The sequence below is a fragment of the Affinundibacterium danionis genome, from assembly GCF_042432465.1.
Lineage (GTDB): Bacteria > Pseudomonadota > Gammaproteobacteria > Burkholderiales > Burkholderiaceae_D > Undibacterium > Undibacterium danionis.
Map to the genome: position 1 here is coordinate 115,344 of NZ_JBHLXJ010000009.1, position 230,686 is coordinate 346,029.

Here is a 230,686-nt window from a genome sequence, read left to right on the forward strand (position 1 = left end):
GCGGGAGATGTAGTGCACGGTGCGTTCTAAATACCAACCTTCTTCGCGATACAGTTGTAAGAATGCGCCCGTGTATTCCATCACTTCTTCATGTGTTTTGAGCTTGACTAAAAATTGGGCGACTTCGGTTTTGATACCGCCATTGCCGCCCACATACACTTCCCAACCTGAATCAACGCCTATCACGCCGACGTCTTTAATACCTGCTTCAGCGCAATTGCGCGGGCAGCCTGAGACGGCGAGTTTGACTTTGTGTGGAGCATACATGCGCGCTAATTCGCGTTCTAATTGTTGTCCCATCAGCGTAGAATTTTGTGTGCCGAAGCGACACCATTCGCTACCCACGCAAGTTTTCACTGTGCGCAAACCTTTGGCGTAGGCGAGTCCAGAGGGCATGCCTAGGTCTTGCCAAACGGCGCGTAGATCTTCTTTCTTCACGCCGAGTAAATCGATACGCTGGCCGCCGGTGACTTTGACGGTGGGGATCTTAAATTTATCGACGACATCCGCGATTCTGCGCAATTCTGAAGCATTGGTTTCGCCACCCCACATGCGTGGAATCACCGAGTAAGTGCCATCTTTTTGGATATTCGCATGTGAGCGTTCGTTGATATAACGCGATTGCGGATCATCGATGGCTTCTTTCGGCCAAGTCGAAATCAGATAGTAATTCAAAGCAGGTCGGCAACTGGCGCAACCATTTGGTGTGCGCCATTCCATGAATTGTTGAACTGCTGCTACGGTTAACAAGTGATTGTCTTTGATCGCTGCACGCACCGCATGATGGGAATGATCGGTGCATGAGCACATGGCTTTTGCTTTGGGTGTTGCTGAATAATCGCCACCAGCGGTGAACATAATAATTTGCTCGACTAAGCCTGTGCACGAACCGCACGAGGCAGAAGCTTTAGTGTGTTTGCGCACATCTTCTAAAGTGAATAGGCCTTTTTCTTTAATCGCTTTGACTATCGTGCCTTTGCATACGCCATTGCAACCACAGACTTCAGCATTGTCTGGCATCGCCGCAGCTTTGGTATGACCTTCGTGACCAACATCGCCCGTATTGGATTCGCCAAACATTAAGGAATCACGTATCTCGGCGATGTTTTTTTCTTCGCGTAGTAGTTTGAAATACCAACTACCGTCGACCGTGTCGCCATACAAGCACGCACCGATTAGCTTGTCGTCTTTCAGCACTAATTTTTTGTAGACGCCACCGATGGGATCGGACAAGATAATTTCTTCGGTATCTTTACCTCCGGAGAAATCACCTGCTGAAAATAAATCTATGCCAGTGACTTTGAGCTTAGTGGATGTGACTGAACCTTGATAACGACCGATGCCAAAATTCGCTAAATGATTGGCACAAACTTTCGCCATTTCAAATAAAGGTGCGACCAAGCCATACACTGTGCCGCGATGATTCACGCATTCACCAACCGCATAAATGCGCGGGTCATAAGTTTGCATGGTGTCGTTCACGATCAAGCCACGATTACAATACAGTCCGGCGGATTCTGCTAAGGCGGTATTGGGGCGAATACCAACTGCCATGACGACTAGTTGTGTAGGAATTTCTAAACCATCTGAAAAACGGATCGCTTTAACATGACCGTTTTCATCACCGAGTAAGGCCTCGGTATTTTTTTCTAATAGAAAATTGAGTCCGCGATCTTCTAAAGATTTTTGCAGCATCTTACCGGCAGTAGGATCGAGTTGCCTGTCCATTAGCCATGCGGGTAGATGCACGACCGATACATTCATGCCGCGCATCTTTAAACCATTCGCCGCTTCCAGCCCCAGCAAGCCGCCACCGATCACCACAGCATGCGTATGCTCAGCTGCTGCGGCAATCATGGCATTGGTATCGTGGATATCGCGATAGGCAATCACACCCTGTAAATCTTTGCCCGGTACAGGCAACATGAACGGCGTAGAGCCGGTTGCGATCAGCAATCTATCGTATTCGGTTTCCATGCCATCTTCGGCGATCACCACACGTTTGTAGCGGTCAATCTTGACGATTTTCTTACCTAGATGCAGGGTAATATTGTTGTCTGCATACCAGTCCACATCATTGAGCATAATGTCTTTGATCGTTTGTTCGCCCGCTAGGACTGGCGATAACAAAATACGATTGTAATTGGCATACGGTTCGGCACCAAAGACCGTGATGTCGTACAAATCCGGTGCGATTTTCAGCAATTCTTCTAAGGTGCGTACACCGGCCATCCCATTGCCGACCATGACGAGTTTGAGTTTTTTCATGATGAAAATCCTTAATGTTTTTTTGGTGCCCTAGGCGACTTCTTTACTCGGATGCGATTGGCGGTGATATAAAAATTCCAGCACCGCGCTGCGATATTTTGCGTACTGCGCATCGTTGGCTAGAGCCACGCGTTCGCGTGGTCGGGCTAGTTCCACCGGCAAGACTTCGCCTATAGTCGCGGCAGGGCCATTGGTCAGCATGACGATTTTGTCGGATAGCAGCACGGCTTCATCCACATCATGTGTGACCATCACGACCGTGGATTGGGTCTTAGCGACGATCTTGAGTAATTCATCTTGTAAGTGAGCACGCGTCAGTGCATCGAGTGCACCGAAAGGCTCGTCCATCAATAAGACTTTGGGTTCTATGGCTAATGCTCGCGCAATGCCGACGCGTTGTTTCATACCGCCAGAAATCTCATGCGGACGTTTTTTGTCGGCGGCGCTCAATCCAACCAAAGCCAAGGCACTGCGCGTGCGATTGATTAATTCTGCTTTGGATTCCGTAGCGGAGAACACGCGTTCTACCGCTAGATAAATATTTTCAAAACAATTGAGCCAAGGTAGTAAAGAGTGATTTTGGAATACAACACCGCGCTCAGGTGAGGGACCGGCGATCTCGCGATTGGCGCATAGTAAAGTGCCCGACGTGGCGTTGGTTAAGCCCGCGATCAAATTTAAGAGTGTCGATTTGCCGCAACCCGAGTGACCAATCAGGGTAATAAATTCACCTTTGGCGATGTGCAAATTGATGTCGCGTAAGGCGTGAAAGCTCCCTTTCTTGGTGTCAAAGCGCATCTCTACATTTTGGATTTCTATGTATTTTTTTTCAGTCGCTACGGTTGGTGAGTTTTCCATTGGTGGCGTCTTCATTAGTTGTGTCATAATTAAGCTCCAGTCTCTTCATAAGTAAAAGCGCGCGCTACTGCGACCAAAATTTGCTCTAGAATTAGACCAACCAAACCAATCACGACGATGGCGATAATGATGTGTGGCACATTCAGGTTATTCCATTCATCCCACACCCAAAATCCGATACCGACGCCGCCGGTTAACATCTCCGCGGCCACGATCACCAACCACGCAGTGCCGATGGCCAGACGTACGCCTGTCAACATATAGGGCAGTACGCTAGGGAATAAAATCCGCGTCAGTATCTTCCATTCAGACAAATTCAAAACCCGCGCCACATTCATATAATCTTGTGGAACGCGTTGCACACCGATGGCGGTGTTGATCACCATAGGCCAGATGGAACAGATAAAAATAGACCAGATAGCGGCAGGATGTGCCGCCTTAAACACCAACAAACCGATAGGCAACCAGGCGAGCGGTGAGACGGGTTTAAGCAGGCTGATGATGGGATTAAACATGCCGGCCATAAAGCTAAAGCGACCTATCATGAAACCGAGTGGAATACCCACAATAGCTGCTAGACCAAAACCAACCGCGACCCGTTTTAAAGACGCATAAATATTCCAGCCTATACCTTGATCGTTGGGCCCATTTTGATAAAAAGGGTCAGAAAATAATTTGATCGCTTCTTGCAAGGTGACCCAAGGTGAGGGTAGCGAAGTATTTTTTTCAGCGATGATAGTCCAGATTAAAACCAGAAAAGCCAAGCCTAAAAATTGCGGCAATGCTTTTAAAGCTAAGGCTTTTAGTTTGCTTGAAAGCTTGAGCGAAAATGAAGAAGGTGTCGTCATCTTGGTTGCTTTCTTTGATGTTGGCTCGATTGCAGGTATTACTGTTGCCGGTGCAGATGCCGCCTTGCTCTTGTCACTGGAGCTGGCATTGGTGCTGGCGCTGGCACTATAGGTCGAGAGCAGGCTGGTCATAGAGTGTCCTTACGCTTTGATTTTGAAAGCGGCGGCGTAGGCGGCAGGATTTTGTCCGTCCCATACGGTGCCATCAATCAGCTTGCCCTTACGCATCGCGTCTTTTGGCACACTGACCTTCGCCATCGCTGCGCCATCTTTGTAAATATCGATACGATTAACCGCTTTCGCCACGCCCAGATAGTCAGGATCGGTTTTTAATAAGCCCCAACGCTTATGCTGAGTTAAGAACCACATAGCGTCTGATAAGTAAGGGAAGTTCACCGCGCCATCATTGAAGAATTTCATGTAGTAAGGATCATCCCAGGTCTTACCTAAACCATTTTGGTAGCGCCCCATGATGCGTTGATTGATGACGTCAACTGAAGTGTTGACATAGGATTTTTCGGCGATGATTTCGGCCATTTTTTGCTTGTTCATCAGTGATGCATCGATCCAGCGGCTGGCTTCTAAAATCGCCGCCACCACAGCGCGTGCGGTGTTCGGATATTTTTGCGAAAAATCGGAGGTGCAACCCAATACTTTTTCAGGATGATCGCGCCAGATGTCTTGCGTGGTGGCCGCCGTAATACCTATGCCATCGACTACCGCTCTGTGATTCCAAGGTTCACCTACGCAATAGCCATCCATATTATCGACACGCATATTGGCAACCATTTGCGGTGGCGGCACGGTAATGACTTTGGCGTCTTTCATAGGATTGATGCCATGCGCCGCCAGCCAGTAGTACAGCCACATGGCGTGAGTGCCAGTAGGGAAAGTTTGGGCGAAGGTGTATTCTCGTTTTTCACGTGCCATTAATTTGGCGAGACCCGCGCCATCGATAGCGCCTTTGTCAGCGAGTTTTTTTGAGAGCGTGATGGCTTGACCGTTATTATTTAAGGTCATCAAGATATTCATATCCTTCTTAGGGCCACCGATGCCTAGCTGTACGCCATATACCAGACCGTATAAGACGTGCGCGGCATCGAGTTCGCCATTCACCAATTTATCGCGCACACTGGCCCAGGAGGATTCCTTGGTCGGAATAATTTTGATGCCGTATTTTTTGTCGAAGCCCATGACCGAGGCAATCACCACCGAGGCACAATCAGTTAAAGGAATAAAGCCGATTTTGACTTCTTCTTTTTCTGGTTTGTCTGAGCCTGCTGCCCATGCGCGTCCACTTAGGCCTAACATGCTACTTGCGGCAAGCATGCCCGCACCTTGAATGAGATTACGGCGCGAGGGATCATGTGCAGTCGAACTGGTGTTAGCTGCATAGGCTGCATTGGCAGGAGATGTTTCATCTAGGGCACCTGTTTCGTCTGAGTGGTTAACTTGTTTATTCATGCTTACTCTCCAGCGTGTTGGTCTTACATGACATGATCAAAACGAAAAAAGGCGTCTTGCTACCCAACTCGCAAGAGTTAGATAGGAAGACGCCTTTGTCTTTTGGGAAGAGCTGATTAAGTTTTCTAGGCCTCGGATCGAGTCTTGGCGATGCCTGCTATTCTTAATGAATCCTTCCTGAGAAATTTACCGCCGTTAGCAAATTTCTGTCTGTACTGATTAGGTACTTAATTTTATAGTTGCAAATACTGTGCCAACTGGTCTTATCGTTTGTTTGCCTTGTACTGGCCAAAATCGGCATGTTGAAACAGGCTTTTATGCACTGATTTGGAACCCAATTTGGTGCGGTGCACTAAAAACGATCAGCCTAAAAAGTATTCAACCCAGTAAATCTGCTACATCCAAAATACGCTGTGCCAGATCGACTAATTTAAGGTTTTTTTCCATCGCTTGCTTGCGTAGCTTTTGATAGGCATCGTTTTCGCTTAGGCGATGACGTTCCATTAATAAGCCCTTGGCGCGTTCTATGGTTTTACGTTCGGCCAGTTTGGTTTTGGTATCGGATAATTCTGAGCGGAGTTTTTGCTCAGCGCGAAAGCGCGCTACGGCGACTTCCAATACTGGTTTGACTCTATCCACTTGTAAGCCTGCCACCACGTAAGCAGAGACGCCTGCCGCCATGGCGGCTTCTAGTTGTGAGGGATTACCGTCTTCGGTGAATAAGACGATGGGGCGCGGTGCATCGCGGCTGACGATGACTAATTCTTCTAAGACGTCGCGGGCATCCGATTCGGCGTCGATGATAATCACATCCGGCTGCAATTGCGTTAGCCGGTCAATCAGATACATATCGCCGGGGATGGAGGCGATAATATTGTAGCCAGCTTGTAGCAGGCCTATTCTTAAAGCGCGCGAGCGTGCCATTTGCAACTGCATCGCGGGATCTTGATCATGTGTATCCTCTGACACCGGCGTCACAGTATTGATGACGACGATCTTCAGGTTGGGCGCATGAGGTTGAGACAAGCAGGGCTCCTGAGTTAACCGCGACATCACATCAAAGCCTTGGCTGAAGAGTAGGTTAAAGAATCCGTTGAAGATTCGTTTGCTCAGCAGCCAAGTGTATTAATGTGTGTCGCAGTATGAAAATAAAATGTCGAATAAAATGCATAACAAATAGGTCGTGTCACTGATTTAGTCAGCACATAATCTAGTAATGCAATATTCGCGCCACCTTATTTGTAGAGCTTGCTGTTATTTACTTTCCGATTTGCGATGTTGGATCGATGACCAAAGTGAAGCGATAATAAATGCGACACCTATCAGGCCGGTAAAAATTTCTGGGATGTGAAATTTGATGCTGGCGAACATAATTAACGCCAGAATGCCGATAGCATAATGCGCGCCGTGTTCCAGAAATACATATTCTTCTAAAGTGCCTTGGCGCACTAGATATACCGTCATGGAACGGACAAACAAGGCACCGATTGCTAAGCCTAGCATGATGATAACGACATCGTTCGTAATCGCAAAAGCGCCAATGACGCCGTCAAATGAGAATGACGCATCTAATACTTCCAGATATAAAAAGCCACCTATACCACCACTTTTCACCACCGCACCGATATCGAGGTCGGTGGCTTCTTCTTTCTCCAATAGACCGCTGATGAAATCAACGCCCACATAGGTAATGACGCCCCAGATACCGGAGAGTAGAACATCAAACTGACGTGCTTCTTCGACTAGGCTGATGCTTGCGACCACCACCAGCAATGCCACTAGAACTGGGATCGCACTAATAGTACCGAATGAAGAAAATTTTTCCTCTATACGCCCCAGCCAGTGCATGTCTTTTTTTTCATCGAATATGAAATTTAAAAACACTAACAATAAAAACACGCCTCCGAATGCGGCGACTTCTGCATGGTGACTGATCAGGTGAGTAGAAAAAGCTTTGGGATTATTAATCGCCAGATCCCAGACCTCGAGCAAACCGAGGTCCGCTGCTTGAGCCACGATCACTAAAGGAAACACCAGCCGCATACCAAACACGGCAATGACGATACCGACTGTCAAAAATAATTTTTGCCAAAATGCATCCCAATTTTTTAACACTGAGGCGTTCACCACAGCATTATCGAAGGACAGTGAGATTTCTAAGATCGCCAAAATTGAGGCGATACCGAGAGCAGTCAGCGCTGCATTGACGCCACCATGGGTATAACCCCAGTAAGCGGCCAGTGCTAATAAGACGATAGAGATCAGGAGAGAGACTTTGAAATGCTTCATGGGGTTCCGATAGCGATGTGTCTGCGATGTAGATAAGATGTGCGTATGAATGTACTGGTAGTTGCAATCAATTAGATCGGTATGCCATTTAGTTGAAAACAATAAATATTCTAATTTTATAAGTAAAACATGACTATGCCGCAGAGTGTAACTTATAGGTGGGCTCTGAACCAAGACAATCCTGAATCCGCAATTTAAGGGGGAGATGAAATTGACTTCACCTACACTTCATTGTCGCTTCACTCAGATTTTTTAAACTCATGGCTTCCATTTTTTTATTAATAGGAAGTCATGATGTCATTATCTTCGAGTTTAAAAATTATGTTGATTAATCCACCTCGCACGCTTATTGGGAGTCGCTTCCAAGACAAAACTTTAGCGCCTTTGAGTTTAACCAGTTTGAGAGAGGCTTTAACGAAGACCGGATTTGACGTCGTTTTGTATGACGCAGACAAGGGTCATACGTCTTTGTTCAACATTGTTCGCGAATGCCGGAAACAAGCACCACAGTATGTCATGTTGGAATGTACGAGTTCTGCGTCGCAACATGCAACGGTGATGTTGCTATGCGCTATGTTGAAATTTTCTTTACCACATTTAGCGATTATGTATGGAGGTATGTCTTCTCATCATCACCAGGTGGAGGTGTCTTCCAACACTCCCTATTCTTGGCACGCCTCATAGGACTCTCTGGGACTAATTTTTAAGCACTTAAAGCTCGTCGAGTAGTCCTTTACATTACAATGTCCCTAATTAAATTTCGTATTACCATTGAAGATCATGGCAAGACTCCCTCGTCTAGTAATCCCTCATCAGCCCCATCACATCACGCAGGCCGGTATCGATGGCAAAATTATTTTTGTCGATACCTCTGATTACGTCGTTTTCATTGATTGGCTCAAAGCGGCGGCGAAACAATTTAGCATACAGATTCATGCCTATACGATTTTGCCAGATCGTTTGCATTTGTTGGCAACACCGAGTGATGAATTAGGACTAGGCAAAATGATGCAGTGGCTGGGACGTTATTACGTTCCTTACTTCAATGCTAAATATAAGCGCACGGGTTTGTTGTGGCAGGGGCGCTTTAAAGCGACGGTGCTCGACGCGTCTAATTATTTTTTGCCTTGCTGCGTGATGATAGAAGAAATGGCGGTACGCCAACATTTGGCGCAGGAGCCGGCGAGTTATCCTTGGTCTAGTTGTCAGCATCATCTGGGCATGCGGCTTGACCCTGTGGTGGCAGATCATGCGATGTATTGGGGCTTGGGGAATACCCCTTTTCAACGTGAAGCGGCTTATCGCGATTTGTTGGAAAGAGGTTTATCGTCAACACATTTCAAAGCGATCATGGACGCGACTAGCAAAGCTTGGGTTTTAGGCTCCGATGCATTTAAGCAGGAAATGGCGAAGCTGACTGAGCGTAGAGTGGAGCCTGCGGCGCGTGGCAGGCCGCGCAAGAAAGTCGCGCCGCCTGCCTGATGGTATTGGCTGTGAGTTCAATTATTCGCCGACCAACTGTACGGCGTCGATTACCTTATAGCCACGTTCTAAATTATTGGCTACAGTGACTTTCACTGCCTTGGCTTTGTAGGACGTTTTTTCAAAGCTGCGTACGAACCAAGTGCGGTTGCCGCGTTTGTCGCGTTTTTGATCGCTGATACCTTCCCATACGGTATTCCATTTACCATCGGTGCTTTGTAATTCAATTTTACTGATGGCTTCAACACCGTCACCTCCTTCGAATACCACACGTACTTCGGTCGCGGATACAGGTTTTTCGTAACTTAATTCTAGCCAGTCAAAGCCTATGTCCTGATTATTGTTGGTCCAATCCTTGCCATCGACTGCGCCCTTGGCATTAGCTGCCACGCTCGATGATGATGGACCTGAACTATTTTTTTCGCCGAAGGTAGAACTGGCTTTGGCCTCATTGGCCCATTGGGCTTTGCTATCGTTGATGTATTGATCTTCCATCTTCGCATAGTCCATCAAGGCTTTTTTCTGTGCCTGCTCACGTTGTTCAGGCGTTTCTTCGGCTGGTGTTGCATTGGTCGCTGGTGCTGGTGCTGTTACTACAGCAGTGCTTGCTGCGGGAGCGCTGGCAGCACTCGCCGACGCGTCGGGTGCTTTTTTGTTGCAGCCGAGGATCAAAGTGCAACTGATCGCTAATAATGCAGACAGTAAAGTGGAAACGCGAAAGCTTGTTTTCATAAAATAGTCCGTTTGGAAATGAAGGTGGGGAAATTTAAACCTGAAAATTATGCAAATTATGCAATTACGGTCGTCATTTTATGCGAAATGTTTTCTTTGTTTCGTAAGAAAATGTAAATATAGGAACTTGTGCCAAACGGCGCTGACATTTTCGAATAAGTTAGTGAAAGAATGTTAGTGAACAAATTTTTGTAGAAGCTAGGGGCGTTTATGAAAAGAACTTTATGTATTTGGGCTGTGCTATTAGGGTTTGCAGTAGGTGCGCAAGCTCAAAAGCCGGCGGCAGATGTGATCATACAAAACGCAAGAATATGGACGGTAGATCCAGCTCGCCCCGAGGCGCAAGCGGTGGCGATCTTGGCAGACAAAATTGTGGCGGTGGGCTCTAATCAACAAATTGCTTTTTGGCGAGGGAAGCAAACCAAAGTAATTAATGCTCAAGGTAAGCGTGTATTGCCGGGTTTTAATGACGCTCATGTGCATTTTGCAGATGGTGGAAATTCCTTATCTGAAGTGGCCTTGAAAGATGCTACGTCACCGCAAGAATTTGTCCGTCGTATCGCAGCGCATGCAGCACATTTGCCGCAAGGGGAGTGGCTGATTGGGGGAAATTGGGATGATCAAGCCTTTAGTCAACCTGAGCTGCCAACCCGACATATGATCGATGCTGCCAGCGCTGATCGTCCTATATTCGTGACTCGCTATGACGGCCATATGGCGCTTGCCAATTCTTTTGTATTGAAGTTGGCCGGTATTGATAGAAATACGCCAGATCCTATTGGTGGTGAAATTGTGCGTGATAGTACAGGGAATCCTGCTGGCTTGCTGAAAGACGCTGCGATGGATTTAGTGTTTAAAGTCATGCCAGAACCCAGCCACGAAAAACGCATGCGCACGATTCGTGCTGGTTTGAAATATGCGGCGCAATATGGTGTCACCAGCGTACAAGATATGAATCCGCCTTACTCGGATATCGCCGCCTATGCGGAACTCGCCGAGCGCAACGAATTAACTGCGCGGATGTATGTGGCACCGATGTTGTTGGATGCCGATGACATCCGCAAACTAGGTTTGCGCCGCGCTTTTGGTTCTGACTATTTACGTATCGGTGCGCTCAAAGCCTATGCAGATGGTTCGCTGGGTTCTAGTACCGCGTATTTCCATGAGCCGTATCTTGATGCTCTAGATCTCGATGCACCGCAGGCACGCGGCATGCTGGCGGCAGAAATGCAACCGCTGGATGCGATGCGCGAGCGTATGATCAAAGCGGATCAGGCAGGTTTACAATTATGCATACATGCGATTGGCGACGATGGTATCGCGGCGATTTTAGATTTATTTGAAGACGTGGTGAAGGCAAACGGGCCGCGTGACCGACGTTTTCGTATTGAGCATGCGCAGCATTTGGCACAAAAAGATTTTGCGCGTTTTGCAAAATTGGGTGTGATTGCATCGGTACAACCGTATCACGCGATTGATGACGGACGTTTTGTCGATAAGCGCATAGGTCACGATCGCGCTAGCCGCACTTATGCCTTTAGAAGTTTTCTACAACATGGCGTTAGACTGGCGATAGGTACCGATTGGACTGTTGCGCCTCTCGATCCCATGAGCGCCATTTACGCCGCAGTGACCCGTGCCACCATTGATGGCCAGTTTCCACAAGGCTGGTATCCAGAACAGAAATTAACCGTCGCTGAAGTCGTGCAGGCTTACACCATGGGCTCTGCTTATGCCGAATTTCAAGAGCAGATTAAAGGCAGTATCACGGTAGGTAAATTAGCCGATATCGTGATTCTCTCACAGGATATTTTTAAGATCCCGCCAGAGCAGATTAAGGATGTCAAAATTGAGAAAACCATGCTGGGCGGTAAACTGGTATATGAGCGCTAGTGGCTGCGATAGGGAAAGCCTGCTTTGAGATAGGGTTTGCAACTGGGCTGAACTAATGCCCAAGTAATTTCCCTTAGCGTGGCTCATCTTTGTTATCCGCCTTCGCTTTGTCTATGTTACCTAACAAGGACCAAACCATGGCACTTATGAGCGCGATAGCAGCGACAAGTGCTGCCCACAACCAATAAGATTTTTTTTGATTATTGGAGGCGTGCTCTGCCTCAGATTTTACGGCTATCGTGTTTGAGTTACCTTTAGTTGTTGGTGTTGTGTTTCGCTCATTCATTGCTGATGGGATTTTTACTTCTGCGAATGTCAAAGCTTGCTCGTATAGATTTTTCTGCGGCATTAACGTGCTCAGATTTAGTGGCGAGCCCTCTTTTTTGTTGTCTGAAAACTCTATGCGGTAAGGCGTTTCACCACGCGCTAAAAAAAACAGGCTTCGGCTTAATGAACCTAAAGAGATGGTTGGCGCTAAGTTCGCAAGACTGTTTATTCCCGCTGGAATATGTAGGCGAATTTTGTTGAGCGCTGCGCCGCTTAAAGGAAGCGCTTCGGTGTTGACTTCTCCTGTCGCTAGCGCAAGGCGATAGGCGGTGGTGTCGCCGAGAAAAAAATCTTGAGCATGGGTAGTTCTGGCGAGTTGTTTTTGATAGCGAAGTACATAGAGTGGATTGCGAAAACGATGATGGCTAGTATTGGTATCGATTTCTGAATTTGCCGTTTTGGAAAATTCTCCAAAAATCTGTACTTTTGCCAGTGTGTTTTTTTCTTGTAGATGGAGTTGTAAGCTATCAATCGGCATGTTTGCTGGCACTTGATAGGTGCAAGAGTAAGCATCGCAATGAGATGCTTGTATCGGCTTAGTCCATTGCATCTTGGGTGCAATTTGCTCTGATTCTTGGGTATCAACGGTGATTGCCAAAATCTGCGGCACACGCTGAGCTAGCTCGGTGCTGATAGCTGGGCTGGAGTGGGAATTTGAGCTTGCGTCTGTTGTTGCGTCTGTTGTTGTATCTGTTAGCAAACTTAAACGCAGATACTTCGCTTTGCTATGATGCAGATTCAAAGACAATTGCTGTATTTGCTCGCCCTGATGTTGTAACTGAACTAGCTGTTCCAGTTCACTCACAAGTAACCAATGCTTAAAATCGTCACTAGCTTCTATTTTTATAGGCGCAATGCCTAGAAAATTTTTATCAATACGAACTCTAGCTTGTACTAAGCGTGCGCCAGGATTCAATTTGCTGGCATCAACCATCCACGAGTAAGCGGTGCTGTTCGCGTGCTGTGTCGATTTCATTTTGTTTTGCAAAATCAAGCTACCATCAGCCTGACGCTGGACAGTTATGGAAGCAATTTCTTTGTCTTTTATCTGGTTTTTCTCCGCGCTGGTTAAAGGGAAGAAGGGAAGCGTATGGCTTTCCATCTTTAAGGTTTCGGCTGTACCGTCTAACCACGCATAATTCAAATAGTCGCCCTTAGCATTGCGTAGTCTTAAATCAGATAATTGACTATTCGCACTTTGCGGATACAGCGCCAGCGGTATTTTTACTGCGTAGTAGGGTAAAGACTGAGCAGTGGGTAATTCGATAAAGATGGATTGAGGTGCTTGATTTTGCAGGCCGCGATTTGGCGGATCTTGGTGATGCGCAGCCTGCTCTGACTGCGCTAATACACTTAATGTACCGAACGCGGTCAATGCACTGAATGCACTCAGCGATAACATCAAACCCCAGGCTAATGATGGTAAGCGGTTAGACATGATGGGCATCCTCATTTTCTACCGCTTTTGCTTGAAACTTGCTCTTCACAGGTACTGGTGCGAAATAACCTACTACCAAGAAGGCGATACCTACACCTATGAACGAGACGATGCGATAGAGGCCGCCGCGATCTGCCAGTTCAATGACGAACAATTTGAGAACGACAATGGCAAGCAAAGCGACACCTACCAGCCAGATCGAACGTGAAGCGCGTCGATTGCCAAATAACATCAAACTCACACCGCACAGTGCCCAAGTAATTGACACCGCGGCTTGTGCCAGACGGGAGGCAAATAGCGCATCAAAATCCCAAGCAACGCCGCCAAAATGATGCACAGATCGCAGCACGGCACCCGTTAATAGCGCTAAGCTAGACAAGGCTAGCACCCCATAGGCTTGAACTTGTGGCGGCTTAACTCGTGCGTTCTCAGGCAATTGTCGCCACCATCCATACAGGCTCAATAGGATGATTATTTGCGCCAACTCCAAAGGATTTAGCAAGGGGAGATAAGGCAGGGGGGATGCATTGCCCGCCGATAGTAGATTGCTGACCCAACACCAGATTAAGAGGTAGAGCGCGATGGGTGTCGCTGCATTTTGTAAATACACAGAACGATGCTTTGACAGTGGCCAGCGTTTCGCCATAAAAGACTGACCTAAACTATACAAGCACAGCGCGGGTGCCAAGATCCAAGCCAACAGTACCCAAGCAGATGTTGGTTCACTCCATATGCTGAATCGTCCGCGTAATTCCGCCGAGATGATAAATAAGGCTAGCCACAGACCGATCATATGTAAGCCTGCCAAAAGACGTGGGTAGGGCGTATAGAAACGCTCCTGCTGTTTCAAAGCGAACCAATGCCAGATAAACGCGCAAGGCCAAGCAATAATCCCCCATGAACTTGACGGCAAGTAGGTGCCTACGCTGCCAGTTATACCGAGATCGGCGGCGAAAATAAACAAGCCTAAACTGATAGGACTCACCAAACCCGTTTGCGGCCAATCACGCCATCGTGCAAGCACCAATAATAGCGCGGAGGTAAGAATGCCTATAGCGATGTTGGCGGCTGGAAGGCTGGGCAATAATTGCCATTGAGTGAATGCCGAGGTAGATTCTCCCGACCAAGCCACTAACCACCAAAACAATCCCCACAAAACAGGTAGCCATAGCATAAACGTTTGGCTACACCAAGGATTGAGCCATGCTTGCGAAGCGTGCACGCTACCTGGCGTTACTGGCTGGATCGCGGTGGCGTTAGATAATTCTCCTAAGATGCGACGCATAGTCTGTGCTTGTGCTCGTATTTGATCTCCGCTCCACCAGCCAGCGATGGCCAAAGACAGGCAGGCAAAAAATCCTAAATTCATAAAGGGAGCATCATCATATTGAGTGCGATGGCCTAGGAATAAAATTGCGCTATAAGCCTGTACGATCAGCGCAAAAGTCGCCACCGGTGTATGCGACATATACAATGCGCCAGCCAAGATGAGACCCGCAGTGAGCGGCCAAATGGCAGCAGCTTGCGCTACGCTTAGCGTAAACAACATGGCGATATGCATTAGGCAAAATGCGCAGATCAAGGCAATGCTATTGAATATTGACCATGCAGGCGGTGTGCCTTGCATTTCTGCTTCTCGCTTACGGCGTAACATATGACGCCCGGCGTTGAATAGGATGGAGCAAGCGATGAGCAAGGCCGACAATGCACCGCGCCAGCCATCTTGTAAAAAGCTCGCTTGCTCGATATTGCGATTCACATGTAGCGTCAGCATGAAAGTGATGACCGCTAACCCTTGTACCACGGCCGCAATCGGTCTGAGCGCGGGTAAATTGCGGCGTAGTCCTTGATCGCTGACAAGTAAGGCAAATAGTGCGCAAGCCGCCGCTGCAAAACTGGGGCGAAACACTAGCCAAGGTAAGAGCGTAAAAGCCGCTATACCCAACCACGGCAGGCAAGCGGCACCGGCAGATTCCCAGCGTGGAAGGCTGGGCAGGTTTTCCTGTGCACGGCGCGATTGTAATAGCCACATATGCCATATACCCAAGGCGCTCAAGCCTAATAAAATAGGACCGAGCAAGGAACCCTGTAATAAAGCTTGTTCGGGTACTGAGTTGATACTGATCGCTTGCAATAATTTGACGGTTGCCCCGACGATTACCACTAGGGAAAAGGCGCGCGCATATGGCCGGTTTTGTCTTGTGCCTAGCCAGTACATTCCTGCGCCTTCGACTGCCCAAGCGGCGCTGGTCCAGCTTCCTTCCAAGCCTAAAGGAATCGCAAGCGTGGCGAAGATAGCAGCAACGATGACATAAGCTTCCGCCAACAAGGCTAAGCCCTGCTTTTCTTTAGAAAAAATAAAGCGCGCCATCACGAGATAAAAGAAGGCGACGGCCAAGGCAGAAAACGCCGCACCGAATTCCGTGTTCTGCACCAATAAATACTGTAAGCCAAAGGCGGTGATAGGATTACCAAACACCAGCGCACTATCGACTCGTCCAACAACTTTAAGCCCAGCTAAGGGATTGCCAGCTTGTTGTGCCAACTCTGCGCTATGACGCGCTTCGGATAAAGTGCGACGCGCAAACAGTACCCCAATCACGGCAAACAAGACGAAGAAGAAAATCAAGAACGGTTGGACGATGGCGTAGTCACTGTCAGCATAAAATTTATTTGCCCAGCCGATAGACAAAGTAAAGGTGCCAACAAACGCGATGACATTCAAGACCCGCCACGCATTGAACCATGCGATTAAAAAGATACCTACATCGAGTATCGCCAGATAAGTAAATAGGCCGAGCGGGCGATTGGCACCGGTCGAGGTTAGCAGTGGTGAAGCAAAGCCTTCTAAGGCAGCGATAATCGCCAATACCGGTGCTTTTTGTAAGACGGCCAAGGCGGCACTTAATACCGATATCGCGAATAAAAAAGCAAAGCCAATTTCAGGTGTAATCAAGGCATGTACTTTGAGTGCCGAAAGGCTGGTCAGATAAAACACACCAATCGCCATCCCCTGCAGACTCAGGGCATAGTCGCGTCGTTTATGGCGTAATCCCCAACCCAATCCCAATAATACCAAGCCCGTCACTGCCACACCCAGATAGCGCAATTCTATGGGCACGGTCACGCGTTCTGCCGTGTAGCGCAATAAGAAAGCCAAGCCTAAAAATAAAATCAAGACACCCACTTTGACCAAAATATTGCCGCCGTAGATAAAATCGGCGATAGGTTGAGGCAAGCTTTCGCGCAAGCTCTTGCGGGGTGGTGGCGCTAATTTTTTGTTGTCAGCTTGGGGCGGCGCGGTTTCAATTTGTGGTGTCGCGATGGTGTTCAAGATGGCGCTTGGCATTACCGTGGCGGGTACAGCCGAGGACTCAGCAGAGCTTAAAATAAGTTCATGCGTGCTTGCTCCATCTTGCGTTAGCGCTTTTGCTGCTGGTAATTCTGTGTCGGTAAGCGCTGCCTGCATTAGGTGGTTTAATGCAGGATCACTTTGATCGTGCGGAGTAACAGCTTGATTGTCTGTGTCGCGTGTGATGCTAGCTGACGCAATATTCGATACAACATTGGTCGCAATATTAGTCTCAATATCTGTTGCAACTTCTGAAGCGGTTTCGGATGGTATGACTGCCGTATTAGGTGCTTGATGCGTGAGTGAATTGAGTTCAACTGTTGCTGGTCTACTGGTCGTTGGATTAGCGGTGCGCGCGCTACGCAATTCTTCTTCTAATAGTTTGAGTTTTTGTTCCAGATTGGCGATGGTTTTGCGTAACTCATTGATGGCGGCTGCCGCATGTTCGTGCAGCGTCTGATTACTTTTTTTGAGTGTATCTAGTCGTGAGTTCAGATTCATTTGTAGTATCAATCCAAACGCGCCGCCACACACCGTATAAATCAGGACAGCACTACTTCGGTCTGCGCCCAAACCCAATGCAAATCCAATCAACGCACCTATCCACCACATAGCCTAACCTCTCAAAAATGACTAAAAAGTCAATGTGGGAACTGTAAGTAGTATTTGGGTTTTTTACAAGAGGAATCACCGATCTTGAATACTCTAGGACTATTCAAGCTTGATACTATGCATCGTTCGCACCGATGCAGATTTATTGAGGAGCGATAGTGCGATTATTTTTCAGTAAATAATCTTGTGCGTTGATCCGATAAATCAGACTGGGGACTGCATCCGGCACATCGTTTGTGCTATCGATTTGCAGTAAGCCCGCTTTCTCTAAGGTGCGCCGTGACGGCGTATTATCTGGCCGGACTAAACCGAAAACCGCATCACGCTCAAGCTCGATGAAGGCACTCCTTAGACCCGCTTCCGCAATCGCGCTGCCTATCCCCTTGCCCCAAGCACGTTGCGCAAGGCGGAAATACAGGTTTAGGCCTTCATAGTGACCAATTTGTCGGTGAGAGATACCTCCAAATCCAATTATCTGTTCAGGATCTTCGATCAGACTGACTGCCCAATAACCAAAGCCCTTAGTTTCCCAATTAACGATCCAAGTTCGTATGTTGTTTTCTACGGTTTCCGCTTTGGGTGTGCCAAAGGGATTAAAACGATTGGTTTCTGGATCGCAGTGGATAGCAATTGCAGCATCGAGATGATGAAGACTAAGCGCTTGTAGTACCAGTTGGATTGAGTTCATGAAATAGCTGACCTGATGGCGTACAGATATTGTAGCGGATCTTTCTGGTACGAGAGACTGATCTGGATAATCCGGTTCGCCCCTAATTATTAGGTTTTCACCACAAATATCTAGTTATATTTTTACGCATTTTATAATATTTAGTTTTTCTATACAGTAAAACCAAAGTATGGGTAGCGTTGCTTGTTGACGTCGCCCGTGTAAACAACAAGGAGTAAATAGCGTGCGAACACAAGAACATACTGGTCAATCTACTGCGTCTATTAGAGATGGAGCCACTCTTGCATACAACAAGCTCAATGAGAACTTGTCGACCCGTCGGCATGATTTGGAACTATTGCGTATTGTCGCGCTATGCATTTTAATTTTTTATCATACGGGCATGCTCTATGTCAGCGGTTGGGATTTCCATTATAAGAGCGCGTATCAAAGTGAGAGCCTAGCAAATTGGATGCTCTTGGTTAATCCTTGGCGTATGTCTTTACTCTGGCTAATTTCTGGCGTGGCTTTGCGTCATGCTTTGCATAAGTATGGTGCATGGCACAGTTTGCAGCAGCGTTGTGTGCGTTTGCTCTTGCCGCTATTGTTCGGGGTCTTAGTCGTGGTGCCGCCACAACTTTTTATCGAAATGTCGGGCAAAGCGCAATTGCCTGTGAATTTTACTTATCTGGATTTTTATCAAGCATTTTGGCATTGGAAAGACCCACTCTTTAAGGAATACCAAGGTGGTATTTTGCCGCACATGGATGTGAATCATCTTTGGTATTTACGTGAGCTTTGGAAATTCTCATTGCTGCTCATCATTGCGTATTTTTCTTGGTCTGCATTACGTCAACGCTTCCCGATTGCAATCGCATCAGTTGAGGACAAAGTAAAAACTAGTTTGGCAGTAAGTTGGCAAGGTGCGGCCTGTAGCGCGCTGTTAATTGCTGCACTGGCGGTATTGGATATCGTTCATCTTGATGATCGCAACACTACGGGATTTTTATTTTTATTAGCAGGCTATGCATTGGCTTCTGTTCCCACATTTTGGCAACACGTGTTTGAGCATCGTAAAAAATATTTGTACTTGGCGGGTCTGTTTTATTTGCTCTTACTCTGTGTGTATAACTTTTTATGGATGGTACCTGAACGTAAAGCTCTGGCATGGGTAGATCCGCTAGCGGCCATTGTGTATCGTTGTTACGGCGGTTTTTGTATCATGGCTGCGCTTGGTTATGCTAAGCACTTTGGTGAGCGTTTTAAATCATTTTCTCAACGTTGGAGTGAAGCGGTATTGCCGGTGTATGTCGTACATCAAAGCTTGATCTTGATCGCCGCTTACTATTTAAAACCTTATGCCGTCGGTGCTTGGTTAGAACCGATTTTAGTGTTGTTTTTCACCTGCATCGCAAGCTATTTCATGTACGCCCTGATTGCGCGCGTGAATATCTTGCGGGTTTGCTTTGGTTTGAAATGGCAAACTCCTAAGCCTGTAAGATCAAATACAGAAGGTCTAACGCAGCAAGCACAATCAGCACAATCAGTACAGCTAGGAGAAAAATTACGCACGGGTTTAGGTTATCTATTGCTAGTGCCATTGGCTTTAAAGTTGATCGTCTGAGCAAGCGACAGAAATAGTGTTAGCGATAGAGATAGAGTTCATGCTTCAGGCTAGCGCTTACACTTTCAAGTAGGCGCGAAAACCGCGGCCGCTATAGTAAGACTGTGCGCCGTTATGATAAGTAAAAACTTGGTCATAGCGGCGGTCGCAAAATAAGGCACCGCCTAGTTCTCGCATCGCTGTCGGGGTCTGTATCCAGCTGGATGTTTTTTTATCGAATTCGCCCAATTTTTGTAATGCACGATATTGTTCTTCATCGAGTAATGTGACGCCCATCATCGCCGCCATATCAAGCGCGCTATCAACTGGTTTGTGCTCTTTTCTAGCATCCAATGCTTTCCGGTCATAGCAAATACTGCGGCGTCCATCCGGACTCTCGGGCGAGCAATCACAAAAAATATATTCACCCGTGGCCTCGTCAAACCCAACAACATCGGGTTCACCACCGGTTCTTTCCATGTCATTGAGTGCCAATAATTTTTGGGAGTGAGCGCTGAGTTTTACTTCCACTTCAGACCAAGCTATTCCCTCATGGCGTTGCATGTTTTTTTCAAAGCGTTGCTTTAAGATCGCGAGTAATTCAGTTTCTAAATTGCTGCTCATAGTAGGTATCCTTTCTATGGAGTGGCTGTTCAAATTGCTGTTTATTTTACGATAGCTCTTTAAGAAAAAGGCGATGACTTTTTCGCTCCGGTGTTTTGTTCATTATCTTTCACATCTTTAATGCTAAGATCAAAGAAAATAGCTGGATTTTTGTCTTTTCTTCAGGAGTGTTTTCATGTCGAATCAAGTGGTGTTGGCGCTATCTTCCTTGCTTTCCAGTGTGTTGCTCAATCTTGGTAGTAGTGCGTGGAATGAGAGCTACGCGCAATTGCCGGTGGCATCAAATCAAGTCAGCAGTCAAGACGCCCACAAGTTTTTAACTCAATTCGAAGCGGTGGATGAGAGTCAAAAGCAGGCATGGAAAATGTTTACTGATGGGCAAACCGGACAGATTAAGCACCTGCCAGGTGCCGTAGAAAATTGGGTGCAAGCAGCTAATAAAAAAGAAGCTTGTCGAGTGTATGCCGCTACTTTCGTCGAACCGGGTAAGGCACCGTGGTGGGAAAAAGTAGGTAATTATATTCATTGGGATGGCGCCTGTATCGATGGCTACGCGGCTGGCATCGGGCGCGAATTTACTTTCGAAGAGGGACAATTATCGGCGTGGTTGGCCGATTATGAAGGCGTTAAAAAAGCGCCACAATATTATTTGGTAACGCATTACGATAAACAAACTATAGAATTTAAAGCAGCCGCTCACCCGCTTTACGTTAGCTTGCAGTACGTACTTAATACTTCGGGTGATGCAAAATCTGATAAGTCTGCTAAACAGCTTGCGGTCAATTATTCTGTGTTGAATATGACTGAGAATCGGCTCTATCGCAAAGAGGGTGCGGTAGGTATTGATCAGGTTTCAAAATCTATGATGCTGCCCAATAAAAATAGTTATGCGGTGGTACAAAATATCAGTCCTGTCACTCAATTTTCTTATCACACCAGCGTGAACAGTCTTTGGCAACGCATGGGCTATTCCGTGGTGTATGCAAATAGCGGATTAGAAGCGAAAACCATGCAGCTTTTTAACGCCACTCCTGAAAAAACGCAGGAGACTAATTTGCCATCAACTTATATTAATCATTTGAAGACAGTAAATGCAAAAATTGATCGCAATCTAAGGACTGGAGAGCAGGTATTACAACGCACATTTGAGGTGCTGGCAAAGTATCGTACGCGTGTTTGTCAGGGCGTAGTGAAGGTGGATTTTATGGATAGCCTTCAGTATGGACGGCTTTGCTTGGAGAATGGTGAGCTGAGCGTGTTTGATGATTGGGTGGTGACCTCATTGAAGAAACAGCAGCTCGCGCATGAACAGTTGAAGCAAGAAATTCTGCGCAGAAAAGAGTTGCTGGCGAAGGCGCCTGCCAACGTGTCTGCCAATGCGACCAACAATAATCATGCGAATAAAATGACGGCGAACCTCCAGCAGTTCGTCAATGACATAGAAAAATCTACACGCAGTATCAGTGATTTTTCACGTTCTTCTATGGAGGCCAAGCCACATTGGGAAGGCTTATCAAGCGATATGAAAAATTGTGCCATCGTGGCGAATCTAGTGCAGTGCAAGCTTCCTTAATTTCGTATAGATATTAAAAAGCAAAATAGTCTCATCACTGGCACATTTATGTTGTAAAAAGGCGGTTTTACGGCCTTAGCTGATAGAGGCTAGCGCACTATCAATAGAAACTATTGACAGTGGGTAAGTCACTTGGCAAAGTGGATTGCAACAGCTTTGTTGACTGCGTTGGTGGATTTTCGCATTTGCTTTGAACACCTTCGTATCTTATTTTGACTAGGTGGTGTCTTGCTTAAATTTACCAAAATGATGATAGCCCGAATGTGCTGGCAGCGCCTGTTATGCGCGTGGCTGGTTCTGCTATCCTCTTGGTCTTGGGCGGCCTCGACTTCCGAATTACGCTTTCAACGATTATCTGCTCTCGGTGCAGATCAACTCTCTACTTTATCCCTGCTACAAGATAAACAAGGTTTCATTTGGATAGGGACGAATAACGCAGGCTTGTACCGATTTAATGGCTATCAAAGTGATAAATATCTAAGTCAGGCAACGAATCCCGCTAGTTTGCCGCACGATAGAATCTCCGCGCTATTCGAAGATAGGGACGGCAGTATTTGGGTAGGTACGCAAAATGGTCTGGCGCGATTTAATGCGGAAAGCAATGACTTCACACGCTTCACGCCCAAAGCTGGTTTGGCTAATCAAGGTATTATTAAAGCCATCGTCTCAGATGGACAATCGGGATTTTGGTTGGCGACTTGGGGTGGTCTACAGCATTTTGATACGCGCAGTAATACCTTTACCTTGTACACTCACAATCCCAGTGAAAGTACCAGCCTCGCCACGAATGATCTGAACGCCATTGCTGTGGATAAACGTGGTGGTGTGTGGGCCGGAACTTGGCCCGCCGGCATTGATTATCTGGCGCCTGGCGCAAAGACGTTTCAGCACTTCCGCGTTGATGATGAGCGCGCACCTGATTCCAAACTCAATATTGTTCGTTCTATGTTGCTAGACGATCAGGGTAAATTATGGATGGGCACGGAGAATGGGGTAGTGTTGTGGAATACCGCAGAAGACTGGTCAACCCGTCGTCGGCTCGATAGTCCGGCCAGTCGCGTCAATGCTATTTATGCCGATAAACACGGAACCGTGTGGGCAGCAACCTTGTCAGCAGGTTTGTTGAAATGGGATGTGGCAACTTCGCAGTTTGTCCAATTCGTTAAGCATGCGATTGATCCGTATAGCCTTCCCTCAGATGATGTACGAGCTATCTTGCATGATCGTGGCGGCATGCTGTGGGTCGCCACTTTGACCGATGGAATTGCCTTAGCTAATTTGAATAGCAAGGGCTTTAAACGCATCATTCCCTTTGATGCTGATTTACAGAATCCTAGACCTAATAATGCCTTATTAAGAATGACGGGAGCACCTGATGGACGCCTATGGCTAAGTAGTAATAGTGGCGTAGCTTTGTTCGATGTCTCCAGTGGCAAGGTGCTTAAGCAATTTCGTTATGATAAAAATCGACCCGGTTCACTCAGTAATGATCTGGCCTATAGTTTGTATCAGCAGAAGGATGGACCACTGTGGGTTGGTACTTCGGTGGGCCTAAATCGTTTAAATCTGAATAGCTCAGATCTAAATGATTTGGCTTCAAGTGGCACTAGTCCAAGTCGTTCGAAGCCGGGTAAATCGCTCGCTTCTAGTGCTGAATTCACTACTTTTCATTTCGATAGTATCGCTGACGACTACATCAACACCATCGCGCCGGGTGATGAGGGAATCTTGTGGTTAGGAACGGGCAATAGCTTGATTCGTTTTGATATTCGAACGAATACGCATATCAAGTATGTGCCAGATCCGACCAATCCAGAGAGTCGCAGCGCCAAAGGGACCACTACGATTTTGCAGGATAAGCTTGGGCGCTTATGGGTTGGTGCCGAGTGGGTCGGTGGTGGTCTTGATATGTTGGATAATTCGCAAGGAAAATTCAAACACTTTCGGCATGATCCGAATGACAAGAGCAGTATTAGCGCAGAGAATATTTCCTCCTTACATCAGGATGCCAAAGGGCGTATTTGGGTAGGAGCCGTCAATGGTTTAAATCAGATTCTTACTGCTCAGGACGGCTCGATTCAATTTCGGCATTATGCAGGTAAAGACAGTGTTGGTCTGGCTAAAATCGTCGCGATTGAAAGTGATTTGAGCGGACGACTTTGGCTTAGTACCGTGAACGGTTTAATCCGGTTTGATCCAGATAGTGGCGCGACCGAGCACTTCACTGTCAGTGATGGTTTATCGGATAGTTTCTCAGGTCCCTCTTATCGTAGTGCGGATGGCACTTTGTATTTTGGCGGTGCTAAAGGGATGACACTTGTGTCTCCCGATGAGGTCAGCAGTCGCTCCAGTGCGCCACAGATCGCCATTACCGACATTAGCGTTTTTAATCGCTCACTAAAAAATCGACCAGCGCAAGCTGAGCTTCTGCCAACTGGAGAGCCAGCTTCAGGCATTAGCTTAACAGGCTCCGTGACAGCGCCCCAGGCTTTGCGCATCGCGCAGCAGGCCTCGGTATTTTCTATCGAGTTTGCAGCGCTACATTTTACTAATCCCACTCAGAATCGCTACGCCTATCGCTTACGTGGTTTTGACCAGGATTGGGTAGAAGTCGATGCTGACCACCGCAATGCGACTTATACCAATCTAAATCCGAGGCAATACGTATTCGAAGTGAAAGCGGCTAACGATCGAGGTATTTGGAGTGAGCAAATCGCCAGTGTCAATATCGCGATTCCGCCTAAGTACTGGCAGACCGTTTGGTTTCGTTGGCTAGTATTTTTCTTGGTCGCGGGTGTGTTAGCGGGTATCTATAGACGTAGGGTCGGGCGTTTGACACGTGATCAGATCAGATTGGAGTCATTGGTTGCGGTGCGTTTGCAAGAGCTGCTCGCGCAACAACAACTCAATCGTGATAATGCAGAGCGCATGCAAGCTATTTTGCAAAATGCAGCGGACGCGATTTTGACCACTGACAAAAATTGGGTGATTGAATCATGTAACCGTGCAGGTATCGAGTTATTTGGTTGGAATGCAGAGCAGTTAAAAGGCGTACCGTTTTCTAAGTTATGCACGGAAGATATGACGGCGAATCTGATGCAGGCCATCGCCAGCAAAGAATTTTCCGACAAAGGCCATAGTGAGATGGAGTTGCAACAAGTACGTGCTGATGGCAGTCTTTTTGTAGCTGAATTGTCTTTAAGTGGATTTGCTGATGCGGGTCAACGTAAATTTATTTTGATCGTGCGTGACGTGACCGAACAAAGACGGGTAGAACGTATGAAAACGCAATTTGTATCGACCGTCAGTCACGAGTTACGTACCCCACTTACCGCAATACGCGGTGGCCTCGGTTTGATGGTCGGTGGCGTTACTGGTGAGTTGCCGCCCGCGGCCGCTAAGCTTGGACAAATTGCACTCAGTAATGCAGAACGGTTGGGACGTTTGATCAATGATTTGCTTGATATGCAAAAGATAGAAGCAAATATGATGGACTTTAATTTTCAACGTATACCGATTGCTGAGTTAATTGCCGATGTACTCGAATCCAATCAAGCTTTCGCCCATAAATTAGGGGTCTATTTAGTGCTAGAAAGTGATATCCCCAGATTTGCGCTGAAAGTCGATGCGGATCGTTTTGCGCAGATCATGGCGAATTTAATTTCGAATGCTTGTAAATATTCACCCGAAGGTGGATTAGTCAGATTGCGCCTGATTCAACTTGAACACCAACAAATTAGAATCGAAGTGGAAGATCGTGGCCCAGGTATTCCGGCTAATTTTGTTGATCGTATTTTCCAAAAGTTTTCCCAAGCCGATGCCTCTGATACACGCGCTAAAGATGGCACCGGTCTTGGTCTGACCATCGCAAAAGAATTGGTAGAAAAAATGGAGGGGAAAATAGGTTTTTACGCCAACCCACTGGGCGGCGCAATCTTCTTTGTCGAGTTTCCTTTGTTCTCATTGTAAGTTGGGACTGAGTGCTTAACGGCGTCCAATCAAATCCCATTTATTTCCATATAAATCCAAGAATACGACGACGGTTCCATAGGCTTCTTCACGAGGCTGTTCGGTAAATGTCACGCCATGCGATTGCAGGTGTGCATGGGTTTCCCAGAAGTCGTCGGTCTCTAAAAACAAAAATACCCGACCACCAGTTTGGTCGCCGACATGGGCCATTTGCTCTGGGGTAGATGCTTTGGCTAGTAGGAGTTTTGCGCCAGTCGAGCCCGCTGGCGCTACCACTAACCAGCGCTTATCAGAATTTATTTGACGATCCTCAAGTAGTTCGAAGCGTAGCACTTTGGTGAAATAATCGAGTGCCTCGTCGTAGTCGCGAACCAGAAAGGCGATGTTGGCGATGGTGGTTTTGCTAGTCATGGTTTTGATTGAAATTGCTGTAGTTGAGATTGCTGCGGTTAAGATTGTTGTAGTTAAGATTAACTCATAGCCCTATTAACTGAAAATAAAAATCCTCTCGCCCGCGAGCGGGAGAGAGGATGAGGTAAGGGTGTTTGGGTTAGTTGGATACGGATTTCCTCAAATCGCTCTGCACGTCAAAAATTAAACTCATTGTACAGAGTTTGCTGCATGAACTTACCACGTGCATTTACTCACTAACTTGTATCACAATCTTGCCGCGTGTTCTACCTGATTCACTCTTTGCATGTGCGGCAGCGATGTCTTTGAGCGCGAACACACTGTCGATGATGATTCGGATTTTGCCGGCATCAATCAATTCAGCCAAAGCTTGTAATTGTGTCGCGCTCGGTTGTACGAAGCAAAATAGCGGAGTAGCACCGACTTGCGCTGCAGCTTCTGCTGAAGGTGGTGAAATGATAGAGACCAAACGACCACCACGTTTTAAAGTTTGCCAAGATTGATCTTGAATCTCACCACCCATGGTATCGAATACCACATCAATATCGCGCAAGCTCGCAAAGTCGCTTTGCGTGTAATCGATGATTTCATCCGCACCCAAGGCTTTGACTAACTCTACATTTTTTGTTGAGGTGGTCGTGATGACATGAGCACCGCGTAATTTAGCCAATTGAATCGCGAAAGTACCGACACCGCCAGCGCCAGCATGGATCAGTACGCGCTCACCTGCTTGTATGTTAGCGCCTTCATATAATGCCTGCCACGCGGTCAGTGCGACCAGCGGTACGGCGGCGGCTTCTTGCCAATTGATACTGGCCGGTTTAACTGCTATTTCACTGGCACGCACGGCGATGTATTCGGCATACGCACCGTCGCGTCCTATATCGGGACGTGCATAGACCGCGGAACCGACTTTCCAGTCACTGACATTACTGCCGACAGCCACGATTTCACCCGCGAAATCCCATCCCAAAGTGAGTGGAAATGTGTGCGGAATCATATCTTTCAAATAGCCTTCGCGTACTTTCCAATCGACAGGATTGATGCTGCTGGCGTGAATTTTGACCAGTACGTCATCGGCTTGAATGACAGGCATAGGTGCGTCTTCGTAAACCAATACATCGGCCTTACCAAATTGATGAATACGAACGGCTTTCTGAGTGCTTTGCATGAGGTTTTCCTTCCAAGGATAAATAATCAGGTTGAGTGAAATTGAAAGTGAAGATCAATTCACGATGAAAACAGTCTACGCCTAACTTTTGATTTGATAAATGAGCTGTAATTCACATTATTTGTTACACTGCGTAATTAGTGGGGAAAGTGACTTAGCAAATAAGTGAGCAAATAACTGAGCAAATAACTGAGCAAATAAGTGAACAACCTATGGCACGCATTACCCGTGATTTTGATCCAGTACAACTAGGCTCGATAGAGTTATTTTGCAAGGCGGCTGAGTTGAGTAGTTTTACCTTGGCGGCGCAGACTTTGGGTCTAACTCCCGCGGCGGTAAGCCGCTCTATCGCACGTCTTGAAACGCGTCTGCAAGTTAAATTATTCGCCCGCACTACGAGGCACATTCGCCTGACCAGTGAAGGCCAACTGTACTTTGAACAATGCACACAGGCCTTGACACAAATACGTGAAACGGAACGTAGCCTGAGTGGCAAACACAGTGATCCCAGCGGCATCTTGCGCATCAGTGCACCGACTACCTATAGCCATTATCGCCTGCTGCCTATCATGCCGCGTTTTTTTGAACGTTATCCGCGCATCAAGATTGAATTTAATATCGCTAACCGCAATATTGATTTTGTAGAAGATGGCTATGACATTGCGATTCGTCTCGGCGTGCCGGAAGACTCACGTTTGGTGGCGCGCAAATTAGAGGATGCGAAACGCGGTATTTTTGCTTCACCGAGTTACCTTGCGCAGTACGGAACGCCGCAGACGCCAGACGATCTTCATCAGCATCGTTGTTTGCAATTTTTGCTGCCAAGTTCGGGGCGACCTTTTCCTTGGCTAGTGACTGAGCAGGGGCAAGAACGAGAATATGCCTTCACATCCAATATCAGTGTGACTGACGATGTCTTAGGCTGCGTCAGTCTGGCGAAAAGTGGTGGCGGGATTTGTCAAAGCTTTCAATATATCGTGGAAGAAGACGTGCGACAAGGACGTCTAGTTGAAATTATGCAAGATTACACGCGCGGCCAAATCCGCCCTTATTCTATGATCTATCCACAAAATCGTATGATGTCAGCCACTGTACGAGCTTTTGTGGATTTTGTATTGGAAGAAATTTCGGCAAAAAATAGCTAGCTAGTCGTGAAGATTATCTAGTAATTACACTTAAGCAGTGACGCTTAAGCAGTGACAACACTCAAAGGAAACCGCATGGCAATCTGGAAAGCAGACCTCAGTAATGAACTTGGCCAAATCGAAAATGCTATGGTGCGTGTGTCAGAAAACACCGTGAAGCCTATGCTCAGTGAATCCATTGCGATGGCGAGTGAGCACCTAGATCAAGTCGTTGATAGAGCCAGCAGTAGTTTGAATCAAGTGGTAGCCAACGCCGGCAAACAACTCAATGAAAGCATAGATCGCTTATCGTCTGAAGTGCATAATCATCGCTCCATCACCAAGGACGACATCAAAGAACTAATAGAATTTGCCACCGTTCAAATGGGCGATATGCTCGATCAACGCATCTCAGCATTGAAAGATGAAACCTCAAATCTGATCAATGATAAAACCCAAATGTTGCGGCAAGAATTAGAAGAAGCCGCAATTCGTAGTCGCAAAACCATGTACACCAATGCTGCGATTTCTATAGGTGCTGCATTGTGTATGGCAGTCCTTGGTTTTTTGTACAAACAAGTTTCACTCGATCAAATCGACTTGCTCACGGTGTTTAGAATTGCCCTGCTTTCGCTATCCGTCGGCTCAGGAATTGCCAGCGTGCTGAAAATTATCCAACACTGGCGGAGTATGAGCGAGGCTAAGAAAAATACCACGACCGTGGTCATCAGCTACCTGGGCGTGTTGCGCCCCAATGGCGCGTTTGGCCTATTTGTTTTGAGTCTGATTTTGTTATTGGGCTGGGGTGGTTTATTACATGTGCCGAAATTTCTGCATTTGGGGGCGTGAATGCTTTGATCGAAAATTAATTATGGGTGAAAAAAACTGAGCTGATTTGTATCTCGACATAATATTTTGGTGATATGAGTTTGAGTATCACCTACTGATTTCTTTATTTTTGTCGCAAGAAATAGTTCAGACTAATTATCCAGACCAGTAAAGGTACTCCAATGCAGATAGTATTAATCAAGATCAAATTGTCCAAATACCGCATTTGGCCAGTAATATAGATAGAGGCAAATAAACTCAACAGATAGAGAGAAAAAATGATTGTTGAGCGCTTCAGACCCAAGCGGAAAACTAGCAGTCCCGCCAGCACCGCGATAAATAAGCCAGCTTCAAGCAAAAGCAAAGCAAGCACTTCGCCACCACTAGCCATAGCCGTTCTTGGCCAGCTTAGCGCTATGAGGGATCCAAGTAGAACAGACTTTTTCATAGGAAAGGACTTAATTTGATTCATGCACCATTGCCTGCGGCTCTATCGCTTCAGCCGCATGATTCTTCCTAAATATCAAGAAGCACACTGCGCCTAATGGAAGTGATATCGAGATGTTCCAAGGTCCATAAAATGCCGCTTTAGCCGAAGCACTGAACATTTGCAATGCGAAAGTTGCAAAGCTGATCTCGCCAGTAGTCCAGTTCATGGAGAGGTTACATAAACCGATTAAAATGAATATGACCCATGGCCATTTCCTTCCTTTTAATTTCATTCTGATACAGATGATTAGCGCCACTATCGTTACGATAGGGAAAATAATTGCTAAGACAAAAATAAGGTACTGGATTGCGGATTTTCCAGTAAACGAAAATTTGGCTTGCTCTTCGATGGATGTGCTTTGTGGATTCACGTGGAAGCCAATAATACTGATCACATCTGCACTTTTTTTCAGCGCAACATTCACGATGATCCATTTGCCTGGATAGGTGAATTCATAGGTCAGGTTGGTGCTGGATTGATTATTCGAAAAATGTTGTTGCGCTCCGATCAGCTTAATTTTTGTTGGCTCCTCGATAGGTAGCAAGGCAGACATTTCTATTAGTGAATTTCTCAGATTCGCTTCTTTGATGCTAGGATCAATCATCTTCTCAATATCTTCAAACTTTTTTTGTTTGAGCAGAACGAGAGTTCTTTTCGCAAATGCCTGGTCCTCTGCGGGAGCGAATCTTTGCATCAAATCATCCTTGCTGCATCCTGCTAAGGTAATTATGTATAGCAGGAGAAAGAAGCATTGGAGAAATTTTTTCATTTTATTTTGCTGAGGTAAATTAGATTACTTGAAATTGCGCTTATGTATTTGCTGCTAGTTACTTGCTTATGTGCTCTTCCCGAAATCCCGAGGGCGACAAACCCGTTACCCGCAAAAACTCTTTATTAAAATTCGATTTACTACTAAATCCCGATTCTTGCATGACCTCAATTATCGTCATTTCCGGTGCTTCGATTAACAGGCGTTGTGCTTCATGGATACGCTGGTCATTCAGATAAACTGAAAAACTTTTGCCGTAAACTTGGTTGATCGCATTCGATAGCTGACGTGCTGGGACTTGCAGTTTTTTGGCGGCTTGCGGTAGCGTGATGCCGAATTCTTGTTTGTGTAGTTGTTCGGATTTGACCAGATTTTCCCAGCGCTGAAACAGTTGTTGTGCTACCTCGGGCGCAATGTTGGGTGCGGTGACTTGTAAGGTTTGTTCGCCAAATTGATACATCCATTCCAGCCAATCGCTGCGTTTGAGTGCTGCCAGCATGATGCTAGCATTGATCGCGAAAAACGCAATACTGGCGACAAGAAGAGAAATTGAGTCGCGTAAAGTAACGCCAGTTTGCATTTCCAGATTGACCGCGATTTCTAATAAGATGTTGACCAAAGCTAGCAGCATCAGGCTTATTAACCAGCGATATGCCGAAACAGCATAGCCGCCGAGGTGAGCAAGTGCTTGCTGGCCAGTTCGCATTTGCAATGTGATCATTGATGTATAGATGACAAAGCTAGCGATGATGGCGATATCGATGAAAGCTCTGAGTGGTTTGATTTGAGTAAGTACGATGATGGTCGCGGCACCGAGTCCAAAATGCCATAACTCACTTTTGTTGAAGTTGGCATCTGGTCGGCGCACGCATATGAAATACACGTACAGGCAAGGGCCAAGCAACATAGCAAACAAAGGTCGGGTGAAGGCAAAGACCGTCGTGTAACCGTTGAGTATCGCGGTGAGAGCAATACTTTGGTGCGCATAAAGCAAGTAGTTGAACCCCAAAAGTCGTTTGGGAATAGGGCGCATGGCGGTCATGGCTAGCATTTGCGCGGCTAATAATAAGCACAACACTGCGTTGGCGATTTGTAGGTGACTGATGATAGATGGCATGTTTGTCATCATAAACGATGTTGTGACTTTGATTTATAAAATGCTGGGGTGATTTGCCGATTCCTGAAGGTTCGCGTGATTTGATAAATATTTGGCAATTAAATAGGTGTGAAATCCTGCTAGAAGGTGCTAAAACCGGTTTTTTGCCGTCCTTCATCGTGTTTTAGGTCGAAAAGTGCGCTCGGAATGAGCAAACTGAAGTCCTGTTTAACCTAAAAGGGTTTCATGATGTTGTCTAACTACTTCGTCTCACCATCTTATCTTCTTACTACTGGTTTGTTGTTATCTGCATTTACATCGATGGCTCATGCGGACAGCTTACTCATCAAACAGGTACGTATTATTAACAGCGCTAGCGATCAGCAAACACAAGTGTCCAAAGCCACCGATGTGTTGATCCGCGATGGCAAGATTCAGGCGATTGCACCGAATCTGAATAAAAAAGTAGACCGAGCGACATCTCAAATCGATGGGCGTGGTCGATTTTTGATTCCTGGTCTGATTGATACTCATGTCCATCTCGACGGCGTACCGGGCTATGCGGGAGATGAGCCGAAAGATGAGGCGATGTTACGAGAAGCACGTCTACAGATGCCGCGTAGTTATGCTTATTTTGGTTTTACGACCGTATTGGATTTGACTGGCGATGCTAAATTTATTGCGAAATGGAATGCACAGCCCGCTGGGCCGCAGGCGTATTTCTGTACACCAGTGACCATTCCCAACGGCTATCCAGCCTCATGGATGGATAAAGATTTGCAGTTTCAGGTGCCAGCAACTAAGTATATGTTGTTCGACCCTGCGCAGCCAAATGTCTATCCGACCAACTTTAACGTTGACGTGCACACGCCGCAAGCGGTGGTGACCGCCGCTAAGCAAGATGGCGCGAGTTGCATCAAAGTGTTTTATGAAACCGGATTTGGCGCGAAAAAGAATTTGCCCGTACCTTCAGTTGAATTGATACAGGATGTTGCCCAACAAGCGAAGCGTTTGAATATGCCAGTGTATTTACATGGTAATTCTCAGGATTCATATGAGTTTGCTTTAAAAACGGGTATTACAACGCTGGTGCACGGGATGTGGCATGAAGCCAAAAATGTAGAGCAATTTGCCAATCAAATGCGGCTCACACAGATTGCCGATGAAATTACCAAAGCGAACATTTCGGTGCAACCAACGATGCAGGTTTTATACGGTGAGCATGAAGTTTTAAATCCTGATTTCTTTAAGAATCCTTTGGTCGCTCACGCGATTCCTCAGCAATTGATGGCGTGGTATCAAACCGAAGCAGGGCAGTGGATGAAAAATATTTTGGCGGAAGACTTTGAACCCGCCACAAAAACACCGACCGAGTTGTATCAGGCTGTAAAAACCATGTACCAAAAACCGCTCTCCACGGTACGTCGTATGACGAGTGCTTTACATCAAAAGGGGGCACACATAATGTTTGGCAGCGACACACCTAGCGGTCCGTTTTATACGCAATTTCCGGGTGTTAATGGCCGCTGGGAAATGGATCGATGGTTGGAAGCAGGCATGAGCTTACCAGAATTATTTCATGCTTTAACGATGAAAAACGCACGTGCATTAGGACTAGAAAAAAGTATAGGCAGCGTGGAAGTAGGCAAGCAAGCCGATCTATTATTACTGTCGGCCAATCCACTTCGGGATGTGCGTGCCTACGATACGATAGAGCAGGTCATTTTGCGGGGGAAAGTACATCAACGTGCGACTTTATCTGCCAAACGTAATTAAATGTGGGTGCGGTCGCTGATCCGGTAGAAACTAAATGAAATTTTACTTTAGCACATTGAGCGCATCGTCAATCGCATTAGGATTAAAGCCGGAAATTTTTCGCTTGCCAATCAGAATGAGGGGGACTATGTCTCCATCTAATTTTTCAAAATCTTTTTGACCCTTTTCATGTGTATTGACATCGTAGTCGATAAAGAAGATGTTTTTGTTTTGAAAATAGTTGCGCGCTTCTTTGCAGTAAGGGCACGCAGCAGTTCCATATAAGATTATTTGTGATTTTGTTCCAGCATAAAATTCAGAGTAATTTCCTTCAACATAAGATTTTTGGGATAGATTCTTGAAGTTGATCGCTGCATATCCGAGAGCAAAGCCAAACAATATTGTCAGAATAAAGACCAGACTTTGTTTAAAAAAATGGGTAATCTTCATCTTGTATTAATCGGTGGAATAGTACGTAGGATTTTTTCGTGCAAAGCGATATTTGGATCTAGTAATTGATGGCGAAGAAATCATCCTCTAAAAACTTGAGGATGATTTAGCACGAGTTAAAATCGCATACGACTCGCAAGAAAATACTCCGTGATTTTTATTATGGGTTGTTGCAATTTTTTGTACAGTTGGAGCGGGCGGCATTGCAAGCTTGCAGTTTTTGTGGCGTTTTGGCATTTTCTTTGCATTTAGCATAGCTCTTACCACAACCAGCTAAGCAACCAGAGTTATTGATCGCATTTGCTGAGAACGCCATCCCAATACCGATGGAGCATGCCAAAGCGAATAGTAGTCGTTTCATAAAATCTCCTTTTGTAAAAATAAATTAATTTACCCCCGACGAAGTATTCTGTATTTACTACGTCGCCAAAAGGATAGAAGCTCTATAATCAGCCCGCTATTCGGAAAATAACTGTATGGTATGAATGAAATTACGATGGAAACTAATTTACACTTGGGTGATTTTGCTAGTGCAAGTTGGAAATGTTACTGAAATTACTGGGTGACTAGTTTACAGATAAGAATAAATTGATATGACGGAAGTGAAACGTTAGCGCTCAATGACGAAAAAACATTCCTGTTCGCAGATTAAAAAATCTGATCTCAGGAATGTTGAAGTTAAGCGATGTCTTAGAAGTTAAGAATTGCAGACCTTAGCTATCAAGTTCCCCACTCAATATACTCAATCCCATTCTGAATCTGCCCAATAATTTGCGCTTGATTTTCAGCACTCTCACTGAAACTAGCGAGCACTTCGGCGCGAGAAAAGGAGCCACTACTTAATTTACTATTCCAATAATCAAAACCACCTACATCGGGTGCGCGATGCAAGACGTTTTCATATAAGTTAGTAATAAATGTGCTGTTACTCAGATAGCTGCCGTACTTGGTTTGAAACTCATTTGACCGATAAAATTCATTGGCAACTTTGGTCAAACTCATGCCATCGTCCATCTTATCTATCCAATAGCCCAAGCCTTTTAAATCGGGTTGACGATTAAATGCCGCTTGGTATAAACGATATGCCTGACCAGCAGCGCCATCAAGATCAAACGCCAGTGCGTAGTCATCAAATAACAGACGTTCAACTTGAGAAACTGTATCTACGCCATCATCACCGAGCTTATCTTTGATGACAAAATTATTCAGGCTGCCGCTTATCGAATACTCGTCGATCTTACCTGACATGATCAGAAAATCTAAGCCGCTGCCACCATTAATATAATCGTTACCTGGTCCATTTTTAATGGTGTCGTTACCGGCATAAGCGTAAATATTATCGTCGCCAGTGCTGCCGCGCAGATAGTCGTAAGCATAGGTGCCGTGTACATTTAACCCCGCCACACTACTCGCCTGCAAACCAATCACATAGTCTGTAGCCGCATACGACATGTTGATAACTTTTACAAAGTAGTCGCCGTGTGAATAATCGCCCTTATAGTCAAAACTAATACGACCATCGGTACTGAGATTCGCAAAGCTAGTATCGATACCACTTAATGGCACGCCATAGCTATCAGTAATAACGACTTTGATCCCACTGTAATTTTCGCGCCAATCATTCGACGCGCTATAGTTATTGGTCACATCGGTAGAAATAATGATGGAATAATTTCCAGGGCCATCCAGATTGAGCTGGTACCAGTCAGTTAAATCGTTGGCAGATAATTTTCCGAAAGACACCATGCCACGTTGAACTTTAAAGCTTGAACTGAGACCCGTAGAGTCGATACCAATTGATCTCTCATCAAAATAACTACCATCACCGTTGACGTATGCCATAAAAACTCTCCATTGATTCTTTAAAAATGAAACACATCACGAATAACAAATTGGCGTTCGAGCCAGTCTGTCAATGTTAGTTACATGATGTATTTAAAAAAGGAGAGACAATCCGCGGTTACCTCTTGTGGATTTAACGCAGGTATTTTGAAATGCGATGACAGGATTGTTAAAAAAGATTAAATGCGCTAGCGTTACGACGATGAGATTTGATTTTAAAACAGGAGGTAGCTTAGGTAGCATAGGTAGCAAAAAGGCATACAATCAATTTTGTAGAATCATTCGACATATATCAATGGCGTCTCTATGCTCTCTATGGCCTTAAGATCATGAAAACTCCACTACATGCGCAGCATAAAAATGAGAGCAATCGGCAAACTGGACAGTTCGTCTCTGGATATTCTCTCGTAGCTGATTCGTACCTCGAAGTTTTTAATAAACCGATCGCCATGCAATTTAAAGCCAAGATGGCGATGATGGAGGGTAGCGCACACGCGAGGCAATTAAAGACTTTGGCTGCTTGTATGGCATCTGGACATCAAACTGTGCGGCAAAATATCAGTTCAAATGATGGAGCTGGTAGAGGCGTAGTACAACGCAATATTGACTCAACGACATTTGAGCGCAGCGATGCTGAGGCTCCCTCCTATGTAATCAACCAAGCCGCGAGACACTTGTTATACAGTGACACGCATGCGGCACCGCCAGAGCCAACAGAGTTATATACCCAATCCGCTGAACATGACGATGCGGGCCAGGGGCGTGATGTTCATGCTTGGCAGCCTAATGTCGCCTTTTTTTCGAATCAGCAAAAACAGACATTTCTCGGTTTAGGTGAGACCGGAAAGCGCCAAGCGGTGGCCCTATTTAAAGCGCAGATCGAAACACGCCACGATGACAACGCGATTGAAAATCCTCGAATCGGCATCATGGGCAAGAATGATTGCGGCGCATTTGCAACCGCACTCTACAACTTGATCGCTCGCAAAAAGGCGCGGTTAAATGGCGGCGTGGGCGAGCTAACAGAACAAATTTCTCAGCATGTTGATAATTATCCAGAGATGGAAGTCGGCGATATGATGCGTCATATTTTTGATCCTCAAGAGGGTGTTCAGGGAGGATGCGGCTGGCATGCCGCCACGGTCGTGGCGCAACAAGGTGGTGCTGCGGTGACGCTAGAAGCCAATGTAGGCAAAGATTTGACTCGGCCTGAATTCTTCATTCGGAATGGTAGCGCTGGTTTTGTTCAAGCCAATCACGATGATAACGAGGTCGGTGATAGACTTGAGGTGACTAAATACGCTAGCGGACCAGCACCTACTGATGATACTTCCCGATACGGGACGTTTGATCGAGTACCTGCCTTAACAGCGGGCAATGTCGCTACAGGTGAAACCTTCAAGGTTTATCACGATGCGATTAGACGAGATATAACCTCCTTACTCACCAGACAAAACTGTCTAGCGTTTTGGCGTCGACAAACGCTCTTGGAGGAAAGTATGCCGGATGGCATTATCGAAATGCGCGCTGCCATCGGTAATGTTCTCGCTGCAGTAGGTATTGGTGCTACCAAAGGCGCCGGTGGTAAGCCTTTTTCTAGAAGTGAAGATACCCACTACTTTTACCAACTTATGCATCGATACCAAAGCTTTTGCAACGGTCCAACAACGACGGCAGAGTTGAAATTGATTTCTGCTGCTATCCGCAGATTTCCTGTGCGGTAGTGTCCTATTGCGCGATTACTCGGTAGCTCAGTCGTTACTTTGCGCAATTATTGAGCTACCAGCACCACGTTATATCAAGCGAAGATTTATGATTGCGTATCAAGTCCAAACACCCGTAATTCTTGATTGCAGCGACACGCCTTAGCGATACGTGTCGCCCAAGCAATCGCTTCCTCACGCGTCGCCAATTCCAATACCGTGAAGCCACCATTGAGCTCAGGTGCCCAAGTATAACCACCCGCCGTGACCTTGCCATCGGCGGCAACCAAAGTAGGGGCAATGCTCTCATCAATGCCGCCGGCAAATACATACACGCCAGCCGCTTTCGCTTCTTCAATCACGGCATGCGCATCATGGCCGACTTGCGCTAATTCATGCTCTGGTACTTGCATTGCGGCGGCTGGAAATGAGATTAAGTATTTGGCCATGATGAAAGTTTTTGGAAGTGATCAAGTTGATGGTGAGTACGTACCTGAGTTCGTATTTTTGCGAGAATACAGTTACGTAGAATTGCGTTTATTTTGAGTTAGCTTGTTTCTTATGTTCGTCTACGGCCTCGGTGTATTGCCTCGACTTCAGGATAATCGGCATATAGCGAATTTTTCTTTTTTTAGCGATGCCGATATCGTAGTTGCTTAGACTTCCACGCGCTCCGCAATAGGTGCTGCAAGTGGATGCTGAGCTTGGAGTTAGTCTATCTGTAATTCGTAAAGCGTTCTCGTCGGAGGATATTTTTAATGTACAGGTTTGTTCGTCACCGCTTTTATAAATAAACCCGTTATCGCGATATTTTGCAATACCGTATATGCCGCATGAGTGCCCATTATAAAACTGTAGTGATATTCGAAAATATAGGGAATCTGTTGAATAAGGCACGATTTCAATGATGTCTTCAGATTGATACTGTTCCCCTGAGACCAGCCCGTTTTCAAATCTGTTTTTATAAACGCCCTCAATCTTTTTGATTATCTGAGACGCAGTAGCGGGGTTTTCGGCACCTACACAAAAGTTGGATAGGCATAAAGCAGCCCCCAAAATTGAGCTGCAAATTAGTTTTGTGAAATGGATGTGCATGGATATGTTCCGAAATGAGTTGAGCCGAGCTGCGAAAAAAGTCTAAGCAAGAATCAAATACACTCACAAAAATTACGAGGATTTGACATATTTATTGAAATTTTTTTTGTAATTGGTAATGTGCCATGCGAAGTCTTGTCGCTGCAAGCGCGGCGCTTAAAGATTTGTGTCGAGAACGCTTCAATTCTTCTTCATATCGCATAGCGACCATGTGTTAGTTTCTCGATGTTGTGTACAAGGTGGTTTAGGCGATTGTTGGAGAATAACGGACTGTGCGACGCATTTAGACTACGGATACATAATACAGTCTTATTATTACTAATTCGGACATGGTACTAATTTGTGACTTTATAGTGTTCGCGTCGACGCCTAGGTCTAGTCATTAATTTTCAAAATCAGAATATTGGATTGTGCTAAGTACCTCCAAATCCTTATGAATTGATGGTGTATTGCAGTGTAAAATAATACAAAAGATATTAACTTTTCTGAAGTTAGGTCAAACGAGGATCAATAATTTAGTTAAAAAAATCAATACTCCATTGTTCGAGTTTTCATAAATGATACGAGAAATGTGTGTTGATTCTATTTCACTCGGAAAGAATCGGAGTGTTAGTGGAAGTAAGTTTTTATTAATTTAGGGTGAAGTTGAAAATGAAAATATTCGCGTGTTTTTTGAGTTTAGTTTTAATTGGGTGTGGTGGTGGAACAAGCACAGGTGGAACAAGCACAGGTGGTGCAGGTTCTCAGGTTACAGCACCAGACAATGGTTTGTCTTTGTCTCCTTCGTCGATTAGTCTCAAAGTTTTTAAGGGAGAATCATTTAGCACAGATGTGTTAGCTATCTTGAATCGAGACTTTGGTAGTGAGATTAATATTAAAATCGAGGACGATAAAGGAATAATTCAGCCCCAAATTAAATTGGTAATTTCTGGAACGAAAAGTGCAACAGCTACACTTGTTTCTAAACCAGACTTATTGGCTGGTGTGTATGATGGAAAAATCAAGATTTCCTTATGTAAAGATGCACTTTGCAGCCAACTCCATCAAGGCTCTCCTTGGTTTCTACCTTATCGTCTTGAAGTAATGAACTTCGCGGAGACCAAAGATATGACTGCTTTAGGTCGGATTACCAAACAAGAAAACTGGACGAGTCCACAAGTTAATATAACAAATGCCAGTTATCTCGATGTGACTATCGACCCAACAAAGATACTGCCACGTTTTTCTAAATCAACTGAGTTCGGTGATCTTTCATTTGCGTTGCCGTCATCAGATGGCCTTGTTTATATCGTCAATAATGATTTAGATATCAGTGTTTTTGGTACAGGATACAGATCGCAATTGATTGCAGTGGACGAACAAACAGGTAGTGTGCGATGGGCATATAAGTTGCTATATGGAAAAAATAAGATTGGTCAGCCGCTTATTCTCGGAGACAATATATATATTTACAAAGGATATAGTGATAGCACTTTTGCAAATGTATCGTTACTAGTAATTGATAAACAGACAGGTGTTTTAAAGGCCGAATATAGACAAGATGTTTTTTTGGAATTTCTTGAGTCTAAGTATCTCCCTGCTCCGAGTATTGACCCTTTCAAGTTACAGTTGAATTCGCTCATTTATAAAAATGAAAGTTATGGTGCTGAACTATATACATCAAGCGGGATTTTTACATATAAGCCGGAGGAAGTGCACACAATAGTCAACGGGCTTAAGTCAGATCGACTTGGGCAATTGATGCGTAATAATCGCGATGGCGCGTCTAGTGTTGCTGTTAGTAATCGAGAATATGACAATCAACTTTATGGTATGACTAATTTCTATCCAATTGTACGAGATGGTTTGCGGCCAGTTTTGCACTCACAGTCTGAAATTTTAGTACATGAGGCGAGCCGTTCTATACCAGATCGATTTTTGATAAATTTTGATTGGAATCGTTCTACTCAAAAGTGGGATAAAAGTGGCTTCTTTCGTAGTGCTGTCGCAATAAGAGGCAATGAATTTTATGTGGTCAATTTCAATCAGGTTGAAGGAAGAAGAACTTCAGATGGTTCTTTATTGTGGAGTTGGGTGATTCCTGGTGAGACGCAGGGAGTCATATCTGGGAAACTTCCATATGACCCATCTTTACCGTCTTCTCAGACGTTTGGAGATCATTTATTCAATGAGGAAATTCTAAATTTGTTTGTTACAAATAATTTGCTGTTCATTGGTATGCGTGAACATGTTTATGCAATTGACACATCAACTCATAAAATGGTTTGGTCTTTTCCACGAGGTGGATTTGTCAGTATGTCAAATTCAGGAGTTCTTTATTTGGCAAATTCAATGAATAAAAAGACCTCTTTATTGAGGAGCAAGACGAGTATTAGTGTCCAGCCCATGTTATTCGCTTTCAACACTCGTTGAGTTAAAAGTTGCACAGTGTAATGTTACTTTGAAGTGACATCTTCATATTTGTAAAATCCTAAAAACTTGCTGAGTTTGTATTGACTTCTATTTTCGCTCAGCAGCAAATCCTCCTTCACGTTGCAACCACTTGCAACGTGAATCTCTACCTGCGATTTAATCATGCGGATAAAACTCACTGGTGGGTAACACTTCCACTTTAATTACTCTGTCCCCAATAACAAGCAATAATAAATAAGACCAATTTTTATAAACTCTGACCCTAATTTTTCTTGTTGTTTTTCCTGTTGCGCTGCACTATTCTTGAGCCCAAGTTTGATTTTTCATTGTCTGTTTGCGAGTTTCCAAAACTTTATTTGGAAGTTCTCGCAAAACATCAGTAGGTACTTCGGTATCACGCAAAGTAGGGGAATGTTATGCACGCACAAGGTTTATACGATCCAAGTAATGAAAAAGATGCCTGCGGTGTCGGTTTTGTTGCGCATATCAAGGGCAAGAAGTCGCATGCCATCGTTGAGCAAGGTTTGTTGATTCTGAAAAATTTGGATCACCGTGGCGCGGTCGGTGCCGATGCCTTGATGGGTGACGGTGCGGGTGTCTTGATTCAAATTCCTGATCAATACTATCGCGAAGAAATGGCGAAGCAAGGTGTGGACTTGCCGCCACCAGGTGAGTATGGCGTGGGCATGATCTTCTTACCGAAGGAACATGCTTCGCGTTTGGCGTGTGAACAAGAGATCGAACGTGCGGTGCGTGCTGAAGGCCAAGTGGTGTTAGGTTGGCGTGATGTTCCAGTGGATCGCGAAATGCCGATGTCACCGACCGTGCGTGAAAAAGAGCCAGTGATACGTCAGATCTTTATTGGTCGCGGCCCAGACATCATGGTGACCGATGCTTTGGAACGTAAGCTGTACGTGATTCGTAAATCGGCAGTGCATGCGATTGAGGCTTTGCACCTCTTGCATGGCAAAGAATACTTCGTGCCGTCGATGTCGGCGCGCACCATCGTCTACAAAGGTTTGCTGTTGGCCGACCAAGTTGGCGTGTACTACAAAGACTTGCAAGACGAACGTTGCGTGTCGGCTTTGGCCTTGGTGCATCAACGCTTCTCTACCAATACTTTCCCAGAATGGCCATTGGCTCATCCTTACCGCATGATTGCGCACAACGGTGAGATCAATACCGTTAAAGGTAACTTCAACTGGATGCGTGCGCGTGAAGGCGTGATGAAGTCTGCTGTACTCGGTGACGATTTGCAAAAGCTGTATCCGCTGATTTTTGAAGGTCAATCCGATACCGCAAGTTTCGATAATGCGCTTGAACTCTTGGTGATGGCAGGTTATCCAATCGCCCAAGCGATGATGATGATGATTCCAGAAGCTTGGGAAAATCATACGATGATGGACGACAACCGTCGCGCCTTCTACGAATATCATGCCGCGATGATGGAACCATGGGATGGCCCAGCGGCGATGGCATTTACTGATGGTCGTCAAATCGGTGGTACTTTGGATCGTAATGGTTTGCGTCCAGCACGTTACATTATTACTGACGATGATTTAGTGGTGATGGCGTCGGAATCGGGTGTGTTGCCTATCCCAGAAGCACGCATCATCAAAAAATGGCGTCTGCAACCAGGCAAGATGTTCTTGATCGACTTGGAAGCAGGTCGCATCATCGATGACAAGGAAATCAAAGATACCTACGCGAACGCCAAGCCTTACAAGCAATGGATTAATTCAGTGCGCATCAAGCTCAGTTCCTTAAAAGGCGAGCCAGACAATACGCCAGAAGCCGCTTCCTTATTGGATCGCCAGCAAGCCTTTGGTTACACTCAGGAAGATATCAAATTCTTGATGGAACCGATGGCGGTATCGGGTGAAGAGGCGATTGGTTCTATGGGCAATGATGCTTCCTTGGCGGTGATGTCCAACAAGCTCAAGCCACTCTACAACTATTTCAAACAGTTATTCGCACAAGTGACGAACCCACCGATCGATCCTATCCGCGAAGCGATGGTGATGTCTTTGGTGTCTTTCATTGGCCCAAAGCCGAATCTGCTCGACACCAATAACATCAACCCACCGATGCGTTTGGAAGTATCGCAACCGATCTTGAACTTTGACGATATCGCTAAACTGCGTAATATCAGCGCGAATACGGGCGGCAAGTTCAAATCTTACGAACTCGATATTTGCTATCCAGTCGCTTGGGGCAAAGATGGTATCGAAGCGCGCTTGGCATCCATCTGCGCGGAAGTGGTCGATGCGGTCAAATCCGGTCACAACATCATGATCATCACCGATCGCAAAATGGATGCGAACTTTGTGGCGATTCCTGCCTTGTTGGCGACCTCTACCGTGCATCAACATTTGGTGAGCAAGGGTTTGCGTACCACCACCGGCTTGGTGGTGGAAACAGGTTCTGCACGCGAAACGCATCACTTCGCTTTGCTCGCAGGTTATGGCGCAGAAGCCGTGCATCCTTATTTAGCGATGCAAACGCTTGCGGATATGGCGAACAAGTTGAAAGATGTCGACGCAGAAAAAGCCATCTACAACTACACTAAAGCAGTTGGCAAAGGCTTGCATAAAGTCATGTCGAAAATGGGTATCTCCACCTATATGTCTTATTGCGGCGCGCAGATTTTTGAAGCCGTTGGTTTGAATAAATCCTTGGTCGATAAATACTTCAAAGGTACGGCATCGAATGTCGAAGGTATTGGTGTATTTGAAGTAGCAGAAGAAGCGCTGCGTTTGCACAAGGCTGCTTTCGGTAGCGATCCTGTGCTGACCAATGCTTTGGATGCCGGTGGCGAATATGCTTTCCGTATTCGCGGTGAAGACCATATGTGGACGCCAGATTCGATTGCGAAATTGCAGCATTCCACACGTTCGAATAACTTCAATTCCTACAAAGAATACGCGCAGATTATCAATGATCAATCGAAACGTCATATGACTTTGCGTGGCTTGTTTGAATTTAAGATTGACCCTAGCAAAGCGATTCCTCTGGACCAAGTCGAGCCAGCGAAAGAAATCGTTAAACGTTTTGCGACGGGCGCGATGTCTATGGGGTCTATTAGTACCGAAGCCCATGCGACTTTGGCGGTGGCGATGAATCGTATCGGTGGTAAATCGAATACCGGTGAAGGTGGTGAAGATCCTGCGCGCTACACACAAGAATTGAAGGGTATTCCGATCAAGCAGGGCGCGAGTTTGGCGTCGGTGATTGGGCGTGATCAAGTCGAGGTGGATATTGATTTGCAAGAAGGCGATTCCTTACGCTCACGCATCAAACAAGTCGCGTCTGGTCGTTTTGGTGTGACAGCAGAATACTTAAGCTCTGCCGATCAGATTCAGATCAAGATGGCACAAGGTGCGAAGCCAGGTGAAGGTGGTCAATTACCAGGCCACAAAGTATCCGAGTACATCGCGAAATTGCGTTTCTCTGTGCCAGGCGTGGGTTTGATTTCGCCTCCACCGCACCACGATATTTACTCCATCGAAGATTTGGCGCAGCTCATTCATGATTTGAAAAACGTCAATCCACGTGCATCGATTTCAGTGAAGTTGGTATCCGAAGTTGGCGTCGGTACGATTGCAGCAGGTGTGACTAAAGCGAAGTCAGATCATATCGTGATCGCTGGTCATGACGGTGGTACTGGTGCATCACCTTTGTCATCGATTAAGCATGCTGGTACACCGTGGGAACTTGGTTTGTCTGAGGCACAGCAAACTTTGGTCTTGAATGGCTTGCGCGGTCGTGTCCGTGTACAGGCTGACGGCCAAATGAAAACCGGTCGTGACGTCGTTATCGCGGCGATGTTGGGCGCAGATGAAATCGGTTTTGCGACAGCACCGTTGGTGGTAGAAGGTTGCATTATGATGCGCAAGTGCCATTTGAATACTTGCCCAGTCGGTGTGGCAACACAAGATCCAGAACTGCGTAAGAAGTTCTCTGGTAAACCAGAATACGTGGTGAATTATTTCTTCTTCGTTGCAGAAGAAGCGCGTCAAATTATGGCGCAATTGGGTATCCGCACGTATGACGAATTGATCGGTCGCGTTGATCTCTTAGATAAATCCAAAGCGATCTCGCATTGGAAAGCCAAGGGCTTAGATTTCAGCCGCATTTTCCATCAAGTGGATGCAGGCGCGGACGCAGCAGTTCGCCATGTGGAAGACCAAGATCATGGTTTGGATAAAGCACTCGACAATAAGTTGATCGCACAAGCCAAATTAGCCTTGGAAACCGGCGAGAAAGTTTCTTTCATCCAACCGATCAAAAACTTGAACCGCACGGTTGGTGCTATGTTGTCGGGTGAAGTGGCGAAGCGTTACGGTCACGCTGGTTTGCCCGATGACACTATCCACGTTCAATTGCAAGGGACGGCAGGCCAATCAGCGGGTGCGTTCTTGGCACGCGGTGTGACTTTGGATTTGGTAGGCGAAGGCAATGACTACGTCGGCAAAGGCTTGTCAGGTGGTCGCATCATTATCCGTCCAAATACCGAATTCCGTGGTTGGGCAGTTGATAACATCATTTGCGGCAATACGGTCTTGTACGGCGCGATTGCAGGTGAAGCTTTCATCAACGGTGTGGCGGGCGAGCGTTTTGCGGTACGTAATTCCGGCGCATTGGCGATCATCGAAGGTACCGGTGATCATGGTTGCGAATACATGACAGGCGGCACGGTGGTGGTACTTGGCGCTACAGGCCGTAACTTCGCGGCAGGTATGTCAGGTGGTATCGCGTATGTGTATGACCCAGACGGTGAATTCGCAGCGAAATGCAATATGGCGATGGTTACGCTGGAATCTGTGTTAGCAGGTGACGAGCAAGAGAAGACTATCGACAAATCTCTGTGGCATGCGACAACACGCGGCGGCGAACGTGCAACCGATGAAGCGATTTTGCGCAGTTCGATTGAGCGCCATTTCAAACATACAGGCAGCACGCGTGCGCGTAATTTGTTAGACGACTGGGCACGTAGCCGCGCTAAATTTGTGAAGGTATTCCCGAACGAATACAAGCGCGCTTTGGCTGAGATGTATGTGGCGGAACAGGCTGCTTTGAAATTGGAAAAAGCGGCTTAATGGCTGAATAACATCGCCGCAGAAACGCAGAGTACGCAGAGGGAATGCAGGAAAGTGTCAAAGAGAGATGGCTGTGAAGCCGTCATTCCCGCGAAAGCGGGAATCCAGTGTCTTGTAGTTGATCAACGAACGCCACCGGACTCCTGCCTGCGCAGGAGTGACAGTAAAAACTCTTTGAAGTCTCTGCGCCTTTTCGACAAAAGAAAGATTTGGGGCAGCTAGCCCGTTCAAAATATTAGAGGTTTTATCATGGGAAAAGTAACCGGTTTTATGGAATACCAGCGCTTGCAAGAAGCGAGCGAAGCGCCTAAAACACGTCTGAAGCATTACAAAGAATTCCTGATGCACTTGGATGATGGCCAAGCCAAAATTCAAGCTGCACGTTGTATGGATTGCGGCATTCCGTTTTGTAATAACGGCTGCCCAGTCAATAACATCATCCCTGACTGGAATGACTTAACTTACAACGGGAACTACCAACAAGCTTTGGAAGTGCTGCATTCAACGAATAACTTTCCAGAGTTTACCGGAAGAATTTGCCCAGCACCGTGCGAATCAGCTTGCACGCTTGGGATCAATGAACTGCCTGTTGGCATCAAATCGATAGAACATTTCATCATCGACAAAGGCTGGGAAAACGGTTGGGTTACACCACAAATTCCTGCGCACAAGACTGGTAAGAAAGTGGCGATTGTCGGCTCTGGCCCAGCAGGTTTGGCGGCGGCTCAACAATTGGCCCGTGTTGGGCATGACGTCACTGTGTTTGAAAAGAATGATCGTGTCGGTGGCTTGCTGCGTTATGGCATCCCTGATTTCAAAATGGAAAAATCGCACATTGATCGCCGCGTAGAACAAATGCAAGCAGAAGGCGTTACTTTCCGCACTGGCGTTTTAGTCGGTAAAGATTTCCCAAGTAATATTACGAACTGGTCGAAAGAGACAGTGTCTCCCGACGAGTTGAAAAAAGAATTTGATGCTGTGATCGTTGCAGGTGGCGCAGAAGTACCGCGTGATCTACCTGTACCGGGTCGCGAACTCAAAGGGGTGCACTACGCAATGGAATTCTTGCCAGTGCAAAATAAGGTGAATGCAGGAGACAAGTACAAAGATCAAATCAGTGCAGCAGGCAAGCACGTGGTCGTGATCGGTGGTGGCGATACGGGTTCCGATTGTGTTGGAACTTCGAATCGTCATGGCGCAAAGTCAGTTGCGCAATTTGAACTGATGCCACAGCCACCAGAGCAGGAAAATAAGCCCTTGGTATGGCCTTACTGGCCTACCAAATTACGCACATCCTCTTCGCACGAAGAAGGCTGCGATCGTGATTGGGCAGTCGCTACCAAGCGCTTAGAAGGCAAAGGCGGAAAAGTAGAAAAATTGATCGCATGCCGCGTGGAATGGAAAGACGAGGGTGGACAAATGCGGATGAGTGAAGTGCCGGATTCCGAATTCGAAATGAAAGCAGATTTGGTATTGTTAGCAATGGGCTTTGTCTCACCAGTCGGTCAAGTCTTAGAAGCTTTCGGTGTCGATAAAGATGCACGCGGCAACGCACGTGCAAGCACCGATGGTGAAGGCTGTTACAAAACCAATGTCGACAAAGTATTCGCCGCAGGCGATATGCGTCGTGGTCAATCATTGGTCGTATGGGCAATTCGTGAAGGCCGTCAATGTGCACGTGAAGTTGATGCATTCTTGATGGGTGAATCAGTATTGCCACGTTGATAGTCACGTCGGTTTGTAAATAATTTTTAGCTTGAGTTAAGGTTGCCCTTCAATCTATCTATTTTAGGTAGGTTGAAGGGTTTTTTTATGCGCGCAAAAAAGCCAAGTCTTGTGCGGTTGCCTCGGTAAGTCGGTTGTTCAATATAAGAGCAGCCAATGCGATACGCCATACTGTAAAATTGATATTCTAATCGTATTTGTCTTTTTTGCTAATTCATGCGTCCAGCTCAATTCTTACTTCTTCTTAAATTTGTCATTGCGTGTTGTTTGTTGACGCTTACGCATTCAGGGTTTGCGGCCTTGGATTTACAAGCGCCCATGCCCGTTGATCCAGCGCTCAAAGTTGGTCATCTCAAGAATGGATTGACCTATTACATCAAGAAGAACGAACATCCTAAACAGAAAATAGAGTTGCGCTTAGTGGTGAAGTTTGGTTCTTTAGATGAAAGTGATGAACAACTTGGCGCTGCACACTTTATCGAACACTTGGCATTCAAACATACGCTGCATTTTAAAAACGATAGCTTGCGTTCAAAGTTGGAGGCGATAGGACTTAAGTACGGTCGAGACTTGAATGCCTTCACTGAATACGATTTGACCCGATATGAAATATCGCTGCCCAATAATAAAAAAGAGAGCTTGCAAATGGGTTTGCAGGCCTTGGCGGATTTTGCTGGTGGTGTCGAATTTCGCTCTAGTGATATCATGGGTGAAGAAGCGATTATTCTGGAAGAGCAGCGCCTTAGAGATAATTTAGATACCAGGATTTTACGTGCCACTCATGCGCTGGCTCTGCAAGGCACGAAATATCCTGCACGTTCACCGATCGGTGTTGAAGCCGTGCGTAAAAATTTTACTGCCGCAATGCTGCAGCAGTTGTACCGTGAGTATTATCGCCCTGATCATATGGCAGTCATGATCGTTGGTGATGTTGATGCTTTGGCTGCGGAGAAAATGATTGCTCAGTTATTTAGCGCACAAAAAAATCCCACAATAGCGGCTAAGGAGCGCGTACAAGAATCGGCGCAATTTTCTGAACCTAGCTTGAAAGTGTTCGCGGATCTCGAACAAAGCAGCCATCAGCTAGAGCTGATGTATTCCGTGAGAGATCAGCTAGATATAAAAACGATTGCTGATTTCAGAGAAGCATTGGTCAAAAGATATTTTGTCGAGATGATGAAAAATCGACTTGCAAGCTACAACGCCAATTATATTCGGGCGAGTGGGGTGCGAACTGAGCTACTCAGAAACAAAAAACTAGAGTCTTTAAAAATTGAATTTGCCAAAGGGGGCGAAGGGGCTGCGATTGATGCCGCGATAGGAAAACTACTCCAAGTGCAGCAATACGGCTTTTTTGAATCGGAGTTGCAGGAGCAGCGTCAATATAGATTAAATGCATTTGAACAAAGCTATTTGGAACGCAATAAAATAAGCTCAAGCGCCGTTATTCAGGGCTATCTCGAACATTTTCTTTATGGCGATAGTTTATCTAGCGTTGCACAGTATTGGGAGCTGATGCAAGCACTGCATCCTAGCATCACGTTGGCAGAAGTGAATGCCTATGCGAAGACGCAATTCTCTCCTGAGCACTTTAAACAAATCCTCTACCTGTTACCCAAAAAAGATGAAGCTGACGCGCCATCAAAAGCAGATCTATTGAATAAAATTACTTATGCAGAACAACAGCAAGTGAAGCCTTTGACGGCGAGAACAGGCATTAAATCGCTAATGAAAACGCCGCCTGCCACAGCGGGAACTATCCTCTCTGAAAAAGAGAATCCGATTTACGGCACGACAGAATTGAGCCTATCAAATGGTGTTACCGTTATCTTTAAAAAGACTGATTTTACGAACAATAAAATCAGCATGTTTCATCAAAGTCACGGCGGTAGTTCTTTAGTTGAGGTAGAAGATTCTTTGAGCGCGGTGTATGCACCAGATTTAATTCGTGCAATGGGATTTGATGACCTCAGCCCGCGCGATGTGCAAGAATTTTTGCAACCAAAGTCGGTATCGCATAGTGTTGCAATGACACCTTTTTCTGAAATGATTTTTGGAAATAGTTCTACCGCGGATATTGAAACTTTACTGCAATTAAATTATCAACGATTAAGCAATCCCTCAAAGAATAAGACGCTTTTTTCTATGAAGCTTGGAGAAATTATACGCAATTTGCAGCAAGTGATCGAACGACCAGAATGGATAAGCAGGGATCAATATGTCAAATTAATCTATAACAATAATCCGCGCGCTATTTATATTCCTCGTTTAGAAGAGGTAGAAATCATGGATATGAATAAAGTCATCGCTACTTTTGATCGACTACATTCAAATTTTTATGGTCGATATTTCGTTTTTGTTGGCAATGTTGATCTAGAAATTATGCGCCCTTTGGTTAAAAAATATTTGGCGAATTTACCTGGTACGCCTCAAACGAAAACAATCGATGCTGCGTATCCTTTAACCGTAAAAGGTGTCGTTAAAAAAGAGATTTTTGTAGGTAAAGAGAATAAAGCTCAAGTACAAGTTGGGTTTTCTGGAAGCATGGCCTATACCGAAGAAGAACGGCTTCGTTTGACTATGTTGACGGATATTTTGCAGTTGCGCTTGCTCCAATCGCTTCGTGAAGAAAAGCATTTAATTTATGTGAGTGGCGTGACCAGCGAGGTACAGGCGATAGCTGGAGGGCGTTATCAGTTGCTGGTGACTTTGCCTTCTGCCGCTGATCAAGTTGATGCCGTTAATGCCGCATTGTTTCAGGAGTTGGAACGTTTGCAAAGTGTACCTGTTACCGCGGTAGAGTTAAGTAAGGTAAAGAAAGCTTGGGAGCAGAAGCATAAAGAATCTTTGAGGAACGATGCTTATTGGGCTAGCCAATTGCTTGATGCTAAATTGAATGGACAAGCAGCACTCTTATTATCAGCACCTGAAAAGCTGTTGGCACTGATCACTACCGACTCAATTAAGCGTGCGGCTAATCAATATCTAGATAAACGAAATTACGTGCAATTGGTGGTTAAGCCGGAGAATATGGCTAAAGAAGAGCAAGCAGAGATCAGTGCCTATAAAAAATTTGTGCCGCGAGATCTCGGACTCAAAGTCATCGATCAGGCGCATGAAAGAATTGTGACAATGAGTGTGGAAATGGCGAAAACTTTACACTCAGAAAATGATCATTATGTGTTATCTGATAGAACTTCTGACTTGCAGAAAATAAGGCAAACGCTCGATAGCTTGACTAATTTGACAGTGAGCACTTGTCTGATGGATGCGAAACAGACACAGCTTGAACTCGCTAAAAACCTATTTGACCGTATTTCGATTTTTCATATTGATGGAATGAGTGAAAATGTCAGTAGTAAGGAGATCGATATTCGAGAAAAAGTAAAAATGGTCCAGCGTTATGTTGATTTATTAGACGCCTTCGTTAAAACTTCCTCAAGATTTTCAACAAAAATAGATAAATGTAAAAGCTATGTAGGATAAATTAGCTTGGCTTATTACTTGTTTCTTTATTTCACATGCCCACAAAGGCGCTTAAGATAATCAAATTTTAGATGGAGCACATGATGCGATTTACCCAATTAATTCTGCTTTGTTTTATTGTCGGGTTCTCGGTTCAACAAACCGCGACAGCACAAGAAAAGACCTTATTAGAGATCAGTGCGCAAGAAGTGAAAAAACTAGAAAACCCGTATGAATTTCGTATCGCTAGTTTTGCGCAGAACGAAGGCTCGTATGGCAACGGCGCTTTGATACTATTGATCAGCAACGATACCAATACAGCGGTTATTAATCTGCAAGGCGTGCGTACGGAATTACGGGCGATGCAAGTTGTCAAGACGGTGACTTGTGTGACAGGGGCGACGCGCCAGCAAGTCTATGCCAAAGGCCAATTGCGCCTGGCGGTGAAATTCAAACTGAGAGCGGGCGAAGAAGCCTGCTGGGCCGATGGATTGGTATCGATACGCACGGATAAACACACCAATCGTTATTTGGTGAAGGGCGTTAGTGGGCTGTGAGGCCGTGGTCAACGTTCATAATTACTCTAATAATTAAGCTCGTAATTAAGCTCGTAATTCAGCTCATAAAAATTTCAGCAAGCGCTCACGGGTCCAGCGTTGATTCGCATAGATTAAGGCACTTATACCGATTGCGATGACCGTTAATACGTAAGCTGTATTCATAGTGAAAACCGCCGCCTTGGCGGGATTTTGCTTGCGTAGATAAAAGTAGCTTGCAATGCCAGCGGCGACCATTAAGCAGCTTAAAAACAAATAAAAAATAGTGCGACCGGGTTTTTCACTGCCTCGTATTAATAGACCGACGCAGAATGCGCTGAGTAATTCAAGAGCTAATAGAGCGATGCTGAACAAGGAGATTGATGCCGTGTGATCTAATGGCATCGACGTCGCCAACAACATCTTTAATCCATACAATGCCAGCAACAACATGAGCGCCCAGCATCCGTGATACACCAAGCTTGAGAACAGTAAATGAGTGGCGATGCGACCTTGTTGAAAATGTCTTGGCAAAAGTAGAAATCGCCAATGCAGATCTTTTACTACGATGTACGAGCTGGAAAATACAGCAAATGCAGCAATAGAGAGTAAATGTGGCAAACTTACCGATGCCTGCCAATCGACCACCAACATGGGGCTGAGGAGGATAAACCAGAACAAGCCCATCGATTTAAGCACTTTGTCCGAGGTGCGCAGACCCTCTTTCTTTTGGTGGTCGTGTAGCGATCCAAGTTCAGTGTATCGTAAATAGAAATGCCGCAAATGACTGATTAATGCCAGCTCCTTCAATTGCAAGAAGAAGGCCTTACCTTTATTGCTAGGCGGCTTGCTCCAGTGCCGTAGCGTACTCAGGATAATTATTGGCCATAGCAACAGGATAGGAAGATGTAAGTGCCAAGCAGTCATCAAATCATGTTGAATATTTTTGCTTCCACTCAGGTAGACGAGATAGAGCGAGAGCGCTAAGAACAGCAGGTAACACCACTTATTCAGATAATTATTTAATGCTAGTGACAAAGAAAATCCAAGCGATAAACTGAGAGAGGCGATTGCTAATAATGCGCTGGCGGAAAGTAATTCATGATGGTTAAGTTCTAATAACTTGATTCCAAAGAATAATATCAACAAAGGTAAGGTGGCACGTATCAGAATAGCCCGCTGCCATTTTTGCCATAGCGTGACAGGTGTTTGTAGTTGGTGGAAAACGCGAGCGCCGGTGAGTAGAATACGTCCCCATTTCAAACCGCTTATCATTAAGCAGAATAAGCATACGCCGGTAAAGGTAGCCGCACTGAATGCCCACTGCGTATCATGTTTGTTCAGCCAAAGTAGGGCGTATGCGATGACGAGTAGCGTTAGAAAAAAATTTGAGATATAGCGCGTCACGTTGCGCCCATACCAAAATTGCAGCGCGCTTGAATCTCGACCTGAATTTGAAACTGAATATGAGCTGAGGTTCATTTTTATGAATTAAGAATTCAGGGCGATAAAAATATCATCGAGGCCGTTGATACACGGCGCGGCGATGATGTCTTCGATATGGCGAACGAGCGAGGTGTTTTTCGCCAAATTATTTTTCAAAGAACGAATGTCAACGATCATTTGTTCCTTATTGTCCGCAATGCATAGCGCTGTTGGTAGATTGAACTGCGACTTCGGTAATATCCGCACAAATTCCAAAACCGCATCCCACTCTTCAAATAATTGAATTCTGCCATCGCGCATGAAAGCAACATGCGACACCACGCGTTCTAAGTCGCTCAGTAAATGACTAGAGATTAGGATGGTCGGTGCGTAGTCCGTATTACTGTCGTTTTTCTCATCGACAGATTCAGTAAAAAAGGGACGTTCATCTTGAAACAAAGAACGCATGAAATCACGCCGCGTTATAGGATCGAGACTAGACACAGGCTCATCAAGAATAATTAAATCTGGCTGATGAGCAAGTGCCAATACCACAGCCAATTTTTGTTGATCTCCTCCCGACAATTGACTGACTTCGCGTCCCATAGGTAGGCGTAGACGAAGCGCCAATTCTAAGGCACGTCGCTCGCGCCATTTGGGATAGGCTTGTCCTATCATCTTGATGTGTTTTTCAACCGTTAACCAAGGAAATAAATCGGCGGATTGCGCCACAAAACCGAGGCGTTCACGTACGCTGTCGTTCATTTCCAGAGCTGGCGTATCAAATAAATGTACTTGTCCTTGCTGAGGAATATGCAGTCCAACTAGACAACGTAAGAGCGTCGATTTACCGCAGCCATTAGCACCGATTAAACCGACCACCGCACCTTGAGGAATCGCCAGATTAACGTCTTGTAGAATAGGTTTAAAGTTATACGAGAAATGCAGATGGTCGCAGGTGACAGCATATTTGTTTTTGCTCTGCACGGATGTTTTAGTCTGCATTTGATTTTGCATCTCTCTTACTCTCAATCTCTATCGTTTTTAAAGCTTGTTCAAATAATTTCAATGCCTGTGCTTTTTCCATACCGAGCTGCTGAATGACGCGAGCGGCATTCAACATTGCTGGCATGGCTAGATTAGTTTTGTCTTTTGCGGTATTGCGACGCTCCGCAACCACCATACCCACCCCACGCATACGAACTAATACACCTTCGATCTCCAACATGTTGTAGGCCTTACTGACCGTCATAGGATTAATCGCATGATGCAAAGCAACGGTGCGCACCGAGGGAAGCGTGTCACCTGAACTAAGTTGTCCGCTGGCGATAAAACGCTTTACCTGATCGATGATCTGGCGAAATATCGGGGTACTGCTAGAAGGTTGGATATCGTAATTCATTGTGAATTAGTGTATCACTACGATAATACGCTATGCAAGTGGAATTTTTTAGAAAAATGAGTCAGATTGGATCAAGGAAATGCGGAAAAGCGGCGCGATGGTATCTTGCGCCAGATAAAGCGCGGGAAGAGAAATGGACTTTGTTGTAGCTACTCGTTTGGTGTTTTGCGAGCACCAAACGAGCGATTTCGCTAAATAAATTCGCTAGCTAGATTCGTCAACTAAATATGTAATGCATGCCCCAATGCTCGCAATGCTGCTTCCTGTACCGCTTCGCCTAAAGTGGGGTGTGAATGAATCGTACCTGCGACATCTTCTAGCGTCGCACCCATTTCTAGTGATAGACCAAAAGCCGCGCTGAGTTCTGAGACGCCTTTGCCAACTGCTTGCCAGCCGAGGATTAAGTGATTGTCTTTACGCGCGACTACGCGCACGAAGCCTTCGCTTGATTCTAAAGTCATGGAGCGACCATTTGCTGCGAATGGGAACATGGCGCTAATTACTTCGATGCCAGCTGCTTGTGCTTCTTGCGGTGATTTGCCGACAACGACTAGTTCTGGATCTGTAAAGCAGACGGCAGGAATTGAGGCTGGCATGAAATGACGGCGCTTACCGGCGATTATTTCCGCCACCATTTCGCCTTGTGCCATGGCGCGATGTGCCAACATCGGCTCGCCTGTTACATCCCCAATCGCCCATACATCACGCATAGAGGTGCGGCATTGATCGTCGATTTTGATGGCGCGTCCGTTCATGTCTAGCATTAAGCTTTCCAAGCCAAAGCCTTCGGTGCGAGGACGACGTCCAACCGCGACTAAGACTTTATCGCAAGCGAGTTCAGATTCTTCACCTGCCGCGTTTTTGATACGCACGGCGCTATGGTCGGCATTCATCCCTTGTACAGTGCAGCCCAAATGGACTTCGATACCCAATTGTTTGAGTGCTGTCTTGACGACCTTGGTAAGTTCTTCATCGTAGGCTGGTAAGATGCGGTCGAGTGACTCCACAACAGCGACTTCTGCGCCGAGCTTGCGATACGCGATGCCGAGTTCGAGACCGATGTAGCCGCCACCAACGACTACTAGTTTCTTAGGAACTTCAGTTGGGGAGAGGGCTTCGGTCGAGCTAATGACTTTGCTATTGCTGGAACCAAAGGGCATGAACGGCAATTCGACCGGTGTTGAGCCCGATGCGATCAGCAAGTGTTGGCAAGTAATGCGCTGAACTTCTTTGCCATCTTGTATGACCGCGACGGTTTTGCCATCAATAATTTGCGCCCAGCCTTTAACGACTTGTGCGCCGTTTTTTTTCAGTAAAGCGCCGACCCCGCTGGTTAAGCGTTTGACGATGCCATCTTTCCAGCTAACAGTTTGCTCGATGTTGATGCTGGGATCGCTGACTTGGATGCCGATAGATGAACCATGCGCATAATGCTTGGCTTTTTCAAATTCTTCAGCGGCATGGATCATCGCTTTGGATGGAATACAGCCTATGTTGAGGCAAGTGCCGCCGAGCTGATCGCCCTCGATGAGGATGGTCGGAATTTTAAGCTGCGCGGCGCGAATTGCTGCGATGTAGCCGCCGGGGCCGCCGCCGATGACGACTAGGGTTGTGGATGTTGTTTGCATGATGTGTTCCGAATTAGTATTGTCTGAATTCTGTTATGTCACATTCCCTTCTCCCGCAGGCGGGAGAAGGGCTAGGGAAGAGGGTGCTTGGACGTGCCGTAAACTGCGGAAAAATTTCTGGTAGTGCGACGACGTTTTTTACTGCCCTAAAGAGCGAAGTACTTTTCTGAATCACCCTCACCCCAACCCTCTCCCGCTTGCGGGAGAGGGAGCTATTTACTCAATAAACAGCGTAGCCGGACATTCCAAATAGCCACGTATCGTCTGAATAAACTGTGCCGCATCCATACCATCGACCACGCGATGATCAAACGACGACGACAAATTCATCATCTTGCGCGCCACCACTTGGCCATTGCGTATCATCGGACGTTCCACCATTTTATTGACACCAATGATGGCAACCTCGGGAGAATTGATGACGGGTGTTGATACGATGCCGCCCAAAGCACCCAAGCTAGAAATTGTGATCGTCGAGCCAGACAATTCTTCACGTGTTGCTTTGCCAGTACGCGCAGCTTCGGCGAGGCGGCCCATCTCATTGGCGTTGCTCCAAAGGTCACGTGCTTCGGCATGACGCACGACCGGCACCATTAAGCCTGCTGGTGTTTGCGCGGCAATACCTAAATGAACGGCGGCAAATTGGGTAACCACACCCGCTTCATCATCGTAACGCGCATTGATTTGAGGATAGTCACGCACGGCTAACACTACGGCGCGCATCAGCAGCGGTAGCAAACTGAGTTTGCCACGTTCTTTGCCCCACTTTTGATTCAGTTGTGTGCGCAAAGCTTCAAGCTCAGTGACATCGACTTCTTCTACATAGGAGAAATGCGGAATGCGACGTTTTGCGTCTTGCATTTTTTGCGCAATCTTGCGACGCAGGCCGATGACAGGGATCGCTGTTTCTTCATGCAATTCGCGATAGCTGCTGCCTCCTGAGCTTGCAGTAACTGAACCGCGCGCGACATAAGCTTCCAAATCTTCGTGTGTAATACGACCCGCCGTTCCTGTGCCCGGCACAAACTGAAGTTCAATGCCCAAATCCCAAGCGCGACGACGTACTGCGGGAGATGCGATTGGCTTTTCACCATTAGCGCGTGCTGCACTTGGAGTGCTGCTGGTAGATTTTGTTGCCACTGGTGCAGTGCTTGTTGGCGCTGGAGCCAGCGTTGACGTAACTGGAGCTGGCTTTTCCACAGGAGCGGGCGCTGCTGGTGCAGGCGCAGCCGTGGTTGGTGCAGCCGCTACTGGCGCAGCTGCGTTGGCATCCACATTCCCGGCACCTTCCACTTCAATCCGAATCAACTCAGAGCCTACTGCCATCACTTGACCAGCAGCTCCACCCAGTGCCAACACCTTGCCATACACAGGGCTAGGAATTTCAATGGTCGCTTTATCGGTCATGACATCCGCCATCACCTGATCTTCGACAATCATGTCGCCCACTTTGACATTCCACGCAACCAACTCAACTTCTGCAATACCTTCACCGATATCCGGCATTTTAATAACATGAATACCCATCTTATTTCTCCATCGCACGTTTAAATGCCGCGGCAACGCGGGCTGGACCAGGGAAGTAATCCCATTCTTGCGCATGCGGATAAGGCGTATCCCAGCCCGTCACGCGTTCGATAGGTGCTTCTAGATGGTAAAAACAATGCTCTTGAACTAGTGCAGTGAGTTCGGCGCCGAAGCCGCTGGTGCGCGTCGCTTCATGCACAATCACACAACGGCCGGTCTTTTTCACCGACTTCAAAATCGTGGGCAAATCGAGTGGCCACAAGCTGCGCAAATCGATGATTTCGGCATCGATACCGCTTTCTTGCGTCGCTGCTTCAGACACCCACACCATCGTCCCATAAGTCAGTACGGTTAAGTCCTTGCCTTCGCGGAAAACGGCCGCTGATTCAAGCGGCACGGTGTAATAGCCTTCAGGCACATCGCCCATTGGATGCTTAGACCACGGTACTACGGGTTGATCATGATGACCATTGAAAGGGCCGTTATAAATCCGCTTAGGTTCTAAGAAAATGACAGGGTCATTGTTTTCGATGGAAGCGATCAACAAGCCTTTGGCGTCGTAAGGATTTGATGGCATTACCGTGCGCAATCCGCAGACGTGGGTGAATACCGCCTCTGGGCTTTGGCTGTGGGTTTGGCCACCATAGATGCCACCGCCGCATGGTGTGCGAATCGTTAACGGTGCGGTGAAATCACCGGCCGAGCGGAAACGTAAACGCGCCGCTTCAGAAACGATTTGATCGTAAGCCGGGTAAATATAATCGGCGAATTGAATCTCGATACAGGGGCGCAAACCGTAGGCTCCCATACCAATTGCTGCACCAACAATACCGCTTTCAGAAATCGGCGCATCAAACACGCGCGATTTTCCATATTTCTTTTGTAAACCTTCAGTGCATCGAAACACGCCACCGAAATAGCCGACGTCTTGTCCAAAGACGACGACATTATCATCACGCTCCAACATCACATCCATCGCTGAACGCAGCGCTTGGATCATGGTCATCGGCGTGGATTTGCCTTTTAGATCTTCACTCATTGCATGGTTTCCTTAGATTCCTAATTAGATGCCCAATTGTTGACGTTGTTGACGCAGATGCTCAGGCATATGCTCGTAGATGTCCTCAAACATCTCCGCCGGACTAAACACATGGTTGTCTGCCAGACTGCCGAGTGTTTCAGCTTCTTTCTGGGCAGCGATCACCATCGCTTCTAGTTCTTTTTGGGTGTCTTCATGTTCTTGTTCGGACCATGCTCCTTGATTGATTAAATACTGTTTGAGACGCGCAATCGGATCGCCGAGTGGGAAATGGCTGGCATCATCAAGTGGACGATATTTGGACGGATCATCTGATGTGGAATGAGGGCCAGCACGATAAGTAACCCATTCAATCAAGGTAGGGCCAAGATTGTTACGTGCGCGATCCGCAGCCCATTTCGAGGCCGCATACACCGCGAGGAAATCATTACCATCGACGCGAAGGGCGGCAATGCCGCAGCCTACACCACGTGCAGCGAAGGTGGTGTTCTCACCACCTGCAATCGCTTGGAAAGTGGAAATCGCCCACTGATTATTCACAACATTCAAGATCACAGGAGCGTGATACACGTGCGCGAAAGTGAGTGCCGTATCGAAGTCTGCTTCAGCAGTAGCGCCGTCGCCTATCCAAGCAGAAGCAATCTTAGTATCGCCTTTGATTGCAGAAGCCATCGCCCAACCGACCGCTTGTATGTATTGGGTAGCGAGGTTCCCAGAAATTGAAAAGAAGCCCGCTTCTTTAATCGAATACATTACGGGCAATTGACGACCTTTGAGTGGATCACCTTCGTTGGACAGCAATTGGCAAATCAGGCCTTTGAGCGGTACGTCACGCACCATCAGAATACTTTGCTGACGATAAGTCGGGAAACACATATCGTCGCGATTCAATGCCATCGCTTGGGCTGCGCCAATCGCTTCTTCACCGAGGCTTTGCATGTAGAAAGACATTTTCTTTTGACGTTGTGCGATCAACATACGCGAGTCAAAAATGCGTGTCTTCATCATCGCTCGCATCCCGGCGCGCAAGGTCTCAATACTAATATCAGGAACCCAAGGGCCGACGGCACTGCCGCTCTCATCCAATACGCGTATTAGCGAGTAAGCCATGTCGCGAGTATCGATCGGTGTCACATCAATACTTGGACGACGCACTTCACCAGCAGGCGATAGTCGTAAATAGGAAAAATCGGTGGTTTGGCCGGGACGGCCAGTCGGTTCCGGTACGTGTAGACGTAGCGGTTCTGTCTGTGGCATGAAAGTCTCCTTGCTCAATTGTGATGAGCAATGTTAATCATATTGGCACCACGTCTTTTCGTGCGACGTAGCCTGTCTTTTGTTTGATGAGCCTATTTCTTGTGAAAACAGGCTCAATGAAAGCGTTCAATCTTTCTGGCGCAAAGTATCCACAAAACGACCTTGCTTGGCAAGCAAGAGATGAGGGTTTCTTGATCTGTCACGACAAATTTTTTGCTTGATTTTTTGTGCAAAGTAGGACGAATAGAAAATGCTGCGGCGCGGAAAAATAGTGGATTTTTGTCGCGTGAAAAATCGACGTGCCGCGTAGTCGCCTCACGGGTCAGCGTGCCGATAATTCACATGCCAAAGGTCGTTGGGGTTGCGTGGTTGAATCGGACGACAAATCATTTTGTCGCAAACACGCTTTAGCGTTTTTGGTATCTCGCGGATGGAATTTTACGGTGCTGATTTTTCTCTATGTATTTAAATAAGTTTAAGTCGAATGACACTGACCTGGAGGCGGCAAATTTCAAAAACGATTCAATTTTCTAAAAAATAGAATTTACTCAAAGCCACCATGGCTTTGTTTATTCCGTTTAGTAAACCTATCGACTTTTCTTTTTATCGTTTTTTAATTTATCGCAATCGATAAAAATGAGCGTTACTACTTTTCGTCTTCGTCGAAATGACTATTCTTTTGACTTTATTTTCTCTATGAAAAACTGATCTTTAGAATGTAATTTTTTTCGTTCTTAATTTTGTTTTTTTCTTCCATAGGCGAGTCAGACACTGTATTTATTCCAAAATATGGCGAGCGATATCTTGCTAGTTCATTTTTGTGTTTTCACAGGTGTACGCAATATTTTTGAATTAGCTTGATTACTAAACTCCATAAACTGAAGGCGTTTTAGACAATTGCTTTGACCCTGCATTTTCGTCTCACCTAGTATTTGTGATGGTTTTTAAAAGAAACCAATTTGTTAAAAAATAATTCCAAAACTAAGTGAGATAAAAATGTTGAACAGAAAAATAAAGATAAGAAAGACGGTGCTTGCGCATGCTGTGTCGTACCTCTTTGGGGCGACGGTAATGGGCTTTGGCGTACATGCACCTGTCATGGCGCAGTCAAATGCAACGGGGATTTTATTTGGTCAGGTCACAGGACAGCCAGGTACCAATATCGTGTTTGAAAATACGGCGACTGGCGTGCAAAGAACGGTGACACCAGAATCCAATGGTAAGTTTCAAGCGACTTCTATGCCGCCGGGTAACTACCTAGTTAAACTCATGCAAGACGGTAAGCTAGTACAAAGCAGAGAAGTGGAAGCCTTGGTAGGACGTGGTGTGGAAGTGAATTTTTTACCAGTGAATGCACAAGCTAATCCACAAGTTGGCGCAATACAGCAGGTGACCGTATCGGGTAATACCAACCGCATTGACGTTTCTAACACGAACAATGGACCTGTTTTTACTGCGCGTGAATTAGCGAAGCTACCGATTTCTCAAAGTGTTAATGCGATTATTCAATTGGCACCAGGAACCGTCAAGAATACAGGCGGTGGATATGGTGAAGTCTCTAGTTTTGGTGGATCAGGCGTTTCGGAAAATGCTTACTACATCAATGGTTTTCCGGTCGCGAATATTTTGACGCAAATTGGTACGTCGGAGGTGCCTTTTGGTGCGATCTCCAACGCACAAATTTTGCAAGGTGGATTTGGTCCAGAGTTTGGTCGTGCGTCTGGTGGCGTGGTGAATATCACGACCAAGAGTGGTACCAACCAATGGGAATTTGGCGCAAAGGCATCCATCACGCCGAATGCACTGCGTTCGCCGTCGCTCAATACCTACTATCCGAAAACCGGTGCCAATCCTCTAACCGACGGCAAACTACAGTTCTACAGTCAAGATAATATTGTCAATAGCAATACGGCGGGCGTGTATGTCGGCGGGCCGATTATTAAAAACAAATTGTTTATGTTTGTGGCGGCTGAGAGAAATTCTAGTCACAGCGAATCGGTCAATGCCTCATCCGATAAAGTGTTTTCACCTACCGGTTTTTCTGATAATCGCACTACGGTAGATCGATTTTTGGTGAAGTTAGATTACAACCTATCAGACGATCATCATTTTGAATTCACTCAAGTGCATGATAAGACCAAATTAGTCTCTCGTTTATATGGTTTTAATTACGCGACCTTTAGCCGCAATTATATTCAGAAAGGTGGCTCAATATCGATCAATTGCTGCGGCGGCCCTAATCCTGGCGCGGATGATTCGATACTTAAATATACGGCCTACCTGAGCGACGATTTGACCTTGACTACCTTGTATGGCGAATCTAAGACGACGCATAGTCAATCGCCTGAAGGCTACAATCCCACCATTTTTCAAACTAATTCGTCGGTGAAATCGCGCGTTCCCGGTGTTAACTATCCCATCGTTCAAACAGTGAGTACGCCGATTCAAGCTGATGGTGTAGGTGACAAACAAAAAACCTTGCGTATCGATATGGAATACAAATTAGGACGCCATTCTCTGCGAGCGGGGATTGATTACAATAAGGTTGCTTCGGTTGTTGGTGTATCAGCTGCTGGCGGTGGTGCTTGGAATTACTATTACACTGATGATCCAACGAAGTATAAGGGTTTTGGTTTTACTGAGACTCCAGCTGAGGGCGGTGGTTACGGTACTTTAGGCTACTATGTTAGCCGCGATCTCAGCAGCAACGTGTCGCATCCTACCAGTACACAAGCAGCGCAATACATCGAAGATCGTTATCAAGTGCAGGGCAATATTTTGCTGTCCTTGGGATTACGTAATGAGCAATTTAGAAATAACAATAGTGCCGGACAAGCCTTCATTCAGCAGACGCGACAACTGGCGCCGCGCTTAGGTGCGAGTTGGGATGTGAATCGTGATGGTTCCTTCAAAGTCTTCGGTAATGCGGGCCGCTATTTTATGCAAGTGCCGACCAATCTCTCTGCCAATACCGCTGGTGTGAATCTGATCACTAGTCAAGCATTTACCTATACGGGCGTCGATCCTGCCACTGGTGCTCCGACCGGTTTGCATGCAATTAGTCCTGTTACTTCAGTCAATAATCAATGGGGTATTTCGCAAGATCCTAGAGGACTCACGGCTATCGATTTGAAACCTCTATATCAGGATGAAATGTCGATAGGATTTGAGAAAGCCTTGAATCAAGAGTTCAACTTTGGCGTGATGGGAAGCTATCGCACCTTGCGTAGTTCTAACGATGATCTGTGTGATCAACGACCGATTAATGCGTGGGCGGCGAGAAATAATATCGATACCAGTCATTATGGTTTTCCTTGCGCGACGATTAACCCAGGTTCGGACAACAGTTTATTACTTGATTTGAAGGGTGATGGAAAGCTAATAAGAGTTGATTTGACCGCAGCGGATATTGGCCTGCCAAAAATGACGCGCGACTATATAGCGCTCAACTTTTTCTTAGAACATCCGCTGCGTCACGGTTGGTATGGCAAAGTGAACTATACGCTGTCACGCAGTAAAGGTAATAACGAAGGACAGGTCGATTCATTACAGGGTAATAATGTGGCGCAAACCGTGGGTTGGGATCATAAAGAATTGATGCTCAATGCAACTGGTGATTTGCCCAATGATCGTCGTCATGTCATCAAGGCATTTGGCTTCTATGAACTCAGTCCTGAACTGACATTAGGCGGAAACCTGACCATCGCATCAGGCCAACCACGTAACTGCGTGGGCGAACTACCAAGATCCATTGCGCCAGACATGGGTTATGGCAGCAGCTACTTCTTCTGCAATGGACAAGCTTCACCGCGCGGTAGTTTGGGACGTATGCCATGGCAGGCACAATTGGACAGCAATATTTCTTACCGTCCAAAAATGCTACCAGGCGTTAATTTCAAGACCGATATTTTTAACCTCTTCAATAGCCACACGATCATTTCTGAAAATGCGACTTCACGCTCGAATGGCAATGTGAATCCGACCTTTTTGCAAGAAACAGGAAGATTGAGTTCGCGCAGCGTGCGTTTGACGGTTGAGTACAATCATAAATATTAGCGAGTAAGAGCCAAGCACCGCAATTGGGGTTCACATATTGCGGTGCTTGGCGGCTGTATAAGCTATGTGGCGATGTCATCTTGACTTGCGCCCTCTCCTAAAAAATAATGTTAAGTCTTTGATTCAATTTGGGCTACTTCAAGCTTTAGGAATTTTAGTTGAGTCACTGCGGTGTCAATACTTCATACATTGCGATTCTGCCTGCAATTGAATACCCTTAAATGACTTAGGACAAAACGGTTTCTTGTCGACATTAGGCAATTCAAGTTTAGTTTGATTCTCTAAGAAATTACTCTAAATCTGCGCTTCACAATCAACAAGCGAGTTTTAGTATTGCCAATGACAATGAAAAGCTGGATCATGCCGATTGGTTGGCATTGCAGGAAAATATAGATCCTTTTGATCGAGTGCAGCTTGCTTATGTGGTACAAGTTTGTCGATCTGCGCAACACTTGTCAGATGCCGGAAGGGTGCTGTTTGAACGTAGTCGTAAGGAAAAAAAGATGTCGAATGATGCTGATCGTTTGCGTAAGTATTTGGCGAAATTTGATTTGAGCTTTGCGCAAATTAGAGCTTGGTAGTGTCAGGCTTGTGCAAAAAAATTTGGGTTTGGAATGGCGTTAGACCTGAAATAATTTATTTGATGAATCATTGTTATGTTAAAAACGTGGACGCTTGAGGATGTTTCTGGCCGTGCGATTGAGGCGCCTTATACTTTTTATTTGCCATCACCAGAATTAATCGCACAACTGCAAGCAGGTGATGTGCTTAAATTGATTTTTCAATGCGATGTTGAAAATGATAAAGGCTGGTCAGCTGAGCGTATGTGGGTAGACGTTATTTCTCGCGATGGCGAACAGTTCGTAGGCAGGTTAGATAATCAACCTTATTACATTCCTGATTTGCATTTGAATGATGAGATCGTATTTTCTGCTTGCCACATCATACAGACCCAAAGAGACGATCCAGTCGCTAGCCTAGTCGATCAATACCAAGCACGCTGCTTTGTCACCCTTGCGGTGTTGCGAGATCGACGTCCTGTGAATGTGCTGTATCGCGAAGCGCTGGACGCGGAAGACATAGAGCGCCGGTTTAGTGGTTGGACTTTGACGGCGGGAGATGAAAGTGATGAATACTGCGATGATCCTGAGAATTGGCATTTGGTCTCTTTAGGGGCAGTATTAAATATAGATGATAAATTTCGTGCTCTGCTTGATCTTCCTTTTGTGCGCGAAGTGGAATATGTGTGGAATGCGCAGACAGCGAAGTTCGAAGAGCAATTTGAAAATGATTGAATGATGATTTAAGCGTTCATTACGTCTTATTTTTTAGTCTTATGAATCCAGAAAAAGTTTGTCGGGAAAAACTGTCTCAACTGACCGATTTGCCTAATATCGGAAAAGCGAGCGCCGGTGATTTGGTTCTGCTGGGCATCACACATCCGCAGCAATTACTAGGTCGCGATCCATTTCAGATGTATGAGCAATTGTGTGAGCTGACTCAGGTTCGTCACGATCCCTGCGTTATTGATGTTTTTATGTCTATCACGCGCTTTATGGCGGGTGAGGCACCACAGGCGTGGTGGAAATTTACCGAAGAACGTAAGCAAACATGGCGCGGCTTGTGATTTTCTTTTACTTAGTCCCCATTCCTCTCATTTTTAGGCATGACTTCTGTTTGTTCATGTAGGAAGTTATTGCGACTGTTTTGAATTTGGTATTGCCAATTAGTACTCCTGGGCTTGTCAGGTAAGCCCAAATAATAATTTCAATATTGCAGATGGCTTAGGCCAAAATTCTGTCGAACTCTGTGCTGTTTTTTAGGTCTTAAGCACATGTTTTCTCACTTTAAACCGTAAATTTGTTTCATTTGTAATCATTAAAATTGGAGAAATCCGAAAATTGCTGACTCTAAGTTCATTTATTTTCGTATATTTCGGGTGTTGGTTTGGAATTAAATTCTGCATTTATTGGAAAAGTAAAATTTAATTTTTAAATAATCCAATTTATTGAATTTTATTATTTGGTTGCATTTTTGATAGCGATGGAAGGCAACTCAAATTCCCGTTCTGGTTTACAATCTCGTCTTTATTTTAGAAATCAATCGTCGTGCCCAATCTAGTTGAAATTCGTGATTTGCAGTTTGGCTATGGCAACCGGAATATTTTGTCCAGCTTGAACATGGATTTTCCACGCGGTAAAGTGATTGCCGTGATGGGCGGTTCTGGCTCGGGCAAAACTACTATATTACGTTTGATCGGCGGACAAATTCAGCCGCAGCGTGGTCAGGTCGCCGTCAATGGTGAAATTGTTCATCAACTAAATACCTCCGGCTTATATGCTTTGCGCCGCAAAATGGGCATGCTGTTTCAGCATGGAGCTTTGTTCACCGATTTGAGTGTCTTCGATAACGTCGCATTTCCTTTGCGTGAACATGCAAAATTGCCTGACGCAATGATTCATGATTTGGTCATGATGAAGCTCAATGCTGTCGGCTTGCGTAATGCAGCTAAGTTAAAGCCTTCAGAGATTTCAGGTGGTATGGCACGTCGGGTTGCATTAGCGCGGGCGGTTGCGCTAGATCCGCAATTAATCATGTACGACGAGCCTTTTGCTGGTCTAGATCCCATATCTATGGGGGTGACAGCGACCTTGATTCGTAATTTAAATAACGCCTTAGGTTCAACCAGTATCTTAGTGTCGCACGATGTACATGAAACTTTTGTGATTGCGGATTACGTCTACTTTTTATCGCAAGGAAAAATCGTTGCGCAAGGCACGCCTAAAGAAATGATGGAATCGACAGACCCCTATGTAAAACAATTTGTTCATGCTGAAAGCGATGGACCTGTGCCGTTTCACTATCCAGGTATATCAATGGCAGAAGAAATGGGTTTGAAGCCACGTGAAGGCGAATCATCATGATGACGAATCTTGTAAGTCGCCTCGGTCGTGCTGTGCGTGAAACGGTTGAAAATCTTGGTCATGCTAGCCGTAGTTTTGTCAGTATCGTAGTGAATGCGCCCGGCTTATGGCGTCGTCCCCAACTGATTGCCGATCAAGTTCATTTTATCGGTAACTATTCCTTGGTGATCATTGCGATATCGGGTTTATTCGTTGGTTTTGTTTTGGGCTATCAAGGTTATTACACCTTGAATCGCTATGGTTCTGAAGAGGCACTAGGTTTGTTGGTTGCCTTATCTTTGGTGCGCGAATTAGGGCCGGTGGTTACGGCGCTTTTGTTTGCCGGACGTGCAGGGACTTCGTTGACAGCTGAAATAGGTTTGATGAAAGCTGGAGAGCAATTGGCCGCGATGGAAATGATGGCGGTCAATCCCCTGCAGCGCGTGGTCGCACCTCGCTTTATTGCAGGTGTCATTGCCTTGCCTATCCTAACTTTGATTTTTAATGCAATGGGCATTATCGGTGGCTACCTGGTGGGCGTTACTCTGATTGGTGTTGATAGTGGTTCCTTTTGGTCGCAAATGCAGGCTGGCGTTGATATCTGGAACGATCTGGGTAACGGCGTGATTAAAAGCATCGTATTTGGTTTCGCAGCGACGTTCGTCGCGCTTTATCAAGGCTACGAAGCAACGCCAACGCCTGAAGGTGTGGCGCGTGCGACGACCAGAACGGTAGTAATTTCATCCTTACTGGTGTTGTGGCTGGATTTCTTGCTGACGGCTTGGATGTTTCAATAAAATTTTTAAAATTCGAATTTTTACAGTCGCATTTGCCGCTTTTGTCTGCAAATGGATTTTGGTAAGAGGTAAATGATGGAAAAGAAATCGATAGATTTTTGGGTCGGCATGTTTGTCCTTTTAGGCGCTGCATCGCTTTTATTTTTGGCTTTGAAAGCAGGCAACATGAGTAGTTTGTCTTTCGAGCAGACATACGATGTCATCACTAAATTCGATAATATTGGCGGACTCAAGCCGAATGCAGCTGTGAAGAGCGCTGGTGTGGTCGTTGGACGAGTTAGTTCTATCAGTTTTGACGATAAGAGCTTTCAGGCAACCGTTGTATTGAAGATGGAAAAACGCTACAGCTTTCCTAAAGACTCATCGGCAAAAATTTTGACCGCGGGTTTATTGGGTGAGCAATATATAGGTTTAGAAGCAGGTGGTGATGCGAAAAATTTAGCGGCGGGTGACAAAATTACGATGACGCAGTCAGCGGTCGTTTTGGAAAATCTGATCAGTCAATTTTTGTTTAGTAAAGCGGCGGATGGTAAGGAAGAGCAGAAATGAGTACGGATATTTTATCTATTTCTAAGCTGCGTTCACTCTTTGTACGATTGCTGATTTTATGCGTGCTTGGTATCTCGATGACCGCCTGTAGTACGGTCTCGAAAGTAAAAACAAAAGCGGTGGCAACACTAGAAAAAGTCAGTGAGACTACCAATATTGGTAATAATCCTGATGATCCCTTAGAAGGCTTTAATCGCTCTATGTTCAGCTTTAATGAGAGCTTAGATGCGAATGTGTTGAAGCCGACGGCTCAGGCTTATCAGAAAGTGACGCCAAGCATAGTGCAAACGGCTGTTGGTAACTTTTTTAGTAATGCGGGAGATGTTTGGACTGCATTCAATAATGTTTTGCAGGGTAATTTCTCAGATGGCGTGAATGATATTATGCGTTTTGCGATTAACACTACCGTCGGTATTGGTGGTTTGATCGACGTGGCTAGTGCAGGTGGGATGCCCAAGCATAGGGCTGATTTTGGGCAAACCTTGGGTGTGTGGGGAGTCCCCGCTGGGCCCTTTGTCATGCTGCCGGTTTTAGGTGCATCGACGTTGCGAGATACCTTGGCCGTTCCTATCGACTTTAAAGGTGATATTTTATTCTCGCAAACTTCAGTTGCCGTAAAAAATACAACTACCGTGTTGAAAGTAATTGATAAGCGAGCCAGCGCATTAGATGCGGTAAGTCTAATTGAAGAAGCTGCCTTGGATAAATACGTATTTATTCGCGGAGCCTATTTACAAAGACGCGAGAGCCAGATTAATGCTGGCAAGCAGCAAGAGCAGTAAGAATAAAGACAGTTGATCAGTCTGTGCGTTTAAAGAACTGCGTAGTAAGCACAAGATAAGTACAAAATAAGCGCCAACTAAGTGTCAAATAGGCGCAAACCGTAAGAATGCAAACGGGGGAGATATAGGCTGCGTCAACCAAATGCTGCAACGCAGGGTTTACGTGTCTAGGAAATATAAAGAATTAATCCCACAAGTCAGGAAAGTAAATTATGAAAAAAATCAGTCAATTCTTAGTTAGTCTGTGTTTGGGTTTTTCTCTGCTTGCTAATGCGCAAGCACAGGAGGCGCCAGATCAACTGGTAAAACGTCTGAGTACAGAAATTATCGATGCAGCGAAAACCGATAAAGAAATTCAATCCGGTAATCGTCAACGTATTAATGATTTGGTTGAAAACAAAGTTCTGCCGTACATCAATTTTGAACGCATGACTTCTTTGGCGGTGAGTAAAAGCTGGCGTACAGCGACACCGGAACAGCAGAAACAATTGATTACAGAATTCCGTACTTTGTTAATTCATACTTATTCTGGTGCGATTACTCAAATTCGTGATCAAAAAGTCGAGTTCAAACCGTTCCGTTCTTCTCCAGAAGACACCGAAGTAGAAGTAAAAAGTTTGGTGATACAAACGCGTGGTGAGCCTTTGCAATTGAGCTATCGTCTCGAAAAAAGTGCCAATGGTTGGAAGATTTTTGACATCAATGTACTCGGTGCTTGGTTAGTTGAAACTTACAAAGGTAGTTTTTCCGCCGAAGTTAATAAAACCGGTATCGATGGTTTGATCAAGACTTTGGTTGAAAAAAATAAGAAGTTGGCAGCAGCTTCTATTAAAAAATAAACATTGATTGAATGTCGGAGTCCAGCATGGTCTTGCAAGATCAAGAATTAAGTTTGCGCAACGCAGTGTCCGTTTCCGAAGCGGGCTTGCAGGCGATTCATGCTGGCTCAGATCAAGTTGACATGTCACAGTTACAGGTCGTTGATTCCGCGGCAGTAGCGGTCATGTTGACTTGGCAACGTCAGGCGCAAAATTTACATCGTAACTTGCAATTTGTTGGCGTTCCGGCCAGCTTGTTGAGCTTGATTTCTCTCTATGGCTTGACCGAATTATTTCACCTACTCCCCGCCAATGCGGCTGAGCGACATTGATCCTCGGCGCTTTTCTTTTGCAATTTCTTTGCAATCTCGGTGATTTGTCTATACAAGCTGCGCATTAAAGCGCAACCCGTAATTCGACAAAATCCCCTATAATCGCAGGTTTTCGCGGTATTTTTCGTGATCTTGTTCCATCTTTAGTTCACTCTCTATGCGCGTAAGCGCGAATGCCACATGGCTGCCATACAAATTAGTAATGTACAAAAATCCTATCAGTCTGCAGGCAAAAAGCTACAGGCTCTAGGTGGTGTTTCACTTGCGATTGAAGAAGGCGAGTTTTTTGGTTTACTTGGCCCAAATGGCGCAGGTAAGACAACCTTAATTTCGATTATTGCCGGTTTGAATCGTGCTGACTCTGGCCAAGTTTTGGTGCAAGGACATGATGTGGTGCGCGACTACCGTGCTGCGCGCAGCAAGCTCGGTGTGGTGCCGCAAGAATTGGTGTTTGATCCATTTTTCACTGTGCGTGAAACCCTGCGTTTGCAATCTGGTTATTTCGGCATTAAAAATAATGATGCGTGGATCGACGAGGTCATGGAAAACCTTGATCTAACCAATAAAGCCGATGCGAATATGCGGGCTTTATCGGGTGGTATGAAGCGTCGCGTGCTAGTCGCGCAAGCATTGGTGCATAAACCACCGGTGATAATTTTGGATGAGCCGACAGCGGGTGTTGATGTGGAATTACGTCAGACTTTGTGGAAGTTCATTTCGCGCCTAAATCGTGAAGGGCATACCATCGTTTTGACCACGCATTATCTGGAAGAAGCGCAAGCTTTGTGTAATCGGGTTGCGATGTTGAAAGCGGGTAAGGTTGTCGCTCTCGATACCATGTCTGCTTTGATTAAACGTATTTCAGGTTCACAAATGAAAGTGCAGTTGGCGCAAGGTGAGTTCCCATCGTCATTGCACAATCTGATCATTGCTTCCGATACGCAAGCAGAAACGAATACATTTGCATTACGTATCACCAATTACGCTGAGGTTGAGCCGATACTGGCGAATCTGTGTCAAGCGGGTTGCGTGATTGAGGATCTGCAATTGCAACAAGCCGATCTGGAAGATGTGTTCTTACAAATTATGGGTGGAGGAAATCCGCAATGATAGGCTTCCGCACCTTATTGTATAAAGAAGTTTTACGCTTCTGGAAAGTCGCAACGCAGACCATCACCGCACCGATTATGACGGCGATGATGTACTTGCTGATTTTTGGTCAAGCGCTTGAAGGTCATGTCAAAGTGCACGGCGTCACTTACATGGCATTTTTGATTCCAGGTTTGGTGATGATGAGCGTTTTGCAGAACGCGTTTGCGAATGCATCCTCATCTTTGATTCAATCCAAAATTACCGGGAATTTGGTGTTCATCATGTTGCCACCGCTTTCGCATTGGGAAATGTTTTTTGCCTATGTGTTGGCGGCTGTCGTACGCGGACTTGCCGTTGGTTTAGGTGTGTTTGTGGTGACGGCATGGTTTGCACACTTGAGTTTTAGTGCGCCTTTATGGATAGCTTTATTCGCTTTGATGAGTGCCTTCGTGCTCGGTACGATGGGTTTAATCGTTGGTATTTGGGCGGAGAAATTCGATCAGCTCGCTGGTTTTCAAAATTTTGTAATCGTGCCAGCGACCTTTTTGTCGGGCGTGTTTTATTCGATCAATTCTTTGCCACCGATTTGGCAAACTATTTCGCATTTCAATCCCTTCTTCTATATGATTGATGGCTTCCGTTATGGCTTTACTGGCCAATCAGATGTCGATCCTGTACGTAGTCTTGTGATTGTGACGATTTTCTTGCTGGCGTTGACGGCAGTTGCCATGCAAATGCTGCGTAGTGGTTATAAGTTGCGGCACTGAATTTGAGATGGTGCATAGCCGCCATCCCGAAAAATTATTTGAAAATATTTTAGAAAGACCTATCGTGTTTCCTACACCAGAACAAATTAAAAATTACATCGCAGCCGGTTTGGAATGTACACATCTTGAAGTGGAAGGTGACGGTCAGCATTTCACTGCGGTGATCGTCTCCCCAGCATTCGCTGGCAAGCGTTTGATTCAACGTCATCAACTCGTCTACGCTGCATTAGGCGATCGCATGCGTGAAGAAATTCATGCTTTGTCGATGAAAACTTTAACTCCGGAAGAATTTCAATAAGCATGGATAAGTTACTGATCACAGGCGGCAATCGCCTGAATGGCGATGTCATTATTTCTGGCGCTAAGAATGCGGCTTTGCCGATTTTGTGTGCTGGGTTGTTGAGTGCTGGAGATGTGGTTTTGCACAATGTGCCGCATTTGCAAGACGTTGCTACGATGTTGAAATTACTCAAGCAAATGGGTTTGCGCGTCACTGAAGAAAACGGTGTCGTCACCTTAAATGGTGCAGCGATTGATAAGTTGGAAGCGCCCTACGATTTGGTGAAAACCATGCGTGCTTCGATCTTAGTGCTCGGCCCTTTGTTAGCCCGATTTGGCGAAGCAAAAGTCTCTTTGCCAGGTGGCTGCGCGATCGGTTCTCGTCCTGTTGATCAGCACATCAAAGGCTTGCAAGCGATGGGCGCGGAAATCACGATTGAGGCAGGTTATATCCACGCTAAAGCGAAACGTTTGCGTGGTGCGCGCATCGTCACCGATATGATTACCGTGACGGGTACAGAAAACCTGCTGATGGCAGCGACTTTAGCTGACGGCGAAACTGTTTTGGAAAACGCCGCGCGCGAACCCGAAGTCACTGACCTCGCTAACTTGTTAGTGGCGATGGGCGCAAAAATTTCTGGTATAGGTACGGATCGTTTGGTGATTCAAGGTGTTGATGCCTTACACGGTGCAACGCATACCGTGATTGCAGATCGCATCGAAACCGCCACTTTCTTGTGCGCGGTCGCCGCGACAGGTGGTGATTTGACCGTTAAAAATACGCGTAGCGATATTTTGGATGTGGCACTCGATAAATTGCGTGAAGCTGGCGTGATCATTACTACTGGCCCAGATTGGATACGTGCGCAGATGAGTGGACGTCCTAAAGCCGTGAGTTTCCGCACTACCGAATACCCAGGTTTTCCGACTGACATGCAAGCGCAATTTATGGCGCTCGACTGTTTGGCGAATGGCACTGCACGCGTCACCGAAACAATTTTTGAAAATCGTTTCATGCATGTACAAGAAATGAATCGTCTTGGTGCCCATATTGAAATTGATGGTCATACCGCGATCGTGAATGGCGTAGATAAATTAGTGGGCGCACCTGTGATGGCGACCGACTTGCGCGCATCGGCCTCTTTAGTGATCGCAGGTTTAGCCGCACAAGGTGAGACTTTGATCGATCGCATTTATCACCTTGATCGTGGCTATGACCGAATGGAAGTAAAGTTGTCCGCGGTGGGTGCGCAAATCCAGCGCGTTAAATGATGCAGCGTCAAAAATAACCAAGTAAATTAGTGAAATTAACTTAGCGAAATAATTGATATGAGTTCTCAGCAACTAACTTTGGCCTTGTCCAAAGGGCGCATTTTTGAAGAAACCTTACCGCTGTTAGAAGCGGCAGGTATTCACGTGACTGAAGATCCAGAAAAATCGCGTAAGTTGATTTTGGCAACCAATGATCCTGATGTGCGCGTGATTATTGTGCGTGCTTCAGACGTGCCAACTTATGTGCAATACGGCGCGGCAGATTTTGGCGTGGCAGGTAAAGATGTGTTGTTTGAACATGGTGGTGCTGGCTTGTATCAACCTATTGATTTAGGCATCGCAAAATGCCGCATGTCGGTGGCGGTGTCGGTTGGATTTGATTACGCAACTGCAGTGCGTCAAGGTGCGCGTTTGCGTGTCGCAACTAAATACACGGAAACCGCCCGTCAGCATTTCGCTAGCAAGGGTGTGCATATTGATTTGATTAAGCTGTATGGCTCGATGGAATTGGCGCCGTTGGTTGGTTTGTCCGATGTAATCGTCGATTTGGTCAGCACCGGCAATACCTTGCGCGCGAATAATTTGGTCGAAGTGGAAGAGATCATGGATATCTCTTCACGCTTAGTTGTGAATCAAGCTGCATTGAAATTGAAGCGCGAACGTTTGCAACCCATTCTCCAAGCATTCGAACGCGCGTCGGAGGGGAAGTAATGAGCTTCACCACAGCATTGACTCGCTTAGATTCTACACAGTCAGGTTTCGCGCAAACCTTACGTCAATTATTGGCATTCGAAGCGAGTGAAGACGCGGCGATTGATCAAAGTGTAGTACAGATCTTGCAGGCAGTTAAAACGCGCGGTGACACCGCGGTGCTTGAGTACACTCAACGTTTTGATCGTTTGTCAGGCATCAGCTCGATGCAAGCTTTGGAGATTCCGCAAGAGGATTTGCATGCAGCACTAGCGAGTATTTCTAATGAGCGTCGTAGTGCATTAGAGGCAGCAGCGCAGCGTGTGCGCTCCTATCATGAAGTGCAAAAGCGTGAATGTGGTTCTGCAGGATTTTCGTACACTGAAGCAGATGGCACGGTACTCGGACAAAAAGTTACTGCCCTAGATCGCGTCGGCATTTACGTGCCTGGTGGCAAAGCGGCTTACCCTTCTTCCGTACTGATGAACGCGATTCCAGCAAAGGTCGCTGGCGTGCGTGAAATTATTATGGTGGTGCCAACTCCCGATGGCGTGCGTAATTCTCTGGTATTAGCCGCTGCGGCCATCGCGGGCGTTGATCGTGTGTTCACCATTGGTGGCGCACAAGCGGTTGCTGCTTTAGCTTATGGCACAGAGAGTATTCCGCAAGTCGATAAAATTGTGGGGCCAGGCAATGCCTATGTTGCGAACGCCAAGCGTCGTGTATTTGGCACAGTGGGTATCGACATGATTGCCGGTCCTTCTGAGATTTTAGTTTTATGTGATGGCACGACTGATCCAGATTGGGTTGCGATGGATTTGTTCTCGCAAGCGGAACATGATGAACTCGCACAATCGATTTTGCTATGTCCTGATGCAGCCTACATTGATGCGGTACATGCCAGCATTGATAAGTTGATTGCAACAATGCCACGTGCCGAGATTATTCGAACTTCCCTGAAAGATCGCGGTGCTTTGATCAAAGTGCGTGACATGCAAGAAGCTTGCGACATCGCGAATGAGATCGCGGCCGAACATTTAGAAATTTCTGCAGAAAATCCGCAGCAATGGGCAGATCAAATTCGTCATGCGGGGGCGATGTTCCTTGGACGTTTTTCTTCCGAATCCTTGGGCGATTATTGCGCTGGGCCGAATCACGTTTTGCCGACTTCACGCACCGCGCGTTTCTCATCGCCTTTGGGTGTATATGATTTCCAGAAGCGTTCATCGATGATACAAGTCAGTGAGCAAGGCGCGCAGACTTTAGGCAAGATCGCGGCAGAACTCGCGTATGGTGAAGGATTGCCTGCACATGCTCGTAGTGCTGAGTTGCGTTTGAAATGAAATACCCAATGAAAAACAAAATCTTTAACCGTAAAGGTGCAAAGTACGCAGAGGAAAGTATAGAAAACTTCTCTTCTTTTGCTGCTTTCGTTACACCTTTGCGGCTAAGTTTTTTTCTTCGTTCAATCATATGAACAGTTTCATTAATCAGATTTTTAATGAAGATGCTATCACTGGTTTGCAGCGCATTCCTGATGGCAGTATTGATCTGATTTTGACCGATCCACCTTATGGTTTGGGTAAGGATTACGGCAATGATTCTGATAAGCAGGAAGCGGCGGATTACTTGGCGTGGACTGAGCGTTGGATTGACGCCGCTTTGCCAAAACTCAAGCCAACTGGCTCGCTGTACATCTTTTTGACTTGGCGTTATTCGCCAGAAATTTTCGTGATGCTCAAGCAGCGCATGACGATGATCAATGAAATTATTTGGGATAGACGAGTGCCGTCTATGGGCGGTAGCACCCGTAGCTTTTCTTCAGTGCATGACACGATAGGCTTATTCGTGAAATCGAAAAATTACTATTTCGATTTAGATGCGGTGCGTATTCCTTATGATGCGGCGACCAAAAAAGCCCGTTCGCGCTCGATCTTTGTTGGTGCTAAGTGGTTAGAACTCGGTTACAACCCAAAAGATTTGTGGAGTGTGTCACGTCTGCATAAAGAAGATGTAGAACGTGTTGAACATCCAACCCAAAAGCCTTTAGAAATTATTCAACGTATGGTGCTCGCATCTTGTCCAAAGAATGGTGTGGTACTTGATCCGTTTATGGGCAGTGGTACCACTGCGATTGCGGCACGACGTTGTGGTCGACAATTTGTCGGCTTTGAACTCAATCCAGATTACTGCGCCATCATCGAGGCGCGTCTACAATCGGCAGAGGCAGAATTACAAGTTCTGAATAATCAACCGACAGAACCAGTGCGGGCTAAACCTGTGCTTGCTAAAGTAAGTAAACGAATCAGTAAAGCGAAAACGGTGGTGACCAAGGCGAAAGCTGAACCTGCGAAATCAACGAGGCGAAAAAAGAGTGTAGCGTCACTTGAAACTTGATTCTTAAGAATTATTCATTGAACTTAAAACGAGCAACTGTCTCATGTCTATAGTAGAGAATATTATTCGCGCTGATGTGCGCGCTTTGTCGGCGTATCACGTGCCTGACGCAACGGGGCTTTTGAAACTCGATGCGATGGAAAATCCATACACCTTGACGCCAGCTTTGCAGCAAGCATTGGCGAAACGTTTATCGGAAACCGCCTTAAATCGTTATCCTGTGCCAAATTATTTGGCTATGAAAGAAGCGTTGAAAACGAACTTCGGCGTGCCTGATGGCTATGACTTGGTGTTGGGCAATGGTTCCGACGAATTGATTGCGATGATCAGTATTGCTTGTGCCAAACCGGGCGCAAAAGTATTGGCGCCAATGCCGGGATTTGTGATGTATGCGATGTCTGCACAATTTGCGGGCATGGAATTTGTTGGCGTACCGCTGAACGCAGATTTCACACTCGACAAAGCGGCGATGTTGGCAGCGATTGCGGAGCATCGTCCGGCGGTGACCTATTTGGCTTATCCAAACAATCCGACTGGTACTTTGTTTAATGCTGCCGATATGGAAGAAATTATTACGGCAGTGGGCGACACTGGTTTAGTGATCGTCGATGAAGCTTACCAACCATTTGCGCAAACAAGTTTTATGTCGCGTTTGCCAGAATTTTCGAATTTGGTTGTGATGCGCACGGTATCCAAATTAGGCTTGGCAGGAATACGCCTAGGATACATGTCGGCGTCTGCCGCTTTACTGCAAGAATTTGATAAAGTTCGCCCACCTTATAACGTTAATGTGTTGACCGAAGCGGCGATACTTTGTCTGCTAGAACACGCCGATGTGTTTGAGCAGCAAGCGGCGCAATTGCGCACGCAGCGCAGTCAGTTGTCTAGTCAACTTGCTAGCTTGCCAGGCGTGGAAGTATTTCCGTCTGCCGCCAACTTTTTGTTAATTCGCGTGTCAAATCCCGAGAAAAGTGAGACATATGGCAATGAAGTCTTCACAAAATTGTTGGAACAAAAAATTTTGGTGAAAAATGTGGGTAAAATGCATGCACTATTGCAGAATTGTTTGCGCATCACCGTCAGTACGCCAGAAGAAAATGCACAATTTTTAAATGCGTTTAATCTGGCTTTGGAATAAGTTTTTTTGAAATTTTTATTAAAATTTTTCTGTCGAATTTCACTCAACAACATAATAGCTAACCAGCTAACCACAATTAGCTAATCTCATCATGCAACGTACAGCGCAAGTTACACGCAATACCAATGAAACCAAGATTCGCGTCGCGATTAATCTCGATGGTACTGGCAAACAATCTTTAAAGACGGGTGTGCCGTTTTTGGATCACATGCTCGATCAAATCGCACGTCATGGATTAATCGATTTAGATATCGAAGCCGATGGTGATTTACATATTGATGCGCATCACACGGTGGAAGATGTTGGTATCACTTTGGGACAAGCATTTGCACAAGCCATCGGCGACAAAAAAGGCATACGTCGCTATGGTCACGCCTATGTGCCACTCGATGAAGCTTTGTCACGCGTCGTAATTGATTTCTCTGGTCGTCCAGGTCTGGAATATCATGTTGATTTTAAACGAGCGATGATAGGTTCATTTGACGTCGATTTGACCCATGAATTTTTCCAAGGCTTTGTGAATCATGCTTTGGTCTCTCTACATATTGATAACTTGCGTGGCGAAAATGCGCATCATCAATGTGAAACCATATTCAAAGCCTTTGGTCGCGCGCTGCGTATGGCAGCCGAATTAGATGAGCGCGCCTTAGGTACCATTCCATCCACAAAAGGTAGTCTATAAAAAAGCGATAGCGATGGCATAAAGCTTGCATGTTTATGCTATTCGCGAATACTTCACTATGCCTACTCCCTCATTGTTATGAATAAGATTGTTGTCGTTGATTACGGCATGGGTAACGTGCGCTCTGTTGCGCAAGCATTACGTGCGGTTGCCCCTGAAGCCGAGGTTCTGATTTCAGGTTTGATTGCGGATATTCAATCGGCTGATCGTTTAGTCTTGCCAGGCCAAGGAGCGATGCCAGATTGCATGCGTAGTTTGCAAGATTCGGGTGTGCAAGAGGCCTTGCTACAAGCAGCACGCGAAAAGCCCTTATTTGGCGTTTGTGTCGGCGAGCAGATGTTGTTTGACCTCAGCGCAGAAGGGAATACACCATGTCTAGGCTTACTTCCAGGTAAGGTTGTACGCTTTGATTTAAGTGGACAATTGCAAGAAGATGGTTCCCGTTATAAAGTGCCACAAATGGGATGGAATCGCGTGCATCAAACGCAAGCACATCCGCTTTGGAATGGCATTGCTGACGATAGTTATTTTTACTTCGTGCATAGTTATTTTGTGCAAGCTGAATGTGAGCAAGACGTAGTCGGCACGACTGAATATGGGCAAGTATTTACTTCGGCTGTGGCGCGCGAGAATATTTTTGCAACGCAATTCCATCCCGAGAAAAGCGCCGCTGCGGGACTGCAACTATATAAAAACTTTGTACACTGGAATCCCTAACACTTGAATTATTGAACGACTTATCAACATTATTGTCTGTTTGCTGTAGTTGCACATGAACAAGTTATGTTGCTGCGGTAACGAATATTGTGTTTTACCTCTTTTTAAATTTTAATCATCTTATACATTCATCATGCTGCTCATTCCTGCTATCGACCTGAAAGATGGTCACTGCGTACGCCTCAAACAAGGCGATATGGATCAAGCCACAGTATTCTCAGAAGAACCTGCACAGATGGCACGCCATTGGTTAGAACAAGGCGCACGTCGCTTGCATTTGGTTGATCTGAATGGTGCCTTCGCTGGTAAGCCAAAAAATGAAGCGGCGATTAAAGCCATCATCAAAACCGTGCGTGAATACGCAGAAGAGACCGATACTGAAGAAGTGCCAGTGCAATTGGGCGGCGGTATCCGTGATCTCGATACCATAGAGCGCTATTTAAACGCCGGTATTTCTTACATTATCATCGGCACGGCTGCTGTGAAAAGTCCTGGCTTTTTGGCTGACGCTTGTAGTGCCTTTCCTGGACAGATCATCGTTGGTATTGATGCCAAAGATGGCAAAGTAGCGACCGATGGTTGGAGCAAAATGTCTGGACATGATGTGATTGATCTTGCGCAAAAATTCGAAGGCTATGGCGTTGAGGCAATTATTTATACCGACATTGGCCGCGATGGCATGATGGGTGGCGTGAATATTGATGCCACAGTGAAATTAGCGCAAGCTGTGACGGTTCCTGTTATTGCATCGGGTGGTGTACATGTGCTGGCAGATGTCGAAGCCCTCTGTGATGTGCAAGACGAAGGTATTGAAGGCGTTATTTGTGGCCGCTCAATTTACGAAGGCACATTAGATTTAGCAAGTGCACAAGATCGCGCTGATGAACTCAGTGGCGACTTGATTTACGAAGAAGACGAAGAATGACTTTAGCCAAAAGGATTATCCCTTGTTTGGATGTGAATGCCGGACGAGTCGTCAAAGGCGTCAATTTTCTGGAATTGCGTGACGCTGGTGATCCCGTCGAAGTAGCGCGTCGTTACGACTTGCAAGGCGCGGATGAAATCACGTTTTTGGATATTACAGCGTCCTCTGATGATCGTGATTTGATTTTGCCTGTGATTGAGGCTGTCGCATCTCAAGTATTTATTCCTTTAACGGTTGGTGGCGGGGTGCGCACGGTGGCCGATGTGCGGCGTTTATTAAATGCGGGTGCGGATAAAGTCGGTATGAATACTTCTGCCGTGACTAATCCGCAATTAGTCGCCGACGCAGCGCATAAGTATGGATCTCAATGTATCGTGGTCGCAATTGATGCCAAAGCGGTCGCGCCTGGAAAGTGGGAAGTGTATACACACGGCGGGCGTAACGCGACGGGTTTGGACGCGGTCGAATGGGCTCGCAAAATGGCGGAATTGGGGGCAGGTGAAATTTTACTCACGAGTATGGATAAAGATGGTACCCGTTCCGGTTTTGATCTGGCCTTAACCCGCGCGGTTTCGGATGCGATTGATATTCCAGTCATCGCTTCCGGAGGTGTCGGCGGCCTGCAAGATTTGGCCGATGGCATCAAATTGGGCGGTGCAGATGCCGTTTTAGCCGCTAGTATTTTTCATTTTGGACAGCACACAGTGCAGGAAGCAAAACAGTTTATGGCAGCACAACATATACCAATGAGGTTGACATGAGTTTTCGTTGGTTAAACAAAGTGAAATGGGATGAAGTTGGTTTAGTCCCTGTGATAGCGCAAGAAGTGGGCAGCAATGATGTCGTCATGTTTGCATGGATGAATCGCGAAGCACTGAGTCGCACTGTAGAAACGGGTGAAGCGGTGTACTGGAGTCGTTCACGCAAAAAATTATGGCACAAAGGTGAAGAATCTGGTCACGTACAAAAAGTCAAAGAAATCCGTTTAGATTGTGATGAAGACGTGATTTTACTGAAGATTGAACAAGTAGAAGGCATCGCTTGTCATACCGGACGTCATTCGTGTTTCTTCCAAAAATTTGAAGGCAATGTTGATGAGGGTGAGTGGGTGACCGTCGATCCTGTGCTGAAAGATCCCGAATCGATTTACAAATAAGTTGAGCACAAGATGAGTCAAGAATCGATACTGCATCAACTGGCTGCGGTGATAGAAAGTCGTAAGGCGGTCAATGGTGGCAATCCTGAAACCTCTTATGTCGCGAAACTGTTTCATAAAGGCGATGATGCGATTTTAAAAAAAATCGGCGAAGAAGCGACCGAAACCGTGATGGCAGCAAAAGATGCGCGGGTTTCTGGCGATACTTCAGATTTGCTGTATGAATGCGCGGATCTTTGGTTTCATTCGCTTGTCATGTTAGCGCAGTATAATTTGCACCCGCAGCAAGTGCTGGACGAACTAGCCAGACGTGAAGGCATTTCTGGAATAGAAGAAAAAGCTTCTCGTGGTGACAACTAAAGTTCGTGTTTGACCGTATAGATAAATTAAAAATGTAGGGGCGTCATCCCTGCGTAGGCAGGGATCCAGTGACTTTAGATTTTTACTCCACTAGATTCCCGCCTTCGCGGGAATGACGATACGTAGAGCATGGCTTAACTGAATAGCATTGATGCTTTAGCGCGGTTTTGTAACAAATTTTGAGTGAACAGCATGGATAACTGTATTTTTTGTAAAATCGTCGCCAAGCAAATTCCGGCGACTGTTTTGTATGAAGATGATGAATTGTTAGCATTTAATGATATCAATCCAGCAGCTCCCGTACATTTTTTGATTATTCCCAAAAAGCATTTGTCGAGTTTGGCCGACGCAAAAGCCGAAGATGCCGTATTGTTGGGTAAAATGTTGGAATTGGCACCGAAACTAGCTGCCCAACAAGGCTGTGCTTATGTCGAGCATGCGGATGGTTCAAAGTCTGGTGGATTTAAAACCGTTGTGAATACGGGACCTAACGGTGGTCAGGTCGTCTATCACTTGCACATGCATGTGATCGGTGGCGCTGAACTGTAATTATTTTATTGATCGATATTTAGGGCTTGTCCCTTGAAGGAAGCATGATGGGTTCATTTAGTATTTGGCATTGGTTGATCGTCTTGGTGGTCGTGGTATTGGTATTTGGCACCAAAAAACTCGGTAATGTGGGTAGCGATCTGGGCAAGGCCGTAAAAGGTTTTAAAGATGGCGTCAAAGGTGAGGATGAAAAATCACCGAAGGCAGATGAGCAAAAAACCATCGACGTCGAGGCAAAGGATAAATCGACACACTAATCTTCGGATGGTGTTAGAGCAGATTTATGATAGACCTAGGATTGACCAAGCTAGCCCTGATCGGCGCTGTAGCTTTGATTGTAATTGGTCCCAAAGACTTACCTAAAGTGGCGCGCATGGCTGGCACCTTGTTTGGTCGTGCGCAACGCTATATCAGTCAGGTGAAATCCGAAGTCAGTCGTGAAATCGAAATGGAAGAGTTGCGCAAAATGCAGAAAGAAGTGGAGTCTGCAGCGCAAAATTTCGAGCAGGATATCCATAAAGAATTTTCGGAAGCGCAGCAGGAGTTGAATGAGCTGGTGCAACCAGAGTCGCACTCAAGCTATTCACCTTACGATTATTACACCCCACCATCTAGCGATGCGATGATGGCGAAAGCGAAAAATTTTCGCCGTAGGAAAGTCGCAAAAACCTCGAATATTCCCAGTTGGTATAAAAGCCGTCATGGCCAACGTAGTCAAGTCATGTCGGGTGCAGCTCGCATGGCGAAACATCGAGTTAATCGCAGTCCTTCATCGAGTTTTTTCTAAATGCTCTCAAGAGTTCATTTAAGGGCATGTCATGAGTGATAATAATTTCATGGGTATGCAAGATACCTTCATTTCTCACCTGGTTGAGTTACGTGATCGACTAGTGAAAGCCTGTGCGGGAATCGCTATCGTTTGTGCTGGGCTGTTTGCGTGGCCTGGTCCGTCTGCGGTATATGATTTTTTGGCTCAGCCTATGGTGGCGGCTTTGCCCGCGGGTGCCAAGATGATTGCTACCGGCGTGATTTCTCCATTTTTGGTGCCGATGAAAGTCACCTTGCTGCTGGCGTTTTTGTTGGCGCTACCTTGGGTTTTATATCAGGCTTGGGCTTTTATTGCGCCGGGTTTATACGCTCATGAAAAACGTTTGGTGGCGCCTTTGGTCATCTCTTCCTCGGTGTTGTTTGCGGCTGGTGTCGCTTTTTGTTATTTCTTTGTATTTGGGCGCGTTTTCAAGTTTATTGCCGAGTTTGCCCCAAGCTCGATTACGGTCGCGCCTGACATCGAAAATTACCTCGATTTTGTGATGTCGATGTGCTTGGCATTTGGCTTAACTTTCGAAGTACCGATTGTGGTTATCGTCTTAGTGCGAACGGGTATCTTGACGGTAGAAAAGCTGAAAGCAATTCGTTCTTATGTAATCGTCGGCGCCTTTATAATTGCAGCTGTTGTGACGCCGCCAGATGTTGTCAGCCAACTGGCGCTGGCTGTCCCGATGTGGATGTTGTTTGAATTGGGTTTGTTCGTGGCGCCTATCTTTGTCAAAGCGACTCAGGCACCACCAGAAGAATAAGGCTATTTAGTTGAACTTGGCTGCGCGCAGCCAAGTGACTAAAGGCAGGGCTGCTTTAAAGCCACTGACAAGTTGCTTATGTACATCTTCGTACAACAAGCCATCTAGCTGGCACTCAGTCCATACCATCATACTTTTCAATTTCAAATATTCGATCATAGGATGTTCAGGATCGAAGCCCTTGGGTGGGCGCACTAATTTTCCTTCTTCTTGCAAGTCACCAAAGCAGGCTTTTAAGGCTTTGTTTTTAATGACTTTTTTAAAGCCAGCTTCATCTTCAAGAATATGCTGGCGGAGGTTCTTCAAGCGATCTGCTGGTGGCATATACTCGCCTACCGCAAACAGTAAACGATTGTCCTGACTGATTTGAAAATAATACGCAGGTCCACCGCCGTCGCTAGGCTTCTTACGACCACTTGGTAAGATTGACGCCGAAAAATAGGTTTTATAGGGCGATTTGTCTTTGCCAAAACGCACATCGCGGTTGATCCTGAACAAGGCTTTCTTCGGATCGCATTGTGCGATAGCAGGGTCGAATTTACTCAGTTCTTGAATTAAGCGCGCCACCATTACTAAAAATTCTGCACGTAAAATATCGTAGCGGGGTTTGTTCATCACAAACCAGGCGCGGTTATTGTTTTCCGATAACTCAAATAAGAAACGACTTAATTCTTGTACGTGCATGTGATTTCCAATGAGGGTTTTATTCTTCTAATTTAAAGGGCGGACGTTTGCCAACATTAATTTCCAAAGAAATTTCATTCGATTGACGCAAGATTTTTAATTTTGCTTTTGAGTTGGGTTTTAAGGCGGCAATTTGATTCATCATTTCGCGACTATTCTGAAATACCTTGCCATCAATCGCGATGCAAATATCACCTGGCTTGACGCCAGCCTGATCCGCTGGTCCGCCGCGCACTACCGCCGCAACGATAGAGCCTTTGGTTTGTTTAATATTGAAGCTCTCGGCCATCTCGGCGGTGATATCTTCTGGACTGATACCGAGGTAGCCACGGACTACTTGACCATCAGTGATGATCGCCTCCATCACCATTTTGATGGTCGATACCGGAATAGCAAAACCAATGCCGAGTGAACCACCATTTTGAGAGTAAATCGCGGAATTAATTCCTAGTAAGTTGCCGTTTGCATCGACGAGTGCACCGCCAGAGTTGCCCGGATTTACCGCAGCATCAGTCTGTATAAAATTCTCATAGGTATTGATGCCTACACTATTACGTCCTAGCGCTGATACGATGCCCATGGTAACGGTTTGGCCGACTCCAAATGGATTGCCTATAGCCAGTACTACATCGCCTACATTTGACTCTTCTGAGTGTCCTAAGGTGATCGTCGGTAAATCTTTTAAATCAATTTGCAGTACGGCGAGATCGGTGTCTGGATCGGTGCCAATGACTTTGGCTGTGGCTTGGCGACCATCAGCGAGTGCTACTTCAATCGCATTCGCACCTTGAATCACATGGTTATTGGTAAGTATGTGTCCTTGTGGGCTCATAATAACGCCAGAGCCACTACTGGAAGGGCGTTCTGATTTTGGGCGAGCTTGCTCACCAAAAAAACGTTTAAAAAATGGGTCGCTTAATAGAGGATTGTTGTTGTTCGAATTGCGCGAGGCGCTGATATTGACTACCGAAGGCATCGCGCGCTTTGCTGCCAAATGATACGAACCCGACGCCACCACCTTGCTACTTGGCGCTTCAATCAAAGTCGCCGAAGAAGTCAGGCTAACATTCTTGTTGACGGAAAAACCTTGTTGTAACCAATTTGGCTTCAAGCTGGTTACAATAAACCACAGCGCCAAACCGACAGTCACGGTTTGAGCAAATAATAGCCATAAACGACGCATGATGAGGACGGTATGTTAAGAAAGTCAGTAGAGAGGAATGTGCTTGCACAATTTCTAGCGAACGAATTGCAAGTTGCGCGCTTCCGTGATTATTGCCCAAATGGGCTTCAGGTGGAAGGGCGACGTGAAATTAAGCGCATCATCAGCGGAGTGACTGCGTGTCAGGCGTTGTTGGATGAGGCGGTGCGTTTGCAAGCTGACGCCATCTTGGTGCATCACGGTTATTTTTGGCGTGGCGAGGATATGCGCGTTGTTGGACAAAAATTCCAACGCCTGAAAACTTTGATTGAGAATGGAATCTCATTATTCGCCTATCATCTTCCATTGGATTCGCATCCGACTATGGGCAATAACGCACAGTTAGCGCAACTATTTGGACTGGAAGTGACAGGGCGTTTTGGCGAGGATGATTTGGGGTGGCTGGGAAAATGGACGGGCAAGAAGGGCGTGGCGACAGCTGGCGATATCGCAAGCCATGTTTCAAGCAAATTAGGACGAGAAGCACTTCTGATTGGTGAGACCGATCAGGCAGTTACTACGATAGCGTGGTGCTCAGGTGCAGCACAGAATATGTTGAATGCAGCGATTGAAGCTGGTGCGAGTATTTATATCAGTGGTGAAATTTCAGAGCCTACAGTACATTTGGCACGTGAATCGGAAGTACCCTATTTGGCCTGCGGTCATCACGCTAGTGAGCGTTATGGTGTGCGGGCATTAGGTCAATTTGTCGCAGAGCAATTTGGCATAGAGCATCGATTTGTGGATATCGACAATCCTGTTTAATGGGGTAGCAATTGAAATGCCACCGAAGAGGTGGCATTTGTACTTCGTTTGCATGTCCAAGTAACGGTAGATGTTAGTTACTTTTTAAGTGCGTCACGGATTTCGCGCAACAAAATCACGTCTTCAGGAGTTGGAGGTGGTTCAGTAGGTGCTGCAGCTGCAGTAGCCGCATCTTTTTTCTTCATTAGATTCACTAAGCGTACCATTTGAAAAATAATGAAAGCGAGGATAAGAAAGTTGAGTGAAATCGTCAAAAAGTTACCATAAGCTAAAACAGCCCCCGCTTTTTTGGCTTCTACCAAAGTTAGATTACTTGCTTGCCCATTGAGGGGTAAGTAATAGTTAGCGAAGTCTAAGCCGCCAAAAATTTTGCCCACGACGGGCATCACGATGTCTCCAACCAAGGAGTCAACGATCTTGCCAAAAGCAGCCCCTATAATGACACCCACGGCTAGATCAATTACATTGCCTTGCGCTGCAAAGCTTTTAAATTCTTGCATCATGCCCATAACTTCCCCTTAAATAATCTAAATTACACAAACTTAATTTTTACTCCGATGTTGATTATCGTCGTGGATAATTTCTCGTCAGCAAAATGTGATAAAACGGCAATATTGTAATCGGCAAACGCGATTGTGCCTGCCTAATTATTGTCAAATTTTGTCAAGCATGGGGTGGTTTGTTGTAATTCAAGATCATGTTTTGTCTAAAGTCGGCAGATTTTTAAGTGTTTTAGGGTCAAATTCCAGAATTCGGAATGAAAAAAGCTGTAAATCGTCCTGTAAAGCATCTTTTTCTTTAAATCACCTCTCAGCTCCTTTATAATTTAAGGTTGTGAGAAGTGTAGGGTCAATAGACTCTGGTGCTTCGTCAAGTTTTGATTTTTGATAGATTGGGGTTTGTATGAGTATCGAAAAGCAGGTCGATTCAGGCCGTCGCGGCCTACTCGTTGCAACATGTGCGGCAGGTGGCGCAGCAGGTTTGGCAACGGCAGGTGCGCTAGTGAGTACTTTTCAACCGTCTGAACGCGCAAAAGCGGCGGGTGCACCGGTGGAAGTGGATATTTCCAGTTTGAAACCGGGTGAAATGAGTACGACAGAATGGCGCGGTAAGCCAGTCTGGATTTTGAAGCGTACGCCAGAAATGATGGAAAGTTTAAAAAAGACGGAAGATAAAGTTGCAGATCCAAAGTCTGAAAAGCCATACACCATGGCAATGCCAGAATACTGCGATAAGCAAACTCGTTCCCGTAAAGAACACAGTGACATTTTGGTGACAGTTGGAATTTGTTCCCACTTAGGTTGTTCGCCAAGCTCCAAGTTCGCCGCTGGAGCACAACCTTCGTTGCCGGACGATTGGCAAGGTGGCTTTTTGTGCCCATGCCATGGTTCGACGTTTGATTTGGCTGGTCGCGTTTATAAAAATAAACCAGCTCCACAGAATCTGGACGTACCACCTCACATGTTTTTATCAGATACCAAAATCATCATCGGTAAAGATGAGAAAGGCGAGGCTTAATCATGGCATTTGTTGAGAAAAAACTTCCAGACGACGCTCCAGCGCTGGATAAGGCTTTGAATTGGGTCGACTCTCGTTTTCCATTAACTAAATTGTGGAATGATCAGTGGGGTAAGTATTACGCTCCAAAGAATTTCAACTTCTGGTATATCTTTGGCTCCCTCGCGATGTTGGTGTTGGTCATCCAAATTGTGACCGGCATCTTCTTGGTGATGCACTATAAACCAGACGCGAATTTGGCGTTTGCTTCAGTTGAATACATCATGCGCGAAGTTCCATCAGGTTGGTTAGTGCGTTACATGCACTCCACTGGCGCATCTGCTTTCTTCATCATTGTTTACTTACACATGACTCGTGGTTTGCTCTACGGTTCTTATCGTAAGCCACGTGAATTAATCTGGTTGTTTGGTTTTGCCATCTTCCTGTGTTTGATGGCTGAAGCTTTCTTCGGTTACCTCTTGCCATGGGGTCAAATGTCTTACTGGGGTGCCCAAGTTATCGTTAACTTGTTTGGTGCTATCCCATTCATCGGTCCAGATTTGTCTTTGTGGATTCGTGGTGACTATGTGGTGTCTGATGCGACATTGAATCGTTTCTTCTCCTTCCACGTGATCGCCATTCCATTGGTATTGTTGGGCTTGGTTGTTGCTCACTTGATTGCATTGCATGAAGTTGGTTCGAACAACCCAGACGGTATTGAAATCAAAGAAAATTTGGATGCCGATGGCCATCCAGTTGATGGCGTACCTTCACATCCATACTACACGTTCCACGACATCTTCGGCGTGACTGTGTTCTTGACGATTTTCAGCGCGGTTGTGTTCTTTGCTCCAGAAATGGGGGGGTACTTCCTCGAGTACAACAACTTTATCCCTGCGGATTCTTTGAAAACGCCTCCGCATATTGCACCTACTTGGTATTTCACACCGTTCTACTCCATTTTGCGCGCAACAACTTCTGAGTTCTTGTACGTAGTGCAGTTTGGTGCAGCCGCTTACGTTGCGTTGATTTGGTTGAAATCTAGTTTAAGTTTCATTACTAAGGCAGCGATTGCTGGTATTGCCTTAGTAGCGATCGTTGGCATGATGCCTTTTGGTTTGGACGCGAAATTCTGGGGTGTTGTATTGTTTGGTGGTTCTGTTGTGATCTTGGCGTTTTTGCCATGGTTAGACAAATCTCCAGTGAAATCAATTCGCTACCGTCCAGATTGGCATAAATATGTGTACATCGTTTTTGGTATCGCTTTCGTCACTTTGGGTTACCTCGGTGTCCAAGCGCCATCACCAATGGGTGAACGTATTTCTCAAGTTTGCGCTTTGATTTACTACGGTTTCTTCTTATTGATGCCATGGTGGAGTGCGATGGGTGAGTTCAAAACAGTGCCAAAACGCGTAACGTTTGCTGCGCATTGATCAGAATAGTGAGGATGAATTAGCATGAAATTACTTAAAAAACTGATCGTAGCTTTGGCATTGGCGCCAACTTTAGCTTTAGCTAATAGTGGCGGCTATCCATTGGATCGAGCACCAGAACGCACAAATGACCTAGCGGCTTTGCAAAACGGCGCCAAATTGTTCGTGAACTACTGCTTAAACTGCCATTCCGCTTCCGCAATGCGTTATAACCGTTTGCGCGATATCGGTTTGACAGAAGAGCAAATCAAAAACAACTTGTTGTTCACAGGCGAAAAAGTAGGTGAACTGATGAAAACTAGCTTGAGCGCGAAAGATGCTAAAGAGTGGTTTGGCGCTGTGCCACCGGATTTATCCGTGATTGCACGTGCCAAAGCATCTGGCGAAGGCTCTGGCGCTGACTGGTTGTACACGTATTTGCGTACTTACTACAAAGATGACAGCCGTCCAACTGGCTGGAACAATATGTTGTTCCCGAACGTTGGTATGCCACATGCTTTGTGGGAATTACAAGGCGTGCGTAGCGCAAAATTTGAAGAAGTCAAAGACGCCCATGATCCATCTAAAATAGAGCACAAATTTGCAGGTTTTGAAACTGTCTCTGCTGGTAAATTAAGCACTGTGGAGTACGACAATGCGGTGGGTGATCTGGTTGCTTATTTGCAGTGGATGGGTGAGCCCGCACAAAATAGCCGTAAACGTTTAGGCGTATGGGTAGTTTTATTCATGGCTTTACTGGCAACACTGGCATGGCGTTTGAATGCTTCCTACTGGAAAGAAGTGAAGTAAGTGTAAATTAGTCGTCCACCAACATCGTTGGTGGATGTGTCATCCCAGGGTGAGGTACGCTTAAATTGCGCCTCGCCCTAATCGTTTTTAAGGAACTGTAAAAATGATGGTTCTCTATTCAGGTACAACTTGCCCATTTTCACAACGTTGCCGTTTAGTCTTGTTCGAAAAAGGCATGGACTTTGAAATTCGTGACGTTGATTTGTTTAATAAGCCAGAAGATATCTCCACCATGAACCCTTATGGTCAGGTGCCGATTCTGGTTGAACGCGAATTGATTTTGTATGAATCCAATATCATCAACGAATACATTGATGAGCGTTTCCCACATCCGCAATTGATGCCAGCAGATCCTCTGCAGCGGGCGCGTGCGCGTTTGATGTTATTCAATTTTGAAAAAGAATTGTTTGTTCATGTTCATACTCTGGAAAATGAAAAAAATAATTCTTCTTCTAAAGTCATGGATAAAGCTCGTGCAGAAATTCGCGATCGTCTGACGCAGTTAGCGCCATTGTTTGTTAAGAACAAGTATATGTTGGGCGAAGAGTTTTCCATGCTGGACGTGGCTGTTGCACCATTGTTATGGCGTCTCGATCATTACGGTATTGATTTATCTAAAACAGCGGCACCTTTGTTGAAATATGCAGAACGTATTTTCTCCCGTCCTGCTTACATTGAAGCATTAACGCCATCTGAAAAAGTCATGCGTCGTTAAGATCTTCTCCTATCCAACATGATGCCCTTGAGGGGAATCATGTTGGATACTTGTTTCGAATTCTCACTTGAAAGCAATGTTAACTCATGTCGGAAATCTCAACAAAACCATACTTATTACGCGCTATTTATGAATGGTGCACTGACAATGGCTTTACGCCTTATGTCTCGGTCAAGGTCAGTGGTGCGGTGCAAGTGCCAATGGAATTTGTTCGTAAAGGTGAAATTGTATTGAACATCGCTTTTACTGCGACTAGTGGCTTAAAGATGGATAATGAGGCCGTTAGCTTCAAAGCTCGTTTTGGTGGTGTGTCACGTGATATTTATGTGCCTGTCGCGAACGTGCAAGCGATTTTTGCTAGTGAAAATGGACAGGGCATGGTGTTTGATCAGGTTGAAGTTGAAGATGAGCCGCTGCCATTACCAACAGCGGAAGCTGTCAAGCCAGTTCTAGGTTTAGCGTCGGTTTCAGGACGTGAGGCAAATGCTGAGGCAGATATAGAAAAAACAGAAGCACAAGAAAAAAATCAAAAAAAATCAGAAAAACCTTCCCTAAAAATCATAAAGTAGTCTATAATTTTGTTCTTCGGGATTGCAGCAAATCAAATTGAGTTGCAAAAATCTTGAAAAGATTACCGCCGGTTTAGCTCACTTGGTAGAGCAGTTGACTTGTAATCATCAGGTAGCCAGTTCGATTCCGGCAACCGGCACCAGTAGTACTAAGGGCTCACAGAGATGTGAGCCCTTTTTTATTGCCAAAAACTTCTAAAAAAACGTCTAAAAAACGGCTCAAGAATCTCCTACAGATCAATCAAGTTTTGCTTGTTCATGTTACGAGATCATTCTTGCGCATTAAAGTCCCATTTCATCTATCCGCCACAAATAATTCACAACAGCATTCGCCGTAATGCTTGTTGATCTCTGTATCCTCGGATACGCTCAAGTTTTCCACGAGAATTCAAGGCTCATTGCTAGCTCCGTCCAGCGAAATCCTGATGTTGTAGGGCGTTGCATAAGTTAGCGCCCTATGAAATTCTTAATTTGCGCCCCACGTAACTGTTGCTTAGTGCGCTTGACGAAAAGAGGAATGATGTATGCGTGCTGTAATTATCGAGCCTTGCCGACATTCTATTTTTAAGGATCAACTATGTTGTACACACTTGCGATCTTAATGATTTTTCAGTGCCTTGGTGAGGCCTTGGTCTTCATATTGAAATGGAATATTCCTGGGCCCGTGATGGGAATGTTGTGCCTATTTTTCGCCTTGTTGTTATCACCGCGTTTAATGCAAAAAATAGAAGAGTCCAGTCATCATGTTCTAAAGCACATGTCGCTATTTTTTATTCCCGCGGGTGTGGGGATCATGGTGTCGGCGAGTGGGATTGCCCAACATTGGTTGGCCTTATTACTCGCAGTCGTTGTTAGCACTTTATTGACGTTAGCGGTGACTGCAATCTGCATGCAGGCATTGATGCGATCAACAGGCAACCAGACAGCCGTCGTCCAAGATACGCTTGAACAAGCTGTGCCTACGGAGTCGGATAAATAATATGCTGCATTTTCCTGATTTGAATGTGGTTTGGGCGTACGTTATGCATTCCCCCTTATTCGCAATCGCTTTGACTTTATCTGCTTATTTATGCGCGATGCGGATTTCTGCTTGGTTTAATTTCTCGCCATTGGCTAATCCTGTCGTAATCGCGGTGTTGATGCTTATTTTGGTGCTAAGCGTATCCGGGATCTCTTATGCAGACTATTTTTCAGCAGCACAGCCTATACACTTGATGCTTGGGCCAGTAACGGTCGCACTAGCAATCCCGCTTGCTCGTCAATTGCCACGTTTGCGACGTAGTGTCTTAGCTTTGAGTATAGGATTGGTGTGCGGCTCGTTAAGCGCGATCGTTTCCGCTGTTTTGATCATTATTTGGATGGACGGTTCTTATCAACTTGCGCTCTCCATTGGACCGAAATCGGCGACTACGCCTATTGCCATGAGTATCGCGGAAAAGGTGGGGGGAATTCCTTCCGTCGCGGCTGCCATCGTCATATTGACGGGCGCCTTTGGTGCATTAGTTGCGCGTTATTTGTTTAATTGGATGCGCATCAGTTCTCCTGAAATCCGCGGCTTCGCATTGGGTTTGGCGGCGCATGGAATCGGTACTGCAAGAGCATTTCAAGTCAGTAAAGAACTTGGTACTTTTGCAGGTTTGGGGATGGGATTAAACGGTATCCTGACAGCGGTCACGGCACCTACTTTGGTGCCATTGATTGTGAATTATTTTTTTCGCTAACTACTCTTATTCAGCCCTGAGCAAAACGGGCGTATACCCGGCTTCGCGTATGGCGTGCTCTAAGGTGGCGGTGTTTTGATTTGAGCCGACTGTCAGCAAATGTTGGCTCAAATCTATAGCGATGCTGGCCTGAGGGTCAAGTTCTTTAATGGCATTGCTAATGCTAGTTTCGCAATGTTGACAGCTCATATCTTGTATTTGAAATTGCGGCATAAATAAGCTCCTGATTTTGCTGAAGTAGGAATTCTAGTGTTTTTTTTGCTGCGAAATGACTTTCTATACTGATGAACTTGCGTTTGCTCACAAAGACGACAAATTTTCTTGACCTTCCCATAGTGGGAAGCTGTATCGTGACGCAGGTAGCGTTGATTGTCACTCTTCAATATCTTAGGAGCAGACAGGGAATGAACGCAAGACTAGAGATAAAAGCGAAAAAATATGGATACCAAGATTAGTCTAAAAATTGAAGGTATGACTTGTGCTAGCTGTGTTTTACGAGTCGAAAAGGCCTTGTTAGGAGTCGCTGGCGTGCAACAGGCAAAGGTGAATCTGGCCACGGAAAAAGCGAGCCTGCAGATTGCGGCTGGTGTGAGCTTGGATACTTTGGTTGCTGCGGTGGAAAAGGCTGGCTATCAAGTTCCCATCAAGGATTTGACGCTCAGTGTGAGCGGTATGAGTTGCGCTTCCTGTGTAGGACGCGTCGAAAAGGCTTTAAAAGCCGTGCCAGGTGTAGTCACCGCTAGTGTTAATCTGGCCACCGAAAAAGTTCAGGTCAAAATGTTCAATGAGGTGGAGTTTGAACGCTTACTTGCCGCTTGCAAAAAAGCAGGCTATGAAGCACATCTGACGAGCGAAGTGACCGATTCGACGCTGCGCAAACCGAGCAAAGACAGTGCGCAAGCGTGGCGGATTATTTGTGCCGCAGCTTTGAGTCTACCTTTAATGGCACCGATGGTTTTGGCATTGTTCGGTATCGATTGGATGATACCTGGTTGGATACAAATGTTGTTGGCGACACCCGTCCAGTTTTGGCTGGGAGCGCGATTTTATCGTGCTGCTTGGAATGCGGTACGAGCAGGTACTGGCAATATGGATTTATTAGTCGCAATTGGCACCAGTTCAGCTTATGGTTTGTCAGTGTATTTATTGTTTGCCCAAAGCCAGCATGTTATCCATGACTTACATGGCATGAGTCACTTGTACTTTGAATCCTCAGCGGTTGTTATCACCTTGGTGTTACTGGGAAAACACTTGGAGGCCCGCGCCAAATATCAGACCGTGCAAGCCTTGCGCGCACTCGAATCTTTGCGTCCAACGACCGCTTTAGTGCGGCGTGAGGGGATTGATTATGAGGTGCCAGTGGCAGAGTTGAAGACTGGAGATTTGATCCTAGTACGTCCCGGGGACAGTGTCGCTGTCGATGCAGAAATCATAGAAGGAAATAGCTATCTGGATGAATCATTATTGACCGGTGAAAGTCTGCCTGTCAGCAAGCAGGTGGGTGATATCGTGATGGCTGGTTCGGTTAATGCGGATGGTTTATTGCTAGTGCAAGCAAATGCGATTGGCGGCGCGACGATGCTCTCACAGATTATTCAGATGGTAGAAGATGCACAAGCTATTAAAGCACCTATACAAGCTTTGGTCGATAGAGTGAGCGCCGTATTTGTGCCGGTGGTGTTGGGGATCTCGATAGTAACGTTTTTAGTATGGGGTAGTTACACCGGTGACTGGCAGGCGGCGTTACTGAATGCAGTTGCAGTACAAGTCATTGCTTGTCCTTGTGCATTGGGTTTGGCAACGCCGACCGCGATTATGGTAGGCACAGGTGTGGCAGCGAAATATGGTATTTTGATTAAAGATGCTCAGGCTCTAGAAATCGCGCATGGTTTAACTGCGGTCGCCTTTGATAAAACCGGAACTTTGACCGAAGGAAAGCCTAGCTTAGTTGAAATCATTAGCAGTGATGATACCAAGTATTCTTATGCGCAAATATTGCAATGGGCCGCCGCTGCCCAGCAATATAGTGAGCATCCTTTAGCGCATGCCGTGTTACAAAAGGCGACACAAGAAGGACTGACATTGCAAGCCGCCAGTGATGTGCAAGCAATGCCAGGACGAGGTGTGCAATCCACAGTCAACGACGCTAGGATTTATTTGGGCAATCTGCGTTGGATGAAAGAACTAGGCGTCGGCACCGCCACCTTAGATGACGCTGTGCATAGGCAACAAACTGCTGGGCGTACCGTTTCCTGTTTGGCTTTACAAACGGATGGACAAAACACTGCCATACGCTTGGTGGCGATACTTAGTTTTGGGGATAGTGTGAAAATCAACGCCTATGCTGCGGTAGCTCGTTTGCAGGCGCTGGGTGTCAAGGCCATTATGTTGAGCGGCGATAATTATGGCAGTGCTAACGCCGTTGCCGCGACAGTTGGTATTTATGACGTAAGAGCCGAAGTATTGCCTGCGGATAAAGCTAATGTTGTGCGCCAATTACAGCAAGCAGGCCATAGCGTTGGTATGGTCGGTGATGGGATTAACGATGCGCCTGCCTTGGCCGCCGCTGATGTGGGGATTGCGATGGCGACCGGCACCGATGTTGCGATGCATACGGCAGGCATTACTTTAATGCGTGGCGACCCCTTGCTGGTGGCGGATGCGATTTCAATCTCACAAAGAACATATCGCAAAATTCGACAAAATTTAGCTTGGGCATTTATCTACAATATCGTGGGTATTCCGTTGGCGTCACTTGGTTATCTTAACCCTATGATAGCGGGCGCAGCGATGGCGTTTTCTAGCGTTAGTGTAGTATCGAACGCTTTGCTTTTGCGCAGTTGGAAACCTTGGAAAGCATAGAAAGACTCATCATGAATATTGGTCAGGTCGCGCAGATGTCGGGCATTAGTCCTAAGATGATACGGCACTACGAGCAATTAGGACTGATCACTGTTGCAGGACGTAGTGTGGCAGGTTATCGGCAATATGCTGAAAGTGATTTACATATTTTACGATTTATTCGCCGCGCTCGTGATTTAGGTTTTTCACTTGCTCGTATTAAGCAGCTACTGAGTCTATGGCAAGATCAAGCCCGCCAGAGTGCAGAAGTCAAACAATTGGCCGGGCAATACATAGACGAGCTCAATGTGCAAATTACTTCGCTCATCGCTATTCGTGATCAGCTCCAGCATTTGTCCCAAGCCTGTCACGGCAATGACAGAGCCGATTGTCCCATCATTGAGGATCTTGCGGGTCCTGCAGAGTTTGCAAATGCACTGCCCCCATGAATCCTAAGACGTTTTGTATTAAGCGATTGAAATCCCCCTTATATCAATTAGTACGTTCAGTCCTGAGTTTAGCTAAAAAATGAATTTTTTTTAGCTTGAAAAAGTCGATATGATCTATTGAAATGGGAATACTCTTGCACTATTTTTGTGCAAATTAATCGGCTTGTTTATTTGTCTTATTTTACCTACTAAAAATAGTGTTGCAGATCGACAATGCGATTAAAAAAATACTGTGTTTATTTGTGTCGGCTTTCTGCTGGAGGGTAAGATTATTGGTATAAGTCTCATATGAATCCTATCAAAGGTAAGCAGCATTTTCCTTTAGTATTTTTATTATTCATATGCAGTTAATAAGATGTGATCTCAATATCCATTTGTATTAGACATATTTACTTGCCTACCAATTCGATGCTTTACGAAAAATATCTAGCATTTTTGAATCTGCCATATTAGGGAAAATGTCATGTTAAAAAACACTATGATTAAATCAAGACTGATTTTTGTGATCGGGTTTTTGTCTTTGCTTATGATACTAATCGGTGCTTTAGGTTTATCTAGTTTGGTGACCGTCAATGAAGCTTTGCGAACTGTTTACGAGGATAGATTGATTGCAGTAGGACAGTTAGATAGCGTGATTCGCGGTATAAATCGAAACCAGTTGAACATAGCAAAAGCGATCTCTGGTGACCCGACAAATATTCCTAAGTTGTTGGAGGAAGTAGAAAAGACTAAAGTAGAAGTCACTAAAACTTGGGACGAATATTCTGCGACCTATATGACTCCGGAAGAAAAGCAGTTAGCAACAAAATTTTTGGCTGCGAGGAAAATATTTGTCGAACAGGGTTTAAACAAAGCCATTGAGGCTTTACGTGCTCAAAATATTCCTGCCGCGACGGAGCTCTTGCAAGGGAAAATGGATAAGCTTTATCAAGAGGCGCGTTCACCCATGTCCGATTTGATTCAACTTCAATTAAGCGTGGGTAAGCAAGAATACGAAGCATCTCAAGCCAAATATGCCACTGTGAGGATGATGTCTATAGGTATGATTTTGCTTGGATTGGCAGCTGGCATTGGCGTTGGTATTTGGTTGGTAAAAAGCATTTCTGAGCCACTTAATTATGCGGTAGAAATTGCACAAAGTATCGCTGGGGGTGATTTGACTCGCCAAGTCGAGGTAGAAACGGACAATGAAACTGGACAACTGCTAGCAGCATTGAAAGAAATGAATGCGAGCTTGGTCAATACGGTGTCTGAAGTTCGTATTAGTACCGATACAATAGCTACCGCCTCCAGTCAAATTGCGGCAGGTAATTTGGATTTATCGTCTCGTACTGAGGAACAGGCCGCCAGCTTAGAAGAGACCGCCTCTTCTATGGAAGAATTGACCAGTACCGTAAAACAAAATGCAGACAATGCAAGGCAAGCCAATCAAATGGTGGTGTCAGCGTCGGATCATGCGGTTAAGGGGGGGGCAAGTGGTGGCGCAGATGGTCAGTACCATGGGCTCGATCAAAGAGAGCTCGAGAAAGATTGTCGATATTATTGGGGTAATTGATGGTATTGCGTTTCAAACCAATATTTTGGCGCTCAATGCGGCAGTAGAGGCGGCACGTGCAGGTGAGCAAGGCCGAGGTTTTGCGGTGGTCGCGTCGGAGGTTCGTAGTTTGGCACAACGCTCTGCCGCTGCTGCAAAGGAAATTAAGGGATTGATTGGTGATTCAGTTGAAAAAGTAGATGCAGGTGGTCGTTTAGTCGTGGAGACCGGTGAGTCTATGGAGCAAATCGTGACAGCAGTGAAGCAAGTCGCCGATATCATGAGCGAAATCGCAGCGGCAAGCGCAGAACAAAGTTCGGGTATCGAGCAAGTTAATATCGCGATTACACAAATGGATGAAGTGACTCAACAAAATGCTGCATTGGTAGAAGAGGCAGCAGCTGCTTCCTCTAGCATGCAAGATCAAGCCGCTAATTTAGCAAATACTGTGGCGGTATTTAAGCTCTCAGGAAATCAAAATACGCTAAGCGTCAAGCCAGCCCAACGACATGATGTCACGGCCACACGCGCGAAACCCGTGCCTAAGCTAAGTCATAAATCAGGCCGTCAGGCGATGAATAAACCCAGCGGCTCAAGCGCTAAGAATGAAGCGGGAAATGCAGCAGAAAGTCCTGTAAATAGTAAGGTAACGGAGAATGATTGGGAAGAATTTTAATGTTTGATGTAGCGCACCGCATGGCTAAGATAGTTCGGTAAAACAGTCGCTGAGAGCAAGCGATCCAGTTCGGATTTTCTGATTTACTCACCAGACCATGATGTTTGTGGAATCTGGTGAGTAAAATTCAGTTTGAGATGAGATGAACGAAATACCGATTTGAGCTAGTGCGGCCTATCTGTGTTTATTTCTTTAGACAGGTTGACATGAATTTCTTGCGTTCGTCACCTTTTATACCTTTGGCATCGGCATTGCATGCTTTCATTTTTTCCTGTTGTGGCGTCATTTTCTTCTCTTCGGCTACTGCAGGTTTGGCCGATAAACATTCTTTCATAAACGCTTTACGTTCATCCCCTTTTTTTCCTGCCGCGTCTTTATTGCAGCTAGTCATTTTGGATTGTTGTGCGGTGGTGGCATGAGCCATCATTACAGGGCAGATCAAAGCGAGTGCGAGAACCAGTTTTTTCATGCTGAACTCCAGATAGTGAAAGTAAAAGGGAATTGCCAGCTTACTATAGACAAGAAGCGGGTCAAGTGCAATTTATCTTAGACGAAAAATTGTAAGATTAGGTGACAGATATGCTCACGGTAGGCGCGCGGCGTCGACTAATTTGCGATAGTCAGGCGACGCACGGATCTCACGAATGGCGTTCCAAATCGCCTGTATCCGATGCGGCTCTTTGGCATAGGTTTTATGATTGATGGGGAGATACATAGGGAGAGAGATAAAAGGTGTACTGGCGATTATCACTTTGTCTTTGATATTAGAGTCATACCGAACCAGACTGGCAGCCTCAGCTCCCTGCAAGATGGCTAGCTCCGCACCTCCTTTGATTAATGCATCTAAGGCCTCATGGATAGAGCGAATTTCTTTGATTTGAAATCCCAGATCCTGCAAGAGTTTGCCGACCAGATAGGCCCGCTGTACGATGATTGCTTGTCGCACGTTGTAGAGTTCTTTTCCATTCCAGTTCGCGTTACTGCCAGTACGAATATAGACCATTGCCTGATCGTCATTTAAGGCTGCGTTGGGGTCTATAGAGCCATCGGCTCGGCTAGGGAAAACACTAAATTTTTGACGTTCTGGCGCCAATGCTGAACCAATCAGTCCGTCTTGTACACCGGTACGAACCTCTTCTAGGCAGCGCTTCCAAGGCTTGGCGACGATTTCAAATTTTTCACCTAAACGTTGTTCTACCCGTTTGAGTAGTTCGAGATTTAAACCACTGCCATCGGGCAGCGTCCACGGTGCTTGCGGCGTATCCTCGAAACAGAATTTCAGCGGACTTATAGCGCCAGCTTGAGCGACATTGTTAGCAAAAATCAGCGCGCTAGAAATCAAAAAGAACGAGACAATTTTCATTGTTTTGCTAGCTCCCTTTTTGAAAAAAATCTGCTTATATTTATGCTGAGGTGATGTTGTGTAGTCGAGCGTACTAGACTGAGCTTACTACGTTGAACTTATTATGTTGAACCTATTCAGCGCCAGTTAACTTCAAGCACATCATGAATGCAGAAAGCTTGAATGCCACAATACATCTTCGCACATCGTGATCCCGACTACGATGAATTTTGCTCAGTGAAATTTTCGTTAATCTTTTTGGTAAATATTAAGAGACGGTTGTTGGCAGGCATATCTATGTCATCGCTCAATAGCAGCTGATTTTTCTGTGCTAATGGTAGGATCTCTTGTAAGTCACGAATACCGCGATGTGCCGCTTGTGATTTGAGAGAAGCGTCAAATAGCTGATTGCTGTGACTAGTAAATTGACCTGCATAATTAAATGGACCATACACGAAGAAATGCCCGTGATCATTTAATACTTGCGATACGCCTTGAAACATTTTTTCTACTTCTGGCCACGCCATAATGTGGCAGGTGTTGGCGGTGAATGCCGCATCAAACTGTTCAGCTGGCCAGTTAGATTGAGCGACATCCAGATCGACTGGCATTAAGGCATTACTGCATCCGCTCTGTTCTATCCATGCTCTGATGCTGGCATGGTTTTCAATGCGGTCGCTGGTTTGCCAACGGAGTTGAGGTAGATGATGGCTAAAATAAGCCGCGTGCTGTCCGGTTCCACTTCCAATTTCTAACACGCTGTGTGCTGCCGCAAGACGTAACATGAGTTGTTCCAAGATCGGTATCTTATTGCGTTCGCAGGCAGGAGAAAATTGTTGGTCTGGGTGGTCGTAAGCTTGATTCATGATGGTCGCTGTTTGGTGTAAGACGGTTCGAAAATTCACAGCATAAGTCTACTCTGGATCAAGAAAATGAAGTTGACATTGCAGCTCCTGAGTTGAGTCCTCCTAACTATTTTCCTAGCTATTTTCTCAGCTATTTCCACAAGCATTATCTTAGTGATTGATAACGCGAATAGACAAAAATAAAAATACTAATTTATTTGGTGCGCCATTATTGTGCGTATTTCATATTGTTGGCCTTATCCTGCAAATTGTTGTTGTATTCGAGTGGCCTTAATTGACTTCAATTTTTCTTAATGTCATGATGATTTCGTGCTTATTTCATGTTTCAGCTGGTTCGCGCTCCCCCAATTCTGTTTTTTTCTCTTTGTGATTTTTTTTGCTTGGAGGTTTCTCATGCAGCACTTCCGCTTTAAAAAGACCGTTCTTTCCATCACTGTGACATCCTTGTTTACAGCCCCTTTCGTGTTGGCACAAAGTAGCTCGGCACAGACCAGTACCAATCAGGCGCAGACAGATGAAAAACCTGTTGCGGTCATCGTAACCGGTACCCGTATGTCGAATCGATCTGCGACGAATACCTCTTCACCTATCGATGTGATTTCCGGCGAATCATTAAAAAATATGGGTGTCAGCGAGATCAATCAAGCTTTGTCGGTGGCGCTCCCATCACTGAATTTTCCACGTCCCGGTTTGACTGATGGTACGGATACGATACGCCCGGCCACCTTGCGCGGACTCGGTCCTGATCAGACCTTGGTGCTGGTAAATTCTAAGCGACGTCATTCGTCTGCACTGGTGAATGTGAATGGTACGGTAGGGCGCGGCGCAGCAGCCGTCGATTTGAATACCATACCTACCGCCATCGTGAAGAATATCGAAGTGCTGCGCGACGGTGCATCCGCGCAATATGGTTCTGACGCTTTATCTGGAGTGATCAATTTACGCTTGCGCCAAGATCGTGATGGTGGTGAAGTGACCGCGAGTTATGGTGAACGGATTACTGAGTATGATTACATTCCGGGTACCACACCAACAGGCGCGACGTGGACAGCACCTGGCACCTCACGTAGTCGACATGATGGTAATACCGCGACCGTTAGCCTGTGGAAGGGCTTATCGTTTGGTGACACGGGTTTTGTCACCGTCGCAGCAGAGTTTAAAGATCAAAAAAATACTGAGCGTGCTGGTTGGGATTTTCGTCAGCAATATCCTTTGATTAACGGCGCTTTTGACCCAAAAGAGAAAACAGCAAATCGCTTTAACGCTTGGTATGGTGAGCCTGACTTGAATCAATCCACCGTGTTTGTTAATGCGGGTGAGACAGTCGGCGATGGCGTGAAATTGTATGCTTGGTCGAGCTATCAAAGACGCGATGCGATATCGGCTGGTTTTTTTCGTCGACCCTTGCAAGACCAAAATATCCTGAGCGTTTATCCTGACGGTTTTTTACCCAAGATTGCTCCTAAAGTTGATGACTACAGCGCTACAGCTGGGGTGAGTTGGTCGACTGGCTTGTGGGACTTGGATGCTTCTTTGGGTTACGGCAAAAATAAGATGCAGTTTACGATCAAAGACACGATTAATCGTTCTATTGGACCTAGCAGTAAAAAACAATTTGACGCGGGTGGATTTTCTTACGATCAGTTGGTGTTTAATTTGTCTGCTGTGCGCAATTTCTCACTACCTGATTTAGCTGCCCCCCTTAGTTTTGCGACGGGTTTTGAGGCACGTCGTGAGGGTTATAACTTATTTTCTGGTGAGCCAGATTCTTATCGTTTTGGTGGTGAGAAACTAAGTAATGGTACACCAACCGCGCCGGGTGCACAGGTCTTTCCAGGTTTCACTCCAGCAAACGCTTCGACGAATCATCGAAGCGCGATCGGCGCTTTTCTTGATCTTGAAACTAATTTGACCAAAGCATGGCAAGCGTCTGCTGCTTTACGCGCTGAGCATTATTCTGACTTCGGCAGCAATGTAACGGGCAAAATTGCGACGCGTTACGATTTTAGTTCTGAATTTGGTTTGCGCGGTTCATTGCAAAATGGCTTCAGAGCGCCATCGCCACAGCAGCAATATTTCACTTCTACCGCTACCAATTTTATTAATGGCGTACCGTTTGAAATCACTACTTTCAAGCCGACCGATCCTGCAGCCGTGGCCTTGGGTGCTAAACCTTTAGATGCCGAAAAGTCCTTTAATCAATCTTTAGGTGCAGTATTTAGTTTGGGCAAATTAGGTATTACGGTCGATGCCTATCGTATTCAGTTGAGCAATCGCATTGTTTTATCTGAGAATCTGACTGCAACCAACGTGCGTAACTACTTAACAGCACAGGGCTTTATCGGTATCGGCGGTGGGCGTTTCTTCATTAATGGTGTAGATACCACTACGAAGGGAATTGATATCGTTTCAAATTGGCTGATGTTAACTGAGTCAGCTGGGCGGTTTGATTTTACCTTAGCCGGGAATTTCACTAAAACCCAGGTGACAAAAGTACCTCAAACCGCGCAGTTGGCAGCGTTGACACCTGCGCCCGTATTGTTTGATAGGATTAATGTCTTATCTTTAGAGCGTGGACAGCCGCGCAGTAAAATTAATGCCAGTGTTGATTGGAAACTTTCAGATTTCGGAGCTACGCTGCGCGCTACACGCTATGGTGAAGTCTTAGATCCTGGAACGACAGTCGCATTAGATCAAATTCTGTCACCGAAAACCTTGGTGGATATAGAGTTCCGTTACCAGCTCAGTAAAAAACTAAAACTAGCGATTGGTGCTGACAATGTGTTTGACGTCTATGCTGACGCAAGAGCGCCTCTTTTGAATACAACCGGGGCAACTTCATTTTCTAATTACTCGCCATTTGGTCGCTCTGGACGTTTTGTTTATTTACGCATGAGTTATGCGTTGTAAATTCGGCTTTGTGAATTCAGCTTTGTGAATTGTACGTTGCAAATGATGATTTAGTTCTATTGATGCCTGCTGGCAATTTAGGGGGAGATCAAATTTAGGTCTAGTTTTCACATAATTTGATCCCACTACATTTATATCGGGTTAGGGGGAATCGTTTTATACCGCATAGACGGGCGCAAATCCCCCACCCTTGGTACGGAAATTTGTAGTTTGACCTTGATACAGGCGAGCGGCTAGCCATTGCAATTTTCCTGTGTAAGTATAGGCGCGCAAATCAAACTTCATTCTTCCATCGCTATTGGTATTCGATAAGCAGCGTTCACCAGGAATAATCAAGGTCTGCGCTACATAATCGCCAGCTAGAATTTCTTGCCACACTTTGGTCGTCAATTTATCCCCGCGATAGGCAGCACGACTACCGAAGCCGGTGCAAGGTTTAAAGAAAAACTGACGACGATTTTTCCACAAAAAATCTGCTTTGTCGGGATGAACTAATTCGGTATGTGGTACATATTTTAGTAGCAGGTGTTGAATTGCGGAGGAAACACCTAGAGCTTCCAAGGCTTGATGACTGCTAAATACTGCAAGATTTCTTTTGTCCGCATATAAAGCATGAGCTTGTGGATGTGGAGTCAGGACGATGGCATCACTTAAATACGCCTGATGCAGATGTTGGTGTTCTGATTGCTCTAAGTAGAAATCAGTTAGACGATTATAAATTAAGTCTATGGTCTGTTCCTGATAACGAACCGATCCATCTTCAAATCGTAATTGATCTGGACTACACACGACGGCGTTGATTCCGTGTTTTTGAAAAAGATTTTGAAAAAGTAAAAACTCTGGATATAGGTATTGCGTACCCACATTTTCATCCACAATCGCGATGCTTTTTAAGGGAGTCGTTTGTCCACTGAGTGTCCATTCTTGTTGGAACATGGCGATAATTTCGGTTTCAAAATCGGCGCCGGACGGCGCGGACATAAGCTCTTTTTGTACGGCTTCGCAACATGCATATTGTGCGCGTGCCAGCATAGCGTTGAGCATGGCACCTCCGGCATTGGTATTGATTTCTATGAGCCCTAGCTCTTCTTGATTGATGTGGAAATCGTAGGCAAAAAAAACACCGCGCACATGGCGAGTATGATGTCTGGCAATTGCCGGTGCGTTTTTCAACACATGCGCCTGATAGCTTGGTAAGGCAACGATGTGTTCAATCCCCAGTAGTAGTTGTTGAATATCTTCGATCCGTTGTTTGTCGATAAAAACCGGATGAGCAGAAAATAAATGAGGACAATGTTCTTGTACTAGATCATATACTGCATCATCACCCACTTCGTCACGAAATGCTTGAGCTAAGGCGGCTTGGTCAAGACTAATGCAATAACAATGTGCGTTTAAAGCGCCAGTACTAGTTGAGTAGCGGTCGCAAGTAGCTGGATTATTCGGCAGATCATTAGGTGCTTGAGTCGTCATTTTTTGTCCTTGAAAAACCTTTGATTGACTTTTTACCATAAAATTACGCTTGCGCCGTATTAGATTTGAGTTGAATTCGGGAAAAAGCTGCCCTGAGCTTAAGCTAGTTTTGAAGTAAATTTCAAATGAGTTTGAAGTAAGTTTGAAGAAAGAATCATGGCAGGTTTTGATGCAGGTCAAGAAATGAGATATACGCCTTTTAGTATTCAAACTAAGTGAAAAATTTAGTGTGCAATCTCAGCGAGTAAACTCAATCTCAAAGCTAGGCAGCAAACTTAATAATAAAATTTTTAGGGAAGTTATGACAATTACGATTTATCACAATCCAAAATGCGGCACTTCGCGTAATACTTTGGCCTTGATTCGCAATACTGGTGAAGAACCAGAAATTATTGAGTACTTGACTCAGGTGCCAAGCAAACTACGTCTGCAGGAATTGATAAGCGCAATGGGCGTGCCTGTACGTGAAGTAATGCGCCAGAAAGAAACAATTTACGCGGAATTGCAGTTGGCTGATGCAAAGTGGAGTGACGATGAATTGATCGATTTTATGCTGCAACATCCTATCTTGATTAATCGACCTATCGTGGTCAGTGAAATCGGTGTACGCCTATGTCGACCTTCTGAATTAGTCCTAGATATTTTGAGTAAACCGCAATGCGCTGCATTTAATAAAGAAGATGGGGAAGCGGTGATTGATGCTGCTGGTAAGCGAGTTTAATCAAGCTAATAGTATTAGCTTGTAGTTCAATTGTCGTTGCGCTCCACTATGCGGCAATTATGGATTTTTTTCACTTAAGCTTTCGTGTATTTTGCCCACTTCCATGACTGCCGCAGTTCCATACCATTTGTGGTACTCCGCAATCATTTCACCTTTGATGATGACCGGATCGGTGGCAGTCAATTGCTTCGCTTCTTCTATATCTTTAACCGCAAAAATAAACAAACCGCGCCATCCTTCGGTTCCATCGAATGGGCCAGCTAAGGCGAGTTTTCCATCCGCAGCCAGTCGTTTCATATTGGCAAAATGACCGGCAAACATCTCATCTCTTTCTTTCCCTGCGGGGATCTTGTTTGGCCCCGTTTTTAACACGACTAGTACATAATTACGCATACCTCGTTGATCAGCACCCAGACGTTTTGCGGCGTCGGCGTCGTACTTTGGATTGGTCGGTGTTGAGTTAGCTTGCGCTATGCAATCAGTCGCGATAAAAAATGTCGCCGAAAATAATAGAATTGAAAAAAAGCGAGATACCTTGTACGTCAATAGGTCGCTAGGTGTGATTGGGATGGATTGATACATGATGACTTCCTTGTCTATGAGTGCTGGGTAATTGGCGGCAATAAAATTGGCTGAGCGCACTGTACAAAGTGGTGTGAAATGAAGCTGGAGTAGTATCCTAGTATAGGTGAATATGATCGGTAAACCTATGTCAAACTAAGTACTGTAAAAGTCGCGTGTAGAGAATAGCTTGCGGATTGAATATGCTATTTATTTAAGCAGTTATGAAATGTGTCGTATATCGCCGACAGCTAGATTGAAGTCGTTTTATATTTTGGTCATTTCGATTGTGAGACATAGATATAGTGCAGATTTAGGCGCAAAATGACCCTATCGTAAATGCCGTTTTTCCATTCAGTTACGCTATAAAAATAGCTGGGGATGTGCGTTTAAGTAAGTGAAAAACGAATGTCGGTTTAAGTTAATTTTCTCATCTAATAAACTCTTATGTGCCAAAGCATGCAATCGCCTAAGCGAAATTTGTTGTGCCTCTTTAGTACAGCACCCATCTTGCTATTGATATGCTGCTTAGGCATCGATTCCGTGCATGCGCGTTGCTCACGTTTGATACAAGTGCCTCTGGCCGCCTATAGCTATACCGTGATCGTAAAGGAGAATCAATTTTCTGGTATTTTGCCGGATGTGCTTAGTGGGCTGGAAGCGAAGAGTCGCTGTCGATTTTCCTATACACTGGTGCCGAAAAATCGTCAGGAAATTTTGTTCGAGAAGGGAAAATCGGATTTGCTGGTCAATGCCGTAAAAACTGCAAGACGTGACAGCTTTGGTGTTTTTTTTCCCTTCGTACAATTGCGCGCCGTAGCAATTTCTTTGGAAGGGCAGCTTCCTCCGTTGCATAATGCTAAGGATATTATTGCTCGTAGCGAGATCAAATTAGTTATCGTGCGCGCCTATGATTATGGTCCTGCTTATCAGGCGATCGTGGACGACATGAGTAAGTTGGGACGCGTTGTGGTCGAGCCCGATCCGATTTCTGTCGCTAAGCTGATTCGAGCTAATCCTAAGTACATTACTATCATGGCGCCGACCATTTTTTCTGGCATCGTACAATCCGAACCGGTACTTGAAAGTCTTAATGGCAAGATTCGTTTTGATAAATTGGATGAGCTGCAATGGACCGACAGTGGTGTATATATTTCTAAGGTATCGTTAAGCCCTAGTGATCAAATTTATCTCAAAGCGCAATTTGAAAAATATGCCAATACCGATAGCATTTGGAAAGCCTATCTGAATTACTATCCACCTGAGGTTATTAAAATGGGCATACGCCCGCGCGATACTGGGCACTAGCTCCGTTCTGGTGTGATGTTGTGCGATTCAACATCGTCTTCCTTTTTACTTCACTTCCTCATACATCGTTTATTTACTAGTTCAACTTATGTTCAACTTATTAAGTCAACTCGTTTTTTGATTTAAGTCGCTATCGGCACAGCAGAAAATAGACAAGGCTATTATTGGTCGCTTACGTCGTATTTTGTTCAATCTGAACTAAGTTGTGATATGGCGGTCAATAGAATCTGGTATTGTTTTTCTCTTTTTATTTTCCCTCATTTTTCTGGAGCGACTTATGCGTCCTGCTTTTCCCTTAGTCAGTTTGAGCTTTCTGTTAGCAAGCGCTGAATTGTTGGCACAAACCAGCACTCCAGCTAGTGTCAATAAAGACGCGCCTATCGCAGGTGCTATTGTAGGTGTTAGCGAAAAGACGCCCGAAGCCAAAGCGCAGCCCAGCGCACCGCGTGCGGTTGAAATTGCCGACATGGCAGCTTGGAAGGGAATAAGTTCTGCTGCAATTTCCGCCAATGGTTTGTGGGCAGCTTGGCGTATCAGTGAAGCGGAAGGTGATGCGAATGTCGTTGTGAAATCACTTAACGGTAAAGAAGAATATAGTTTTCCAGCGGGGCAAGGCGCTGGTTCTTTAGAATTTTCTGATGATGGCGCGTGGTTCGCATTCACAGCTCATATGAGCAAAAAAGAGCAAGATGCTGCAAAAAAAGCGAAGAAGCCAGTACAAACTAAAGTTACTTTGGTTGACTTAAAAACAGGCAAAGCCACCACGGTGGATAAAGTACGTAAGTTTGCTTTTGCCAATCAACGTGGTGGTTGGATAGCGATGCATAAAGTGATGGCGGATGGTGCCGCGCCGGCAGCGCCAGCACCAGCAGCACCCGGTGCCCCTGCCGCAGTGGCCAAGCCCAAAGGCTCTGATTTACTGTTGAAGAATTTAAAAACAGGTGTGTCACTTAATTTGGGTAACGTATCTGAATTTGAATTCGACCATCAGGGGCGTTACTTAGCCTATATCGTTGATGCGACAGATAAAGCTGGCAATGCGGTGGTAGTCCAGACGCTTGATAGCGGTGCCAGCCAAGTGCTGGATGAAGGTGAAGTGGTTTATGAAAAATTGTTATGGAATGACAAGGGCACTGGCTTTACTGTTTTAAAAGGCATTGAAGATAAAGCGTATCTGGATAAATTGTGGAATGCTTTGGGCTTTCGCTTAGAGGCGAATAATCGGTTTGTGAAAACACTGGTTGATCCAAGTAAGTTAAAAGATTTTCCAGCTGACATGACGATTTCAGGTGACGCGCAGCCACGATGGAGCAAGGATTTTGCGTGGATTTCTTTTGGTATTAAGGATGCCAAGAAAAAACCAAAGGATGAAAAGAAAGAGCCAGAGGTCGATGAAAAAGTGAATCTGGTGCTTTGGCACCACCAAGATAAACGTTTACCGACTCAGCAAAAAGTACAGCAAGATATGGATAAAAAACGTTCTGCTGCCGCTTTGTATCGCGTGGCGGACGACAAATTTGTGCGTATTGGTGATGAGAAGTTGACTAGTGTTTCCTTGCCCTTGGCGGGTGATTGGGCTTTAGCGCAAGATGATAGTGAATATCAACGCCAAGCTAGTATGGATGGTCGCCGTTTTAGTGATGTCTATGCGGTGAATTTGAAAAATGGCGAACGCCGTTTATTGACTAAGCAGGCGAGTTGGACTTTTGGATTGGCTTATGACGGACGTCACTACCTGCATTATGAGGATGGTCATTTCTTTAGCGTGGAAATGGCCAGCGGTAAGCGCCATAATCTGACGACCGGTTTGAACGCAAGTTTCATTAACTTGGAAGATGACCACAATTTGGTGAAACCACCGGTGCAGCCGTTTGGTTGGAGTTCAGATAGTCGTTATGTATTGTTGAGTGATGGCTGGGATATTTGGAAAATGCCGGCGGATGGCGGCAAAGCAGTGCAATTGACCAGCGATGGTCAGCGCGATCAAGTGCGTTACCAACGTCGCATGGTGCTAGATCAAGATGAAAAAGGAATTGACCTGAGTAAGCCGCAGTATTTTAGTGCTTATGGTGAATGGACTAAGAAGGCAGGCTTTTTGCGTTTGGAGCCGAATGGAAACGTAAAGCGCTTAGCATTTGATGATGTGTCCTATCGTCGCCTATTAAAAGCAGAAAAGGCGGATGTCTATTTACTGTCTAAAGAAACCGCCATTGCGCCCCCCGATCTGTATGTCAGTGGCGAGCAATTAAGTGATACGCGTAAGCTCACTGATCTCGTCAGCCAAGAGAAAAATTACACCATGGGGAGTGGTGCTATGTTGGTTAATTATGTCGGCACGGACGGCAAAAAATTGCAGGGCGCTTTGTTTTTGCCAACCAATTATCAAGCCGGCAAAGCGTATCCAACCATAGTCTATATCTATGAAAAGTTAAGTCAGGGTTTGAATAGCTATACGCAGCCTGTGGTTGGTGGTGGCGGTTTCAATCGCGCCTATTACACTAGCCACGGTTATGCGGTATTTAATCCTGATATCACTTATCGTTTAAATGATCCGGGTGTGAGTGCTAAAGAGAGTGTTTTACCGGCATTGCAAGCAGCTATTGCTACCGGTGTGGTTGATGCGAAGCGAGTGGGTTTGCAAGGACATAGCTGGGGTGGCTATCAAACAGCTTTCTTAGTGACTCAAACCGATGTTTTCAAAGCAGCATCAGCAGGCGCTGCCTTGACCAATATGATTAGTATGTACAGTTTGGTTTATAAGAATTCTGGCAGTACCAATCAAGCGATATTTGAAAGCAGCCAAGGACGCTTCTTAGGCGCGTATAACGATCATTGGGAAGCCTATGTTCGCAATAGTCCAGTGTTCTTTGCCAAGAACGTAAAAACGCCTTTGTTGATGCTACAGAACGACGTGGATGGTGCGGTGGATTACACCCAAGGTGTTGAGTATTTCAATACCTTACGCCGCGCCGGTAAAGACGTGATCATGTTGGAATATCCAGGCGAGAATCATGGCTTGGTGAAAAAATCAAATCAAAAAGATTACATGCAGCGTATGAAAGAATTTTTTGATTTCCATTTGAAAGATAAGGCAGCGCCAGAATGGTTAACTAAAGGTGTGGCTTGGTTGAAGATGGAGGAACATTTGAAAGAACGTGCTAGTTTGGTCAATCCGCCGGAGATAAAAACACCTGCTAAGCTGGACGATAAAAAAGTAGGTGAACCGAAAGCTGCAACTGGTGAGGTTAAGGCGCAGTAAGCTGTTCTGTCATTGAGCAAAAAGCCGATATCACGGAGATGAACAGAGTCTCAACAGAACCTCGAAAGTTGGACGCCAACTTTCGAGGTTTTTGTTTCGAGGCTTTGTGCGATTAGTGCTGCTATTTTTTAGTTTTTGGTACTTGCTTGGCCCAATCTAGCATTTCACTTTCCATGATAGATAATGGAACCGATCCTAAACTTAATAATTTGTCGTGAAAGGCTTTGAGGTCAAATTGCTCGCCAAGTATTTCTGTCGTTTTTTGACGAACTTCACGTATTTTTAATTCGCCTAGCTTGTAAGCAAGTGCCTGGCCTGGCCAAGAAATATAGCGATCAATTTCGGTGGTGATTTCATGTTCTGATAACGCGGTGTTGTCGCGCATAAATGCTAAGGCTTGATCGCGCGTCCAAGCTTTGGCGTGCATGCCAGTGTCAACGACCAAACGTGAGGCGCGCCACATTTCATAGACCAAGCGACCAAAGTGGTGGTAGGGCGTTTCATAAAATCCCATTTCTACGCCCAGATGTTCTGCATATAAGGCCCAACCTTCGCCAAAGGCTGAAATGTAAGCGTTACGCCGAAACTCAGGTTGTTCTGCTTGTTCGCCGGCCAAAGCAATTTGCAAATGATGACCTGGTACGGCCTCATGCAAAGTTAGTGCCGGTAGCGCCCACATCGGACGTTGGTCTAACAACGAGGTGTTGACCCAATAATTTGATGGGCGCTTGGGATCACCACTACCTGCATAGCGACCAGCAGTATACGTCGGCGCGATATCTTCCGGTACAGCTTGAATGCCATACGGTTTACGTGGCAATTGACCAAAATAGCGGATTAATAGGCCATCCGATTTTTTTGCCCAATAGGATGCTTCTGCCAATAATTCGTGACCAGTCTTTGCATAAAATTGTGGATCGGTACGCAGAAAGTGCAAGAACGCTTTGAAGTCGCCATTGAACTTAAGGTCATGAATAATGTTGCCCATTTCACTGCGAATTCGCGCGACTTCTGACAGGCCGATCGCATGGATTTCTTCTGGGCTGTTGTTTAAAGTGGTGTATTCAAAAATTTGCGCTTGATAGAATGCCTTGCCGTTTGGAAGCTCATAAGCGGCAATGGTTTTGCGTGCCTTAGGCATGTACTCATTGCGGATAAAGCTGAGTAAATCTTGGTAGGCGGGAATGACTTTTTCAGTGATTAATTTTTTTGCGCGCTTTTGTAATTCCTGCTGTTGCGTTGGCGTGATGTTGGCAGGTAATTGCGTGAATGCTTTGTAAAATACACTTTGCTCAACATTGCTGACCACATGTCTTTGGATGCTAGCATCACGATCTGTCAACACCACTTGCGGCATCGTCATCCCACGTTCTATGCCCAGCTTCATCAAGGCAATCTTTTGATTAAAGTTGCGCGGAATGCTGGCGAGTTGTTTTAAATATTGTTCGCAAGCTTTGAGATTTGCGCAACGCGTCGATTCTGCGGCACCGGCGGTCCCCGCCCAAAATTGGCTGTCCGAATTGAAGGTGAGTAGATGCGCATTTAAGCTGATGGCATTAATACGATTGGTGAGCTGATCAGAAAAAATTTTTAAATTAATTTTTGATTCGTTTGATAACGCACTTGCTTCAATATGACGCGCTGCTTCGGCGAGCTCACGCCAAACTTTTAGACGCCTTTGTTCGGCCGCATCACTGTAGTCTGCGATAGTAATTTCATCTTCATCATCAACGGGGCGACGGCCGGGAAATTCCTTATTTCGATAGGCAGCTTCTTTTTGGTAAAGCAATTTGAATGCTTGCTCCGCCTTGAGCTGTTTTGCATTCGATTTGTCGGCTGTCGTTGTGCTGGTACTTTGCCCTTTGTCTTTACTAAGTTGCGCTTGCTGCCCATTTGATTCATTGATCTTATTGGTGGCGTGCGCAGTCGTGATAGCAAAACTACTTATAGCGGTGATCAAAGCAAGAGTAAGTGGGCGCAAGCTGGGGGCTTGTTGGTGGCGCGCCAGGAATGATTTTTTATTTGTGTAATGCATACATGTCTCCGAGTGGTCATGAAAATGAATGTGCTAAATAAATATACTACAAATATACGTCGTGGTCGCTTTGTATCTTGTCAGTTATGATGGGGCAAGTGAGATGCGGGATCATCTTCATCTGATTTTGAACTGTCATTACCGTCCATGTATAGGTTTAAATATAGGACTAAATATAGGCCTAAATATTTTTGAGGCTGTGTGGTACAAGGTACAAAAAATCAGTGTTGTTGGATTGCTTAAGATAGTGTGTACAAGTGACATTTCTTAGACAGCTTGTTGTCGCCTTGTTACACTGAATCAAACTGAAAATTATATAAACCAAATACGAGTCCTTAGCATGACAACTTTAGCTTCATACACCGCTCATTTCTGGTCCAGTGCAGAACTGGGTGCCAATTCCATTATTTTTCTTAATTTGACTGGAGCCATGTTACTAGGCTTTTTGGTTGGATATGAGCGCTCCTACCATGGTCGGGCAGCTGGGATGCGAACTTATGGACTGGTGTGTATGGCTTCGGCTGCTTTGGTAGTCATTGCGGGTTACCCCGATTTTTGGTTTGGCGCTCGCTCGCTGGCGCCGGTAGCCTTAGATCCTTCCCGCACCATACAGGGCATTGTTACTGGCATTGGTTTTCTGGGTGCTGGAGTTATCATGAAAGAGGGATTTAGCATTAGCGGCTTAACAACTGCCGCCTCTTTATGGGCTTCTTCCGCGATTGGCATTCTGGTTGGTGTTGGTTTTTATGCCGCAGCAATCCTGTTAGCTTTTCTTTCGGCTGCGTGCATGATTTGGGTGTACAAGCTGGAAGCCTGGTTGCCTGCGCGGCAGGCAATCTCTATTGCTATGCAATTTAGAGAGGGGTTTATTGCGAATGAAGCAGCGATTCGTAAGCTGGCACTTGAGCGCGGTTATGAGGTTGCTAGTGGCACCATTACCATCTCCTTAAAAGAAGGGCGAACCGAATGGCGCTTTGTGGCGGTCGCTTTAAATCGAAAGTCGGCCAATCCTATCAGCGCACTCTCTGAAGAAATGAGTAAATTTGAAGGCTTAGTTTCTTATCAGCTCGCACATGCTCGCAACTAGTTTCTTGTTTTGTGCCTACAAGGCAAATCTCTAATTAATCGCCTAAAACAGAAAAATTGCGAGTAATCTCAAAAAGCTATTGACAGCTAAAACAAACATCTCCATAATTCGGGGTTCCCTGGGAGGGGTGGCCGAGTGGTTAAAGGCGACAGACTGTAAATCTGTTCTCTCTGAGTACGCTGGTTCGAATCCAGCCCCCTCCACCAGGCAGAATTTGTGGCTGAAGTTGTTTCGAATCAGTTTCGTATGCGGGTGTAGCTCAATGGTAGAGCCGAAGCCTTCCAAGCTTAAGACGAGGGTTCGATTCCCTTCACCCGCTCCAAGTTTAAAGTTTGTCTGTGCATGTGTGTTGTGCAAAGAGCTGCCCTTGTAGCTCAGTGGTAGAGCACTCCCTTGGTAAGGGAGAGGCCACGTGTTCAATCCACGTCAAGGGCACCAGTGTAGTTTTAAATCATCGTCTTCGCATTGTTATTGTCAGGCGTGTGTCTGATAGCTTAAGAAGATCTCTCACAATCGTTAGGAGTCTAAAATGGCAAAAGGTAAGTTTGAACGCACCAAGCCGCACGTAAACGTCGGTACAATTGGTCACGTGGATCACGGTAAAACGACATTGACAGCAGCGATTGCGACAGTATTGTCAGCAAAATTCGGCGGCGAAGCAAAGAAATACGACGAAATCGATGCAGCTCCAGAAGAAAAAGCACGTGGTATTACTATTAATACAGCGCACGTAGAATACGAAACAGCAGCGCGTCACTATGCGCACGTTGACTGCCCAGGCCATGCTGATTATGTTAAAAACATGATTACTGGTGCTGCTCAGATGGACGGCGCGATCTTAGTTTGCTCCGCAGCAGACGGTCCAATGCCACAAACGCGTGAGCACATCTTGTTGGCTCGCCAAGTTGGTGTTCCATACATCATCGTATTCTTGAATAAATGCGACATGGTTGATGACGCTGAGTTGTTGGAATTGGTTGAAATGGAAGTTCGTGAATTATTGTCTAAATACGAATTCCCAGGCGACGATTTGCCTATCATCCAAGGTTCTGCAAAATTGGCGCTCGAAGGCGACAAAGGTTCATTGGGTGAGGAAGCGATCATGAAATTGGCGGATGCGTTGGATTCTTATATCCCAACTCCAGAACGTGCTGTTGACGGCGCATTCTTGTTGCCAGTCGAAGACGTATTCTCTATTTCTGGTCGTGGTACAGTTGTTACTGGTCGTGTTGAGCGCGGTATCATCAAAGTCGGCGAAGAAATTGAAATCGTTGGCATCAAAGACACAGTAAAAACAACATGTACTGGTGTTGAAATGTTCCGTAAATTGCTCGACCAAGGTCAAGCAGGTGATAACGTAGGTGTATTGTTGCGCGGTACAAAACGTGAAGATATCCAACGTGGTCAAGTTTTGGCTAAACCAGGTTCAATCAAGCCACATAGTCACTTCACAGGCGAGATCTACGTTTTGTCTAAAGATGAAGGTGGTCGTCACACACCATTCTTCAACAACTATCGTCCACAGTTCTACTTCCGTACAACGGACGTAACTGGTTCGATCGAGTTGCCGAAAGACAAAGAGATGGTTATGCCAGGTGATAACGTTTCTATCACGGTTAAATTGATCAACCCGATCGCGATGGAAGAAGGTCTCCGTTTCGCGATTCGTGAAGGTGGTCGTACTGTTGGTGCTGGTGTTGTTGCTAAAATCATCGAGTAATTTGTTTTAAGTAGTAAAGATGAGTCCGGTAGTAACTATAAAGGTTGCTACCCCTCATTTGTCAAAGCTGTAGGGGTGTAGCTCAACTGGCAGAGCGTCGGTCTCCAAAACCGAAGGTCGTAAGTTCGATCCTTACCGCCCCTGCCACCATCAAGGCCAAAAGGCATCGAAAGTAAACGTCAGTATGTCTAACCAAACAGTTCAAACCGTTAGCACTTCCAGTGATAAATATAAGATAGTTCTTGCCATACTTGCGGCAGTCGCTGGCGTGGTTGCGTTTTATGTTCTTGCTGGTCAGGCGAAATATGTTCGTTTGGGTGCTTTGTTTGGTGGTTTGGCTCTGGCTCTCGTGCTGATCTTTGTTTCAGAGACTGGTCGTGAGTTGGTGTCATTTGCTAAAGAATCGATTCGTGAAGCTAAGAAGGTAGTCTGGCCGACGCGTAAAGAGGCGGGTCAAATGACGGCAGTCGTATTTGGGTTTGTATTGATTATGTCGATCTTCCTATTTACTACTGATAAAGTTCTTGAATATTTGATTATGAACGTAATTCTTGGGCTTAAATAATGAGCGAACAAAACTCAGAAAATAATGTGGATAACGCGCCAGAGCAAGACTCTGGTGTTTCTGTCCCTAAGAGTGCAAAAAAATGGTATGCGGTGCATGCCTATTCTGGTATGGAAAAGAGTGTTCAGCGTGCATTGGTGGAGCGTATTGAACGCGCCGAAATGCAAGATATGTTTGGACAAATTCTAGTGCCTACCGAAGAAGTAATTGAAGTTAAAAATGGCAAGAAAAGTGTTACTGAACGTCGTTTGTTTCCGAGTTACGTGTTTGTAGAAATGGAAATGACAGATGATACCTGGCACTTGGTTAAGAATACTAGCAAGGTAACTGGATTTATCGGTGGCAAATCGAATAAGCCTGCGCCTATCCCACGTCACGAAATCGAAAAGGTTCTGCAGCAAGTTCAAGATGGTGTTGAAAAGCCAAGACCAAAAGTGCTGTATGAAGTTGGTGAAGTTGTTCGGATTAAAGAGGGTCCATTCACCGATTTCAACGGCAATGTTGAAGAAGTCAATTACGGTAAATCGAAAGTGCGCGTTAATGTAACGATTTTTGGTCGCGCAACACCAGTTGATTTGGAATTTGCCCAAGTTGAAAAAGTTTAAGTAGTTTGATGCTGTAGGCGGGGCTAGCACCGTGTAGAAATACAAAGCTAGTGAAAAAGCGAGGAGCCTGTTGCTTGGTTATCTGAACAAAAGGCGCTACCACTCAATCATAGAAGGAGCCATCATGGCAAAGAAAATTATTGGTTTTATCAAGCTGCAAGTGCCAGCTGGTAAAGCAAATCCATCCCCACCAATCGGTCCAGCATTGGGTCAACGTGGTTTGAATATCATGGAATTCTGCAAAGCGTTTAACGCGCAGACTCAAGGTATGGAGCCAGGTATGCCAATTCCAGTTGTGATCACCGCATTTGCTGATAAGTCTTTCACATTCGTGATGAAGACGCCGCCAGCAACATACATGATCAAAAAAGCAGCTGGTATTACTAAAGGTTCTGCTAAACCACATACAGACAAGGTTGGCAAAATCACTCGTGCACAAGCCGAAGAAATCGCAACAGTTAAGCAAAAAGATTTGACTGCAGCTGATATGGAAGCAGCCGTGCGTACAATCGCAGGTTCCGCTCGTTCCATGGGCATCACGGTGGAGGGTCTGTAATGGCTAAGTTATCTAAAAAAGCAAAATTGCTGAAAACAAAAGTAGATCGTTTGAAAGTGTATCCATTTGATAACGCTATTGCGTTGATCAAAGAATGCGCAACTGCAAAATTCAACGAATCTATCGACGTTTCTGTTCAACTCGGTGTTGACCCTAAGAAATCTGACCAAGTTGTTCGTGGCGCGGTTGTATTGCCAGCTGGTACAGGTAAAACAGTTCGCGTAGCGGTATTTGCACAAGGCGCAAAAGCTGAAGAAGCGAAAGCAGCTGGTGCAGATATCGTTGGTATGGAAGATTTGGCAGAGCGCGTTAAAGCTGGCGATATGCCGTTTGACGTTGTGATTGCTTCTCCAGACACAATGCGTATCGTTGGTACTTTGGGTCAAGTTTTGGGGCCACGCGGTTTGATGCCGAATCCAAAAGTTGGCACAGTAACGCCTGACGTTGCTACAGCGGTTAAAAATGCTAAAGCTGGTCAAGTTCAATACCGTACAGACAAAGCAGGTATTATCCATACAACAATTGGTCGTAAATCTTTCGCTGATGGCGATTTGAAAGCGAACTTGTTGGCTTTGATCGACGCTTTGAATAAAGCTAAGCCAGCGACAAGTAAAGGTGTTTATCTGCGTAAAGTATCTATCTCATCCACTATGGGTGCAGGCGTACGCATAGACCACGCTAACTTGTCTGCTTAATTAAGTAGATTTCAAAATTAAGTCCATCTGCTGCAAAGTGGGTGGCGTATCTTTGGGCTGATTGCTTTCGATTTCAATATTGTAGGCAGTCAGAGTGTCAAAGACCGTTGGGCTTTTTAAATCCGTTTAAAAAGTTAATTGTTGAGAAGTGATTCTCGATGCCCAACGCAGATGGTGTACCCGAGCAAGTTTTGTAGTGACCACTGCTAACCCAGTGAAGCTCCTAACTTCGGACGCCGTGTTCGAAACGATATGAGGGAAATGCATCATTGTGGTGTATCGACTGAATATCATTAATGGAGGTTGACCGTGAGTCTCAATCTGAATGACAAAAAGGCTGTCGTCGCTGAAGTCTCTGCAAAAGTAGCAACTGCGCAGACTATCGTCGTAGCTGAATACCGTGGCATCCAGGTCGGTCATTTGACGCAATTGCGTGCACAAGCACGTGCTCAAGGCGTATATATGCGCGTGTTGAAAAACACACTCGCACGTCGCGCTGTAGAGGGTACTGCGTTTGCAAGCCTAGCTAATGAAATGACAGGTCCGTTGATCTATGCAATCTCGGATGATGCTGTTGCTGCTGCTAAAGTCGTTAATGACTTCGCAAAAGGCAATGACAAGTTAGTCGTTAAAGCTGGTAACTATGCTGGCAAGTCTTTGGACAAAGCTGGTGTTGTTGCGTTGGCAAGCATCCCAAGCCGCGAAGTACTGTTGGCACAATTGTTAGGCATGATGCAGGCACCTGTATCCGGCTTCGCACGTGGCCTCGCAGCTTTGGCAGCGAAAAAAGAAGCAGAAGCTGCTTAATCGCTTATTAGCGAGCAGCTGACGTTTCCGTCAAATACTGAATCGATGTTTTTTAAAAAATTAGGAGTTTCAAATGGCAATTAGTAAAGAAGATATCTTGGAAGCCGTAGGCGCGATGTCCGTAATGGACTTGAACGACTTGGTTAAAGCTTTCGAAGAAAAATTCGGCGTTTCTGCAGCTGCAATGGCAGTTGCTGGTCCAGCAGCTGGCGGCGGTGCTGCAGCAGCTGAAGAACAAACAGAATTCACAGTAGTTCTGGCTGAAGCTGGCGCAAATAAAGTTAGCGTTATTAAAGCAGTTCGTGAAATCACAGGTTTGGGCTTGAAAGAAGCTAAAGACCTCGTTGATGGCGCACCAAAAGCAGTTAAAGAAGGCGTATCAAAAGCTGATGCTGAAGCTGCTAAGAAGAAATTGGAAGAAGCTGGCGCGAAAGTTGACGTTAAGTAATTCCGTGTTATACTGGCGGACTTTCGAGTTTGCCTAAGTCAAAGTAAGGAATCTTCTTGCAAGAGAAGGTTCCTCTTTGGCTTCTCTGTCGTTCTCCCGGCAGAATTGTTGGTTCATTGTAGTTTGTTGAAATTTCCTAAGCCGAATCTCTTAAGGTGAGGGCTGAGACTTGAGGTTTCTTGATGGTTTTTCTTGTAGTGTCATTTACCTGGAAAAAAGTTTTGAAATCTGAATTCTCCATCCTTCCTTGCCACTCACGGAGTGTCCATGCACTACTCATTTACTGAGAAGAAGCGCATTCGTAAATCATTTGCGAAACGCGCTAACGTCCACAACGTTCCGTTCCTGCTGGCGACCCAGCTCGAGTCATATTTGGGCTTTTTGCAAGCCGACAAAGCACCGTCTGCGCGCAAAAATGAGGGCTTGCAGTCAGCCTTCACGTCCATTTTTCCGATCGTGTCGCACAATGGGTTCGCTCGTTTAGAATTTCTATCCTACGTTTTAGGCGATCCAGCCTTTGACGTCAAGGAATGTCAATTGCGCGGTTTGACATTTGCATCTCCTTTGCGTGCAAAAGTGCGTTTGGTGATTCTCGATAAAGAATCTCCAACCAAGCCTGTCGTTAAAGAAATGAAAGAACAAGAAGTGTATATGGGTGAATTGCCACTCATGACGACTACTGGTTCTTTCGTGATCAACGGTACTGAGCGTGTTATCGTTTCTCAGTTGCACCGTTCGCCTGGTGTGTTCTTCGAACACGATCGCGGCAAGACACATTCTTCTGGTAAGTTGTTGTTCTCGGCTCGTATCATTCCTTACCGTGGTTCATGGTTGGATTTTGAATTCGATCCAAAAGACATTCTATTCTTCCGTATTGACCGTCGTCGTAAGATGCCAGTCACAATCTTGTTGCGTGCGATCGGCATGACCAATGAACAGATTTTGGCGAACTTCTTTGTATTCGATAACTTCTCATTGCATAGCGATGGCGCAGAAATGGAATTCGTTTCTGAACGTCTGCGCGGTGAAGTTGCGCGTTTCGATATCTCCGATAAGTCTGGTAAGTTGATCGTCGCTAAAGACAAGCGTATCAATTCCAAGCATGTGCGTGAAATTGAATCTGCTGGCATCAAGATGATTTCTGTGCCTGAAGACTATTTGCTCGGTCGCGTATTGGCGAAAAATATCGTTGATGCGGATACCGGCGAAGTTGTTGCGAACGCGAATGATGAGTTGACAGAAGAATTGTTGGCCAAATTGCGTGACGCAAAAGTCACTGATATTCAAACTTTGTACACTAATGATCTCGATCAAGGTGCTTACATCTCCCAAACTTTGCGTGCAGACGATACTGCTGACCAAATGGCAGCACGTGTTGCGATCTATCGCATGATGCGTCCTGGTGAACCGCCAACAGAAGATTCTGTTGAAGCCTTGTTTAACGGATTGTTCTACAACGAAGATCGTTACGATTTGTCCGCAGTAGGTCGTATGAAATTCAATCGCCGTATTGGTCGCGATGAATTGACTGGTGCGATGACTTTGTCCGATGACGATATTTTGTCCGTGATTAAGATCTTGGTTGAGTTGCGCAATGGTCGGGGCGAAGTCGACGATATCGATCACTTGGGTAATCGTCGTGTACGTTGCGTTGGTGAATTGGCTGAGAACCAATTTCGTGCCGGTTTGGTGCGTGTTGAACGTGCTGTCAAAGAACGTTTGGGTCAAGCCGAAGCTGACAACTTGATGCCTCACGATTTGATCAACTCTAAGCCTATCTCTGCAGCAATCCGTGAGTTCTTTGGTTCTTCACAATTGTCTCAGTTTATGGATCAAACTAACCCATTGTCAGAGATCACGCATAAGCGTCGTATTTCCGCATTGGGACCTGGTGGTTTGACACGTGAACGTGCTGGCTTCGAGGTACGTGACGTTCATCCAACTCACTACGGTCGTGTTTGTCCGATTGAAACGCCAGAGGGGCCAAACATTGGTTTGATCAACTCTTTGGCTTTGTATGCGCGTTTGAACGAATACGGCTTCTTGGAAACACCATACCGTAAAGTTATCGATGGCAAGATCACGAATCAGATCGACTACTTATCAGCGATCGAAGAAGGTCGTTACATCATCGCTCAGGCGAATGCGACGATTGATGCGAATGGTGGTTTGAGCGATGAGTTGGTTTCCTCTCGTCAAGCTGGCGAAACAATTTTGGTTTCACCAGAGCGCGTTCAATATATGGACGTTGCTACCGGTCAGGTGGTTTCAGTTGCGGCATCCTTGATTCCATTCTTGGAACACGATGATGCGAACCGTGCGTTGATGGGTGCCAACATGCAACGTCAAGCAGTTCCTTGCTTACGTCCAGAAAAAGCATTCGTCGGTACAGGTATTGAGCGCACTGTAGCGGTCGACTCCGGCACCACAGTACAAGCATTGCGCGGTGGTAAAGTGGATTACATCGATGCGGGTCGTATCGTTATTCGTGTGAATGACGCGGAAGCGCAAGCTGGTGAAGTCGGTGTTGATATCTACAACTTGATCAAGTACACACGTTCTAACCAAAACACGAACATCAACCAACGTCCTATCGTCAAAGTTGGCGATATCGTAGCGAAGGGTGACGTATTGGCGGATGGTGCATCAACTGACTTGGGCGAATTAGCTCTGGGTCAAAACATGTTGATCGCATTTATGCCATGGAATGGTTATAACTTCGAAGATTCGATTTTGATCTCCGAAAAAGTGGTAGCTGATGATCGCTATACATCGATTCATATCGAAGAGTTGTCTGCAGTTGCACGTGATACCAAGTTGGGTGCAGAAGAAATCACACGTGATATCTCTAACCTCGCTGAAAACCAATTAGCACGTCTGGATGAATCCGGTATCGTCTACATCGGTGCGGAAGTGACAGCGGGCGATACTCTTGTCGGTAAAGTAACGCCAAAAGGTGAAACGCAACTGACACCAGAAGAAAAACTCTTGCGTGCGATTTTCGGTGAGAAAGCTTCTGACGTTAAAGATACATCCTTGCGCGTGCCTTCTGGCATGGTTGGTACCGTTATCGACGTTCAAGTGTTCACACGTGAAGGTATCCAACGGGACAAACGTGCACAGCAAATTATCGATGATGAATTGAAGCGCTATCGCCTCGATTTGAACGATCAGTTGCGTATTGTGGAAGGCGACGCCTTCGAACGTTTGCAACGTATGTTGGTTGGTAAAGTCGCTAACGGTGGCCCAGCTAAATTGGCTAAAGGTGCGACGATTACTAAGGAATACTTGGCAGAAGTTGATAAGTACCATTGGTTCGATATTCGCCCAGCGGACGAAGACGCAGCACGTGCAATTGAAGCGATCAAAGATTCTATCGCTGAAAAACGTCACCAGTTCGATTTAGCGTTTGAAGAAAAACGTACGAAATTGACCCAAGGCGATGAGTTGCCACCAGGCGTACAAAAAATGGTTAAGGTTTACTTAGCTGTTAAACGTCGTTTGCAACCAGGTGACAAGATGGCGGGTCGTCACGGTAACAAGGGTGTGGTTTCACGCATTGTTCCTGTTGAAGATATGCCTTACATGGCTGACGGTACACCAGCTGACATCGTGTTGAACCCATTGGGTGTTCCATCACGTATGAACGTGGGTCAGGTTTTGGAAGTTCACTTAGGTTGGGCAGCTAAAGGTCTTGGCTTGCGTATCGGCGAAATGTTGAACGCGAAAGTGAAAGTTGAAGAATTACGTGGTTTCTTGAAGCAAATCTATAACGAGTCTGGTAAGTCTGAAGATATCGATGGTTTGTCCGATGATGAAATCATGGAATTGACGTCTAACCTGAAAAAAGGTGTGCCGTTCGCAACGCCAGTGTTTGACGGTGCGCACGAATCTGAAATTCGTCGCATGTTGGATTTGGCTTACCCAGATCCAATCGCGAAACAATTAGGTATGACGCCATCGAAGAATCAAGTGACTTTGTATGACGGTCGCACTGGTGAAGCGTTCGAACGTAATGTGACTGTCGGTTATATGCACGTCTTGAAATTGCATCACTTGGTGGATGACAAGATGCATGCACGTTCGACCGGTCCTTACTCTCTTGTGACACAACAACCATTGGGCGGTAAAGCGCAATTCGGTGGTCAGCGTTTCGGTGAGATGGAGGTGTGGGCACTTGAAGCGTACGGCGCGTCTTACGTCTTGCAAGAGATGTTGACTGTGAAGTCCGATGACGTGAATGGACGTACTAAAGTGTACGAAAATCTCGTTAAAGGTGATCACGTGATCGACGCTGGTATGCCTGAGTCCTTCAACGTTCTCGTCAAAGAGATTCGTTCTTTAGGTATCGATATCGATCTTGAGCGTAGTTGATTGGCACTTGATCTGTCATTAATCAGATTTAAATTAGTAAATTGGTAGTAAACCTTCGCCCGAATTCATTTCGGGCGTTGGTCATTCAGATGGACTAACATTTTTTATGTTTTTTGTTCCCGGTATTTTGCGGAACTTGGATCGACTCAGAAGTCGATCAGGCTCTCCCGCTAATGCGAACAGGGTTAAACTTAAAGCAGATCAGATGCGTTCCATAAGCACAAGCGATTCAACACTTCACTGGAGTGCAATACATGAAAGCCCTGCTCGATCTATTCAAGCAAGTTCAGCCCAATGAACAATTCGACGCGATCAAAATTGGTCTCGCGTCTCCAGAAAAAATCCGTTCATGGTCCTATGGCGAAGTTAAAAAGCCAGAAACAATCAACTACCGTACGTTTAAGCCAGAACGTGATGGTTTGTTCTGCGCGAAGATTTTTGGCCCAATTAAAGATTACGAATGCTTGTGCGGTAAGTACAAACGTTTGAAACATCGCGGTGTGATCTGCGAAAAGTGTGGCGTTGAAGTAACTTTGGCTAAAGTGCGTCGTGAACGCATGGGCCACATCGAGTTGGCTTCCCCAACGGCACATATCTGGTTCTTGAAGTCCTTGCCATCCCGTTTGGGTATGGTACTCGACATGACATTGCGCGATATCGAACGCGTTTTGTATTTTGAAGCATACGTTGTGACTGATCCAGGCATGACTCCGCTGAAAAAATGCCAAATCATGTCTGAAGATGACTACGCAGCAAAATACGAAGAGTACGGTGATGAATTCACCGCGTTCATGGGTGCAGAAGGTATCCGTGAATTGTTGCGCTCTATCGACATCGATCGTGATGCAGAAACTTTGCGTACTGAACTCAAAGAATCTAAATCTGAAGCGAAGATCAAGAAGTACTCTAAGCGCTTGAAAGTATTGGAAGCCTTCCAACGTTCTGGTATCAAGCCAGACTGGATGATCATGGAAGTGTTGCCAGTATTGCCGCCAGAATTGCGTCCATTGGTACCTTTGGATGGTGGCCGTTTCGCGACTTCGGATTTGAACGATTTGTATCGTCGCGTCATTAACCGTAATAACCGTTTGAAGCGTTTGATGGAATTGCGCGCTCCGGAAATCATTACGCGCAATGAAAAGCGTATGTTGCAAGAAGCGGTTGATTCCTTGTTAGACAATGGTCGTCGCGGTAAAGCAATGACTGGCGCAAACAAACGTCCTTTGAAATCTTTGGCAGAAATGATCAAAGGTAAGGGCGGTCGTTTCCGTCAAAACTTGTTGGGTAAACGCGTTGACTACTCTGGTCGTTCCGTTATCGTGGTCGGTCCACAACTGAAATTGCATCAATGTGGTTTGCCAAAGTTGATGGCCTTGGAATTGTTCAAACCATTCATTTTCAATAAATTGGAATTGATGGGCTTGGCAACAACGATCAAAGCAGCGAAGAAACTCGTTGAAATTCAAGAGCCAGTCGTTTGGGATATCTTGGAAGAAGTGATTCGCGAACATCCGATCATGTTGAACCGTGCGCCTACTTTGCACCGTTTAGGTATTCAAGCATTTGAACCAGTTTTGATTGAAGGTAAAGCGATCCAATTGCACCCACTCGTCTGCGCGGCATTCAATGCCGACTTCGACGGTGACCAAATGGCGGTTCACGTTCCTTTGTCTATCGAAGCGCAAATGGAAGCACGCACATTGATGCTCGCTTCTAACAATATTTTGTTCCCATCCAATGGTGAACCATCGATTGTGCCTTCTCAGGATATCGTGTTGGGTCTCTACTATGCATCACGCGAAGCCATCAATGGGAAGGGTGAGGGCATGATGTTCCCAGACGTATCGGAAGCGATTCGTGCTTGGGATAACAAAGAAGTGGAATTGGCGACACGTATCACAGTACGTATTACTGAATATCCAAAAGACAAAGCGACTGGTGAATTCGTTAAAACAGTTAAGCGTTACGAAACCACAGTGGGTCGTGCGATCCTGTCTGAGATCTTGCCAAAAGGCTTGCCATTCTCAGTCTTGAATCGTCCTTTGAAGAAAAAAGAAATTTCCAAATTGATCGATACTTCCTTCCGTAAGTGCGGTTTGCGCGCGACGGTGGTGTTTGCTGATCAATTGATGCAGTCTGGTTTCCGCTTGGCGACTCGTGCTGGTATTTCTATCTGTATCGACGATATGTTGGTACCACCACAAAAAGTCACTTTGTTGGCTGCCGCTGAACATGAAGTGAAACAAATCGAACAGCAATATGCATCCGGTTTGGTGACAGCAGGCGAACGTTACAATAAAGTGGTCGACATCTGGGGTAAAACAGGTGACGAAGTCGGCAAGGCGATGATGGAACAGCTCAAAGTTGAACCAGTAACACGTCGTGACGGCACACAAGGTACACAAGAGTCCTTCAACGCGATTTACATGATGGCTGACTCCGGTGCGCGTGGTTCTGCAGCACAGATTCGTCAGTTGGCAGGTATGCGTGGTCTGATGGCGAAACCAGACGGCTCGATTATCGAAACGCCGATTACTGCGAACTTCCGCGAAGGTTTGAACGTTCTCCAGTACTTTATTTCTACACACGGTGCACGTAAAGGTCTGGCAGATACGGCGTTGAAGACAGCGAACTCCGGTTACTTGACACGTCGTTTGGTCGACGTTACGCAAGATCTGGTTGTGATCGAAGACGATTGCGGCACATCCAACGGTTCTTCAATGAAGGCGATCGTTGAGGGTGGTGAAGTGAACGTACCTTTGCGCGATTTGATCTTGGGTCGTGTTGCTGCGAACGATATCGTCAATCCAGAAACGCAAGAGACACTATACGCTGCTGGCACATTGCTTGACGAATTCATGGTTGAGGAAATCGAAGCCTTGGGCATCGACGAAGTGAAAGTACGTACACCATTGACATGTGACACACGCTACGGCTTGTGCGCAATGTGCTACGGTCGTGATTTGGGTCGTGGTAACTTGGTGAATGCGGGTGAATCTGTCGGTGTTATCGCTGCGCAGTCCATCGGTGAACCAGGTACACAGTTGACGATGCGTACCTTCCACATTGGTGGTGCGGCTTCTCGTGCAGCGATCGCTTCTTCTGTTGAAGCAAAATCCAACGGTACGATTCGTTTCACAGCGACGATGCGTTACGTGACGAACGGCAAAGGCGATCAAATCGTGATTTCCCGTTCTGGTGAAGTCTTGATCACGGATGATCATGGACGTGAGCGTGAACGTCATAAAGTACCTTATGGTGCAACCTTGATCGTAAAAGACGGCATGACGATCAAAGCCGGTACAGATCTGGCGACATGGGATCCATTGACACGTCCGATCATTACTGAGTACACAGGTCAAGTGAAGTTTGAAAACGTCGAAGAAGGCGTGACTGTTGCTAAGCAGGTTGATGATGTGACTGGTTTGTCCACATTAGTTGTTATCGATGCGAAACGTCGTGGTTCTGCTGGTGGTAAGAGCTTGCGTCCTCAAGTTAAATTGTTGAACGAAGCTGGTGAAGAAGTGAAAATTTCTGGCACTGAGCACGCGGTAACGATTGGTTTCCAAGTTGGTGCTTTGATTACAGTGAAAGACGGTCAACAAGTTCACGTTGGTGAAGTATTGGCGCGTATCCCAACTGAATCACAAAAAACCCGTGATATTACCGGTGGTCTCCCACGTGTTGCTGAGTTGTTCGAAGCGCGTTCACCAAAAGACGCTGGTATGTTGGCAGAAGTGACTGGTACAGTTGCGTTTGGTAAAGAAACCAAAGGTAAGCAACGTCTGGAAATCACTGATATGGATGGTCAGAAACATGAGTTCCTGATCACTAAAGATAAACAAGTCTTAGTGCATGACGGTCAAGTGGTGAACAAAGGTGAGATGATTGTTGACGGCCCAGCTGATCCACAAGACATCTTGCGCTTGTTGGGGATCGAAGCTTTGGCTCGTTACATCGTTGACGAAGTTCAAGACGTTTATCGCTTACAAGGCGTTAAGATCAATGACAAGCACATTGAAGTGATCGTACGTCAAATGTTGCGTCGTGTCGTAGTCGTGAATCCAGGCGATACCAACTACATCGTTGGTGAACAAGTTGAACGTTCTGATTTGCTCGGTGAGAATGATCGTGTTGCCGCAGTGGACGGTATTCCAGCAACGTATGAAAATATCTTGTTGGGTATTACCAAAGCGTCCTTGTCGACAGATTCTTTCATCTCTGCCGCTTCCTTCCAAGAGACCACACGTGTTCTCACAGAAGCAGCGATCATGGGCAAGAAAGACACTCTGCGTGGCTTGAAAGAAAACGTCATTGTTGGTCGTTTGATCCCAGCTGGTACAGGTCTCGCATACCACCGCGCGCGCAAGATGAAAGAATCTTGGGAAGCTGATGAGCGTGCAGCCTTGTTACAAGCTGAAAAAGAAATCTTCACGCCAGCAGCCGAAGTGGCAGCAACGGATGTGAACCTGGGTGACGCTTAATTATCTAGTTACCTGCTAGTGATTAGGTACATCTGGCAGCTCAGTTGCTAGAAAATTAGTTGCTAAAAAAAAGAGCGGCACCGTGGAATTTTCACGGTGCCGTTTTTGTTTGTTAGTGCGTAGCGCAGAGATAAAACTCAATTTGTAATACGAAAAAAAGGATAGTCATGAAGTTAGATCCCGGCCTGATTGATTCCGCTTTGAATGAGTTAAGCCTAGGCCATAATCAATTCCCCGTGACAATCGAGCTAGTCCAAGAGACAGGTTCTACCAACGCCGATTTGATTGCGCGCGCCAAAGAAGGTAATTTAAAAAATGCCACCTTGTTACTGGCAGAAAAGCAAACCGCTGGGCGTGGGCGGGCAGGGCGAAGCTGGCACTCAATATCGGGTGGCGTGTTAACTTTTTCCTTGGCCTGTCATTTCGAAGCGGGAGTGCAAAGTTTGTTAGGGCTTCCTTTAGCGGTAGGTGTGGCGCTAGTCGAGCGACTAAGGCAAATAGGGGTGCCGGTTAGTTTAAAATGGCCGAACGATATTCTTAAAGACAACAAGAAATTGGGCGGCATCTTACTTGAGACTCAGAGCGATGGGCGGGGCGGTGTTTGGGCAGTGATAGGTATCGGCCTGAATTTGCAGATCCCCGCTGAGCTGGAGCAACTCATAGGGCGAGAAGTTGCTGATGCACCTTGGTTGGCGCAGATGGATAGAAATAACTTAATGGCGCAATTATTACACTCACTAATAGCTGCTTTGTCTGAATTTCAAGTTCTGGGTTTTTCAGCATTTACAGAGCGTTGGAATCTGCTGCATGCGCATGCTCATCAAGCGGTGACCATCATCGATCAAGGTCAGATTTTGCATCAAGGAATTGCCTTAGGTGTTGATGCGCAAGGAAGCTTGTTATTACAAACGGAAATAGAAACCCTGCGTATTCATTCAGGGGATGTGTCTTTGCGTGCTTTGCCGTAAAATGAACTAGTTCTCACCCCTACATTTATCTACTGTTCATGACTCTTCAGCTTCCCTTATTGTTACTTATCGATGCGGGAAATACACGTATCAAATGGGCGTGTATAGAGCGAAGTTCGGAACACCACTCGGAGCGCCACCTGGAACATGGTTCGGAGTTGTCCTTACCCGTCCAATGGATCGCAAGCGGTTCATTGGCGCATCAAGACTTGAATGATTTGCCCGCCTTGTTGTCTGGCTTTCGGGTCGTTGAAATTCTGATGTCGAATGTCGCCGGAGCAACTGTAGGCGACGCTTTGTGCTCGATGTTTAGATCTCATTTTCCTCAAGTCCCAGTACAAATTTTTCGTTCACAAGCACAGTGCGCTGGCTTGCAGAATCTTTATATAGAACCGCAGCGATTAGGCTCTGACCGATTCGCCTCAGCGATCGCTGCACACCATTGGTTTCCCAATCAAGCTTGTGTCGTGGCAACCTGTGGTACGGCGACTACCATAGACGCGGTGGACGGCGCAGATTTTTTGGGTGGAATGATTTTGCCTGGTTTGCAATTAATGGCAGCGTCATTAGCAAAAAATACTGCACAGTTGCCTCAGATCGCACAGCATATGGGACTACAGGATACATTTGCGCGTAGCACCGACCAAGCCATAGTCAGCGGCTGTGTGCATGCGCAAGTGGGCGCTATGCTAAGTGCTATTGATCATCTGCGACAACGTAGTCAGCAACCGGTACAGCTATTAATTTCTGGCGGTGCAGCCGTCTTTCTGATCCCGCAATTAAAGTTGCAAAGCAATCTGATCTGGCATCATGTTGAGAATCTGGTCTTGTCCGGTCTTTTAGTCGTAGCGAAATCCCCATAGCGCTGGCATCATTGGCACATTAACTTAACCTCTTATTCCGATACTCTATTTATTATGCTGCGATTCTTGTTGTGGATTTTATTGATTATTAATGGCTTATTACTCGCACTGAATTTTGGCGTATTCGGAAATTGGGAGCGTGCCGAGCGTGAGCCTACGCGTTTGAAAGCAGAAAAAAATGCTGACAAGTTGAAGGTACTGGCACCTAATGTCGCGCATGACATGATCGATGCCGCAAGCAAAAAAGCGGTACCTCCTATCGCGTGTTTGGAGTTAGGTGGTATCAACACGGCAGACGCAAAAAGTTTCGAAGAAAAATTAAAATTACTGGCGCTGGGTGAACGACAAAGCCGTACTGAAATTGCAGAAGTGGCGACCAATATGGTGTATTTGCCGTCCTTGGGAAGCAAAGATGCGGCCGACAAAAAAGCAGCGCAATTAAAGAAACTCGGTTTGAGTGAATTCTACATCGTGCAAGATCAATCGCCACTGCGCTGGGGAATCTCCTTAGGTGTGTTTAAAACACCCGAAGCAGCGCAAACACATCTGGCTAATTTGGTAAAAAAAGGTCTCAAAGAAGCTCGTATCGCCCCTCGTGCAGTGAGTTCAGCGAAAGTGGTTTATCGTTTGCTAGACATCACACCAGAGGAAAAGAAAAGCCTAGACGCATTGAAAGAAAATCAGAGTGGTGTAGAGATGCATGAGTGCACGCTGTAAAGCGATGCAATGGTTTGATCCTACTAATTCAGGCACTCATTTATCTACTTTCGTTTCTCTATTTCCTAATTTTTTTGTAGGGACAGTTTATCGTGTCAGCTCCTTTTCACTTTATTCAAGGCCAAGTGCCCTTATTGATTTCCATGCCGCATGTGGGAACTCAAATCCCGCCCGATGTACTCGCTAAGATGAATCCTGTTGCAGAGTACAAAGCAGATACCGATTGGCATCTGCCGCTACTTTACAATATGCGTGAAGCCTTAGGTGCGTCCTTAATTCATGCTGAGTATTCGCGTTATTTGATTGATTTAAATCGGCCATCGGATGACATGAATTTGTATCCGGGGCAGGATACAACAGGCTTATGTCCGGTTGATACCTTTGCTAAAGAAGCCTTATATCGCCCGGGACAAAATCCAGACGCGAATGAAATACAGCGCAGGGTTCAAACCTACTGGCAGCCTTATCATCAGCAGTTGCAAGCGGAATTGCAACGTTTGCGCGACCTGCATGGTATTGCGATTCTGTGGGATGCGCACTCCATTGCGTCACAAGTGCCACGTTTTTTTGAGGGGCGCTTACCCGATTTGAACTTTGGTACTGCCGATCAAAAATCTTGCGATAGTGGCTTGCAAGCAGCCTTGGCGCAGGTGATGGTACAACATGGCGCGCCCTACACCCATGTGTTTAATGGACGCTTTAAAGGTGGACACATCACACGTCACTATGGACAACCAGCGAATCAACTTCATGCTGTTCAACTAGAAATGAGTCAATGTGTGTATATGGACGAAAACCATCCATTCGCGTATCGAGAAGATTTGGCGGCGCAGATTCAACCATTATTAAATCGATTATTGCAAACCTGCATTACCTGGGCAACGGCGCAACCGCGCAATTAAGTGGTACAACTAAGTGGCACAACTAAGTGACACAACTAAGTGACACAACTTAATCGTTCTCCATCACTAGGCAATGTCAGGTCTATCAGGAACTAAGAAATGAATACAAGTAGCACGCATACACTCTTCGCCCAGCAGGCTTTATTACCTGAAGGCTGGGTCGCCAATGTGCGTTTGCATTGGGATGCGCAGGGTAATTTTAGTCAAATCGAAACAGCTGCTACACCGACAGCCTATGAGCCTCAGTACGGCTACGTTTCACCCGGCATGACGAATTTGCACTCGCATGCTTTTCAAAGAGCGATGGCGGGTATGACGGAGATCGCTGGTGAAGGGCCGGACAGTTTTTGGACTTGGCGCGATCTGATGTATCGCTATGCCTTAGCGATTTCACCTGAGCAGATGCAGGCGATTGCAGCGCAGTTGTATTCCGAATGCCTACGTCATGGTTACACCTCGATATGCGAATTCCATTACGTACATCGCGCGCCTGAAGGTGTGTTTTATGCTGATATTGCGGAGACCTCGAAACAGGTCATCGCGGCAGCAAACAGCACAGGTATGGGAATTAGTATGTTGCCCGTGTTGTACAGTTATGCCGATTTTAATCATCAACCGTTGCGCGACGATCAGCGTCGTTTTAATACCAATGTAGAGCAGATACTGCAGATTATTCAAGCATTAGAAAACCAGCGTAACGCGCAAGTAGAAGTAGGTGTGGCACCGCATTCTCTGCGTGCCGCTAGCACGGAGCAAATTGCAGAATTAGTCGCTGCGATGCCGCAGGGACGCCAGATTCATATTCATATTGCGGAACAAATGCGCGAAGTGAACGCCTGCATCGCAGCGACGGGTAAGCGTCCAGTTGAATTACTGTTTGATACACAAAGTGTGGATGAACGTTGGTGCTTAGTGCATGCGACGCATTTGAATCAACACGAAGTTGCGAATATGGCGGCGAGCAAATCGGTTGCCGGTATTTGCACTTCGACTGAAGGCAATTTGGGGGATGGTTTCTTTGAATTACCCGACTATATCGCGGCGCAAGGACGCTTTGGTATTGGTACTGATAGTCATGCTTCACAAAGCGTGGTGGAAGAAATTCGTTGGCTGGAATATGGACAGCGCTTAAAAGCGCAGGGCCGTAACATCGCCAGCGTCAAAGGCCAAAGACGGGTCGCAGATTATTTGTGGCAACAATGTTTGCAAGGCGGCGCACAAGCATCAGGGCGTAAGCTTGGCCAACTAAAAATAGAACATAGAGCCGACTTTATTATCTTTGATGATCAACATCCCAATTTACAAAATCTGGATGTGGCTGATGTATTGAGTAGCGTAGTATTTACGGGTAATGACAATTTAATTCGTGATGTCTTTGTCGGAGGACAGCAGGTCGTCGCCGCAGGGCGCCATCGCGATCAGGCGCAGATTAATGCGAATTACGTGGCTTGTATGCGGCAGTTGCGTCAGCTGAAGTAGTCGTGAAACGGATTCATGCAAAGAAGTAGCGGTGGTGCGCATGGTGCACCCTACTTGGTTGGCGTACATCATGTAATTTGGATTAATTTGGGTGCAGTCAAAAATATTTAATAAGAAGTATATGGGAGATCTATGAAAAAATTTACGACCAACACAGTAGCAGGATTACTCATCAGTATAGGTCTGTGCAGCGTGCCAGCATGGGCGGCGACCAGCGTTATGCACGAAACACCATCGAAGACCGAATCGACTGTCAGTAAAGCGAACGCGACTTTGCCAGCGCGTTTGAAAGCGTTGGATAATTTGCTGGTCGAGCAATGGGAATATAGCCTGCGTACCAATCCAGAATACGCATCTATGTTAGGCGATAAGCGTTTCAACGATCAACTGCGCGATTTCTCACAAGCTGCGATTGATGCCAATTTGAAAAAGAGTCGCGAGTTTTTGAAACGCTTGAAAGCCATCGACACCACTGGTTTTGATGTGCAGCAAAAATTGAACAAAGACTTGATGGTCCGTCAGTTACAAGAGGAATTGGAAGGCGCGCGTTTTCAGAATTGGCAAATGCCGGTACTCCAAAATTCCGGAGTACATTTAGATACACCAGAGCTGGTGACGATGTTAAGTTTTACCAGCGTCAAAGACTATGAAGACTACCTTGCGCGTCTGAATAAATTGCCGACCTTGTTTGAACAGACCATAGTGCAAATGCGTAAGGGTGTAAAAAATAAGATCATGCCGCCGCAATTTCTTCTGCCAAAAATCGCGCGTCAATGTGATGACATCGTCGCGATGAGCATGGAAACTTCACCCTTTGCTAAACCGGTCGCGCAGTTTCCTGCTGATATTTCGGAAGCCGATCAGTTGCGCCTGAAGACTGCCATCTTGGCGGCGATACAAACCAAGGTAATACCTGCGTATCAGAATTTTGCTAATTTCGTACGCAGTGACTACGCCCCTTATGGTCGTAAAGACGTCGGTTTATGGTCACTGCCAGACGGCGCTGCTCGGTATAAATTGCAAGTGAAAACGCAAACGACTACCAATAAAACGCCAGAAGAAATTCATCAAATTGGCTTAAGTGAAGTACGACGCATAGAAGCTCAGATGTTAGAAGTGGCAAAAAAATTGGGCTTCGCTGATTTGAAATCCTTCAATACGTCGATGGAAAAAAATCCCGCCTTACACCCTAAATCGCGCCAAGAAATTCTAGATTTGTATACCAAGTACACTGATCAGATGTACACCAAAATTCCAGAATTATTTGGTCGCTTGCCTAAAGCAAAAGTGAGAATTATGGCGGTGGAAGAATTTCGCGAAAAAGAAGCAGCAGGCGCTTCCTACAATCCTGGCGCGGCGGATGGCTCACGTCCTGGTCATGTGATGGTGAACACCGGTGATTTTGCCAATCGCATGACTTTGTCGATAGAGACGACTGCCTTGCACGAAGGCGTACCCGGTCATCACATGCAAATCGCGATTGCGCAAGAATTAGAAGGCTTACCACCTTATCGTCAGCAGGGCGGGAATAATGCTTATGTCGAAGGTTGGGCTTTGTATTCTGAACGCTTGGGACAGGAGCTGGGATTCTTTCAAGATCCGTATAGTTTTTACGGACACTTACAAGATGAAATGTTGCGTGCCATTCGTTTAGTGGTCGATACCGGTTTGCATTATAAAAAATGGAATCGTCAGCAAGTCGTTGATTTTTTCCGTAATCATTCTGGGATAGAAGAAGTGGAAATTCAAAGTGAAACTGACCGCTACATCGTTTGGCCGGGTCAAGCTTTGGGTTATAAAATCGGTCAATTAAAGATTTTAGAGTTACGTGATTACGCCAGCAAAACTTTGGGCACAAAATTTAGTCTAAAAGCCTTTCATGATGAAGTGTTGGGCGCGGGCGCTTTGCCTTTAGATATTTTGGAAACACGTATTCATACGTGGGTGAAGTCGCAGCAATAGTTGATTAATTGGATTTAATAGCTACGGGTGTCAAAATTACATGGTGAATGTGGTTTTGACACCCGTTTTGCTTTAACTAGCTTTAATTTACTTTAACTTGCCGTAAATAAGTTGCCACACTTCAATTGGCGCGAGTAGAATCGAATTTCTCACTTTGATTTTTCAACTCTTTTGGAGCTGCCATGGGTGCCTTTGCGATGCCAGTGTATATGCTGGAATTCACTCCGAAAACCATCTCCTCTTTGCTATCGCAAAATGCGATTGATGGCGGAGAAGTTGACTTAGATGTGTACAATAAAAATGATCTGTCTATCAAGCTCGCAGCAAAGGGGCAACGCCTGAAATCCGATCCTGATATGTTCAGGATTATCACTGTTCACGATGGCGTGACGAACGAACATGATTGGAATTTCACCATCCTGCGTGAATCGGCAGACCGTAGTCGTAAGCGCTAGTGAGTTTCTAGCGACTAGTCTGCGGTTTGCTCAGATTTGAGTAGGGCATCAGCCCTTCCAGCTTCTTTTAAGTCCGGTGTCCGTGTGTACCCAGCCGCCTTTGCTGCTGGCTCTGAAATAGAATCCCACGCCACCTTGTCTGAAGCTTTGAATCAATTCACCTAATACCTCTTCGTGCAAATCACCGATACGAATATCGGCGGCTTTGCCTTCCAGATGTAGGGATTTACGTGCTGCGGGAATTCCTTCTTCACGTAGCCTTTGATTCGATTCTGGTGTGCGGTAGCCAGATAAAACTTCCAAAGGTTTGGTCATGCCAAAGCGGGTAATAAATGCTTGGGTCGCCCACAAGGTTTCTAATAATTTGGGATCAATAGGCGCTGTTTTTTTTCCGTTCACATCGCGCAGCACATGACAAAATTGTTGGTAGGCGCTGTCTATCATGTCGCCATCTTTCCAGTACAGTAATTTGACCCGCTCGCCACTGGCAGGGCGTATCAAATCTAGAGTGCGTGGCTTTAACCAAAAATCCATATCCAATGCCTGAGCATCGAATAGGTCAGGTGGCGGTGTTAGTTTAGTCGCTTTGTTCGTCGTATCCACTTCTTGCGCGATGCTAAGGGCAGCGCGACTTCCTAAAAAAAGTCCACTAGCCGTAAGCAGTAAAGATTTTTTAAAAAATTGGCGACGATTTTGCATGTGATTTTATTTGGCTAATATTTGAAAAACAGTTGGAACAAAAGTTGAAAAAACGCAGGTGAAAAAACAAATCGCGAGCTATTGCTTCCAACATACATTGAATGATGCGATTTTAGTTGAGTATATGCTTTCTTGTCTTGAGTGTTGTACCCAGATGTGAAATTTTCTTTGCGCACTTTGTCCTATAATAGCTAACTCACTTTCCCCCTTCCTTTGATTGCCGCATGTTAAACACCGCACAAATTGAGCAATTTCATCAACATGGTTATCTGGTATTGCCTGGTTTTGGCAGTCTGGAATATTGTGAACAGGTGCTGCAATTTGCGCAGCAACAATTAGATGCGGTTGCATTGCCTATCGAATATGAGGCCGACACCCGCTATCCCGGAGCGCCAGCCTCACGTGACGCTGAAGGTGGACAGACCGCGCGTCGCCTACTACAAGCTTATGCACGCACTCCCTTAATTGCTAACTGGGCTACGCAAGCAGCCTTAGCTGAAGCACTAGGTCAATTGCTGGGAGCTGGAGTTCGTATGTCGCAAGTGCATCACAATTGCATCATGACCAAGCAAGCTCGATTTTCAAGTTTAACTGGCTGGCATAGAGATAGTCGCTATTGGCAATTTCAACGAGCTGAATTGATCAGTGTGTGGTTGGCCTTGCGTGATGAAAAAATTGAAAATGGTTGCCTGTTAGTGCTACCGGGTTCGCATCGCTGGCAGGTTAACGCCGAACAATTGGATAGTGCGCAATTCTTGCGTGCCGATCTGCCTGAAAATCAAGCTTTGCTGGCGCAAGCAGTCAGTGTCCCTTTGCGGCAAGGTGATGTCTTATTTTTTTCCAGTAATTTGTTTCATGCTGCGGGCTGCAATCAAACTCGTGAAACTAAATTCTCTATGGTCTTTACTTATCGCGCTCACGACAATTTACCGGCACCGGATTCGCGCTCTGCCAGCTTGCCTGAAATTGATTTGACCTGATTGGCGTTGTTGAGTTTGCTTATTTTGCTAAGTTAGCTAATTTCGCTAAGTTAGGCAGTTCTCATGAAGCATAGAATTACTTAGTCACGAGAACTGCGGCGGCAGGAGAGCGCCTCAGGCCCTAAATTAGCCGATGCAAATCTAGAAGTGATAAGTCACTGCGCCCACAATACTAGAAGACCTGACATTTTTCGTGAGCGGGCTAGATTTTGCATCACTCGCGAGACGATCACTATTCACCACGAGGCTCAGGGCAGTGCGGTCAGTCACCATGTAAGCAACAAACGCCGAGACATAGGTGTTTCTCAATCCCGCTTTCGCACTGTACTGTGGCAAATGGCTACGTTGTGACTGGATCGCTGTTACACCAAAAAAATCTTGCATATAGTGATCGTTTGCATAGCTAGCGCCTAGGCTAGCTCCGGCGCGCATCCTTGATCCTATGGTTTTACTAAAATTGGCTTCCAGATTAAATAACATGCCGCGATGATCATACCCAGATCCATATGACAGAGAATGGCTAAACCCTATGTTGGGTGTTATTTTGAAATTGAAAAAAGCACTAACTTCTGCACTTTCTTTGATGTCACCCATACCGCGCAAAATCTTAGACCGTTTTTCCCTTCGGCCTAGATTTCCGGTTAAGCGCACACCGTAATCGAAGCTAGGATCAGCAGAAAAGTTGTAACCCACGCCATTAGAGACACCCGCAAACCAGCCGTTTGCCCACTGATAGTCAATGATAGGTACCGCGAGCTTCCAGTTTTCATTTGAGCCTTGGTATTGGGGCGTCGAGATCAGCGCGATACCGGTTAATCCACCATCTTTGCCCGGTGCTGCGGCATTAAGTTGTACTGTATTGGGCATCTGAGCGAAGGCGCATGAGCTGGCTGTACTACATAAGACGGTAGCGCTAAATAAAAATAGGGTACGAGTTTGGCGTAGCATGTCATTTCCTGTATGGGTTAATTGAAGTCATTTTTTTGCCTGCGCTTGACCGGATAGTTCGCCGTTTTTTGGGTGAAATAAGTGCAAAGCAGAGCGGCCGAAGTGTAAAAAATGCTTACGTAAAAAACACTTGGAATGAGACGAGTAGAATCGATGATGTCGTCAACGGCGAAAAAAACGGCGTGAACTGAATGGGAAAGTAGCTAGTGGTGTTGTTTAAAAAACTGAACAGTTAAGTTCGGATATTTCCGGTATTTGCCAGCTTGATTGGCATGATGAGTTTTATTTCAGCACATGGGCTATGAGAGAATCAATAGCGGCAGAGCGAGGCAGGGAGCGGATTAACCCCGTTTTTTTCAGGAGCGGGGTTATTGAACTTTAGTGCGCATTGAGGCCGCACCATGCTTGGGTGCGAGCCTCAAGTAAAAAAGGGGGGCGAAAAAGTGTCGTACAGTACTACCGGACTGAGTTATTGCAGTTTTTTGAATTCTTCCAAAATATTGACGCAGGTAGCGCCAGTGTTTTTTACGTATTCTTGGTCGAAGGAAATAGCATTCTGTATCGCGTCTAATATCTGTTGCCCTTGTTGTTCACCTTCCGCGATTTTCTTTATGGCTAAGGCCAAACCCGCGGTATAGATCAGGTAGTTATTACGTTGAAATGAGACTGCATCTAGCAATAGTAGATTGCTAGCGTTTAATGCAGTCAAGTAGGCCATGTTGTCGGCACAAGCGTCGGCATTATCTTCTTTGGTTGCAGGAGAATTTTCTGGCTTGATATCCTTACTTTGGTACTCAAAGGAGCGCCCTATTTTGTCGGTGATCATTTTTGTTCTCCCGAGCTGCCATTTTTTAGTTGTGCTAGCTTAGCGGTAAGCGCATTAATTTGTGCCTGTAATTCTTCAATTGATGGCGTTCCGCTTGCGTCATTTGACTGGTTGCTATTGAATAATTGAGTGACCGCTAGTGTCGTGGCTGCCTGATAGGCAACATTTGCCTGTTGTTGTGCATAGACTGCATTGGCAGCGGCCATTGCTACCGAGTTGCCTATGGTCTGGTAAAGACTTCCCATTGCCATCGCTGGCGCTTCCGCTAATACTTTTGTGTTAGTTATCGTAACGGCATCTGTGATTTGTGAATTGACGGTATCGCTCATGACAGTTTCCTTTTGGAAGTTATGTTACTCAGTGTATTTAGTGACGAATGTATCCCTAGACAAAAGTGGGAAATTGGATAGATTGGAATTTACTAAATATGACATAGTATTTAGTCATAATCAAATACTTTAGAATTTCTGCTAAATGGCGCTTGGCACTTTGTGTTGTGCAGTGACGAACAGTGCGTGAAAATTGTGTCCGTCACTGTGAAAAACGAATGTTTGTTCAAGCTTTCGCTGGGAAATTTCTAAAATTTATACTCTACGCCAACCGAGGGAAAGAGCGGCATTTGCGCTTCTGGTTTTCGTGTTTTGTAGTCAGCGCTGTATTCATATCGGCCTATGTTTTTGCGTGCATAGGCATTGATGATTTCGGCGTAGTAAGAGAGCTTATCGCTATAGCGATAATCCATACGTAAATCTAAACGATGATAAGCCGGAAAGCGTTCTGAATTCAAAGCACCGTAAACGGGACGGATGCGACCATCGGTGTCTTTACGTGTGCCAATGATAGGAGTGTCAGGCTGCCCAGTGTGGTAGCTCCAGCGCGCGCCATACTGGAATTTTTCTGAAGGCTTATATTGAAGTACCGCGTTGGCAATGACGGGCTGATCGTAAGCGAAACTGAAATTCTCCCCCGTGATATCGTTGTGACGTTTGGATTTAGAGACGCTGACAGAAACAAAACCTGATAAGCCGTAGCCCATGTCTTTTTTCACCAAGACTTCTAAGCCATGCGCGCTGCCGCTGGCACCGTTGCGATAGTTTTCTATCGCGTCGCTGACGACAAAGTGGTCGAAGTCTTTTTTATAGACTTCGGCGCGCCATGACCAGCCTTGGGTTAAGTTTTGTGCTACGCCAAAGGCTATCTGTTTGGAACGTACTGATTTGAGGTGCGGATTGCCGATTTCCGTTAAGGTTTGCTCTCTAGCGGGTTCTTGGTGGTGCCTGCCCACAGCCAAGGAGAATATAGTATTAGGTGTGAAGCTGTATTCAAGCCCCAGCCGTGGATCAATCACGTTTTGTTTTAAATAGTCGTCGCGTGTGCTTCTAAGGCCGCCCGTGAGTGCCCATTGCGGTGCAAAAGTCCAGCGGTCTTGAATATAAACCGCAGCCTGATTGTCACGCTGATCTCGTTTGATGGTGGCGTAGTTGGCGCTGGTCGCATCACAATTGGGATCGAATTCAGTGCAACGCGGATTTTTGATATCGACATCTAACTTGATCAAATTAGAGCTCAAGTTGACACCCGTCGTCAGCTCGTGATTTTGCCCTAGTGTGGTGCTAAATTTTTCTCGCAAATAGTGTTGAGTTGAAGTGACCGCGTAACTTCCCGCGCTACCAATGCGTGTCTTTTCGTGACTCACCATTTGACCTAATGCGATTTGATTGCTGGTCTTAGCATTGGGTTCTGATTCTAGTACCACCGCCATATTACTGAAGGAATTGCCGATTGAACTTTCTCCCAACAAAACGGGATCATGCTGCACATCAATCGACTTTTCTTTCAAATTGTATTTGACACTATCTTGTGCGGTAGAGAGATCAAAACGTAAGCGATTTTTTTGATTGATATTCCACAAAAAACGTCCTTGCACATCGCTATACGAGGGGAAAGTAAAACTAGTGCCTTCCTTTTCATCTTTGATTTCTTTAACAAACAAATCAATGATACTGCGGCGCGCCGATAAAAAGAATGAAGTATTCTCAGATAAAGGACCTTCCACTAAGACGCCAGAATTTAACAGACTAGCGTTCACTTTTCCGCCGATACGATCGGTACGCGGTGCGCGTAAAGCCACATCAAATACCCCACCAATAACGTCGCCATATTGGGGACTCCATGCCGCGCTATACAAATCAAAACGACGAATTAAATCAGGATTGAACACACTGACAAAACCACCCATATGAAATAAATAGCCGACTGGCAGCGTGTCGACATAATATGCGTTGTCGCTGGGTCGTGTACCGCGAACCGCTGCACCGCCATCACCATCATTGCCGCTGGCGATGCCCGGTAAATTTTGCATACCTTTGAGAGGATCGCCACTGGAACCCGGCATTCTCGCCAGCTCTTCACCACTTAAACTATTTTTTCCTACGCTACTTTGAATCGGCTTCACTGCCTTGATCGTCACTTCTTGTACTTTTTTAGGATCTTGTGTTTCTTCTTTTTGTTCAGCAACTTGTTGCGCATTGACATTCATCGTTAAGCTACAACCCGCACATAAAATAACAAAAGCGGCATTAAAATGGCGTAAAAAAACATGAGGTCCGATGTGGCTCGGCGAACTACGATGTGAGTGAAGTGGCGAGTGAGGTAGTGAGTGCTGTAGTGAATTTCGATGAAGCGATGAGCCAGCGGAGCGAGTGTGATTGTGCATAAGTATTCAACAAGATAAATTTAAGAAACCGAAGATAAACCTGCGCGATGTACGGGATCGACATCGCGAGGTCGGATTGTTAATTTGAGAAGATAAAATTTCGTTGAATTTTTACGAGGTATTGCCAGTAGCTACTTTGCGTAGCCTGCTACGCATCCCTGTGTAAATTTACTAATGCAACTAATGCGGCTATGCATTTTTGAGAGGGGGGAAAGCCTGCATTGCTGGCAGCGATCCTCCGTACAACAGCGGAAACCTTATACCCGCTCAGAACTGGCATAAGTTCTTGCTCAGGGATTTATCTTGACCGTTAAACTCAGTACACAACTTATTTGAATATTGAGAATATCGTATTTGAAATTTCAAGTTGTTTGATCTCTAGTTCAAAATCGCTGAACTCGCCGAGTTAAACGGTTGCACAACTTAGTTGAGCCTAAAATATCAATCTTATTGATCATTTAAGTGTAGTCTTGGTTTGCACTCGCGGTCCCAAAATATCTCAAAGGGGAAAAATAATGACATTCGAACTTGCACCGGTCGGATTTAGTGCGTACGTGGTATTAGTTGGAGTCACACTTGTTGCCGCATGCATTCCCTTGCTGTGGTTGCGGAAAGAGGGTGTCGCCTTGGCATGGAAAAAGTCGGGTATCGCAGCATTATTTGTTGTACCTATAATGCTCGGGATAGCGCTTATGATGTCTGATAATGCGTTTGTATTAAGTGGGAAAAGTTTATTGGTTCGTGCCGACTATTTTTATAACTACGCACGTAGCCTAGATAAGTTTGATTTGAGCCGTGCACAGATCGGACCTTACCAATCTATTCCCGATGCGAAGTTAAGTTGGCGTCGGAGTGGTGTTAGTTTGCCTGGAATTAATGCGGGACATTTTTCTACTCAGGATGGACAAGTGATCTTTGTGGTGCTTACAGATCGTTCTCAGGTACTGTATTTGCCAGCTAAGTCAGGTACCTCATTGCTTGTAAGTGTAAGCAATCCCAATGCTGTGCTTGATGCTTTAAAGCGCGCTTAATCTGCAAGTTAACTTGATGTGACAAGCTTATCGCAGTGATGTAAATGTTTTCGTCATTCTATGAAGTAAATTAGTTCTGTGGCACTACAGCAGTTTGTTCAAGCGCCCATCTGCTATTTTAATAAAGAGAACGGGCGCAAAAGTCCGAATTAATTTATTCTTCTAAAATCTCCAACCCAATCAACTCCTGAATACTCTGACGCCGGCGTATCAAACGCACCTCACCACCATCCACCAACACTTCAGGAATCAAAGGTCGTGAATTGTAATTCGACGACATGCTGGCGCCATAGGCACCTGCGTCGTGGAATATGATTAAGTCGCCCACTTCGCATGGCGGTAAATCTTGATGCGTGACTACGCCGCCTTCTTCTTGAGTAAATACATCGCCTGATTCGCACAATGGGCCGGCAACTACGGTGGGTCGCGTTGCACCTGTGCGTAAATTACCGTCCGTAGTGTGTGCGGTAATTTGGTGGAAGCTGCCGTACATAGAAGGGCGTACTAAATCATTAAAGCCCGCATCGACAAAGACAAAGTAATTGCTACCAACCTGTTTTTGCGCACGCAATTCGGAGATCAGAATGCCTGATTGCGCAACTAAGAAACGACCGGGTTCAATTTCCATACTGATTTTGTGACCCAGATGCGCTTCGATTTGGGTGCGGGCTTTGTCCCAGATCTCGAAATAATGGGTCGTGTCGACGTCAGGTTCGTCTGCTTGGTAAGGAATGGACAAACCGCCACCTATAGAGATGGCTTCAATATCAATTGGGCAGGCTTGGACTTGGGCGATCATTGCATCGCACACTTGTTGCAGGTGATCGTAATCCACACCTGAACCTATGTGCATATGCAGGCCTATTAGTTTTAAGCCGTATTGTTGAATCAGTGCGTAGGCTTGCGGTAGTTCTTCGTGCCAGATGCCGTGTTTGCTTTGTTCGCCGCCGGTATTGGTTTTGCGGCTGTGGCCGTGACCGAAGCCGGGATTGATTCTGATCCAGACTGGATGACCGGGATGGGCTTGTCCCAATTGCTCTAACATCTGCGGTGAGCCGCAGTTGACTGGGATGTTGAGTTCCACCACACGTTTTAAGGCGTGTTGGTCTAGCAGGTCAGCGGTAAACACAATAGGTGCATGTGTTGCGTCCGCTTGCGGATCAAAGCCTGCTACCAGCGCGCGTTCCACTTCACCTAAAGAAACCGAATCCACTAAGACGCCTTGCTCACGCATCAGACGCAAGATATGGATATTACTGCAGGACTTTTGCGCAAAACGGATGACGTCGAATTGGCGCAAGCGCTCAATTTGTGAACGTATCATTTGTGCGTCGTAAGCCCAGCAAGGGGTTTGAAACTCATGCGCGATGTGGCTGATGTGGGCGGCGGTGATGGCGTTTTTCATGTGAAAGATCTCGTTTTGATGAGAAGAAATGAGAATTGGAATTGCATTACTGTAGCGCGTACAATACAAAAATTGAATGGGCATTCAAAGGTGAGAGATTGCTTTCGCCGTGAATTCGTCAGAATTTCCGAGGTTTTGCTTATGAATCCAAAAATTGACCAATACGATCAAAAAATCCTGCAATTGTTGCAAGAAGACGCACGCATGTCGCATGCCGAGCTAGGGCGTCAAGTGCATTTGAGTCAGCCTGCCGTTTCTGAACGGATTAAACGCTTGGAGGCGAGCAATATTATTCGCGGCTATCGCGCTGATATTAATCCTAAAGCGCTCGGTTATGAAATCACCGCCATGATTCGCGTCTCGACTCAGCAAGGCCGACCCTATGCACAGTATGTCGCTAGCTGTCCTGAGATTATTGATTGCTATACCGTGACAGGTGAGGATGGTGCGGTGATGCGGGTGTTGGCGAGTGATGTTGAACATTTGCAGCGTATTATTAATGAACTCAATGCTTTCGGTTCTACCTCTACCGCTATCGTATTGACCACGCATGTTTCTGGCAAAGCTATCGCCGTACCATCGCTCAATGAAAATAAGGATTAACGTGAATTGAGCCCAAAAGTATAGTTTGTTCGCCCAGTGTCCATGACCGTCCGTATAGTGGTCGCGGACATCTTGTTGTTCTCACCTGAAATAATAAATACGCCATAAAATCAAATGCTTAGCGCAATATTTTGAGTTGGCATGCTTCCTGCTAAAGAGTGCTTGTCCGTGATAACTTTTTAGTGAGAAGCAATATGATTCGTGATACTTCAGGTCAAGATGCCGTGATTGCAGCGCCACCGCTTTGGCGTCGTAAGAAACTGGTGGTGGCGGTTGTCTTTGCCATCGCTTTCCTTATTCTTAGTGTTTTTTTGCTGCGTGCATTTGCCAGTAGCAGCAAATCGATTAACGCCTCTCGCATCAAAATCGCGCAAGTCACACGTGGGACTCTAGTACGCGATGTTGCAGTGAATGGTCGTATGGTCGCCGCCATCAGCCCGACCTTATATTCAACTGCGCCGAGCACGGTCACTTTGAAAGTCAAAGCCGGTGACATGGTCAAAAAAGGCGATATCGTCGCCGAATTGGAGTCGCCTGATCTGACCAGTTTGCTTAAACGTGAGCAAGCCAATTATGATCAACTTGAGGCCGAAGTGTCGCGCCAAAAAATTCTTGCGCGCAAACAAAAATTGATCGCGCGTCGCGACGCGGATCAGGCTGAAATTGAGCGTATCACCGCCGCTCGTACTTTCGAACGTTTTGAAAAAGCTGGTCCTTCTGGTGTGATTTCCAAGATTGATTATATGCGTGCGCAAGACGCGTTAAAAACTGCGGAAATTCGAGCAAAGCATGCAGAAGCCGCGACCGGCTTAGAAAATGAAGACGTCGATTTAAATCTCAAAACTAAAAGCGCGCAGTTAGAGCAACAACGCTTAGTACGCGACGACGCAAAACGTAAAGTGGATGAGCTGCGCCTGAAAGCGCCTGTCGATGGCATGGTAGGTACCTTATCTGTCGCCAATCGCAGTGTCGTTGCTGCCAATACCGCCTTGATGACTTTAGTCGATCTATCTCAACTAGAAGTGGAATTGGAAATTCCAGAAACCTATGTGGCTGATTTGGGTTTAGGAATGACGGCAGAAATCACGATTAACGGCGTCAGCGCAAAAGGCAAACTGTCGGCGCTGTCTCCGGAAGTAGTGAAAAACCAAGTGTTGGCGCGAGTACGTTTTGATGGTCCTCAACCATCCGGATTACGCCAAAGCCAACGTGTGTCAGCACGCCTATTAATAGAAGAAAAACCGAATGTCTTGATGTTAGCGCGTGGTCCTTTTGTTGAGAGTGAAGGCGGTCGATTCGCCTATCTGGTGCAAAACAATATTGCCACCCGCATTCCTTTTAAATTAGGTGCCACGAGTATCTCGGCTGTAGAAATTTTATCGGGTTTAAAAGAGGGCGATAAAGTCGTTGTAGCAGGAACTGATCAGTTTGAAAATGCAGAAAAAGTGTCACTGAATAACTAGTTAAATTTAAACCAAACGCCAAAATTCAAAAAAAGGAAATGCCATGTTACATATGAAAAATTTGAGCAAAGTGTATCGCACCCACATGATAGAAACCCACGCACTGCGCGGTTTTGAAATTCACGTTAAGCAAGGTGAATTTGTGACGGTAACTGGACCATCGGGTTCTGGTAAAACGACTTTCTTAAATATCGCTGGATTGTTAGAAGAATTCACCGGCGGTGAATACTATCTCGATGGTATTAACGTCACGCGCATGGACGACAATGCGCGTACCAAAATGCGTAACGAAAAATTGGGTTTCATTTTCCAAGGCTTTAATCTAATTCCTGATTTGAATTTATTCGACAATGTCGATGTACCTTTACGTTATCGCGGCTTAGCGGCGAAAGAACGTAAAGAGCGTATCGAAGACGCCTTAGCACAAGTAGGTTTGTCCTCTCGCATGAAGCACTATCCGGCAGAGTTGTCCGGTGGTCAGCAGCAGCGGGTAGCGATAGCCCGTGCATTGGCCGGTTCTCCCAAATTATTGTTAGCCGATGAACCGACTGGTAATTTGGATACCCAAATGGCGCGTAGCGTGATGGAATTGCTGGAGGAAATTAACGCCAGAGGTACCACCATACTGATGGTGACTCATGATCCCGAGTTGGCGGTGCGTGCCCAACGTAATGTCCATATCATTGATGGCCAAGTATCGGACTTGGTACGTAAGACGCCTAGTCTCGTGGTTGATCACCACAATGTTGAAACCAATTTGCATATTGCCTAAGCCAGATAGGACTCATCATGTTTCGATACTATTTTTTTCTTGGCTTAAAAAGCTTACGCCGCAATCCGGTTCTGACCGCATTGATGGTCTTGACGCTTGCGATTGGTGTGGCTGCTAGCGTTTCTACTTTAACGATATTGCATGTCATGTCGGGTGATCCTATTCCACAAAAAAGTGATCGTTTATTTACGGCGATTCTCGATCCGGGACCAAAGGAAGGTTATACGCCAGGTGACGAGCCGAATGATCACCAATTTACCTATAAAGATATCAGCAATCTACTCTTGAGTAAGCAAGGCGAACGTCGTGCCGCGATGTATGGGATTGAGGCAACGGCAGAGCCGGAGCGTAAAGATCTGGGGGCGATGTCGATGGAAGGCTTAGCCGTTACCGCAGACACCTTTGCCATGTTTGACATTCCCTTTGTTAGTGGACAAGCTTGGCAAGCTTCCGAAGATAAAAATTCGGCTGATGTGGTGGTGTTGAGTAAAAAAATGGCTGAGAAGCTTTTTGGCACAGTCAATCCTGTGGGGCAAAAGCTGCGTATGTTAAAAGGCGATTTTACGGTGATAGGTGTCAGTAACGATTGGGCGCCTAAACCAAAATTTTATATTTTTAATGGTCGTGAAGGCGCATTTACGGAAGAGCCAGATTTTATGCTTCCCTTGAGTAATGCGATACGCCGTGAAACTGCACATAGTGGCAGCATGGGGTGTACTGGACGCTCAGAACCAGGCTGGGAAGGGCGCTTAAATTCTGAATGTACTTGGTTTCATTTTTGGTTCGAATTGAAATCACCAAGTCAACGCGCAGAATTGCAAAATTATTTGGACAGCTATGCCGCAGAGCAGTTTAAGTTAGGCCGTTTTCAACGTCAGGCAAAAAATCGCTTATTTAATGTGCGTGAGTTTTTGGTCGAAATGCAAGTGATTGGCGATGATAGTCGTCTGTCAGCATGGTTAGCGTTTGGCTTCCTCTTGCTTTGCCTAGTCAATACCGTCGGTTTATTACTGGCGAAGTTTTCAGTACGTGCTTCGGAAGTTGGCGTTCGACGTGCGCTGGGAGCATCGCGTAAGGAAATATTCACGCAATTTTTGATTGAAACTGCAGTGGTTGGCTTGGTTGGCGCATTGCTAGGCGTATTACTGGCAGCCGGTGCTTTGCAGTTAATTGCATTGCAGTCGAAAGATTTAGCAGTGGTGGCACACATGGATTGGGCGATGTTAGGTTTGACTTTCCTCATGTCAGTGAGTGCAGCGATGATCGCGGGTTTATTACCCACTTGGCGTGCTTGTCAGGTGACGCCAGCGATACAACTGAAATCTCAATAAAAGTGGGAACAAAATACTATGAATACATTATTTGAATTACGCCCGATTTTTTCGGCCATGATGCGTAATAAATTGGGGCCGGTACTAGTAGCGATACAGGTCGCTTTGAGCTTAGCCATTCTGGTGAACGCGATTTATATTGTTAATCTGCGCCTTGATGTTGCCGCGCGTCCGAGTGGCATTGCAGATGAGCAGGAAGTTTTCAGGGTGAATGTGAGAAATCAGATTTTAGGTGGACACGAAGATCAGATCGCTTTACAAAAACGTGAAGCCGATACGATACGTGCAGTACCAGGTGTCGTGTCTGTCGCACGTGTTAGCTCTTTTCCTGTATCGCGTTCGGGTAGCAATACCTCTGTGTCTGTAGATCGTAAACAGGACGTGCCAACTGCTACAACCGGTATGTTTGTATCACCCGACTCACTGATTAAGACCTGGAAATTACGTCTAATAGAAGGACAAGATTTCCAAGCAGGTGACTTTGTCGAAATTGATCCTAATATTAAAGTGGAGCCTTCGAAGAAAGTGATCGTGAGTAAAGCGCTAGCACAGAAGTTGTTTCCCGGTCAGTCTCAATTCGTGGGAAAAGAGTATTTCTTCGGCACCGGGAGTAATGCGAATGCGGTAACCATCATAGGTGTGGTCGAAACTTTGCAGACATCTGGCGCACAGGCTACCTCGAATGGTGAATTTGCGACTATCTTGCCAGCACGGGTGACCGGACAAATTTGGGACGGTTATGCGGTGCGTGCAGAACCTGGGCAACGTGATCGTGTGATGAAGGAAGTCGAAGAAGCCTTGCGTAAAGCCTCGGCAACACCTATTTATGCCAAAGCAACGAGCATGGAAAAATTCCGTACCGATCGTTATCGTAGTGAGAAGGGTTTGGCGTGGATGTTGTTGGCCGTGAGTCTATTATTAATTGTCGTGACGGCTAGCGGCATCGTCGGTATGAGTACCTTGTGGGTCGCGCAGCGTCGTAAGCAAATTGGTATTCGTCGTGCTTTAGGTGCTCGTCGTATCGATGTCTTGGCCTATTTTATCGCCGAAAATTGGTTGATTACCACGGGTGGTATTGTATTTGGCATCGCTTTGGCGCTAGGTTTAAATTACGTGTTGGTAGGACAGTTTGAATTGCCAAAACTGCCAGTCAGCTATCTTTTCTTGTCGCCTTTGGTATTCTGGATACTAGGTGTACTCGCGGTGTATGCACCAGCTTGGCGTGCCGCAAGTATTTCTCCTGCGACAGCGACCCGTGGCGTATAGTATTAAATTTAGCTAGTTCCAGTTGCCAACAAGGCTGCAAATGAGTTGGCTATCAGTTGGTGAGTTCGTAGGGCGGGTGCAACCCGCGCTGCTCAGGTGCATGATGGTCTGGCGGCGTGGGTTGCACCCGCCCTACAATTTGTACTTCTCACTTAGAATTCGATCAACGACTTGTGTAGACATCTAACCTGATTATTTTGAAGTTAATCTCATGCCCAGTGTTTTAATTATTGATGACAATCCTTCTATTGCGATGGCACTGGATGTGCTGTTGTCTTTGCACGATATCAGCAGTTTCAGTGCGCAGTCCCCCGAACAAGGTCTGGCAATGCTAGAACAGCATGCGATTGATCTGGTGATACAAGATATGAATTTCACGGAAGACACGACTTCAGGTGAGGAAGGTGTGAGCTTATTTAAAAAAATTCGCGCTCAGCATCCTGATTTACCCGTGATTTTATTGACCGCTTGGACCCATCTTGATGCGGCGGTTGATTTGATTAAAGCTGGCGCGGCTGACTATTTGGCAAAGCCTTGGCATGATCAACGTCTAGTGGCGAGTGTCAAAAATCTGATTGAATTGGGGCAGGTGAATCGTGCTCTGCAACACCGTGTTCAACGCGAGCGTAAGCAAAAACGCGAATTAGAAACCAAGTACGATCTGCGTGATTTTGTTTGGCAAGATCCAGCTACTGAGCGTGTCTTAGGTATGGCTTGTCAGGTCGCGAAATCGGATGTGTCGATTTTAATTACCGGCCCGAATGGCGCAGGTAAAGAGCGTATTGCAGAAATCGTGCAAGCCAATTCTAAGGTCAAAGACGGTCCGTTTGTTGTGCTCAATTGCGGGGCGATTCCCGCTGAATTAATTGAGGCTGAATTGTTCGGTGCCGAGGCGGGCGCCTACACGGGCGCGACTAAAGCACGCGAAGGCAAGTTTGAAGCAGCTGACGGTGGGACTTTATTTTTAGATGAAATCGGCAACCTACCTTTGGCTGGACAGATTAAATTATTACGCGTATTAGAAACGGGGCGTTTTGAACGGCTGGGTTCGAATAAAGAGCGTCAGGTTAAAGTGCGAGTGATCAGTGCGACCAATGCTGATTTGCCGGCGATGATTAAGGCCGGGCAATTCAGAGAAGATTTGTTTTATCGCTTAAATGTGATTCAATTTAATTTACCCTCGTTGGCAGAACGTCCAGATGATATTTTGCCGTTGGCACATGCTTTTTTGGAAGAAGGCAAATGTCTCAGTGGAACAGCGCAATCTAGTTTGCTATCCCACACCTGGCCGGGTAATGTGAGGGAATTAAAAAACGTCATGCAGCGCGCTTGTTTGCTCTCAAGCAGCGATGAAATAAAGGCGCAGGATTTGGGTTTGCCTGTCGTTTCTAATCTTGTCACCAGTAGCGAGGCGGAGCCAGATAAAGAGGCGATAGAGCAGGCATTGAGTAAGGCGCGTGGCGTAGTCGCCCAAGCGGCTGCCGATCTGGGTTTGAGTCGTCAGGCTTTGTATCGACGTATGGAACGTCTCAATATTTCACGTTCCTAAATTGCGCTTAGTACCATTTCGTCCTATACGCTAGTTTGCGATGCCATGGAGTCGCTAATCAGAGGCATAATCTGGTAATTCCGTTTTATTTTTCGCTATGAACCTACCTCCTCATAACGCAAGCAATCTAGCGCAGAACCATAAGCCCGCGCGCGGCATGCGAGTCTCGTTGGCGGCTCGTTTATCTTTGACATTGATATTGATCTTGAGCTTGGCATTAAGCTTTGCTGCTGTTTTGGATTATTTCTTTCCCAACGACCGCATCTTGATCGCGGGCGCTTGTTTGTTCATTTTTATCCCTATCACTATCCTTGTTGTGCGAGCGCAATTAAGTCCTATCCTTGAACTGTTTCGTGCTATGAGCGGAACGGTATTGAGCTATCAAGATCGTGATTTTTCGTTTGGCTTGAATTGGCAACGCAATGATGAATTAGCGGATCTGGTCGATGCGCATAATGATCTCGGCCAGGTATTGCGCGAGCAGCGGCTTGATTTGGTGCAGCGAGAATTACTGCTCGATAGCATGTTGCAAAACACACCAGTGGCGATGCTATTAATTGGACTCCGCGGTCATGTCGTGTTCGGCAATATCACGGCGCGACAATTGCTGAACAGTGGTCGCAAGCTCGAAGGTTTGACTTTAGAACAAATTCTGCAACAAGTTTCGCATTCTTTGCGGGAAGCGATGGCGCATGGTGGCGATGGGCTTTTTACCGTGAATGTCGGCCATGCTGGCGATAATGCGATGTCAGATCAAACGATGGAAGACAACGACGAAGATGAGATTTATCATTTGTCGCGTCGTAGTTTTACCTTAAATGGCACAGAGCATGAATTGTTTTTAATTCGGCATCTAACGGTAGAGTTGCGCCGTCAGGAAGTTCAAACCTGGAAAAAAGTCATACGTGTGATCAGTCATGAACTGAATAATTCCTTGGCGCCAGTGGCTTCACTGGCGAACTCAGCAGGCGCCTTAATCAGTCGCGGACAGTATGAGCGCCTGCCCGAGATTATGAAGACTATAGAAGAACGGGCGCAGCATTTGGAAAGCTTTATTCATGGCTATGCGCGTTTTGCGAAGTTGCCGACGCCGCGTCTGGAGAGTGTTAATTGGCACAGTTTCATTGGACGTTTGCAATCACAATTGGAATTTCAATTAGTGGGACGCTTGCCAGAAGAAAATCTGATGTTTGACGTGGCACAAATGGAGCAAGCGCTGCTCAATCTCTTAAAAAATGCATTCGAATCAGGCTCCCCGTCTTCGGGCGTCACTTTGGAAGTCAAGCCCATGGTGGAAGGCGTGCGTATAGAAGTCAGTGATCAGGGCAGCGGCATGAGCGACACCGTGATGTCGAATGCCTTAGTGCCATTTTACTCAACCAAACGTCATGGTACAGGCTTAGGTTTGGCCTTGGCCCGTGAAATAATCGAGGCTCATGGTGGGCGCATTATGCTGAATAATCGTGATGGCGGCGGCTTAACCGTGAGCTTGATTTTGCCCATTTAACTGCAATCAAGGCCATCCAATTTTTAGTACTATGGGTGTTATGAAACGCTACTTCGACGCTTGCATGTCAGCTCTTCCTTGATAGTCGTTAACATTGCCTCATAATTTTTTGGAGTAAATGATGGCGACGCCAATTCCCAAGATACACGTCAAAATTGCCGATCAAGCGCATGAATTTGAGCAAATACATCGTTTAAATTATCGAACCTTTGTTGAAGAAATACCGCAGCATGCAGTCAATACTGAGCGTCGTTTGGTCGATAAATTTCATGATGAAAATACCTATTTTATTGCGCTGGTTGAGAATAACTTGGTAGGCATGCTGACCACGCGTGCGACGCGCCCTTTTTCACTTGATAGTAAGGTTGAAAAACTAGATCAGTACTTGCCAGTGGCGGCGCCAGGTGAGATACAAAAAATCTGTGAGATTCGTTTGTTAGCTATTGAACCTGATTATCGTCATACCCGTGTTCTGGCTAAACTATTTCAATTTGCTTTAGCCACGAGCTTGCAGCAGAAATTCACTTTGGCGGTTGTTTCAGCTACTTTGCTGCAAGAGAAGCTATACGCCAATATGGGTTTTACTGCATTTGCTAATTTGGTCGGTAAGCCTGGTGCTATGTATCAACCTATGTATCTGGTATTAGCGTCAGCGTTGCGCATGCAACAGCGTTTGCAAGGCCGCCGTGGACTTAAGGATGTTGTCGACGAGCGACCAATTGAGAGTTGTAGTGAGAGCTGTAGCGAAAATCAAAGCGAAAGTCAAAGTGACAGTCAGCGAGTGATTAGTTTTTTACCTGGGCCGGTTGAAATTCATCCTACAGTTCAAATGGTTTTTGCTAAAGCTCCCGTGTCGCATCGTGCGGAGGCTTTCCTTTCACTGCTAAGCGACACCAAAGCGCGACTATGCCAGCTAATCGGTAGTCGCGAGGTAGAGATTTTTTTGGGAAGCGGCACGCTGGCTAACGACGTCGTCGCAGCGCAGCTTAAGCGATTGAATAGTCGGGGTTTGATACTGGTCAATGGTGAATTCGGTGAACGTTTGTGTGATCACGCACAGCGTTTTGATTTGGACTTTCATACTTTTCATGCTGCGTTTGGGGAGAGTTTTTACTTGCCAGCTTTACGCCAAGTTTTGATGCAAAATAGGCCGCAGTGGCTATGGATGACGCATTGCGAAACCTCAAGTGGTATTTTAAATCCTCTCGCGGAGATCCAAGCGCTGTGCCATAGTTTGGATATTAAACTCTGCGTTGATTGCACCAGTTCCGTTGCCTGTGTTCCAGTTGATGTCAGCGGCGCTTATCTGGCAACCACGGTCAGTGGAAAAGCGATTGGCGCGTATCCGGGATTGGCAATCGTCGCGTATTCGCATGAGGTGCAGCCTGATCGCCATATTCCGCGTTATCTTGACTTGGGCGTGTATCGTGCCAATGCGGGCATTCCCTATACACATTCTTCCAATTTGGTATCTGCCTTGCGGCAAGCTTTATTGCAAATTTCATCCAGCCGATTTGATAAGATTGCTCATGCTTCTATACGCCTGCGCGCTAGTTTGCAGGTCGCTGGGATTCGTATCTTGAATCCTGCCGCTGAAAGTTCGCCTGCTGTACTCACTTTGCAATTGCCCGATAATATTGCCTCAGGCGCTTGCGGTGATGCCATGGCAGAACGTGGATTTTTACTCAGCTATCGCAGCGGATATTTGATTAAAAATAATCTATTGCAGATTTGTTTGATGGGACATACCGATCAAACACAACTAGATGCACTAAGCAGGGATTTAATTTCCTACTTAAGCTCAACGCATTAGACCCAGCGTATATCGCTCATCCCTATTCTTATGATAGATCTAGCTTAAATTTAGCTTGAAGCTTGAGGGAAAGTCTGCAGCATAAAATGGATTGCCTCAATTACCATTGCTACCGATAGTGGTATCAAGCCTGTGGTAAAAATTGACTGCTAAAATAGGTATTTTCTATCCTAATTGGGTCAAACTATGGGCAACAGACTTTCAAAAATCGCTACGCGCACTGGTGATGCGGGCACGACGGGTTTAGGCGATGGATCACGGATTGATAAAGATGCTCTGCGCGTACATGCAATGGGCGATGTGGATGAACTTAATTCCCATATCGGCGCTTTAATTTGTGAAGATATTCCGGAAGTAATGAAACAAGAATTGTTTTCTATACAGCATGATTTGTTTGATATGGGAGGCGAATTGTGCATCCCCGGCTTCACCATGGTGACAGAAGCACAAGTATCGCGCCTGGACGCTTTGCTGGAAAAATATAATGCCGACCTGCCACCTCTCAAAGATTTTATTCTGCCAGGCGGTTCGCGCGCTGCGTCTATGGCTAATGTCTGTCGTACTGTGTGCCGACGCGCCGAGCGAGCGATCGTTAGCGTGGGAAAAGCGGAAACCATCAACGATGCACCACGTCAGTACATGAATCGTCTTTCCGATTTATTGTTTGTGTTGTCACGTGTGTTAAATCGTTTCGCTGGCGGTAGCGATGTATTGTGGGAAAAAGAACGGCAACGCTAGTTTAATTTGGCTGCCTGTTTTATCATGGACATGAAGTCTCGGTATGCGTCATAGCAATGGAGGTGGATTATGCCAAAATGGGTAGAGCAGGCAGCGAAGAATGATTTAGAAATACTCGAAGATGGTCAGTGTCAGCTTTGTGGTTCTGATACTTTGCATGGCATTACTGAATGTGTTAATACCGCTGGCAAGATCACGCATAAGATCAGTCAGGAAAAAGGTATACAACACATGACCATTTTTCTTTGCGTCGATGCGCATGCATTGCAACATACTCTAATCCATGGGCGTTGGAATAATCACTTTCACTTGACCCGTTTGCATTTGATTTTGCAAGATGGTGTTCAATGGACTTACGACCTAACGACCCTACTCAATGAAGTTTTAGATGAGTACAAACGACATCATCCTGATGAAGTGGTAGTCGAGGCAGATGCTCATCATCAGCCAACGATCACGGTGATTGATGTGGATGCTAGCCAAGAGGAAGAGGAATACATCGCATTGGTGTGGCAATGGGCAGAACAAGTCTATGCTTCCTTTTCAGAGAATCACGCCATTGCCCGCAAACTCGCTACATTATTTCATCAACGGTGGACGAAGGATAGCGTTGCGGCGTCATAAGTCACTTGTCGTGGGAGAGCTAAGTGTCCCTGTCACTTTTATTACGATGTATCGATAAACCAAAAACCCGAGATTACTATCGGAACATCTTACATTTCGATGTGGTCGAAAGTAGTGAGCTGTCCTTACGAGTCAGTAAATTCAATACCCTGATTATCTTCACCGAACTCGATTTGTGGGAGCAAGGCTTGCAGATGTCCGGCACGATCTATATCAGTGTACCTGATGTAGAACAGTATTTCGCTCAGATAAAAAATACCGCTGAATTAGCATGGCCGCTGCAAGATATGCCTTATGGCACCAGAGAATTTGCGGTACGTGATTGCAATGGCTACTATTTGGCGTTTATGCGAGATGACGACGTTCTCGCCCTTAATAAGGCAAAGTAGACGCCTTATCAGCGCTAAGTAAGTGCAGTGCACCACCATATCAAGCACACAATTATTTTAGCCTGATAAATTCGTGATGCTCTTGTAGAGAAATAGTTCGACCCTAAACTTACTGTTCTCTGGTTATAATCGATCTATCCACTTTCATTTCGCTTTCATTTGTATTTTGAGTTCGATCCCAATTTCAGTTCGCCTTTAGTTCATTATCTGCCTCAAGCCTAAGCACATCCATGCGTCTTTTTAAACTCCGTTCGCAACTAGGCGATCTCCCGCAAATCGCAATTCAGCCTGAGTCCATTCGAATCTTAAACAGTGCCACCCAATTCAGACAAAGTTTGTTAGCGCAGATAGCGCAGGCCAAGCATAGAATTTATCTGTGCAGTTTATATTTGCAACATGACGAAGCAGGGCAGATGATCTTGGATGCTTTGTACGCCGCCAAACGTGCCAATCCTGCCTTGCAAATTCATGTATTAGTTGATTGGCATAGAGCACAACGAGGCCTGATCGGCGAACAAAAAGTGTCTGGTAAAGTCGCAGGCAATGCTGCTTGGTATCAAACTCAAAGTGCGCTCAACGATGCGGCGATTCCTATCTACGGTGTGCCTGTCCAAACCAGAGAATTGTTTGGGGTATTTCATTTAAAAGGCTTTGTAATTGACGACACTGTGACTTATAGCGGTGCCAGTATCAATAACGTGTATTTACAGCAGTTTGAGAAATATCGTCATGATCGATACTGGTTGATCGAAGATGCACGTTTAGCCAATAGCATGGTGGAGTGGGTACGTCGTCACATTTTATCGTCGGCTGCCGTGCATCGTTTAGATCTGGAAGAAATCCCTAAGACGAAAGAGTTGCGGAGTGAAATGCGTAGTTTGCGCGAGCACCTAAAAAGCGCTGCTTATCAATTGCCGAGCAATCAATCTGTGCAGGATACGCGGAGTCTGAGTGTCTCGCTACTCTCTGGTTTGGGGAAGAATAATCTTTTAAATCGCAGTTTGTGCCAATTATTAGCCGCTGCGCAGAAAAAGATCACGATCTGTACGCCGTATTTCAATTTTCCTCGACCCGTGATACGTGAAGTGAATCGTGCGCTTAAACGTGGTGTCCAAATTCATATCATAGTCGGTGATAAAACTGCCAATGACTTTTACATCCCACCAGAGCAAACGTATAAAGCGATAGGTTGTTTGCCCTATTTGTATGAAGTCAACTTGCGACGTTTTGTTAAAAAACATCAGGCAGAAATAAGTAGTACCGCATTGCAAGTCCATCTATGGAAAGACGGCGACAATACCTATCATTTAAAAGGTGTCTGGATTGATGATCGGTACACGCTCGTGACGGGCAATAATTTAAATCCACGGGCCTTTAGCCTTGATCTGGAAAATGCCTTGTTATTCACCGACCCACGGGGCGAGTTATTAGCGCAAAGGCAAATTGAATTAGATAGCATCATGCAACATACTAAAACGCTGCAACATTATCGTGATTTGGAAAATCTCAAAGATTATCCAGACAAAGTACGACAATTATTGCAGCGCTTGAGCCGGGTACGTTTAGATCATCTCGCGTACCGTGTCTTGTAAGCTAAGCTAAGTTAAGTAAATTAACTTAACTTAACTTAGCTGGGCGATTTAGCGCAAAGTCCTATTAAACAAGTCCAGTGTGCGGGTCCATGCTAACTTCGCAGCAGCTTGGTCAAAGCGCGGTGTGGTGTCATTATTAAAGCCGTGTTCCACACCTTCATAAACAAAGCTCTGATATTTGACGCCAGCCGCTTTTAAAGCTTCCTCATACTTAGGCCAACCTGCTACCAGACGTTCGTCTTTGCTGGCATGATGTACTAATACTTCTGCCTTAATATTGGCCACCGTATCTAAAGCGGGTGCGCCGCCATAGAATGGGACTGCGGCGGCGAGATCAGGTATTTTGGTTGCGAGAAAATTGGCAATCGCGCCGCCATAGCAAAATCCCACGACACCCACTTTACCGTTGCTGCCAGCGATGGTTTTTAGAATGCCAGCAGCTGTGATGAAATCTTCGCGAGTTTTGGTTTGATCTAATTTAGGAAATAGTTCACGCGCTTTGTCTTCGGTACCGGGATAGCCGCCTAGAGGAAATAAAGCGTCGGGGGCGAAGGCGATGAAATTATCGAGCGCGACACGACGTGCGACATCCTCTATGTGCGGATTTAAACCACGATTTTCATGTACGACTAATACCGTAGGAAGTGGGCCTTTGGCATTGGCAGGTTTGACTAAATAACCGCGTAAAGTGCCATAGCCATTGGGTGATGGATATTCAACATAGCTAGCCACAATCCGTGCGTCGTCGGCTTTTACTTGCTGCGCCATGGCGAAATTGGGACTCAGGGCTTGCAGCAGGCCTTCAGCAGTCACGACACCTGCGGCATACTTACTCGCCGAGCTCAAAAATCCACGACGGCTCAAGCCGCCGTGTACGTATTGATCAAATAGTTTTAATACTTCAGGATGAAAATCTTTTGCGGTTTTGCTAGGGAATTGCTGTGCCATTCTTGTTCTCCTCGTCGGTGTTTGAATGTGTTGTTGGATGCGCTTACCGGAACTTAAGCCGACTTAATACCTTAACTCAATAAGTTAATTCAATAAGTGGCTCGCATCCACAACGATACACATAAAACGCCTAGCTTGCATGCGCTCGTTTGTAACGTAGTTTCTCGTTTTTTGAATATGACTTGTTTAGCGCATATTGGCGATATACAGTTAATAATGAATACATGAAAATCGCGTTGTAAATCTATGCATCAAATATCAAATTGATAGACGAGTATGATTCTGAGCCAATTATTCTAGCTTTAGCGCCCGCGCAATTTGCTTCCAGTCTAGGTATTTGAAATTCTGCGCACCATCGGGCAAACGTTTATGTCCATCTTGTACGATCAAAATACCATCTTCATACGGTATGCCAAAATTGGCCGAACTGACTTCTAAACCATCGGTCTCTGAGCTGCCGTCAATGCCGCGTGCGGTATTAAAACCTATACGAAATTTGCCGCGATAAGCAAACGGTGCTTGCGCGTTGTAAATGATATAGCTGTTGTCGCCCTGACTCGACACCACTAGATAGCTCGCTTGCTTACCATGATACAGCGCGAGGCCTTCAACATCCGCATGTAAATGTTGGTCAACTTTGGCGATCAACTGTAATGGCTTATTGGTTTTTGCATCGGCATCGGCAAGCCAGACACCGCGTTTTTCTTCACCGATAAACAGACGTGCATTTTTGTCGTCCACCACGCAGCCCTCAGGTTGCGTCGCGATCTTGAAGTGACGCAGTTGGGTGCCCGTATAACGGCCATTTTGTTTTGTGATACGCCAGTGTTGTACCAGTCCTTCTTTGTCGTTGACGAAAGCTTCTAGGCCACCGCTATTCGGTTGATAGAGGCAAGTACCGTAGATTTTTTCCATACCGGTTGCGATACGACTCGCCTCGTTCACCATGCCATTCGCATCGATGTCAAAGATTACTAAGCTATTGTCGTCACGCTGGGTGGAGATAGCGACATCGCTGCTACTATCTTGCCATTGGATATTTTGACGGACATCGACATTGTTGAGACGTCCTACTTCTAACAGTTGAGTTTGCTTACCTTGCAGATCGTAGACCAATAATCCTTGCTTTTTATTTGTGCCCAGTACGCGGCTGAGTCGGCTGTCGATAGGATGACGCCAAATGGCAGGATCATCGGCAGCATCGCCGAGACGACTCATTTCTTCGGTTTGGGTTTGTGGAATCAACACGGGAATGGTGTCGATATTCTGTGTGGATGATGGATTCTTAATCAGGCGCTTGGTGTTGAGTGCGAACCAGGATTTTTTAGCATCGTCACGTAAGAAAAATGTGATCGCGTGTTCGCTTTCTGTGGAACGCAGCAAACCGGCTTGTTTCGGCCAATTCGCATATTGCTGTTGCTTTAGACGACCAGTGATTTTCCATGCTGCTTGTGCAGATTTTTTCTGGATGGATTCTAGTACGCTAATATTTTTGCCTACTTGATCCAGAACCGCAATGCCTCCACGTATGCCTTGAATGGCATGCGCGCCGGCCTTCAATGGACCGTAAGGCTGGCGTAATATTACTGCGCTGCGAGCTGCGCTACTTTCAGATTGTGCCGCGTAAGCCCATAGGCCAAAATGTTCTTCGTTGACATACAGCGTCTCGGTCAGATCATCAACTTCACAGAATTTCACGTTGGCTGGTAACGCCATGTTGCGTACTAGTTGTGGTTTTGCGTTGTCGAGCAACCATTGTTGTGCATGACCGTCTTTGGCGATCACGAACAGATGCATGAGTTGCTGAGTATCGCGATACAAGCAGCTAGACTCCAGCGCCCCCGAAGGTGCTGGCAATTCCATTGCTAAGCTTAGCCTACCGTCTTGAACCCTGATCTGTACAGCGTGCTGGGTATCGCTATCGATCAAAACCACTAAGCCTTGGTCGACACTTTCTCGAATATCAAAATGTTTTGCGCGTACTTTATAAGCGGCGCGCTCGGCACCATTTGCCGTCAGTAAGCGTAATGACTTCTTATCTAATACCAACCAATCGCCACTCCGTAATGCACGAAAATCTAATGAGCTTTGGACGAAATCAGGCAGTGAAGGTATTTTCTGTTGAGTCGGTTTTACGGAATGAGCGCTCTTTGCGGGCAGCGCGATCAGCAATGACAGAGCAGCGAGTGAGGTTATCCCCGGAGCGCGCCACCAAGTTAAGTTGCTTTTGATTTGATTTTGCATAAACAAAAATTATTAAAAAATGTGTGAGTCCTGTTTTATAAAGCCGATTTCGATTCGAGGAAACAGATCAAAAAAGACTGAAAAAAACAGGAATTAGTGGCACGGTTACCGCTTCGTAAACTTAGATTGATCTACTTAAAAATTAATTTTTAAGCTCGCTTTATAAGTACGCCCGTATTGTTCATATTGCGCATTCAATGCTTTCGTACCTTGGTAGACATAGTAAATTTCATTGTTCAAATTATTCGCTTCAAAGATAATTTGATAGCGGCGATTAAGCTGATAGGCAATGGAGAAATCAATTTGTTTTTGCGTGTCGACCATGCGCTCTTGATCTGCTGCCAATATGTCTGCACCTAGCTCTAACAAGTAGGGCGATTTGTAATTAAGCGCGAGGCGCGTGCTGATCGCACCGTCTTCGTAACCTAGCATTAGATTACCTACGCGATCAGACTGCCCAGGTAATTGTATGCTGCGCGTTTTGTAAGTATTGCTAGCTTTGTCAAAACGTCCGACCGTGGCATCAGATCGGCTCAAGCTGAGATTCGCTGAAAAAATTAGATGATTAAAAGGCGCTGGCAGCTGTCGTAAAGACTGGCTATAGCCTAACTCAAGGCCATGCACTTTAGCTTTGTCGCCATTGGCATAACTGATCGCGCTGGTGTAATTAGCCCAGGCTGGTGTGCCCGCTAAATTGGTGGTGTAGGTAAAATTCTTGATATCTTTATGAAACAGATAAGCCGACACGCTGCCATCATCTTCTAGGCGACGTTCTATACCTAGATCCAAATTACTGGCTTTCATGGCATTGAGTAGGGGATTGCCAATTTGTGCCTCGGTATTACTAATTAAATTGATGCCAGGTGCTAATTGACTGAAATTAGCGCGTACCACGGCATTGGTCCATGCTGCACGCAGGCTGGTTTTGGCATCTAGATCATAGCGTCCTTGTAAAGTAGGCAGCCAATTACTGTAGGAACGCTCGCTTTGAGTTGGCGTGCTGATACCGGCGACTATTTTATTGCCGACTGCATCAAATTTAGTGCGCTCCAGACGGGTGCCGATTAAGAGACTCATGTCGTCAAAATGAAAGCCATTTTGTAGATAGGCGGCATCAATATTTTCATCAATAGAAAAATCATTGATGGTGGATTCTGTGACTGAACGGGCTGCGTTACGATTGGCGTTTGCCACCCGTGCACGCAATGCGACTGGATCGAGTGCGAGTCCGATTCGACCTAATTGGTAATCGAGTTCATTATTATTATTATTATTGACGAAAGCCGACATGGAAGTCGCGCCTGCACCCCAGTAATTGGCGGCGCTGGCGTTGCTGCTGTACGCGAATTGGTCGGTATCATTCTTCTTATTGCGCTGACTGCGTTTGATGCCGAATTTTAGTTTTGAATCCCATTCACCAAAGGAAAATGTTTTGCCGAGATCAAGCCGTCCATGTTGTTCTTTGTCATCCGAAAATCGGGTTTGGAAAGTCAATGCATTTAACGCGAATTTGCTGGCGTCATAAGCACTAGCAGGTGCGTTCAGTTTGGGTAAATTGGTTTGGGTGAAACTAATATCGTTAAAGTTGGCCGTGCCGCGGAAACGCGCGTCATTCAAAGCATCAGGGGTATCGTCTGATGCTGTGCTTTGGGCGATATTGGCTTCGAATTTCCAGCCTTGAATAAGCTGTTCTGTGCCGAGCAAGACGGAGCTAATTTCTTGCGTATATTTGCGTTGGCGCAAGCGACGCTCCAGTCGAGCGGTGGCTGGTACGCCTTCACTTAATGCACCGCCGCTGACATTGCTGACAGTGAGACGATCACGCACTTCATCATCACTAAATTTGCTTAAAAAGCTGCGCATGAAATAGCTGCTATCACCAGATGGACGCCAATCGAGATTTAAGGCGAATGCTTGGCGTTCACGTACTGGCAAATAGTCGCGTAGTTCAAAACCGGCTAACTTACCGTTGCTCCATGCACCACCGGTTTCTAAATTATCTGAACCAAATTTTCGTTTCTCTGCACTGAGTCCAAGCGCAATACCGAATCGACCGTCGAGCAAACGATCCGCAAATAATAGTCCTAAGTTAGGGCTGGTTTTTTTGATGTTTTCGTCATAGCTGATACCGGCATTCATGGCCATCACTTGTTGTGGTAAGTCAAATCCAGTCAGTGCTTTGACTTCGACGGTCGCGCCTAAAGAGTTCGCATCCATATCCGGACGCAAGGTTTTAATCACTTCTAAAGTGCGGATGATGCCGGAAGGAAGTACGTCGAGTGCCACTGCGCGGCGACTCGCTTCCGGTGAGGGTATCAATGCACCATTGATGGTGATCGCATTCAGATCGGGGCCGAGCCCGCGCACGGTGATATAGCGTCCTTCACCTTGATCGCGTTGGACAGAGACACCAGGTAAACGCGCTAAAGCTTCTGCCGCGTTCTTATCAGGTAAGGCGCCAATATCATCACTGCTGATGACACTCACAATATTGTCGGCTTTTTCTTGTAGTTCTAAGGCTTTGCGCATACTGGCGCGCTGTCCACTGATGGTAACGCTTTGTGGTTCGCTGCTGCTCAGCGCAATGCTTGCATTATTTTGGGCTTGTGCTTGCATCATGCACAGCACGCCGAGGCTAATGACACTGAGCTTGCCTAGCTTTGAAGCAGGGTTTGACCAAATGGCTTGTTGTACTTGCGTTGTTGTTGGAGGATGAATTTTCATGATGTGCTGGCTGGATTGAGAATGGAAAAGCCCGCAGTCTAGAATCCAAATATGTCAGTTACATTACAGCTAGATGAGCCACAACTCGCTAAGCTGGATATCCCCTGTTTTGTCTCGATTTTTCTCTACTTTATTCCAGCTAATTGTCTTGAATTGAGCTGAAATGACCAGCTAAGAATTTGATTGTCTTAGGCTCGGACAGAATGGATGCGAGGTGTGCGCAAGGCCGTAAACGTTCAATAAATTTTCCGTTCACTATTGAACTAGATCGCTGCAGAAATTTTTTTGAGCCGTTTGCACCTGTGTTGTTTTATTTTGAGTAAGTCTCACAAAAAATAAAAAATCTGTGGTGATGTCATTGGCTTGTCATGCTCAAGGCTTACTCTCGCGCGATTTATTAATTAATTGATTGATTGACCGATTTGTTGTTACTCAATCCAACTCAGGTATGACCATGCTTGCACTCCATAAGACTCCCGTTGCGCTATTGTTACTCGGCTTACTCTCCACCTTTGCTGCATATAGCACCGTAGGCGTGGTGAAGCCCACAGTAGATTGGCTAGACGTCATTGCTGAGGGTGGCACTGCATTGATGGCAGGTGTTTGGTTTTTAATGACGCTAAGCAGCAGGCCTCGTGGCAAGGTGACTTACTTGTTATCCGCCGGTATGGCCTTGATTATGCTGGGAGCGTGGGCGGATTGTTTAGACGAATTTTACAAAATCGGCAAAGAACAACTTTGGGATCATTGGTTGGAGGCGGTATTCACCTTGGGCGGTATGTTGGTGCTGACTGCGGGTTTATATTTTTGGCGTCACGAACAATTTTCGCTGAATCAGCATTTGCAAAAACGCGAGCGCTTATTTCGCGATCATCAAGCTTTTGACCGTGTCACCCAATTGGTGGATGCCAACTATCTGCGTCGCTTGATTTTGATGGAGCAAGAACGTCATTCTGATGTGTCTAACTGTGTCGCTTTACTTGATATTAATTCCTTCCATCTGCTCAATCGTGAGCACGGTGTGGATGAAGGTGATCGAGCATTGCAAGCGGTGGCACACATGCTACTGCTTAACTTGTCCAATCAAGATGTCTTATGTCGTTATGCAGGAGACCGTTTTGCTATCTACATGCCAGCCACCACACCGGTCGAAGCCCAGAAAAAATTAAATCACTTGTGCGCGATGGTCGCGCAGATGCATTTCTATACGCAGAGTCGGCAAGTTCAAATCCAAATGACGATGCGTGCGGTCTGTAGTGAGGCTGGCGATGGTTTAGACAATTTATTAGAGCGTCTTGATCCACTTGAACGAAGCGCGAGCTTGGATGAAATGCCAGCAGCTATTGTGCGAGTATCACGCTCGCCAGCTTGTATTTAATTTTAGACTGACTCAATAATTTACTATGAGTTACGTCGCTAGCCATGATAATTGCCTGTACGCGCAACATCATGCTCTGCAGCTTTGGCAAAGCGCCCAACGATTCGATATGGATATGGCTGGCCTGCGCAGAGCCAGCAAACTCTGCGCCGATGACTTTTTGGATAAGGATCGCTTGATCAGTCCAGAACAATATTTGAATTTGCTACAGCATATGGCGCGCAGTCTCAATAGCAGTGATACCAGTTTTATTCTCGGTCAGCATATGCTGCCGGGGCACTATGGATATGCTAGTCAGGCTCTACTACATGCGCAGAATTTGCGGCAAGCTTTGCACATCTTAGTGCAGTTTCAGTCCAGTTTGTGTCCGCTGTTAACGCCTAGGTTAAAAGAAGAAAATGGGCAGATGATTTTGTATTGGATGGATCAATGGGGCGCGCCTGCGATGTTGCCGTTTTTGGTGGAAATGCATATGACTGCCGTGACAGCCATGTGTCGTTGGTTGAGTGAAAAGCGCCTGCCATGGCGCTATTGTTTTAACCGTAGTCGCGCTAGCCATATAGAGCAGCATCAAGTTCATCTAGGACGTGATTTGCGCTTTGATTGCTATCTAGATGCGATGATTATTCCCAGTGAGTATTTGGATCTTACATGGCCGCGTGGGAATGAAGTGAGCGCACAATTGGCGGTGCAACAAGCAACACGCGAGTTAATGTCGGAATCAAAGAAAATACCGCAGGCGCAAAGTATTATTCCTCAATTGTATGACTACCTCGCCCTGAATTTACGTTGTGCGCCAAGCCTAGAAAATGCCGCGCACTATTTTGAATGCAGCAGCGCGACATTCAAACGTCACCTAGCAAGGCACGGCACCCATTTTCAAGCAGAGCTAGATCAAGTACGTACTCATATGGTACTTTATCTATTCCATTTTCAAGGTATGGATAATGAGGCCGTGGCTAGCTATCTCGGCTTTCACGATGCGACGAATTTCAGGCGATCATTTAAACGATGGACGGGATTGACGCCGAGTGCTTTGCGGTTTGCTTTGGATAGATAACTGCGAGAAGACATGAGTAGTGATAGCCTATAAACCAGCGCTAATATCTAGCGCTTCGGTTTGCCCGTTTTTGCTAATTTCATGATGGATTTTTGTGATGGTATGATGGCGACAAAACAGGCATTACCGTAGCCGCGATATTTAGAATACTTTCATAGCGAATCAATTATGTTGTGGTGGGCACTATCTATATTCTTTTTTTGGCTTGGTTTGCGCGAAATTTATTATGGCTTCATACCACGTGCGGGCTTTGATTCTCCCAATGATGTTATTTCTAAACCTTACGTATTGACCACTTTCGTTATTGCTGCGGCGTTTGCTTATATGCCTTTGCGCTATTGGGCTTTTGAGCGCTTCTTGACGGAGAAGGCAATAATTCTGTCGGAATCAAGTAAGGCTCACGTGCATTGCAACACGGTCTTTGACACCATGTTTGATCGCCAGGTTTTTGCAGCGGGCCATGCGCAGATAGAAACCGGACGTATTGTTTTTCAACATCCTTGGTGTGGCAGACTGATGGACCACTTAGATCATCCCGAAAAAATGACGCGGGAAGGCGTCTTTAGCATACAAATTTTTGCGCATGAAGCCATGCATATTCGTGGCGAAAGAGATGAAGCAAAGACAGATTGCCAGGCGATTCAACGTTATGCCCGTGCTGCGCAATTACTGGGTATCACTTCTACTACGCTTGCTAAAGAAAACGGTATGTTCTATTACACACAAGGGTATCAAGATCGCGCTGCTATAGGCGGCATGACAGGTCAATATTACTCAGATCAATGTGCACCCGGAAAAGCACTTGATGAAAAATTGCCAGATTCGACTTGGAATTGATATTGATTGATTAGCTTTTGAATTAAGCCGATCCCCAAGTTTGGCTTTTGGATTAAGTTGATCCTCCAGCTTAAATACATCAAAAACCAAATAAACAAACCTGAAATTATTCGTTTTCAAAACTTGTTGAGATCTTTATTCTTAAGCCATCGATTAACCCACTATTTGTATGGAGTAAAGCAGAACATGATCCTATTGAAAAAAATAACACTAGCTTTGATTGTAAGTACAACTGTATTGACGTCGACGGCGCAGGCTGCTGACTTGACTTTACTTAATGTTTCTTATGATCCAACTCGCGAGTTATATCAAGATGTGAATGCAGGATTTGCCAAGTATTGGTTATCTAAAACAGGAGATAAACTGAGTATCAAACAATCTCATGGCGGCTCTGGCAAGCAGGCGCGTGCGGTGATTGATGGTTTGGAGGCAGATGTGTTGACCTTGGCTTTAGCCTACGACATTGATGCTGTTGCAGAGAAGGGATTGCTTGATAAAGCGTGGCAAAAACGTTTGGCACATAACGCCTCACCTTATACTTCTACGATTGTGTTCTTGGTGCGCAAGGGAAATCCTAAAGCAATTAAAGATTGGGGCGATTTAATCAAGCCCGGCGTTGCGGTGATCACCCCCAATCCAAAGACATCAGGTGGTGCGCGCTGGAATTATTTGGCGGCATGGGGTTACGCTCTGCAACAAAAAGCCGGTAATGCCGCAAGTGCTAAAGATTTTGTGCAGAAATTATACAGAAATGTGCCGGTGCTGGATTCTGGTGCGCGCGGATCGACTGTCACTTTTTCTGAGCGCGGTATCGGTGATGTGTTGATCACTTGGGAAAATGAGGCCTATCTGGCATTGAAAGAATTTGGAGCCGATAAATTACAAATTGTCACGCCGACCTTAAGTATTTTGGCTGAACCGCCAGTGACTGTAGTCGATAAAACCGTAGACAAGCGTGGTACACGTAAAGTCGCTGAGGCTTATCTGAACTATCTTTACACAGAAGAAGCGCAAGACCTTATCGGCAAGCATTTTTATCGCCCAACATCAGAGCGCGCAGTAAAGAAATATGCTGGACAATTTGCGAAGGTGAATTTGTTTAAGATTGATGAGGTGTTTGGTGGTTGGAGTAAAGCACAAAAGGATCATTTTTCTGATGGTGGTGTATTTGATCAAATTTATCAAGCAAAGTAATTTTTATTCCCTACATAAATGGCCTGTATTTTCTGGTATCGAATAGTCCCCCAACTATTTTTATTGGAAGATTGATGCCCTTTTTTACAGCAAGTTTTTCATTAAATCTCTCCCCCCAAAGATTGTATGAAAATGAGCTAAGTCATGATCTTGGTGTGGCGCGACTTTAGAATATTTCCGGAATTTTTCTCTGGAGAATATTGTAAATGTCGCGCTTTTTTTTGTTTCAAATGAAGCGCATAAATCGTCTATGTAAGCACAAATAACTTCGTTTGTTTTTACCGTGCCATCTTTTAAGCTGTTCTGAATTAACTTATTTAAAGGACATAAAGATGACTTATGCAGGACTACATCATTATCTTGAAGGCTTACAAACTCAGAGTGGGAGTAAGCTGTTTTCTGGCACAGATGGACGTGTGACCGCACGATTTTTCAATGCTCGTTTGAGCAGTGTGTTTCAGCCAATACGGTCAAGTGACAATTTAAATTTATTGGGTCATGAAGCCTTCGTTCGAACTTTTTCGGTGAATGATCAGGGACTGAGTATATTGAAATTGCTGGAACATGCGACGACTGATGATGAATCTGTGGAGCTTGATCGTTTGTGCCGTCTGCTTCATGTAATCAATTTTTTTCGCCAGACATCCACAGAAAATTGTGATTTATATTTGAATGTTCATAAACGTTTGTTGACCGCAGTAGCAGGTAATCACGGCGCCGCATTTCACCGGGTATTGAAGACTCTGGATATTCCTCAGAAACACATTGTTTTACAGTTACCTGTTATCTCTCCGACCCAGCGCTGGGTCATAACACATGTCGCAGAAAACTATAAACGAAACGGCTTTCGCATCGCGGTGCATGCGCAAAACATAGAGCAGGCGTTTGATTTATTGGAACGTGTACATCCCGAAGTAGTGAAGCTCAATGTAGAGAGCAATCTGGTAGATAAAGATGCTTGGTTATTTGAAGATTTACTGCGCCAAGCTGAGCTACAAAATTGTTTGATTGTGCTACGTAAAATAGATAGCGTACAGGCACTTGGGCGTTTGCCAAGCTTCTTGGATTCTGGCTACTTATTTGCAATTCAAGGAAATGCTATCGATATTGCCCGATCTGATTTGACCGGTACCATGCTCAAATCTCGGTCTCGCACACGGCGCTTGGACGACGCTGATGGTCAGTCTCAACAGTGTTTGTGTTGAGATAGGTTTGAGAAGATCCGCCGCTTTTTTCTTATGCGGAAATTGACTATGAAAATGTAAAAAAAATCGTTTTCCATATAACGTGATTATGTAATCATGCGACATCTATAGTTAAATCTGTAATAAAGGCGTCGCATGGCATTTCTTTCAAAAAATCTGGCGAAGGCGAGGCGGGTTATTCCTGGCTTTCACTTATCGGTGGGATTTACCCTGTTTTATCTAGGCTTAATTGTTCTGATTCCACTGTCCGCGGTTTTCATTAAGACCTTCACCATGACTTGGGAGGCTTTCTGGCATACCGTTACTTCTGAACGCGTGATGGCGTCCTATCGCTTGACCTTTGGTGTGTCTTTGTTAGCTGCTTTTATTAATGTGATATTCGGCGGCATCTTGGCCTGGGTTTTGGTGCGTTACAAGTTCCCTGGTAAGCGCCTCATTGATGCTTTTGTCGATTTACCGTTTGCTTTGCCGACCGCCGTTGCGGGTATTACTTTGGCGACTTTATATGCACCCAATGGTTGGTTAGGCAAGTTGCTCGTACCGCTGGGTATCAAAGTGGCGTACACACCGCTTGGTGTTTTAGTCGCTCTCATCTTTATCGGTTTGCCCTTCGTTGTTCGTACCGTGCAGCCAGTTTTGGAAGAAGCGGAAAAAGAATTAGAAGAAGCCGCAATCAGCTTAGGCGCTAGCCATTGGCAGACTTTTGTGCGTGTGATTTTTCCTACCATTTTGTCAGCTGTGTTAACCGGATTTGCACTTGCCTTTGCACGCGCTACCGGAGAATACGGATCGGTGATTTTTATCGCAGGCAATATGCCTATGATTTCTGAAATCACGCCGTTGTTCATGATTACTAAACTTGAACAATACGATTACGCTGGTGCCACCGCAATCGCCGTCGTGATGTTGATTATTTCCTTTATTTTGCTATTGACGATTAATGCATTGCAAGCCTGGACGCGTCGTCGTCAAACTGCGGGGAGAGAATAATGAGTGGACAGACTTTGAAGTTGAAACCGGTAGAGCCACCTGTGCAATTGCAAGCGACTCTGGAACCTGTATGGGTCAGAGTTCTATTGCTGGGCTTGGCCTTGGCTTTTGTTACCTTGTTTTTGTTTATTCCATTAGTAGCGGTTTTTTCCGAAGCTTTGCGTAAAGGTTGGGGTGTTTATCTGGCGGCGATACAGGAGCCTGATGCCTTATCCGCGATTAAATTAACGCTGATTGCTGCGGGTATTTCGGTTCCTCTGAATTTGATTTTCGGGGTGGCGGCCGCGTGGGCGATTGCGAAATTTGAATTTCGTGGCAAGAATGTTTTACTCACTTTGATTGATCTGCCGTTCTCTGTTTCGCCGGTTATTTCTGGTCTGATTTATGTGCTGCTATTTGGTGCACAAGGCTGGTTTGGTGAATGGTTGCGCGAGCATGATATTAAGATTTTGTTCGCGGTGCCAGGCATAGTGTTAGCAACGATTTTTGTCACCTTTCCTTTCGTTGCCCGTGAGTTGATACCTTTGATGCAGGCCCAAGGTAGTGAGGAAGAAGAGGCCGCTCTGGTGCTCGGTGCATCGGGTTGGAAAACCTTTTGGCATGTGACCTTGCCGAATATTAAATGGGGTTTGTTGTACGGCGTGATCTTGTGTAATGCCCGTGCCATGGGTGAGTTTGGCGCGGTGTCTGTAGTCTCAGGTCATATTCGTGGCGAGACCAATACCATGCCTTTGCAAGTCGAAATTTTGTACAACGAATATAACTTTACTGCGGCTTTTGCGGTTGCCTCCTTGTTGACGCTATTGGCTTTAGTGACACTGGCTTTGAAGACGATTGTTGAATGGAAGACGGATGAATCGCGTCAGCGTATTCCGCAGGAGTAATTAAGTAGGGCGGGTGCAACCCGCGCCGCCAGAAGGTGACGTAAGCGAAATCGACCGAAGTGCGGCGCGGGTTGCACCCGCCCTACAAATGCTGTTTATGCTTCGTATCAATTATTAAGCAAGATTAAGTAATACAGAAATTTTTAGAGAGAACACCATGAGCATCGCTGTCAATCAATTGCAAAAACGTTTTGGCAATTTCACTGCCTTAGATAATGTGTCTTTAGATTTTCCGAACGGTGAACTGACTGCTTTATTAGGGCCGTCCGGCTGCGGCAAAACGACTTTGCTGCGCATTATCGCTGGCTTGGAATATGCCGATAGCGGTCAGGTTTTGCTGGATGGCGAAGACGCGTCGAACCAACATGTGCGTGAGCGTCAGGTGGGGTTTGTGTTTCAACATTATGCGCTGTTTAAGCATATGACGATCTTTGAAAATATTGCGTTTGGCTTGCGTGTAAAACCACGTCATGTGCGTCCTAACGAAGCACAGATTAAAGAAAAAGTGACTAAGTTATTGGAATTGGTACAACTCGATTGGCTGGCTGATCGTTACCCACCTCAACTCTCAGGTGGCCAGCGTCAGCGTATTGCTTTGGCGCGTGCATTGGCTGTTGAACCACGCGTTTTGTTATTGGATGAACCGTTCGGCGCACTTGATGCGAAAGTGCGTAAAGAATTACGGCGGTGGTTGCGACGCTTACATGACGAGTTGCATGTGACCAGTATTTTTGTCACGCACGATCAAGAAGAAGCGCTAGAAGTTGCAGATCAGATTGTGGTGATGAATCGCGGCAAAGTCGAGCAAGTGGGAGCGCCGAATGAGGTGTATCAGCATCCGGCTACTCCCTTTGTGTATGGATTTTTGGGGAATGTGAATTTGTTTCATGGTCGTGTGCATGAAGGTATTTTGGATGCGGACGGTGTTGCCTTTGATGCGCCGGGTCATGCTGAAACTCGGGATGCGGTAGGTACTGGTTATGTGCGTCCGCATGAACTTGATATTGACCGTTATACCGCAGGTGCCACAGGTCTGGTGGTTAAGCTACGCCGCTTGCATGGCATAGGACCACTGGCTCAATTGGAATTGGTGCGTGAAGATAACGGACAAATCGTCGAAGCCATGATTAGTACCGAGCGTGCTGTGCATTTAAATCTGCAAGTGGGCGAAGCCTTGGTGGTGAAGCCAAGACGTTTACATGTGTTTGTTGAAAACATCGCCGAAAATGCAGGCACTTAAGGAAACTATATGAACTTTCAACAATTACGCTCTATCCGCGAAGCTTGTCGCTGCGGTTATAACTTAACTGAAGTGGCGAATGTTTTATACACGTCACAACCGGGCGTCAGTCGTCAGATACGCGAAGTAGAAGAAGAATTAGGCGTCGATATTTTTGAACGAAACGGTAAGCGATTGACTGGTTTGACGGAACCCGGTAAGGGCATCTTACCTATCATCGAAAGACTGTTGCTAGAAGCTGAAAACCTGCGTCAGGCCGGCAATGATTATTCGGATCAGGCACGTGGCACGCTAGCGATAGCAACGACTCACACGCAAGCGCGCTACGTGCTGCCCAAAGTAGTACAGCAATTTCGATTGGCTTTTCCTGAAGTTCGTATTGCGCTACAACAGAGTGCGCCAGAACATATTGCTGAGTGGGTTTTATCCGGTAAAGCAGATATAGGGATTGCAACTGAAGGCTTGTCTGCTTTTAAAGATTTGGTTTCCTTCCCTTGTTATGAATGGAATCACGTGGTGGTAGTGCCTGATGGTCACCTTTTATTAGCAAAGCCGCAGTTAAGTCTAGAAGATTTGGCAAAGTTTCCTTTAATTACCTACGACCTTGGTTTTACTGGCCGTGGCCATATTGATGAAGCCTTTAAACAAGCAGGCTTGCGTACTGACATCGTGTTAACTGCGATGGACTCCGACGTCATTCAACAATATGTCGCGCTGGGATTAGGTGTCGGTTTGGTTGCTTCCATGGCGATAGAAACAGGAAATGAAAATCAACGTGCACAAGGTTTGCGTACTATTTCGGCCAGTCATTTGTTTCAATCCAATGTCACGCGATTAGCAGTTAGGCGCGGCGCTTATCTGCGCGCTTATACTTATGATTTCATACAAAAATTTGCACCAAGTTTGAGTCGGGAAGAAATACGTGCCGCATTAGTTGAACAAGAGGCGTAGCGATTGAGTAGGAGTGATAGTTAGCATTAGGAATAGGGTTTGGATGGCTTCCTCATGATGCCGTGTTTGTACAAAAAAGGAGAAAGCTAAAAAGGGCTTTCTCCTTTTTTGCCTAAGCACTGAACATGTAGAATTGGGTTTCAGTTGGCAGGTCCGTAGACTAGGCTTGGTTTTTAGTTGATTTTTTATTTGTGCTGACACTTTCCTCGTCATTCTACTGAGAATAGTTTACTATTACTGTTTATTTATACAGTACGAAAGCCCAGCATGATAGGTCGTATCGCCGGAACCCTGATCGAAAAGAATCCACCGCAAATCCTCGTTGATTGCCAAGGCGTTGGCTATGAAATCGATGTGCCCATGAGCACTTTCTATAATTTGCCTGCACTGGGCGAGAAGGTAGCTTTACTGACGCATTTGGCGATTCGCGAAGATGCGCATGTTTTGTTTGGTTTTGGTACTGCCGAAGAGCGCGCAACTTTCAAACAGCTAATCAAAATCAGTGGCGTCGGTGCGCGTACCGCTTTATCCATTTTGTCGGGAATGTCGGTGGCCGATTTGTCGCAGGCAATTACTTTGCAAGAAGCAGGGCGCTTAACGCGAGTGCCTGGCATTGGCAAGAAAACCGCAGAGCGTTTGTTGTTAGAGCTTAAAGGAAAGCTGGGCGCTGATCTGGGTGCGGCTGGTGTGGCTGCCGCTGCGGGCGATCATAGTTCGGATATTTTGAATGCCTTATTGGCGCTTGGTTATTCTGACAAAGAAGCCTTGGCCGCATTGAAATTGGTGCCAGCAGGATCAGGCGTGTCCGATGGCATAAAGGCTGCTTTGAAAGCTTTGTCGAAGAGTTAAATATAAGTAGAACCATATGAGCATACAAACCGACAATTTGACTTCGCAAGTCATCGACACGCGCATCATCGCGGCGACGCCAACTTCACCCAATGAAGAAGCGATCGAACGTGCCCTACGTCCCAAGCAACTTGATGAATATGTAGGTCAAGAAAAAATCCGTGATCAGCTAGAGATCTTTATCGGTGCCGCACGTCAGCGCAAAGAAGCACTCGATCATACTTTGTTATTCGGCCCACCTGGTTTGGGTAAGACCACCTTGGCGCATATTATCGCGCGCGAGATGGGAGTGAATTTGCGTCAAACATCGGGCCCCGTGTTGGAGCGAGCGGGTGATTTGGCAGCTTTGTTGACGAACTTAGAAGCGAATGACGTGTTGTTCATTGATGAAATTCACCGCCTTTCCCCCGTGGTGGAAGAGATTTTGTATCCCGCTTTAGAAGACTATCAAATCGACATTATGATCGGTGAAGGGCCTGCAGCACGTTCAGTCAAACTCGATTTGCAACCTTTTACTTTGGTCGGTGCAACCACGCGCGCGGGGATGTTAACCAATCCTTTGCGGGATCGTTTCGGTATCGTGGCGCGCTTGGAGTTTTATACTTCGGAAGAATTAAGCCGTATCGTGACCCGTTCGGCGTCTTTGCTTGAAGTGCCGATCAAAGATGATGGTGCATTTGAAATTGCCAAGCGTGCGCGCGGTACGCCGCGGATTGCCAATCGCTTGTTGCGCCGCGTACGCGACTATGCGCAAGTCAAAGGCAATGGCGAAATTACCAAAGCCATGGCGGATGCTGCTCTAAAAATGCTGGATGTCGACGCAGTTGGTTTTGATTTGATGGACAGAAAATTACTGGAAGCGATCTTGTTCAAGTTTGGTGGTGGTCCAGTCGGCTTAGATAATGTCGCCGCAGCAATCGGCGAAGAGCGCGATACCATCGAGGACGTTCTAGAGCCCTATCTGATTCAACAAGGCTACTTACAACGCACACCACGCGGACGTATCGCGACGGCTAGTGCGTATGAGCATTTCGGGCTTACTGCTCCGCGCACGAATCCGAATGGCGATTTGTGGGGAGCATAGTTCGACAACCTTGTTTTGTCTGATTTGAGGTATGTGGCGATTTCTTTGCACATAAAATTCTCTTTGTCTGCCGTTGACTGAATTTGGCTGACGGCTTTCTAGTCTTAGATTCTTCAATTGCGAAGAATTTACAGTGTATTGTAATCCGTACTCTGTATTGAAAATATTACAGATTGCCTATTTTCTCTAGTTCTCCTCTATACGTCGAACTTTCTCGACACCAAAAATTTCTTCTTGTATTTATTTCGATACAGTCTATTCTGTTAGAATTCTCGCTTGTATTGCTAAGTCATTGATTTTGCTAGGCGTGTATTACCTGAAAAACTTGGCATGGCAATTGCTATTTCACTGCAGTTGATGATTTTTTGAGGTTGCTATGCTGCAAAGTATGCTGCAAGAAGCAGGGCGCGCTGGGGCGCTACTGACGATCGATTTACGTGCACTTCGTGCGAATTACCGTTATTTGCAAGGGCGCTTGGGCAAGGCTGCCTGCGGTGCCGCAGTAAAAGCCGACGCTTACGGCTTGGGCGCGATTCCCGTCTCTAAGGCTTTGGTGGATGAAGGTTGTCGTCATTTGTTTGTTGCGCAACTGGAAGAAGCGATTAGTTTGCGTGCTCATATTCCACGTGATGTGGCGATTTATGTCATGCACGGCTCGCCGGTGGGTTACGAAGCGGAGTTTATTGAATATGGTTGTACGCCTGTCTTAAATAGCCTTGATCAAATCGCTGCATGGCGCAAGCTCGCGCAGGAACGCCAAGAAAATTTACCAGCGGTAATTCAGATTGATACCGGCATGGCGCGGATGGGTTTGTCGCAAGCGGAACTCATCACTTGGCTGAATGATTTTAGTATTACTGATGGGATTGATGTGCGTTACGCCATGAGTCATTTGGCCTGCGCAGAAGATCAACTTGATCCTATGAATCAAATGCAGTTGAAGAGCTTTCAAAATTTATTAGCGCAATTACGGCAGCACTATCCAGGCTTGAAAGCGAGTTTTTCGAATTCCTCTGGCATCTTCTTGGGAACGGATTTTCATTTCGATTTGGCGCGTCCGGGCGCCGCTTTGTACGGTGTAGCACCCGTTGCAGGACAGGCTAGTCCTATGCATTCGGTAGTGCAGTTGCAAGGTCGAATTATTCAAACTCGTGAAATTCCTATGGGCGCGAGTGTCGGTTACAGTAAAACATGGCGTGCTACGCAACCCTCTAAGATCGCAACGGTATCGGTTGGTTACGCCGATGGTTGGCTGCGTAGTTTAAGTAACTGCGGTGTTGCGCATATCACTGGTGTCGAAGTGCCTATGGTGGGGAATGTGTCGATGGATACGATCACCTTGAACGTGAGCCATGTCGATCCACAACTCTTATATTCGGGCGCATTGGTAGATTTGATTTGCCCAAATAACACGGTGGATCAGGTTGCGAAACGCGCCGGCACCATCGGTTATGAAATCTTGACCAGTTTAGGTCCGCGCTATCAACGTCATTATGTTGATTAAATAATTCGGATTGGAACCGCAGAGGCGCAGAGAACGCAGAGGTTCTATAAGAAATACACTCAGCGTACTCTGCGCCTCCGCGGCAAAAAAGAATTTTTCGTATTAAAGCATTCAGATATTTTATTGGAAAACAACATGAAAATAGTCATCTTGGGAGCAGGCGTTATCGGCACCTCCACCGCTTATTATCTCGCCAAAGCGGGTCACGAAGTCACCGTGATTGAACGTCAAAGCGGCGCTGCCTTGGAAACGAGTTTTGCGAATGCGGGTGAAGTTTCTCCTGGTTACTCAGCGCCGTGGGCTGGCCCAGGTGTGCCGATGAAGGCGATCAAATGGCTGATGATGGAACATAGTCCATTGGCAATTCGTCCAAGTATGGACCCAGCGATGTGGCGCTGGGTGTTCCAGATGCTGATGAACTGCACAACGAAGCGTTATGAGATCAATAAAGGCCGTATGTTGCGCATGGCGCAGTACAGCCGTGACGTCTTGCAGCAATTGCGTGAAGATACCGGCATTTCTTACGATGAACGTACCCAAGGAACTTTGCAGTTATTCCGCAATCAACAGCAACTCGATGGTTCACAAGCCGATATCGATATCCTGAAACGCTATGGCGTGCCGTATGAATCTTTGAGTGGGGATGAATGCCTACGGGTTGAACCCGCATTAAAAAATGTGCGTGAAAAATTCGTTGGCGCTTTGCGCTTGCCGGGTGATGAAACAGGCGATTGCTTCAAATTCACGCAGAATTTGGCGAAGTTGGCAGAGGGCTTGGGCGTTAAATTTGAGTATGGCGTCAGCATAGAACGCATCATTGCCGAAGGCGACCAAGTTAAGAGCCTACAAACTTCTAAAGGCCAATTTACTGCGGACAAATTCGTATTGGCATTGGGTAGCTACTCGCCAATTTTGTTGCGCGAATTAGGTATTAAGATTCCCGTGTATCCGATCAAGGGTTATTCAATCACTGTGCCGATTACGGATGCTGCAGGCGCGCCAGAATCGACGGTCATGGATGAAACCTACAAGGTCGCGATTACACGTCTAGGTGACCGTATTCGCGTTGGCGGTACGGCGGAAATTACAGGCTACGATTTGCGTTTGCGTGAGTCCCGTCGCAAGACTTTGGTGCATTCCGTCACGGATTTATTTCCGCATGGTGGCGATGTTAGCAAAGCCGAATTCTGGACTGGTTTGCGTCCGATGACGCCGGATGGCACGCCTATCGTTGGCCCTACACCATACCGCAATTTATTCTTAAATACTGGACATGGTACTTTGGGATGGACCATGTCTTGTGGTTCAGGCCAATTCCTTGCGGATTTAATTTCCGGCAAGAAGCCTGCAATCTCGACCGAGGGCTTGTACATGGATCGTTATGGCAGCATGAATCGCCCGATTGCGATTTAAGATGAAATTTAAAATCCCTCATTGTCTTGGCATTGGGGGATTTAGTTTTTTAATAAAACCTGTAACAAGAAAGTCTAAGCATGCGCGTCAATATTCCCTTTGAAGATCGAGTCGGTATCGCTCACGAGATTCTCGCGGTATTGGCGCGTCAGGGTTTGAATGTGCAAGCGGTGGAGGTTGATCCGCCAAATATTTATATCGACATTCCTGAGTTAAAGCAAAGCATGCTCGCCAGCTTACAAGCCGATTGTGATCAGGTTGCTGGTGTTGGGACTATTGAAGTCGTTGATATTCTGCCGGGTATGCGTCGCAGTCTTAATCTCGACACCATCATGGCGGTGATGGAAGACCCAGTGCTGGCGATTGATGCTTTAGGTCGTATCGTGATCGCCAATGCCGCCGCAGCCGAAGTGGCGCGCTGTACGGAAAAAGAACTCTGCCAAAAATCCTTATATCAAGTGCTGCAAGATAGCACGATCCAACACGAATTAATTGCCAACGAATTTTGTGCGCCGACACGCGAAGTCTTGTTGAACGGTGAACCTTTTATGATGGACGTCACGCCCGTGTTTGAGCCATTATCAGCAGGCACAGCGAGCGATGGCAAGGCCGTTGGTGCACTCCTGACACTGACCGCACCGAAACGCATAGGCGAGCGTTTACATGCGATTTCACGCGCTGAGATTGGTGGCTTTGAAGCCATCATCGGTGACTCTGAACAAATTCGGGTATTGAAAAAACGTGCAGCGCGGGTTGCTGTAGTGGATGCGCCTTTGTTGATCACGGGTGAAACGGGAACGGGTAAAGAGTTGCTGGCTCAAGCATGCCATGGCGTTAGTGCACGTAGTCATGCGCCGTTTCTCGAATTGAATTGCGCTGCATTACCAGAGAGTTTGGCTGAGAGCGAATTGTTTGGTTATATGGCGGGCGCTTTTACCGGTGCGAATCGCGGCGGTAAGCCCGGCTTATTTGAAATGGCCGATGGAGGCACGGTCTTTCTGGATGAAGTTGGTGAGATGTCTTTGTACTTGCAAGCGAAATTGCTACGATTTTTGAACGATGGAAAATTCCGTCGTATAGGCGGCGACAAAGAAATTCAAGTCGATGTACGTATCGTCAGTGCCACGCATAGGAATCTACGCAAGATGGTGCAAGAGGGAAGTTTTCGTGAAGATTTGTTTTATCGTTTGAATGTTCTGCATTTAGAAATGCCACCATTGCGTGAACGCTCCGACGATATTTTGTTATTGGCGCGTCACTTCATTGAACGTGCATGTACGCAAGCGCAAAAGCCCGTGTCGCGCTTGAATCAAGCTGCTACCACGGCAATGTTGAATAACCGTTGGCCAGGTAATGTAAGGCAATTGCAAAACGTGGTTTTCCGCGCGATTACGATGGCGGATCAACGTGTGTTGGATGCTGCCGATTTGGATTGGGCGGAAGATTCCATGCAGGCGGATACAGTGGTATTTGAGGAAGCGGAGACTTGGGAAGCTTCCGTCAATCAATTTGAGTCAGCTTTACTCACAAAGTTGTATCAAGAATTTCCATCTAGTCGAAAATTAGCCGCGAGACTAGATACGTCTCATTCAATGATTGCAGCAAAATTGCGCAAGCATGGCATTCCTAAAAAATAGATGTGATACGACTCAGTTCAGATTGCCTAAGTCTTGGTTCTCAGGATATTCTGGTAGATTGACCGCCGGAATTGTGTATTTCTCTTCGGCCCAAGCGCCTAAATCAATTTGTTTGCAACGTTCCGAACAAAAAGGACGAAATGCGTTTTCGGGAGACCAAACCACTTTCGCTGCGCAGGTGGGGCAGGATACGACAGTTGCCATACTATGAATAAATTAGAAATTGCAGAGAGTTAGATCAAAAGGTACATCACCTTCGAAAGGCTTAGGTTTCATATCACCGTCTTGCGACATGATGCGTATCCATAGCATGTACTTATTCGCCGAGATTTCGGGAATTGCCCCTAATTCTTGAGGTAAAGTCACACGTAATAATTGATATACTTTGCCTTGTAACATTTGTTGATAGCTACCACTTTGTGCGATGACTTTGGTGGTGCCGCCAGATTCTCGCAATAATCTTAATACCACGCCAATGGCATCAAATAATGGCGCAATCGGCGCAAACCACGTAGAAATGTCAGCAAACCGTTTTTCCGCAGGAAGTTTTTTCCAAGCATGATAACTGGGTAAGTCAAATTCACAGGCGCCACCAGGAATGATAGTGCGGCCACGAATACTCATTAACCATTCGTTATCACGAATATGCTGGCCGGTTTTTCCGGTTGATGCCATTAAATTACCGCTCGCACGTTCCACATCATTGATGACTAAATCCAACATGTCGGCTTGTACATTGGGATTCGATTTAAAGCCAATCAAGGTATTTTTCTGGCGATCCAATTCTTGTAATAGATCAGATTTTAAGTCGGCTCGACCTGCTACCTCGAGCATTTCAAAAATGGTGGCGATCGCAACGTGGTGTTGCAGCGGATCAGATTGATGTAAGAAAAAAGAAAATTTCTCGTACAGGTCTTCTAACCGCAATAAAGTACGTATGCGCTCGTTAAAAGGGTACTCATAGACGATCAAAATAAATTCCCTGTAAATTTGGTGCTAATTGGCACCTTAGCTGCGCTATTTGCATAAAGTAAGCAGTAAATCAGGCTAGATCCTAGGCTTCAAACCAAGCCTTAAACTGAACTACCAATACGCTAAAAATAAGCTTTAAATAATCTTCACGTGATTCTGAACCAAGCGGCGAAAAATTACAAACATTGCTTGCGTTTGTTTAGCCTGAAATTGCAATATTCAGATATTTTTTATGAAGTCGTTCTACTTCGCTGTGTACTTGCGACAAATCAGCCATTGAATTGATTACATCGTCAGCATGCGCCAGACGTTTTTCCCTGCTGACTTGGGCGGCCATGATTTTTAAAACTTGTGTTCGTTCAAGATGGTTGCGCTGCATTACTCGTGTGATCTGTGTCTCTTGGTCACAATCAACCACCAAAATACGTTGAACTTTTTGGCGCCAGTCTTCAGATTCAATTAGTAGGGGCACGACAAAAATCGGATAGTTGGTTTTGCTAGTAATGTGAGTTGCAGCCATCTCACATTGTTGACGAATCAAGGGATGCAAGATGCTTTCTAATTGTTTCTTTGCCTGAGCATCAGAAAAGACCAATTCTCGCATTTTGTTTCTGTCCATGGCGCCATCACTATTGATAAATTCCGCGCCAAAGTGCTGTGCAATCGAGGGAATTGCAGCGCCATTCTTTTGACTCAATTGGTGCGCGATGAGGTCGGTATCAATGATGGTGGCGCCCAATTCAGCGAACATATTGGCGACGGTTGTTTTGCCACTGCCTATGCCTCCAGTCAAGCCTATGCTAAATCCCTTCGTTTGCATTTCAGGAGATCATGCCTAGATATTGATTGGTCAGAATTTTTCCCCAGACTAAAGCGATTAAACCAGCGATTGCTAGGTAAGGACCGAATGGTATGGGTTTTCCTTTGCCTAATTTACCCAGAGCGATCATTGATATCCCGATGAGGGAGCCGACCGCAGATGACAACAGAATGATTAAAGGCAACATACTCCAACCCATCCAAGCGCCGAGTGCCGCTAGCAGCTTAAAATCGCCGTAGCCCATACCTTCTTTGCCTGTGGCTAACTTAAATAACCAATACACCGCCCACAGAGACAGATATCCTGCAGCTGCGCCGATGACCGCACTCTCAAGGGAGGTAAAGGTACTAAAGATATTTAATAATAAACCGCCCCACAACAGAGGGAGTGTAAGGTCGTCAGGAAGTAATTGTGTGTCGGCATCAATAAAGGTCATCGCGACTAAGAACCAAACAAATACCATCGCACCAAGGCCAGCTAGACCGCTGCCAAAATGCCAGATCATAAAGGTAGACAATACCCCCGTAATTGCCTCGATGATAGGGTAGCGTTTTGAGATTGGCGCTTTACAGGACGAGCATTTGCCACCGATCACCAAATAACTAATCACCGGTATATTCTCAAGCGCGGTAATCTGATGTCCGCAATGCGGGCAGGCTGAACGCGGCAAAATTAAATTATAGCGTTCAGGATGCGGAAGCTCTTTACCGGATTCATGCGCGACATAATTGTCCGACTCCCTTTGCATCATCTTGGGGAGTCGATAGATTACGACATTTAAAAAACTACCTATCAGCAAGCCAAGGACGCCCAGAATTATGGCGCTGATGACGTTCCCAGGTTCAGTAAAGAAAATCAGGTCGATCATTACACCACCGAGCCCAATTTGAAAATTGGCAAGTACATCGCGACCACGAGACCACCAATGACCACACCAAGAATCACCATAATCATCGGTTCCATCAAGCTGGAGAGTGCAGCGACCGCTTCATCGACTTCATCTTCGTAGAAGTCAGCTACTTTTCCTAGCATCGCATCCAGTGCACCTGATTCTTCACCGATGGCGACCATTTGTGTCACAAGGCTTGGAAACACATTTGCGTTTTGCATAGCCACAGTTAGGCTAGTACCGGTGGTGACTTCTGTTTGAATTTTGATGGTGGCATCAAGGTAGACTGCGTTACCTGCTGCACCACCGACAGAGTCCAATGCTTCCACTAAAGGAACACCTGCCGCAAACATAGTTGCTAAGGTGCGAGTCCAACGGGCTATCGTTGCTTTGCGGATAACATCGCCGAATATCGGCGCTTGCAGTAAAGTCCTGTCCATGAATCTTTGCATTTCCAAAGATCGCTGCCAGGTTTGGAAGAAGAAATAAATAGCGGCACCTAAGCCACCAAAAATCAAATACCAATTTTTGACAAAGTAATCCGATATGGCCATGACCATAACTGTCGGCGCAGGCAAATCCGCACCAAAACTTTCGAATACGCTCTTAAATGCTGGTACCACCCAAATCATAATAACGGCAGTAACAATGAATGCGATGGATAGAATCGCGATAGGGTAAGTCAGTGCAGATTTGATTTTGCCTTTAATCGCCAGCGTTTTTTCTTTGTAGATCGCGAGTCGGGTTAGCAAGTCTTCCAAAATACCAGCTTGTTCACCAGCACCGACAAGATTACAAAACAGTGGGTCAAAGTACAAAGGGTATTTTCTAAATGCTTGATTTAAGCTGGTACCTGTTTCAATGTCTGCACGAATATCTAGCAATAATTTTGAAACGGAGGGATTGGCGTGACCTTTACCTACAATATCGAATGATTGCAGTAGCGGGACACCGGCTTTCATCATCGTTGCCAATTGGCGCGTGAATAAAGTGATATCTTTGTCAGTAATTTTCTTACCGGAACTATAGCTTTTCTTCTTAATTTTTACGACTACTATGCCTTGACGGCGTATGGTTGCTGCAACGATAGTTTCGCCGCCTGCACGCATTTCGCCAGTGACCTTTTTGCCCTGGCGATCCTTGCCTTCCCATGAGTATAAGAATTCTTTAACTTGTCCCGGTTTGGCGACTGGTTTGCTTTTTGACGTCGTTGCCATACTTTTCCTATAATTATTCGTTAGTGCAGCCGAGGACTTCCTCTAAGCTAGTTAAGCCTTGACGTACTTTTTGCAGGCCGGAGCGACGCAAGCCTTTGACACCTTCCGATTCTGATTGTTTGCGGATTTCTAATGAGGTTCCATTGGCCAAAATGATTTTCTCAATGGCTTCGGTGATCGGCATAATTTGATAAATACCTACTCGCCCTTTATAGCCAGAACCATTGCAACGTTCGCAGCCAACGGGGCCGTAAGGCTTCCACGTACCGTCAAGTTCTTCATCTAAAAAGCCTGCTGCGATTAATACCTCATCAATGATTTCAACTGGTTTTTTACATGAGCACAGGCGGCGAGTCAGACGTTGTGCCGTAATTAAAATGACTGAGGACGCAATGTTAAATGGCGCTACGCCCATATTCATCAGACGCGTTAAAGTGGATGGCGCATCATTGGTATGCAAAGTCGAGAACACCATGTGCCCCGTTTGCGCAGCTTTAATCGCAATATCGGCAGTTTCCAAGTCTCGAATCTCACCGACCATGATAATGTCTGGATCTTGACGCAAGAAGGACTTTAGCGCGACTGGGAAGGTCAAGCCAGCGCGATCATTGATATTCACTTGATTGACACCGGGTAAATTAATCTCGGCAGGGTCTTCCGCTGTCGAAATATTAATGCCCGGTTTGTTAATCACATTTAAGCAGGTGTAAAGTGAGACTGTCTTACCAGAACCTGTAGGACCCGTGACCAACACCATGCCGTAAGGACGGTGAATCGCATCCATCAGTATCTCTTTTTGGTCTGGATCATAACCAAGCGCATCGATACCCATTTGCGCTTGCGAGCCATCCAAAATACGCATAACGATTTTTTCACCGAACAGCGTCGGCAAGGTGCTGACACGGAAATCAATGGCTTTGTTCGCTGACAGCACTAATTTCATACGTCCATCTTGTGGCACGCGTTTCTCAGAAATATCGAGTTTTGAGATAACCTTAATCCGTGAAACGAGTTTGTCTTTAATTGCCGATGGGGGTTGTGCAATTTCCCGTAGTTCTCCGTCAACGCGGAAACGAATTCGGTAAAATTTTTCATATGGCTCGAAATGCAAGTCGGATGCACCCATGTTGATCGCATCAATCAACATCTTTTGTAAAAATTTAACGATAGGCGCATCGTCAATTTCTGCTGCCTGGGTGTCAACGACACCCGCATTCAAATCTTCTTCTTTGAATTCCAATTCGAACTCATCACCGGCCATATCGGTAATGGTTTGCTCTGACGACTTAGTTAACTTATCGATTAACTTGGTGAGCGCGTCGTGCTGGACAATTACGAGATCGACACTTAAACCCGTTTGGAACTTTATTTGATCAATAGCAACAGTATTGGTTGGATCTGAAATTGCGACTGATACTTTGTTGGCTTTTTTTGAAAGTGCAACCACTTTTTGTGATTGCATCATTTTGGCATCGATTACCTTGTCCGGTAACATGGATTCATCGAATACCGATAAATCAATTTGCGGATAGCCAAAGGTTTCAGAACAAAAAGTCGCTAAATCTCGCGCGTTGACTGCGCCACTTTGAATTAATGCATCTAAAAACGGACTTTTATCGATTTGCGTCTTTTTTTGTATCGCGTCAATCTGCGCTGGCGATACCAAATTTGCTTGCGCTAAGGCGCGTGCTAAGCCTGAAGCGGGAAGGCTAGGTGTCGAATTTGGTGGAACAGCTGACATAGTTTTCTATCGGAAATAAGTTAGACCATCGAATGCTTTGTGATAATGCAACTAAGTGAGACTTTTGTAAACAGGCATCTTACTTGTGAGACACAAAGCGTGGTATTGAAAACGGTCTATTCGTTCCACTTCTCAAAGTTTCATGAATTTCTTAAAAATACTATCAATCATCGGACATTAAACTTGGGTAGTTTATTTTTAGTTTTTATGATTGTTTGGTTTATCTTTGAATTAGTGATTCCGATTGACCGCTAAAAAAGCTAAATCCATCAGTGCTTGTTTATAAGCAGAGTCTGGCAAGTCAACGATGGCTTGTGAGGCACGAGTTGCGGCTTTATCTGCTTCAGTTTTGGTGTAGGCCAGCGCGCCAGATTGCGTAATCGCTTTGAGAATGGCATCGAACTTTGATTCGTCGCCTTCTTCTATGCAAGTCTTAACCAATTGCCGCTCTTCCTCACTACCATGTTTCATTAAGTAAATTAAAGGTAGGGTAGGTTTGCCTTCTCGCAAATCATCGCCCACATTCTTGCCTATCTCTTCCGCTACGCCAGAGTAGTCGAGTACATCGTCGATTAATTGAAAAGCGGTGCCTAAAGAGCGACCATATTCACCCGCGGCGGCGATTTGGGTTGCTGTGGCGCCGCTAATTAAGGCGCCAATTTCTGCGGCAGCCTCAAACAATTTGGCTGTTTTGCAGCGTATTACTTCTAAATAGCGTTCTTCGGTCACATCGGGATCATGCATATTGAGTAATTGCAGTACTTCACCTTCTGCGATCACATTGGTGGCATCCGCCAAAATTTGCATGATTTGCATACTGTTGATTGACACCATCATTTGAAATGCACGCGAATACAAGAAATCGCCGACCAGAACGGAAGCGGCATTCCCAAACAAGGCATTGGCGGTTTGTCGCCCGCGGCGCATGGAGGATTCATCTACGACATCGTCATGCAGCAATGTTGCGGTATGAATAAATTCTACGATGGCAGCCAGATCATAGTGATGTTTGCCTTGATAGCCATAAGCGTTTGCCATCAATAGCACTAATACCGGGCGAATACGCTTGCCGCCAGCATTAATGATGTATTCCGAGATTTGACTGACTAGGGCAACGTCGGAATGTAATTGTTGGCGAATGACATGATTAACCGCATCCATGTCTGGCGCGATTAACTGATTGATAGTGTTTTGATTGGGCGTGGCAGACAAGGGGATATCCTGCAAAAGCAAATTAAAATGCGGTATGAATTTGATATGAATCTGACGTTGATTGGACGTAAATTGCATGTAAATTTGGCGTAATTATACGATGACAGAGCAAGCTGAGACAAAAAGAGCCGTTTGCACTCAATTTTTGTGCTGATTTAAAGAGATGCCTTTCCCCCTAATAAGTTAAAACCCCAATTGATTTCATCTTGAATTACCGCAGAATCGTGCTCTCTGCGTGGTTGGTAATACCGCCACAGTTTGATCTCCATTATTTTTGAGAGCATGTATCTATGGCGACGTATCGTTTGCATTTCAAGCACAACGCTTTAATTTTTTCTATGCTAGCGCTCATAGGGATGCTTATGTTATCGCCAAGTGCTAGTGCGCAAAAGCCGCAAGTGATGGGTTGGATTCCTGCTTATGGACTTGAAAAATCAATGCAAGCTCTGCAGCAAGAATCGCATATCTTGTCGGGCTTGAGTCGGGTTGGGCTGCAATTTTGGAATCCATCGGCCGACGGTAGGTCCTTGGTGTTTGCACCCATCAATAAGGAAGGCAAGTTGTTGCAAGTCACAGAAGTTCGGCAAGTTATCACCTGGCTGAAGGCGCGCAAGATCAAAGTCCTGTTGACGGTTTATAACAATTCACAAGTGATCAATAAATGGGATTGGGCTTTGGCAAAGCGCGCATTTAAAGATTATCCCAAAGAATTCTCCAAATCTTTAATCGCGACCATGCGGCAATTTGACTTAGATGGGATTGATCTAGATTTGGAAGGTGAAGGCCAGCTTGATGATGATAGAACTGCTTACGCTCAATTTGTGCGTGATTTAAGTAGAGCGTTGAAAAAAGAGAATAAATTACTAACTATTGATAGTTTTCATAGTCCCTGTGCTAATGCGCCGAATATGCGTTGGTGGGAAGATTGGCGCGGGCAAGTTGATGCGATTCATAGTATGGGATATCAGGATCTTTATGAAGGTAGCACGGCTAGCTTTACACCAGATGGGCAGGCAATTTGTGAAGGTGGTGCCGCAATTTTTAAATATAGTTGGCAATTGGCTTACGGACTTAAGTCTGGTTTTCGTAAAGATCAAATTGTGATGGGCATGCCAACTTGGTTAGATAGCTGGGGTGAAGGTGGTATGGGTTCTGGTATTTCGGCGCATTTGCAGGAAGCCAAAAAGCTGGGCGTAGGGATTGCATTGTGGGATTTGCAACTGGCTGCTGTGCCATGGCGTAGTAAGGCGCTTTGGATTGAGATTGCGCAGCTACGTCGGGTTCCAAAGCAAACTGCACGTAGCTCGCCATAGTGCTTGTAAATTTAGTTGTAGATAAGTCTACTTATTCTTGTTGTGGAGGCATATGGGGCAGTTAAGCCTGCTGAAAATTTATGCAGAAATCTTTGACCTGTCTCAGCAACCTATGTATAATCCGCAGTTCCCTTGATTTTTTGTTGATGATGTCAGTAAGAAGCTCTTGGGAATCCCTATTATTTATTTGATGAGGTTTCACATGTACGCGGTCATAAAAACCGGTGGCAAACAATATAAAGTTGTCGCTGGTGAAAAACTTAAAGTAGAACAGATACCTGCAGACATTGGCTCCGAAATCACCATTGATCAAGTACTCGCTATGGGTGCTGGAGAAACCATTAAATTTGGTACTCCATTGGTCGCAGGTGCTACGGTGCTGGCTAAGGTAATCGACCACGGTCGTCACGACAAAGTTCGCATTTTCAAAATGCGTCGTCGTAAGCATTACCAAAAGCGCCAAGGTCATCGCCAAAACTACACTGAACTGCAAATCGTTTCTATCAACGGTTAATACAATCGTTCAGAAATAAAGCAAATTCATTAGATTTCAAGGAGCTATTAAATGGCACATAAAAAAGGCGGCGGCACCACGCGCAACGGCCGTGACTCAGAGTCAAAACGCTTAGGCGTTAAAGTTTACGGCGGCCAAGCTATCAATGCTGGCGGTATCATCGTTCGTCAACGCGGCACACGTGTACACGCAGGCGAAGGCGTTGGTATGGGTAAAGATCACACTTTGTACGCTCTGGTAACAGGCAAAGTACAATTTGCAATCAAAGGCGCGTTGAAGCGTCAAACAGTTACGGTTGTTGCTGCTTAATTTTAAGCTGACAACTTGCTGTAAGCGTAAGCTTAAAAAGAGGCTCTGCCATAGGTAGAGCCTTTTTAGTTTCCAGAATATCCGCGAGACTGATAGGTTTTGCGTGAATTTTGATGGTCAAGGTGATCATCGATGCTATTGGCCTTAGTCAATTAGCTTATCTTGTCTTAGAACATTGTCTATTGCTGCTAAAGAGTTAAAACAGCACAATAGCTCGTTCAGACTCTCAATTCGTAATCGCCCAGTGTTCGGTGTTTAAGCGCGTCTAGATTTAGCAAGATGCCACCAAAAAGAAAGACTGGGATTCAAGGCTGAAAAGCCCTTTCGTTTAGGCGGCAAAACATGAAATTTATTGACGAAGCAAGAATCGAAGTCATTGCAGGTGATGGCGGCAACGGTGTTGCCTCTTTCTGCCGTGAAAAATTCCGTCCATTTGGCGGCCCCGATGGTGGTGATGGCGGCAAAGGCGGTAGCATTTATGCGGTCGGCGATCGCAACATCAATACACTAGTTGACTTCCGCTACTCCAAATTACATAAAGCCAAAGACGGTGAAAATGGTCGTGGCGCCGATTGCTACGGCAAAGGCGCGGACGATATTCGTTTGCGTATGCCAGTCGGCACTCTAATCGTAGATCGCAATACTGATGAAGTCATTGCCGACATTACCGAGCACGGCCAAGAAGTCTTATTGGCCCGTGGTGGCGAAGGTGGTTGGGGTAATATCCATTTCAAATCATCAACTAATCGAGCACCGCGTCAACGTAGCGATGGTAAAGAAGGCGAACGTCGCGAACTTAAACTTGAATTAAAAGTCTTGGCCGATGTAGGTTTATTGGGTTTGCCGAATGCCGGTAAGTCGACTTTCATTACTGCGGTATCGAATGCTCGTCCGAAAATCGCCGATTATCCATTTACCACTTTGCATCCTAACTTGGGCATGGTACGTGTCAGCCACGAAAAGAGTTTCGTGATCGCCGACATTCCAGGTTTGATCGAAGGTGCAGCGGATGGTGTAGGTCTTGGCGTACAATTTTTGAAGCATTTACAACGTACTGGTTTGCTGTTGCATATCGTTGATTTGGCACCATTTGATGAAGGCGCAGATCCGGTTAAAGATGCGAAAGCTTTGATCAAAGAGTTACAAAAATACGATGAAACACTGGCAGACAAACCGCGCTGGTTAGTACTGAACAAGCTTGATGTATTGAGTGAAGATGATCGCAAAAAACGCGTTAAAGATTTCGTCAAACGCTTCGGCTGGAAAGGCCCTGTATTTGAAATCTCTGCATTGAACCATGAAGGCTGCCAAGCTCTGGTGAATGATATTTATGTACATTTGGAAGAAAAGCGCACAGCAGAACAGCGTTCGCAAGAAACCCAAATGAAAGAAGAAGCGCAAGGGATTTTGTCGATTGACCCAGATGATCCGCGTTTTAAAGTGATTGATTAATCGATTGATCGATCGATTCAATTCAATTCATTTTTATTCTATCGAGTTGTTTTAGATGTGAAAAAGAGCCGACTTGTTCGGCTCTTTTTTTTTGACGAAAATGGGTTTGTATCTGAAGTAAATTTACTTTGTATCGAGTGGGAATTGACGCTTTCAAAACTTGGATCTATCCCAGTGGGAATAGTCTTTTCCACGGTTCGTGCCGAATATCTCAGCCCTTAAGAATTTTTCAAGAGCAATATGATCTTTTGGCGACATAGATAACTTGACTACGCGAGCCTTAACTTTTGAATTCCATAAGATCTCTTTTGAATATGAGTTACGTATATGGGAAATTATATGGTTAATAATTGCAGTTTCTATGTCTGGGAAATCCCCAACTTCAACACGGAAAGTAAGTCGTTCGCTTTGATTAGATAGGTTGGGAATTGAATATGCGCCTTTACTGCTTCCTAATTGCAATATTTCAATAATGTTGTTATTGAGTTCCCCAATTCGTAATTCTTTGTTTGGTTCTTCATTAGTATCTGGTACTGGAACTTGATTGATTCTTGAGTTTAGCTCTAGTTCAGTGATGTCACTATTGATGGGTAACCTGGTAGGTTGTTGAGAATTTAATTCCACTGGTGATATTTCGACAGGTCTTTCTAATATAAATGGTTCGATCGATTTTTTTTCAATCTTTGCGTGTGTTAAATCATGATTGGGATTGTAATGTTCAGCGTTGTTTTCAATTCTCTGTGAGCTAGCGTCGTCTACTATGTCGCGGGAAGCGCTTTTCTTATTCGTCTTTTCCAATAGTGAGCCTAGTGATAGATCAAAAATTGTGACTGTCTTTGCGTGTTCGCTCATGGGATAAACAGCATGGTGATTCTGTTTAATTAATAAAGTAAAAATCAGAATGTGGCTTAGCAATATGATGCTGAAAATATTTAGTTTTGACCACCTTTTGGAGTACATTTTAGATGTTCTAAAGTGAGAATTATGTGTCAATACCATGAAATTGAAGTTTTGCATAGAATCCCGCCTGATCTTAATTTTTATTAAAACAACACGTCTAGTTGCTTGTCTTTAATTGCCACTGATCGATTAACTTTGCCGCATTAGCAATTTGTTCTGGGTTTAAGTGTGGCTCAATTAATTGCAGGCTTCTTTCTGCTTGTTCTTTTGAATTGGGATCGTGTTTTGCAATAGACAGCCATTTGTAAGCCATTGATAGATCCGTCGGTACACCTTTGCCATACAAATATAATAAGGCGAGATTGTATTGTGCTTTGGCAAATCCATGCTGTGAAGCGATTTCGTACCAAGTAGCCGCTTTTTCGAAGTCCTGTTCACGTCCTTCACCGGTTGCATACATCACTCCCAGATTATATTGCGCTTCATTCAAGCCATTTTTTGCTGCGGCTTCATAATAGTTACTAGCTGTGATCTGGTTTTTTTCTACACCGATTCCGAAGTCGTACATCCTAGCTAAAGCCATCTGTGCAAGTGGATTCCCCAATTCTGCGGATTTTGAATACCAAAACAGAGCCTCTTTTAAATTGCGTTTAACTGTCTTTCCAAGCTCGAATTCAACTGCCATTGAGTATTGTGTTTTTGCATCAAACAAATCTGCTTTTGCTCTAAAACTCGCTGGCGAACTCATGCCAACTATCTCGCCATTCGAACGTATCGTGCCAAAGCGATTATCGTAGTAGTCCGCGGCAGATGTATTTTGGGCATTTGCGAAAGTTGGACTTACAATTGCTAGAAGTAGTAAGAAGTTGGGCAGTAAAGTTTTTTTCATGATGAATACCCCTTTAATTATTTTATTCATTATTAATTATAGAATTAAAATGTAACTGAGTTTTACTTAGACTTCTATTTTTTCTTTGCATGACGTGGCTTAGGAGGTGGTCTGATGGGGAAGTATGAGAGATGGGTTCATTAAACGAGAGTAAAGAGTGACTGTCTTTTTTGAATAAAATTCTGAAAATTAAATGTAACTCAGAATAATGTATAATCTGATTGATTTAATTCCGAATGAAAACGTAATCTCTTGCTCATCATGCAGTCGCTTATTCAAAACGCCCAACGCCTTATCATCAAAGTAGGCTCCTCCCTCGTCACCAATGAAGGCCGTGGCCTCGACCGTGTTGCGATCGCCAATTGGGCGCAGCAAATCGCAGCTCTAAGAGCGATGGGTAAAGAAGTCGTGTTGGTTAGCTCTGGTGCGATCGCAGAAGGGCGGCAGCGCTTAGGTTTTGAAATGCGGCCGACGGGTGTACACGAACTGCAGGCTTGTGCGGCGGTGGGGCAAATGGGTTTGGCGCAGATTTATGAGACCAGCTTTCGGGCGCATAATTTGGGGACGGCGCAGATTTTATTGACGCATGCTGATCTAGCAGATCGTGAACGTTATTTGAATGCACGCTCCACTTTGTTGACCTTGCTTGGTTTCGGTGTGGTGCCTGTGATTAATGAAAATGATACCGTGGTGACCGATGAAATTAAATTCGGCGACAACGATACGCTAGGCGCTCTGGTCGCCAATTTGGTGGAAGCAGATGCCTTGATTATTTTGACTGACCAAAAAGGTTTATATACCGCCGATCCGCGCAAACATCCCGAGGCGCAATTTGTGCATGAAGCACAGGCAGGCGACGTGACCCTGGAGGCAATGGCGGGTGGCGCTGGTTCCAGTCTTGGAAGTGGTGGCATGCTTACCAAGATTCTTGCAGCAAAGCGTGCAGCGCGTTCAGGTGCGCATACTGTGATTGCTTGGGGGAGAGAGGCAAATGTATTGGTGCGACTGGCGAGTGGTGAAGCGATAGGTACACAATTAAGTTCCGATATGGCGCCTTTAGCTGCTCGTAAGCAGTGGATGATGGATCATTTGCAAACCTCTGGCCAAGTCGTATTGGATGCGGGGGCGGTGATTAAAGTGCGTGACGAAGGCAAATCTTTATTGGCGATCGGCGTGTCCGAGGTACGAGGTGAATTTAGTCGCGGTGCCGTGGTCAGTTGCGTGGATGAAAGTGGCCGAACCATCGCGAAGGGCTTGACTAACTATAATAGCGGGGATGCACGCCGCATTATGCGCAAGGCGTCTTCTGAGATTGAAGGCATTTTGGGATTTGTTGAAGAGCTAGAATTAATCCATAGAGATAATCTGGTCTTGGTGGCTTAAGTAGCGATCTTCCAATAATAGATAAAATAGACAATGAAAAAAGCCCGCAGTGTTGAGTGACACTGCGGGCTCTCTGGTATTGTGCTTGACGGCTTACTTATTCGCTATCCGTACCAAAGTCGATTTGCCAAACAAGCTCTCGATCAAATCCACCGCTAAAATCGCTGTTTGATTACGTAGATCTAACGCAGGATTCAGTTCAACCACATCGAGTGAACCCAATAAGCCCGTGTCTGCAATCATTTCCATACACAACTGTGCTTCACGATAAGTCGGACCGCCCAGTACCGCAGTACCTACGCCAGGTGCAATATCTGGATCTAGGCAGTCGAGGTCAAAACTGACGTGGATATGAGTATTTTCATCGACGCCCTCTAAGGCTTTGAGTATCACAGCACGCATGCCATGTTCATCGATGTAACGCATATCAAATACAGGAATGCCCATGTCGTGTATGAATTGACGCTCTCCATCATCGACACTGCGAATCCCAATTTGACGGATTTCATTTGGTTGCATGGCAGGTGTGTAACCACCGTAGGCAATCAATTGTTCTGGACCATGACCCATTAGGCAGGCTACTGGCATGCCGTGAATATTGCCAGTTGGGCTGATGGTGGAGAGATTGCTGTCAGCATGTGCGTCGAACCATAGAACACGTAATTTTTTACCGTGATCTTTGCAATGTTTCGCGACAGCGCTGATAGAGCCTATCGCCAAACAATGATCGCCACCGAGCATCATAGGCATATGACCGAGTTTTAGCGCATTGCTTACTTCGTTATAGACGGCTTGATTCCAATCGATTGCTTCATTCAAGTGACGTAAGCCGTTGACGGGTGCCTGCCAAGGATTGGCGGGGCCATGTAAGTTTCCATGATCTACGACCGATAAATTTCTGGCTTCTAATGCTTGTGTGAGTCCCGCAACGCGCAGAGCGTCTGGCCCCATGCCTGCGCCTTTAACACTCGCGCCAACATCGGTTGGGGCGCCAATCAAGGAAATAGTTTTCATTGTCTCTTTTTGCTTTCAAAAAAACGGTCAGATGATGCGGAAATTCTTTTATCTATTAGAAAAACCTAAAGTGCCATGGTAACGCTTGATTGCGGTATTGAATCCTAGGATCCGTCTATTTTTTACTTCGAACGGGTGATGAGATTATATTCTTACAGACAAGAATTAGATTTCGTAATTGTCGGATATAATCGAATTTATAGAAATTTAATTTCACAGATGTTTAAAATTTGAAATTTAAGTGTTTTTACTCTTTGTTGTGCGGAATCTTTGGGAGTTTTAATTAGTTATGGATGCATATGATTTGAATATTTTGCGTCATTTACAAGATGACGGGCGCATTAGTAATCTGCAATTGGCCGAGAAGATACACTTATCGCCTCCACAAACTTTGCGCCGAGTGCGTGCATTGGAAGAGAGTAAAGTCATTCGATCCTACACGGCACAGGTTGCACCTGAGGCTATAGGTTTGGGCGTTATGGCATTTGTGAGTCTGTCTTTGGATCGCGAGCAATATCGCAATGCGCGTGAGATTGAACGCCATCTGATGGCTTTTCCAGACATTATAGAGTGTCATACAATTTCTGGTGATTTTGACTATTTGTTGAAGGTGGTGGCAAACGATTTGAAAAGCCTGTCGCAATTCCTCACTGACAAGCTCATGCAAGTTCCGGGTGTCGGTAATTTACGCTCTATGATTTGTATGGAGGAAATTAAGCCAGTCAGTAGTTTACCTATTCGTTGAACTATATTCGTCCAATTTGCTTGTTGTGATGGTGGGCGTGACTTTCGTGGTGGTATGGAGAGCGCAAGAAAAACACAACGAAATGCAAATAATTCCTGCTCATGCCAGTTGCGTGCAGGTAGAATGCCAAATTGGTACGAAATCCTAAAAATGACTTTAATATTATTTGGGGTTTCGTTGGATGTTCGGTTTGCACAGAATCTTGTTTTTGACGTAAAACGGTATTCTAAGCAAGCATTTTAAAATCTCATCTTAAGGTGATACTTCATGTTAAAGAAAAATATTTTGGCAGCGGCTCTGGTTTTAGGTAGCGCATTGGTGAGCGCACATGCTGCTGCACAAGCAACTTATTTTGGTGGTTCTGTTGGTCGTGCTAAATGGAATTTTGATTGCGCTGGAGCAACAAGTTGCCATACTGCGGCAGGTACTTGGAAATTGTATGGTGGTCATGACTTCTCTCCTAATTTTGGTGTAGAAGGAAGTTATGTTTATCTGAACGAAGTGGGAGCCAGTAATTCTAGTCTCATCGGTATTTTTAATGGTCGTGGTGCTGATATTGCCGGTGTTGCAAAGACTACGCCGATGAACAATTTCGTTGGCTTTGCGAAGCTTGGGATTGCTTTCATGAAAGGTGAAATCACTGCATTATCAGTACTGGGTAACGGTTCTGATACACATTACTCTGGTCAACCACTGATCGGTTTGGGTGTTATGTATCAAATCGATAAAAAGGTATCGGTACGCGCTGAAGTTGATAATCGTAAAGTCAAAATTTCTGGCTTCAAAGACTCTACCTTTGGCGTGACTAGCTTTACGATCGGTGTGCAATCTGAGTTCTAAGATTAATCCTTCAGATTGCTTAGACGATTTCGATAAGATTTTTAGTAAAAATGATTTAGTTTTCTAGGCAGCAGCAAAGTCCATGGATTAAATTAAACTCAGACTTATCTATCAAAACAGCCGCATTTTTGCGGCTGTTTTTTTTCGCCCTAGTTACGGCTGACTAGATACGGCTGACTAGTTGCGCATCTTAGGGGCGCATCTTAGGGGCGCAGCTTGCTGTTCATTGAATCGCTGTGTTTTTTGTTGTTCCCAGGGTGTTTGTAAGGTGTTTTCAAAGCATATTTAATTGGGCTAATTCTCCTCGTAACTATTAATTCTGAGTTGATTGAGTTTTGTATGCATGGGATTGAGATGGGTACTATTTTCGGCTTTTTGGTATGACAAAGTGATATTTTGGATTGACCAAATAATGTAATTTGGTGAACCAAAAAAACATTTTGGTAAGACCAATTGTTGTTTTTTTGTGAGAATTTAAAAATAGTTTTCGAGCTGAAAGAAGGAATTTTAGGTGGTGGAAAATTATTTCTATTTGGAAATTATTTGAAATTAAAGCGAATTTAAATTGATTTTGATTGGTTTTTTGCCGATTTTATTGAATGATTGTTTTTGTGTGAATTGATAAATTGAACATGCTCGTTGAATTTTTTATTTGAAATTGTCAAATTTTCTATGTAGATAGTTCTCGCATTGTGTGAAGGAATACTTTTAGAATTGGTTCAAAGTTGGGTAGATAAAAAATATCTGAATTTTTACTCACGTGCGCGATATCGGTTGATCACTATGTCGAGATACTGCACCTGAGGCAATTCATACACTAGCTTATTCATAATAATTCGAGACCAAAGGAACACGATCATGCACAAGAAGAATTTGAAATACCAATTAGGGCGATTTGCTTTAACTAGTTCTGTACTTGCGATGGCAATCAGCAGTGCCTACGCCCAAGATGCCAAAAAAGTGGAAGAACAGCCTACCTTGGTGGTGGTAACTGGTTTACGCGCTTCTTTAGAAAGTGCCCTAAATAAGAAAAAAGATGACAACGGTATCGTTGACGTTATTAAATCTGAGGATATGGGTAAATTCCCAGACTCGAATTTAGCTGAATCTTTGCAGCGTATTCCGGGTGTGGTGATTGATCGCGATGCGGGTGAAGGCCGTAGTATTACCGTTCGTGGATTGGGGCAAGACTTTACGCGTGTCCGTATTAATGGCATCGAAGGTTTGGCAACGACTGGCGGTACTGATAGTTCTGGAGGCGCAAATCGTTCCCGCGGTTTCGATTTCAACGTATTTCCCTCGGAATTATTTAACTCTTTGACGATACGCAAGAGTGCATCTGCCGATGTGGATGAAGGTTCGCTGGGAGCGACCGTAGATCTGCAAACTATGCGTCCGTTCGATCTGCGCGGTTTCAACGCGACCGTGATGGCGAAAGGTCGTTATAACGACTTGTCGCAAAAGACTGATCCTCGCGTAGGCTTCTTAATTTCAAATACTTTTGCCAATAATACTTTCGGTGCTTTGTTATCTGGTGCGTTTTCAAAACGTCGTGTGTATGAAGAGGGTTTCAGTACCGTGCGTTGGGATAATGGTCCATCATCGGGTGGCTGGTGCTCTCCAGTAGGTGTGACGCCAGTTAACCCGACAACGACTGCGACGACCTGCGGTCCAGCTGCGCAAGGCGTGTCTCGTCTTCCAGGTACGGCTGAATATATTGATGCATACAATCTCGCTAGTTCGGCCAATAATTTTGCACCACGTCTGCCACGTTATGGCCGTTTGACGCATGATCAAGATCGCCTGGGTTTAACGGCATCTTTGCAGTACAAGCCGCAACGTGGAACTATCTTGTCTTTGGATTTGTTGTATTCCAAATTGGACGCGACACGTCAGGAAGATTTCTTGGAAGCGATTTCTTTTAGTCGTAGCGCCAGCCAAGGTGGTAAGCCACAAACCAGTGTGGTGAAAACAGAATACGCACCTAACGGCGCTTTGCTATACGGTATGTATAACGGCGTTGATATTCGTGCTGAATCACGCTTTGATCAATTATCGACAACCTTCACACAACCAACCTTGACTTTGGATCACCAGTTCAGCGACACATTCAGGATGAATGCTCGCGTCGGTCGTGCTACATCTAAATTTGCAAATCCTATACAAACCACGACAACTTTAGATGCGATCAATGTGAATGGCTATGCTTTAGATTTCCGCGCTAATGACCGCATGCCAACCATTACCTATCCGTTTGATGTGGCATCCTCAACCGGACCTATGACTTTGGTATCGGTACCACAAGTGACGACAGGGACGCAGCCAACTACTGTGACCAATACTTCAACCAGTGAAATCCGAATTCGTCCACAAGGTGCCAACAATCGTAATGATGTCGCTCACGTCGATTTCTCTTGGGATGCAATTGAAGACAAGTTAACTTTGCGCGCTGGAGCGGACTACAAAAAATACACTTTCGATTCTTATGAGTCACGTCGCGTCAATCAAAATGACACAATTTTTGCACCTAATGCAGGTACCAATATTGCGAGTCTGACTACACAATTAACTGGTTTTGGTCGAGGCCAAAATTTGCCAGCAGGTACACCAACCTCTTGGTTGATTCCCGACTTAAACGCAATTGCTAAAGCTTATGACATTTACTGTAATTGCTTGAAGAGTGGTCCAGCGGGCGGACCTGGCGACTTCACCTTGTCCTCCATCACTAATGGTAACGCGCGCGGTAATAATCGCGCTGTGACTGAAAATGACAAGAGTGCATTCCTGATGGGAGACTTCACGAATAATATTTTTGGTTTGCCAGTGCGCGGTAATTTTGGTGTGCGTTATGTACAGACCGAGCAAATCGCAACAGGTTATCAAGCGAATGCCGGTGGTACGGCAGTGTCCGTGCGTAATTCTTACAACGATGTCCTGCCTTCAGCCAATATTGCTTTGAATCTGACTAGAGATTTCATCGTTCGTTTTGCCGCAGCTAAAGTGATGGCTCGTCCACAATTAGGTAACTTAAATCCTGGCGGCACGATCTCTACGACCGGTACGCTTTCGGTGACTAGTGGTAATCCTTTGTTGGAACCGTTCCGCGCTGATACCTTTGACTCCAATTTCGAATGGTATTTTGGTAAAAATGCGTTCTTAGGTTTAGGTCTGTTCCAAAAGAATATTAATACCTACATCCAAAGCATACGTACTAACGTAGCGTTTAAAGATACAGGCTTGCCTATGTCTTTATTGCCATCGAATTTTACCGGTGAAGAAGTATTCCAAGTGACGGCACCGATTAATACTAAGGGCGGTAAGTTGCGTGGCTTTGAATTGAATTATCAACAGCCATTCACTTTCTTGCCAGCATGGGGTAAGAACTTTGGTACTTTGTTGAACTATACCTATGTCAACTCTAAAATTGAATATGTGGTTTCACCAACCAGTGCCGCGACGATTACCGATGATTTGCTGAACTTGTCACCGAAGTCTTGGAATGCGACGCTGTACTACGATGATGGTGCATTCAGTGCTCGTGTCTCTGCTTCAAAACGTTCTGCGTTCTTGACGCGTGTCCCAGGTCAAAACAACAATGACGTAGAAGGAAAAAATGGTACGGTCAACGTTGATTTGTCGATGACTTACAAACTCAATGACAAGTGGGAATTTAGTTTCGAAGGCACTAACTTGACGAATCAGGCAAACGATCAATTCATTAGCCGTGCTCGTGATAGCGTGGTGGTGAATAATGTAACCGGTCGTGAATTCTTATTAGGTGTGCGTTATAAGTTCTAAGTTCTAAATTCCAAACTCTAAATGCGTGCCTTAATTGAAGGTGCCTGATAGTGTGAAGTAAAAGCGGCGCGGCTTAACGAGTGATTGGTTAAGCCGCGCTATTTTTTATATGAAAAATTTGTTGAGAATAATCGAGAAGCAGTGATGAGTAGACATAACAAAGAGATCAAATTTGCGAGTAAGTGTTGGTTGTACATTATTCGCTGTAGTCTCGTAATAGCCTCGTTTAACGCTTGTGCAAGCGACCCGTCAATTGAGCAAAAAAAATACGCATATCCCAGCGATATGTCGTGGGTCACAGCGATACAAGGCGGACGTGGTGGACAAATTTTGCGCGTCACGAATTTGCAAAAAGAAGGACCCGGCTCTTTGCGCGCAGCACTCGATACCAAGGGTGCGCGGACGATTGTGTTTGAAGTTGGTGGCGTGATCGACCTCGAGCGCAGCGTGTTACAAGTGACTGAGCCGAATGTCACAATACTCGGGCAAACTGCACCAGCACCAGGTATTACTTTGATCCGTGGCGGCATTAATATTCGCGCACCACAAACCATCATTCAACATCTACGCGTGCGCACAGGCGTGGACGGTCAGACCAAGGCGAGTGGTTGGGAAGTGGATGGTATTAATGTCTCGGCTGCGCATCATGTTTTGATTGATCATTGCAGCATCAGTTGGGCGATCGATGAAAATATGTCGGCATCTGGTCCGCGTTTCAAAGGTGACACGCCCGATGAGTGGCGCAAGGGAACGAGCCACCATGTTTTATTCTCAAATAATATAGCCGCAGAAGGCTTGGCGGAAGCCAGTCATGGTAAGGGCGAGCATTCAAAAGGAAGCTTGGTACATGATAACGTGACGCAGATCGTCTTCTACCGAAATATCTGGGCGCACAATGTTGAACGAAATCCTTTGCTGAAAGGCGGGGTGCAGGCGAGCGTGGTGAATAATCTGATCTACAATCCGCGCGCTAAGGCGATTCATTACAATTTGATGGCCTTAGAATGGGGCGAGCATGCCTACCAACTTGGTAAGTTGAATGTGGTGGGTAATGTGATGCGTGGTGGTTTATCGACGAAAAAGGGTTTGCCATTGATGAGTTTGGGCGGGGATGGCGATCTCGCTTATTTTGAGAAAGACAATATCGCTGTCGATCAATTTGGTGCAGCATTGCCTATGCTAGGGCGCTATGGCCAGACCCGTGCGCAGTTGTTGGTGAAAGAGGCGCCTATCGATTGGCCTGAAGGCTTACAAACGATGCCAGCGCGTGATGTCGAAACCGAATTATTGCGTTATGCGGGTGCTCGTCCTTGGGATAGAGATGCGGATGATGTTCGGATTTTGTACTTTATTGCCGAGGGACGTGGAGTCATCATCAATGATGAGCGCGAAGTTAGTAGCTATCCAAAAGCCAAGATGACACAGTCAGCGTTTAATGAACAAGAATGGGATTTGACAACAGGCATGCCGAAGGCAGTTTCACGATGAGCGTCTGGACAATGTTAGTTGCTCTAGATGGATTATATGCATGAAATGAGTCTGCTCGCATGGTGTGTCTGTGCAATCGCAATATTAATTACGGGTATTTCTAAGTCGGCGTTTGGTGGCGCTTTAGGCGGAGTCGGCGTACCTTTAATGACACTATTTTTGTCGCCTCGTTTAGTCGTCGCGGTACTCCTTCCGATACTCTGCGTGATGGATGTATTTGGCGTCAAAGCCTATTGGAAAAAATGGTCAGTCGCAGAGTTAAAAGTTATTTTGCCAGGCGGAATAGTCGGCATTGTTCTTGGCGCGTTTGCGATGGGTGTGTTTTCGGATAAGCATATCAAAGGCATGATAGGCGTGATCGCGGTAGTGTTTATGTTGGACAGGATGTTTCAACTGCGACAGCGGCTGCGCTGGCATCATCAACCCGGCAAATTATTTGCACGCGTGTGTGCCATGGTGTCGGGTGTGACCAGTACCGTCGCACATGCAGGGGGCCCACCGATCTTGGTGTATTTGATGGCGAAAGATTTGGCGAAGGAACAATTTGTTGCTACCACCGCCGTCTTTTTCACTGTGGTGAATGCAGGTAAGTTAGTACCTTATTTGGCACTAGGATTCTTCACTGTAGATAGTTTGCAAATCGCTGCTTGCTTGGCGATTTTTGCACCATTGGGGGGGTGGATGGGTTTGCATGTATTGCGGGTGATTCCCGAACGCTATTTCTATTCTCTGGCGACAGCTTTGTTGGGGATTTCTGGGATGAAGTTAATCTACGACGCGCTGTGAATTATTGCAGATCAGTTCTACTGCGTACTAAACATCAATTGCATCTTCATCATTGAACCGCGTGCTGTACACGGTTCAACGACATAGACAAATTAAGCTGATAAAGTTTCGGTATAAGTTTTACCGTTAATCTGAATATTTTCCAATTGTAGATTCTGCACATGATGCAAGAACCACGGTGTGCTTTGATTGCGCACCGTACCGAAATCGCAATGACGGATGCTGACGTTTTGTATGGGCAAAATGGCTTGCTTGGTCTTGCCGTTATAACTTGATGCCACAGGGCCTAATAAAACGAAAGCTTGATAGGCTGAATAGTTGCCACCGTCGATACTCACCGTGCCGACTTTTACATTCGAAATATGAATGTCGGAAATCACAGGTGGACGAGTGCGAACGCTATCATCCGCTGGTGCGTAATCGCAGTCGATAGTAATCACCGCACCCGCGCTAGAAGACACTGTTTGTAGGGGAATTTGCGAATCCGGCAAAGGTTTGTAGAAACCCGGCGTAGTCTTTACCCCATTCGGTATCGTGATGTTGCGCACATAGAAGTGACGCAAAAATCCACCGCGATTCATATTGGTTTTCATGCGAATCGCTGTATTTAAAGCGTCCTTATCCCAATGCATATTGCGGAAGTCTAAATCTTGCGCGTAGACGTGTTCGATACCCGCAGCCATTTCACTGCCAAGCGTTACAGCGCCATGGCCGCTATTCATCACACAATGCTGAATCACGATATTGCGCGTAGGCCCAAACTGCGTATCGCGGTTTTTGCCAGATTTGATCGCAATACAATCATCGCCTGTATTGAAGGTGCAATGATCGACTAGCACAGTGTCACAGGCTTCTGGATCAAAGCCATCGCTATTGGGACCCATGCTGTCCATATTCACTTTGCTGATCAGCACCTTGCGGCATTTAACCGGATGATGCAGCCAGAATGGTGCGGCTTGGATTTTGTAGCCTTTGAGCTCGACATTGGTACAGCCTATTAGCTCTATCATGCAAGGACGAAGATAATGGCCGACGCCAAAAATACGGCCAGAAGTGGGGATGCCAATTTCCGATAACACCGGTAAAAAACGCGAGTCAGTACGCCATTTATCGCCCACACCTTGGACTAATTTTTTTGCATCATCACTCAATGCAGGAGCCAGTTGATCTAAGGATTCTGGATTGTTCGCATTGACATTCACTTCGGAAAATTGAATGGGCTTTTTCGGATTTTTGCGGCCTTTCCATTCCCACCAATTTGTACCGTTTCCTTCAAATCGGGCTTCAAATGGCGTACCGCCTTGGCCATCTAAAATACTCGTCCAATCTTCGCCCGTGAGCGCAATATTGTTCTCACCATAGGCGTACACCATAGGCGAATAGTTCAAGCAATCATTGCCTTGCCAACGTGAGATCACCAGCTTGCCATTTTTGCCGCAATCGATATCGCCGTACTTGGCGTAATCGGCGGGATTCGCGCTGAAGAACACATGCGCGTTCGCCGCCAAATGTAGATGCACATTCGAACGCAAGCGTATAGGACCTGCGCAGTACCAATTTCCCGCTGGGATGATAACGCGCCCGCCTCCGGCTTTATTACAGGCTAGGATCGCTTGATTAATCGCATCGTAGTTATCGTGCGAGTCGGGTTTGGGTGTTAGCACTTCGCCTTCAATCGCGCCTTCTGTATCAGAAGCAATCTGTGCATTGACGGTGATGACCTCACAGGTCTTTGCGCCAAATTTGGTAATCGGAAAATCACGTTTGGCGAATTTGATAGGCTTGGCAAATTGTTTGAGAATTTTTTCTGCACGTTGCCACGGGTCGCTTTCTGCCGCAGTGGAGAGTTGCGATAGGCTGAATGCAGGGATGCCGAACAAGCTGGTGGCGGTAGAGTAGCGCAGTAATGCGCGGCGTTTGATGTTGAATGTGGATGTCATAATTTTTGTCTTTTGCTTGAAGAAAGAATTTAAATAAGGCGTTGTGAAACCCTTGAACAAATAAAATAGTGTAGGGCGGGTGCAACCCGCGCCGTTTATTAGTTGAGTACCTGAGCAGTGCTGGTGCTCAATGGTCTAGCGGCGCGGGTTGCTCCCGCCCTACGAATGCTTCAATTTCTATCACGATAAAAATCGTTTATTTCTTCCCACTGCTCAAATTCACTTTAATCGGATCTTGATAACGCGCAGCCATCTTGGTCAAATACGCATCCCACTCTTCTTTGGTTTTAATATCACCCCAACGTTCCCAAATCGCACCAGCGTAATAGGTCATGGTTTTACCGCTATTCACAGGGGCTAAAATTAAGTGATTTAATTGATCTTCGGTGTAGTCCGTTGCGGTCGGTAGAATAATCGCGGTACCAAATGCGCCCTTAGTCGTCTGCTGTATCCATTGCGACAGCGAAGTTGATTTTAGATTTTTTTCTACACTGATCTTGGGTTCCTGGCCTTTGTCGGAAGGTGTTTTATTTAAGCCCACTGCCGCGGTTAATTTAGCATCGCCCGCATACTGAAATGTACTTTCTATCTTATCGAGATAATGTCCCGCATCGACTGTAAAGCGTTTAGTTTCGGTGATCGCTACGCCTGCTGCATCCCAGCTTTGATAGCTGAGTTCAAATACCGTGCGCACTGGGCCATTCGCTAAGATTTTCCATTTTTCGTAATTAATGCTAGTGTAAAGTTGCTTGCCATCCCAGATGCCTGTGCCACCGCAGCCGCGCGATTTGCCGACGTTGTACATGTCTAGGCCTTCACCCTCATCTTTGTGATAATGGTCGTGCCCTTTGTTGTACCAGCGATCGACGATAGGGTAGGGGACGCGTTTAAACCAAATGTCTATGCCGCTAGTGACTAGAACTTCTTTGGTGACACCAGCAGGCGCGGGAGCCGCTAAAGCTAAGCCATAGGTGCGATGTCCTATCTTATCATTTTCCCATGCAAAGTCGTCGAGCCGTTCTGGCACGTGGCGACCGAAGGCTTTTGTTTCAAATACAGGTGCGACCGTGTCGATTTTTTCTATGGTGAATTCTGCTGACTTTTCACCCGCCGCAAAATTATGTTGGAAGATCAATTCACCGTAAGCGATTCCCACGCCTTGAGGGTCTTTCGCTTGCGGTGCGACATTGGTGACTTGATAGGGCAATACTTTGCCGTTTTTGTCCTTGACGGCGATTCTTTGTATTAGTGCATGCGGTAGGTATTGGTTAACTTGTGACCATGGGATAGTAATCGTCTCAGATGGGCGTGCATCCGCTAACTGATGACTGACGGTAACGTGTAATTGTTCTTGTGCATGAGCGTTTTGACTGGCTATGCTGAATAAGCTGAGCGGCAATAAGCCTAGGCTTACGGCGAGAGAAGTAAAGTGGAGTCGCATTAAGTGTCATCCCAAAAATGTGAAAAAACCTGTCACATCTTTATCTCGATGTGACAGGCACTTTAAATTGCGTGGTAATTAATGATGCTCACGGTAATCCGTCTTATCCGAGCCTGTGGGTACGTAATGATAGGTTCTGACTTTATGTTCGACATTGAAGGCTGGATTCTTCAACATCTGTAAAATTTCCGCACCTGCCATCAGCGTGGGACCGTAACCGTGCAAAGCTTCTACGCTGGTCGGACGGTGATAGTAGTAGGTTTGATCGCTGGCGAAGGTGGTTCCTACGCAGATACCTTCGATCTCCCCTTTCTCGGTAATACGAGTGGATAAGCCCGCCCAGCCCGCCTGCGCGATTGAGCCCCAAGTTGTTGGGCTGATCCAGCCTTGATTAACTGCATGCGCAATCGCATACACAAACATGGCGCTGGCGGAGGTTTCCAAATACGAATCGTGACGATCTATCATTTGATGCCACAAACCCTGTCCGGATTGTTGTTCGGCGATCCCTTTTAAACTTAGGCGTAATTGGTTCAAGACTTTAGGATAGCCAGGATGGTCTTTCGGTAAAACATCGAGCAAATCCGACATCGCCAATACTGCCCAGCCATTCGCGCGTGCCCAATAGAAGCGTGGTGCATCAGGATTATTCGCATTCCAACCGTGGGTATAGAGATTATTTTGCGGATTGAACATGTAAGCGGACATTTGCAATACATTGCGTACTGCATCATCAAAATATGTCTTGTCACCTGTTAAACGACCGATTTCGGCTAAGGCCGGAATGCCCATATACATATCATCCGCCCATAGAGAAACTGCTTGCGGACGTTTGCGTGCCAGCGTGCCATCACTTAAACGAAACTGTTGCTTACTGACCCAATTGCTGCAGGTTTGTATCATGTCGTTTAAATCTGGTCCGATTTTTGCGAGTCGCACGCGTATTAATGCAGCACACATGGAGCCAGCGTCATCGAGCGAACGTGGATCTAAAAATCGCGAAAAGCTATTGCCGCGTTCCAGATGAAACTGGTCTTCCTGCGCTTTAAAATAAGGCTTAGTCTGCGCAAAGAAACTAAGGTGACGCTCTGTCATATCGGTAAAGCGTTTGTCATTGGTGGCAGCGCGTACTTTCAACAGACCAGAATGAACCACGCCCATCTCGTACACCATGATGCCGTAATCGCCTTTGCTAGGTTCAAAGATCGCTTCCTTGATCGGCTTTTTAAAATCCGTGATGATAGCGCCGGTTGATTTATTAATCACGCGCGTTGGTGTGGTGGACTCTAAGTAAGTGCGAATTCTATGCAAAGCCTCAGTGACTTCTTTCGCGACTGGCTTTTTGTAAGGGACTGGATAGGTACCTTCGCCAGAGTCAGCCAGATTCGGATTGTCGGGATTACGGAATTTGCCGCCCTTATCATCTGCTATTGCAGCATTTTGAATGAACAAGGTGCATAGCACGGTGCACAGAATTTTGGCCTGAAGTTTCATAGTCGTCTCGAGTCTGGTTTTAAATTCGATGAAATATTTCAATTTGGTCAGACCATTCTAATGTGGTAAGACCAAATATGCAATGTGGACTAGCCGAATTTGTGTTTTTGCAGAAGAATATTTTCAAATAAATATCTGATATTTAAGCATGAGGTCAACACCTACCAAGCAGCATGATAGTTAATTTGATTTATGGGGGCGAGTATTATGATTCTTGACTATGCTTAGTCACCAAGGTGATTAAATGAATGTTGAGTGTTCATTTTAGCCAAGAAGATGGTGAGGCTGATGGTGGCCATGCAGGAGGCCGAGAGACTTGCAGTGTTAGCTGAATAGCAGTGCAATAGAGCGTCGTAGTGCTTTGTGTGTTGCGTGCTTGTCAAAAGTAAGGCGCTTCTAAACAAGGTTTCGCCTCAGCAGCTCACATAGATATAGCGATGGGAAATGGCACGTGAATAAAGTTCAGTCTAGCGAGTCAAACCGATTTCCCAGTTGATAAAGTCGGTTAATAGAAGATGATGTTAGTGGGGGAGATATCCGGCTGGCTAGCATATTACTAACCAGCCAAATATAGATAAGCCTGCTATGCCCAGTTCCGGCCGAATAACTATGGTGACCGGAATGTTCATACAAAATATGAACTTAAGCAGGATGTATTAAGCAGGGTGCGCCTGCAAAATTTGAAACAATTGATCTTTCAGTTGCATACGTACTTTTTTCAAAGTTTCTAAGGCGGCATCACCTAAATGTTCTACACCATTTTCTGCACGATTGATGGCTTTATCAGTGTCAGTGTAGTCATTGAACAATTTGGCAAAATGCGCGTTGGCTAATTTGAGCGTGTGTATGGTGTCTTTAAATTCTGGGAATTCAAGTGCCAGTGGGTGATGTTCAACTTGCATAAATAAAGCTCCTTTAGAGAATAGATACGACCAAATCGTATGCCAACGATGATAGGTCTATTTGCCTAAAGGAGAGCTGATCTAGATCAATTTGCGCTTTACTTTTTGCCGTGATGTAACCAAGGTAACATGAGCTCTGTGGTTTCGGCGGCGATATCGACGGAGGCCTCGGATTGATTGGCTACTGCGGCACAGATCGCTTCGATTAGGCAGAGGACGATACCTTCAGAGTTGAATTGTTGTTTGGTCTGGGCGTATAAAGTGACGTTGGCGATAGACGCGACTGGCGAACTGGGTCTGTCGGTTAGCGCCAAAATAGGAACATGACGTTTTTTTGCCTGACCTACCAAGGTCACCACATCACTAGAGTAACGTGGAAATGAAATGGCGATGACCAAATCACGTTCGGCGAATTTATACAAAGTACGTGACACTTGTGCTGGCCCGCCTGTACCCACATTGGCTTGTACGCTGTCGCAATAGTTGGTGAGCGCGTGGCACATAATGCCGCCCAAATAGGCGCTGGCGCCGTAGCCTATGATGTAGATACGCTCGGCATTTAAAATCATTTGCACAGCGCGATTACATGCATCTGGCCGAAATTCACGACGAGTTATTTCTAGATTGGCGATATCATCAGACAGCGAGCGGGTGATGATGTCTGTACTGCTCGATGCGCGACCTATCTCGGAACGTAAGCCTTCAATCGGTGCCAACATGGTTTCGAAGCCTGATACGAGTTCGGCACGAAACTGAGGATAACCGTCAAATCCTAATGCGCGGGCAAATCGATTTGCCGTTGCGTTGGAAATGCCTACCGCATCGGCTAATTCGTCGATGGACATAGTCGCAGCTCTGAAAGAGTTGGCAACGACGTAATCTGCGGTGATTTTGTGTGACTTGGATAATGCGCTGTAATGTTGACCTATGCGCTCGTTGATAGACCCCCCCTGGGTCAGCTTTTTCTTTGGACTCATTATATTTTTAGTGATCTTGCTGTCATTTTTATGGCCGATGATCTTTGTCATTTAGGCTGGAAATTACTGCTACATTGTGACTGTTTTTAGGCTGAAACGTACAGACTGCATCATTAATGATTACAAAGAATCACCCGATTTAGTCTAGCTTTAGCTCAGCTAGCATGGAAAATACCACAGGAAACCAACACGATCAATGATTGCCGCAAAATCTTGACCAGCACCTGTCTCATGTGTGTGGATAGTGTCTCAAAAGGCCTGCTACAAATGAAAAATGGCAGCTCACACTGCCATTTTTGTTCGTTCTTTGAAACTGTCGGTTTTGGGAAGTTTTATTCTTCGCGCAACCAGGTCTGAGTGCGACCAAACATCGGCATGCCGATATAACCACGAACTTCTAATTTTTTATTGCTGTCGATGAGTTTTAATTTGCTGCTATAAAGTTTGCCATTAGCTGGATCAAGGATCTTGCCGCCACTGTATTCATCGCCGTCTTTTTTGATATTGAATAAGATGGTTAAACCAATTAAAGGCAGGTCTTTATTACTGCCTTCGCATTTATCGCATTTAGGATTTTGATCCTGATCAGCATCGCGGAATAATTTTTCAATTTTGCCTTGAAACTCACCGCCGGACTCTTGGATGCGCACCAGAGATTTTACTTTACCCGTCTTGTCGTCTATCGTTTTCCACAAACCAGCGGGGGAATTTTGTGCTGCTGCAATTTGTACTGCTAACAGGCTCAGTACAGCGATACTAGATTTGATCAAGCTAGATTTATTCATGTTGTCTCCGATTTTTATAAAGAGGGAAAAAACTGCTGTTGGATTGTACGTGCAGATGTTGTGAGCGCGTATGAATTTACTAGAGTGCCAGCTTTAAAAGACCCAATTACAACAAGTAGGTGGTCTAAATTTTTTGCCTCGTAGTTTTAGGAAGGTATTTTTAAGCTGTCGCTGAGTCGAACTATCGCGGTTTGAGAGCGATAGGGTGAAGGCAGAATTAGGGAGAAAGCGCGGTAAAGACGCCTCCAGCCCGCGAACGAGAGAGGGCTGGGGTAAAAGGGGTTAAGTAAGCCAAAGCGTCATTTTTGTGAAACCTCAAAGTGCAAATTGACGAGCATCGCGTCTGACTCAGTTGTTCTGAATTACGGCCTGTAACTGTGCTTCTAACTTATCAAAGGAGCCTGTCCATCCTATCGTCATGCCAGCGCGTTCTTTCATAAACGCCTGTAATTCTTCTATAGTAAGCGCTCCATGTGGCTCCCAAGTCACAGTCACGCGAGTGCTGTCTTCGGCTTCTTCAGTAAACTGTACCGTCGTTAGCATCGTCTCAGGCCAGACCGGTGCCATAGGATGACGTGCGATATTTTCGTACTCATCGCAAAATTGTTGTGTGTAAACGAGTCGATATGGTTTGTCCATTTCGAGATAGGCGGCACGTCCATACATGGTTATATTATTTTCGCTACTGCCTTTCGTCATCTTATAAAACGAACTACCACCAACCCGAATGTCGGCGCGAATAAAGGACATCGTAAAACCAGTCGGGGGAAGCCATCGAGAAAAATGTTCTACCTTGGTCCACATTTCGTACATGACATCAATCGGCGCAGCAAAACTACGATTAATGACAAAGCGTTCTTTGTGCTCTATTTGTTCCGCGAGATATTCCGCAAAACGATCCCAAGTTGCCTCGCCACCTGCTTGCTTGATGAACTTGCGAGTTTCTGTAGCGGCTTCTGCTGTCGCCAAAGCCATCGTCATTTCCATCTGAGTTTTTTTACCGATGGTGGTGAATAACACGGTTACACGAAATAGTGGTGGACTGATCTCGGTCGCGCCGTGGTCATATACGAGTTTTTTGTATGGTTCGATCTCGTAGTAAGTCGCGATATTCGGATAATCGGTACCATCAGGGCCGTGCATGGTGTAATGCCAAGCGCCACCGACGCGTAAATCTTTGCTGTGCGTGGTTAAGGTAAAACCGCGCGGCCCCCACCATTGCGCAGCTTGTGCTGGATCGATCCAAGCATCCCACACCAACTCAACAGGTGCGTCATATACACGCACAAGGTAAATCTCATTTGCTTTTGGCTGCGTTAGCTGTGCTGGTGTTTTTTGATTTGCGGACATTCTTTTTACCTTTCTTTTCAGCAGTGACGGTTTGTAGATAGAGATCAAGACGATCAAAACTTTGTTCCCAAAAAATGCGATATTGCTCCACCCAATCTGCCGCCACCTTTAAGGCTTCGCCATTGAGTTTGCAAGGACGACTTTGCGCTTCACGCGTCTTGGTAATTAACCCCGCGGTTTCTAAGACTTTCAGATGTTTGGTGACCGCAGGCAGGCTCATCTCATTCAAAAAGGGCTGAGCCAATTCCGATACCGTCGCGTCTCCTTGAGTAAGCTGTGCCAAGATAGCCCGTCGAGTCGGATCGGCGAGCGCAGAAAAAGTGAGACTGAGTTGATCTGTCATGATGCATTAATAATAAACTAATTGGTTAATTAACCTATTGGTTTAATAATAGTTTGACTTAGTAGAGGCGTCAAGGAGATTTTTGCTAGGTAAAGATGTGCTTGATTCCTCTCTACATTCCTTTATCACCTTGGCTAAAGATATAAAAACAGCGCAGGTCATTTTCATGTTGTTCATTTAAATTGTAGAGGAGCGCCAATTTGAGTAATTCGATTCGCACCTGCTTGTGGTTCCGTGACGGACGCGGCCAAGAAGCTTCAAAGTTGATCCAAATCAAACTTGAGCCAAAACTAAGCATTTGGCTCTCAAAAAACGACAAATTGCGTTTGCCAGCATAAATGTCAGTGACGCAAAATTGCTGCAGGTTACAATGTTGTTTGACGAAAAAATCCGCCTTTTCAATGCAAATTCCAGAAGACAATAATCCGGTATCGGTGTCGAATCATCAGCCAGTGGCAGAGAGTGACAATGCGCAGCTCATGCGCATACTCGCGCGTATTGGATGGGCGACCCTGATTCTTTTGACCTTGATTGTGTTTGGTACGATAGGTTTCTATTTTTTTAGTGACCGAAGCAGTTGGGAGAATGCGATCTATATGACCTTGATCACGATCTCGACAGTTGGCTATGGTGAAGGCGTACCGCTCACTTCGTTTGGTGCCAAAGTCTTTGCGGGCGTGATGAGTATTGCTGGCTTGGGTGTGCTGACCTTTTTATTTACTAGCTTGACGGTATTTTTTCTTGAAAAAGATTTGGATTATTCTCTGCGGAGACGGCGAATGGAAAAACGTATTAGAAGATTGCGGCAACATTTTATTGTTTGCGGCTTTGGGCGAGTCGGACGCAATGTGGCTCATGAGTTGCAAAAGACTGGACGCCAGTTCGTGGCGATTGATCCTGAGCAAAACAATTTCGACGAATATTTAGATAAGTTTCCTGACCTGCTGTATCTAGCTGGTGATGCTTCTGACGACGATCTTCTCATTGATGCGGATATCGGCGATGCACGTGGCTTGTTTGCCGTCACGGGTGATGATTCACGTAACTTGATGATCATCATCACGGCCAAGCAATTAAATCCACGTTTACGTATTGTGGCGCGCGCGCATGAACTACGGAATGTAGAAAAAATGCGTAAGGCTGGTGCCGATGAAGTGATTAGCCCAGACTTCACCGGTGGCATGCGCATGGCGTCGGCAATGGTTCGTCCACATGTGGTCAGTTTCTTGGATGAGATGTTGAAGTCTGAGAAAAATTTGCGAGTTGAAGAGGTCGTGACACCATCGGATTTTCCTGCCACTGCGATGGGCAAACTAAGGCTGCGTAGCCCAGACTATATTTTGATCGCAGTGCGTGCAAGGAACGATTGGACCTTTAACCCTGATGATCAATATCTACTGCGCGCAGGTGATGTGATTGTAGCGATGACTAGCGCAGAAGGACGTGCTGAGATTGAACGGCATTTGTTGGATATGATTTAAGAACGCCAAAGACTTTCACTGGTACCAGAAAATGCAGGGCGGGTGCAACCCGCGCGCTTCATAAGTCGATTAACCAAGGCCAACATTGAGGCGGCGCGGGTTGCACCCGCCCTACAGAATCACATTCCTAATTTGTGATCAAAAACAGCTGAACAATAGCGCAAATACTTACTCAGTTTGAGCCATATGCGCGCTATGATTTTGCGGTATCAAGCTGCAGCGATTTACCAAGTAAAATCATCCGGAATTTTGTAGTCAGCATACGGATCATCCACATCAATTTCGTCAGATGTTTTCTTGACGCGCACCACCAAAGATTCGTCGCGTTCAGCGATTTTATCAGCGACAACGCGTGGCACTAATTCTACTTTTCCATCGATACACACAATCACCAGTCGACCTGCGGTCAGATGCCCCTGTACCTCTGCTGACACATAGATTTTGTCGATCTTAGTACCGTGTGTGTAGTAATAAGTAATGTCGCCATTACCTTTGCTTTGGCGATTGGCTTGCACCATCTGTACGATTTGTGCAAACACCGCTTTTTGCGCCGCTGCCGCGTCGCGTTGTGCATTCAATTCACGCGCACGTTCCGCATTCTTTTGTTGCGCTTCCAGCGCAGCGACCCGCGCCTGATCGACAGTTTCAGTTCCGGTACGACGTTCCACTTTTTTCTGATTGACTTTGTCGTGATGCAGTTGCTTGGCCTTACCTTTATTGATTAAGCCGGCTTTGAGGAGTTGATCTTGCAATGAGGCCATAATAAATTTCCATGAAATAAGTGCTAGCGATCTTAGACAGGTCTGCCGATCCGCTGAAGGGCGTTAGGATAGCAAAGTTTTGGGTTCTGTGGCGTTTCGCGATGATGTCACCACGCAAGTCGGGCGCCATCCATGCGGTTTATTCGCTGGGCAAAGATGTACAATGATGCGCGGTAGTGGAAATTCTTGAATGTTGGTGGTTGACAGTTTGTCCCCTTCATCATCGAACGTTTTTTTGAACAGAAACATCTAGTCATCGTGCGGAAGATAAATATGAAATTACTCTTACAGACATTGCTGATTTTCAGTTTTACTACCTTGAGCCTACTCTCTCGAGCCGATGACTTTTCTGACGGTGTCATTTTGTATGAACAGCGAAACTTTCCGGCAGCAGCCGCTGCATTCAAAAAAGCTGCAGACAAAGGAAAACCCGATGCGCAGTTTAATCTTGGTCTGATGTATTTAAAGGGTGAAGGTGTCGAGCAAAATTACGTCGAGGCGAAAGCGCTATTTGAAAAAGCAGCGCAGCAGAATAATGTGCGAGCGCAGGTCAATCTTGGCCGCATGTACGCAAAAGCCAAGGGCGTCGCGCCCAATTACGGCATGGCAGTCTATTGGTTCAACAAGGCAGCAGAACTCGGGTATGCCGACGCGCAATATAGTTTAGGCGTTTTATATGTCAATGGGATAGGCGTTTCGCGCGACTATGATAAAGCACGTGATCTATTTTTAAAGGCGGCACAGCAAAATGACGCCAGCGCGCAATATCAACTTGGCCTCATGTACTTCAAAGGAAAAGGTGTTGCGATCGATAGGGTGGCGGCTCTGAAATGGCTTATTCTTGCAGGTGACTATGATGATGCAGTGACCTATCGCACCTACGCAGAGTCGCAGATGAGTCCGAAAGAAATTGAGGACGCTAAGCTGCAGGCAGTACAGGCAAAGTGAACTACTAATTATCTACGGACGTTATGTGCCCAACCGAGTATAGACTTAGTGCTACAAATTGCCTTACACCAAAAGAATATAGCATCTACGCCTTATAAACGAAAAAAGCCTATGAATAGAATTCTTATTAAGCGTATTGGTGTAATAGCACTCATGTGGTTTTTATTTTTCGTCGCTTTTTTATTTAGAGCAGAAATACTGCCTAAGAGTTGGCACGACGGATTCTAGTTCCTATTAATTGGCCCACCATTATTCGTTCTGGGAAGTTTGATAAGTGAAATCATTGGCATTAGTTTGAACTCGGTGTTTTTTTCTGCTTACCTGGCCTGCGACGAAAATCTGAGGAAATCGCATTCCAAACGAGAGATTAATCATTCTCGATGCGTAGAATATTCTGGGCCGTTTTATATTTAATTTTCATGTTTATCTTTTTTGGCGGTATTGCTTGGTTGTATCAGAATTATATTGCTGACACTAATTTACTTGCGTATTTCCACAGTTTGTAAGGCGGGTGCAACCCTTGTGGCCCATGAGTTTTTCTGCTTTGCGTATTCGCTAGACGGCGCGGGTTGCATCCGCCCTAAAAAATCGTCATTGAATTCAGTGGTAGAAAAATCAGAACTATTTCATTCATCTCAACCGAGTTACTTATGCATAATTTTTTAAAAAACTTCATCGCTTCTCTCTTCATCGCTTCTCTCTTCATCGCTACACTTGCGGTCATAGCACCCGTGATCGCACAAGACACGAATACGGACTGGGAAGTCCAAGTAAAAAAAGCTGACGATATCTATTGGCATGATTTTAATTTCGGTACCTCGGCTTCACTTAATGCTCACCTTGCGCAAGACGTCGAGTTTTACCACGATCTCGGAGGAAGCTTGCTTGGCTACGATGCCTTGTCTAAGGTCAATGCTGGTATGGATAACACCAAGGATCGGGGACGTCGTGTGGTCGTTCCAGATACCTGGCGCGTATTTCCATTGCGCCGCGGGGCCGACATTTATGGCGCAATTATTATGGGTGACCACGATTTCTTTAGCACCGAATCGGGAAAAATTAAAACGAGAATATTACGTTCTTCGTTCACGCACCTCATGCTGCTAAAAGACGGTGTTTGGAAAGTCGCACGCATTTATAGTTATAACCATCAACCTGTAGCGGGGGAAGAAAGGTAGTCAGTAGGGAGGCAATCGGCGAAGCCGCATTACACCGTCCGATAGTCAAATGAGAAGCGACAAAAAATTGTTTACATGTCTAACTCCTCAAAGAAAATGAAGTATGGGCGTGATCAACATTTATGCCGCGTAATACGCCTGCAGCTATTGGCGCCCTACAAAAAGCTTAAGCCTTACCGAGCACTTATTTGTCGAAATGATTGAAGAATAGGGAGTTGTTGTATGGTTCCAATTATCACAGCATTCGCCGCTTCGCCAGATCGCGGCAGTCAGGTAGGGCGGGTGCAACCCGCGCAGTTCAAATGTCGATCAACTATGTACATTGGTTAGGCAGCGCGGATTGTATCCGTCTTTCATAGCGATAATGTGAATTGGCTAAAGAGTGAGGTGTGTAAATATGTGGATAGTAAGACAGATGTGTAATTCTGAATGGGAAGAGTCTAAAGAAATCTTGTTAAGGGCGGGATTGGTTTCGGAATACGCATGTGAAATGTTTTCAATGTATATGAACGACGGATTTCCATTGCTGGTTGCTCACAACATTCAAACTCATGCACTCTTATTTCGTTTAATTAATCACCCCAAAGATTGTCCTGCCGCTTATTACTATCTTTGGCAGAATATGGTCGTCGAATTTTCTGACTTGGATGCGAGCTATTCCTTTCGTTACTTAAACGGAAACCATGAAGGCAATTTGCAATTCATTATTGAAGATGTATGTGATGCGATTCAAACCTTAGGTCCATTATTGGACGGTCGTCCTACTCAAAATAATTAACGCGACAATTTAATTTTGTGAATGTTAAACAGAACGGGTGTGGTAGGCAAAGCCGTATTGCACCGTCCGAACAGGGAGTTGTTGAATGGTTCCAATTATCACAGCATTCGCCGCTTCGCCCGATCGCGGCAGGGGATTGGCGCGTGACATGCAGGTTCGTTGGGCTTTTGAAGAAGTCGGACAAGCCTACGAGGTTCGTCTGGTTTCTTTTGCTGAAATGAAGGAGCCAGCTCATCTTGGGCTGCAAGCGTTTGGTCAGATTCCAACATATGAATATGAAGAACTGTACTTGTTTGAATCCGGTGCGATCGTGCTTCATATCGCACAAAACCACACGGGTCTTTTACCTGAGAATGCCGATGCAAGGGCGCGAGCAATTAGTTGGATGTTCGCGGCGGTGTCGACCATAGAGCCCGTGATCACACAACGCGAAAGCGCGATCTTCACAGAGAAAAATCAAACGTGGTTTGCTGAGCGCATGCCAATGTTAGAAGACAGTATAAGAAAACGATTGAGTGCTCTGTCTGCAAGACTTGGCACCGCAGATTGGCTCGATGGCAGCTTTTCTGCAGGTGACTTGATGATAGTGCAGGTGCTGCGTCGATTAAGTAGTTCGGGTTTGCTGGCAGAGTATGAAAATCTTGCAGCATACGTCGCGCGTGCTGAAGCGAGACCTGCGTTTAAGCGTGCTTTCGCTGCGCAATTGGCGGTGTATGAAGGAGCAGTATTAAACAAGTAAAATTTTCTTCAATCTTTGTATGCGGCATGAGAAACAGAGATACTCTGACGATGTTCGCTCAATGCTAATTTCTATGTCAAATTTAAACCTTCCCAATGCGGTGCTCGAAACATGGTCTGTTCAAGTGAGGACAGCAGAACTTACTTGGGTGCTTCCCGATGGTTGTCAAGACTTGATATGATGTGGTTCCGCGCAAGGTGTGGGGGAATGGTTCGTCACAGATTTAGCGGATAGTGCTTACGCCGTGCAATGTAATCCAGAGGACTACTTTATTGGTTTTCGATGCAGACCTGGCGTCCAGTTTGCTACCGACACTTTATTGCGAGTGGTGCGGCATTGCCATCTCGATGACAGTATCAAAATTTTGAGCTATTTGGAAGAGTGTACTTCCATCAACCAAGATGTGATTGAAGCGCTAGAGGTGCTTGCAAAAACAAGCAGCGTCGCTGACTCTGCTCGTTTATTGGGAATATCGGAACGAAGTTTAGAACGTCATTTGCAACGCCATACAGATCGATCCCCCTGCTATTGGCGCAATCTGGCACGAGTACGACGCGCAGGTGCCGAACTTGCCCATACGAGTTCTTTAAGTACCCTAGCTGCGAATCATGGCTATGCCGACCAAGCGCACATGAGTCGTGCATTTAAACAATGGTTCGGTCATAGTCCTAATGTACTCAGAAACGATCCTGCGCTGCTCGCTGCATTATCAAACTCCGGCTATTGACGATTATGACGGTGTCATCGGCGTACATAGTTCCACCAAAAATCCATTGATATCGGCGACATACGCCACCGTTTGTCCCCAAGGCATCTGTTCTGGTTCTTGTATCATGACAGCACCTGCCGCCAAAGCGTGTTGCATGGCGCTTGCGACATCGTCAGTCACTAAAGCGATTTCAAAACATGGTGTTGTGGGATCAGGTGTTTGCGTTGTTTTACCCATTTGCTTTAGCAGCGAGTGAGAACAAAATGAAAGGCAAGTCGTTCCCGTTTCCAGTTCTCCCCAATCTCCACCTTCGTGCAGAAAACGAGTTTGAAAACCAAAAGCGGCTTGATAAAACGCCAGCGCTTTCGGCACATCGTGTACATATAAAATCGTGTAACCCAACTTCATCGCAACTCTCCTTATCGTTAAATGAACAAGAAAGATACGATATGGATTGTTAGTCGTCTTGAAGAAATCCGACACATTGAGAATCTGTGCAAAGCATTGGTTTAGCGATGGGGGCACCTTTTTTACCTGTTTGGTTTTGGTGTTAATTTTGAATGTTGTCTTATCTGGTTAAGCTTCTCATCTCAATTAATAGTTCATCGGATGGGCGGCGCGAGTTCAATCCGCCCTACATGGTTGTAATGTTTGAATGTTATGGTTTGATCCCGTTTTTGATCGCTTATCAGTCGCCCGACCTAATTGTTGGAGTGCGCGCGTCGGCGGTCATTCTTGAAAGTTGGTTTCTGATATTTTGTCCTATTTTGTTTGTACGTTACTGAATTTGCTTATACCCCAACTTGCTTTATTAATTTGCATGGACTAATATGGACTAACTTTAAGGGTTCAAGGAACGAAACCATGCAAGTCATCAATATTCACGATGCAAAAACACAGTTTTCAAAGTTAGTGGAAGCAGTTTCTCAAGGCGATGAAATTGTGATAGCGCGCGCTGGGACACCCGCTGCGAGACTAGTTCCAATTACCACAACAAAAACAGTTCGCCAACCGGGTGCCTTGAAGGGCAAATTGCAAATTGCGGACGACTTCGACGCGCCGCTGCCTAGTGAAATTCAATCGGCGTTCGAGGGTGATTAATGAAATTACTCATCGATACGCATATCTATCTTTGGTGGCTACAAGATAACCCCAAACTCTCTGAAAAAGCACGCCAGCAAATTCAAGATGCAGCCGAAGTCTACGTCAGCAGCGCAAGCATTTGGGAGGCCACGATCAAGGCGTCGATTGGCAAGCTGAGTGTGGACCTTGATCAGCTCGTCGCAGAAATCAGCAAGAGCGGTTTTCAAGAGTTACCCATCACAGCAGCCCATGCTGCGACGGTCGCGCGCCTGCCGGAGATACACAAAGATCCGTTTGATCGTATTTTGATCGCACAAACGATGAGTGAGCCACTTCGTTTTTTGACAGCAGATGCAATCTTGCGTGGATATTCTGAATTGGTGGAGATTGTTTAAAAAGGTAGGGCGGCGGGTGCATAAGCGAAGTGTTAAGGCCGCAAGTGAATAAAGTATTACGTCGTGTTTGTTTAAATGTTGGAATGTAGTAGTTTGCCCCCGTATTTCGCTTCCGATGGAGTAAGAATGACTTCGATTAGTATAGAAATTAAAAACTGCAATAACTTCGATTCGGCGGTTATTTCGCTAGAAATGCAGAAGTTGAATATCAAGTTTGCACCCAATGGAACCGGAAAAAGCACGATTGCGAAAGCGATTCTACTCGGCGCAAAAGGCGATCAAGCTTTTCTAAGTGGACTTATGCCATTCAAACTTAGGAAAGAAAATCCAGATAACAAGCAACCGGAAGTTAAAGGTGCAGAAACGCTCAATAATATTATGTGCTTTAACGAGGAGTACGTTAGCCAGTTTCTTTTCAAGAAGGAACTACTTAGTAATAGCTTCGACATTCTCATTAGAACCGATGCCTACAAACAAAAAGAACAGGAAATAGAGGAGCTCGTCGGCAACATCAAGCAACTTTTTTCTGGAAATCTGGAACTGGAATCCTTAATAGCCACACTAAAGGAAATGGGAAATGCATTCAAGTTGAGTAAGACAGGCTTGGATAAAAAATCGACCGGCATGAAGGCGTTTTCGTTCGGCAACAAAATTCAGCATGTACCTGTTGGGCTGGAATCATACGCTCCATTCATTCAGAGTCAAAGTAGTGTTAGCTGGATTGAATGGCAAACCAAGGGGTGTGATTTTTCGGACCTGTCTGAAAACTGTCCTTTCTGCACTTCGCATGTAGTCGAAAAAAAAGACCAGATAAAAAAAGTTGGACAGGAATATGATAAAAACACCATCAAGAATTTGATTGCCATAATCTCTGTAATCGAAAAACTGGGCGATTACTTTTCTGATGAGGCTAAAGGCAAATTGACAGCAATCACGACCTTGAAGGAAGGGATTGAAAAAGAACACGAAGCGTTTCTTGCCACTGTAAAGAATCAGATCGACAACTTCACCGAAAAGCTAGAAAAGCTTAAGACACTTTCTGCATTTCAGTTCAAAGATGGTGAAAAAGTCGCAGAGAAATTACCAGCATATAAATTGGATTTGCAGTTTTTCTCAGAACTTAAGTCAATCAAAATGTTTGATGCTATAACTCCGATTAATGAGTCTATCGATGCAGTTATCGCGCAAGCTATGCAGCTCCAGATTAAGATCGGTCAACAGCGAACGGAAATGAAAAAAACCATTTCGCGGCATCAGAACGATATCAATGATTTCCTTGAATATGCCGGATACCGCTACGCAGTTGAGATTGTTGGCGACGGTGATCAAGCTCAATTAAAATTGCGTCATGTCGACCACGAAGAGCATCTTAGCGGCGCTAACCAGCACCTCAGTTTTGGCGAAAGGAATGCATTTTCCATTGTTCTCTTTATGTATGAGTGTTTGGCCAAAAAGCCAGACCTGATAGTTTTGGATGATCCCATTTCGTCGTTTGATAAAAACAAGAAGTATGCCATCTTGGAAATGCTTTTCCGTCGAGATACTAATTCATGTCTAAAGGGGAAAACCGTTCTGATGTTGACTCATGATGTGGAACCCATCATTGATACAATCAGATCTCTTGAGAAAAAGTTCAGCAATCAGACTTCGGCGGCTTTCCTGAAGTTGGTATCAGGACAAATATGTGAAGCTGGAATTGGCAAGGACGATGTTCAGACCTTTTCGCAGATTTGTAAGAGTGCCATCGGCTCTGAGAAGGATGATGTCATTAAGTTGATCTACATAAGGCGTCATTATGAAATCGTTGACAACAAAGGTGACGCTTATCAAGTGCTCTCGAACGTTCTCCACAAGCGGGCACGTGCATTAGATACGAGAGAGCCGAAAGGATTAGATGACGACCATCCTGAAATGGAGGCTTCGAAGTTTGCAAACGGATGTGCTGAAGTGTCGAATCGGTTGAACGGCTTTTCGTACACTGACTTGGTGAATCGCATTAAAGATATTAGTGCCATGAAGCTGCTATACGACACTTCCACGAATGGATATGAAAAACTTCAGGTTTTTCGTCTAATAGGGCTTGGGGTTGGAAACTCTGTTATTAAGAAGTTCATTGATGAAACATATCACATTGAGAATGAATTCATTTGTCAGCTTGATCCGGCAAAATTCGACACTATCCCCGAATATATCATTGCTGAGTGTGACAAAATATTGAAGCAGAACTAACCAAGAGTTTGCCATATGTTTTGTCGCTTTAAGCTTCAAGTTATGCCATCACTTTCGAAAATAGTTTGCATTTTGAAATTGGCATGTAATGCTGGTATAACTAGCGAATCTTTCGAAATCTTGCGTGACATTTCACTCATTTTTTTGCGTGGTCTTGAGAGTCGCTTGATTCACTTCGATTCTTCCTCATTCCGTGTATTGTTTGTTGATAAATGTATTAGGACTGATGTTAACCCACGACAGCTCGGATGAGAGCATCGTATACATAAGTAAGGTCTTATGAAAGTCAAATTTGGTATTGCTTTAATTTGCGTCTTGCTTGGCCTCGTTGTAGCAGGTTTTCAGGCATTTCAAGGGCATTGGCTTAGCGCCATTTCCGCTTTAATACTAGGACCAACGGTTGGTCTTATTTTTCTGCTCGGAATCGACGAGAGCCAAAATTCGCTGTTGATACAATCGCTTGCTGGTCTTGCAGGAGTTCTCGGATTGTTTGCAGTCTTCTTCGAACATCGTGCATTTGATATAAGGCGTACTGAGGCTCACGCGTCTGCTCTTACTGCATTTGTACAAATGGAATTCTCATGCCCTGTTATGGATGCATCAATTCGTAATATTCAACAAAAAGGAATTAGAGCCTGTGCACTGCAAGACAATCATGATCAGATAGGTGCAATCACTGAGCTTCAAAAAGCTAGAGCATTGGGTCCGGTCACGAGCCTTGTGGATTCGGCCTATTCCGTATCAAAGCCAAGCAATGCAGATTTTTGCGCTGAAGAATTTCGTGCAGCACAATTGCGTTGTCCTAGAGCGTTTTTGAGTATGACAAATAGTAGTCGAGAACTTCTTCTTAAATCCGATTGAATTGTACTAGCTCAGACCCGATCTGACAGTTACCAGTTTTTGTAGGGTGTCTGTCAGATTAGATTTGAGTCAAATTCTTTTCAACCCAAATCGCTTTCCCGTCAAGCAAAGTATCCATTGGCGTTCTGCCGCAGCACATTTTGCCTTGATGAGTTCGTTCATTGTTATAGTAAATGAGCCAAGCGTCCAGATCTTTTTGTAGTTCATCGAGCGCCGTATAAATCTTTTTACGGAACGTCACTTGGTAGAATTCTTGCAGAATAGTTCTGTGGAATCGTTCGCAAATACCATTAGTTTGTGGCGACATCGCTTTCGTTTTGCTGTGATCGATATCGTTGATTGCTAAATAAAGCTGGTAATCATGTTGTTCAACTTTACCGCAGAATTCCGTACCTCGATCCTTTAAGACACGCAGTACAGAAAGCTCATTGGCTTCATAGAACGGTAGCACTTTATCGTTAAGTAAGTCAGCCGCGGTGATCGGGGTTTTAGTGGTGTAGAGCTTACAATGCGCGACTTTGCTATACGTATCAACATAAGTTTGTTGGTAGATACGACCGACGCCCTTGAGGTTGCCCACATAGAAAGTATCTTGAGAGCCTAGATAGCCAGGATGCGCCGTCTCAATTTCACCGCAGGCTTCATCGTCATCCTTCTTCTTTTCCAATGCTGCAACCTGTGCATCGTTTAGGAGGATCCCTTCGCTTGCTACTTTGGCTTCCAGCGCCTTGAGTCGCTTCTTAAAATTTTCCAGATCGTGCCGCAACCAGATCGACCGTACACCACTGCCTGAAACGAATACGCCAAGCTTTCTTAATTCGTTACTCGTCCTGTGCTGTCCGTGCGCAGGATAGTCGATCGCATAGCTCTTAACGGCGTCTTCAATTGTGGGGTCTACACGATTCTTTAGATTCGGGGAGCGTCGACTTTTATCAATCAATGCTTCAACGCCACCTTCGTTTGCTAATTCTTGATAACGATAAAAAGTGTCGCGTGAAACACCCATGACTTTGCATGCTCGGGACACATTGCTCAATTCTTCAGCTAAATTGAGTAAACCAGCTTTATGTTTAATGATAGGGTTGTTAGTATGTAGCATGAGAGTTACCTTTCTTTGGTTTAGTAGGATTCGACACCCATATCTAAACCGGTAACTCTCATCTTTTCAAGTCGATGTGTCAGATCAAGTCTGAACTAATACAATTGAATATATCGCAACCTTTAATCCAGCTTTCTGTCTTTATCGCTTTCGAATTCAATCGTTCTCGCCACATCTGATAGTTCCACCACTCCCGCAACAAAAAAGCACTTCAAACCTCGAAGCGCTTTTTGCATTTACAACCTAACCGAAAAGCCAAATCACCCCAACTTAGCAAAAGACTCCTGCATCTTACTCAAAGTCGCAGAAAATCCCGCAACCCGTTCTTTCTCTTGCTCGACAACCGCTGCCGGAGCACGTGCCACAAAACTTTCATTGCTGAGTTTGGCTTGTGCTTTGTTGATTTCGGCTTCGAGTTTTGCCATCTCTTTCGACAGGCGTTCGCGTTCTGCTGCGACATCGATTTCTACTTTCAACATCAGCTTGGTTTCACCGACGATGGAAACTGGGGCTGGTGAATCTGGCAGGGTGTCGATGATCTGCACTTCTGACAACTTCGCCAAGGCTGCCATGTAAGGTGCGTAGCTTTCCATGCGTGCTTTGTCAGCCGCGTTGGCTGGTTGCAGCAATAAAGGTACACGTACTGCTGGAGACAATTGCATTTCACCGCGCAAGTTACGGCATGCGTCGGTTGCAGCTTTGAGGCCTGTCATCCAGCTTTCGGCGGCTTCGTCGATGGCATCAAGATTCGCCAATGGGTTGGCTTGCATCATGATGGAATCGCCTTCGGCTTTCAGCGTTTTGCCTGCCAATGGTGCCACGGTTTGCCACAAGGCTTCGGTTACGAATGGGATCACTGGGTGCGCCATACGCAGTGTTACCTCTAACACGCGCAATAATGTGCGACGTGTTGCGCGTTGCTGTGCTTCTGTGCCTTGTTGTACTTGCACTTTGGCGACTTCCAAATACCAGTCGCAGTATTCATCCCACACGAACTTATAGATGGCGGATGCGATGTTATCGAAACGGTAGTCGGCGAAACCTTTTTCGATTTCAGCTTCAACGCGTTGCAAGGTGGAGATGATCCACTTGTCGGCTTGCGAGTACGCTAAATCATTGTCAGTTGCGGTGCCGGTGAAGCCGCAATCTTTGCCTTCGGTATTCATCAATACGAAGCGGGTCGCATTCCACAATTTATTGCAGAAGTTGCGATAACCTTCGCAACGACCTAAGTCGAAGTTGATGTTGCGACCGAGAGAAGCGTAGCTCGCCATCGTAAAACGCAAAGCGTCTGTGCCGTACGCAGGGATGCCGTCGGCGAATTCTTTGCGTGTGGCTTTGTCGATGCTGGCCGCTTGTTTTGGATTCATCAAGCCTTGCGTACGCTTCGCTGCGAGATCATCAACACTGATGCCATCAATGAGGTCGATAGGGTCGAGTGTATTGCCTTTCGACTTCGACATTTTTTGGCCGCTGGAATCGCGTACCAATCCATGCACGTAGACGGTGTGGAAAGGCACTTTACCCGTGAAGTGCGCCGTCATCATGACCATACGCGCAACCCAGAAGAAGATGATGTCGAAACCAGTCACCAAGACGGAAGATGGCAAGAACAGTTTGCTATCGACGGTCAATTCTGGCCAGCCCATGGTCGAGAATGGCACGAGTGCAGAAGAGAACCAAGTATCGAGCACGTCGTTGTCGCGATTCAATGCGCCCGTGTAACCAGCGGCTGCGGCTTTTTCTTTCGCTTCTGCTTCATTGCGCGCCACGAAGACTTCACCGTTATCGCCATACCATGCTGGGATTTGATGGCCCCACCACAATTGGCGTGAGATACACCAGTCTTGAATATTGTTCAGCCATTGGTTGTACGTGGTGTTCCAGTTTTCTGGGACGAATTTCACTTCACCATTCGCGACTTTTTCGAGTGCGACTTCAGCGATCGATTTGCCTGGGAAGTGCGTACCTTCTGGGGCTGGTTTGCTCATCGCCATGAACCATTGATCCGTCAACATCGGTTCGATCACCACGTTGGTACGGTCGCCACGTGGCACCATCAGTTTGTGTGGTTTGACAGATTCGAGCAAACCTAATGCGTCGAGATCCGCCACCATTTGCTTACGTGCGACGAAGCGGTCCATGCCTTGGTAAGCCGCTGGGCCGTTGTCATTGATTTTGGCATCCAAAGTGAGAATACTGATCAATGGCAGATTGTGACGTTGACCTACAGCGTAATCGTTGAAGTCATGTGCTGGCGTGATCTTCACGCAGCCTGTGCCGAATTCTTTGTCGACATAGCTATCAGCGATGACAGGGATTTCGCGATCCGTCAGAGGCAGTTTCAACATCTTGCCAACGAAGGCCGTGTAGCGCTCGTCAGTTGGATCAACCGCCACGGCGACGTCACCGAGCAAAGTTTCTGGACGTGTTGTTGCTACTGTCAAATGACCGCTGCCATCGGCGAACGGATAACGTATGCGCCACATCGAGCCATCTTCTTCTTCTGACACAACTTCCAAATCGGAGACGGCGGTACCCAATACTGGGTCCCAGTTCACTAAACGTTTGCCGCGATAAATCAAACCTTGTTCGACCAGGCGTACAAACACTTCAGTCACCACTTTGGAGCGCTCTGCATCCATCGTGAAGTATTCGCGCTTCCAATCTGCAGAAGCACCCATGCGGCGCATTTGACCGGTAATCGTGGAGCCCGATTTTTCTTTCCATTCCCAGACTTTTTCTAAGAACTTTTCACGGCCCAAATCATGGCGCGAAATTTTCTGTGCATCGAGCTGGCGTTCGACTACGATTTGTGTTGCGATACCAGCGTGGTCGGTACCTGGCACCCACGCTGTGTTATGACCACGCATACGGTAGTAACGTGTCAAGCCGTCCATAATCGTTTGATTAAACGCATGGCCCATGTGCAAAGTGCCAGTGACGTTTGGCGGTGGCAATTGGATGCTGAACGATGGTTTGGATTCGTCGGTGGTGGCGGTGAAGTATCCGCGTTTTTCCCATTCGGTGCGCCAAAAGGATTCGATGTTGGCGGGTTCAAAAGATTTGGCTAATTCCATGATAGTGGCAGACGATAAAAGTTAAAGACCAGCGACTGATTGTGCTCTGTGTTGTGAGCGCTGAGATCAGCCATTCGGCGAAACCTTTGATTATAAATGAGCATTGCGACTTGCTCGAAAATATCGCAGTGAATTTAGCGCATTTTTACGTTTAATATATTTGAAGTCGCTCGTTTTTCCTTTGAAATCGCTGATTCCGCAGCATGGACATATTGATTTTGCAAGCACAAATTATGTATCTCTTCTAATTCTGTAGCATATTCGAATCGTCACTTCAAAAAGTGCAATGATGCTTTTGGGGAAATGTTAGGATATGCAATCTGTGCACAACAATAAAATTAGTGTGGCTTTGGAGACGTTTTGATTGATATGCTAAATGATCGAAGTTTGCGCATCAATTAAACTAAAAATTGAAAAATAAAACATCAAGAAAATCGACTCTACGAGCAGGTCGTTAAGAGCCTTTGCGCTGCTTAAGTTCTGTTCATAATCTGCATGAAGTGACTTAACAAGAGCTACGCTTGTTCTGTCCTAATGTAAAAGATTGTCTCTCTAGGTCGGCAACGATTGACTCAAAAGCTAACAGGCCGTTAGGCTTTGATTAATTAGTTTGGCAAATTTTTGTGCATGCAATCGCAACATGAGCAACGTGGGCAAGGTGAGAATCACATGAGGCATCCATTTAAATTGACTCTTTGTGTAGATAACAAAAAGTTGAGTGCATCGAGTGATACAAAACATTATTCTTTGTTGCAAATAGTTGTATTGGGATTACTGCTGTTTCTGATGCTTTCTGCACAAGCCGAGAGCGAGCACGAAGCCAGCATGGCACGCCTCGATGCGATTCAGGCGGCTGCTGATAAGAGCAACGACGAAGGTCTGCGCCAACTTATTGAATTCAAAAAAAATCTTCCTGCTGATGCCGATCCAAAGTTGCGTTTGGAAACTTTAAGCTTACTGAGTGGTTTGTACTACGATGCAGGCAAAGGTAGCCTAAGCAAAGAGACTGTCAATGAGTTTACTGCGTTAGCAAAAAAAATGCGCGATCAAGATGCATTGTTGCTGATAGATATCTTCGATAGTTTTGAGATTTTGGAAAAGTCGGGCGTGGCAGAAGCCTTTATTCATTTAGATAAACTGCAAGCGCGCGTATTGCAATCCTCCAGTATAGGCGTGCAGATTCGTTATCGAAATACTTTGGCTTCGTTGTATAGTATTTCGCATAAATTTGATGAAGCACTCAAGCAATATTTGGAGATGTTGAAGTTGTCTGAGTTACTGCCTAAGCGACAGGTGCAGGCACGCATGTCAACTTGGAGTGCGATTGCAAATTTGTATTTGCAAATGAAAGATCCAGAAAAAGCCCTAAATGCGACGACCGAAGCACTAGCCGTTTCTTCTGCCACCATCGCGCCAAAAATTTTCATTGAAATATCTATTTCTCGTGGCGTTGCATTAAGCGTTTTGAAGCGGAATGATGAGGCTTTGAAAGAGTATCAATCCGCTTTAAAAATAGGTCGGGAAGAAAATTTACCCTATACCGTGGCTTTAGCGTTATTTAATATTGCGGATCAATATTTAATAAAGAAGGATTTTAAGCGAGCGGAAATGTACGCTCGCGATGCGATGGCCAAGTCGCAAGCTTTGGAGGATAACTGGGGAATCGCAGGTGCGAAAGTGAATTTGGGATTTGCTTTGGGCGGACAAGGTAAGATCGCGCAAGGCGCGGAGCTGGTCAATCAGAGTTTGGAATTCTTTAAAAAGTCACACGCTAATACCGATGTTGAAATGATACTCGGTGAATTCTCACATATGTATGAAGATGCTGGTATGTATAAAGAAGCTTTAGCCTTGGTGCGTGAGCAGCAGAAACTTAGCGATGAAATTTTTCGCTCCGACAGAGCTAAAGCAGTGGCTGTTTTGCAGGAGCAATTCGACGCAGAACATCGAAAAAAACAGATAGAAATTCTGGCGAAAGATAACGCGCTAAAAGATGCCGACATTCAAAATCATCGTTTGCAACAGATAGTCGCTCTTTTGGCATCACTGGTTGCCTTATTGGCGGGGGCATTTATTTATGTGCTATATCGTCGCAGTAAGAAACTGAATGAGCAACTGCAAGAAGTTAACCTCCAATTGGAGTTCCACGCGGTGCGCGATCCACTGACCGGTTTGCATAATCGCCGTTCGTTTATTGCACTGATGGCAGCGCGACCTGGCAGAGTTGATGTTGAGCGACGAGAGGCTTATGTCAACCCTGACTGTATGATTTTGTTAGATATCGATCACTTTAAACATATCAATGATACCTGGGGACATGCGGTGGGTGATGTGGTATTGAAAGAAGTCGCTACTCGCCTGCGCAATGTGGTGCGTGATGAAGATATGTTGATGCGTTGGGGTGGTGAAGAGTTTTTGATTTTTTCTCCTAAGTCGAATCCTGAGCAAATTACCAGTTTGGTAGAACGCGTCTTGCGTGCGGTAGGTGAGACCGCATTTACTAGCAGCGAAATAAGCATACCTGTGACCGTGACGGCAGGTTTTATTTCTGTACCGTTCTCAGATGTCCCAGAGGAAATTTGTGATTGGGAGCGCGCACTTCAAATCGCCGATATGGCTTTGTACTTGGGTAAAACACATGGCCGTAATCGTGCCTATGGTTTGTCGCGATTGTTGGTGAGTCATGAAGAGGCAATTCCTACTTTAACGCATGATTTGGCTGCGGCAATTAAAGAAAACATGGTGGAAGTCATTGAAGTCCTTGGGCCAGTGCAAGAGCCATTAGTGGCGTAAAACGATCAAATTAATATTTTTTATAAGGGTATTTTTTTTGAAAATTCACCGCTATAATGCGCCGGCAATTCCTGATTTGACGGAATTGTAGGAATACTGAAGCAGTAAGAAGTATTTAAGTAAGATGTAAAACGCTAGGGGTCCTGACAAGTTTAACTTGGACACCTCTACAAATCCTATTTTGGGGATGCAGTGCTAGGCGCAAAACACAGCAATACGTCAGTATTGCGAGTATTTGCAACAACGCAATGCGCTCCAAAATTGGATTTTAGAGATGTTCGTTTGTCGGGTGAGAAATACCCTTGAACCTGATCTGGATAATGCCAGCGAAGGGAAGCAGCCAAAGCCGTGATGCCACTTCAACTGTATAGAAGGTGCGCCATCACCCAACTTGGAAACTCCTTTGCTGGCTCCGCGCCATCAATAAAGCAAAGGAGCCAAATGAACGCCAACCCACAATTCTTGTCCGCAACCGCTAAGGTGGACGAAGCCGCTATTCAAGCATTACCGAATTCCCGCAAA

The 230,686-nt window shown here is 45.7% G+C and carries 192 protein-coding genes, 5 tRNA genes and 1 pseudogene (2 of these 198 only partly in view); 129 read left to right on the top strand and 69 right to left on the bottom strand.

Annotated features, from left to right (window positions below):
• The 6 genes from nirB to ACFFJH_RS08770 form a co-directional block, all read right to left on the bottom strand.
• A protein-coding gene (gene nirB, locus ACFFJH_RS08745; RefSeq protein WP_390211727.1) for a nitrite reductase large subunit NirB crosses the window boundary here: on the bottom strand, window positions 1-2,268 show its 5' portion. Its footprint begins 162 nt before the window's first position; the window shows 2,268 of its 2,430 coding nt (coding positions 1-2,268); the start codon lies at window positions 2,266-2,268; its stop codon lies off the left edge, out of view.
• A 30-nt stretch (window positions 2,269-2,298) separates the two neighbouring features.
• A complete protein-coding gene (locus ACFFJH_RS08750; protein WP_390212395.1) occupies window positions 2,299-3,126 on the bottom strand; it encodes an ABC transporter ATP-binding protein in 828 nt (275 codons plus the stop codon).
• A gap of 29 nt (window positions 3,127-3,155) precedes the next feature.
• Window positions 3,156-4,106, bottom strand: a complete 951-nt coding sequence (gene ntrB, locus ACFFJH_RS08755; RefSeq protein ID WP_390211728.1) for a nitrate ABC transporter permease — start codon at window positions 4,104-4,106, stop codon at window positions 3,156-3,158.
• A 9-nt stretch (window positions 4,107-4,115) separates the two neighbouring features.
• Window positions 4,116-5,303, bottom strand: a complete 1,188-nt coding sequence (locus ACFFJH_RS08760) for a CmpA/NrtA family ABC transporter substrate-binding protein (protein WP_390212397.1) — start codon at window positions 5,301-5,303, stop codon at window positions 4,116-4,118.
• 513 nt (window positions 5,304-5,816) lie between these two features.
• Entirely contained in the window at window positions 5,817-6,464 is a 648-nt protein-coding gene (locus tag ACFFJH_RS08765) for an ANTAR domain-containing response regulator (RefSeq protein WP_390211729.1), read from the bottom strand.
• Window positions 6,465-6,692: 228 nt separating this feature from the next.
• Window positions 6,693-7,727, bottom strand: coding sequence for a DUF475 domain-containing protein (locus tag ACFFJH_RS08770; RefSeq protein ID WP_390211730.1), 1,035 nt, complete (start codon window positions 7,725-7,727; stop codon window positions 6,693-6,695).
• A 291-nt stretch (window positions 7,728-8,018) separates the two neighbouring features.
• On the opposite strand from ACFFJH_RS08770, the gene ACFFJH_RS08775 reads away from it, so the two are divergent.
• Window positions 8,019-8,411 (top strand): radical SAM protein, encoded by a 393-nt coding sequence (locus ACFFJH_RS08775; RefSeq protein WP_390211731.1) that lies wholly within the window; start codon window positions 8,019-8,021, stop codon window positions 8,409-8,411.
• Between the two features lie 96 nt (window positions 8,412-8,507).
• Window positions 8,508-9,209, top strand: a complete 702-nt coding sequence (locus tag ACFFJH_RS08780; RefSeq protein WP_390211733.1) for a transposase — start codon at window positions 8,508-8,510, stop codon at window positions 9,207-9,209.
• Between the two features lie 21 nt (window positions 9,210-9,230).
• On the opposite strand, the gene ACFFJH_RS08785 is transcribed toward ACFFJH_RS08780, so the two are convergent.
• Entirely contained in the window at window positions 9,231-9,941 is a 711-nt protein-coding gene (locus ACFFJH_RS08785; RefSeq protein WP_390211735.1) for a hypothetical protein, read from the bottom strand.
• A 210-nt stretch (window positions 9,942-10,151) separates the two neighbouring features.
• Here ACFFJH_RS08785 and ACFFJH_RS08790 point away from each other — a divergent pair, with 210 nt between their 5' ends.
• Window positions 10,152-11,834: an amidohydrolase gene (locus ACFFJH_RS08790; RefSeq protein WP_390211737.1), complete on the top strand. Its 1,683-nt coding sequence runs from the start codon at window positions 10,152-10,154 to the stop codon at window positions 11,832-11,834.
• Window positions 11,835-11,907: 73 nt separating this feature from the next.
• Here the strand turns inward: ACFFJH_RS08790 and yjbD are convergent, their stop codons facing one another.
• The 3 genes from yjbD to ACFFJH_RS08805 form a co-directional block, all read right to left on the bottom strand.
• A complete protein-coding gene (yjbD, locus tag ACFFJH_RS08795) occupies window positions 11,908-13,599 on the bottom strand; it encodes a DUF3811 domain-containing protein (protein WP_390211738.1) in 1,692 nt (563 codons plus the stop codon).
• Window positions 13,592-17,563, bottom strand: coding sequence for a DUF2339 domain-containing protein (locus ACFFJH_RS08800; protein ID WP_390211739.1), 3,972 nt, complete (start codon window positions 17,561-17,563; stop codon window positions 13,592-13,594). The genes yjbD and ACFFJH_RS08800 overlap by 8 nt, the downstream gene beginning before the upstream one ends.
• A gap of 142 nt (window positions 17,564-17,705) precedes the next feature.
• Window positions 17,706-18,251: a GNAT family N-acetyltransferase gene (locus tag ACFFJH_RS08805; RefSeq protein ID WP_390211740.1), complete on the bottom strand. Its 546-nt coding sequence runs from the start codon at window positions 18,249-18,251 to the stop codon at window positions 17,706-17,708.
• Window positions 18,252-18,474: 223 nt separating this feature from the next.
• On the opposite strand from ACFFJH_RS08805, the gene ACFFJH_RS08810 reads away from it, so the two are divergent.
• Complete coding sequence (locus ACFFJH_RS08810) at window positions 18,475-19,854, top strand: acyltransferase family protein (RefSeq protein WP_390211742.1); 1,380 nt, start codon at window positions 18,475-18,477, stop codon at window positions 19,852-19,854.
• A gap of 57 nt (window positions 19,855-19,911) precedes the next feature.
• Here ACFFJH_RS08810 and ACFFJH_RS08815 read toward each other — a convergent pair whose 3' ends face one another.
• Window positions 19,912-20,457: a DUF4256 domain-containing protein gene (locus ACFFJH_RS08815; protein ID WP_390211744.1), complete on the bottom strand. Its 546-nt coding sequence runs from the start codon at window positions 20,455-20,457 to the stop codon at window positions 19,912-19,914.
• A 175-nt stretch (window positions 20,458-20,632) separates the two neighbouring features.
• Between ACFFJH_RS08815 and ACFFJH_RS08820 the strand changes: the two genes are divergently transcribed.
• Entirely contained in the window at window positions 20,633-22,030 is a 1,398-nt protein-coding gene (locus tag ACFFJH_RS08820) for a hypothetical protein (protein WP_390211745.1), read from the top strand.
• 228 nt (window positions 22,031-22,258) lie between these two features.
• Complete coding sequence (locus ACFFJH_RS08825; protein WP_390211747.1) at window positions 22,259-25,999, top strand: two-component regulator propeller domain-containing protein; 3,741 nt, start codon at window positions 22,259-22,261, stop codon at window positions 25,997-25,999.
• 15 nt (window positions 26,000-26,014) lie between these two features.
• Here the strand turns inward: ACFFJH_RS08825 and ACFFJH_RS08830 are convergent, their stop codons facing one another.
• Both ACFFJH_RS08830 and ACFFJH_RS08835 read right to left on the bottom strand, forming a co-directional pair.
• Window positions 26,015-26,410: a VOC family protein gene (locus ACFFJH_RS08830; RefSeq protein ID WP_390211749.1), complete on the bottom strand. Its 396-nt coding sequence runs from the start codon at window positions 26,408-26,410 to the stop codon at window positions 26,015-26,017.
• Between the two features lie 229 nt (window positions 26,411-26,639).
• Entirely contained in the window at window positions 26,640-27,581 is a 942-nt protein-coding gene (locus tag ACFFJH_RS08835; protein ID WP_390211751.1) for an NADP-dependent oxidoreductase, read from the bottom strand.
• Window positions 27,582-27,793: 212 nt separating this feature from the next.
• Here ACFFJH_RS08835 and ACFFJH_RS08840 point away from each other — a divergent pair, with 212 nt between their 5' ends.
• Window positions 27,794-28,726 (top strand): LysR family transcriptional regulator, encoded by a 933-nt coding sequence (locus ACFFJH_RS08840; RefSeq protein WP_390211752.1) that lies wholly within the window; start codon window positions 27,794-27,796, stop codon window positions 28,724-28,726.
• Between the two features lie 75 nt (window positions 28,727-28,801).
• On the top strand, window positions 28,802-29,554 hold the full coding sequence (locus ACFFJH_RS08845; protein WP_390211754.1) for a hypothetical protein: 753 nt from the start codon (window positions 28,802-28,804) through the stop codon (window positions 29,552-29,554).
• Between the two features lie 103 nt (window positions 29,555-29,657).
• Here ACFFJH_RS08845 and ACFFJH_RS08850 read toward each other — a convergent pair whose 3' ends face one another.
• The 3 genes from ACFFJH_RS08850 to ACFFJH_RS08860 are packed head-to-tail and all read right to left on the bottom strand — an operon-like array spanning window position 29,658 to window position 31,909.
• Window positions 29,658-30,005 carry a hypothetical protein gene (locus ACFFJH_RS08850; RefSeq protein ID WP_390211755.1) on the bottom strand — a complete coding sequence of 116 codons (348 nt, stop codon included), beginning with the start codon at window positions 30,003-30,005 and terminating at the stop codon, window positions 29,658-29,660.
• Complete coding sequence (locus tag ACFFJH_RS08855) at window positions 29,992-30,792, bottom strand: hypothetical protein (protein WP_390211757.1); 801 nt, start codon at window positions 30,790-30,792, stop codon at window positions 29,992-29,994. Before ACFFJH_RS08855 ends, ACFFJH_RS08850 begins: the two co-directional genes overlap by 14 nt.
• 58 nt (window positions 30,793-30,850) lie before the next feature.
• Window positions 30,851-31,909 (bottom strand): AraC family transcriptional regulator, encoded by a 1,059-nt coding sequence (locus ACFFJH_RS08860; protein WP_390211758.1) that lies wholly within the window; start codon window positions 31,907-31,909, stop codon window positions 30,851-30,853.
• 225 nt (window positions 31,910-32,134) lie between these two features.
• Here ACFFJH_RS08860 and ACFFJH_RS08865 point away from each other — a divergent pair, with 225 nt between their 5' ends.
• The gene (locus ACFFJH_RS08865; protein ID WP_390211760.1) at window positions 32,135-33,664 is read left to right on the top strand and encodes an amidohydrolase family protein; all 1,530 of its coding nucleotides are present in this window, start codon (window positions 32,135-32,137) and stop codon (window positions 33,662-33,664) included.
• Between the two features lie 42 nt (window positions 33,665-33,706).
• Here the strand turns inward: ACFFJH_RS08865 and ACFFJH_RS08870 are convergent, their stop codons facing one another.
• The 3 genes from ACFFJH_RS08870 to ACFFJH_RS08880 form a co-directional block, all read right to left on the bottom strand.
• Complete coding sequence (locus tag ACFFJH_RS08870) at window positions 33,707-34,093, bottom strand: glutaredoxin family protein (RefSeq protein WP_390211761.1); 387 nt, start codon at window positions 34,091-34,093, stop codon at window positions 33,707-33,709.
• Between the two features lie 160 nt (window positions 34,094-34,253).
• Window positions 34,254-34,454 carry a hypothetical protein gene (locus ACFFJH_RS08875; protein WP_390211762.1) on the bottom strand — a complete coding sequence of 67 codons (201 nt, stop codon included), beginning with the start codon at window positions 34,452-34,454 and terminating at the stop codon, window positions 34,254-34,256.
• Between the two features lie 359 nt (window positions 34,455-34,813).
• Window positions 34,814-35,935 carry a DUF4214 domain-containing protein gene (locus ACFFJH_RS08880; RefSeq protein ID WP_390211763.1) on the bottom strand — a complete coding sequence of 374 codons (1,122 nt, stop codon included), beginning with the start codon at window positions 35,933-35,935 and terminating at the stop codon, window positions 34,814-34,816.
• A 329-nt stretch (window positions 35,936-36,264) separates the two neighbouring features.
• Between ACFFJH_RS08880 and ACFFJH_RS08885 the strand changes: the two genes are divergently transcribed.
• A complete protein-coding gene (locus ACFFJH_RS08885) occupies window positions 36,265-37,659 on the top strand; it encodes a hypothetical protein (RefSeq protein WP_390211764.1) in 1,395 nt (464 codons plus the stop codon).
• An 86-nt stretch (window positions 37,660-37,745) separates the two neighbouring features.
• Here the strand turns inward: ACFFJH_RS08885 and ACFFJH_RS08890 are convergent, their stop codons facing one another.
• Window positions 37,746-38,087, bottom strand: coding sequence for a YciI family protein (locus ACFFJH_RS08890; RefSeq protein WP_390211765.1), 342 nt, complete (start codon window positions 38,085-38,087; stop codon window positions 37,746-37,748).
• 88 nt (window positions 38,088-38,175) lie between these two features.
• The gene (locus ACFFJH_RS08895; protein WP_390211766.1) at window positions 38,176-38,733 is read right to left on the bottom strand and encodes a hypothetical protein; all 558 of its coding nucleotides are present in this window, start codon (window positions 38,731-38,733) and stop codon (window positions 38,176-38,178) included.
• 651 nt (window positions 38,734-39,384) lie between these two features.
• Between ACFFJH_RS08895 and ACFFJH_RS08900 the strand changes: the two genes are divergently transcribed.
• From ACFFJH_RS08900 to ACFFJH_RS08920, 5 genes are all read left to right on the top strand, one after another.
• On the top strand, window positions 39,385-41,145 hold the full coding sequence (locus tag ACFFJH_RS08900; RefSeq protein WP_390211768.1) for a hypothetical protein: 1,761 nt from the start codon (window positions 39,385-39,387) through the stop codon (window positions 41,143-41,145).
• Between the two features lie 416 nt (window positions 41,146-41,561).
• Entirely contained in the window at window positions 41,562-46,244 is a 4,683-nt protein-coding gene (locus tag ACFFJH_RS08905; protein WP_390211770.1) for a glutamate synthase-related protein, read from the top strand.
• A 249-nt stretch (window positions 46,245-46,493) separates the two neighbouring features.
• Window positions 46,494-47,969, top strand: a complete 1,476-nt coding sequence (locus ACFFJH_RS08910) for a glutamate synthase subunit beta (RefSeq protein WP_390211772.1) — start codon at window positions 46,494-46,496, stop codon at window positions 47,967-47,969.
• A gap of 267 nt (window positions 47,970-48,236) precedes the next feature.
• On the top strand, window positions 48,237-51,455 hold the full coding sequence (locus tag ACFFJH_RS08915; protein WP_390211773.1) for a M16 family metallopeptidase: 3,219 nt from the start codon (window positions 48,237-48,239) through the stop codon (window positions 51,453-51,455).
• Window positions 51,456-51,535: 80 nt separating this feature from the next.
• Complete coding sequence (locus ACFFJH_RS08920) at window positions 51,536-51,991, top strand: hypothetical protein (protein WP_390211775.1); 456 nt, start codon at window positions 51,536-51,538, stop codon at window positions 51,989-51,991.
• 63 nt (window positions 51,992-52,054) lie between these two features.
• Here ACFFJH_RS08920 and ACFFJH_RS08925 read toward each other — a convergent pair whose 3' ends face one another.
• The 7 genes from ACFFJH_RS08925 to ACFFJH_RS08955 form a co-directional block, all read right to left on the bottom strand.
• Entirely contained in the window at window positions 52,055-53,377 is a 1,323-nt protein-coding gene (locus ACFFJH_RS08925; protein ID WP_390211776.1) for a hypothetical protein, read from the bottom strand.
• A gap of 84 nt (window positions 53,378-53,461) precedes the next feature.
• On the bottom strand, window positions 53,462-54,400 hold the full coding sequence (locus tag ACFFJH_RS08930; protein ID WP_390211777.1) for an ABC transporter ATP-binding protein: 939 nt from the start codon (window positions 54,398-54,400) through the stop codon (window positions 53,462-53,464).
• On the bottom strand, window positions 54,390-54,797 hold the full coding sequence (locus tag ACFFJH_RS08935) for a GntR family transcriptional regulator (protein WP_390211778.1): 408 nt from the start codon (window positions 54,795-54,797) through the stop codon (window positions 54,390-54,392). Before ACFFJH_RS08935 ends, ACFFJH_RS08930 begins: the two co-directional genes overlap by 11 nt.
• A 221-nt stretch (window positions 54,798-55,018) precedes the next feature.
• Window positions 55,019-56,428 carry a dihydrolipoyl dehydrogenase gene (gene lpdA / locus ACFFJH_RS08940; protein ID WP_390212400.1) on the bottom strand — a complete coding sequence of 470 codons (1,410 nt, stop codon included), beginning with the start codon at window positions 56,426-56,428 and terminating at the stop codon, window positions 55,019-55,021.
• 213 nt (window positions 56,429-56,641) lie between these two features.
• Window positions 56,642-57,952, bottom strand: a complete 1,311-nt coding sequence (locus ACFFJH_RS08945; RefSeq protein WP_390211779.1) for a dihydrolipoamide acetyltransferase family protein — start codon at window positions 57,950-57,952, stop codon at window positions 56,642-56,644.
• 1 nt (window position 57,953) lies between these two features.
• A complete protein-coding gene (locus ACFFJH_RS08950; RefSeq protein ID WP_212675939.1) occupies window positions 57,954-58,991 on the bottom strand; it encodes an alpha-ketoacid dehydrogenase subunit beta in 1,038 nt (345 codons plus the stop codon).
• Between the two features lie 24 nt (window positions 58,992-59,015).
• Window positions 59,016-60,248, bottom strand: coding sequence for a 3-methyl-2-oxobutanoate dehydrogenase (2-methylpropanoyl-transferring) subunit alpha (locus ACFFJH_RS08955; RefSeq protein ID WP_390211781.1), 1,233 nt, complete (start codon window positions 60,246-60,248; stop codon window positions 59,016-59,018).
• A gap of 996 nt (window positions 60,249-61,244) precedes the next feature.
• Between ACFFJH_RS08955 and ACFFJH_RS08960 the strand changes: the two genes are divergently transcribed.
• The 27 genes from ACFFJH_RS08960 (at window position 61,245) to tatC (ending at window position 84,086) form a co-directional block, all read left to right on the top strand.
• Window positions 61,245-64,304, top strand: a complete 3,060-nt coding sequence (locus ACFFJH_RS08960; protein ID WP_390211783.1) for a TonB-dependent receptor — start codon at window positions 61,245-61,247, stop codon at window positions 64,302-64,304.
• A 656-nt stretch (window positions 64,305-64,960) separates the two neighbouring features.
• Window positions 64,961-65,599, top strand: coding sequence for an immunity protein Imm33 domain-containing protein (locus ACFFJH_RS08965; RefSeq protein ID WP_390211784.1), 639 nt, complete (start codon window positions 64,961-64,963; stop codon window positions 65,597-65,599).
• A 41-nt stretch (window positions 65,600-65,640) separates the two neighbouring features.
• Window positions 65,641-65,931: a helix-hairpin-helix domain-containing protein gene (locus tag ACFFJH_RS08970; RefSeq protein WP_390211786.1), complete on the top strand. Its 291-nt coding sequence runs from the start codon at window positions 65,641-65,643 to the stop codon at window positions 65,929-65,931.
• Window positions 65,932-66,412: 481 nt separating this feature from the next.
• A complete protein-coding gene (locus ACFFJH_RS08975; RefSeq protein ID WP_390211788.1) occupies window positions 66,413-67,228 on the top strand; it encodes an ABC transporter ATP-binding protein in 816 nt (271 codons plus the stop codon).
• A complete protein-coding gene (gene mlaE, locus ACFFJH_RS08980; protein WP_390211790.1) occupies window positions 67,225-68,004 on the top strand; it encodes a lipid asymmetry maintenance ABC transporter permease subunit MlaE in 780 nt (259 codons plus the stop codon). Before ACFFJH_RS08975 ends, mlaE begins: the two co-directional genes overlap by 4 nt.
• Before the next feature lie 75 nt (window positions 68,005-68,079).
• Window positions 68,080-68,553, top strand: a complete 474-nt coding sequence (gene mlaD, locus ACFFJH_RS08985) for an outer membrane lipid asymmetry maintenance protein MlaD (RefSeq protein WP_390212402.1) — start codon at window positions 68,080-68,082, stop codon at window positions 68,551-68,553.
• On the top strand, window positions 68,550-69,335 hold the full coding sequence (locus ACFFJH_RS08990; protein ID WP_390211791.1) for an MlaA family lipoprotein: 786 nt from the start codon (window positions 68,550-68,552) through the stop codon (window positions 69,333-69,335). The genes mlaD and ACFFJH_RS08990 overlap by 4 nt, the downstream gene beginning before the upstream one ends.
• A gap of 212 nt (window positions 69,336-69,547) precedes the next feature.
• On the top strand, window positions 69,548-70,174 hold the full coding sequence (locus tag ACFFJH_RS08995; RefSeq protein WP_390211793.1) for an MlaC/ttg2D family ABC transporter substrate-binding protein: 627 nt from the start codon (window positions 69,548-69,550) through the stop codon (window positions 70,172-70,174).
• Between the two features lie 26 nt (window positions 70,175-70,200).
• Window positions 70,201-70,485, top strand: coding sequence for an STAS domain-containing protein (locus tag ACFFJH_RS09000; protein WP_390211794.1), 285 nt, complete (start codon window positions 70,201-70,203; stop codon window positions 70,483-70,485).
• Window positions 70,486-70,665: 180 nt separating this feature from the next.
• Complete coding sequence (locus ACFFJH_RS09005; protein WP_390211796.1) at window positions 70,666-71,595, top strand: ABC transporter ATP-binding protein; 930 nt, start codon at window positions 70,666-70,668, stop codon at window positions 71,593-71,595.
• A complete protein-coding gene (locus ACFFJH_RS09010) occupies window positions 71,592-72,344 on the top strand; it encodes an ABC transporter permease (RefSeq protein WP_212675948.1) in 753 nt (250 codons plus the stop codon). The genes ACFFJH_RS09005 and ACFFJH_RS09010 overlap by 4 nt, the downstream gene beginning before the upstream one ends.
• Before the next feature lie 64 nt (window positions 72,345-72,408).
• Complete coding sequence (locus ACFFJH_RS09015; protein WP_390212405.1) at window positions 72,409-72,642, top strand: BolA family protein; 234 nt, start codon at window positions 72,409-72,411, stop codon at window positions 72,640-72,642.
• Window positions 72,643-72,644: 2 nt separating this feature from the next.
• Complete coding sequence (murA, locus tag ACFFJH_RS09020) at window positions 72,645-73,895, top strand: UDP-N-acetylglucosamine 1-carboxyvinyltransferase (protein WP_390211798.1); 1,251 nt, start codon at window positions 72,645-72,647, stop codon at window positions 73,893-73,895.
• Between the two features lie 57 nt (window positions 73,896-73,952).
• The gene (gene hisG / locus ACFFJH_RS09025; RefSeq protein WP_212675950.1) at window positions 73,953-74,606 is read left to right on the top strand and encodes an ATP phosphoribosyltransferase; all 654 of its coding nucleotides are present in this window, start codon (window positions 73,953-73,955) and stop codon (window positions 74,604-74,606) included.
• Window positions 74,606-75,928, top strand: coding sequence for a histidinol dehydrogenase (gene hisD / locus ACFFJH_RS09030; RefSeq protein ID WP_390211800.1), 1,323 nt, complete (start codon window positions 74,606-74,608; stop codon window positions 75,926-75,928). The genes hisG and hisD overlap by 1 nt, the downstream gene beginning before the upstream one ends.
• A gap of 130 nt (window positions 75,929-76,058) precedes the next feature.
• Window positions 76,059-76,982: a DNA-methyltransferase gene (locus ACFFJH_RS09035; RefSeq protein ID WP_390211802.1), complete on the top strand. Its 924-nt coding sequence runs from the start codon at window positions 76,059-76,061 to the stop codon at window positions 76,980-76,982.
• A 43-nt stretch (window positions 76,983-77,025) separates the two neighbouring features.
• Window positions 77,026-78,120 carry a histidinol-phosphate transaminase gene (gene hisC / locus ACFFJH_RS09040; RefSeq protein ID WP_390211804.1) on the top strand — a complete coding sequence of 365 codons (1,095 nt, stop codon included), beginning with the start codon at window positions 77,026-77,028 and terminating at the stop codon, window positions 78,118-78,120.
• 91 nt (window positions 78,121-78,211) lie between these two features.
• Window positions 78,212-78,802 (top strand): imidazoleglycerol-phosphate dehydratase HisB, encoded by a 591-nt coding sequence (hisB, locus tag ACFFJH_RS09045; RefSeq protein ID WP_189346215.1) that lies wholly within the window; start codon window positions 78,212-78,214, stop codon window positions 78,800-78,802.
• Window positions 78,803-78,880: 78 nt separating this feature from the next.
• Window positions 78,881-79,519, top strand: a complete 639-nt coding sequence (gene hisH, locus ACFFJH_RS09050) for an imidazole glycerol phosphate synthase subunit HisH (protein WP_390211806.1) — start codon at window positions 78,881-78,883, stop codon at window positions 79,517-79,519.
• Between the two features lie 133 nt (window positions 79,520-79,652).
• The gene (gene hisA, locus ACFFJH_RS09055) at window positions 79,653-80,444 is read left to right on the top strand and encodes a 1-(5-phosphoribosyl)-5-[(5-phosphoribosylamino)methylideneamino]imidazole-4-carboxamide isomerase (protein ID WP_212675955.1); all 792 of its coding nucleotides are present in this window, start codon (window positions 79,653-79,655) and stop codon (window positions 80,442-80,444) included.
• The gene (gene hisF / locus ACFFJH_RS09060; protein ID WP_390211809.1) at window positions 80,441-81,205 is read left to right on the top strand and encodes an imidazole glycerol phosphate synthase subunit HisF; all 765 of its coding nucleotides are present in this window, start codon (window positions 80,441-80,443) and stop codon (window positions 81,203-81,205) included. The genes hisA and hisF overlap by 4 nt, the downstream gene beginning before the upstream one ends.
• Entirely contained in the window at window positions 81,202-81,600 is a 399-nt protein-coding gene (gene hisI, locus ACFFJH_RS09065; protein WP_212675956.1) for a phosphoribosyl-AMP cyclohydrolase, read from the top strand. Before hisF ends, hisI begins: the two co-directional genes overlap by 4 nt.
• A 12-nt stretch (window positions 81,601-81,612) precedes the next feature.
• Complete coding sequence (locus tag ACFFJH_RS09070; RefSeq protein WP_390211810.1) at window positions 81,613-81,960, top strand: phosphoribosyl-ATP diphosphatase; 348 nt, start codon at window positions 81,613-81,615, stop codon at window positions 81,958-81,960.
• Window positions 81,961-82,152: 192 nt separating this feature from the next.
• Window positions 82,153-82,509: a histidine triad nucleotide-binding protein gene (locus ACFFJH_RS09075; RefSeq protein WP_390211811.1), complete on the top strand. Its 357-nt coding sequence runs from the start codon at window positions 82,153-82,155 to the stop codon at window positions 82,507-82,509.
• Between the two features lie 47 nt (window positions 82,510-82,556).
• Window positions 82,557-82,766 carry a Sec-independent protein translocase subunit TatA gene (tatA, locus tag ACFFJH_RS09080; RefSeq protein WP_390212408.1) on the top strand — a complete coding sequence of 70 codons (210 nt, stop codon included), beginning with the start codon at window positions 82,557-82,559 and terminating at the stop codon, window positions 82,764-82,766.
• Window positions 82,767-82,792: 26 nt separating this feature from the next.
• Complete coding sequence (gene tatB / locus ACFFJH_RS09085; RefSeq protein ID WP_390211812.1) at window positions 82,793-83,296, top strand: Sec-independent protein translocase protein TatB; 504 nt, start codon at window positions 82,793-82,795, stop codon at window positions 83,294-83,296.
• Window positions 83,297-83,327: 31 nt separating this feature from the next.
• On the top strand, window positions 83,328-84,086 hold the full coding sequence (gene tatC, locus ACFFJH_RS09090) for a twin-arginine translocase subunit TatC (protein ID WP_390211813.1): 759 nt from the start codon (window positions 83,328-83,330) through the stop codon (window positions 84,084-84,086).
• Window positions 84,087-84,092: 6 nt separating this feature from the next.
• Here the strand turns inward: tatC and ACFFJH_RS09095 are convergent, their stop codons facing one another.
• Both ACFFJH_RS09095 and ACFFJH_RS09100 read right to left on the bottom strand, forming a co-directional pair.
• A complete protein-coding gene (locus ACFFJH_RS09095; protein WP_390211814.1) occupies window positions 84,093-84,770 on the bottom strand; it encodes a DUF2461 domain-containing protein in 678 nt (225 codons plus the stop codon).
• Window positions 84,771-84,789: 19 nt separating this feature from the next.
• Window positions 84,790-85,953: a S1C family serine protease gene (locus tag ACFFJH_RS09100; protein WP_390211815.1), complete on the bottom strand. Its 1,164-nt coding sequence runs from the start codon at window positions 85,951-85,953 to the stop codon at window positions 84,790-84,792.
• 12 nt (window positions 85,954-85,965) lie between these two features.
• Between ACFFJH_RS09100 and ACFFJH_RS09105 the strand changes: the two genes are divergently transcribed.
• Window positions 85,966-86,736, top strand: coding sequence for a Nif3-like dinuclear metal center hexameric protein (locus tag ACFFJH_RS09105; RefSeq protein ID WP_390211816.1), 771 nt, complete (start codon window positions 85,966-85,968; stop codon window positions 86,734-86,736).
• Window positions 86,737-86,813: 77 nt separating this feature from the next.
• Here the strand turns inward: ACFFJH_RS09105 and mscL are convergent, their stop codons facing one another.
• Entirely contained in the window at window positions 86,814-87,245 is a 432-nt protein-coding gene (mscL, locus tag ACFFJH_RS09110) for a large conductance mechanosensitive channel protein MscL (protein WP_390211817.1), read from the bottom strand.
• Between the two features lie 394 nt (window positions 87,246-87,639).
• Here mscL and petA point away from each other — a divergent pair, with 394 nt between their 5' ends.
• The 8 genes from petA to ACFFJH_RS09150 all read left to right on the top strand — a co-directional run bounded on the left by petA (window position 87,640) and on the right by ACFFJH_RS09150 (window position 93,460).
• Window positions 87,640-88,254, top strand: coding sequence for a ubiquinol-cytochrome c reductase iron-sulfur subunit (petA, locus tag ACFFJH_RS09115; protein WP_212675964.1), 615 nt, complete (start codon window positions 87,640-87,642; stop codon window positions 88,252-88,254).
• Entirely contained in the window at window positions 88,254-89,666 is a 1,413-nt protein-coding gene (locus ACFFJH_RS09120) for a cytochrome b (protein WP_390212410.1), read from the top strand. Before petA ends, ACFFJH_RS09120 begins: the two co-directional genes overlap by 1 nt.
• A gap of 24 nt (window positions 89,667-89,690) precedes the next feature.
• Entirely contained in the window at window positions 89,691-90,455 is a 765-nt protein-coding gene (locus ACFFJH_RS09125) for a cytochrome c1 (RefSeq protein WP_390211818.1), read from the top strand.
• Window positions 90,456-90,558: 103 nt separating this feature from the next.
• Window positions 90,559-91,170, top strand: coding sequence for a glutathione S-transferase N-terminal domain-containing protein (locus ACFFJH_RS09130; RefSeq protein ID WP_390211820.1), 612 nt, complete (start codon window positions 90,559-90,561; stop codon window positions 91,168-91,170).
• A gap of 86 nt (window positions 91,171-91,256) precedes the next feature.
• Entirely contained in the window at window positions 91,257-91,739 is a 483-nt protein-coding gene (locus tag ACFFJH_RS09135) for a ClpXP protease specificity-enhancing factor (protein ID WP_390211821.1), read from the top strand.
• A 67-nt stretch (window positions 91,740-91,806) separates the two neighbouring features.
• Window positions 91,807-91,882 (top strand) — tRNA-Thr (locus tag ACFFJH_RS09140).
• Window positions 91,883-92,316: 434 nt separating this feature from the next.
• On the top strand, window positions 92,317-92,718 hold the full coding sequence (locus ACFFJH_RS09145) for a CidA/LrgA family protein (protein WP_390211822.1): 402 nt from the start codon (window positions 92,317-92,319) through the stop codon (window positions 92,716-92,718).
• A 1-nt stretch (window position 92,719) separates the two neighbouring features.
• Complete coding sequence (locus tag ACFFJH_RS09150) at window positions 92,720-93,460, top strand: LrgB family protein (protein ID WP_390211823.1); 741 nt, start codon at window positions 92,720-92,722, stop codon at window positions 93,458-93,460.
• Window positions 93,461-93,466: 6 nt separating this feature from the next.
• On the opposite strand, the gene ACFFJH_RS09155 is transcribed toward ACFFJH_RS09150, so the two are convergent.
• Complete coding sequence (locus tag ACFFJH_RS09155) at window positions 93,467-93,673, bottom strand: heavy-metal-associated domain-containing protein (protein ID WP_390211824.1); 207 nt, start codon at window positions 93,671-93,673, stop codon at window positions 93,467-93,469.
• 225 nt (window positions 93,674-93,898) lie between these two features.
• On the opposite strand from ACFFJH_RS09155, the gene ACFFJH_RS09160 reads away from it, so the two are divergent.
• The 3 genes and pseudogenes from ACFFJH_RS09160 to ACFFJH_RS20265 all read left to right on the top strand — a co-directional run bounded on the left by ACFFJH_RS09160 (window position 93,899) and on the right by ACFFJH_RS20265 (window position 98,960).
• Window positions 93,899-96,322 (top strand): heavy metal translocating P-type ATPase, encoded by a 2,424-nt coding sequence (locus ACFFJH_RS09160; RefSeq protein WP_390211826.1) that lies wholly within the window; start codon window positions 93,899-93,901, stop codon window positions 96,320-96,322.
• A gap of 11 nt (window positions 96,323-96,333) precedes the next feature.
• A complete protein-coding gene (cueR, locus tag ACFFJH_RS09165; protein WP_390211827.1) occupies window positions 96,334-96,750 on the top strand; it encodes a Cu(I)-responsive transcriptional regulator in 417 nt (138 codons plus the stop codon).
• A gap of 463 nt (window positions 96,751-97,213) precedes the next feature.
• Window positions 97,214-98,960: pseudogene (locus ACFFJH_RS20265) on the top strand (methyl-accepting chemotaxis protein).
• A 184-nt stretch (window positions 98,961-99,144) separates the two neighbouring features.
• Here ACFFJH_RS20265 and ACFFJH_RS09180 read toward each other — a convergent pair.
• The 3 genes from ACFFJH_RS09180 to ACFFJH_RS09190 all read right to left on the bottom strand — a co-directional run bounded on the left by ACFFJH_RS09180 (window position 99,145) and on the right by ACFFJH_RS09190 (window position 101,207).
• Window positions 99,145-99,429 carry a PsiF family protein gene (locus ACFFJH_RS09180; RefSeq protein ID WP_390211830.1) on the bottom strand — a complete coding sequence of 95 codons (285 nt, stop codon included), beginning with the start codon at window positions 99,427-99,429 and terminating at the stop codon, window positions 99,145-99,147.
• A 114-nt stretch (window positions 99,430-99,543) separates the two neighbouring features.
• Window positions 99,544-100,323, bottom strand: coding sequence for a substrate-binding periplasmic protein (locus tag ACFFJH_RS09185; RefSeq protein WP_390211831.1), 780 nt, complete (start codon window positions 100,321-100,323; stop codon window positions 99,544-99,546).
• 197 nt (window positions 100,324-100,520) lie between these two features.
• On the bottom strand, window positions 100,521-101,207 hold the full coding sequence (locus ACFFJH_RS09190) for a DUF938 domain-containing protein (RefSeq protein WP_390211833.1): 687 nt from the start codon (window positions 101,205-101,207) through the stop codon (window positions 100,521-100,523).
• A gap of 354 nt (window positions 101,208-101,561) precedes the next feature.
• Between ACFFJH_RS09190 and ACFFJH_RS09195 the strand changes: the two genes are divergently transcribed.
• Window positions 101,562-104,078, top strand: a complete 2,517-nt coding sequence (locus ACFFJH_RS09195; RefSeq protein WP_390211834.1) for a TonB-dependent receptor plug domain-containing protein — start codon at window positions 101,562-101,564, stop codon at window positions 104,076-104,078.
• A gap of 156 nt (window positions 104,079-104,234) precedes the next feature.
• Here the strand turns inward: ACFFJH_RS09195 and ACFFJH_RS09200 are convergent, their stop codons facing one another.
• A complete protein-coding gene (locus ACFFJH_RS09200) occupies window positions 104,235-105,551 on the bottom strand; it encodes a hypothetical protein (protein ID WP_390211835.1) in 1,317 nt (438 codons plus the stop codon).
• A 301-nt stretch (window positions 105,552-105,852) separates the two neighbouring features.
• Between ACFFJH_RS09200 and arsC the strand changes: the two genes are divergently transcribed.
• Window positions 105,853-106,272 (top strand): arsenate reductase (glutaredoxin), encoded by a 420-nt coding sequence (gene arsC / locus ACFFJH_RS09205; protein ID WP_390211836.1) that lies wholly within the window; start codon window positions 105,853-105,855, stop codon window positions 106,270-106,272.
• Between the two features lie 57 nt (window positions 106,273-106,329).
• Here the strand turns inward: arsC and ACFFJH_RS09210 are convergent, their stop codons facing one another.
• Complete coding sequence (locus ACFFJH_RS09210; RefSeq protein WP_390211837.1) at window positions 106,330-106,854, bottom strand: YciI family protein; 525 nt, start codon at window positions 106,852-106,854, stop codon at window positions 106,330-106,332.
• Window positions 106,855-107,292: 438 nt separating this feature from the next.
• On the opposite strand from ACFFJH_RS09210, the gene ACFFJH_RS09215 reads away from it, so the two are divergent.
• Both ACFFJH_RS09215 and ACFFJH_RS09220 read left to right on the top strand, forming a co-directional pair.
• Window positions 107,293-108,141: a type 2 periplasmic-binding domain-containing protein gene (locus ACFFJH_RS09215; protein ID WP_390211838.1), complete on the top strand. Its 849-nt coding sequence runs from the start codon at window positions 107,293-107,295 to the stop codon at window positions 108,139-108,141.
• A gap of 277 nt (window positions 108,142-108,418) precedes the next feature.
• On the top strand, window positions 108,419-111,400 hold the full coding sequence (locus ACFFJH_RS09220) for a S9 family peptidase (protein WP_390211839.1): 2,982 nt from the start codon (window positions 108,419-108,421) through the stop codon (window positions 111,398-111,400).
• 121 nt (window positions 111,401-111,521) lie between these two features.
• On the opposite strand, the gene ACFFJH_RS09225 is transcribed toward ACFFJH_RS09220, so the two are convergent.
• A complete protein-coding gene (locus ACFFJH_RS09225) occupies window positions 111,522-113,435 on the bottom strand; it encodes a DUF885 domain-containing protein (RefSeq protein WP_390211840.1) in 1,914 nt (637 codons plus the stop codon).
• 340 nt (window positions 113,436-113,775) lie between these two features.
• Between ACFFJH_RS09225 and ACFFJH_RS09230 the strand changes: the two genes are divergently transcribed.
• The 21 genes from ACFFJH_RS09230 to ACFFJH_RS09330 all read left to right on the top strand — a co-directional run bounded on the left by ACFFJH_RS09230 (window position 113,776) and on the right by ACFFJH_RS09330 (window position 136,122).
• Window positions 113,776-114,522 (top strand): MgtC/SapB family protein, encoded by a 747-nt coding sequence (locus ACFFJH_RS09230; RefSeq protein ID WP_390211841.1) that lies wholly within the window; start codon window positions 113,776-113,778, stop codon window positions 114,520-114,522.
• Window positions 114,523-114,643: 121 nt separating this feature from the next.
• Window positions 114,644-114,728 (top strand) — tRNA-Tyr (locus ACFFJH_RS09235).
• 42 nt (window positions 114,729-114,770) lie between these two features.
• A tRNA-Gly gene (locus tag ACFFJH_RS09240) sits at window positions 114,771-114,844 on the top strand.
• A gap of 41 nt (window positions 114,845-114,885) precedes the next feature.
• Window positions 114,886-114,960, top strand: a tRNA-Thr gene (locus tag ACFFJH_RS09245).
• 91 nt (window positions 114,961-115,051) lie between these two features.
• Window positions 115,052-116,242 (top strand): elongation factor Tu, encoded by a 1,191-nt coding sequence (gene tuf / locus ACFFJH_RS09250; protein WP_390211842.1) that lies wholly within the window; start codon window positions 115,052-115,054, stop codon window positions 116,240-116,242.
• A 71-nt stretch (window positions 116,243-116,313) separates the two neighbouring features.
• A tRNA-Trp gene (locus ACFFJH_RS09255) sits at window positions 116,314-116,389 on the top strand.
• 37 nt (window positions 116,390-116,426) lie between these two features.
• On the top strand, window positions 116,427-116,807 hold the full coding sequence (gene secE / locus ACFFJH_RS09260) for a preprotein translocase subunit SecE (RefSeq protein ID WP_390211843.1): 381 nt from the start codon (window positions 116,427-116,429) through the stop codon (window positions 116,805-116,807).
• Entirely contained in the window at window positions 116,807-117,412 is a 606-nt protein-coding gene (gene nusG / locus ACFFJH_RS09265; RefSeq protein WP_390211844.1) for a transcription termination/antitermination protein NusG, read from the top strand. The genes secE and nusG overlap by 1 nt, the downstream gene beginning before the upstream one ends.
• Window positions 117,413-117,536: 124 nt before the next feature.
• Window positions 117,537-117,968: a 50S ribosomal protein L11 gene (gene rplK, locus ACFFJH_RS09270; RefSeq protein ID WP_186891709.1), complete on the top strand. Its 432-nt coding sequence runs from the start codon at window positions 117,537-117,539 to the stop codon at window positions 117,966-117,968.
• Window positions 117,968-118,663: a 50S ribosomal protein L1 gene (rplA, locus tag ACFFJH_RS09275; RefSeq protein WP_390211845.1), complete on the top strand. Its 696-nt coding sequence runs from the start codon at window positions 117,968-117,970 to the stop codon at window positions 118,661-118,663. Before rplK ends, rplA begins: the two co-directional genes overlap by 1 nt.
• Before the next feature lie 309 nt (window positions 118,664-118,972).
• A complete protein-coding gene (gene rplJ, locus ACFFJH_RS09280) occupies window positions 118,973-119,470 on the top strand; it encodes a 50S ribosomal protein L10 (protein ID WP_189347197.1) in 498 nt (165 codons plus the stop codon).
• Window positions 119,471-119,543: 73 nt separating this feature from the next.
• Window positions 119,544-119,918, top strand: coding sequence for a 50S ribosomal protein L7/L12 (rplL, locus tag ACFFJH_RS09285; RefSeq protein ID WP_189347198.1), 375 nt, complete (start codon window positions 119,544-119,546; stop codon window positions 119,916-119,918).
• Window positions 119,919-120,185: 267 nt separating this feature from the next.
• Entirely contained in the window at window positions 120,186-124,292 is a 4,107-nt protein-coding gene (gene rpoB / locus ACFFJH_RS09290; protein WP_390211846.1) for a DNA-directed RNA polymerase subunit beta, read from the top strand.
• 254 nt (window positions 124,293-124,546) lie between these two features.
• Entirely contained in the window at window positions 124,547-128,776 is a 4,230-nt protein-coding gene (rpoC, locus tag ACFFJH_RS09295; protein ID WP_390211848.1) for a DNA-directed RNA polymerase subunit beta', read from the top strand.
• Window positions 128,777-128,943: 167 nt separating this feature from the next.
• On the top strand, window positions 128,944-129,744 hold the full coding sequence (locus ACFFJH_RS09300; RefSeq protein ID WP_390211849.1) for a biotin--[acetyl-CoA-carboxylase] ligase: 801 nt from the start codon (window positions 128,944-128,946) through the stop codon (window positions 129,742-129,744).
• Window positions 129,745-129,782: 38 nt separating this feature from the next.
• Complete coding sequence (locus ACFFJH_RS09305) at window positions 129,783-130,607, top strand: type III pantothenate kinase (RefSeq protein ID WP_390211850.1); 825 nt, start codon at window positions 129,783-129,785, stop codon at window positions 130,605-130,607.
• Window positions 130,608-130,673: 66 nt separating this feature from the next.
• Complete coding sequence (locus tag ACFFJH_RS09310; protein ID WP_390211851.1) at window positions 130,674-131,324, top strand: SPOR domain-containing protein; 651 nt, start codon at window positions 130,674-130,676, stop codon at window positions 131,322-131,324.
• Between the two features lie 92 nt (window positions 131,325-131,416).
• Window positions 131,417-132,226: an N-formylglutamate deformylase gene (gene hutG, locus ACFFJH_RS09315; RefSeq protein ID WP_390211853.1), complete on the top strand. Its 810-nt coding sequence runs from the start codon at window positions 131,417-131,419 to the stop codon at window positions 132,224-132,226.
• A 99-nt stretch (window positions 132,227-132,325) separates the two neighbouring features.
• Window positions 132,326-133,705 carry a formimidoylglutamate deiminase gene (locus ACFFJH_RS09320; RefSeq protein ID WP_390211855.1) on the top strand — a complete coding sequence of 460 codons (1,380 nt, stop codon included), beginning with the start codon at window positions 132,326-132,328 and terminating at the stop codon, window positions 133,703-133,705.
• A 132-nt stretch (window positions 133,706-133,837) separates the two neighbouring features.
• A complete protein-coding gene (locus ACFFJH_RS09325) occupies window positions 133,838-135,667 on the top strand; it encodes a DUF885 domain-containing protein (RefSeq protein WP_390211856.1) in 1,830 nt (609 codons plus the stop codon).
• Between the two features lie 182 nt (window positions 135,668-135,849).
• Window positions 135,850-136,122, top strand: coding sequence for a hypothetical protein (locus ACFFJH_RS09330; RefSeq protein WP_390211857.1), 273 nt, complete (start codon window positions 135,850-135,852; stop codon window positions 136,120-136,122).
• A 48-nt stretch (window positions 136,123-136,170) separates the two neighbouring features.
• On the opposite strand, the gene ACFFJH_RS09335 is transcribed toward ACFFJH_RS09330, so the two are convergent.
• Complete coding sequence (locus tag ACFFJH_RS09335) at window positions 136,171-136,821, bottom strand: YcbK family protein (RefSeq protein WP_390211859.1); 651 nt, start codon at window positions 136,819-136,821, stop codon at window positions 136,171-136,173.
• Window positions 136,822-137,045: 224 nt separating this feature from the next.
• Between ACFFJH_RS09335 and ACFFJH_RS09340 the strand changes: the two genes are divergently transcribed.
• Window positions 137,046-137,801 carry a phytanoyl-CoA dioxygenase family protein gene (locus tag ACFFJH_RS09340; RefSeq protein WP_390211861.1) on the top strand — a complete coding sequence of 252 codons (756 nt, stop codon included), beginning with the start codon at window positions 137,046-137,048 and terminating at the stop codon, window positions 137,799-137,801.
• A gap of 141 nt (window positions 137,802-137,942) precedes the next feature.
• Here the strand turns inward: ACFFJH_RS09340 and ACFFJH_RS09345 are convergent, their stop codons facing one another.
• The 4 genes from ACFFJH_RS09345 to ACFFJH_RS09360 all read right to left on the bottom strand — a co-directional run bounded on the left by ACFFJH_RS09345 (window position 137,943) and on the right by ACFFJH_RS09360 (window position 142,114).
• On the bottom strand, window positions 137,943-138,749 hold the full coding sequence (locus ACFFJH_RS09345) for a MipA/OmpV family protein (RefSeq protein WP_390211862.1): 807 nt from the start codon (window positions 138,747-138,749) through the stop codon (window positions 137,943-137,945).
• Between the two features lie 469 nt (window positions 138,750-139,218).
• A complete protein-coding gene (locus ACFFJH_RS09350; RefSeq protein ID WP_390211864.1) occupies window positions 139,219-139,575 on the bottom strand; it encodes a hypothetical protein in 357 nt (118 codons plus the stop codon).
• Complete coding sequence (locus tag ACFFJH_RS09355; protein WP_390211866.1) at window positions 139,572-139,904, bottom strand: RebB family R body protein; 333 nt, start codon at window positions 139,902-139,904, stop codon at window positions 139,572-139,574. The genes ACFFJH_RS09350 and ACFFJH_RS09355 overlap by 4 nt, the downstream gene beginning before the upstream one ends.
• Window positions 139,905-140,152: 248 nt before the next feature.
• Window positions 140,153-142,114, bottom strand: a complete 1,962-nt coding sequence (locus tag ACFFJH_RS09360; protein WP_390211868.1) for a TonB-dependent receptor plug domain-containing protein — start codon at window positions 142,112-142,114, stop codon at window positions 140,153-140,155.
• 692 nt (window positions 142,115-142,806) lie between these two features.
• Here ACFFJH_RS09360 and ACFFJH_RS09365 point away from each other — a divergent pair.
• Entirely contained in the window at window positions 142,807-143,322 is a 516-nt protein-coding gene (locus ACFFJH_RS09365; RefSeq protein ID WP_390211869.1) for a PH domain-containing protein, read from the top strand.
• A 154-nt stretch (window positions 143,323-143,476) separates the two neighbouring features.
• On the opposite strand, the gene lysA is transcribed toward ACFFJH_RS09365, so the two are convergent.
• Window positions 143,477-144,727 carry a diaminopimelate decarboxylase gene (gene lysA / locus ACFFJH_RS09370; protein WP_390211871.1) on the bottom strand — a complete coding sequence of 417 codons (1,251 nt, stop codon included), beginning with the start codon at window positions 144,725-144,727 and terminating at the stop codon, window positions 143,477-143,479.
• 141 nt (window positions 144,728-144,868) lie between these two features.
• On the opposite strand from lysA, the gene ACFFJH_RS09375 reads away from it, so the two are divergent.
• From ACFFJH_RS09375 to pssA, 12 genes are all read left to right on the top strand, one after another.
• Window positions 144,869-145,330 (top strand): Lrp/AsnC family transcriptional regulator, encoded by a 462-nt coding sequence (locus ACFFJH_RS09375; RefSeq protein ID WP_390211873.1) that lies wholly within the window; start codon window positions 144,869-144,871, stop codon window positions 145,328-145,330.
• 194 nt (window positions 145,331-145,524) lie between these two features.
• Window positions 145,525-146,793 carry an efflux RND transporter periplasmic adaptor subunit gene (locus ACFFJH_RS09380; protein WP_390211875.1) on the top strand — a complete coding sequence of 423 codons (1,269 nt, stop codon included), beginning with the start codon at window positions 145,525-145,527 and terminating at the stop codon, window positions 146,791-146,793.
• 43 nt (window positions 146,794-146,836) lie between these two features.
• Window positions 146,837-147,565 carry an ABC transporter ATP-binding protein gene (locus ACFFJH_RS09385; RefSeq protein ID WP_390211877.1) on the top strand — a complete coding sequence of 243 codons (729 nt, stop codon included), beginning with the start codon at window positions 146,837-146,839 and terminating at the stop codon, window positions 147,563-147,565.
• A gap of 17 nt (window positions 147,566-147,582) precedes the next feature.
• Entirely contained in the window at window positions 147,583-148,896 is a 1,314-nt protein-coding gene (locus ACFFJH_RS09390; RefSeq protein WP_390211879.1) for an ABC transporter permease, read from the top strand.
• Between the two features lie 18 nt (window positions 148,897-148,914).
• Entirely contained in the window at window positions 148,915-150,162 is a 1,248-nt protein-coding gene (locus tag ACFFJH_RS09395) for an ABC transporter permease (protein WP_390211881.1), read from the top strand.
• A 211-nt stretch (window positions 150,163-150,373) separates the two neighbouring features.
• A complete protein-coding gene (locus tag ACFFJH_RS09400; RefSeq protein WP_390211883.1) occupies window positions 150,374-151,711 on the top strand; it encodes a sigma-54-dependent transcriptional regulator in 1,338 nt (445 codons plus the stop codon).
• A 97-nt stretch (window positions 151,712-151,808) separates the two neighbouring features.
• Entirely contained in the window at window positions 151,809-153,218 is a 1,410-nt protein-coding gene (locus ACFFJH_RS09405) for a sensor histidine kinase (RefSeq protein ID WP_390211884.1), read from the top strand.
• A 118-nt stretch (window positions 153,219-153,336) separates the two neighbouring features.
• Window positions 153,337-155,031 carry an aminotransferase class V-fold PLP-dependent enzyme gene (locus ACFFJH_RS09410; protein ID WP_390211886.1) on the top strand — a complete coding sequence of 565 codons (1,695 nt, stop codon included), beginning with the start codon at window positions 153,337-153,339 and terminating at the stop codon, window positions 155,029-155,031.
• A 186-nt stretch (window positions 155,032-155,217) separates the two neighbouring features.
• A complete protein-coding gene (locus tag ACFFJH_RS09415; protein ID WP_390211888.1) occupies window positions 155,218-155,769 on the top strand; it encodes a cob(I)yrinic acid a,c-diamide adenosyltransferase in 552 nt (183 codons plus the stop codon).
• 69 nt (window positions 155,770-155,838) lie between these two features.
• Window positions 155,839-156,393, top strand: coding sequence for a DUF5946 family protein (locus ACFFJH_RS09420; protein WP_390211890.1), 555 nt, complete (start codon window positions 155,839-155,841; stop codon window positions 156,391-156,393).
• A gap of 23 nt (window positions 156,394-156,416) precedes the next feature.
• A complete protein-coding gene (locus tag ACFFJH_RS09425; protein WP_390211892.1) occupies window positions 156,417-156,782 on the top strand; it encodes a VOC family protein in 366 nt (121 codons plus the stop codon).
• A 230-nt stretch (window positions 156,783-157,012) separates the two neighbouring features.
• Complete coding sequence (gene pssA, locus ACFFJH_RS09430; RefSeq protein ID WP_390211894.1) at window positions 157,013-158,374, top strand: CDP-diacylglycerol--serine O-phosphatidyltransferase; 1,362 nt, start codon at window positions 157,013-157,015, stop codon at window positions 158,372-158,374.
• Between the two features lie 48 nt (window positions 158,375-158,422).
• On the opposite strand, the gene ACFFJH_RS09435 is transcribed toward pssA, so the two are convergent.
• The 3 genes from ACFFJH_RS09435 to ACFFJH_RS09445 all read right to left on the bottom strand — a co-directional run bounded on the left by ACFFJH_RS09435 (window position 158,423) and on the right by ACFFJH_RS09445 (window position 164,290).
• Entirely contained in the window at window positions 158,423-159,322 is a 900-nt protein-coding gene (locus ACFFJH_RS09435) for a dienelactone hydrolase family protein (protein WP_390211896.1), read from the bottom strand.
• A gap of 291 nt (window positions 159,323-159,613) precedes the next feature.
• Window positions 159,614-161,566 carry a phytase gene (locus ACFFJH_RS09440; protein WP_390211898.1) on the bottom strand — a complete coding sequence of 651 codons (1,953 nt, stop codon included), beginning with the start codon at window positions 161,564-161,566 and terminating at the stop codon, window positions 159,614-159,616.
• 135 nt (window positions 161,567-161,701) lie between these two features.
• Window positions 161,702-164,290, bottom strand: coding sequence for a TonB-dependent receptor (locus ACFFJH_RS09445; protein WP_390211900.1), 2,589 nt, complete (start codon window positions 164,288-164,290; stop codon window positions 161,702-161,704).
• A 454-nt stretch (window positions 164,291-164,744) separates the two neighbouring features.
• Here ACFFJH_RS09445 and ACFFJH_RS09450 point away from each other — a divergent pair, with 454 nt between their 5' ends.
• The 14 genes from ACFFJH_RS09450 to ACFFJH_RS09515 all read left to right on the top strand — a co-directional run bounded on the left by ACFFJH_RS09450 (window position 164,745) and on the right by ACFFJH_RS09515 (window position 180,516).
• Window positions 164,745-165,668: a GGDEF domain-containing protein gene (locus tag ACFFJH_RS09450; RefSeq protein ID WP_390211901.1), complete on the top strand. Its 924-nt coding sequence runs from the start codon at window positions 164,745-164,747 to the stop codon at window positions 165,666-165,668.
• Window positions 165,669-165,693: 25 nt separating this feature from the next.
• On the top strand, window positions 165,694-166,728 hold the full coding sequence (locus ACFFJH_RS09455) for an AraC family transcriptional regulator (RefSeq protein WP_390211902.1): 1,035 nt from the start codon (window positions 165,694-165,696) through the stop codon (window positions 166,726-166,728).
• A gap of 168 nt (window positions 166,729-166,896) precedes the next feature.
• Window positions 166,897-167,565, top strand: coding sequence for a hypothetical protein (locus ACFFJH_RS09460; RefSeq protein ID WP_390211903.1), 669 nt, complete (start codon window positions 166,897-166,899; stop codon window positions 167,563-167,565).
• A gap of 189 nt (window positions 167,566-167,754) precedes the next feature.
• Window positions 167,755-168,759 carry a sulfate ABC transporter substrate-binding protein gene (locus ACFFJH_RS09465; protein ID WP_390212412.1) on the top strand — a complete coding sequence of 335 codons (1,005 nt, stop codon included), beginning with the start codon at window positions 167,755-167,757 and terminating at the stop codon, window positions 168,757-168,759.
• 332 nt (window positions 168,760-169,091) lie between these two features.
• A complete protein-coding gene (locus ACFFJH_RS09470) occupies window positions 169,092-169,964 on the top strand; it encodes an EAL domain-containing protein (RefSeq protein ID WP_390211904.1) in 873 nt (290 codons plus the stop codon).
• A 135-nt stretch (window positions 169,965-170,099) separates the two neighbouring features.
• Window positions 170,100-170,954 carry a sulfate ABC transporter permease subunit CysT gene (gene cysT / locus ACFFJH_RS09475; protein ID WP_390211906.1) on the top strand — a complete coding sequence of 285 codons (855 nt, stop codon included), beginning with the start codon at window positions 170,100-170,102 and terminating at the stop codon, window positions 170,952-170,954.
• Window positions 170,954-171,838, top strand: a complete 885-nt coding sequence (gene cysW, locus ACFFJH_RS09480) for a sulfate ABC transporter permease subunit CysW (RefSeq protein ID WP_390211907.1) — start codon at window positions 170,954-170,956, stop codon at window positions 171,836-171,838. Before cysT ends, cysW begins: the two co-directional genes overlap by 1 nt.
• Before the next feature lie 157 nt (window positions 171,839-171,995).
• Window positions 171,996-173,078: a sulfate/molybdate ABC transporter ATP-binding protein gene (locus ACFFJH_RS09485; protein ID WP_390211908.1), complete on the top strand. Its 1,083-nt coding sequence runs from the start codon at window positions 171,996-171,998 to the stop codon at window positions 173,076-173,078.
• Between the two features lie 9 nt (window positions 173,079-173,087).
• Window positions 173,088-174,029 carry a CysB family HTH-type transcriptional regulator gene (locus tag ACFFJH_RS09490; RefSeq protein WP_390211909.1) on the top strand — a complete coding sequence of 314 codons (942 nt, stop codon included), beginning with the start codon at window positions 173,088-173,090 and terminating at the stop codon, window positions 174,027-174,029.
• A gap of 267 nt (window positions 174,030-174,296) precedes the next feature.
• Complete coding sequence (gene ruvA, locus ACFFJH_RS09495) at window positions 174,297-174,878, top strand: Holliday junction branch migration protein RuvA (protein ID WP_390211911.1); 582 nt, start codon at window positions 174,297-174,299, stop codon at window positions 174,876-174,878.
• 16 nt (window positions 174,879-174,894) lie between these two features.
• Entirely contained in the window at window positions 174,895-175,962 is a 1,068-nt protein-coding gene (ruvB, locus tag ACFFJH_RS09500) for a Holliday junction branch migration DNA helicase RuvB (RefSeq protein ID WP_390211913.1), read from the top strand.
• A gap of 376 nt (window positions 175,963-176,338) precedes the next feature.
• Window positions 176,339-177,466 carry an alanine racemase gene (gene alr, locus ACFFJH_RS09505; protein ID WP_390211915.1) on the top strand — a complete coding sequence of 376 codons (1,128 nt, stop codon included), beginning with the start codon at window positions 176,339-176,341 and terminating at the stop codon, window positions 177,464-177,466.
• Between the two features lie 69 nt (window positions 177,467-177,535).
• Complete coding sequence (locus ACFFJH_RS09510; RefSeq protein WP_390212414.1) at window positions 177,536-178,879, top strand: D-amino acid dehydrogenase; 1,344 nt, start codon at window positions 177,536-177,538, stop codon at window positions 178,877-178,879.
• An 80-nt stretch (window positions 178,880-178,959) separates the two neighbouring features.
• Window positions 178,960-180,516, top strand: a complete 1,557-nt coding sequence (locus ACFFJH_RS09515; RefSeq protein WP_390211917.1) for a sigma-54-dependent transcriptional regulator — start codon at window positions 178,960-178,962, stop codon at window positions 180,514-180,516.
• Window positions 180,517-180,528: 12 nt separating this feature from the next.
• Here the strand turns inward: ACFFJH_RS09515 and ACFFJH_RS09520 are convergent, their stop codons facing one another.
• The 7 genes from ACFFJH_RS09520 to ispB all read right to left on the bottom strand — a co-directional run bounded on the left by ACFFJH_RS09520 (window position 180,529) and on the right by ispB (window position 187,445).
• On the bottom strand, window positions 180,529-180,720 hold the full coding sequence (locus tag ACFFJH_RS09520; protein ID WP_390211919.1) for a DNA gyrase inhibitor YacG: 192 nt from the start codon (window positions 180,718-180,720) through the stop codon (window positions 180,529-180,531).
• Window positions 180,721-180,732: 12 nt separating this feature from the next.
• On the bottom strand, window positions 180,733-181,488 hold the full coding sequence (zapD, locus tag ACFFJH_RS09525) for a cell division protein ZapD (protein WP_390211921.1): 756 nt from the start codon (window positions 181,486-181,488) through the stop codon (window positions 180,733-180,735).
• Between the two features lie 199 nt (window positions 181,489-181,687).
• Window positions 181,688-182,308, bottom strand: a complete 621-nt coding sequence (gene coaE, locus ACFFJH_RS09530; RefSeq protein ID WP_390211923.1) for a dephospho-CoA kinase — start codon at window positions 182,306-182,308, stop codon at window positions 181,688-181,690.
• A 1-nt stretch (window position 182,309) separates the two neighbouring features.
• Window positions 182,310-183,176: a prepilin peptidase gene (locus ACFFJH_RS09535; protein ID WP_390211925.1), complete on the bottom strand. Its 867-nt coding sequence runs from the start codon at window positions 183,174-183,176 to the stop codon at window positions 182,310-182,312.
• Window positions 183,176-184,414 carry a type II secretion system F family protein gene (locus tag ACFFJH_RS09540; RefSeq protein ID WP_390211927.1) on the bottom strand — a complete coding sequence of 413 codons (1,239 nt, stop codon included), beginning with the start codon at window positions 184,412-184,414 and terminating at the stop codon, window positions 183,176-183,178. Before ACFFJH_RS09540 ends, ACFFJH_RS09535 begins: the two co-directional genes overlap by 1 nt.
• A gap of 13 nt (window positions 184,415-184,427) precedes the next feature.
• A complete protein-coding gene (gene pilB, locus ACFFJH_RS09545; protein ID WP_390211929.1) occupies window positions 184,428-186,155 on the bottom strand; it encodes a type IV-A pilus assembly ATPase PilB in 1,728 nt (575 codons plus the stop codon).
• Between the two features lie 231 nt (window positions 186,156-186,386).
• Window positions 186,387-187,445 carry an octaprenyl diphosphate synthase gene (ispB, locus tag ACFFJH_RS09550; RefSeq protein ID WP_390211931.1) on the bottom strand — a complete coding sequence of 353 codons (1,059 nt, stop codon included), beginning with the start codon at window positions 187,443-187,445 and terminating at the stop codon, window positions 186,387-186,389.
• A gap of 284 nt (window positions 187,446-187,729) precedes the next feature.
• Between ispB and ACFFJH_RS09555 the strand changes: the two genes are divergently transcribed.
• From ACFFJH_RS09555 to cgtA, 4 genes are all read left to right on the top strand, one after another.
• Window positions 187,730-188,680: a glycosyl hydrolase family 18 protein gene (locus tag ACFFJH_RS09555; protein WP_390211933.1), complete on the top strand. Its 951-nt coding sequence runs from the start codon at window positions 187,730-187,732 to the stop codon at window positions 188,678-188,680.
• 202 nt (window positions 188,681-188,882) lie between these two features.
• Entirely contained in the window at window positions 188,883-189,194 is a 312-nt protein-coding gene (gene rplU, locus ACFFJH_RS09560; RefSeq protein ID WP_189346156.1) for a 50S ribosomal protein L21, read from the top strand.
• Window positions 189,195-189,245: 51 nt separating this feature from the next.
• Window positions 189,246-189,503, top strand: coding sequence for a 50S ribosomal protein L27 (gene rpmA, locus ACFFJH_RS09565; protein WP_390211935.1), 258 nt, complete (start codon window positions 189,246-189,248; stop codon window positions 189,501-189,503).
• 342 nt (window positions 189,504-189,845) lie between these two features.
• Complete coding sequence (gene cgtA / locus ACFFJH_RS09570; protein WP_390211937.1) at window positions 189,846-190,955, top strand: Obg family GTPase CgtA; 1,110 nt, start codon at window positions 189,846-189,848, stop codon at window positions 190,953-190,955.
• 153 nt (window positions 190,956-191,108) lie between these two features.
• On the opposite strand, the gene ACFFJH_RS09575 is transcribed toward cgtA, so the two are convergent.
• Window positions 191,109-191,807, bottom strand: a complete 699-nt coding sequence (locus tag ACFFJH_RS09575; RefSeq protein ID WP_390211938.1) for a hypothetical protein — start codon at window positions 191,805-191,807, stop codon at window positions 191,109-191,111.
• A 205-nt stretch (window positions 191,808-192,012) separates the two neighbouring features.
• Window positions 192,013-192,774, bottom strand: a complete 762-nt coding sequence (locus ACFFJH_RS09580) for a tetratricopeptide repeat protein (protein WP_390211940.1) — start codon at window positions 192,772-192,774, stop codon at window positions 192,013-192,015.
• Between the two features lie 231 nt (window positions 192,775-193,005).
• On the opposite strand from ACFFJH_RS09580, the gene proB reads away from it, so the two are divergent.
• Window positions 193,006-194,127, top strand: a complete 1,122-nt coding sequence (gene proB, locus ACFFJH_RS09585) for a glutamate 5-kinase (protein WP_390211942.1) — start codon at window positions 193,006-193,008, stop codon at window positions 194,125-194,127.
• 93 nt (window positions 194,128-194,220) lie between these two features.
• Here proB and rocF read toward each other — a convergent pair whose 3' ends face one another.
• A complete protein-coding gene (gene rocF, locus ACFFJH_RS09590) occupies window positions 194,221-195,141 on the bottom strand; it encodes an arginase (RefSeq protein ID WP_390211943.1) in 921 nt (306 codons plus the stop codon).
• 289 nt (window positions 195,142-195,430) lie between these two features.
• On the opposite strand from rocF, the gene ACFFJH_RS09595 reads away from it, so the two are divergent.
• The 5 genes from ACFFJH_RS09595 (at window position 195,431) to ACFFJH_RS09615 (ending at window position 202,798) form a co-directional block, all read left to right on the top strand.
• Window positions 195,431-195,886: an Lrp/AsnC family transcriptional regulator gene (locus tag ACFFJH_RS09595; protein WP_390211944.1), complete on the top strand. Its 456-nt coding sequence runs from the start codon at window positions 195,431-195,433 to the stop codon at window positions 195,884-195,886.
• A gap of 267 nt (window positions 195,887-196,153) precedes the next feature.
• Window positions 196,154-196,726: an outer membrane beta-barrel protein gene (locus tag ACFFJH_RS09600; RefSeq protein WP_390211946.1), complete on the top strand. Its 573-nt coding sequence runs from the start codon at window positions 196,154-196,156 to the stop codon at window positions 196,724-196,726.
• An 858-nt stretch (window positions 196,727-197,584) separates the two neighbouring features.
• Window positions 197,585-200,524 (top strand): TonB-dependent receptor, encoded by a 2,940-nt coding sequence (locus tag ACFFJH_RS09605; protein WP_390211948.1) that lies wholly within the window; start codon window positions 197,585-197,587, stop codon window positions 200,522-200,524.
• A gap of 285 nt (window positions 200,525-200,809) precedes the next feature.
• On the top strand, window positions 200,810-202,012 hold the full coding sequence (locus tag ACFFJH_RS09610; RefSeq protein ID WP_390211949.1) for a pectate lyase family protein: 1,203 nt from the start codon (window positions 200,810-200,812) through the stop codon (window positions 202,010-202,012).
• 27 nt (window positions 202,013-202,039) lie between these two features.
• Window positions 202,040-202,798 (top strand): sulfite exporter TauE/SafE family protein, encoded by a 759-nt coding sequence (locus ACFFJH_RS09615; protein ID WP_390211951.1) that lies wholly within the window; start codon window positions 202,040-202,042, stop codon window positions 202,796-202,798.
• Window positions 202,799-202,890: 92 nt separating this feature from the next.
• Here ACFFJH_RS09615 and ACFFJH_RS09620 read toward each other — a convergent pair whose 3' ends face one another.
• The 8 genes from ACFFJH_RS09620 to ACFFJH_RS09655 all read right to left on the bottom strand — a co-directional run bounded on the left by ACFFJH_RS09620 (window position 202,891) and on the right by ACFFJH_RS09655 (window position 212,030).
• Window positions 202,891-204,738 (bottom strand): glycoside hydrolase family 28 protein, encoded by a 1,848-nt coding sequence (locus ACFFJH_RS09620; protein WP_390211952.1) that lies wholly within the window; start codon window positions 204,736-204,738, stop codon window positions 202,891-202,893.
• Between the two features lie 196 nt (window positions 204,739-204,934).
• Entirely contained in the window at window positions 204,935-206,179 is a 1,245-nt protein-coding gene (locus ACFFJH_RS09625) for a DUF4861 family protein (RefSeq protein WP_390211953.1), read from the bottom strand.
• A 78-nt stretch (window positions 206,180-206,257) separates the two neighbouring features.
• A complete protein-coding gene (locus tag ACFFJH_RS09630) occupies window positions 206,258-207,673 on the bottom strand; it encodes a glycoside hydrolase family 88/105 protein (RefSeq protein ID WP_390211954.1) in 1,416 nt (471 codons plus the stop codon).
• Between the two features lie 656 nt (window positions 207,674-208,329).
• Window positions 208,330-208,575: a YdcH family protein gene (locus ACFFJH_RS09635; protein WP_390211956.1), complete on the bottom strand. Its 246-nt coding sequence runs from the start codon at window positions 208,573-208,575 to the stop codon at window positions 208,330-208,332.
• Window positions 208,576-208,673: 98 nt separating this feature from the next.
• On the bottom strand, window positions 208,674-209,552 hold the full coding sequence (locus ACFFJH_RS09640; RefSeq protein ID WP_390211957.1) for a MurR/RpiR family transcriptional regulator: 879 nt from the start codon (window positions 209,550-209,552) through the stop codon (window positions 208,674-208,676).
• A gap of 332 nt (window positions 209,553-209,884) precedes the next feature.
• Window positions 209,885-210,337 carry a DUF2147 domain-containing protein gene (locus tag ACFFJH_RS09645; protein WP_390211959.1) on the bottom strand — a complete coding sequence of 151 codons (453 nt, stop codon included), beginning with the start codon at window positions 210,335-210,337 and terminating at the stop codon, window positions 209,885-209,887.
• A gap of 348 nt (window positions 210,338-210,685) precedes the next feature.
• Entirely contained in the window at window positions 210,686-211,687 is a 1,002-nt protein-coding gene (locus ACFFJH_RS09650; RefSeq protein ID WP_390211960.1) for an SRPBCC family protein, read from the bottom strand.
• The gene (locus ACFFJH_RS09655; protein ID WP_390211961.1) at window positions 211,635-212,030 is read right to left on the bottom strand and encodes an ArsR/SmtB family transcription factor; all 396 of its coding nucleotides are present in this window, start codon (window positions 212,028-212,030) and stop codon (window positions 211,635-211,637) included. Before ACFFJH_RS09655 ends, ACFFJH_RS09650 begins: the two co-directional genes overlap by 53 nt.
• A 401-nt stretch (window positions 212,031-212,431) precedes the next feature.
• Between ACFFJH_RS09655 and ACFFJH_RS09660 the strand changes: the two genes are divergently transcribed.
• A complete protein-coding gene (locus ACFFJH_RS09660) occupies window positions 212,432-213,511 on the top strand; it encodes a potassium channel family protein (protein ID WP_390211962.1) in 1,080 nt (359 codons plus the stop codon).
• 224 nt (window positions 213,512-213,735) lie between these two features.
• Here the strand turns inward: ACFFJH_RS09660 and ACFFJH_RS09665 are convergent, their stop codons facing one another.
• Window positions 213,736-214,272 (bottom strand): DUF2058 domain-containing protein, encoded by a 537-nt coding sequence (locus ACFFJH_RS09665; protein WP_390211964.1) that lies wholly within the window; start codon window positions 214,270-214,272, stop codon window positions 213,736-213,738.
• Between the two features lie 273 nt (window positions 214,273-214,545).
• On the opposite strand from ACFFJH_RS09665, the gene ACFFJH_RS09670 reads away from it, so the two are divergent.
• From ACFFJH_RS09670 to ACFFJH_RS09690, 5 genes are all read left to right on the top strand, one after another.
• Window positions 214,546-215,220, top strand: coding sequence for a tetratricopeptide repeat protein (locus tag ACFFJH_RS09670; protein WP_390211965.1), 675 nt, complete (start codon window positions 214,546-214,548; stop codon window positions 215,218-215,220).
• A 650-nt stretch (window positions 215,221-215,870) separates the two neighbouring features.
• Window positions 215,871-216,398 carry a hypothetical protein gene (locus ACFFJH_RS09675; protein ID WP_390211967.1) on the top strand — a complete coding sequence of 176 codons (528 nt, stop codon included), beginning with the start codon at window positions 215,871-215,873 and terminating at the stop codon, window positions 216,396-216,398.
• 505 nt (window positions 216,399-216,903) lie between these two features.
• Window positions 216,904-217,176, top strand: a complete 273-nt coding sequence (locus tag ACFFJH_RS09680; protein WP_390211968.1) for a hypothetical protein — start codon at window positions 216,904-216,906, stop codon at window positions 217,174-217,176.
• Window positions 217,177-217,261: 85 nt separating this feature from the next.
• On the top strand, window positions 217,262-217,915 hold the full coding sequence (locus tag ACFFJH_RS09685; protein ID WP_390211969.1) for a glutathione S-transferase family protein: 654 nt from the start codon (window positions 217,262-217,264) through the stop codon (window positions 217,913-217,915).
• Between the two features lie 199 nt (window positions 217,916-218,114).
• Window positions 218,115-218,642, top strand: a complete 528-nt coding sequence (locus ACFFJH_RS09690) for a helix-turn-helix domain-containing protein (RefSeq protein ID WP_390211970.1) — start codon at window positions 218,115-218,117, stop codon at window positions 218,640-218,642.
• A 3-nt stretch (window positions 218,643-218,645) separates the two neighbouring features.
• Here ACFFJH_RS09690 and ACFFJH_RS09695 read toward each other — a convergent pair whose 3' ends face one another.
• The gene (locus ACFFJH_RS09695) at window positions 218,646-219,032 is read right to left on the bottom strand and encodes a VOC family protein (protein WP_390211972.1); all 387 of its coding nucleotides are present in this window, start codon (window positions 219,030-219,032) and stop codon (window positions 218,646-218,648) included.
• A gap of 456 nt (window positions 219,033-219,488) precedes the next feature.
• Here ACFFJH_RS09695 and ACFFJH_RS09700 point away from each other — a divergent pair, with 456 nt between their 5' ends.
• The 4 genes from ACFFJH_RS09700 to ACFFJH_RS09715 all read left to right on the top strand — a co-directional run bounded on the left by ACFFJH_RS09700 (window position 219,489) and on the right by ACFFJH_RS09715 (window position 223,192).
• Window positions 219,489-219,725: a type II toxin-antitoxin system Phd/YefM family antitoxin gene (locus ACFFJH_RS09700; protein ID WP_390211974.1), complete on the top strand. Its 237-nt coding sequence runs from the start codon at window positions 219,489-219,491 to the stop codon at window positions 219,723-219,725.
• Window positions 219,725-220,102 carry a type II toxin-antitoxin system VapC family toxin gene (locus ACFFJH_RS09705; RefSeq protein ID WP_390211976.1) on the top strand — a complete coding sequence of 126 codons (378 nt, stop codon included), beginning with the start codon at window positions 219,725-219,727 and terminating at the stop codon, window positions 220,100-220,102. Before ACFFJH_RS09700 ends, ACFFJH_RS09705 begins: the two co-directional genes overlap by 1 nt.
• A 126-nt stretch (window positions 220,103-220,228) precedes the next feature.
• The gene (locus tag ACFFJH_RS09710; protein WP_390211978.1) at window positions 220,229-222,331 is read left to right on the top strand and encodes an AAA family ATPase; all 2,103 of its coding nucleotides are present in this window, start codon (window positions 220,229-220,231) and stop codon (window positions 222,329-222,331) included.
• A gap of 279 nt (window positions 222,332-222,610) precedes the next feature.
• A complete protein-coding gene (locus tag ACFFJH_RS09715) occupies window positions 222,611-223,192 on the top strand; it encodes a hypothetical protein (RefSeq protein WP_390211980.1) in 582 nt (193 codons plus the stop codon).
• Window positions 223,193-223,250: 58 nt separating this feature from the next.
• On the opposite strand, the gene ACFFJH_RS09720 is transcribed toward ACFFJH_RS09715, so the two are convergent.
• Together ACFFJH_RS09720 and ACFFJH_RS09725 are read right to left on the bottom strand one after the other, a co-directional pair.
• Entirely contained in the window at window positions 223,251-224,291 is a 1,041-nt protein-coding gene (locus ACFFJH_RS09720) for an IS481 family transposase (RefSeq protein WP_390211982.1), read from the bottom strand.
• 260 nt (window positions 224,292-224,551) lie between these two features.
• Complete coding sequence (locus tag ACFFJH_RS09725; RefSeq protein WP_390211983.1) at window positions 224,552-227,371, bottom strand: valine--tRNA ligase; 2,820 nt, start codon at window positions 227,369-227,371, stop codon at window positions 224,552-224,554.
• A 627-nt stretch (window positions 227,372-227,998) separates the two neighbouring features.
• On the opposite strand from ACFFJH_RS09725, the gene ACFFJH_RS09730 reads away from it, so the two are divergent.
• Both ACFFJH_RS09730 and thiC read left to right on the top strand, forming a co-directional pair.
• Window positions 227,999-230,164, top strand: coding sequence for a tetratricopeptide repeat-containing diguanylate cyclase (locus ACFFJH_RS09730; RefSeq protein WP_390211985.1), 2,166 nt, complete (start codon window positions 227,999-228,001; stop codon window positions 230,162-230,164).
• A 441-nt stretch (window positions 230,165-230,605) separates the two neighbouring features.
• Window positions 230,606-230,686: the 5' portion of a phosphomethylpyrimidine synthase ThiC gene (gene thiC, locus ACFFJH_RS09735; protein WP_390211987.1), read on the top strand. 1,833 nt of this gene lie beyond the right edge of the window; the window shows 81 of its 1,914 coding nt (coding positions 1-81); it begins with the start codon at window positions 230,606-230,608; the stop codon falls past the right edge of the window.

Bases quoted from the DNA above. Each gene is read 5' to 3' on its own strand.
- ACFFJH_RS09485 (WP_390211908.1), top strand. From the start codon at position 171,996: ATGAGCATCGCTGTCAATCAATTGCAAAAACGTTTTGGCAATTTCACT.
- ACFFJH_RS09125 (WP_390211818.1), top strand. From the start codon at position 89,691: ATGAAATTACTTAAAAAACTGATCGTAGCTTTGGCATTGGCGCCAACT.
- ACFFJH_RS09620 (WP_390211952.1), bottom strand. From the start codon at position 204,738: ATGACATCCACATTCAACATCAAACGCCGCGCATTACTGCGCTACTCT.
- ACFFJH_RS09680 (WP_390211968.1), top strand. From the start codon at position 216,904: ATGAACGACGGATTTCCATTGCTGGTTGCTCACAACATTCAAACTCAT.
- ACFFJH_RS08890 (WP_390211765.1), bottom strand. From the start codon at position 38,087: ATGGCCAAATACTTAATCTCATTTCCAGCCGCCGCAATGCAAGTACCA.
- pilB (WP_390211929.1), bottom strand. From the start codon at position 186,155: ATGTCAGCTGTTCCACCAAATTCGACACCTAGCCTTCCCGCTTCAGGC.
- ACFFJH_RS09390 (WP_390211879.1), top strand. From the start codon at position 147,583: ATGTTTCGATACTATTTTTTTCTTGGCTTAAAAAGCTTACGCCGCAAT.
- tatB (WP_390211812.1), top strand. From the start codon at position 82,793: ATGATAGACCTAGGATTGACCAAGCTAGCCCTGATCGGCGCTGTAGCT.
- ACFFJH_RS09365 (WP_390211869.1), top strand. From the start codon at position 142,807: ATGACATTCGAACTTGCACCGGTCGGATTTAGTGCGTACGTGGTATTA.
- ACFFJH_RS09535 (WP_390211925.1), bottom strand. From the start codon at position 183,176: ATGATCGACCTGATTTTCTTTACTGAACCTGGGAACGTCATCAGCGCC.
- ACFFJH_RS09160 (WP_390211826.1), top strand. From the start codon at position 93,899: ATGGATACCAAGATTAGTCTAAAAATTGAAGGTATGACTTGTGCTAGC.
- ACFFJH_RS08850 (WP_390211755.1), bottom strand. From the start codon at position 30,005: ATGAATCAAATTAAGTCCTTTCCTATGAAAAAGTCTGTTCTACTTGGA.
- ACFFJH_RS08960 (WP_390211783.1), top strand. From the start codon at position 61,245: ATGTTGAACAGAAAAATAAAGATAAGAAAGACGGTGCTTGCGCATGCT.
- secE (WP_390211843.1), top strand. From the start codon at position 116,427: ATGTCTAACCAAACAGTTCAAACCGTTAGCACTTCCAGTGATAAATAT.
- ACFFJH_RS08930 (WP_390211777.1), bottom strand. From the start codon at position 54,400: ATGCAGACTAAAACATCCGTGCAGAGCAAAAACAAATATGCTGTCACC.
- rplL (WP_189347198.1), top strand. From the start codon at position 119,544: ATGGCAATTAGTAAAGAAGATATCTTGGAAGCCGTAGGCGCGATGTCC.
- hisG (WP_212675950.1), top strand. From the start codon at position 73,953: ATGAGTTCTCAGCAACTAACTTTGGCCTTGTCCAAAGGGCGCATTTTT.
- mlaD (WP_390212402.1), top strand. From the start codon at position 68,080: ATGGAAAAGAAATCGATAGATTTTTGGGTCGGCATGTTTGTCCTTTTA.
- ACFFJH_RS08805 (WP_390211740.1), bottom strand. From the start codon at position 18,251: ATGAACTCAATCCAACTGGTACTACAAGCGCTTAGTCTTCATCATCTC.
- mscL (WP_390211817.1), bottom strand. From the start codon at position 87,245: ATGGGCATGATGCAAGAATTTAAAAGCTTTGCAGCGCAAGGCAATGTA.
- ACFFJH_RS08820 (WP_390211745.1), top strand. From the start codon at position 20,633: ATGTCGAATCAAGTGGTGTTGGCGCTATCTTCCTTGCTTTCCAGTGTG.
- ACFFJH_RS09220 (WP_390211839.1), top strand. From the start codon at position 108,419: ATGCGTCCTGCTTTTCCCTTAGTCAGTTTGAGCTTTCTGTTAGCAAGC.
- arsC (WP_390211836.1), top strand. From the start codon at position 105,853: ATGACAATTACGATTTATCACAATCCAAAATGCGGCACTTCGCGTAAT.
- ACFFJH_RS09640 (WP_390211957.1), bottom strand. From the start codon at position 209,552: ATGAGTCCAAAGAAAAAGCTGACCCAGGGGGGGTCTATCAACGAGCGC.
- ACFFJH_RS08770 (WP_390211730.1), bottom strand. From the start codon at position 7,727: ATGAAGCATTTCAAAGTCTCTCTCCTGATCTCTATCGTCTTATTAGCA.
- ACFFJH_RS09625 (WP_390211953.1), bottom strand. From the start codon at position 206,179: ATGCGACTCCACTTTACTTCTCTCGCCGTAAGCCTAGGCTTATTGCCG.
- ACFFJH_RS08920 (WP_390211775.1), top strand. From the start codon at position 51,536: ATGATGCGATTTACCCAATTAATTCTGCTTTGTTTTATTGTCGGGTTC.
- ACFFJH_RS09230 (WP_390211841.1), top strand. From the start codon at position 113,776: ATGACAACTTTAGCTTCATACACCGCTCATTTCTGGTCCAGTGCAGAA.
- ACFFJH_RS09665 (WP_390211964.1), bottom strand. From the start codon at position 214,272: ATGGCCTCATTGCAAGATCAACTCCTCAAAGCCGGCTTAATCAATAAA.
- hisD (WP_390211800.1), top strand. From the start codon at position 74,606: ATGAGCTTCACCACAGCATTGACTCGCTTAGATTCTACACAGTCAGGT.
- ACFFJH_RS09330 (WP_390211857.1), top strand. From the start codon at position 135,850: ATGGGTGCCTTTGCGATGCCAGTGTATATGCTGGAATTCACTCCGAAA.
- ACFFJH_RS08910 (WP_390211772.1), top strand. From the start codon at position 46,494: ATGGGAAAAGTAACCGGTTTTATGGAATACCAGCGCTTGCAAGAAGCG.
- cysW (WP_390211907.1), top strand. From the start codon at position 170,954: ATGAGTGGACAGACTTTGAAGTTGAAACCGGTAGAGCCACCTGTGCAA.
- hisB (WP_189346215.1), top strand. From the start codon at position 78,212: ATGCAACGTACAGCGCAAGTTACACGCAATACCAATGAAACCAAGATT.
- ACFFJH_RS09360 (WP_390211868.1), bottom strand. From the start codon at position 142,114: ATGAATGTCAATGCGCAACAAGTTGCTGAACAAAAAGAAGAAACACAA.
- ACFFJH_RS08840 (WP_390211752.1), top strand. From the start codon at position 27,794: ATGGCACGCATTACCCGTGATTTTGATCCAGTACAACTAGGCTCGATA.
- rocF (WP_390211943.1), bottom strand. From the start codon at position 195,141: ATGAAAACTATTTCCTTGATTGGCGCCCCAACCGATGTTGGCGCGAGT.
- ACFFJH_RS09605 (WP_390211948.1), top strand. From the start codon at position 197,585: ATGCACAAGAAGAATTTGAAATACCAATTAGGGCGATTTGCTTTAACT.
- ACFFJH_RS09380 (WP_390211875.1), top strand. From the start codon at position 145,525: ATGATTCGTGATACTTCAGGTCAAGATGCCGTGATTGCAGCGCCACCG.
- murA (WP_390211798.1), top strand. From the start codon at position 72,645: ATGGATAAGTTACTGATCACAGGCGGCAATCGCCTGAATGGCGATGTC.
- ACFFJH_RS09655 (WP_390211961.1), bottom strand. From the start codon at position 212,030: ATGACAGATCAACTCAGTCTCACTTTTTCTGCGCTCGCCGATCCGACT.
- ACFFJH_RS09350 (WP_390211864.1), bottom strand. From the start codon at position 139,575: ATGATCACCGACAAAATAGGGCGCTCCTTTGAGTACCAAAGTAAGGAT.
- ACFFJH_RS09440 (WP_390211898.1), bottom strand. From the start codon at position 161,566: ATGCAAAATCAAATCAAAAGCAACTTAACTTGGTGGCGCGCTCCGGGG.
- ACFFJH_RS09210 (WP_390211837.1), bottom strand. From the start codon at position 106,854: ATGTATCAATCCATCCCAATCACACCTAGCGACCTATTGACGTACAAG.
- ACFFJH_RS09000 (WP_390211794.1), top strand. From the start codon at position 70,201: ATGGTCTTGCAAGATCAAGAATTAAGTTTGCGCAACGCAGTGTCCGTT.
- ACFFJH_RS08785 (WP_390211735.1), bottom strand. From the start codon at position 9,941: ATGAAAACAAGCTTTCGCGTTTCCACTTTACTGTCTGCATTATTAGCG.
- ACFFJH_RS09155 (WP_390211824.1), bottom strand. From the start codon at position 93,673: ATGCCGCAATTTCAAATACAAGATATGAGCTGTCAACATTGCGAAACT.
- ACFFJH_RS08880 (WP_390211763.1), bottom strand. From the start codon at position 35,935: ATGGCATACGTCAACGGTGATGGTAGTTATTTTGATGAGAGATCAATT.
- ruvA (WP_390211911.1), top strand. From the start codon at position 174,297: ATGATAGGTCGTATCGCCGGAACCCTGATCGAAAAGAATCCACCGCAA.
- rpoC (WP_390211848.1), top strand. From the start codon at position 124,547: ATGAAAGCCCTGCTCGATCTATTCAAGCAAGTTCAGCCCAATGAACAA.
- ACFFJH_RS09600 (WP_390211946.1), top strand. From the start codon at position 196,154: ATGTTAAAGAAAAATATTTTGGCAGCGGCTCTGGTTTTAGGTAGCGCA.
- ACFFJH_RS09325 (WP_390211856.1), top strand. From the start codon at position 133,838: ATGAAAAAATTTACGACCAACACAGTAGCAGGATTACTCATCAGTATA.
- ACFFJH_RS09575 (WP_390211938.1), bottom strand. From the start codon at position 191,807: ATGAGCGAACACGCAAAGACAGTCACAATTTTTGATCTATCACTAGGC.
- ACFFJH_RS09135 (WP_390211821.1), top strand. From the start codon at position 91,257: ATGTCGGAAATCTCAACAAAACCATACTTATTACGCGCTATTTATGAA.
- ACFFJH_RS09300 (WP_390211849.1), top strand. From the start codon at position 128,944: ATGAAGTTAGATCCCGGCCTGATTGATTCCGCTTTGAATGAGTTAAGC.
- ACFFJH_RS08935 (WP_390211778.1), bottom strand. From the start codon at position 54,797: ATGAATTACGATATCCAACCTTCTAGCAGTACCCCGATATTTCGCCAG.
- ACFFJH_RS09490 (WP_390211909.1), top strand. From the start codon at position 173,088: ATGAACTTTCAACAATTACGCTCTATCCGCGAAGCTTGTCGCTGCGGT.
- ACFFJH_RS08790 (WP_390211737.1), top strand. From the start codon at position 10,152: ATGAAAAGAACTTTATGTATTTGGGCTGTGCTATTAGGGTTTGCAGTA.
- ACFFJH_RS09460 (WP_390211903.1), top strand. From the start codon at position 166,897: ATGTTGTGGTGGGCACTATCTATATTCTTTTTTTGGCTTGGTTTGCGC.
- pssA (WP_390211894.1), top strand. From the start codon at position 157,013: ATGCGTCTTTTTAAACTCCGTTCGCAACTAGGCGATCTCCCGCAAATC.
- ACFFJH_RS08865 (WP_390211760.1), top strand. From the start codon at position 32,135: ATGATGTTGTCTAACTACTTCGTCTCACCATCTTATCTTCTTACTACT.
- ACFFJH_RS09580 (WP_390211940.1), bottom strand. From the start codon at position 192,774: ATGAATAAAATAATTAAAGGGGTATTCATCATGAAAAAAACTTTACTG.
- ACFFJH_RS09185 (WP_390211831.1), bottom strand. From the start codon at position 100,323: ATGAAAATTGTCTCGTTCTTTTTGATTTCTAGCGCGCTGATTTTTGCT.
- ACFFJH_RS09645 (WP_390211959.1), bottom strand. From the start codon at position 210,337: ATGAATAAATCTAGCTTGATCAAATCTAGTATCGCTGTACTGAGCCTG.
- ACFFJH_RS09355 (WP_390211866.1), bottom strand. From the start codon at position 139,904: ATGAGCGATACCGTCAATTCACAAATCACAGATGCCGTTACGATAACT.
- ACFFJH_RS09130 (WP_390211820.1), top strand. From the start codon at position 90,559: ATGATGGTTCTCTATTCAGGTACAACTTGCCCATTTTCACAACGTTGC.
- ACFFJH_RS08815 (WP_390211744.1), bottom strand. From the start codon at position 20,457: ATGAGCAGCAATTTAGAAACTGAATTACTCGCGATCTTAAAGCAACGC.
- hisA (WP_212675955.1), top strand. From the start codon at position 79,653: ATGCTGCTCATTCCTGCTATCGACCTGAAAGATGGTCACTGCGTACGC.
- ACFFJH_RS09635 (WP_390211956.1), bottom strand. From the start codon at position 208,575: ATGCAAGTTGAACATCACCCACTGGCACTTGAATTCCCAGAATTTAAA.
- ACFFJH_RS09710 (WP_390211978.1), top strand. From the start codon at position 220,229: ATGACTTCGATTAGTATAGAAATTAAAAACTGCAATAACTTCGATTCG.
- ACFFJH_RS09010 (WP_212675948.1), top strand. From the start codon at position 71,592: ATGATAGGCTTCCGCACCTTATTGTATAAAGAAGTTTTACGCTTCTGG.
- ACFFJH_RS09730 (WP_390211985.1), top strand. From the start codon at position 227,999: ATGCAATCGCAACATGAGCAACGTGGGCAAGGTGAGAATCACATGAGG.
- rplU (WP_189346156.1), top strand. From the start codon at position 188,883: ATGTACGCGGTCATAAAAACCGGTGGCAAACAATATAAAGTTGTCGCT.
- ACFFJH_RS08845 (WP_390211754.1), top strand. From the start codon at position 28,802: ATGGCAATCTGGAAAGCAGACCTCAGTAATGAACTTGGCCAAATCGAA.
- ACFFJH_RS09005 (WP_390211796.1), top strand. From the start codon at position 70,666: ATGGCTGCCATACAAATTAGTAATGTACAAAAATCCTATCAGTCTGCA.
- ACFFJH_RS09660 (WP_390211962.1), top strand. From the start codon at position 212,432: ATGCAAATTCCAGAAGACAATAATCCGGTATCGGTGTCGAATCATCAG.
- ACFFJH_RS09720 (WP_390211982.1), bottom strand. From the start codon at position 224,291: ATGCTACATACTAACAACCCTATCATTAAACATAAAGCTGGTTTACTC.
- ACFFJH_RS09195 (WP_390211834.1), top strand. From the start codon at position 101,562: ATGCAGCACTTCCGCTTTAAAAAGACCGTTCTTTCCATCACTGTGACA.
- ACFFJH_RS09145 (WP_390211822.1), top strand. From the start codon at position 92,317: ATGTTGTACACACTTGCGATCTTAATGATTTTTCAGTGCCTTGGTGAG.
- ACFFJH_RS09180 (WP_390211830.1), bottom strand. From the start codon at position 99,429: ATGAAAAAACTGGTTCTCGCACTCGCTTTGATCTGCCCTGTAATGATG.
- proB (WP_390211942.1), top strand. From the start codon at position 193,006: ATGCAGTCGCTTATTCAAAACGCCCAACGCCTTATCATCAAAGTAGGC.
- lysA (WP_390211871.1), bottom strand. From the start codon at position 144,727: ATGAAAAACGCCATCACCGCCGCCCACATCAGCCACATCGCGCATGAG.
- ACFFJH_RS09650 (WP_390211960.1), bottom strand. From the start codon at position 211,687: ATGTCCGCAAATCAAAAAACACCAGCACAGCTAACGCAGCCAAAAGCA.
- ACFFJH_RS09615 (WP_390211951.1), top strand. From the start codon at position 202,040: ATGGATTATATGCATGAAATGAGTCTGCTCGCATGGTGTGTCTGTGCA.
- ACFFJH_RS09075 (WP_390211811.1), top strand. From the start codon at position 82,153: ATGGATAACTGTATTTTTTGTAAAATCGTCGCCAAGCAAATTCCGGCG.
- ntrB (WP_390211728.1), bottom strand. From the start codon at position 4,106: ATGACCAGCCTGCTCTCGACCTATAGTGCCAGCGCCAGCACCAATGCC.
- ACFFJH_RS09555 (WP_390211933.1), top strand. From the start codon at position 187,730: ATGTTATCGCCAAGTGCTAGTGCGCAAAAGCCGCAAGTGATGGGTTGG.
- ACFFJH_RS09340 (WP_390211861.1), top strand. From the start codon at position 137,046: ATGTTAAACACCGCACAAATTGAGCAATTTCATCAACATGGTTATCTG.
- ACFFJH_RS09455 (WP_390211902.1), top strand. From the start codon at position 165,694: ATGAGTTACGTCGCTAGCCATGATAATTGCCTGTACGCGCAACATCAT.
- ACFFJH_RS08950 (WP_212675939.1), bottom strand. From the start codon at position 58,991: ATGAGTGAAGATCTAAAAGGCAAATCCACGCCGATGACCATGATCCAA.
- ACFFJH_RS08885 (WP_390211764.1), top strand. From the start codon at position 36,265: ATGAAAACTCCACTACATGCGCAGCATAAAAATGAGAGCAATCGGCAA.
- ACFFJH_RS08760 (WP_390212397.1), bottom strand. From the start codon at position 5,303: ATGCTTGCCGCAAGTAGCATGTTAGGCCTAAGTGGACGCGCATGGGCA.
- ACFFJH_RS09715 (WP_390211980.1), top strand. From the start codon at position 222,611: ATGAAAGTCAAATTTGGTATTGCTTTAATTTGCGTCTTGCTTGGCCTC.
- ACFFJH_RS08955 (WP_390211781.1), bottom strand. From the start codon at position 60,248: ATGCCACAGACAGAACCGCTACGTCTACACGTACCGGAACCGACTGGC.
- cueR (WP_390211827.1), top strand. From the start codon at position 96,334: ATGAATATTGGTCAGGTCGCGCAGATGTCGGGCATTAGTCCTAAGATG.
- ACFFJH_RS08830 (WP_390211749.1), bottom strand. From the start codon at position 26,410: ATGACTAGCAAAACCACCATCGCCAACATCGCCTTTCTGGTTCGCGAC.
- ACFFJH_RS09695 (WP_390211972.1), bottom strand. From the start codon at position 219,032: ATGAAGTTGGGTTACACGATTTTATATGTACACGATGTGCCGAAAGCG.
- hisC (WP_390211804.1), top strand. From the start codon at position 77,026: ATGTCTATAGTAGAGAATATTATTCGCGCTGATGTGCGCGCTTTGTCG.
- ACFFJH_RS09470 (WP_390211904.1), top strand. From the start codon at position 169,092: ATGACTTATGCAGGACTACATCATTATCTTGAAGGCTTACAAACTCAG.
- ACFFJH_RS09700 (WP_390211974.1), top strand. From the start codon at position 219,489: ATGCAAGTCATCAATATTCACGATGCAAAAACACAGTTTTCAAAGTTA.
- ACFFJH_RS08965 (WP_390211784.1), top strand. From the start codon at position 64,961: ATGTTAAAAACGTGGACGCTTGAGGATGTTTCTGGCCGTGCGATTGAG.
- rplK (WP_186891709.1), top strand. From the start codon at position 117,537: ATGGCAAAGAAAATTATTGGTTTTATCAAGCTGCAAGTGCCAGCTGGT.
- ACFFJH_RS09630 (WP_390211954.1), bottom strand. From the start codon at position 207,673: ATGAAACTTCAGGCCAAAATTCTGTGCACCGTGCTATGCACCTTGTTC.
- hisI (WP_212675956.1), top strand. From the start codon at position 81,202: ATGAGTTTTCGTTGGTTAAACAAAGTGAAATGGGATGAAGTTGGTTTA.
- ACFFJH_RS09400 (WP_390211883.1), top strand. From the start codon at position 150,374: ATGCCCAGTGTTTTAATTATTGATGACAATCCTTCTATTGCGATGGCA.
- ACFFJH_RS09225 (WP_390211840.1), bottom strand. From the start codon at position 113,435: ATGCATTACACAAATAAAAAATCATTCCTGGCGCGCCACCAACAAGCC.
- coaE (WP_390211923.1), bottom strand. From the start codon at position 182,308: ATGCAAACGAAGGGATTTAGCATAGGCTTGACTGGAGGCATAGGCAGT.
- ACFFJH_RS08895 (WP_390211766.1), bottom strand. From the start codon at position 38,733: ATGCACATCCATTTCACAAAACTAATTTGCAGCTCAATTTTGGGGGCT.
- ACFFJH_RS09035 (WP_390211802.1), top strand. From the start codon at position 76,059: ATGAACAGTTTCATTAATCAGATTTTTAATGAAGATGCTATCACTGGT.
- ACFFJH_RS08775 (WP_390211731.1), top strand. From the start codon at position 8,019: ATGATGTCATTATCTTCGAGTTTAAAAATTATGTTGATTAATCCACCT.
- ruvB (WP_390211913.1), top strand. From the start codon at position 174,895: ATGAGCATACAAACCGACAATTTGACTTCGCAAGTCATCGACACGCGC.
- ACFFJH_RS09320 (WP_390211855.1), top strand. From the start codon at position 132,326: ATGAATACAAGTAGCACGCATACACTCTTCGCCCAGCAGGCTTTATTA.
- ACFFJH_RS08945 (WP_390211779.1), bottom strand. From the start codon at position 57,952: ATGGGTATTCATGTTATTAAAATGCCGGATATCGGTGAAGGTATTGCA.
- rplA (WP_390211845.1), top strand. From the start codon at position 117,968: ATGGCTAAGTTATCTAAAAAAGCAAAATTGCTGAAAACAAAAGTAGAT.
- ispB (WP_390211931.1), bottom strand. From the start codon at position 187,445: ATGCAATTTACGTCCAATCAACGTCAGATTCATATCAAATTCATACCG.
- ACFFJH_RS09445 (WP_390211900.1), bottom strand. From the start codon at position 164,290: ATGAAAATTCATCCTCCAACAACAACGCAAGTACAACAAGCCATTTGG.
- ACFFJH_RS08905 (WP_390211770.1), top strand. From the start codon at position 41,562: ATGCACGCACAAGGTTTATACGATCCAAGTAATGAAAAAGATGCCTGC.
- rpoB (WP_390211846.1), top strand. From the start codon at position 120,186: ATGCACTACTCATTTACTGAGAAGAAGCGCATTCGTAAATCATTTGCG.
- ACFFJH_RS09410 (WP_390211886.1), top strand. From the start codon at position 153,337: ATGATGGCGACGCCAATTCCCAAGATACACGTCAAAATTGCCGATCAA.
- ACFFJH_RS09595 (WP_390211944.1), top strand. From the start codon at position 195,431: ATGGATGCATATGATTTGAATATTTTGCGTCATTTACAAGATGACGGG.
- cysT (WP_390211906.1), top strand. From the start codon at position 170,100: ATGGCATTTCTTTCAAAAAATCTGGCGAAGGCGAGGCGGGTTATTCCT.
- ACFFJH_RS09725 (WP_390211983.1), bottom strand. From the start codon at position 227,371: ATGGAATTAGCCAAATCTTTTGAACCCGCCAACATCGAATCCTTTTGG.
- ACFFJH_RS09095 (WP_390211814.1), bottom strand. From the start codon at position 84,770: ATGCACGTACAAGAATTAAGTCGTTTCTTATTTGAGTTATCGGAAAAC.
- ACFFJH_RS09520 (WP_390211919.1), bottom strand. From the start codon at position 180,720: ATGGCAACTGTCGTATCCTGCCCCACCTGCGCAGCGAAAGTGGTTTGG.
- ACFFJH_RS09435 (WP_390211896.1), bottom strand. From the start codon at position 159,322: ATGGCACAGCAATTCCCTAGCAAAACCGCAAAAGATTTTCATCCTGAA.
- alr (WP_390211915.1), top strand. From the start codon at position 176,339: ATGCTGCAAAGTATGCTGCAAGAAGCAGGGCGCGCTGGGGCGCTACTG.
- ACFFJH_RS08900 (WP_390211768.1), top strand. From the start codon at position 39,385: ATGAAAATATTCGCGTGTTTTTTGAGTTTAGTTTTAATTGGGTGTGGT.
- hisF (WP_390211809.1), top strand. From the start codon at position 80,441: ATGACTTTAGCCAAAAGGATTATCCCTTGTTTGGATGTGAATGCCGGA.
- petA (WP_212675964.1), top strand. From the start codon at position 87,640: ATGAGTATCGAAAAGCAGGTCGATTCAGGCCGTCGCGGCCTACTCGTT.
- ACFFJH_RS09610 (WP_390211949.1), top strand. From the start codon at position 200,810: ATGTCGTGGGTCACAGCGATACAAGGCGGACGTGGTGGACAAATTTTG.
- ACFFJH_RS09515 (WP_390211917.1), top strand. From the start codon at position 178,960: ATGCGCGTCAATATTCCCTTTGAAGATCGAGTCGGTATCGCTCACGAG.
- ACFFJH_RS09345 (WP_390211862.1), bottom strand. From the start codon at position 138,749: ATGCTACGCCAAACTCGTACCCTATTTTTATTTAGCGCTACCGTCTTA.
- ACFFJH_RS09215 (WP_390211838.1), top strand. From the start codon at position 107,293: ATGCAATCGCCTAAGCGAAATTTGTTGTGCCTCTTTAGTACAGCACCC.
- ACFFJH_RS08875 (WP_390211762.1), bottom strand. From the start codon at position 34,454: ATGAAACGACTACTATTCGCTTTGGCATGCTCCATCGGTATTGGGATG.
- ACFFJH_RS09540 (WP_390211927.1), bottom strand. From the start codon at position 184,414: ATGGCAACGACGTCAAAAAGCAAACCAGTCGCCAAACCGGGACAAGTT.
- ACFFJH_RS08990 (WP_390211791.1), top strand. From the start codon at position 68,550: ATGAGTACGGATATTTTATCTATTTCTAAGCTGCGTTCACTCTTTGTA.
- mlaE (WP_390211790.1), top strand. From the start codon at position 67,225: ATGATGACGAATCTTGTAAGTCGCCTCGGTCGTGCTGTGCGTGAAACG.
- ACFFJH_RS09420 (WP_390211890.1), top strand. From the start codon at position 155,839: ATGCCAAAATGGGTAGAGCAGGCAGCGAAGAATGATTTAGAAATACTC.
- ACFFJH_RS09200 (WP_390211835.1), bottom strand. From the start codon at position 105,551: ATGACGACTCAAGCACCTAATGATCTGCCGAATAATCCAGCTACTTGC.
- cgtA (WP_390211937.1), top strand. From the start codon at position 189,846: ATGAAATTTATTGACGAAGCAAGAATCGAAGTCATTGCAGGTGATGGC.
- ACFFJH_RS09100 (WP_390211815.1), bottom strand. From the start codon at position 85,953: ATGCGTCGTTTATGGCTATTATTTGCTCAAACCGTGACTGTCGGTTTG.
- ACFFJH_RS09450 (WP_390211901.1), top strand. From the start codon at position 164,745: ATGCTTGCACTCCATAAGACTCCCGTTGCGCTATTGTTACTCGGCTTA.
- tatA (WP_390212408.1), top strand. From the start codon at position 82,557: ATGGGTTCATTTAGTATTTGGCATTGGTTGATCGTCTTGGTGGTCGTG.
- ACFFJH_RS08780 (WP_390211733.1), top strand. From the start codon at position 8,508: ATGGCAAGACTCCCTCGTCTAGTAATCCCTCATCAGCCCCATCACATC.
- ACFFJH_RS09375 (WP_390211873.1), top strand. From the start codon at position 144,869: ATGAATCCAAAAATTGACCAATACGATCAAAAAATCCTGCAATTGTTG.
- rpmA (WP_390211935.1), top strand. From the start codon at position 189,246: ATGGCACATAAAAAAGGCGGCGGCACCACGCGCAACGGCCGTGACTCA.
- ACFFJH_RS08855 (WP_390211757.1), bottom strand. From the start codon at position 30,792: ATGAAAAAATTTCTCCAATGCTTCTTTCTCCTGCTATACATAATTACC.
- ACFFJH_RS09405 (WP_390211884.1), top strand. From the start codon at position 151,809: ATGAACCTACCTCCTCATAACGCAAGCAATCTAGCGCAGAACCATAAG.
- ACFFJH_RS09305 (WP_390211850.1), top strand. From the start codon at position 129,783: ATGACTCTTCAGCTTCCCTTATTGTTACTTATCGATGCGGGAAATACA.
- hisH (WP_390211806.1), top strand. From the start codon at position 78,881: ATGAATAAGATTGTTGTCGTTGATTACGGCATGGGTAACGTGCGCTCT.
- ACFFJH_RS09415 (WP_390211888.1), top strand. From the start codon at position 155,218: ATGGGCAACAGACTTTCAAAAATCGCTACGCGCACTGGTGATGCGGGC.
- tatC (WP_390211813.1), top strand. From the start codon at position 83,328: ATGAGTGATAATAATTTCATGGGTATGCAAGATACCTTCATTTCTCAC.
- yjbD (WP_390211738.1), bottom strand. From the start codon at position 13,599: ATGTCTAACCGCTTACCATCATTAGCCTGGGGTTTGATGTTATCGCTG.
- nusG (WP_390211844.1), top strand. From the start codon at position 116,807: ATGAGCGAACAAAACTCAGAAAATAATGTGGATAACGCGCCAGAGCAA.
- ACFFJH_RS09705 (WP_390211976.1), top strand. From the start codon at position 219,725: ATGAAATTACTCATCGATACGCATATCTATCTTTGGTGGCTACAAGAT.
- ACFFJH_RS08835 (WP_390211751.1), bottom strand. From the start codon at position 27,581: ATGCAAAGCACTCAGAAAGCCGTTCGTATTCATCAATTTGGTAAGGCC.
- ACFFJH_RS08970 (WP_390211786.1), top strand. From the start codon at position 65,641: ATGAATCCAGAAAAAGTTTGTCGGGAAAAACTGTCTCAACTGACCGAT.
- ACFFJH_RS09105 (WP_390211816.1), top strand. From the start codon at position 85,966: ATGTTAAGAAAGTCAGTAGAGAGGAATGTGCTTGCACAATTTCTAGCG.
- ACFFJH_RS08750 (WP_390212395.1), bottom strand. From the start codon at position 3,126: ATGGAAAACTCACCAACCGTAGCGACTGAAAAAAAATACATAGAAATC.
- ACFFJH_RS09070 (WP_390211810.1), top strand. From the start codon at position 81,613: ATGAGTCAAGAATCGATACTGCATCAACTGGCTGCGGTGATAGAAAGT.
- ACFFJH_RS08995 (WP_390211793.1), top strand. From the start codon at position 69,548: ATGAAAAAAATCAGTCAATTCTTAGTTAGTCTGTGTTTGGGTTTTTCT.
- ACFFJH_RS09685 (WP_390211969.1), top strand. From the start codon at position 217,262: ATGGTTCCAATTATCACAGCATTCGCCGCTTCGCCCGATCGCGGCAGG.
- ACFFJH_RS09670 (WP_390211965.1), top strand. From the start codon at position 214,546: ATGAAATTACTCTTACAGACATTGCTGATTTTCAGTTTTACTACCTTG.
- ACFFJH_RS09385 (WP_390211877.1), top strand. From the start codon at position 146,837: ATGTTACATATGAAAAATTTGAGCAAAGTGTATCGCACCCACATGATA.
- ACFFJH_RS08860 (WP_390211758.1), bottom strand. From the start codon at position 31,909: ATGCCATCTATCATCAGTCACCTACAAATCGCCAACGCAGTGTTGTGC.
- ACFFJH_RS09675 (WP_390211967.1), top strand. From the start codon at position 215,871: ATGCATAATTTTTTAAAAAACTTCATCGCTTCTCTCTTCATCGCTTCT.
- tuf (WP_390211842.1), top strand. From the start codon at position 115,052: ATGGCAAAAGGTAAGTTTGAACGCACCAAGCCGCACGTAAACGTCGGT.
- ACFFJH_RS09335 (WP_390211859.1), bottom strand. From the start codon at position 136,821: ATGCAAAATCGTCGCCAATTTTTTAAAAAATCTTTACTGCTTACGGCT.
- ACFFJH_RS09395 (WP_390211881.1), top strand. From the start codon at position 148,915: ATGAATACATTATTTGAATTACGCCCGATTTTTTCGGCCATGATGCGT.
- ACFFJH_RS09150 (WP_390211823.1), top strand. From the start codon at position 92,720: ATGCTGCATTTTCCTGATTTGAATGTGGTTTGGGCGTACGTTATGCAT.
- ACFFJH_RS08870 (WP_390211761.1), bottom strand. From the start codon at position 34,093: ATGAAGATTACCCATTTTTTTAAACAAAGTCTGGTCTTTATTCTGACA.
- ACFFJH_RS08800 (WP_390211739.1), bottom strand. From the start codon at position 17,563: ATGTGGTGGATAGGTGCGTTGATTGGATTTGCATTGGGTTTGGGCGCA.